Annotated in this window: 211 protein-coding genes, 2 tRNA genes, 1 other RNA gene and 1 pseudogene (2 of these 215 running past the window's edge); 170 read left to right on the top strand and 45 right to left on the bottom strand. The window is 55.7% G+C overall.

The annotated features are described in order from the left end of the window. Positions 1-664, top strand: partial view of an aspartate aminotransferase family protein gene (locus tag E5161_RS14230; protein WP_136778472.1) — the end only. Its footprint begins 689 nt before the window's first position; 664 of the gene's 1,353 nt are visible here — the last part of the coding sequence; the start codon falls outside the window, past its left edge; it ends in the stop codon at positions 662-664. 66 nt (positions 665-730) lie between these two features. On the opposite strand, the gene E5161_RS14225 is transcribed toward E5161_RS14230, so the two are convergent. After that, the gene (locus E5161_RS14225) at positions 731-1,141 is read right to left on the bottom strand and encodes a DUF554 family protein (RefSeq protein WP_136778471.1); all 411 of its coding nucleotides are present in this window, start codon (positions 1,139-1,141) and stop codon (positions 731-733) included. A gap of 288 nt (positions 1,142-1,429) precedes the next feature. Between E5161_RS14225 and E5161_RS14220 the strand changes: the two genes are divergently transcribed. Beyond that, entirely contained in the window at positions 1,430-5,179 is a 3,750-nt protein-coding gene (locus E5161_RS14220; RefSeq protein ID WP_136778470.1) for a discoidin domain-containing protein, read from the top strand. A gap of 62 nt (positions 5,180-5,241) precedes the next feature. Here E5161_RS14220 and E5161_RS14215 read toward each other — a convergent pair whose 3' ends face one another. Together E5161_RS14215 and E5161_RS14210 are read right to left on the bottom strand one after the other, a co-directional pair. Further along, on the bottom strand, positions 5,242-6,864 hold the full coding sequence (locus E5161_RS14215) for a response regulator (protein ID WP_136778469.1): 1,623 nt from the start codon (positions 6,862-6,864) through the stop codon (positions 5,242-5,244). A gap of 478 nt (positions 6,865-7,342) precedes the next feature. Further along, entirely contained in the window at positions 7,343-7,633 is a 291-nt protein-coding gene (locus E5161_RS14210) for a hypothetical protein (protein ID WP_136778530.1), read from the bottom strand. 230 nt (positions 7,634-7,863) lie between these two features. Here E5161_RS14210 and E5161_RS14205 point away from each other — a divergent pair, with 230 nt between their 5' ends. From E5161_RS14205 to E5161_RS14185, 6 genes are all read left to right on the top strand, one after another. After that, a complete protein-coding gene (locus E5161_RS14205; RefSeq protein ID WP_136778468.1) occupies positions 7,864-8,064 on the top strand; it encodes a cold-shock protein in 201 nt (66 codons plus the stop codon). A 64-nt stretch (positions 8,065-8,128) separates the two neighbouring features. Then, positions 8,129-8,359 carry a cold-shock protein gene (locus E5161_RS14200; RefSeq protein ID WP_136778467.1) on the top strand — a complete coding sequence of 77 codons (231 nt, stop codon included), beginning with the start codon at positions 8,129-8,131 and terminating at the stop codon, positions 8,357-8,359. A 227-nt stretch (positions 8,360-8,586) separates the two neighbouring features. Beyond that, entirely contained in the window at positions 8,587-8,733 is a 147-nt protein-coding gene (locus E5161_RS20825) for a hypothetical protein (protein ID WP_169306697.1), read from the top strand. Positions 8,734-8,945: 212 nt separating this feature from the next. Then, the gene (locus E5161_RS14195; protein WP_136778466.1) at positions 8,946-12,419 is read left to right on the top strand and encodes a BadF/BadG/BcrA/BcrD ATPase family protein; all 3,474 of its coding nucleotides are present in this window, start codon (positions 8,946-8,948) and stop codon (positions 12,417-12,419) included. A gap of 38 nt (positions 12,420-12,457) precedes the next feature. Beyond that, entirely contained in the window at positions 12,458-14,092 is a 1,635-nt protein-coding gene (locus E5161_RS14190; RefSeq protein ID WP_425456532.1) for a 2-hydroxyglutaryl-CoA dehydratase, read from the top strand. 146 nt (positions 14,093-14,238) lie between these two features. Further along, entirely contained in the window at positions 14,239-15,144 is a 906-nt protein-coding gene (locus tag E5161_RS14185; protein ID WP_136778464.1) for a phosphotransferase family protein, read from the top strand. Between the two features lie 138 nt (positions 15,145-15,282). Here E5161_RS14185 and E5161_RS14180 read toward each other — a convergent pair whose 3' ends face one another. Next, positions 15,283-16,068 (bottom strand): helix-turn-helix transcriptional regulator, encoded by a 786-nt coding sequence (locus E5161_RS14180; protein ID WP_136778463.1) that lies wholly within the window; start codon positions 16,066-16,068, stop codon positions 15,283-15,285. A gap of 79 nt (positions 16,069-16,147) precedes the next feature. Here E5161_RS14180 and E5161_RS14175 point away from each other — a divergent pair, with 79 nt between their 5' ends. The 10 genes from E5161_RS14175 (at position 16,148) to E5161_RS14130 (ending at position 27,155) form a co-directional block, all read left to right on the top strand. Then, positions 16,148-16,957 (top strand): alpha/beta fold hydrolase, encoded by an 810-nt coding sequence (locus tag E5161_RS14175; RefSeq protein WP_136778462.1) that lies wholly within the window; start codon positions 16,148-16,150, stop codon positions 16,955-16,957. Continuing rightward, positions 16,917-17,408 carry a hypothetical protein gene (locus E5161_RS14170; protein WP_136778461.1) on the top strand — a complete coding sequence of 164 codons (492 nt, stop codon included), beginning with the start codon at positions 16,917-16,919 and terminating at the stop codon, positions 17,406-17,408. Before E5161_RS14175 ends, E5161_RS14170 begins: the two co-directional genes overlap by 41 nt. Before the next feature lie 237 nt (positions 17,409-17,645). Next, the gene (locus E5161_RS14165) at positions 17,646-18,308 is read left to right on the top strand and encodes a hypothetical protein (RefSeq protein ID WP_136778460.1); all 663 of its coding nucleotides are present in this window, start codon (positions 17,646-17,648) and stop codon (positions 18,306-18,308) included. 65 nt (positions 18,309-18,373) lie between these two features. Beyond that, positions 18,374-20,416: a sensor histidine kinase gene (locus tag E5161_RS14160; RefSeq protein WP_136778459.1), complete on the top strand. Its 2,043-nt coding sequence runs from the start codon at positions 18,374-18,376 to the stop codon at positions 20,414-20,416. Then, entirely contained in the window at positions 20,388-21,035 is a 648-nt protein-coding gene (locus tag E5161_RS14155) for a response regulator (RefSeq protein ID WP_136778458.1), read from the top strand. Before E5161_RS14160 ends, E5161_RS14155 begins: the two co-directional genes overlap by 29 nt. A 228-nt stretch (positions 21,036-21,263) precedes the next feature. Next, complete coding sequence (locus tag E5161_RS14150) at positions 21,264-23,333, top strand: bifunctional aldolase/short-chain dehydrogenase (RefSeq protein ID WP_136778457.1); 2,070 nt, start codon at positions 21,264-21,266, stop codon at positions 23,331-23,333. A gap of 79 nt (positions 23,334-23,412) precedes the next feature. Further along, complete coding sequence (locus E5161_RS14145) at positions 23,413-24,180, top strand: DeoR/GlpR family DNA-binding transcription regulator (RefSeq protein WP_136778456.1); 768 nt, start codon at positions 23,413-23,415, stop codon at positions 24,178-24,180. A 17-nt stretch (positions 24,181-24,197) separates the two neighbouring features. After that, entirely contained in the window at positions 24,198-24,926 is a 729-nt protein-coding gene (locus tag E5161_RS14140) for a (Fe-S)-binding protein (RefSeq protein WP_136778455.1), read from the top strand. Continuing rightward, positions 24,923-26,437: a LutB/LldF family L-lactate oxidation iron-sulfur protein gene (locus tag E5161_RS14135; RefSeq protein WP_136778454.1), complete on the top strand. Its 1,515-nt coding sequence runs from the start codon at positions 24,923-24,925 to the stop codon at positions 26,435-26,437. Before E5161_RS14140 ends, E5161_RS14135 begins: the two co-directional genes overlap by 4 nt. Next, entirely contained in the window at positions 26,430-27,155 is a 726-nt protein-coding gene (locus tag E5161_RS14130) for a LutC/YkgG family protein (protein ID WP_136778453.1), read from the top strand. The genes E5161_RS14135 and E5161_RS14130 overlap by 8 nt, the downstream gene beginning before the upstream one ends. A 242-nt stretch (positions 27,156-27,397) precedes the next feature. Here E5161_RS14130 and E5161_RS14125 read toward each other — a convergent pair whose 3' ends face one another. Further along, the gene (locus E5161_RS14125; protein WP_136778529.1) at positions 27,398-28,309 is read right to left on the bottom strand and encodes a LysR family transcriptional regulator; all 912 of its coding nucleotides are present in this window, start codon (positions 28,307-28,309) and stop codon (positions 27,398-27,400) included. Between the two features lie 115 nt (positions 28,310-28,424). Here E5161_RS14125 and E5161_RS14120 point away from each other — a divergent pair, with 115 nt between their 5' ends. From E5161_RS14120 to E5161_RS14100, 5 genes are all read left to right on the top strand, one after another. Next, positions 28,425-29,663 (top strand): YbfB/YjiJ family MFS transporter, encoded by a 1,239-nt coding sequence (locus tag E5161_RS14120; RefSeq protein WP_136778452.1) that lies wholly within the window; start codon positions 28,425-28,427, stop codon positions 29,661-29,663. A gap of 44 nt (positions 29,664-29,707) precedes the next feature. Beyond that, positions 29,708-30,538: an alpha/beta fold hydrolase gene (locus E5161_RS14115; protein ID WP_425456531.1), complete on the top strand. Its 831-nt coding sequence runs from the start codon at positions 29,708-29,710 to the stop codon at positions 30,536-30,538. A gap of 6 nt (positions 30,539-30,544) precedes the next feature. Continuing rightward, positions 30,545-31,042, top strand: coding sequence for a DinB family protein (locus E5161_RS14110; RefSeq protein WP_136778450.1), 498 nt, complete (start codon positions 30,545-30,547; stop codon positions 31,040-31,042). A gap of 99 nt (positions 31,043-31,141) precedes the next feature. Continuing rightward, positions 31,142-31,759 carry a thioredoxin family protein gene (locus tag E5161_RS14105; RefSeq protein ID WP_136778449.1) on the top strand — a complete coding sequence of 206 codons (618 nt, stop codon included), beginning with the start codon at positions 31,142-31,144 and terminating at the stop codon, positions 31,757-31,759. Positions 31,760-31,765: 6 nt separating this feature from the next. Beyond that, positions 31,766-32,668, top strand: a complete 903-nt coding sequence (locus E5161_RS14100; protein WP_136778448.1) for a DMT family transporter — start codon at positions 31,766-31,768, stop codon at positions 32,666-32,668. 87 nt (positions 32,669-32,755) lie between these two features. Here the strand turns inward: E5161_RS14100 and yhbH are convergent, their stop codons facing one another. Next, complete coding sequence (yhbH, locus tag E5161_RS14095) at positions 32,756-33,901, bottom strand: sporulation protein YhbH (RefSeq protein WP_136778447.1); 1,146 nt, start codon at positions 33,899-33,901, stop codon at positions 32,756-32,758. A gap of 152 nt (positions 33,902-34,053) precedes the next feature. Here yhbH and E5161_RS14090 point away from each other — a divergent pair, with 152 nt between their 5' ends. Further along, on the top strand, positions 34,054-34,428 hold the full coding sequence (locus E5161_RS14090) for a DUF423 domain-containing protein (RefSeq protein WP_136778446.1): 375 nt from the start codon (positions 34,054-34,056) through the stop codon (positions 34,426-34,428). A gap of 56 nt (positions 34,429-34,484) precedes the next feature. Here the strand turns inward: E5161_RS14090 and E5161_RS14085 are convergent, their stop codons facing one another. Continuing rightward, the gene (locus E5161_RS14085) at positions 34,485-34,964 is read right to left on the bottom strand and encodes a hypothetical protein (protein ID WP_136778445.1); all 480 of its coding nucleotides are present in this window, start codon (positions 34,962-34,964) and stop codon (positions 34,485-34,487) included. Between the two features lie 169 nt (positions 34,965-35,133). Between E5161_RS14085 and E5161_RS14080 the strand changes: the two genes are divergently transcribed. Then, a complete protein-coding gene (locus tag E5161_RS14080; RefSeq protein ID WP_136778444.1) occupies positions 35,134-35,454 on the top strand; it encodes a YunC family protein in 321 nt (106 codons plus the stop codon). A 6-nt stretch (positions 35,455-35,460) separates the two neighbouring features. On the opposite strand, the gene mtnA is transcribed toward E5161_RS14080, so the two are convergent. From mtnA to E5161_RS14065, 3 genes are all read right to left on the bottom strand, one after another. Beyond that, the gene (gene mtnA / locus E5161_RS14075; RefSeq protein WP_136778443.1) at positions 35,461-36,534 is read right to left on the bottom strand and encodes an S-methyl-5-thioribose-1-phosphate isomerase; all 1,074 of its coding nucleotides are present in this window, start codon (positions 36,532-36,534) and stop codon (positions 35,461-35,463) included. 22 nt (positions 36,535-36,556) lie between these two features. Next, entirely contained in the window at positions 36,557-37,774 is a 1,218-nt protein-coding gene (gene mtnK / locus E5161_RS14070; protein ID WP_136778442.1) for an S-methyl-5-thioribose kinase, read from the bottom strand. Between the two features lie 194 nt (positions 37,775-37,968). Beyond that, a complete protein-coding gene (locus E5161_RS14065; RefSeq protein ID WP_136778441.1) occupies positions 37,969-38,994 on the bottom strand; it encodes a LacI family DNA-binding transcriptional regulator in 1,026 nt (341 codons plus the stop codon). 457 nt (positions 38,995-39,451) lie between these two features. Between E5161_RS14065 and E5161_RS14060 the strand changes: the two genes are divergently transcribed. The 4 genes from E5161_RS14060 (at position 39,452) to E5161_RS14045 (ending at position 44,579) form a co-directional block, all read left to right on the top strand. Continuing rightward, positions 39,452-40,771 (top strand): sugar ABC transporter substrate-binding protein, encoded by a 1,320-nt coding sequence (locus tag E5161_RS14060; RefSeq protein ID WP_136778440.1) that lies wholly within the window; start codon positions 39,452-39,454, stop codon positions 40,769-40,771. 96 nt (positions 40,772-40,867) lie between these two features. Continuing rightward, positions 40,868-42,160, top strand: coding sequence for a carbohydrate ABC transporter permease (locus tag E5161_RS14055; RefSeq protein WP_136778439.1), 1,293 nt, complete (start codon positions 40,868-40,870; stop codon positions 42,158-42,160). Next, positions 42,157-42,990: a sugar ABC transporter permease gene (locus E5161_RS14050; RefSeq protein WP_136778438.1), complete on the top strand. Its 834-nt coding sequence runs from the start codon at positions 42,157-42,159 to the stop codon at positions 42,988-42,990. The genes E5161_RS14055 and E5161_RS14050 overlap by 4 nt, the downstream gene beginning before the upstream one ends. Before the next feature lie 5 nt (positions 42,991-42,995). Then, complete coding sequence (locus E5161_RS14045; protein WP_425456526.1) at positions 42,996-44,579, top strand: alpha-amylase family glycosyl hydrolase; 1,584 nt, start codon at positions 42,996-42,998, stop codon at positions 44,577-44,579. 50 nt (positions 44,580-44,629) lie between these two features. Here E5161_RS14045 and E5161_RS14040 read toward each other — a convergent pair whose 3' ends face one another. Continuing rightward, entirely contained in the window at positions 44,630-46,375 is a 1,746-nt protein-coding gene (locus E5161_RS14040) for an alpha-glycosidase (protein WP_136778436.1), read from the bottom strand. Positions 46,376-46,577: 202 nt separating this feature from the next. On the opposite strand from E5161_RS14040, the gene E5161_RS14035 reads away from it, so the two are divergent. The 9 genes from E5161_RS14035 (at position 46,578) to E5161_RS13995 (ending at position 55,590) form a co-directional block, all read left to right on the top strand. After that, entirely contained in the window at positions 46,578-47,117 is a 540-nt protein-coding gene (locus tag E5161_RS14035; protein WP_246042243.1) for an RNA polymerase sigma factor, read from the top strand. Next, complete coding sequence (locus E5161_RS14030; protein WP_136778434.1) at positions 47,104-48,441, top strand: DUF4179 domain-containing protein; 1,338 nt, start codon at positions 47,104-47,106, stop codon at positions 48,439-48,441. The genes E5161_RS14035 and E5161_RS14030 overlap by 14 nt, the downstream gene beginning before the upstream one ends. 48 nt (positions 48,442-48,489) lie before the next feature. Further along, positions 48,490-49,065 carry a DUF1802 family protein gene (locus E5161_RS14025; RefSeq protein WP_136778433.1) on the top strand — a complete coding sequence of 192 codons (576 nt, stop codon included), beginning with the start codon at positions 48,490-48,492 and terminating at the stop codon, positions 49,063-49,065. A 221-nt stretch (positions 49,066-49,286) separates the two neighbouring features. Beyond that, on the top strand, positions 49,287-50,066 hold the full coding sequence (gene sufC, locus E5161_RS14020; protein WP_136778432.1) for a Fe-S cluster assembly ATPase SufC: 780 nt from the start codon (positions 49,287-49,289) through the stop codon (positions 50,064-50,066). 24 nt (positions 50,067-50,090) lie between these two features. Then, positions 50,091-51,395, top strand: a complete 1,305-nt coding sequence (gene sufD, locus E5161_RS14015) for a Fe-S cluster assembly protein SufD (protein ID WP_136778431.1) — start codon at positions 50,091-50,093, stop codon at positions 51,393-51,395. Between the two features lies 1 nt (position 51,396). Further along, on the top strand, positions 51,397-52,626 hold the full coding sequence (locus E5161_RS14010; protein WP_136778430.1) for a cysteine desulfurase: 1,230 nt from the start codon (positions 51,397-51,399) through the stop codon (positions 52,624-52,626). After that, entirely contained in the window at positions 52,610-53,059 is a 450-nt protein-coding gene (gene sufU, locus E5161_RS14005; RefSeq protein WP_136778429.1) for a Fe-S cluster assembly sulfur transfer protein SufU, read from the top strand. The genes E5161_RS14010 and sufU overlap by 17 nt, the downstream gene beginning before the upstream one ends. Before the next feature lie 29 nt (positions 53,060-53,088). Continuing rightward, complete coding sequence (sufB, locus tag E5161_RS14000; RefSeq protein WP_136778428.1) at positions 53,089-54,483, top strand: Fe-S cluster assembly protein SufB; 1,395 nt, start codon at positions 53,089-53,091, stop codon at positions 54,481-54,483. Between the two features lie 129 nt (positions 54,484-54,612). Next, complete coding sequence (locus tag E5161_RS13995; protein WP_136778427.1) at positions 54,613-55,590, top strand: C40 family peptidase; 978 nt, start codon at positions 54,613-54,615, stop codon at positions 55,588-55,590. A 73-nt stretch (positions 55,591-55,663) separates the two neighbouring features. Here the strand turns inward: E5161_RS13995 and E5161_RS13990 are convergent, their stop codons facing one another. After that, entirely contained in the window at positions 55,664-56,704 is a 1,041-nt protein-coding gene (locus E5161_RS13990; protein ID WP_136778426.1) for an HD-GYP domain-containing protein, read from the bottom strand. A 204-nt stretch (positions 56,705-56,908) separates the two neighbouring features. Between E5161_RS13990 and E5161_RS13985 the strand changes: the two genes are divergently transcribed. The 6 genes from E5161_RS13985 to E5161_RS13960 are packed head-to-tail and all read left to right on the top strand — an operon-like array spanning position 56,909 to position 63,276. Beyond that, complete coding sequence (locus E5161_RS13985; protein ID WP_136778425.1) at positions 56,909-57,958, top strand: SIS domain-containing protein; 1,050 nt, start codon at positions 56,909-56,911, stop codon at positions 57,956-57,958. Between the two features lie 21 nt (positions 57,959-57,979). Beyond that, a complete protein-coding gene (locus E5161_RS13980; protein ID WP_136778424.1) occupies positions 57,980-58,795 on the top strand; it encodes a DeoR/GlpR family DNA-binding transcription regulator in 816 nt (271 codons plus the stop codon). Then, positions 58,792-59,751 carry an ROK family protein gene (locus E5161_RS13975; protein WP_136778423.1) on the top strand — a complete coding sequence of 320 codons (960 nt, stop codon included), beginning with the start codon at positions 58,792-58,794 and terminating at the stop codon, positions 59,749-59,751. Before E5161_RS13980 ends, E5161_RS13975 begins: the two co-directional genes overlap by 4 nt. A gap of 28 nt (positions 59,752-59,779) precedes the next feature. Further along, positions 59,780-60,649: a class II fructose-bisphosphate aldolase gene (locus E5161_RS13970; protein WP_136778422.1), complete on the top strand. Its 870-nt coding sequence runs from the start codon at positions 59,780-59,782 to the stop codon at positions 60,647-60,649. Beyond that, a complete protein-coding gene (locus E5161_RS13965) occupies positions 60,646-61,584 on the top strand; it encodes a 1-phosphofructokinase family hexose kinase (RefSeq protein WP_136778421.1) in 939 nt (312 codons plus the stop codon). Before E5161_RS13970 ends, E5161_RS13965 begins: the two co-directional genes overlap by 4 nt. Positions 61,585-61,614: 30 nt before the next feature. Continuing rightward, a complete protein-coding gene (locus E5161_RS13960) occupies positions 61,615-63,276 on the top strand; it encodes a DUF4091 domain-containing protein (RefSeq protein WP_136778420.1) in 1,662 nt (553 codons plus the stop codon). Positions 63,277-63,661: 385 nt separating this feature from the next. Here the strand turns inward: E5161_RS13960 and E5161_RS13955 are convergent, their stop codons facing one another. After that, on the bottom strand, positions 63,662-64,396 hold the full coding sequence (locus E5161_RS13955; protein ID WP_136778419.1) for a molybdenum cofactor biosynthesis protein: 735 nt from the start codon (positions 64,394-64,396) through the stop codon (positions 63,662-63,664). 120 nt (positions 64,397-64,516) lie between these two features. Here E5161_RS13955 and moaA point away from each other — a divergent pair, with 120 nt between their 5' ends. The 13 genes from moaA (at position 64,517) to E5161_RS13890 (ending at position 77,105) form a co-directional block, all read left to right on the top strand. Next, on the top strand, positions 64,517-65,518 hold the full coding sequence (moaA, locus tag E5161_RS13950; protein WP_136778418.1) for a GTP 3',8-cyclase MoaA: 1,002 nt from the start codon (positions 64,517-64,519) through the stop codon (positions 65,516-65,518). A gap of 11 nt (positions 65,519-65,529) precedes the next feature. Then, positions 65,530-66,978 (top strand): bifunctional metallophosphatase/5'-nucleotidase, encoded by a 1,449-nt coding sequence (locus E5161_RS13945; RefSeq protein ID WP_246042241.1) that lies wholly within the window; start codon positions 65,530-65,532, stop codon positions 66,976-66,978. Between the two features lie 30 nt (positions 66,979-67,008). After that, the gene (locus tag E5161_RS13940) at positions 67,009-67,863 is read left to right on the top strand and encodes an undecaprenyl-diphosphate phosphatase (protein ID WP_136778417.1); all 855 of its coding nucleotides are present in this window, start codon (positions 67,009-67,011) and stop codon (positions 67,861-67,863) included. A gap of 177 nt (positions 67,864-68,040) precedes the next feature. Further along, positions 68,041-69,156, top strand: coding sequence for an HD-GYP domain-containing protein (locus E5161_RS13935; protein WP_136778416.1), 1,116 nt, complete (start codon positions 68,041-68,043; stop codon positions 69,154-69,156). 185 nt (positions 69,157-69,341) lie between these two features. Then, a complete protein-coding gene (gene yfkAB / locus E5161_RS13930; RefSeq protein ID WP_136778527.1) occupies positions 69,342-70,466 on the top strand; it encodes a radical SAM/CxCxxxxC motif protein YfkAB in 1,125 nt (374 codons plus the stop codon). Positions 70,467-70,532: 66 nt separating this feature from the next. Then, on the top strand, positions 70,533-71,894 hold the full coding sequence (locus tag E5161_RS13925) for a hemolysin family protein (RefSeq protein ID WP_246042239.1): 1,362 nt from the start codon (positions 70,533-70,535) through the stop codon (positions 71,892-71,894). A 39-nt stretch (positions 71,895-71,933) separates the two neighbouring features. Beyond that, a complete protein-coding gene (gene ytvI, locus E5161_RS13920; RefSeq protein WP_136778414.1) occupies positions 71,934-72,968 on the top strand; it encodes a sporulation integral membrane protein YtvI in 1,035 nt (344 codons plus the stop codon). A gap of 138 nt (positions 72,969-73,106) precedes the next feature. Then, complete coding sequence (locus E5161_RS13915) at positions 73,107-73,316, top strand: spore coat associated protein CotJA (protein WP_136778526.1); 210 nt, start codon at positions 73,107-73,109, stop codon at positions 73,314-73,316. A gap of 60 nt (positions 73,317-73,376) precedes the next feature. Then, entirely contained in the window at positions 73,377-73,643 is a 267-nt protein-coding gene (locus E5161_RS13910; protein ID WP_246042258.1) for a spore coat protein CotJB, read from the top strand. 12 nt (positions 73,644-73,655) lie between these two features. Then, on the top strand, positions 73,656-74,225 hold the full coding sequence (locus E5161_RS13905) for a manganese catalase family protein (protein ID WP_136778412.1): 570 nt from the start codon (positions 73,656-73,658) through the stop codon (positions 74,223-74,225). Positions 74,226-74,372: 147 nt separating this feature from the next. Next, the gene (locus E5161_RS13900; RefSeq protein ID WP_136778411.1) at positions 74,373-74,903 is read left to right on the top strand and encodes an NfeD family membrane protein; all 531 of its coding nucleotides are present in this window, start codon (positions 74,373-74,375) and stop codon (positions 74,901-74,903) included. A 24-nt stretch (positions 74,904-74,927) separates the two neighbouring features. Continuing rightward, the gene (locus E5161_RS13895) at positions 74,928-76,358 is read left to right on the top strand and encodes a flotillin family protein (protein WP_136778525.1); all 1,431 of its coding nucleotides are present in this window, start codon (positions 74,928-74,930) and stop codon (positions 76,356-76,358) included. A 75-nt stretch (positions 76,359-76,433) separates the two neighbouring features. Continuing rightward, on the top strand, positions 76,434-77,105 hold the full coding sequence (locus tag E5161_RS13890) for an HAD family hydrolase (RefSeq protein WP_136778410.1): 672 nt from the start codon (positions 76,434-76,436) through the stop codon (positions 77,103-77,105). A 59-nt stretch (positions 77,106-77,164) separates the two neighbouring features. Here the strand turns inward: E5161_RS13890 and E5161_RS13885 are convergent, their stop codons facing one another. The 5 genes from E5161_RS13885 to E5161_RS13865 are packed head-to-tail and all read right to left on the bottom strand — an operon-like array spanning position 77,165 to position 83,428. Continuing rightward, positions 77,165-78,364, bottom strand: a complete 1,200-nt coding sequence (locus E5161_RS13885; RefSeq protein WP_136778409.1) for a YheC/YheD family endospore coat-associated protein — start codon at positions 78,362-78,364, stop codon at positions 77,165-77,167. Positions 78,365-78,391: 27 nt separating this feature from the next. Continuing rightward, a complete protein-coding gene (locus tag E5161_RS13880) occupies positions 78,392-79,573 on the bottom strand; it encodes a YheC/YheD family endospore coat-associated protein (protein ID WP_136778408.1) in 1,182 nt (393 codons plus the stop codon). Next, on the bottom strand, positions 79,566-80,951 hold the full coding sequence (locus E5161_RS13875; RefSeq protein WP_136778407.1) for a YheC/YheD family endospore coat-associated protein: 1,386 nt from the start codon (positions 80,949-80,951) through the stop codon (positions 79,566-79,568). Before E5161_RS13875 ends, E5161_RS13880 begins: the two co-directional genes overlap by 8 nt. After that, positions 80,932-82,089, bottom strand: coding sequence for a YheC/YheD family endospore coat-associated protein (locus tag E5161_RS13870; RefSeq protein WP_136778406.1), 1,158 nt, complete (start codon positions 82,087-82,089; stop codon positions 80,932-80,934). The genes E5161_RS13875 and E5161_RS13870 overlap by 20 nt, the downstream gene beginning before the upstream one ends. Further along, entirely contained in the window at positions 82,064-83,428 is a 1,365-nt protein-coding gene (locus E5161_RS13865; protein ID WP_136778405.1) for a YheC/YheD family endospore coat-associated protein, read from the bottom strand. Before E5161_RS13865 ends, E5161_RS13870 begins: the two co-directional genes overlap by 26 nt. 118 nt (positions 83,429-83,546) lie before the next feature. Between E5161_RS13865 and fni the strand changes: the two genes are divergently transcribed. Together fni and E5161_RS21430 are read left to right on the top strand one after the other, a co-directional pair. Next, positions 83,547-84,599, top strand: coding sequence for a type 2 isopentenyl-diphosphate Delta-isomerase (fni, locus tag E5161_RS13860; protein WP_136778404.1), 1,053 nt, complete (start codon positions 83,547-83,549; stop codon positions 84,597-84,599). A gap of 137 nt (positions 84,600-84,736) precedes the next feature. Beyond that, a complete protein-coding gene (locus tag E5161_RS21430; RefSeq protein WP_425456525.1) occupies positions 84,737-85,045 on the top strand; it encodes a HAMP domain-containing protein in 309 nt (102 codons plus the stop codon). Between the two features lie 263 nt (positions 85,046-85,308). On the opposite strand, the gene E5161_RS13850 is transcribed toward E5161_RS21430, so the two are convergent. Beyond that, complete coding sequence (locus E5161_RS13850) at positions 85,309-86,130, bottom strand: alpha/beta fold hydrolase (protein WP_136778402.1); 822 nt, start codon at positions 86,128-86,130, stop codon at positions 85,309-85,311. Between the two features lie 262 nt (positions 86,131-86,392). On the opposite strand from E5161_RS13850, the gene E5161_RS13845 reads away from it, so the two are divergent. Both E5161_RS13845 and E5161_RS20815 read left to right on the top strand, forming a co-directional pair. Beyond that, positions 86,393-87,304 (top strand): LysR family transcriptional regulator, encoded by a 912-nt coding sequence (locus E5161_RS13845; RefSeq protein WP_136778401.1) that lies wholly within the window; start codon positions 86,393-86,395, stop codon positions 87,302-87,304. 108 nt (positions 87,305-87,412) lie between these two features. Next, on the top strand, positions 87,413-87,697 hold the full coding sequence (locus tag E5161_RS20815) for a hypothetical protein (protein WP_169306695.1): 285 nt from the start codon (positions 87,413-87,415) through the stop codon (positions 87,695-87,697). A 138-nt stretch (positions 87,698-87,835) separates the two neighbouring features. On the opposite strand, the gene E5161_RS13835 is transcribed toward E5161_RS20815, so the two are convergent. Next, on the bottom strand, positions 87,836-88,384 hold the full coding sequence (locus E5161_RS13835) for a phosphatidylglycerophosphatase A family protein (RefSeq protein ID WP_136778399.1): 549 nt from the start codon (positions 88,382-88,384) through the stop codon (positions 87,836-87,838). A gap of 185 nt (positions 88,385-88,569) precedes the next feature. Between E5161_RS13835 and E5161_RS13830 the strand changes: the two genes are divergently transcribed. The 3 genes from E5161_RS13830 to E5161_RS13820 all read left to right on the top strand — a co-directional run bounded on the left by E5161_RS13830 (position 88,570) and on the right by E5161_RS13820 (position 91,288). Beyond that, positions 88,570-89,739: a GerMN domain-containing protein gene (locus E5161_RS13830; RefSeq protein ID WP_136778398.1), complete on the top strand. Its 1,170-nt coding sequence runs from the start codon at positions 88,570-88,572 to the stop codon at positions 89,737-89,739. 167 nt (positions 89,740-89,906) lie between these two features. Next, a complete protein-coding gene (rph, locus tag E5161_RS13825) occupies positions 89,907-90,653 on the top strand; it encodes a ribonuclease PH (RefSeq protein WP_136778397.1) in 747 nt (248 codons plus the stop codon). Then, positions 90,650-91,288 (top strand): XTP/dITP diphosphatase, encoded by a 639-nt coding sequence (locus E5161_RS13820; RefSeq protein ID WP_136778396.1) that lies wholly within the window; start codon positions 90,650-90,652, stop codon positions 91,286-91,288. Before rph ends, E5161_RS13820 begins: the two co-directional genes overlap by 4 nt. 70 nt (positions 91,289-91,358) lie before the next feature. Here E5161_RS13820 and asnB read toward each other — a convergent pair whose 3' ends face one another. After that, positions 91,359-93,215 (bottom strand): asparagine synthase (glutamine-hydrolyzing), encoded by a 1,857-nt coding sequence (asnB, locus tag E5161_RS13815; protein ID WP_136778395.1) that lies wholly within the window; start codon positions 93,213-93,215, stop codon positions 91,359-91,361. A gap of 135 nt (positions 93,216-93,350) precedes the next feature. On the opposite strand from asnB, the gene E5161_RS13810 reads away from it, so the two are divergent. Both E5161_RS13810 and E5161_RS13805 read left to right on the top strand, forming a co-directional pair. Continuing rightward, complete coding sequence (locus E5161_RS13810; RefSeq protein WP_136778394.1) at positions 93,351-93,698, top strand: restriction endonuclease subunit S domain-containing protein; 348 nt, start codon at positions 93,351-93,353, stop codon at positions 93,696-93,698. Between the two features lie 50 nt (positions 93,699-93,748). Beyond that, positions 93,749-94,042, top strand: coding sequence for a hypothetical protein (locus E5161_RS13805; RefSeq protein WP_136778393.1), 294 nt, complete (start codon positions 93,749-93,751; stop codon positions 94,040-94,042). A 59-nt stretch (positions 94,043-94,101) separates the two neighbouring features. Here E5161_RS13805 and E5161_RS13800 read toward each other — a convergent pair whose 3' ends face one another. From E5161_RS13800 to E5161_RS20810, 5 genes are all read right to left on the bottom strand, one after another. Then, a complete protein-coding gene (locus E5161_RS13800) occupies positions 94,102-94,527 on the bottom strand; it encodes an EamA family transporter (RefSeq protein WP_246042237.1) in 426 nt (141 codons plus the stop codon). A gap of 58 nt (positions 94,528-94,585) precedes the next feature. After that, a complete protein-coding gene (locus tag E5161_RS13795; protein WP_136778391.1) occupies positions 94,586-95,488 on the bottom strand; it encodes a YihY/virulence factor BrkB family protein in 903 nt (300 codons plus the stop codon). A gap of 295 nt (positions 95,489-95,783) precedes the next feature. After that, positions 95,784-95,860, bottom strand: a tRNA-Arg gene (locus E5161_RS13790). A gap of 73 nt (positions 95,861-95,933) precedes the next feature. Further along, the gene (locus E5161_RS13785) at positions 95,934-96,155 is read right to left on the bottom strand and encodes a DUF2905 domain-containing protein (protein ID WP_136778390.1); all 222 of its coding nucleotides are present in this window, start codon (positions 96,153-96,155) and stop codon (positions 95,934-95,936) included. 7 nt (positions 96,156-96,162) lie between these two features. Next, the gene (locus E5161_RS20810) at positions 96,163-96,315 is read right to left on the bottom strand and encodes a hypothetical protein (protein WP_169306694.1); all 153 of its coding nucleotides are present in this window, start codon (positions 96,313-96,315) and stop codon (positions 96,163-96,165) included. A 195-nt stretch (positions 96,316-96,510) separates the two neighbouring features. Between E5161_RS20810 and E5161_RS13780 the strand changes: the two genes are divergently transcribed. The 57 genes from E5161_RS13780 (at position 96,511) to yajC (ending at position 157,732) form a co-directional block, all read left to right on the top strand. Beyond that, a tRNA-Gly gene (locus tag E5161_RS13780) sits at positions 96,511-96,584 on the top strand. 514 nt (positions 96,585-97,098) lie between these two features. After that, positions 97,099-98,025 carry a HEAT repeat domain-containing protein gene (locus tag E5161_RS13775; RefSeq protein WP_136778389.1) on the top strand — a complete coding sequence of 309 codons (927 nt, stop codon included), beginning with the start codon at positions 97,099-97,101 and terminating at the stop codon, positions 98,023-98,025. A 109-nt stretch (positions 98,026-98,134) separates the two neighbouring features. Further along, positions 98,135-99,424, top strand: coding sequence for a trigger factor (tig, locus tag E5161_RS13770; RefSeq protein WP_136778388.1), 1,290 nt, complete (start codon positions 98,135-98,137; stop codon positions 99,422-99,424). A gap of 242 nt (positions 99,425-99,666) precedes the next feature. Further along, positions 99,667-100,257 (top strand): ATP-dependent Clp endopeptidase proteolytic subunit ClpP, encoded by a 591-nt coding sequence (gene clpP, locus E5161_RS13765; protein WP_136778387.1) that lies wholly within the window; start codon positions 99,667-99,669, stop codon positions 100,255-100,257. A 12-nt stretch (positions 100,258-100,269) separates the two neighbouring features. After that, complete coding sequence (gene clpX / locus E5161_RS13760) at positions 100,270-101,526, top strand: ATP-dependent protease ATP-binding subunit ClpX (RefSeq protein WP_136778386.1); 1,257 nt, start codon at positions 100,270-100,272, stop codon at positions 101,524-101,526. Between the two features lie 98 nt (positions 101,527-101,624). Then, the gene (gene ispG / locus E5161_RS13755; RefSeq protein ID WP_136778385.1) at positions 101,625-102,722 is read left to right on the top strand and encodes a flavodoxin-dependent (E)-4-hydroxy-3-methylbut-2-enyl-diphosphate synthase; all 1,098 of its coding nucleotides are present in this window, start codon (positions 101,625-101,627) and stop codon (positions 102,720-102,722) included. After that, positions 102,719-103,216, top strand: a complete 498-nt coding sequence (locus E5161_RS13750) for a PCYCGC motif-containing (lipo)protein (RefSeq protein ID WP_211246738.1) — start codon at positions 102,719-102,721, stop codon at positions 103,214-103,216. The genes ispG and E5161_RS13750 overlap by 4 nt, the downstream gene beginning before the upstream one ends. A gap of 100 nt (positions 103,217-103,316) precedes the next feature. Further along, positions 103,317-105,116, top strand: a complete 1,800-nt coding sequence (lonB, locus tag E5161_RS13745; protein ID WP_136778384.1) for an ATP-dependent protease LonB — start codon at positions 103,317-103,319, stop codon at positions 105,114-105,116. Positions 105,117-105,332: 216 nt separating this feature from the next. Then, complete coding sequence (lon, locus tag E5161_RS13740; RefSeq protein WP_136778383.1) at positions 105,333-107,777, top strand: endopeptidase La; 2,445 nt, start codon at positions 105,333-105,335, stop codon at positions 107,775-107,777. A gap of 29 nt (positions 107,778-107,806) precedes the next feature. After that, positions 107,807-108,451, top strand: coding sequence for a ribosome biogenesis GTP-binding protein YihA/YsxC (yihA, locus tag E5161_RS13735; RefSeq protein ID WP_136778382.1), 645 nt, complete (start codon positions 107,807-107,809; stop codon positions 108,449-108,451). 164 nt (positions 108,452-108,615) lie between these two features. Next, on the top strand, positions 108,616-109,206 hold the full coding sequence (locus tag E5161_RS13730) for a non-ribosomal peptide synthetase module (RefSeq protein WP_136778381.1): 591 nt from the start codon (positions 108,616-108,618) through the stop codon (positions 109,204-109,206). A 364-nt stretch (positions 109,207-109,570) separates the two neighbouring features. Beyond that, positions 109,571-109,969, top strand: a complete 399-nt coding sequence (gene speD, locus E5161_RS13725) for an adenosylmethionine decarboxylase (RefSeq protein ID WP_136778380.1) — start codon at positions 109,571-109,573, stop codon at positions 109,967-109,969. 349 nt (positions 109,970-110,318) lie between these two features. Next, positions 110,319-111,713 carry a glutamyl-tRNA reductase gene (hemA, locus tag E5161_RS13720; RefSeq protein ID WP_136778379.1) on the top strand — a complete coding sequence of 465 codons (1,395 nt, stop codon included), beginning with the start codon at positions 110,319-110,321 and terminating at the stop codon, positions 111,711-111,713. 57 nt (positions 111,714-111,770) lie between these two features. Further along, entirely contained in the window at positions 111,771-112,592 is an 822-nt protein-coding gene (ccsA, locus tag E5161_RS13715) for a cytochrome c biogenesis protein CcsA (RefSeq protein WP_169306693.1), read from the top strand. Positions 112,593-112,631: 39 nt separating this feature from the next. Then, positions 112,632-113,303: a precorrin-2 dehydrogenase/sirohydrochlorin ferrochelatase family protein gene (locus E5161_RS13710; RefSeq protein ID WP_136778377.1), complete on the top strand. Its 672-nt coding sequence runs from the start codon at positions 112,632-112,634 to the stop codon at positions 113,301-113,303. Next, on the top strand, positions 113,300-114,244 hold the full coding sequence (hemC, locus tag E5161_RS13705; RefSeq protein ID WP_136778376.1) for a hydroxymethylbilane synthase: 945 nt from the start codon (positions 113,300-113,302) through the stop codon (positions 114,242-114,244). The genes E5161_RS13710 and hemC overlap by 4 nt, the downstream gene beginning before the upstream one ends. A 4-nt stretch (positions 114,245-114,248) precedes the next feature. Continuing rightward, a complete protein-coding gene (gene cobA / locus E5161_RS13700) occupies positions 114,249-115,832 on the top strand; it encodes a uroporphyrinogen-III C-methyltransferase (protein WP_136778375.1) in 1,584 nt (527 codons plus the stop codon). Beyond that, on the top strand, positions 115,807-116,802 hold the full coding sequence (gene hemB / locus E5161_RS13695; RefSeq protein ID WP_136778374.1) for a porphobilinogen synthase: 996 nt from the start codon (positions 115,807-115,809) through the stop codon (positions 116,800-116,802). The genes cobA and hemB overlap by 26 nt, the downstream gene beginning before the upstream one ends. A 33-nt stretch (positions 116,803-116,835) precedes the next feature. Then, positions 116,836-118,134, top strand: a complete 1,299-nt coding sequence (hemL, locus tag E5161_RS13690; protein ID WP_136778373.1) for a glutamate-1-semialdehyde 2,1-aminomutase — start codon at positions 116,836-116,838, stop codon at positions 118,132-118,134. A 168-nt stretch (positions 118,135-118,302) separates the two neighbouring features. Beyond that, positions 118,303-119,613 carry a LysM peptidoglycan-binding domain-containing protein gene (locus E5161_RS13685; protein WP_136778372.1) on the top strand — a complete coding sequence of 437 codons (1,311 nt, stop codon included), beginning with the start codon at positions 118,303-118,305 and terminating at the stop codon, positions 119,611-119,613. A 507-nt stretch (positions 119,614-120,120) separates the two neighbouring features. Continuing rightward, positions 120,121-122,790: a valine--tRNA ligase gene (locus E5161_RS13680; RefSeq protein WP_136778371.1), complete on the top strand. Its 2,670-nt coding sequence runs from the start codon at positions 120,121-120,123 to the stop codon at positions 122,788-122,790. Between the two features lie 15 nt (positions 122,791-122,805). Beyond that, positions 122,806-124,203, top strand: coding sequence for a bifunctional folylpolyglutamate synthase/dihydrofolate synthase (locus tag E5161_RS13675; RefSeq protein WP_136778370.1), 1,398 nt, complete (start codon positions 122,806-122,808; stop codon positions 124,201-124,203). Further along, the gene (gene murC / locus E5161_RS13670; protein WP_136778369.1) at positions 124,175-125,599 is read left to right on the top strand and encodes a UDP-N-acetylmuramate--L-alanine ligase; all 1,425 of its coding nucleotides are present in this window, start codon (positions 124,175-124,177) and stop codon (positions 125,597-125,599) included. The genes E5161_RS13675 and murC overlap by 29 nt, the downstream gene beginning before the upstream one ends. 756 nt (positions 125,600-126,355) lie before the next feature. Beyond that, positions 126,356-127,624 (top strand): SPOR domain-containing protein, encoded by a 1,269-nt coding sequence (locus tag E5161_RS13665; protein ID WP_136778368.1) that lies wholly within the window; start codon positions 126,356-126,358, stop codon positions 127,622-127,624. Between the two features lie 241 nt (positions 127,625-127,865). Continuing rightward, positions 127,866-128,108 (top strand): DUF4321 domain-containing protein, encoded by a 243-nt coding sequence (locus E5161_RS13660; protein ID WP_136778367.1) that lies wholly within the window; start codon positions 127,866-127,868, stop codon positions 128,106-128,108. A 28-nt stretch (positions 128,109-128,136) separates the two neighbouring features. Then, on the top strand, positions 128,137-128,748 hold the full coding sequence (locus E5161_RS13655; protein ID WP_136778366.1) for a Maf family protein: 612 nt from the start codon (positions 128,137-128,139) through the stop codon (positions 128,746-128,748). A 79-nt stretch (positions 128,749-128,827) separates the two neighbouring features. Beyond that, positions 128,828-129,517 (top strand): RadC family protein, encoded by a 690-nt coding sequence (gene radC / locus E5161_RS13650; RefSeq protein ID WP_136778365.1) that lies wholly within the window; start codon positions 128,828-128,830, stop codon positions 129,515-129,517. A gap of 39 nt (positions 129,518-129,556) precedes the next feature. Then, positions 129,557-130,591 (top strand): rod shape-determining protein, encoded by a 1,035-nt coding sequence (locus E5161_RS13645; protein WP_136778364.1) that lies wholly within the window; start codon positions 129,557-129,559, stop codon positions 130,589-130,591. Between the two features lie 61 nt (positions 130,592-130,652). Continuing rightward, a complete protein-coding gene (gene mreC, locus E5161_RS13640) occupies positions 130,653-131,507 on the top strand; it encodes a rod shape-determining protein MreC (RefSeq protein WP_136778523.1) in 855 nt (284 codons plus the stop codon). Then, on the top strand, positions 131,504-132,034 hold the full coding sequence (gene mreD, locus E5161_RS13635; RefSeq protein WP_136778363.1) for a rod shape-determining protein MreD: 531 nt from the start codon (positions 131,504-131,506) through the stop codon (positions 132,032-132,034). The genes mreC and mreD overlap by 4 nt, the downstream gene beginning before the upstream one ends. Positions 132,035-132,108: 74 nt before the next feature. After that, on the top strand, positions 132,109-132,765 hold the full coding sequence (gene minC / locus E5161_RS13630; RefSeq protein ID WP_136778362.1) for a septum site-determining protein MinC: 657 nt from the start codon (positions 132,109-132,111) through the stop codon (positions 132,763-132,765). Positions 132,766-132,768: 3 nt separating this feature from the next. After that, the gene (minD, locus tag E5161_RS13625) at positions 132,769-133,563 is read left to right on the top strand and encodes a septum site-determining protein MinD (protein WP_136778361.1); all 795 of its coding nucleotides are present in this window, start codon (positions 132,769-132,771) and stop codon (positions 133,561-133,563) included. A gap of 7 nt (positions 133,564-133,570) precedes the next feature. Then, complete coding sequence (locus E5161_RS13620) at positions 133,571-134,719, top strand: FtsW/RodA/SpoVE family cell cycle protein (RefSeq protein WP_136778360.1); 1,149 nt, start codon at positions 133,571-133,573, stop codon at positions 134,717-134,719. Between the two features lie 91 nt (positions 134,720-134,810). Beyond that, positions 134,811-135,716, top strand: coding sequence for a M23 family metallopeptidase (locus E5161_RS13615; RefSeq protein WP_136778359.1), 906 nt, complete (start codon positions 134,811-134,813; stop codon positions 135,714-135,716). Next, positions 135,709-136,584: a M50 family metallopeptidase gene (locus E5161_RS13610; RefSeq protein ID WP_136778358.1), complete on the top strand. Its 876-nt coding sequence runs from the start codon at positions 135,709-135,711 to the stop codon at positions 136,582-136,584. The genes E5161_RS13615 and E5161_RS13610 overlap by 8 nt, the downstream gene beginning before the upstream one ends. A gap of 32 nt (positions 136,585-136,616) precedes the next feature. Beyond that, complete coding sequence (locus E5161_RS13605; protein ID WP_136778357.1) at positions 136,617-137,852, top strand: Rne/Rng family ribonuclease; 1,236 nt, start codon at positions 136,617-136,619, stop codon at positions 137,850-137,852. Positions 137,853-138,031: 179 nt separating this feature from the next. Beyond that, positions 138,032-138,343, top strand: coding sequence for a 50S ribosomal protein L21 (rplU, locus tag E5161_RS13600; RefSeq protein WP_136778356.1), 312 nt, complete (start codon positions 138,032-138,034; stop codon positions 138,341-138,343). Positions 138,344-138,353: 10 nt separating this feature from the next. Beyond that, the gene (locus tag E5161_RS13595; RefSeq protein WP_136778355.1) at positions 138,354-138,686 is read left to right on the top strand and encodes a ribosomal-processing cysteine protease Prp; all 333 of its coding nucleotides are present in this window, start codon (positions 138,354-138,356) and stop codon (positions 138,684-138,686) included. Between the two features lie 15 nt (positions 138,687-138,701). Next, complete coding sequence (gene rpmA, locus E5161_RS13590; RefSeq protein WP_136778354.1) at positions 138,702-139,013, top strand: 50S ribosomal protein L27; 312 nt, start codon at positions 138,702-138,704, stop codon at positions 139,011-139,013. Positions 139,014-139,116: 103 nt separating this feature from the next. Further along, entirely contained in the window at positions 139,117-139,878 is a 762-nt protein-coding gene (locus E5161_RS13585; protein WP_136778353.1) for a Spo0B domain-containing protein, read from the top strand. Positions 139,879-139,894: 16 nt separating this feature from the next. Continuing rightward, the gene (gene obgE / locus E5161_RS13580; RefSeq protein ID WP_136778352.1) at positions 139,895-141,229 is read left to right on the top strand and encodes a GTPase ObgE; all 1,335 of its coding nucleotides are present in this window, start codon (positions 139,895-139,897) and stop codon (positions 141,227-141,229) included. Between the two features lie 141 nt (positions 141,230-141,370). After that, positions 141,371-141,808, top strand: a complete 438-nt coding sequence (locus E5161_RS13575; RefSeq protein ID WP_136778351.1) for an ACT domain-containing protein — start codon at positions 141,371-141,373, stop codon at positions 141,806-141,808. Between the two features lie 36 nt (positions 141,809-141,844). Then, positions 141,845-143,131, top strand: coding sequence for a homoserine dehydrogenase (locus E5161_RS13570; protein WP_136778350.1), 1,287 nt, complete (start codon positions 141,845-141,847; stop codon positions 143,129-143,131). A gap of 51 nt (positions 143,132-143,182) precedes the next feature. Then, positions 143,183-144,253 (top strand): threonine synthase, encoded by a 1,071-nt coding sequence (thrC, locus tag E5161_RS13565; RefSeq protein ID WP_136778349.1) that lies wholly within the window; start codon positions 143,183-143,185, stop codon positions 144,251-144,253. Then, entirely contained in the window at positions 144,250-145,254 is a 1,005-nt protein-coding gene (thrB, locus tag E5161_RS13560) for a homoserine kinase (RefSeq protein ID WP_136778348.1), read from the top strand. Before thrC ends, thrB begins: the two co-directional genes overlap by 4 nt. Next, positions 145,251-146,126 (top strand): prephenate dehydratase, encoded by an 876-nt coding sequence (pheA, locus tag E5161_RS13555; protein WP_136778347.1) that lies wholly within the window; start codon positions 145,251-145,253, stop codon positions 146,124-146,126. Before thrB ends, pheA begins: the two co-directional genes overlap by 4 nt. Before the next feature lie 24 nt (positions 146,127-146,150). After that, positions 146,151-147,029 (top strand): branched-chain-amino-acid transaminase, encoded by an 879-nt coding sequence (gene ilvE, locus E5161_RS13550; protein ID WP_136778346.1) that lies wholly within the window; start codon positions 146,151-146,153, stop codon positions 147,027-147,029. 258 nt (positions 147,030-147,287) lie between these two features. Further along, complete coding sequence (locus E5161_RS21300; protein ID WP_425456523.1) at positions 147,288-149,546, top strand: LysM peptidoglycan-binding domain-containing protein; 2,259 nt, start codon at positions 147,288-147,290, stop codon at positions 149,544-149,546. A 63-nt stretch (positions 149,547-149,609) separates the two neighbouring features. Then, complete coding sequence (locus E5161_RS13540; protein ID WP_136778345.1) at positions 149,610-150,326, top strand: BofC C-terminal domain-containing protein; 717 nt, start codon at positions 149,610-149,612, stop codon at positions 150,324-150,326. A gap of 155 nt (positions 150,327-150,481) precedes the next feature. Continuing rightward, entirely contained in the window at positions 150,482-150,985 is a 504-nt protein-coding gene (ruvC, locus tag E5161_RS13535; RefSeq protein ID WP_136778344.1) for a crossover junction endodeoxyribonuclease RuvC, read from the top strand. After that, complete coding sequence (gene ruvA / locus E5161_RS13530; RefSeq protein WP_136778343.1) at positions 150,982-151,599, top strand: Holliday junction branch migration protein RuvA; 618 nt, start codon at positions 150,982-150,984, stop codon at positions 151,597-151,599. The genes ruvC and ruvA overlap by 4 nt, the downstream gene beginning before the upstream one ends. Positions 151,600-151,628: 29 nt before the next feature. Then, positions 151,629-152,636 carry a Holliday junction branch migration DNA helicase RuvB gene (ruvB, locus tag E5161_RS13525; protein WP_136778342.1) on the top strand — a complete coding sequence of 336 codons (1,008 nt, stop codon included), beginning with the start codon at positions 151,629-151,631 and terminating at the stop codon, positions 152,634-152,636. Beyond that, positions 152,633-153,097, top strand: coding sequence for a thiol-disulfide oxidoreductase DCC family protein (locus tag E5161_RS13520; RefSeq protein WP_136778341.1), 465 nt, complete (start codon positions 152,633-152,635; stop codon positions 153,095-153,097). The genes ruvB and E5161_RS13520 overlap by 4 nt, the downstream gene beginning before the upstream one ends. Then, on the top strand, positions 153,078-155,189 hold the full coding sequence (locus E5161_RS13515; protein WP_136778340.1) for a SpoIID/LytB domain-containing protein: 2,112 nt from the start codon (positions 153,078-153,080) through the stop codon (positions 155,187-155,189). Before E5161_RS13520 ends, E5161_RS13515 begins: the two co-directional genes overlap by 20 nt. After that, a complete protein-coding gene (gene queA, locus E5161_RS13510; protein WP_136778339.1) occupies positions 155,186-156,235 on the top strand; it encodes a tRNA preQ1(34) S-adenosylmethionine ribosyltransferase-isomerase QueA in 1,050 nt (349 codons plus the stop codon). The genes E5161_RS13515 and queA overlap by 4 nt, the downstream gene beginning before the upstream one ends. 24 nt (positions 156,236-156,259) lie before the next feature. After that, positions 156,260-157,393, top strand: coding sequence for a tRNA guanosine(34) transglycosylase Tgt (gene tgt / locus E5161_RS13505; RefSeq protein WP_136778338.1), 1,134 nt, complete (start codon positions 156,260-156,262; stop codon positions 157,391-157,393). Between the two features lie 18 nt (positions 157,394-157,411). Beyond that, positions 157,412-157,732: a preprotein translocase subunit YajC gene (gene yajC / locus E5161_RS13500; protein ID WP_136778337.1), complete on the top strand. Its 321-nt coding sequence runs from the start codon at positions 157,412-157,414 to the stop codon at positions 157,730-157,732. Between the two features lie 75 nt (positions 157,733-157,807). On the opposite strand, the gene E5161_RS13495 is transcribed toward yajC, so the two are convergent. From E5161_RS13495 to spoVB, 3 genes are all read right to left on the bottom strand, one after another. Further along, positions 157,808-158,653: a phosphatase PAP2 family protein gene (locus E5161_RS13495; protein WP_136778336.1), complete on the bottom strand. Its 846-nt coding sequence runs from the start codon at positions 158,651-158,653 to the stop codon at positions 157,808-157,810. Positions 158,654-158,716: 63 nt separating this feature from the next. Further along, positions 158,717-159,145: a TIGR04086 family membrane protein gene (locus E5161_RS13490; protein ID WP_136778335.1), complete on the bottom strand. Its 429-nt coding sequence runs from the start codon at positions 159,143-159,145 to the stop codon at positions 158,717-158,719. Between the two features lie 83 nt (positions 159,146-159,228). Continuing rightward, entirely contained in the window at positions 159,229-160,767 is a 1,539-nt protein-coding gene (gene spoVB, locus E5161_RS13485) for a stage V sporulation protein B (RefSeq protein WP_136778522.1), read from the bottom strand. Between the two features lie 217 nt (positions 160,768-160,984). Between spoVB and E5161_RS13480 the strand changes: the two genes are divergently transcribed. The 6 genes from E5161_RS13480 (at position 160,985) to E5161_RS13455 (ending at position 167,738) form a co-directional block, all read left to right on the top strand. Next, positions 160,985-161,278 (top strand): post-transcriptional regulator, encoded by a 294-nt coding sequence (locus E5161_RS13480; protein ID WP_246042234.1) that lies wholly within the window; start codon positions 160,985-160,987, stop codon positions 161,276-161,278. 188 nt (positions 161,279-161,466) lie between these two features. Next, positions 161,467-162,738 (top strand): protein translocase subunit SecD, encoded by a 1,272-nt coding sequence (gene secD / locus E5161_RS13475; protein ID WP_136778334.1) that lies wholly within the window; start codon positions 161,467-161,469, stop codon positions 162,736-162,738. Further along, positions 162,728-163,642, top strand: coding sequence for a protein translocase subunit SecF (gene secF / locus E5161_RS13470; protein WP_136778333.1), 915 nt, complete (start codon positions 162,728-162,730; stop codon positions 163,640-163,642). Before secD ends, secF begins: the two co-directional genes overlap by 11 nt. A 74-nt stretch (positions 163,643-163,716) precedes the next feature. After that, positions 163,717-164,646 carry a cation diffusion facilitator family transporter gene (locus E5161_RS13465; protein WP_169306692.1) on the top strand — a complete coding sequence of 310 codons (930 nt, stop codon included), beginning with the start codon at positions 163,717-163,719 and terminating at the stop codon, positions 164,644-164,646. An 84-nt stretch (positions 164,647-164,730) separates the two neighbouring features. Continuing rightward, a complete protein-coding gene (gene recJ / locus E5161_RS13460; RefSeq protein WP_136778331.1) occupies positions 164,731-167,139 on the top strand; it encodes a single-stranded-DNA-specific exonuclease RecJ in 2,409 nt (802 codons plus the stop codon). 86 nt (positions 167,140-167,225) lie between these two features. Further along, a complete protein-coding gene (locus E5161_RS13455; RefSeq protein WP_136778330.1) occupies positions 167,226-167,738 on the top strand; it encodes an adenine phosphoribosyltransferase in 513 nt (170 codons plus the stop codon). 70 nt (positions 167,739-167,808) lie between these two features. Here the strand turns inward: E5161_RS13455 and uraA are convergent, their stop codons facing one another. Beyond that, positions 167,809-169,104, bottom strand: coding sequence for a uracil permease (gene uraA / locus E5161_RS13450; protein WP_136778329.1), 1,296 nt, complete (start codon positions 169,102-169,104; stop codon positions 167,809-167,811). Between the two features lie 218 nt (positions 169,105-169,322). Here uraA and E5161_RS13445 point away from each other — a divergent pair, with 218 nt between their 5' ends. From E5161_RS13445 to E5161_RS13435, 3 genes are all read left to right on the top strand, one after another. After that, positions 169,323-171,515 carry a RelA/SpoT family protein gene (locus E5161_RS13445; RefSeq protein ID WP_136778520.1) on the top strand — a complete coding sequence of 731 codons (2,193 nt, stop codon included), beginning with the start codon at positions 169,323-169,325 and terminating at the stop codon, positions 171,513-171,515. A 17-nt stretch (positions 171,516-171,532) separates the two neighbouring features. Further along, positions 171,533-171,976: a D-aminoacyl-tRNA deacylase gene (gene dtd / locus E5161_RS13440; RefSeq protein WP_136778328.1), complete on the top strand. Its 444-nt coding sequence runs from the start codon at positions 171,533-171,535 to the stop codon at positions 171,974-171,976. A gap of 78 nt (positions 171,977-172,054) precedes the next feature. Beyond that, a complete protein-coding gene (locus E5161_RS13435; RefSeq protein WP_136778327.1) occupies positions 172,055-172,237 on the top strand; it encodes a hypothetical protein in 183 nt (60 codons plus the stop codon). Between the two features lie 64 nt (positions 172,238-172,301). On the opposite strand, the gene E5161_RS13430 is transcribed toward E5161_RS13435, so the two are convergent. Further along, positions 172,302-175,436 (bottom strand): carbohydrate binding domain-containing protein, encoded by a 3,135-nt coding sequence (locus E5161_RS13430; protein ID WP_136778326.1) that lies wholly within the window; start codon positions 175,434-175,436, stop codon positions 172,302-172,304. Between the two features lie 1,096 nt (positions 175,437-176,532). Here E5161_RS13430 and hisS point away from each other — a divergent pair. The 10 genes and pseudogenes from hisS to E5161_RS13385 all read left to right on the top strand — a co-directional run bounded on the left by hisS (position 176,533) and on the right by E5161_RS13385 (position 188,234). Next, complete coding sequence (gene hisS / locus E5161_RS13425) at positions 176,533-177,825, top strand: histidine--tRNA ligase (RefSeq protein WP_169306691.1); 1,293 nt, start codon at positions 176,533-176,535, stop codon at positions 177,823-177,825. Continuing rightward, the gene (aspS, locus tag E5161_RS13420; RefSeq protein WP_136778325.1) at positions 177,815-179,650 is read left to right on the top strand and encodes an aspartate--tRNA ligase; all 1,836 of its coding nucleotides are present in this window, start codon (positions 177,815-177,817) and stop codon (positions 179,648-179,650) included. The genes hisS and aspS overlap by 11 nt, the downstream gene beginning before the upstream one ends. A gap of 24 nt (positions 179,651-179,674) precedes the next feature. Further along, a complete protein-coding gene (locus E5161_RS13415; protein WP_136778324.1) occupies positions 179,675-180,439 on the top strand; it encodes a tRNA threonylcarbamoyladenosine dehydratase in 765 nt (254 codons plus the stop codon). Further along, complete coding sequence (locus tag E5161_RS13410) at positions 180,432-181,085, top strand: YdeI/OmpD-associated family protein (RefSeq protein WP_136778323.1); 654 nt, start codon at positions 180,432-180,434, stop codon at positions 181,083-181,085. The genes E5161_RS13415 and E5161_RS13410 overlap by 8 nt, the downstream gene beginning before the upstream one ends. Positions 181,086-181,239: 154 nt before the next feature. Continuing rightward, positions 181,240-182,298: a CotH kinase family protein gene (locus E5161_RS13405; protein WP_246042232.1), complete on the top strand. Its 1,059-nt coding sequence runs from the start codon at positions 181,240-181,242 to the stop codon at positions 182,296-182,298. Then, a pseudogene (locus tag E5161_RS21160) lies at positions 182,292-182,547 on the top strand (transposase); the annotation flags it as partial. The gene E5161_RS13405 and the pseudogene E5161_RS21160, both read left to right, overlap by 7 nt. Positions 182,548-182,731: 184 nt before the next feature. Then, on the top strand, positions 182,732-183,490 hold the full coding sequence (gene aiiA / locus E5161_RS13400) for a quorum-quenching N-acyl homoserine lactonase AiiA (RefSeq protein ID WP_136778322.1): 759 nt from the start codon (positions 182,732-182,734) through the stop codon (positions 183,488-183,490). Between the two features lie 101 nt (positions 183,491-183,591). Beyond that, positions 183,592-184,908: a replication-associated recombination protein A gene (locus E5161_RS13395; protein ID WP_136778321.1), complete on the top strand. Its 1,317-nt coding sequence runs from the start codon at positions 183,592-183,594 to the stop codon at positions 184,906-184,908. A gap of 311 nt (positions 184,909-185,219) precedes the next feature. Next, positions 185,220-186,500: a hemolysin family protein gene (locus tag E5161_RS13390; protein WP_246042254.1), complete on the top strand. Its 1,281-nt coding sequence runs from the start codon at positions 185,220-185,222 to the stop codon at positions 186,498-186,500. Positions 186,501-186,644: 144 nt separating this feature from the next. Continuing rightward, positions 186,645-188,234 (top strand): glycoside hydrolase family 26 protein, encoded by a 1,590-nt coding sequence (locus E5161_RS13385; RefSeq protein WP_136778319.1) that lies wholly within the window; start codon positions 186,645-186,647, stop codon positions 188,232-188,234. Positions 188,235-188,282: 48 nt separating this feature from the next. Here the strand turns inward: E5161_RS13385 and E5161_RS13380 are convergent, their stop codons facing one another. Genes E5161_RS13380 through E5161_RS13370 form a run of 3 tightly spaced genes read right to left on the bottom strand, consistent with a single transcriptional unit; the run spans position 188,283 to position 191,473 of the window. Further along, complete coding sequence (locus E5161_RS13380; protein ID WP_136778318.1) at positions 188,283-188,930, bottom strand: nitroreductase family protein; 648 nt, start codon at positions 188,928-188,930, stop codon at positions 188,283-188,285. A 51-nt stretch (positions 188,931-188,981) separates the two neighbouring features. Further along, positions 188,982-190,142 (bottom strand): MFS transporter, encoded by a 1,161-nt coding sequence (locus E5161_RS13375; RefSeq protein WP_136778317.1) that lies wholly within the window; start codon positions 190,140-190,142, stop codon positions 188,982-188,984. Continuing rightward, the gene (locus E5161_RS13370; protein WP_136778316.1) at positions 190,139-191,473 is read right to left on the bottom strand and encodes a multi antimicrobial extrusion protein MatE; all 1,335 of its coding nucleotides are present in this window, start codon (positions 191,471-191,473) and stop codon (positions 190,139-190,141) included. The genes E5161_RS13375 and E5161_RS13370 overlap by 4 nt, the downstream gene beginning before the upstream one ends. A 208-nt stretch (positions 191,474-191,681) precedes the next feature. Between E5161_RS13370 and E5161_RS13365 the strand changes: the two genes are divergently transcribed. The 11 genes from E5161_RS13365 (at position 191,682) to E5161_RS13315 (ending at position 202,313) form a co-directional block, all read left to right on the top strand. After that, entirely contained in the window at positions 191,682-192,002 is a 321-nt protein-coding gene (locus E5161_RS13365; protein WP_136778517.1) for a hypothetical protein, read from the top strand. Positions 192,003-192,022: 20 nt separating this feature from the next. Next, on the top strand, positions 192,023-193,099 hold the full coding sequence (locus E5161_RS13360) for a tetraprenyl-beta-curcumene synthase family protein (RefSeq protein WP_246042231.1): 1,077 nt from the start codon (positions 192,023-192,025) through the stop codon (positions 193,097-193,099). Between the two features lie 29 nt (positions 193,100-193,128). Then, positions 193,129-194,097: a 6-phosphofructokinase gene (pfkA, locus tag E5161_RS13355; protein WP_136778315.1), complete on the top strand. Its 969-nt coding sequence runs from the start codon at positions 193,129-193,131 to the stop codon at positions 194,095-194,097. 23 nt (positions 194,098-194,120) lie between these two features. Further along, entirely contained in the window at positions 194,121-194,321 is a 201-nt protein-coding gene (locus tag E5161_RS13350) for a DUF3906 family protein (RefSeq protein ID WP_136778314.1), read from the top strand. A gap of 174 nt (positions 194,322-194,495) precedes the next feature. Further along, positions 194,496-195,167: a deoxyribose-phosphate aldolase gene (gene deoC, locus E5161_RS13345; RefSeq protein WP_136778313.1), complete on the top strand. Its 672-nt coding sequence runs from the start codon at positions 194,496-194,498 to the stop codon at positions 195,165-195,167. A gap of 48 nt (positions 195,168-195,215) precedes the next feature. Then, on the top strand, positions 195,216-196,520 hold the full coding sequence (locus tag E5161_RS13340; RefSeq protein ID WP_136778312.1) for a pyrimidine-nucleoside phosphorylase: 1,305 nt from the start codon (positions 195,216-195,218) through the stop codon (positions 196,518-196,520). Between the two features lie 53 nt (positions 196,521-196,573). Beyond that, positions 196,574-197,398, top strand: a complete 825-nt coding sequence (locus E5161_RS13335) for a purine-nucleoside phosphorylase (RefSeq protein WP_425456530.1) — start codon at positions 196,574-196,576, stop codon at positions 197,396-197,398. A gap of 55 nt (positions 197,399-197,453) precedes the next feature. Further along, positions 197,454-198,599 (top strand): BMP family lipoprotein, encoded by a 1,146-nt coding sequence (locus E5161_RS13330; protein ID WP_136778310.1) that lies wholly within the window; start codon positions 197,454-197,456, stop codon positions 198,597-198,599. 159 nt (positions 198,600-198,758) lie between these two features. Further along, positions 198,759-200,285, top strand: coding sequence for an ABC transporter ATP-binding protein (locus E5161_RS13325; RefSeq protein ID WP_136778309.1), 1,527 nt, complete (start codon positions 198,759-198,761; stop codon positions 200,283-200,285). Further along, positions 200,282-201,382 carry an ABC transporter permease gene (locus tag E5161_RS13320; RefSeq protein ID WP_136778308.1) on the top strand — a complete coding sequence of 367 codons (1,101 nt, stop codon included), beginning with the start codon at positions 200,282-200,284 and terminating at the stop codon, positions 201,380-201,382. Before E5161_RS13325 ends, E5161_RS13320 begins: the two co-directional genes overlap by 4 nt. Then, on the top strand, positions 201,363-202,313 hold the full coding sequence (locus E5161_RS13315) for an ABC transporter permease (protein ID WP_136778307.1): 951 nt from the start codon (positions 201,363-201,365) through the stop codon (positions 202,311-202,313). Before E5161_RS13320 ends, E5161_RS13315 begins: the two co-directional genes overlap by 20 nt. Before the next feature lie 127 nt (positions 202,314-202,440). Here the strand turns inward: E5161_RS13315 and E5161_RS13310 are convergent, their stop codons facing one another. Beyond that, on the bottom strand, positions 202,441-203,622 hold the full coding sequence (locus E5161_RS13310; protein ID WP_136778306.1) for a putative glycoside hydrolase: 1,182 nt from the start codon (positions 203,620-203,622) through the stop codon (positions 202,441-202,443). A gap of 180 nt (positions 203,623-203,802) precedes the next feature. Continuing rightward, positions 203,803-204,648 (bottom strand): YitT family protein, encoded by an 846-nt coding sequence (locus E5161_RS13305; protein ID WP_246042230.1) that lies wholly within the window; start codon positions 204,646-204,648, stop codon positions 203,803-203,805. A 183-nt stretch (positions 204,649-204,831) separates the two neighbouring features. Here E5161_RS13305 and cshA point away from each other — a divergent pair, with 183 nt between their 5' ends. The 4 genes from cshA to E5161_RS13285 all read left to right on the top strand — a co-directional run bounded on the left by cshA (position 204,832) and on the right by E5161_RS13285 (position 207,918). Then, positions 204,832-206,439, top strand: coding sequence for a degradosome RNA helicase CshA (gene cshA, locus E5161_RS13300; protein ID WP_136778305.1), 1,608 nt, complete (start codon positions 204,832-204,834; stop codon positions 206,437-206,439). Positions 206,440-206,477: 38 nt separating this feature from the next. After that, a complete protein-coding gene (locus E5161_RS13295) occupies positions 206,478-207,224 on the top strand; it encodes a YesL family protein (RefSeq protein WP_246042253.1) in 747 nt (248 codons plus the stop codon). A gap of 43 nt (positions 207,225-207,267) precedes the next feature. Next, positions 207,268-207,451, top strand: a non-coding RNA gene (gene ssrS / locus E5161_RS13290) — 6S RNA. An 83-nt stretch (positions 207,452-207,534) separates the two neighbouring features. After that, on the top strand, positions 207,535-207,918 hold the full coding sequence (locus tag E5161_RS13285; protein ID WP_136778303.1) for a DUF1499 domain-containing protein: 384 nt from the start codon (positions 207,535-207,537) through the stop codon (positions 207,916-207,918). A 106-nt stretch (positions 207,919-208,024) separates the two neighbouring features. Here E5161_RS13285 and tpx read toward each other — a convergent pair whose 3' ends face one another. Beyond that, entirely contained in the window at positions 208,025-208,537 is a 513-nt protein-coding gene (tpx, locus tag E5161_RS13280) for a thiol peroxidase (RefSeq protein WP_136778302.1), read from the bottom strand. A gap of 108 nt (positions 208,538-208,645) precedes the next feature. Here tpx and gltC point away from each other — a divergent pair, with 108 nt between their 5' ends. Next, a complete protein-coding gene (gene gltC / locus E5161_RS13275) occupies positions 208,646-209,548 on the top strand; it encodes a glutamate biosynthesis transcriptional regulator GltC (protein WP_136778301.1) in 903 nt (300 codons plus the stop codon). A gap of 64 nt (positions 209,549-209,612) precedes the next feature. Here the strand turns inward: gltC and E5161_RS13270 are convergent, their stop codons facing one another. After that, entirely contained in the window at positions 209,613-210,296 is a 684-nt protein-coding gene (locus E5161_RS13270) for a zinc metallopeptidase (RefSeq protein WP_136778300.1), read from the bottom strand. A gap of 35 nt (positions 210,297-210,331) precedes the next feature. Further along, a complete protein-coding gene (locus tag E5161_RS13265) occupies positions 210,332-210,787 on the bottom strand; it encodes a MerR family transcriptional regulator (RefSeq protein WP_136778299.1) in 456 nt (151 codons plus the stop codon). Positions 210,788-211,011: 224 nt separating this feature from the next. Here E5161_RS13265 and E5161_RS13260 point away from each other — a divergent pair, with 224 nt between their 5' ends. Then, positions 211,012-212,436, top strand: a complete 1,425-nt coding sequence (locus E5161_RS13260; protein WP_136778298.1) for an ammonium transporter — start codon at positions 211,012-211,014, stop codon at positions 212,434-212,436. On the opposite strand, the gene E5161_RS13255 is transcribed toward E5161_RS13260, so the two are convergent. Together E5161_RS13255 and E5161_RS13250 are read right to left on the bottom strand one after the other, a co-directional pair. Continuing rightward, positions 212,382-212,801, bottom strand: a complete 420-nt coding sequence (locus E5161_RS13255) for a M67 family metallopeptidase (protein ID WP_136778297.1) — start codon at positions 212,799-212,801, stop codon at positions 212,382-212,384. The two genes, E5161_RS13260 and E5161_RS13255, sit on opposite strands and share 55 nt — an antisense overlap. A 55-nt stretch (positions 212,802-212,856) precedes the next feature. Beyond that, entirely contained in the window at positions 212,857-214,170 is a 1,314-nt protein-coding gene (locus tag E5161_RS13250) for an MFS transporter (protein WP_136778296.1), read from the bottom strand. Between the two features lie 168 nt (positions 214,171-214,338). On the opposite strand from E5161_RS13250, the gene E5161_RS13245 reads away from it, so the two are divergent. Continuing rightward, positions 214,339-214,902: a TlpA family protein disulfide reductase gene (locus E5161_RS13245; RefSeq protein ID WP_136778295.1), complete on the top strand. Its 564-nt coding sequence runs from the start codon at positions 214,339-214,341 to the stop codon at positions 214,900-214,902. Positions 214,903-214,964: 62 nt separating this feature from the next. Here E5161_RS13245 and cimA read toward each other — a convergent pair whose 3' ends face one another. After that, positions 214,965-216,581: a citramalate synthase gene (cimA, locus tag E5161_RS13240; protein WP_136778514.1), complete on the bottom strand. Its 1,617-nt coding sequence runs from the start codon at positions 216,579-216,581 to the stop codon at positions 214,965-214,967. Between the two features lie 140 nt (positions 216,582-216,721). On the opposite strand from cimA, the gene E5161_RS13235 reads away from it, so the two are divergent. The 3 genes from E5161_RS13235 to E5161_RS13225 all read left to right on the top strand — a co-directional run bounded on the left by E5161_RS13235 (position 216,722) and on the right by E5161_RS13225 (position 220,141). Then, on the top strand, positions 216,722-218,029 hold the full coding sequence (locus tag E5161_RS13235; protein WP_281279877.1) for a DNA polymerase IV: 1,308 nt from the start codon (positions 216,722-216,724) through the stop codon (positions 218,027-218,029). 125 nt (positions 218,030-218,154) lie between these two features. Then, entirely contained in the window at positions 218,155-218,391 is a 237-nt protein-coding gene (locus tag E5161_RS13230) for a ferredoxin (RefSeq protein WP_136778294.1), read from the top strand. 421 nt (positions 218,392-218,812) lie between these two features. Beyond that, the gene (locus E5161_RS13225; RefSeq protein WP_425456529.1) at positions 218,813-220,141 is read left to right on the top strand and encodes a L,D-transpeptidase; all 1,329 of its coding nucleotides are present in this window, start codon (positions 218,813-218,815) and stop codon (positions 220,139-220,141) included. Here E5161_RS13225 and E5161_RS20805 read toward each other — a convergent pair. Continuing rightward, positions 220,138-220,281, bottom strand: a complete 144-nt coding sequence (locus tag E5161_RS20805) for a hypothetical protein (RefSeq protein WP_169306690.1) — start codon at positions 220,279-220,281, stop codon at positions 220,138-220,140. The two genes, E5161_RS13225 and E5161_RS20805, sit on opposite strands and share 4 nt — an antisense overlap. Before the next feature lie 167 nt (positions 220,282-220,448). Between E5161_RS20805 and E5161_RS13220 the strand changes: the two genes are divergently transcribed. From E5161_RS13220 to E5161_RS13200, 5 genes are read left to right on the top strand one after another with little or no spacing between them, the layout of a single operon-like run. Then, a complete protein-coding gene (locus E5161_RS13220) occupies positions 220,449-221,558 on the top strand; it encodes a quinone-dependent dihydroorotate dehydrogenase (protein ID WP_136778292.1) in 1,110 nt (369 codons plus the stop codon). Between the two features lie 19 nt (positions 221,559-221,577). Next, positions 221,578-222,387 (top strand): GTP diphosphokinase, encoded by an 810-nt coding sequence (gene yjbM, locus E5161_RS13215; protein WP_136778291.1) that lies wholly within the window; start codon positions 221,578-221,580, stop codon positions 222,385-222,387. Further along, positions 222,384-223,859, top strand: a complete 1,476-nt coding sequence (locus E5161_RS13210) for an RsmB/NOP family class I SAM-dependent RNA methyltransferase (RefSeq protein WP_136778290.1) — start codon at positions 222,384-222,386, stop codon at positions 223,857-223,859. Before yjbM ends, E5161_RS13210 begins: the two co-directional genes overlap by 4 nt. 21 nt (positions 223,860-223,880) lie before the next feature. Beyond that, complete coding sequence (locus E5161_RS13205) at positions 223,881-224,708, top strand: pseudouridine synthase (RefSeq protein ID WP_136778289.1); 828 nt, start codon at positions 223,881-223,883, stop codon at positions 224,706-224,708. Continuing rightward, complete coding sequence (locus tag E5161_RS13200; protein WP_136778288.1) at positions 224,705-225,520, top strand: Cof-type HAD-IIB family hydrolase; 816 nt, start codon at positions 224,705-224,707, stop codon at positions 225,518-225,520. The genes E5161_RS13205 and E5161_RS13200 overlap by 4 nt, the downstream gene beginning before the upstream one ends. On the opposite strand, the gene E5161_RS13195 is transcribed toward E5161_RS13200, so the two are convergent. Further along, the gene (locus E5161_RS13195; protein ID WP_136778287.1) at positions 225,513-226,883 is read right to left on the bottom strand and encodes an RsmB/NOP family class I SAM-dependent RNA methyltransferase; all 1,371 of its coding nucleotides are present in this window, start codon (positions 226,881-226,883) and stop codon (positions 225,513-225,515) included. The two genes, E5161_RS13200 and E5161_RS13195, sit on opposite strands and share 8 nt — an antisense overlap. Before the next feature lie 88 nt (positions 226,884-226,971). Next, positions 226,972-228,177, bottom strand: a complete 1,206-nt coding sequence (locus E5161_RS13190) for a GGDEF domain-containing protein (protein WP_136778286.1) — start codon at positions 228,175-228,177, stop codon at positions 226,972-226,974. Positions 228,178-228,286: 109 nt separating this feature from the next. Here E5161_RS13190 and E5161_RS13185 point away from each other — a divergent pair, with 109 nt between their 5' ends. Then, positions 228,287-229,450 carry a glycosyltransferase family 4 protein gene (locus E5161_RS13185; protein WP_136778285.1) on the top strand — a complete coding sequence of 388 codons (1,164 nt, stop codon included), beginning with the start codon at positions 228,287-228,289 and terminating at the stop codon, positions 229,448-229,450. A gap of 17 nt (positions 229,451-229,467) precedes the next feature. Further along, a protein-coding gene (locus tag E5161_RS13180) for a metallophosphoesterase family protein (RefSeq protein WP_136778284.1) crosses the window boundary here: on the top strand, positions 229,468-230,686 show its 5' portion. 71 nt of this gene lie beyond the right edge of the window; only the first 1,219 of its 1,290 coding nucleotides appear in the window; it begins with the start codon at positions 229,468-229,470; its stop codon lies off the right edge, out of view.

Genomic DNA, 230,686 nt, shown 5'->3' with positions numbered 1-230,686 from the left:
CGTTCCGCATCCTGTGTACTTGGAAGAAGTGCGTAGAATATGCAGCAAGCATAACGTACTGCTTATTATCGATGAGGTGATCTGTGGATTCGGGCGTTCCGGACAAAAATTCGGCCATCTCAACTTCGGGATCAAACCCGATATCGTCACGATGGCCAAAGGGATGACCAGCGGGTATTTGCCGCTTTCCGCCACGGCGGTCCGCAAAGAAATCTTCGAAGTTTTTAAAGAGAAAGCCGATTATAGTCATTTCCGTCACGTGAATACGTTCGGAGGAACGCCGGCCTCGTGCGCCTTGGCGCTGAAGAACCTGGAGATCGTCGAACGAGAAAACCTTGTAGAGCGTGCCAAGGTGCTCGGTGAACGAATGGCGAGGGAAATGGGAGAATTGATCGATCATCCGCTGGTTGGCGATATCCGGTCATTCGGCTTCCTGATGGGCGTCGAGCTGGTGGAAGACCAACAAACGAAGCAGCCGCTTCCGGTCGCCCAAGTCGGCAAAATCATCGCCGCCTGCAAGGAACGCGGACTTATCATCGGCAAGAACGGCGACACGGTAGCCGGATTCAACAACGTGCTCACCTTCTCCCCGCCGCTTTCGTCCACGGACGAAGATTTGGATTTTATCATTCAGACGTTCAAGGATGTTATGAAAAGCCAGTAGAATGCAAACGAAACAAAAAAGGCGATCTATTCGCGGGAACGCGGCAGGTCGCCTTTTGGTTTTCTTCTAAAACGAAAATAACCCGCCCAGGTTCGCGCCGCTCTCCAGCGAACCGAGGATGGCCATTGCCCCGACACAATACACAAGCGTCGCCGTCACGAAGCCCTCCGCAATGTTACGTGTACCGCTCTCTTTGCCGGCCCCGCCAACCCTTTGCTCGAGCCAGCCTCCGAACTGCTGCAGTCGATATTCTACCTTCAGCAGCTCGCCCGAGACGCCTCCCAGCACCAAACTGATAATGAGAATCAGGAAATTTTCGGTCTTGATGGCCATCGTGATCCCGAGAATGACGATCGCCATTCCCAATCCTTGCATGACCGTCTTGTGAATCCGATCGGGAATACTCGGAAAAATTCTCCCCAAAATACTGCCTGCTATAATAGCGACTGCGTTAACGATGGTTCCCCATAGTGCCATGGTTGCGATTCCTCTCTACAAATAGACCTGACAAGAAGAAATCATAGCATGAAGCGGGCTGAAACACGAGAACGTTCCACAGGCGGCGATCACTCCGCTTTGTACAATAAAAAAGATCATTCTACAAGCTTGGCTTTCCTCAAGTAAAAATATTTCCCTCTCAATCTTTCCATAAGTTTAGAAATGTAGATTCGTACAATAGGATGCTAAAAAGCACAGCTCAAACAGCCCCAGGCTTCTATCTATAATAAGAATAGAAAATCTAACAACTTTACTGGAGGCGGAGGTATGGTGAAAAAATTCGTAACGATCACATCACTGATTGCCCTTACGTTGAGTTTGTTTTCGATTCAACCGGACGTTTCCCACGCGGCACCGATTACTGACGCGAACAGCAGCATTTTCGGACCGAATGTATATGTGTTCGATCCTTCCATGCCGGCGTCGGATATTCAGAATGCGGCCGATACTATCTTCGCGGCTCAGGAGAAAAGTGAATTCGGCAGCGGCCGTTATGCGCTGTTGTTCAAACCGGGAACCTACAACGCAAACGTAAGAGTAGGTTTTTACACCCAAGTAGCCGGATTAGGCAGGAACCCCGATGACGTTACGATTAACGGCGGCGTCAATGCGGATGCCAAATGGGACAATGGCAATGCGACGAGGAATTTTTGGCGCTCGGTCGAAAATTTAGCCGTGAATCCGCTGGATCTGACCAAAACTCCCGCAGTGCCGAAGGATGCGCAGTGGGCGGTTTCTCAGGCGGCCCCGATGCGGCGCGTGCATATTAAAGGAAACCTGCTCTTGTTCGATTTTGATGCCAACTGGAACGCAGGCTGGGCGAGCGGCGGTTATATAGCCGATTCGGTGGTCGACGGCAAAATCACTCCCGCTTCGCAGCAGCAGTTTTTGTCCCGGAACAATCAATACGGGCAATGGACGAACGGTGTTTGGAATATGGTGTTTGTCGGCGATGCCAACCCGCCTGCCGGAACCTTCCCGAAAGAACCGTACACCGTAGTGGACAAGACCCCCGTGATTAAGGAAAAGCCTTATCTCTATGTCAACGGCAGCGGCGACTTTGAGGTTTTTGTTCCTTCGCTTCAAACGGACAAGAAGAACGTAAGCTGGGCAGGCGGCTCTACGCCGGGGACGTCCTTGCCGATCAGTACGTTTTATGTAGCGAAGCCGGACGTTTCCAGTGCGGCAGACATTAATGCGGCATTGGGTCAAGGCAAAAATGTGATTTTTACGCCGGGCTACTACCACTTGGACGATACCATCCGCGTGACTAAACCGGATACAGTCGTGATGGGCCTCGGTTATGCGTCGCTCGTACCGGAGCAGGGCAAACCGGCCATGACGGTGGCGGATGTAGACGGCGTAAACATCTCTTCACTGCTCTTTCTGGCCGGGCAGCAGAAATCTTCCACGCTGCTGGAAGTCGGAACGGCAGGAAGCTCGAAAGACCATACAGGCAATCCGATTCTACTGTCCGACCTGTTCTTTGGGGTCGGCGGAATGGTCGCAGGAACGGCGGATGTCGGGTTGCAAATTAACAGCAAAAACGTGATCGGCGACCATTTCTGGATTTGGCGCGCGGACCACGGAGCCGGGGCAAGCTGGAATACCAACGTCAGTAAAAACGGGCTCGTCGTGGACGGGGACGACGCCACCATTTACGGCTTGTTTAATGAGCATCACGAGGAATATCAAACGGTATGGAACGGCAACGGCGGGCGGTTATATTTCTATCAATCCGAGATCCCGTATGATCCGCCTTCCCAAGGCGTCTGGATGAGCCATAATGGAACCGTAAACGGATACGCCTCCTATAAAGTGGCGGACAGCGTCACGTCACACGAAGCGTGGGGGCTCGGAGTCTATTCATTCTTCAGGGACGCGCCGGTCAAATTGGAGAGCGCCATTGAAGTTCCGAACGTGTCGGGTGTGAAAATTCACCATGCCACCACGATCTGGCTCAGCGGCAAGGATGGGAGCGAAATCACACATGTCATCAATGGCGCAGGTGGCAGGGTTTATGCCAATTCGCCTTCTGACGCTATGCGGCAAACGATTTCGGAATATGTCGGAGGAGACACGCAGGCGCCGAGCGTCCCTGGGGGACTTCAGGCAATCGCGGTTTCGGACAAACGGGTCGATCTATCCTGGACGGCGTCGAATGACAACGTGGGTGTGGAAAGCTACGATATTTACCGTAACGGAACGAAGGTTGGATCAACGTTTGTCACTTCGTACAGCGATACGGGGCTGAAAGCCAATACGACTTACAGCTACACGGTTGCGGCGAGAGATTCTGCCGGCAATCAGTCGGCGCAGAGCGATCCGGCGGCTGCCACAACACTGAAAGAGTATATATCCTACAACCAGATCGGCTGGACGGCGTCGGCTTCGGACGGCAGCAATCCCGGCAATATGCTGGACGGCAACATGTCGACCAAGTGGACGACGGGTAAGCCCATGGTTCCAGGCCAATATTTCACGGTGGACATGAAGAGTGCCAAGCGGTTCTCCAGAGTGGTCTTGAGACTGAATCAAGGCGACAATGATTATGCCCGCGGCTACGAAGTGTATGTTTCGAACGATGGAACGGATTGGGGCAATCCGATTGCCAGCGGGGCAGGCACCAGTTCCGTCATCACAGTAGATTTGGCCAATCCGCAGACGGCCCGATATATTAAAGTGGTACAAACGGGAAGGGCTTCGGCTTGGTGGGCGGTCAGCGAATTCGGGGTTTATACCGATACGGAGAAATCGTTAGACCGGAACGGCTGGACAGCCGTCACAAATCCGAATACAAACAATACATCCGTATTGTTTGACGGCAGTATGTCCACACGGTGGAGCTCGGGCACGAGCATGGTGCCGGGACAATCGATCACCATTGACATGCAGAAAGTGCAAATCTTCAACAAAATCGTGATGGATTCAACCGGCAGCAACAACGACTATGCCCGGAGCTACAAAATTTACGTCTCGAACGATGGTCAGAGCTGGGGTGAACTCATCGTCACCGAAACGGCAACCGGTCCGTTCATTGTGTCGGACTTTGCGAACCAGACCGCCCGATATATCAAAATCGAACAGACGGGAACGAATTCGAGCTGGTGGTCGATTTACGAACTTTACGTTTACAAGGACGGTTCCACTCCCGTTCAAGTATCCAACATCGAAGTAAGCGGAGCGAACGGCGCGAATTCGATCACCACCAAAGGCGGCACGCTCCAGATGAACGCCATTGTAACGCCGGCCTATGCGGATGATGTAACGCTGACATGGGCCGTATATAATGCCGACGGCTCACCGACCGACAAGGCGACGATTACCGCGAACGGTCTTCTGGCAGCCGTGAAGAGCGGTTCAGTCAAAGTCGTGGCCACCGCCAATGACGGCTCCGGTATAACAGGATCGGCAACGATCACGATAAGCGGTCAACAACCCGTCGTCGGTATCAAAGTATCCGGCGCGAACGGCGCAACGGCGATCACATCGAAAGGCGGCACCCTGCAGATGATGGCGGAAGTGCTGCCGGCCGACGCGGACGATAAGACGGTAACGTGGTCGGTAACGAACGCCGACGGTTCGCCGACCGACAACGCGACGATCAGTGCCGACGGTTTGCTAGCCGCCTTGAACGACGGACAAGTCAAAGTCGTGGCGACTGCGAATGACGGTTCCGGTGTCTCCGGAAGCGTGCTGATCTCGATTAGCGGGCAAAATAAACCGGTCTCATCGATCAAGATAATCGCCGAAGGTGGAGCGGACAAAATCAGGACAAAAGGCGGCACCCTGCAGTTGTATGCGGAAATTTTGCCGGCCGATGCCCGGAATCTCACGGTGATCTGGTCGGTCACCGATCCCGACGGCTCGCCGACCGATAAGGCGGAGATCAGCTCCACAGGCTTGCTGCGGGCATTGAAGAACGGGGCGGTGAAGATTACGGCCACCACTGCCGACGGATCCGGCGTCAAGGGCGAGATCAAGATCGTGCTCAACGGACAGCAGGGCAAGGATTGATACGAATCATCATGAAAAACGACTATCCGCTCTCATCCTGGGGATAGTCGTTTTTTTTGCAGTTACGGCATTTGTACCTTTTTGCGGTATTGCGACGGCAGCATACCGGTCCACTTCTTGAATGTTTTCGTGAAATGCGCCTCGTCGAAGTAGCCGACCTCTTTGGCGATCGTCTTGATTTTGAGGTCTCCCGACTGCATGAGCGCTTTCGCCTTCTCAATCCGGTACTGGTGAACGTATTCCAGAAAATTGATGCCGAGCTCCCGCTTGAACAGGGTGGACAAACTTGTGCTGGACACGAATAGAGTTTTAGCGACTCTCGCCAGCGTTAATGAAGGAGAGGCATATTGCTCGGCAATAACGTCGAGCGCCTGCTGTATTTGGCGCTTGGGCTTCTTCTGCGGGTTCAGTATTTCCACCAGCGAGCGGATCACCTGGTAGACGAACACTTTCAGGTCTTCCAGCGTATCGAGCTTAGCCACCTGCTCCTGCAGGCTGACGCCGTCGTACGGAAAATCCGGCTCCTCGTGGTCCCCGACAAGCTGAAACAGTCGGTTCAGAAACGCGGTTGTCCGCAAGTTGATTCGGGTCCGGGGCAGCGAATCGGGTAAGGACGCCAGCCACTTTTTCGTTTCGCCCAGCGCTTCGGCGAACAGCCCGGCTTTCATGTGTCCGTAGGCCGACTCCTCCCATTTCCACAGCCCGGCTTCTTGCCGCACGTCCTGACCGGTCGTTTCCTTCAGATGGACCGCATCACGGTAGAAGTAAGACTGGCCGACTCCCTTGTAAAACCGCAGCTCCAGCGCTTCCAGCGCTTGTTCGTATGCGTCTGACAACTGGTTGATATCCGGCTTGTAATCACTGATCCCCGCTGTCATCGTGATTTTAAGATATTTCATCAAATTGGCACGTGCAGCATTGAGCCCGGGTACGAGTTTCGGCTCGAGCCATTCGGGGACGCCGTTCAGAATCACCACAACCGTATCCGGTTCCGTCACCAATTCCACCGGGCTGGCCAGCGTTTTCTCCAGCGTCTCCTGGGTGACGTTGGCCGCGGCAATACGCAGAAGCTCCATGTCATGCCGACTGTAGTTCAATTCTTCGAGGGTTCGGTTCGTGAAGCGGAGCGCGATGACGACGATGTAGCGGGGCAGGATGGTCATTTTCAAATTCTCCATCATGTCCGGACGGTTCTCCGTCGCCAAGGCCGGCGTATGCATCCAGTGGCGAAGCAGCTGCGATTTCACCACGGGCATGTTCGTAAGAAATTGCGGCTCCAATCCTTTCATCGCAACTGTCCGTTTCTTCTCCGCCATAATGCGCCGGGCGATCTTATCCATGACTTCTCGAATTTCTAGGGGGGAGCACGGCTTCACGAGAAAATCCGAAACACCGAGCCTCATCGCGCGCTGGGCGTAATCGAAGTCCCTGTATGCAGAGAGCATGACGCAGGCGGCCGGGTATTCCCGCAGCCGGATTTGCTCAACGAGTTGGAGGCCGTCCATCAGCGGCATCCGGATATCGGTCAGCACCAGATCGGCCGGATTTCTCTCCAGCAGCGCCAACGCGTCCAAGCCGTTCTTCGCCGAACCGCAAACGCGGATGCCGAGCGCTTCCCAATCCATCATCGAGACGAGCATTTCCCGCGAGCGGGCGTCGTCTTCCACTATGAGCAGCTGGAGCACGGGATCACCTCTAGTCTGCGGACAACATTATATCCAATTAAAAGTGAAAAGATCGTATTATCAACGCTGTGAGTTTTTAATCGGCCTTTTCCTTGATCAAGTAGTACATAAATTGCGGATGCTCGCTGATAAGCCCAGAAAGGCTGCCTAGATGCGATAGAGGATCAATGCTTTGTACTTGACTTCGTGTTCTTTGAACACCTCGATGCTTTCTAGTTCAACATTAGGATTCGAGGCACACCAATTATTGATCGCGTCCGCAATTGTGGTTTCCTTGTTTGACGGATTAATTTCCAACCATATTGCACGTGTTGTGGCTGAGTTCATTTGAGATTCACCTCCCTCGTCATTCTTCTATGCCCTGAGTTGATTTCCTCTAGACGCAACGGACTTATTTTATTCATGGTTTAACCTTTTAATCAAAAAAGACGATCACTCCCAACCCGGGCAGCAATCGTCGTTGTTTATCGTTCTATACCTATTGCCTAGCTGCATATTCCGCATTCGCTTGATCAAGCATCGATTTCCAATTTGTAAAGTTGGTCTCCCTAGCAACATGCCGATCCAAAAGTTCGTCGGGGATGTTGCTTATGTCTTCATGACTTGTTGCTTGAAAGTTTCCCTTCTCGAGAAACTCCTTGAAAGTATTGAAGGAAGAGTAACGCTTCATGAAACTTTCATTAAATAACATTTCCAAGGAGACATGTTCTTGAGCATCTTCATTTGTTCTCATGCCTTGCAATTCTTTCAGCAGTTCATCAAATGAAATCGGTTTGTTTCTTTTCTTCAGACCTACCACTCCTAAATCATTTTGTCCTTTATGATACCATAAACATTTGCGTTGTGCATTTTCTTATGATATGATACATTTCTAAACACATAAAACCTGAAATTCACATATTGAAAAGGGTTCACATTGTGCGATGGTTCCTTTTTCAATGTGTGATTTTTGTTTATACAGAAAAAACATGTTAATCAATTTTAGGAGGCATATCGATTATGCAAACAGGAACAGTAAAATGGTTTAACGCGGACAAAGGCTTTGGTTTTATTGAAGTAGAAGGCGGAAATGACGTTTTTGTGCATTTCTCGGCTATTCAAGGCGACGGTTTTAAATCGCTTGATGAGGGTCAACGTGTTCAGTTCAATGTGGCTCAAGGAAACCGTGGACCGCAAGCTGAGAATGTTGTAAAACTGTAAGCCGACGCAAACTGCCCTTAACAGCAAGTTAAGGGCAGTTTTTTCATAAAAGGAGGGATTTACCATGGCTTATCGAGGCAAACCGGTAGAAGATCTCCCCCATGAAGAAACCTTGATTTGGACTTGCAAGAATGATGACTGCAATGGTTGGATACGGGATAATTTTGCTTTTGAGAACGTGCCTATTTGCCATCGATGTCAATCCCCGATGGTCAGCAGCGTCAAGATGTTGCCGCTACTAATCAACACGAACAAAGACATGAAGTCCAAGAAACAAGGCGTTCAGATATTGTGATTGGTGCGGCTCCCTATGGGAACCGCTTTTTTTTTTACCCCACCGTCTCCCGCTTGCGGAAAAACTGAATAAATCGATTCGGCAAGTATCACATTGAGCCGAAAGTGAATAGGCTGGATAATCAATCTCGATAGGAGGCGTGCTCATGGCGTATTTTGAGTCTAGTTATCCGTTCATGTATCCAATCTACTACCCGAATGCACAACTTCATGCAGGCAGGTACCCTGTTGGGCATACTTACATCTGTCCTACCTGTGGTCAACCTGCCGATCTTCCTTCTGGTGCTCAGATCGGCGGCCAACTTGGCGCTTTCGGAGCTGGCGTCAATGCGGGCGCTCATCTTGGCGGCGGGCAAGGCGTTGGTGCTCACCTAGGCGGCAATCTTGGCGGTTATAACGGTCAAGTGGGTTTTCAGTTGGGTGGTCGTTAAGTCAAGGAGAAGAGAATCTCTCTTCTCTTTTTTTTTTACATATGTTTTACCCCTATCGGGCTTCGGAGCGTGACCTCAACCAACCCGATTTGATAATAATTGCTGATCCGGCAAAACATATTCATGGCAAGGGATGGAACGAAGGAGTTGACTGTAATGGGAAATGGCACGCAAGGTTCTGACTCTCTGATCATTGGTATCGATGTGGGTTCAACCACGGTGAAAGCCACCGTTGTGGAACCCGAAAGCAAGCAAATTCTGTGGTCGGATTATCAACGCCACCATACGAAACAGGCGGAAAAGGTCCTGGATTTGCTGGTGGCGATCGGTAACGAATTTCCCGAAATTCAACAAGAAAACATCCGCGTCTTTGCTACGGGTTCGGGCAGCGGTCCTATTGCCCCGCATATCGGAGCGAAATTTGTTCAGGAAGTGAACGCCGTTACAATGGCGGTCGAGCATCTCCACCCCGATGTCGGGAGCGTTATCGAACTAGGGGGGCAAGACGCGAAGATCATCATATTCAAGGAAAATGAGGAAACGGGCAATAAACAAGCGCTGACGTCCATGAACGACAAGTGCGCGTCGGGCACCGGAGCGACCATCGACAAATGCATGATCAAAGTGGGCATGCCCATGGAAGAAGTAGGGAAGCTTCATTTTGACGACACCAAGCTTCATCATGTGGCCGCCAAATGCGGGGTTTTTGCGGAAACGGATATCGTCAATCTGGTGAAAAGCGGCATACCGTCTCCGGAAATCATGTGCTCGCTCGCAGATGCTATCGTCATGCAGAATCTGTCCGTCCTGACCCGCGGAAATACGCTTCGGCACCGCGTATTGCTCTTGGGCGGGCCGAATACATATCTTCCTTTCCTTCAGGAATGCTGGCGCAAGCGTATCCCGCAGACCTGGAAGGACCGTGGATACGCATATCCCGAAGACAGGCCCATCGAGGAATTGATATTTGTCCCCGAGAACTCGCAGTATTATGCGGCTTTCGGCTCCGTACTGTACGGTTTGCATGAACCGGCCGGCGTCGGGATTTATTGCGGACTGGAAGGACTCAAGGATTTCATTGCCCATGGCCGAAAAGCCAAACTGGGAGAGAAGGCCGGTCCTCCTCTGGTCAGCGGCGACGATGAACTGGAACAATTCCGCCGTACCTATCGGATTCCGCGATTTACGCCGGCTTCCTTTGCACCGGGGCAGAAGGTGAGAGGCGTAATCGGTCTAGACGGCGGTTCGACTTCGTCCAAAGCCGTTTTGGTGGATGAGGAAGGCAACATTTTGCTGAAGGAATATCAGCTATCCAAAGGCAATCCCCTTGAAGACACGAAAGAAATGCTGAAGCGCATACGCGATAAGGTGCTGGACCAGGGAGCAGAGCTGGAAGTGATCGGCTTTGGTTCCACGGGTTATGCAGCGGACGTGTTGGAAAAAACGCTGAAGGCGGATGTCAATATTGTGGAGACGGTCGCGCATATGATGAGCGCCGTCCATTCGTTCGGAGATATCGATGTGATCTGCGATATCGGAGGGCAGGACATCAAAGTCCTGTTTCTGAAAAACGGGGATATCCGTAACTTCAAGCTGTCGAATCAATGCTCCGCCGGGAACGGCATGCTGCTGCAGGCGATGGCTGATCAGTTCGGCATTCCGGTTCAGGAATACGCGGACACAGCCTTCGGTGCCGGCCTAAGTCCGAAATTTTCTTATGGCTGTGCCGTATTTTTGGATGCGGACCGCGTGAATTTTCAGAAGGAAGGCTACTCCAAGGAGGAATTGTTGGCGGGCCTTGCTATGGTGCTGCCGAAAAATGTGTGGCAGTATGTCGTGCAGATTCCGCGCATGTCTGAACTGGGTCGAAAGTTCGTTTTGCAGGGAGGAACGCAATACAATTTGGCTGCGGTCAAGGCGCAGGTCAATTATATCAAACAGCGGGTCCCCGATGCCGAAGTTTACGTTCATCCTCATCCGGGCGAAGCCGGCGCGATCGGGGCGGCCATGGAAACGCTGCGCGTGGTCAAACGACGGGGGTACTCCACCTTTTTGGGACTCGACACCGCAATCGATCTGCGTTACATATCGCGGAATGATGAATCGACCCGGTGCAATTTCTGTCCGAATCACTGCAGCCGTACCTTTATCGACTCCGAGACATCGGACGGCCAAACCGCACGCTATATCTCGGGTTTCAGCTGCGAGAAGGGAACAGTGGAAGACCAGGAAGCGGTCGTCAAACTGACCAAGGAGAGGCAGGAGCTGAAAAAGCACTACCCGAACCTGGTCGAATATGAAGCACGTCGAATGTTTCAACATTTTTACGATTCCGAACCGATGCCCGAATCGAATGCACCGCTGGAACATGTCCCGTCCAAACGCGGTTGGCTTGGGTTTCGGGGAAGGCAAAAGGGTGAAGCCGCTTCGAATTTTCAACGTTCGTCCGATGAGGCGATGGAACGGCGCAGCAAGCTGCGCATCGGGATTCCCCGGGTTTTGAATATTTGGTCTACGGCGCCGTTTTGGCGCACCTATCTCGAGACTCTCGGCATGGACAAACGGAACATCGTGTTTAGCGACAACACGAGCGAAGAAATGTGGCAGGAAGGAGGGAAATACGGATCCATCGATCCGTGCTATCCCTCGAAAGTCGCTCAGGCTCATGTGCATAACTTGTTGTTCAAACACCATGAGAAAACGTCGCTTGATTACATTTTCTTCCCGTGCATCACCCATATCCCGACCCATCTTCACAACGTGATGGATTCCGCCAGTTGCCCAATCGTAGCCGGAGCTCCGAATGTGATTAAAGCCGCCTTCACCAAAGAAGTGGACTTTTTTGCCACGAAAGGGATTACCTATCTCGACCCGGCGGTGACGTTTACCGAGCCGAACCTGCTGAAGAAACAACTATATGAGTCGTTTGCGGATCATTTGCAGATCACGGAGGATGAGAGCGACTTTGCCGTAGACCAGGGATGGAGAGCGATGCGGCTGTTCGACGAGGAAATGCAGGAGAAGGGCCGCATGATCCTGGAGCAGGTGGAACAGGAAAACCGGCTCGCCATTCTGATGATCGGTCGTCCTTACCACTCCGATCCCGGCTTGAATCACAGCGTGCTGGAGGAATTTCAGGTGCTGGGTTATCCGGTTCTGTCCATGCGGTCGATCCCCAAAGACGAGGCTTGGCTGCGTCGCTTTTTTTACGAGGATTTACAAAACGGCCGGGTGCAATATGCGCTTGAGGTTACGGACGTATGGCCGGAAAATTTCAGTTCCAATAGCGTGCAGAAGGTATGGGCGGCCAAATTTGCTGCGCGTCATCCGAACGTAGCGGTGTTGGACCTGTCCAGCTTCAAATGCGGGCATGACGCGCCAACCTACGGGTTGATCGATTCGATTATCACGACCGCAGGCACTCCGTTTTCGGCGTTGCACGATATTGACGCCAATAAGCCGAGCGGTTCGATCAAAATTCGGGTGAAGACCTATGCGCACAGTCTGGGGCTTCATGAAGAACGGCTGCAGGACTTGGCACGCAAAAAAGCGGAATTGCAGCAGCGTCTGGAGCAGAAACGCGCCGAATTGCTGAACCAATCCCACAATGAGCGAGCCGGCGCCATCTAAAAACGAGAATCAGCATAAGGAGTGAAGCCGTCATGGCTATGGTGAAAAAAGAGGACAAGTCCGAGGATCGCTTATCGATTGAGGAAAAACTGCGGATTTTCCAGAAGGAGCAAGAAAAAGCGCTTGGCTTGGATCCAGAAAACAAAAATCAGTGGTTTGATCCCGTACCCCGCCAGTTTCTGGCCAAGGACAAATCCTCCACCACCATTCTGTTCGGGGGACTCACGATGGCTCACGATTATTTGGTGGAGGGAGCATTGCAGGGTCTCGGATATCGGGTCAAGCATCTGGATTGCCCCGACAATGAATCCTTGCGATACGGCAAAGAGTTCGGCAACCGCGGGCAGTGCAACCCGACATATTTCACCGTCGGCAATTTGATCAAGCATCTGAATGACCTCCACGAGGTGGAGGGCAAATCCAAAGAGGAGATCATCCGACAATACTTGTTCATCACGAGCGGTTCTTGCGGTCCGTGCCGGTTCGGCACCTATGTCACCGAATACCGGAAGGCTCTGCGGGATGCGGGATTTGACGGTTTTCGCGTCCTGCTGTTCCAGCAGACGGACGGTTTGAAGCAGGCCACCGGCGGGGAATCGGCCCTCCAATTGAACGCTTCTTTCTTTCTTAGCTTTCTGAAAGCCGTTTTGCTGGGGGATATTTTGAACGCGCTGGCTTACCGGATAAGGCCCTATGAAGTGGAAGCCGGTGCCACGGACACCGCGCTGGAACGCTGCAAACAGTATTTGTATGACGCATTAAGCGCCCGCAAACGACTCAGACAGACGCTAATCCGCTGCCGTAAGGAGCTTCAGAGCGTTCGGGTAGACCGTACCATGGTCAAGCCCAAAGTCAGCGTTATCGGCGAATTTTGGGCCATGACGACCGAAGGCGACGGCAACTATCAGCTGCAGCGGTTTCTGGAGAGTGAAGGGGCCGAGGTTGAAGTGCAGTCGGTGACGGCTTGGATCTTGTTCCTCATCTGGTCAGGTAGGTTCGATACGGTAAAGCGAATGAACCTGCGGGAGGCGGATGCCGGAAAATACGGCCTCAAAGGCAAGAACGCAGCGATGCGCCTCCGTATGCTTTGGCTGGCTGACCGCGTGCTCCGGGTCATGTTCCAGAGATACGCAAAAGCGATGGGGCTGTACCACTATCATCTGCCCAATATGGAAGAAATCGCGCGTGTCGCCCATGAGCATTATAACAACCATCTTCGCGGTGGCGAAGGTCACATGGAAGTGGGGAAACTGATTCTCAACGTGGTCAAGCGCAAAGTCAATATGACGATTTCCGTCAAGCCTTTCGGTTGCATGCCTTCTTCCGGCGTATCCGATGGAGTTCAGTCTTTGATCACGGAGAGATATCCCGACGCGATTTTTCTTCCCATCGAAACGACGGGAGATGGGGCGATCAACGTCTACAGCAGAATACAAATGATGCTGTTCAAGGCGAAGCAGGCTGCACAGAAGGAGTTTGAAGAAGCCTTAATGAAAAAAGGTTTGACGGTTACGCAGCTTCAAAAAATGGCGTCGCGTGCCAATGTCTCGAATGCATTGTACACAAGCCGTCACGTTGTTGCTTGTACGGCGGCGAATATGATTTATGGCACGCGCGAATTTTTCAACGGATTTTCTTTTCGACGCAAGGAAGGGGAAATTCAAAGGGTGTAGCAGATCCTTTCAGGCTCTGGTCATGTTGACTGGGGTCTTTTTATTTGTGCATGAATCGAGAGCGGGGACTATGTGAGAATGCATGAAGAAAAGAAGTGGAAATGGCACCAAATGGCAGTAAAATCTAAAGGTAAGGAGGTACAGAAATGAAGCCGAATGATCTTCACTATGCGACAATGATAAAGGAACAGTTTCCGGATTTAAGCATTGAATCCATTGACTCGCTTGGTGAAGGTTTCAGAAATTACGCAGTCCTCGTCAATGGGGAATGGGTATTTCGTTTCCCCAAGAGTCAACAAGGAGCCAGAGAATTAAACAAAGAAATTCAATTGCTGCCGAAGTTGGCCGGCTGTCTTGAGGTCAGCATTCCGGAGTTCGTATATATCGGAAGGCAAAGCAACGGAAGTTCCTTCGTCGGGTATCGGAAAGTCCAGGGGGAGATCCTGGGGGAAGACGGAATGGCCTGTATCCCCGATGAGTCAACCGGTCGAATCGCTCGGCAACTTGCCGATTTCATGTATGCATTGAACGCTTTTCCCGTTGAGACAGCCATACAAGCAGGAGTTCAGGTTCGAAACCTGAAAAATGAATTTCACTTGCTCAAGGAAGCGGCGGAGAAGCAGGCATTTCCGCTGCTTGAGGAGTCTTTACGGACTTATCTCACGCTGCGCTTCCAATCCTATTTGGATCATCCGGCATATACTCGATATATGCCGACACTGATTCACGGCGATTTGTCGCCTGATCATTATTTGACGGATTCAAACCAAACCGAGTTAACCGGAATTATCGATTTCGGTGATGCCGCAATAAGCGATCCCGATTACGATTATGTCTATCTTTTGGAGGATTGCGGCGAGCCGTTTACCCGGCAAGTGATGACTTATAGAGGCGTGGATGACGTGAAAGCCCGGATCAAAAAAGTGTCCTTCTTCGTAACGTTTGACCAAGTCCGTTACCTGCTGGAAGGATTAGAATCCGGGGATCAGGACTTGATTTCTGAAGGGTTGGAGATTTTGGAAGAAGATATGACCATGAATATAACGAGTTAATCTCTGCCGCCGACATTTCATTAGTATCGTTTGAGATATTATGAAATTTCGCAATCTGTAAGAAACGAACTGTACTCATGATTGCTATGATCAAAAAGGAGATTCAGTGGATGGTATTATATACGGCCGGGTGACGACCTACGTCCGATAAATTCTTGATAAAAACTGATTCATCAGTAACGGCAACGATATCAAAATAGGCGGGTCGTTTAGATCCGGCGGATATAAGGTAACTTGTCCACGAGACACTTCTTGACCGGCGCCAACAAAAATGGGGTCATGGTGCCGCGTTCGAAGTGTAGCGTTGGGGAGCATAATATCCACTGCATTCATCTTCCATGAAACGGTAGTCGCCATTAGGTAATAGGTGCCCGGCGTCACATTTGAAAATCGAAAATCGCCAAGCGACAGCCGAATCATACCATATTGAGGCAACGAATCCGGAATAGGTTTATGAAAGAGTCCAATGAGTACAATTCCCTCGAACGGGATGTCCGAATGCAGGCTGCCCGCGACACTGGCGCCATTTCCGAGAGATGCTTCTAAGATCTCCCCTTGGGGCAATTCCAGGAAGGATCGGAGCTGACTCTGAGCAAAGGTCTCCTGTATTCGAAAGTTAGACGGTGTAACCCCTACTTTCTCCGCAAATCGTGTCGTGAAAGTTCCCAAGCTCTCATGGCCGACTTGCTGGGCAACATCACGGATTGTCAAATGGGTATGGAGCAACAACTCTTTTGCTTTTTGAATTCGCAGGGAGGAGATGAAGTAACGCGGTGAGAGTCCGGTTTGTGCCTTGAATAACCGAATGAAGTGATAGGGACTGTAACCCACGTGCTTGGATAACTTCGATAGAGAAATGGGCTCATAAATATTATTGTGGATATAAACGATTGCTGCATCAATTTCCGGTTTCTTCTCGATCATGAAGTCCTCCAATGCGACGCAATAGTACTCATATTTTACCACAATTGGTCAATTTATATAGACAAGGAGGCTTAATCGTATGAGTGATCCAAAAAGCGGTTACAAGAAGGTAAACGGACTTCATATGTATTATGAGATCCACGGGAGCGGCAAACCACTCATTTTGCTCCATGGTCAGTTTGCGACTGCCAGCATGTTCTATCCCCTATTGCCGGAGCTGGCTCATCACCGTCAGGTAGTATTAATAGAACAGCAAGGCCATGGCCATACTGCGGACATGAATCGTCCCTTAAGTTTTGCTCAAATGGGCCGTGATACCGCTGAACTTTTGAGTCAATTAGGAATCTCGGAAGCGGATGTATTCGGATACAGTGCCGGTGGAACAGTTGCACTGCACCTAGCTAAGTCGAATCCGAACCTTATCCGCAAACTAGCTTTAGCCTCGACCGTTTATAGTATGGATGGCTATTTTCCTGATATTGTTGAAGGCCTTAAACATGCTTCCGCCGATGCTTTTCCACCACAGATGAAGCAAGAATACGAACGTGTAGCCCCGCATCCTGAAAACTGGTCCATGCTTATTGCCAAAGGCGCAGAGATGGCTAATAATGCGAATAAAGAGGATTTTTTGGAACCGGCTGAGCTGCAACAAATTACTGTGCCTGTCCTACTCGTCATTGGAGACCACGATATTATTCGTCCAGAGTACGCCCGTGATATGGCAAATTTACTTCATACCAAACTTGTAGTAGTGACCGGAGACCATGCTTCATATATCACGACTCAACCTCAGTCATTACTCGTTCATCTAAAAGAATTTTTCGAATTCGCCGAGGAGAATGATAGACATGACCAAATTGAAAGACACTATAGACAACGAAGTACATAAGAAATTGGCTGCCGATTTGTTTAATGTCACATGGGATCTCATTGAGAAAACGGAACGAAATGAAATGGAAGATGAAACAATGATCAACGCAGCCCATGCGTCTCGTTTTCATTGGGGAATAGTAGGAACTCCTTTGCATTTTGCACGGGGTGAATGGCAAATATCACGGGTATACTCACTCGTCGGCAGAGCTGAACCCGCACTGTATCATGCCAAAAAAAGCTTGGAACTTTGTTTAGATAACGATCTTGGCGATTTTGATTTAGGCTTCGCTTATGAAGCATTAGCACGTGCATACGCAGCAGAGGGAGATATTACACAACGTGACGAAAACATTGCACTCGCAAAGCAGGCATCGGATCAGGTGGAAAATGAAAGCGACAGGGCGTGGCTGCTGAATAATATTCTTACAGTTGCCTCGCTTACGATTCCAAAATGGGGAAACGACTGATTCTGAACTCGTTACCGATACGATAGTAGAAAACAAAGCGATCGCTCCTCAAAGGAGCGATCGCATTTTCTATTCACCCAACTGCCTCCCGCTTGCGGAAGAACGTCTTCATCGCCTTGTAATTGGTCCCAGGACAAAAGATAGGACTCTGCGTAGATGCTGCTCCCATGACGTTGTATGGTGCGTTTCTTAAAATAAAGTCAGGATTTCAATCATTATTTCTAAGGAGCGATTACCATGCAGCATGGATTATTTCCTCGCAGCTTCGTCTTGACGATCGGTGGATTCTGTTTTATAGCTTCGGCCATTTTGCAGACAATAAGCTTGTTTGGACCTCCGTTAGCCGGTGATGTGGAGTTTCTGGATTGGGTGGTCGAGCAACCCGGTTACACGCTGTTTTTTACCTTCAACGTGCTGGCCTTTACGATTTTGAATGTACCGGCATTCCTCGGTGCCACCCATCTCGTACGCGGACGAGGCGAAAAGCTGACATACATCGGAGCCATTACCTCCCTCGTCGGAAACTTTTTTTTCGTGATATTAGCGACGGAAGCGTTAATTCAGCGGGGGATGGCGACACTGGAGCGGGAGCCAATGCTCGCCCTGCTGCAGTGGATCTTCGACACTCCGGTCTATTTCCTGCCTCATTTGTTACTATTTTTGCTTACTTCAATCGGCTTGCTGCTCCTTACCATCGGGTTAAACCGTGCCCGGAAGGCACCCGCCTGGCTGATCTATGCCGGGGCGGCCAACCTGATCGCAGGATTCTTGGAACTCGGACCTGCACAAGCTTACGTGCAATCCGCGGTAATGATCGCACTCTTCGGCGGATTGGGATGGCTTTCGTTAAAACGGTCACGTGAGGCAGATGCGGTTGTGCAAATGCAACAAGCGGTGTAAAGTGATGGCAGCGGTACTCGTCCGCTGCCTTTTGCCGTTAACAATTGCTCGGTTAGGGGTGTCTCGTGCAGCGATACTGGTTGATCGTCGTCAGAAGCCTCGCAGCATTGTTCATACTCACGGCTGCCGTTTTTTTTATCCTGAATTTGCCGGTACTCTACACAGATTTGCAAAGAGTATGTGACACATGCGCGTTAACGCCTCCAATGCTGGAACAACTCGAAGCGGCGGGGTGGGCGGTCCGTACTTATTCCCTGTACCTCATATTCCTCTCCTTACTCGTTGCCATCGGCAACGTCATTTTGGGCGTGCTGATTTTCCGGCATCACTCTACTGACAGAATGGCTTTGTTGGTGGCGGTCACGCTTGCTTCTTTTGGGTTAAGCCTTACGGTCACTGACCAATTCAAAGCAGCTTTTCCGTCGCTCTCCTTTATGGCAAGTTTGGTCGGATTTGCCGCTATACTTCTTATGGGAGCCACCTTTTGCTACTTTCCCGACTTCCGTACAGCGCCGCGTTGGAGCCATTTTTTAGCGCTGGCTTTCTTTCTGGTCGAGTGCCTGTCCAGGTTGTTGCCGAAAACAGACCATGAAGCCATATCGTCGGAGCAGCTGCTCCTTGCGTTGGAATGGATTTTACTGCTCGCGATGGCAGCGACTCAAATCTTCAGGTACCGCAGACTCTCGACACCCCTGCAGCGTCAGCAAATTAAACTTCCCGCATTTGCGTTTCTGGTGACCATTCTATTAATCATCATATCGGTGCAAATTCCCGGAGATGGTTTGTGGGGAAACCTCGCGGGTCAGACGCTCTATATGGTTTCATTATTATTGATCCCCATTTCGTTTACGATCGCGATCGTACGATACAGACTCTGGAAGATCGATCCCCTGATTAACCGGGCCATCGTGTATGCAGCGTTGACCGGAATGCTTATGGCCATTTACACTTGCGTCATCTTTGTCTTAGGTACGGCTTTGAAAGAGAAGAATACAACCTTCGTCTCGCTGATGGGAACAATCGCCGTTGCGGTCATGGTGCAGCCGCTGCATCGAAAATTGCAGGCGCTGATCAACCGGTTGATGTACGGGGACCGGCATGAACCCTATGCAGCCCTGGTGCGTTTGGGTGATCGGCTTGAGGCGACGACTTCGCCCGAGCGCGTGATGGACGCTATCGTCAGCTCCGTACGGGAAGCTCTGCGGCTTCCTTATGTCGCGCTGGTTTGGCCTAATGGTGAGATCGCTGCCGCCAACGGCACTCCTGCGCTGACTCCTCTTCGCGTTGATATTATCTATCAAGGCGAGCGGGTCGCCGAACTTCTCGTTGAGCCCAGAGAAAGAGAAGATTTATGGTCAAAAGAGGACCGCCGGGTGGTTACGGACCTGGTTCGTCAGGCCGGTGCAGCCATCTATGCGGTTCGTCTCACCATGGAGCTTCAACGTTCCCGTCAAACGTTGGTTACGGCCAGGGAAGATGAACGGCGTCGGCTGAGAAGGGACCTGCATGACGGCCTCGGCCCCGAGATCGCCTCGTTCTCCTTCCGGGTGGACGCCGCCCGGCACCTGCTGCGGACTGATCCCGATCAGACAGACAGAATTCTCAGTGACCTGCAGATGGACATTCGCAACGCGGTGGATTTGATCCGACGTCTGGTTCACAACCTGCGTCCGCCAGCATTGGACGAGTACGGATTGAGCGGGGCGGTAGCCGAGCTTGTCCGGGATCACAGAAGCGCCGGACTGGAATTTGTAGTAGAACTCCCGCCTGCCCTGCCGGTGCTCGGTGCGGCGGTCGAAGTCGCCGCATACCGGATTGTTCAGGAGGGGTTGACCAATGTCAATCGTCATGCCCGCGCGTCGCAAGTCCGGCTTATCATCGCATTAGAGGAAGAACGATTGGTGATCGAGATTTCGGATAACGGAATCGGCCTTCCGCCCGTAAGCAAACCGGGAGTGGGGTTGACTTCGATGCGAGAAAGGGCGGAGGAGCTTGGCGGCATGTTTACCATCAAGAGTCGACCCGAGGGCGGTACCCGGATTCGAGCCGAACTGCCATATTCAGATGGGAGAGATCGCCATGACGAAATTACGCGTCCTGCTGGCTGATGACCATCCGACCTTCCGGGCCGGACTTGCAGCACTGCTGAATACGAATGCCGCTGTGGCAGTCGTAGGCGAGGCTGGAACCGGAGATGAGGTTGTTGCAAGGGCTGCAGAGCTTCAACCAGACTTGATCATCATGGATATCCAAATGCCGGGCTTTAACGGAATCGAAGCCACCCGTCACATTTACCGGCAACAACCCAATATCCGAATTCTGGTTATGACAATGTTCGAGGATGATCATACGGTGGCCGCCGCTATGAGAGCCGGTGCGCGGGGCTATATCCTGAAGGGAGCCCTTCCGGAAGAGATCTTGAGGGCCGTTTGGGCTGTGGCCAGCGGTGAAGCCATTTTCAGCGCAACGATTGCCGGGCGGTTTATGGAGTATTTCAATCAAGTGAGACCGGGTTTTCGGGAAGGAGACTTGGCTGAACTGACGGATAGAGAACGCCAGGTGCTGGATCTTATTGCCAGAGGATACCGCAATGCGGCAATAGCCGAAATGCTGGTGCTCAGCCCGAGTACAGTACGCAATCATATCACCAACATCCTGAGCAAGCTCCAGGTAGCGGACCGTGCCGAAGCCATACAGAAAGCGAAGGACTCAGGATTGGGTTCATAGTTTTCGATCGCCCGCGAGACCGCATTGGTCAATTGTTCATATGGTTACCGTTAAATCGGAAACATACAGGCACAGTAGTTCAATAAAAAGCGATCGCCTCTTTCGAAGCGATCGCTTTTTTCTTTCATATTTTTTTGTTTATTTTTGTCTTTATTATATTCAAACGAAAAAAATACATTTATAATGCAAATAACAAATACATTCAAACATTTTCGGAGGTAATCAAGCATGGTGCAGAGTTTATGGGAGACATCCAAAGCATCTCAGGCAGCGAATACGCTGGGCGAACTCGTTTACCGTTCCAACATCATCGGCGCGGACCGTCGTGTGTGCAACATTTATGGAGGCAATACGTCCGCGAAGACGGTCGTTAAGGATTTCCGCGGTCGCGACATCGAGGTCATGTACGTCAAGGGAAGCGGATCCGATCTGGCATCCATGAAATCCGGAAACTTCACGGGCCTTCGTATGGACGACATCCGGCCGCTGTTCGAACGCGACGCGATGAGCGACGAAGAAATGGTCGCTTACCTCGCCCATACGATGATCGACGCCAAACATCCGAGAGCTTCCATCGAAACGCTTCTCCATGCCTTCCTCCCGTTCAAACATGTGGATCACACGCATCCCGATGCGATTATCAGTCTTTGCTGCGCTGACAACGGCAAGCAGCTGGCCAAGGAAATTTTCGGCGACCGCTTCGTGTGGGTTCCTTACGTCCGTCCTGGCTTCACACTTTCCAAAATGATCGCCGAAGGCGTTCTCTCCAATCCGAAAGCGGAACTTGTGCTGATGGAAAAACACGGTCTCGTCACGTGGGGCGAAACGTCGGAAGCGTGCTATGCGCAGACAATCAAAATCATCAACGCGGCGGAATCGTTCATCGAAGCGTGCGTCAACGAAGCGAAGCTGTTCGGCGGCGTCAAACACGCCGCGCTTCCGGCGGACATTCGCCGCAGCATCGCGGCGCAGGTGATGCCGAGCATCCGCGGCGCCGTTTCCGACGACAAAAAAATGATTCTGTCATTCGACGATCAAGACGACGTGCTGGCGTTCGTCGGCGGTCAAGATTCACCGCAGCTGTCTCAAGTCGGCGCCGCCTGTCCCGATCATCTCGTCCACACCAAGGTCGTGCCGCTGTTCATCGACTGGGTCCCGGACCCGGGCGACGTCGAAGGACTGAAGGTCAAGCTGAAGGAAGGCATTGCCGCCTATAAAGAACAGTACAAATCCTACTTCGAACGCAACAAGAACGAAGATGACGTCATGTTCGAGGCCCCGCCGCGCGTCATCCTCATTCCGGGCGTGGGCATGATCAACACGGGCAAGAGCTGGGCGATGTCGCAGGTCAGCGGAGCGCTGTACCACCGCGCGATCGCCGTGATGCGCGGCGCTACGGCACTGGGCCGCTTCGTTTCGCTGAGCGAGAACGAATCCTACAACGTGGAATATTGGCCGCTTGAATTATATAAGCTGTCCTTGGCGCCGCCGGAAGCCGAGTTTTCGCGCAAAGTCGCATTCATTACCGGCGGAGCGGGCGGCATAGGCAGCGAGACGGGCCGCCGCCTCGTATCGGAAGGCGCCCACGTCGTGTTGGCAGACCTGAACTTCGAAGGCGCGCAGAAGGTCGCCGACGAAATCAACGGCAAATACGGCGAAAACCGTGCGTTGGCTGTTAAAATAGACGTAACGGACGAGGAATTCGTCAAGGCTGCTTATGCCTTGACGGCCCTGACTTACGGCGGCGTGGACATCATCGTTAACAATGCGGGACTGGCCACATCAAGCCCGTTCGACGAGACGTCGCTCAAGGAATGGAACCTGAACATGAACGTGCTCGGCACCGGTTATTTCCTGGTGGCGCGCGAGGCGTTCAAGATGATGAAACAGCAAGGCATCGGCGGGAACATGGTTTTCGTCGGCTCGAAGAACTCCGTTTATGCCGGGAAGAATGCCGCCGCTTACAGCGCGGTCAAAGCGCTCGAAGCGCATCTGGCCCGATGCATCGCTGCGGAAGGCGGCGAGTTCGGCATTCGCGTCAATACGATTCTGCCGGACGCGATCCTGCAAGGCTCCGCCATCTGGAACAGCTCTTGGCGCAACGAACGCGCGGCCGCTTACGGCATAGAGCCGGACCAGCTGGAAGAGTACTACCGCAAGCGCACGACGCTGCTCGTGAACATTTATCCCAAAGATATCGCGGAAGGCATCGCCTTCTTCGCGTCCTCCAAATCGGAGAAAACGACCGGCTGCATGCTGACGATCGACGGCGGCGTACCAGCCGCATTCACCCGCTAAGCGGAAAGGGGCTCGAACGGCCATCACGGGATTGCGGTCGTAAGCAGCCTGAATCAAACATACGGAAAGAGGAACGAAAATGCTGGTAGCGGAACGTTACGAAAAAATCGTGCAGCTGGTGAACGAGCGGGGAAGCATGCGGGTGACCGAGCTCAGTGAGCTGTGCCAGGTGACGGAGGAAACGATCCGCCGCGACCTGGACAGGTTGGAAGCGGCCGGCAGGCTGCGCCGTTCCCACGGGGGAGCGGTCAGCGTGAAGGAGGGGGCATCCGCTCAGCTTGAAATCCCTTATGCCGAGCGGGAAATTCTCCATGCCGACGAAAAGCGCAGGATCGCGGAAGAAGCGGTCGGGCTCATCCGTCCCAAAGACCGCATTCTGCTCGATGCAAGCTCCACGGCTTGGTACATGGCGAGGTCGCTGCCGAACGTTCCGCTGACCGTTCTTACGAATTCCATTCGTGTGGCGACAGAGCTCGCCGCCAAAGAAAAGATCGATGTGATTTCTACCGGAGGACTGCTTGCCCAACGTTCTCTATCGTTCGTCGGTCCGCTGGCGGAGCGTACCTTAGATGCCTACTACGTCGATAAACTGTTTTTTTCCTGCAAGGGCGTCCACGCCGAGCATGGGGTTAGCGAGTCTCATGAGCTTCAAGCCCGGGTCAAGCAGAAAATGATCGACCGGGCCGATCAAGTGATCCTCCTTGCCGACTCGAGCAAGTTCGGCATTCAGGCCTTCACGCATGTTGCCGATCTCAGCCAGGTCGACGCCATCGTGACCGACGGGAAGATTCCCGCTGAAATGCGCAGCCAATTGGAAGAACGCCGTCTGTCCGTAACGGTGGTATAGGAAGCGAGGTGTACGGCTTGAAAGTTTCTCTTTTCATCACCTGCCTGAGCGATGTTATCTATCCGCGCGTCGGGGAAGCTATGGTCCGCTTATTAGCCCGGTACGGGGTGAAGCTGGAGTTCCCACGCGCGCAAACCTGCTGCGGCCAGCCGGCTTACAACTCCGGTTATTGGGACGAGGCGAGGAAAACAGCGCGGACGATTCTTGACGCCTTCGACGAAAGCGATTTCGTTGTATCGCCGTCCGGCTCCTGTACGTACATGATCCACCATTACCCGGAGTTGTTTAAGGATGAGCCCGTCTATCTGGAGAAATCGAACCGCCTGCAGGAAAAAACCTACGAGTTCACGCAATTCCTCGTACAGGTGCTGGATGTGAAAGATTTGGGCGCCAAGTTCCCGCGTAAAGTCACATACCATCCTTCCTGTCACGGCAGCCGCCTGTTGGGAGTGAAAGATGAGCCGCTCGAGCTGCTGCAGCATGTCGAAGGCCTCGAATTCGTCCCGCTGCCTTTCGCCCAAGACTGTTGCGGTTTCGGCGGAACCTTCGCGGTCAAGATGGCCGATATTTCAGGTGCCATGGTGACCGAGAAAGTCGATCACATCCTGGAGACGGAAGCGGAAGTGCTGGTCGGCCTGGACATGGCTTGTCTCATGAATATCGCCGGCAACCTGCGGTTCCGCAACGAACCGGTGCGCGTCATGCATCTCGCCGAGCTGCTGTACGAAGGAGTGAAGGAAGCTTGAGCGCCTACAAAACGAAAGGAAGCGTGAAGGAGCGGGCGGAACTGGCGCTGAATGACGATTTCCTTCGCAAAGCGGTCAAGTTCACGACCGAGCGGCTGCGGATCGGCAAAATGAACGCGGCCGAGCAGCACGGCAATTGGGAAGAGTGGCGCGAGAGAGGGCGGCAAATCCGTCTTCACACCATCGCGCACCTGGACTATTATTTAAATCTTTTCGTGGAGAATGCCAGAGCGAACGGCGTGCACGTGCACTTCGCCCCGACAGGAGCGGAAGCCGTGCGGATCGCGCTTGCCGTCGCGCAGAGCAAGGCGGCGAAAACCGTCGTGAAATCCAAATCCATGGTCACCGAGGAGCTTCACCTGAACCACGCGCTTCAGGACATCGGCGTGGAAGCGATCGAGACGGATCTCGGCGAATATATTATCCAGCTCGCGGGCGAGACTCCGTCACATATTATTATCCCGGCCATTCACAAGAACCGTTACCAGATCGCCGAACTGCTGTCCAAGGAAGCGGGCGAGGCGCTGGAAGCGGACACCACGATCCTGGCGGGATTTGTCCGCAAGAAGCTGCGCGAGAAATTCCTCGAAGCCGACATCGGCATGACCGGCTGCAATTTCGCCATTGCGGAGACCGGTTCCATGGTGCTCTTCGAAAACGAAGGCAACGCACGAATGGTAACGACCGTCCCGAAAACGCAAATCACGCTGATGGGCATGGAACGGATTATTCCTTCTTGGACCGATCTCGAGGTTATGGCGACGCTGCTGCCCCGCTCGGCTACCGGACAGAAGCTGACTGTCTACATGTCCGGAATCACGGGACCGAGACGTACGGAAGATGCCGACGGGCCGGAAGAAATGCACATCATCATCGTCGATAACGGCCGCTCGAACCAGCTCGGGGACCCGGAATTCCAGGAGCTGCTGAATTGTATCCGCTGCGGTGCCTGCCTGAACGCCTGCCCGGTCTATCGACATATCGGCGGGCATGCCTATGGCGGCACATACAGCGGCCCGATTGGCGCGGTGCTGACGCCGGCCTTGCAGAAGAACGTGGCGGAATGGGACGACATCGCTAACGCGTCCAGCTTGTGCGGCGCCTGCTACGAGGCTTGTCCCGTCAAGATTCCGCTGCACGACATGCTGGTCTACCTGCGCAGACGGAAGGTGGAGGCCGGACACGGCAAAGCATTGGAAACGATCGGCATGAGGGGCTTCGGCACGGTCGCCGGCCAACCCGGCATCATGGGCGCCGCGGTGAAGCTGGGCCAGCTCGGCCAGCGTCTCGTTGTACGCGACGGCGGCATCCGATTGAAGGTCGGTCCGCTCAAAGGCTGGAACAAATACCGGGTGGCGCCGACGCTGGCAAAGCGCTCGTTTCGCCAGCAGTGGGAAGCGCTGAAACGCGAAACGGCAAATACCGGACAGACGATGGACCCCGTCGTGAAAGCCCGGATGGAAGCCATCCTGAAAGAACGTGCGAAGGGAGGCGGCGGACGCCATGGCTGAGACGCATCAGGAGCTGCTCGCGCGGCTCGAACGCGAATCCCGCGCAAAGCAAGAGCAATTCATGAACTTCATCGCGGGAAAGCTGGGCCGTCCGCGTGTGACCGCTCCGCCGCAGCATCCGTTCCGGGGAGCGCCGGATTTCTGGAACGCCTTAGAATGGCCGCTCGAGGAACGGGTCGCCAAGTTCACCGAAAACTTCAAAGCCGTCGGCGGTCAAGCGATCCGACTTTCCGGAATAGTAGAGGCGGGGGCTTTTATCGTAAGCAAAGCGGCCGAGATGAGCGCCCGGTATATCGTGCGTCAAGACCAGCAGTCCTTGGCCGAACTTGGCTTGGAATCGCTCCTTCCGGAAGCCCGCGTTTCCGTTTGGAACGAGGACCCGAACGAAGATTGGAAGGCGTGTGCGGCGGAAGCCGATTTCGGTGTCGTGCTGGCCGATTACGCGGCTGCGTATACCGGATCGATTACCGTACTTTCGGACAAAACGAAGGGCAGGTCGGTCAGCCTCCTGCCGACGGCGCTTTTCGCCCTTATTCCAATCGAACGTCTGAAGACGCGGCTCGGTGAGATTCTGTCTGACTTCGACCGGGCGGGACGGGAAAACCTGCCTGCAGGCATCCACTTCATTTCAGGTCCGAGCCGCTCGGCGGACATTGAGAACGACCTGACAATTGGTGTCCACGGACCGGGTATTGTTTATGCTTTGATTATTGGTTAGCTGATCGTATATCGAACTAAGGGGGTAAACAAGCATGACCAAAATTGCAGGAGCACAGATTTATACGATCGTGCTCACGCATTAAGATAAATATTAAATGCTCAGAATTTCAAATAAGTCAGTGTTCAGGTAAATGCCGATCTTCTTTTAAGAAGATCGGCATTTAATGATCACCCAACCGCCTCCAGCTTGCGGAAGAACGTCTTCATCGCATTAAAGATCTCGACCTTCTCCTTGATCGTTCAGAATGGGACAGCACTTGTTAGCGCAGGGTTGGGTTCGCGGATGCCTCTAATGGCTTCCATTAACAATAATGCTGCCTTTCCTAGGAAGTTTTTGTCTTTATAAGCGATCCCTATAGTGACGACAGGGTTCAAATCGGCTATAGGTCTAATGACCAAGGAGCCTTCCTGTTCCAGACCACTGTAAATCGGAACAATCCCGATGCCGAACTCTGACTTAACCATTTGTTGAATGACAAAGAAACTTCCAACCTCGATAAAAGAGAACAGGTTTCGCCTAGTTGGATAAATCGCCGTTTCCCAAAGCTCTCGATACATACAAGTCGGCTCTTTGACTAAAAGGGTTAGCCCCTCCAGGTCGCTCGCCGTTATGTTATCTCGATTGGCTATTGGGTGATTCGTGTTTAACATGACCCCTAATCTTTCCTCAATCAGCGGCTCAAACTCCAGCATAAGCTTCGAAGGTGGAGCCGAGCAAACGCCGAATTCCAGTTCGCCAGCCCGAACCCTCTCCGCGATCGATCTGCTGCCGCTTACTTCCATGGTTAACTCCACTTTCGGTCGAGTCTTGCAAAAGTCAGCTATAACGGTCGCTAGCTGCTGGCTTGCAACGGGCTCGATAGCGGCGAAACGTACCGAGCCGTTATCTCCCGCAGCAATATCCGAGACGGTCTGCCTCATGGCTCCGATCGACTTCAGTAAAATCGAGGCCTCATGATGGAGCCATCGGCCGGCTTCGGTCACGATTACGCGTTTTCCGTCGCGCACGAATAAAGAAACGCCCAAATCAGCTTCGAGACGCTGAATCTGAAGGGTTACCGTAGAGGGAGCATATTGGAGTTCCTCAGCGGCTTTCAGAAAATGTCCAAGACGCACGCAAGCCTCGAAGGTCTTTAAAGCTCGAAGATCCATTGTCATCACCTTTGATTTAACGTTTTCGAACGATTTATTCATATAATTCAATTTTACAAAACTTTCCCCGGGATTTACACTAGGGTCAACAAATAATTTTAGGGGAAAATGGGCTGTGGGTACGAAATCCGCATTCAACTGGATCACTCTATGGGCATCGCTTTTGTTTGTCGTCATTCTCGGTTTTTCCCGGCTCTCCTACGGCATGTTCTTGCCTGGGATACAGAGAGTGATCGGGGGGAGCTACGGACAGTTGGGTATATTAGGTACAGTCAATTTTATCGGTTATTTGGTCGGGACATTGTGTCTTTCTCCATTAATCTCGCGGTTTCCAGACCGCAAGCATGTCATTAATCGGATGACGTGCTTTTTGCTCGGATTGGCTTTGATCGGCTCGGCATTTAGTGATCATTTCACTGAACTCGGGCTATGGCGATTCGCGATTGGCATATTATCAGCCTTCGCTACAGTGTTAGTCCTGTCCATTGCAATGGATGCCGTTCGACCAGCGGAACGAGGAGCGGCATCGGGGCTTATATGGCTGGGCGGATCAGCTGGCATTCTATTTACGGGTTTATTCGCCCCCTTCACCATAGGTTCTTCACATTTGCAGGGGTGGCGTTATGCCTGGGTGGCCATGGGCGTATTCGGGGTAATTGCCGCGTTCGGTTTCGAGTTCGTCACTAGAAAAAGAGGAGCCGGAAAAATACCCTCTCAGACCGAATCGAAGCCACGTAACAAAGAAAGCGAAACGGTTTATCGTCTACTGTTGAACCCGAAGAGGCTCTTGTTCTTAATCGCTTCCTATTTCTTCTTCGGTTGGGGATACATCATCTATTTCACGTATTTGATTCCCTATCTGGTGGGCAAAGGCATTCCGTCCCTTTATGCCGGGTTGATATGGTCCGGAATCGGATTTGCCGGTTTGTTTAACGGATGGATCGGAGGCAAAGTCATTGACCGATGGCCGAGCGGGTATACGCTTGCGTCGGGGTTAACTTTAGGGACGATCGGTGTAAGTGGGGTAATCACCAATAATTTGTTATTTACTGCGTTGGGAGCGACCATAGTTGGGTTGGTTTCCTTTATTACCCCTCCGCTGATGACGACTGCGCTTCTTCGTCGTCATGTCCCTCACCACGTGTATGCGGCATCTCTCAGCATAGCCACTGCCTTTTTTGCCTCTGGACAGATCATAGGTCCCATCGTTGGAGGCGTGGTGGTCGAACGATACGGCTTGCAATTCGGCGTGGCATCCAGCGCAATCTTTATGGCGATAGCCGCCGCGCTGGCTGGTTTGTATGGACAACAGCAACGTAAGCTTGAGATCTGTGATTTGCCTCTCAGCGGTTGAAAATAATGAGTGACGATATTTTATATAGATGGGAGAGAAAAATGATGATGAATTACCGCGAAAACGATCTGGCCAAGAGGAAATACTTTCAATCGGGGAATCTTCGGCTTTCCTACCTGGATTTTGGTAGAGACTGCGAACGAGTGCTTGTTATGTTACATGGGTATATGGCCAATGCAAGATCATTTTCGGAGCTGGCCGTGCGTTTCAAAGATTGGCGGGTTATTTCTTTGGATCAACGCGGACACGGTTGGAGCGATCATCCTCCCGGAATGGAATATGCAAGGGATGATTATGTGAAGGATATCCTGAACCTGATTCAGTCGGAGCTTGGGGGTCACCCTGTCACAATTTTGGGGCATTCTTTGGGCGGATTGAATGCTTATCAATTCGCGGCCCGTTACCCCGAATTGGTGAAAGCCGTGATCGTCGAGGATATCGGCGCGGAGATTAACGCTGATTTCTCCTTTGCCGATAAGCTTCCCATTCGATCGGCTTCCTTAAAAGAGCTGAGAGAATCGCTTGCAATCGCAGGGCTCCGGGCTATTGATTATTTTGCCGAAAGCGTGTTTGAGGATGAACTCGGTTGGGGATTCCGAACGGATTTAAAGGGGCTGCGAGTATCTGTTCCCCAGTCCAACGGGGTGTGGTGGGGTGACTGGTTAGGCTCGAGTTGCCCGATCTTGTTGATTCACGGCGGGAAGAGCTTTTTTCTTGATACAAATCAAGCAAGACGTATGGAAGAGCGAAGGCCCAACACGAAGCTTATCGTGTTTGAGCATTGCGGTCACGGTGTCCACGCCGATGATGCAGTCGGTTATTTTCAAGCGGTGAACGTATTTCTAACGGATTGCGGACAACCAGGAGAGGGATGAGAGAATATGTACGTTACAGTACAGGATTTTATCACCGAATGGAATAATGAAGCGGTATTAACTCAAAAGGTGTTGGACGGGTTGACCGATCAAGCGCTCCAGCAGCAGGTATATCCCGAGGGGCGTACGTTGGGAAGGATTGCGTGGCATTTTGTCACGAATATCCCGGAGTATTTAACTGAATTCGGAGTCTCGGTAGAGAAAGTGTCGAATCCGAACGAGGTGCCGTCCGCAAAGCAGATCGCGGAGACCTTTCATGAGGTCAGCTCTCGTGTAGTCCAAGCTCTTGAAGAGCAGTGGACGGACGATTCGTTGAAGCACATCCAAAATGCGTTCGGAAGATTGGAATCCAATGCGACGATCTTCATGGGATTGATCAAACACATCGTTCATCATCGGGGTCAGGTTACGGTCCTCATGCGTCAAGCCGAGCTGCCTATACCTGCGGTTTACGGTCCTTCCAAGGAAGGCTGGGTGCGGTTAGGAGTAACGCCACCGCTTTAATTAGTGATCTGTCTTTAATAAATCATAAAAACTGACCATTTATGGAAGGTCAGTTTTTTATTAAGCTGATTGTGAAACTCAACAAGGGATGTGTTGTAAATGAAAGAAATGTTAAACCTAAAACACAAAATCGGTCAAGGAATAACGCCACGTGAATTTATGAAGGGCATGAAGGTGAGGGTCATGGAACTGAGTGGAATCGCCAACACTAAGGAGCAACTAATCTACAATTACGATAACTTCGTATGGACTGATACTGAGGATCAAGCTTTTTTTCGTTCGCTATCTGATCACGTTGACCTGTACTGTTTATTATTGGCGACCGATTGGTGCCCTGATGTTATATGGAACGTTCCGGTCTTGTTCCGACTGATGGAACAGGCTCAGATTTCCACGGAAGTGTTGATCATGGATGATCACTTGGACACCATGGACCTTTTTCTTACAGATGGAGCGAGAGCGCAGCCGATTGCTGTATTCTTGAAAACAAGTGGTGAAGTGGTGGGCAAATGGGGAGCGCGACCGTCATATATCCAGTCGGTTATGGACCGATTTAAAGCATACAATCGGGATAAGCAAGCAGCGGACTATCAAGAAAATCTAAATGAAACGTATCGGCAAATCGGCTCACTTTACCAAGATGGAACCAAGTATCAGCGAGTAATGATCCAGGAGTTGAAAGCTTTGCTCGTATCCATCATTCATGAGAGGCAGTGATGAGTAGTGTTTCGTTCGCCGCTGGCTGCCTTGCTTCTCCTCAGCCTCATATGGGGCGGATCCTACTATTTTATTAAAGTTTTGATTCAGGATTTTGGGCCGTGGACAATTGTATGGTTTCGCTCAACTGTGGGCCTTGGCGTCATTACGGTCATCATGCTTTTCATACGCCACCCTTTTGCATGGAAGCAAATGCCCTGGTTGCCCTTGGCCGCTGTGGCACTTGTGAATATGGCGATTCCCTGGGCGATTATCGGATTTAGTGAGACACGGATTGCCAGTAATCTTGCATCGATCTTGAACGCTACTACCCCATTGTGTTCGTTGCTCTTGGGCATCCTCTTCTTCGGAACGGTTTCTCAGCGCGTGCAGTGGGTTGGTATGGGAACTGCCCTGACAGGAGTGATTGTTCTATTGAGCTTTCAGCTTGATTCGGGGTTGCCGAGCGATATGATCGGTACGCTCGGCATGCTTGCAGCCTCTATCTTCTACGGCTTGGGATCGCAACTATCCAAACGTTTTTTACAATCCCTATCGGCCTATCAGTCTGCTTTAGGTACTTTGTTCTTTGCAATGTTAGGCAGTGGCATTGTTGCTCTTACTACCGAAGAGATTTCTATTAAGCAGCTCACGACGCCGGAACACGCTGCCTCATTGATTGGTCTTGGCGCTTTTGGCTCCGGTGTCGCTTACATTCTGTTTTATTGGATTGTAAGCAAGGGAGGGGCTGAGTATGCGACAATGGTTACTTATCTACTGCCTTTTAGCTCCTTGGTCTGGGGTTGGACTATGCTTAACGAGTCCATCGGCTGGAATTTGATTGTCGGTTTGCTACTCATTCTTAGCGGTATTTACATCGCCGGGCGCAGAAAGCTGCGCACCGAGAAGTCGCTTAAACTATCTACGTAGTGGGTTAAGGTGCATGCCAAGCTTTCTTCAGATATTGGAAAGTTAAAACAAAAAGCGATCGCCCCCAGGAGCGATCGCTTCATCATTTCACCCAACCGCCTCCCGCTTGCGGAAGAACGTCTTCATCGCATTGTAAATCTCCGCTTTCTCCTTGATCACATAGTACAAAAACTGCGGATGCTCGATGTGCTTGTAGGCCGACATCAGCGTGCTGCTGCGGTTGTACTGGTTCACTTCCCCGTAGCCAAAAATGTTCGCGCGATTGAGCAGCTCTTTAATCAGCTTGACGCACCGCTCATTGTCGCTGGTCAGATTGTCGCCGTCGGAGAAGTGGAAGGGGTAGATATTGTACATGGACGGCGGGTAGCGACTGTCGATGATTTCGAGTGCTTTCAAGTAAGCGGACGAGCATATGGTTCCGCCGCTCTCCCCGCGGGTGAAAAACTCTTCTTCCTCCACTTCCTTGGCCTCGGTGTGGTGGGCGATAAAGACAATTTCGACTTTCTCGTACTGCCGTCTCAGGAACCGCGTCATCCAGAAGAAGAACGAGCGGGCGCAGTACTTTTCGAACGATCCCATGGACCCCGACGTATCCATCATCGCCAAAATCACGGCGTTATTCTGCGGCTTAATGATCTCTTCCCACGTCTTGAACCGCAGATCGTCAGGGCTGATGCCTGCGATTTCGGGATGGCCTTCGCGGGCGTTGCGGCGGAGATTTTCGAGAATCGTCCGCTTCTTGTCGATGTTGGACAATATGCCTTTGCGCCGAACGTCGTTGAAGCGAACGTCCCGGACCTCGATTTGATCTTTATCTTTTCTTTTCAGGTACGGCAGCTCCAGCTCCTCGAACAGCATGCTCTCCAGCTCCGCGATGGAGATTTCCGCTTCCACCACATCGTCACCTGGCTGATCGCCGGCGCCTTCTCCTTTGCCCGCCTTGGACGGCGGATCCGTGCCGAGCACGTCGCCGACCTGGCTGTCCCCGTTACCTTGGCCCACGTGTTTCTTTTTATTGGCGTTGAAAATAAACCGGTATTCCTCTAGGCTGCGAATCGGGATTTTGATAATTTGACGTCCGTCCGAGAGGATGATGCTTTCTTCCGAAAGCAAATCGGGCAGGTTCTGCTTGATGGCCTCGCGGACTTTTTGCTGATGGCGCGCCTGATCTTGATATCCTTTACGGTGTAAGGACCAATCTTCTTTGGACAGTATGAACGACGGCTCCCTCATGACCGGCCACCTCCCGTTAGTTTCGGAATAGGGTTTGTCGTATTTAATATATTCGCGAGATACCGAAGGATGTGCGGGAAATTGCGGAGGGGCACCATTTTCGATATGCTGATAAACGTGTGGAAAACAATCGAAGAGGGAGAAAAGAAACGATGAGAAATTATGTGAAAATAGGCGCTTTAGCAGCTTTTCTTTCGGTTGCTATCGGAGCATTCGGTGCGCATATGCTGGAAAAGCGGATTTCCGCTCACTATATGGACATCTATCATACCGGTGTTCAGTACCACATGATCCATGCGCTCGGCATCTTGCTGATCGCGGCGCTTGCGGACAAGCTGGCCGGGCGAAAACTTGCGTTGTGGGCGGCCCGTTTGCTTTTGATCGGCATCGTATTATTCTCCGGCAGCCTCTACGCGCTTGCACTTAGCGGGATGGACGTGTTAGGCGCGATTACGCCGCTTGGCGGCCTGGCCTTTTTGGCGGGGTGGATTTGTCTGGCGCTGGCCGCACGGAATGCGGATAAATAGAGGCGGAAATGGCCGCAATAGCATAAAACAAACGCTGATCCCTCAGCGTTTGTCGTTTATTCAATCACATCTTCAATTTCATTGGCCTTGAAGCTGTACACTTGCTTTTCATCGACGTGGTAAGCCGTGATGAGTTGTTTGCCGGCATCGAAGCTCAGAATGCGGCAGGGAATGCTCACCTTGACGCCTCGGCCTTTGTTCGCGTTCAGCCGGACCAGCTTTTTCGAATCGATATAGGTACGAAGCTTGCCTTCCAGGGTAGAAGTGTCGGATGATGCAGCGGCTTTCTTGGAAACGGGCTCAGAAGCGGCAGTCGCGGCAGCGGCCCGCTTCTTCTTTTCCCGCTCGATGGCTTCCTCTATGGTGCGGCCTTGGCCGATACCGGACCCGATTCGATAATCTTCGAACCCGCCGTTTTTCAAAATCCGTACCAATTGCTCCAAGGCACTCCCGCTCGTCTGGCTGTTCACCAAAATCTCCACTCGAAATAAAAAGGAGTCCCCCTGGTCGTTCTTGTTCGGTTTTTTAGGTGTCATCGGAAGCCTCCATCTTGCACGTAAGGCAAAATCATGATGTTTTACAATCTACTATACCACGGTTCAAAAGCCTAATATAGTCACCCATGGGAATTGGCCCGGTAGAACTTCTCCGGCGGCGCATACCATGTACAACACGCTGGCTGAGCGCACAAAGGAGGTTGCAGTATTGGTCCGAATCGTTCCGATCCGAATCGGAGAGTGGACTGCCGTGGGTGTCGAGGTGTTGCTGCCGAAAACGACCCTGCTCGCCGTAACTGCAGGGGACGGATATATTATGTGCGGCGCGCTCGACGTTCAGCTGCTGAACGAGCGGTTAAAGGCCCGGCGGATTATCGCCGGACGCGCCGTTGGTGTGCGCACGCTGGATGAACTGATGGATGCCCCGTTGGAGTCCGTAACCGAAGCCGCTGCCGAGCTGGGAATCCAGGTGGGCACCAAAGGAAGCGAAGCGGTGGGCATAATGGCCGCAGCCGCTTCGGGGAAGTAATCTGCATCAACGGTTGAACAGCTTGGGAAGGTTCTCCGAGTAGGAAGGCTTCACGATCCCTTTCTCCGTAATGATCGCCGTCACCAGTTCGTGAGGGGTCACGTCGAAAGCCGGGTTGTACACCGCCACTCCGTGAGGAGCGGTTTGGCGGCCGAACCCGGCCGTGATTTCCTCGGGCGAACGTTCCTCGATCGGAATGTCGGCGCCGGTGGGCGTCGACAGGTCGATGGTGGACAGCGGACAAGCTACGTAAAATGGGATGTTGTGCGCTTTGGCCAGTACGGCTACGCTGTACGTGCCGATCTTGTTGGCGACATCGCCGTTGGCCGCTACCCGGTCGGTGCCCACGATGACGGCTTGCACCCAACCTTTGGACATCACATGGCCGGCCATGCTGTCCGTAATCAAGGTCACATCGACTCCGGCGCGCTGAAGCTCGAAAGCCGTAAGCCGGGCTCCCTGCAGAACCGGCCTCGTTTCGTCGGCGAACACTTTGAGGCGGATGCCTTGCTCCAAAGCCAAATAGAAGGGGGCCAGTGCGGTGCCGTACTTGGCCGTCGCCAGTCCGCCCGCGTTGCAATGCGTCAGCACGCCCATACCGTCTTGAAATAGCGTGAGCGCATGCTCGCCGATCAGCCGGTTCGTCTGTTCGTCTTCCGCCTGAATTTGCCGTGCTTCCTGGAGCAGCGCATCTGCCGCTTCTTCAGCCGGAAGGCCGGCCTTGGCCAGCGCTTCGGAACGTGCTTTCATGCGGTCGAGCGCCCAGAACAGATTGACCGCCGTCGGCCGCGACGTCGCCAAATATTCCGCTTGGCGGCGAACCTCCTCCGCCAGCTCGCGGCCAGAGGCTTGTCCGTTCCGCTGAACGCCGAGCACGACTCCGTACGCCGCGGCGATACCAATAGCGGGCGCGCCGCGCACTTTCAGCTCCCGAATCGCTTCCCATACTTCCTGCGGAGTGGTCAGCCGCAAATACACCGTTTCTTCCGGCAGCAGCCTTTGATCGAGCAGATCGAGCGCTCCGTCGTTCCAACGGACCGATATAAGCACTTCATGCTGCGTGTTATCCTTGTTGCTCATGCCGTGAGCACCTTCTTTCCGCTTAGCTCCGCGACTCGTGTACGGCGGTATCGGCCATATCAATAATCTCATCGATCGACCGGGTGTCCCGGTTCTGCTTAATCATGGAAGTGCCAATGGACAGCGCAATACGCTGCGCCTTGGCACGTACCGCCGGGTTCGGGATGGTGTCAATGTCGGCTACATGGGATAGTCCCACGATGCGGCGGACCATTTTGCAGCCGGCGAAGCCGACCGTATCCTGAAGCAGCCGGCGTACATAATGATCCTGATAACCTTCCGTGCGCGCCATCCGGTCGATGACGTTCTCATCCCATATTTTCCGGAATTTGCTCTCAAATAAGTTCCACACATCCCGTACCGTCCCGAGCAGGTAAGCGCGGCGTTCCCGGCGGGAGGCTTCATCGGAAGACCAATGCTCCTGACTGGCATAATTGAGCAGCAAATTGCCGATTACGGCTCCGATATCGAAGCCCATCGGACCGAAATAAGCAAATTCGGGATCGATGACTTTGGTGGATTCCGGCGTAATAAAGATGCTGCCGGTATGCAAGTCCCCATGTAGCAGCGCCTGGGCGCTTGTCAGGAACTTGTCGCGAAGCAGCGCCACTTCCAGGTGCAGAGCGGTATCGCTCCACAAAGCCTGCGCTTCTTCACGCAGATGTTCGTCGAAGCTGTTGTTCGGGGAATTCGTGTACGGATCATCGAAAATCAAATCCTCGGTTATTTTGCACAGTTCCGGATTCACAAACGATTTCGACAGCAGCTTCTTCTCTTGTTGGTTCATGCCGAGATCCGAGGTGAAGAACAGCGTTCTCGCCATAAACTCCGAAATATGCTCGGCGAATTTCGGGTAAATTCCGCCTTCGATGAGACCCCGGCGCATGATGACGTGATCGCTCAAATCCTCCATCACCGTCAGCGCCAAATCCGCGTCATAGCGGTAGACGGCCGGGACAAGCCCCGGAGCCAGCTTGGCCTGAATTTGCAGAGCTTCGCTCTCAATCCGCGACCGGTCGAGCGTCAGCGGCCAGGATTCGCCCACGACTTTCGCGTAAGGCAGCGCCTGTTTCAGAATCAGACTCGCACCCGTTGAAGGCTGCCTGACGTGAAATACCAAATTCAAGTTGCCGTCGCCGATTTCCCGGCACACGATTTCTTGGTCTGGCTGAAGTACGTTCGGAATGGATTTTGCGATTTCCACCGCTTCCGCTTCCGTTAGAGGATGATAGGAACTCATGGACCTTCCGCCTTTCGTCGGGACTGCTCCCGTGATCTCGTCCGCCCGCGCGATGCGGGCACATTTCCCCTAGTATAAAGCAATTGAATGGTTGATAAAAGGTATCTTGACCAAGCGCGAAATGAAAGTTTGGCGGACGGGCCGGAAAGCGGATTTGAAGGCATAAAAAAAGCGCCGTCAGGCGCCTTGGATGCTCACACCGGAAAAAACGTCCGAAGCGAAGATTCCCGTATGACGAGGCGGTGGGGAATCAGCTGCCTCGGCTGGATTTGTTCCTGCAGAATGGTGCTGAGAAGCATTTGAGAAGCCGTGTAGCCCAGCTGATAGGTTCCGATATCGACGCTGGTGATGGGCGGCATCGTCAGTTCGGCCAACGCGATGTTGTTGAAGCTTACGATGGCCACATCCTGCGGAACCCGGAAGCCCAACTCCGCCAGTCCTTTCAGTACGCCGAACGCCACGAAATCGTCGATCACGACAAGCGCCGTCGGGGGCTCCGGCTGAGACATAATCGAAGCCATAGCCCGGTACCCGCTCTCCAGCAGGAACTCTCCTTCCACGACCCATCCTTGTTTGAAGGGCAGGCCGGCTTCCGCGAGCGCCTTGGTGTACCCCGCCAGCCGATCCTGCGTCATGGCCAGGTGCGTGGGACCGCTTACGAATCCGATCCGCCGCTGGCCTTGCGCAATCAAATGCTTGGTGGCGTCATACGCCGCTTGCACATTATCGTTGTCAACCGAAAGCACATTTTCGTAATCCAAACTGCGTCCGATCAACACGAACGGCACTTTTTCCTTGTGCAAAAAGGCGATAATGGGATCCGCAATGCGGGAATAGAGAAGAAGCAGCCCGTCGATCCGGCCTCCGCGCACAAGCCGCGTAACCGTTTCCAGTTCTTCGCGTTCATTGTTGCCGCCCGCCATTAACAAGTCATATCCGGCGCGGGTAAGCTGAGCCATGACTCCTCGCATGAATTCATAGAAGAAGAAGTTGAGCAGGAGCTCTTCGGCAGGGCGAGGCAAAATGACGCCGATCGTTTTCGTTGTTTTGGAGACCAGGCTCTTCGCCATCATATTCGGATGATAGCCGAGCTCATCCATAACTTCGCGCACTTTGCGGGAGGTCTTGGCGCTGATCCGGGGATGCTCGGCAATGACACGGGACACGGTGGACGGGGAAACCCCGGCTTTTTTTGCGACATCTTTAATGGTAACCGACATGACTGTACGCTTCCTTTTTTGGCTGCCATAAGCAGTTGATCGTTTCAGGCCGGGTGAGGAATTTGAATCTCCCACGAGAATGCATAGCCAAACGAAGTCGGTATGATTGTGCCACAAGTAGCACAACGTAACAAGTTCAGCATTATTTAGATTGAGACAGAAAACACGAGAAATCAAGAAATAATGGGCGGTTATTTTGAATTTTCTGGTTGTGCAAACGTTTTACTTATCCGCAAAAAACCGTATGATGAGGTTGTGCCCAAAAGCGCTTACATAACCTTTAACTGTGCTCAGTTCCGGCAATAGCCCATCAAAACGGCCGATTTTGCACGTTTTTGTACAAACGTTTGCACAACGGTTCGGCAGGATGGTGTTCAGGACACGAGAACGGTAAAGGCAAGGGCGGTTTTGGAAATCGATTCGATATTTTAATTATCAGAGAGGGGTTCTCAGACTCATGTTCAAATCCAAATGGCTGTCCCTGTCCCTGGCGTTTGCGCTGGTATTCGTACTTGCGGCTTGCGGCAGCAAAAACAACGACGGCGCATCTTCCCCAAGCGCCAGCGCCGCAGCACCTTTCGAAAGCGCACCGGCTTCCTCCGCAGCAGCGGAAGAGGAAGTCAAGCCGGAAGACGGCGCGAAGCTGGTCGTCTGGTATTCCGCAAGCGAGAAAGCACTGATCGACGCGGCGGCTAAAGAATTCAAAGAAAAATACGGCATCGACGTTGAATACCAGGACGTAGGTCCGGACAAATCGATCGAAAAAATGATCACCGACGGTCCTGCAGGCGTAGGCGCCGACGTATTCCTCGCGGTTCACGACCGTCTGGGCTCCGCCGTGCAAGCCGGCGTTGTTCTCCCGAACGACCTGCACGAAGAAGAGTCGAAGTCGAACAACTCCGACAAGTCCGTCGACGCTTGGACGATTGACGGTACGTTGTACGGCTACCCGATGTCCGTCGAAACGACGGCCGTGTTCTACAACAAGGATCTTGTTCCGAACGGCGAAACTCCGAAAACTTGGGACGAAGTGATCAACTTCGCCAAGACGTTCAACGATCCCAAAGCGAATAAATACGCTTATATGTGGGAAGCAGGCAACGGATATTGGAGCTGGGGCTTCTTCGGCGGATACGGCGCTTACGTATTCGGCAAAGACGGCACGGACGGTTCCGATATCGGCGTGAACTCCCCGGGCGGCGTTGAAGCGGCGAAATTTTTCGAAACCTTGAGAGAGCAAGTGCTCCCGATTAAGGCGGGCGACATCAAAGCCGATATCAAAACCAGCCTCTTTACTTCCGGCAAACTGGCGATGAACGTCAGCGGTCCGTGGCAGACGCAAGAGTTCAAAAAAGGCGTGAAAAACCTTGGTCTGGCCCAGTATCCGACCCTGCCGAACGGCAAACCGATGATGCCGTTCTCCGGCGTCAAAGGCTTCCTGGTCAACGCCAACACGAAATATCCGATCGCTTCCAAGATGTTCGCGCAATTGGTTTCGTCGGAATCCTACCAGCAGAAAAACTTTGAAATGTTCGGCAGCCTGCCTTCCAACAAAAATGTTGCCGCAAGCTCCGCCGTCAGCTCCGATCCGTTCGCCAGCGTATTCCTGAAGCAGTTCGATAACTCGACGCCGATGCCGAAGATCGCGGAAATGAACGGTTACTGGTCCACGCAAGAAGCGATTCTCGCTTCCCTGTGGAACGATAAGCCGGACGCTCAAAAAACGATGGACACTTGGGCGCAAAAAATCAAAGACGCCAACGCGTCCTCGAAATAATCATTTCGCAATAATCGTTCTTCATACAGCAGCATATCCCATTCACCCGCCGGTCCAACGGCGGGTGTATGGCTTAAAGGAAGGAGACGGGTCAGCTTGAAGCAACATGCGGCTGCAGCTGGTTGGCTTTCGGCATTGTGCATGGGGTTGGGGCAGTGGTACAACCGGCAATACGCCAAAGGTTGGCTGTTCATCCTCATTCATGCGGCGGGGCTTTACCTTACGATTTTTAAACTGGCCCCCCTGATCAAGGATCTGACGACGCTCGGAACCCAAGGGCGGCATTTCGAAAAGGTCGGAAAAATTAACAGGATGGTTGAGGGAGACAACTCCCTTTATATGATGATTTACGGGGTATTGGCAGTTCTCGTGCTCCTGCTTTATATTTTCCTTTACATTCAGAACATCCGCGATGCCGTTGCGATAGGCCGCAGGAGGGAACAAGACCAAGATCTGCAGAAACTGAACAGCTCGTTCTTCCCTTGGCTGCTGTTGACGCTGCCCATTATCGGCGTTTTGGCCTTTACGATCCTTCCGATCGTGTTCACCTCTCTAATCTCCTTTACCAACTACGCGTCGCCCAATCATATTCCGCCCAAAGGCTTGATCGATTGGGTCGGATTTTCGACCTATCACAAGCTATTCAATCTCAATGTCTGGCAAGATACCTTTTTCGGCGTTCTGGGCTGGACGGTCTTTTGGGCGGTCACAGCGACTTTCACATGTTACTTCGGAGGCATACTGGTCGCGCTCCTGATCAACCAGCAAGGCATCCGGTTCAAGGGCTTCTGGAGATTCCTGTTCATTATTCCTTATGCCATTCCGCAGTTCGTTTCCTTGCTGATCATGAGGAACATGCTGAATGAAAAATTCGGTCCGATTAACCAATACTTCCAGGCTTTCGGCTTGCAGGGACTGCCTTGGCTGAACGATCCGTTCTGGGCCAAAGTATCGGTTATTGTCGTGAACATGTGGATCGGAATCCCGGTCTCGATGGTTCTCGTCATGGGGATTCTTACCACCATTCCCAAGGATTTGTACGAGGCGGCTGAAGTGGACGGCGCTTCCGTATGGATGAAATTTCGCAATATCACAATGCCTTATATTCTGTTCGCCACGGCGCCGATCTTGATCACGCAGTTCGTGGGTAACGTGAACAGCTTTAACGTCGTATTCCTGCTCACCGGCGGCGGTCCGGCCACGATGCGTTACAACAACGCGGGAGAAACCGATCTGCTCGTCACCTGGCTGTATAAGCTCACGCTTGATTTCAACCAATACAACATCGCGGCTGCCGTCGCGGTACTGCTGTTCCTGTTTGTCGCCACGATGTCCATTCTTGTCTATACGAGAACCAGATCCTTCAGGGAGGAGGACATGATTCAATGAAACCGCGCCTCATTGTCAGTTACGTGTTGCTCGTCCTGATCGGCGTAGCCTGTTTCTATCCAGCCCTCTATACGATCCTGTCCTCCTTCCGGGAAGGCAATTCGCTGTTCAGCGACCACCTCATCCCGGAAAAATGGACGCTGCAGCACTATAAAGATCTGTTCCTGAACAACAGGGCGGATCGCTACATCCCTTACACCAAATGGTACCTCAACACTCTGTACGTGGCCACGATCAGCATGGTGCTGGGAACCTTGCTCCAATTGCTGACGGCTTATGCCTTTTCCCGTTTCCGGTTCAAAGGCCGTAAACAGATGCTGACGATCGTCCTGATTCTGGGCATGTTTCCGGGTTTTCTGAGCATCATGGCCATTTTCGTTATTCTCAAACAATTAAATTTGTTGGATACGCACGCGGCCCTCATTTTGGTATATTCCGCCGGCGCCGCACTCGGCATGTTCATCGCCAAAGGGTTTTTCGACACGATTCCGAAAAGCCTGGAAGAAGCGGCGAGGATCGACGGGGCCAGTCACATGACCGTTTTTACCCGCGTCATCCTTCCCTTATCGAGACCGATCCTGACTTACATTTCGCTGACGACTTTTGCCGGCGCCTGGGTGGACTTCATTTTCGCCAGATCCATCTTGAGAACGCCTGAAAAATGGACATTGGCGGTAGGCTTATGGAACCTTGTGGACAGCTATAATAGTACCGAGTTCACGCTATTCGCCGCAGGCTGCGTGCTCATCGCCATCCCGATTACGGCTTTGTTCATGTATACGTCGCGGTTCCTTGTGGACGGCCTGACAGCAGGTGCGAACAAAGGATGAGGAACGTGAAACGGTGCATCTCCGTCTTAACGATTGTGGCATGGGCCGGGATGCTCGTCGCTTGTTCCGGATCGAAAATCGAAGAAGCATCGGCGAAATCTAACGTGACTTATGAGATTTTCGTTCGATCCTTCGCCGATTCGAATGGAGACGGCATCGGAGACTTCAACGGAATAACGGCTAAACTGGATTACTTGAACGACGGCAAGCCCGGCGGAAATGATCTGGGTGTCGACGGCATTTGGTTGATGCCGATTCAACCGTCTCCTTCCTACCACGGATACGATGTAACGGATTATGAGGCCGTCAATCCGGTTTACGGTACGATGGAAGATTTCAAAAAGCTGACGGCCGAGGCGCATAAACGCGGAATCCGGGTCATCATGGACCTGGTCATCAACCACTCCAGTTCGCAGCATCCCTGGTTTATCGACTCCGCCTCGGGCAAGAACAGCGACAAGCGTAACTGGTATGTATGGGCGGAGGACCAGGGGCGCGACATCTTAGGTTCAAGTGCCGCAGGTGCGTCGGAAGCCTGGCATGAGGAGAACGGGAGCCATTATCTCGGCATTTTTTGGGAAGGCATGCCGGATTTGAATTTTGACGAGCCGGCAGTCCGCCAAGAAATGATCCGGATCGGCAAGTTCTGGTTGGAACAAGGCGTCGACGGGTTTCGTTTGGACGCCGCGAAGCACATCTACGAGGACTTGTCGACGGACAAAAACAAGAAAACGATGGACAAAAGCGTCGACTGGTGGATGGAGTTCCGAAAAGCGTTAGAGCAGGTGAAGCCGGACGTGTATCTGGTCGGCGAAGTCTGGGATGCGACAGCTAGAGTGGGGCCTTATTTGAAAGCGTTGGATTCGGCGTTTAACTTCGATCTGGCAAGCAACCTAATCGCGGACGCCCATTCGGAGAGCGCATCTAACTTGGGATTCACGCTATCTCGAGTCCACGAGTTTTATCGGAAATCGTCGGACGGCAAGTTTGTCGAAGCTCCTTTCTTGTCCAATCATGATCAGACGCGCGTCATGACCGCGCTCGGCAACAACCTGGACCACGCGAAGACGGCGGCTTCCATGCTGCTCACGATGCCCGGAAACGCGTTCGTCTATTACGGCGAAGAGCTCGGGATGAACGGAAACAAGCCGGATGAGCGCATCCGCGAACCGTTCCCTTGGAAGCGAGAACCGGGTTCAGCCGGGGAGACGACTTGGGAGCCGGCGGAATACCGTGGTGACGGAACGATTTCTGTAGAAGCGGAAGACGGAGATGCTGAGTCTCTTCTGAACCGGTACCGGACACTGATCTCCTGGCGTCAGCAAGACGAAACGCTGCGAAGCAATTCGATCGGCGAGTATGCAGTGGACAATAAGGCGGTTATGGCCTATTTGCGAAGCGCGGGAGAAAAACAGAGCGCGGTTCTGCACAATTTGTCGGGGCAGCCGCAAACGGTCACGCTGCCCGCGGTGTCTAAGCAGTTGCCTGAGGCTTTCGGCAAAATCGCCTTTAAGACGGATGGTTCCGCTAAGCTTGAGGACGGAAAGCTTACTCTTCCTCCTTATACGACGGTCGTTCTGCATCGATAAAAAAGAGACCCCATGAAACCGGATCGACCGGTTTCATGGGGTTTTTGCACTCAACTCAACCGTATAATCGCGAAGCCGAGAGGCGGCAGCGAAAAGTGCAGTTTGCGCCCCAGCACTTTCGCTTCTCCTTCTCCGAAAACGATCTGTGGGTCTGATAGAGGCGCGTTGACGGACAAGGACGCTTTGCGTTTGCCCGCATTCAGCGCGACCAAGAACCGCTCGCCGTCCGCTTCCCGAGTATAGGCTAGCGTGGCGCGTCCGGGTTCCGCGTGAACGATTTCCAAGCTGCCGTCCCGCAGAGCGCGATGTCCCCGCCGCAAACGTACAAGTTCTGCGAAAAATTTGAACAACTCTCGATCCTGCCTTTCCTCATCCCACTCCATGCATTTGCGGCAGCCCGGATCTTGGCCGCCGTCCAGGCCGATCTCGTCGCCGTAATAAATACACGGCGCGCCGGCCATGGTGAATTGAATGGCCGATGCCAGCCGCACCCGCCGCTTATCCCCTTTGCTCAGAGTAAGCAAGCGCGGGGTATCATGACTGCCCAGCAAGTTAAACGCGGCTTCGATCGCTTGCTGAGGATAAGCGGCCAGGAGCGTTCCGGCCAGGTCGGCAAAATGCCGCCCGTCGCGTGTACCCCTCACGGTGTAATCCAGAATCGCTTCCGTCAACGGATAGTTCATGACCGCATCGAACTGGTCGCCGCTCAGCCAAGGAAGCGAATCATGCCATATTTCGCCGAGAATATACGCGTCCGGATTGGCCGCCTTGACCACGTCGCGGAATTTCCGCCAGAACTGATGATCCACCTCGTTCGCCACATCCAGCCGCCATCCGTCCACACCGATATCTTCGATCCAATACCGCGCAACTTCGAGCAAATAACGTTGAACCTCTTCATTTTCCGTATTCAGCTTCGGCATGTGGGGCTCGAACGCGAAGGCGTCGTAAGTCGGCACTCCATCGACAACCGCCAGCGGAAACTTCCGCACATGAAACCAGTCCGCATACCGGGAGGCTTCGCCTTTTTCCAGCACGTCAACGAATGGAGCGAACGTACGGCCGCTGTGATTGAACACGGCATCCAGCAGCACCCGGATCCCGCGAGCGTGGCAGGCGTCGACCAGCTCCTTTAACTTCTCGTTCGTTCCGAAATGAGCGTCAACTTTCAAGTAATCTTCCGTATCGTATTTGTGGTTCGTCGTGGCCTGGAACAGCGGATTGAAATAAATGGCGTTGATCCCGAGCTCCTGCAAATGATCGAGATGATCGATGACGCCCTGCAGATCACCCCCGAAGAAGTTGTTGTATTGAGGTACGCCTCCCCAAGGCACGACGCCCTCCGGGTCGTTGGACGGATCCCCGTTGGCGAAACGCTCCGGGAAGATTTGATAAAACACGGCGTCCTTCACCCAGGCAGGCGGCTTGAACACATCGGCAGGATTCAGAAAAGGGAACTCGAAGTACAGATTAGGACTATCGGGCTCCCGATCATGGAAGCCTTGCTCATTGAGCCACAACGTTTCCGTGCCGGAGTGGAACCGAAATCCGTATTTCAACCGGCGATATTTCGGCTTTACCTCGGCCTGCCAATAATCGAACAAGGCGTCTTGGGCGAATCTTGTCATTTCCACCTGCTCTGAGCCGGCGCGATGCCAATCGTACTTATCCCCGTGAATCAGGGTGACCCGGTTCACGTCGTTCCGCTTTGTGCGGACCCGGATATGTACCGTTTGCCGGTCGTAGGCGTAACTCCAGTTGTTTTTCGGCCGGTGGTAGATAGCTTCTTTTAACACGGAATTTCGTACCTCCTCTGAAAATGAAAAAGACACAACCCGGCATGACGCGCGCGAGGTTGTGTCTTCCCTTGACAGGTAAGACAGCATGGCCTTCAAATTGTAAATTCATTATATCGTACAGGGAACCGGATGGGAACATGCGCCATCTAACTATATAGATTTGACAAAAATGTTCGTCCAAAGGAGGGGGAGAGCGCACTTGTCGGAATTGGCATGGAATACGGATGTTCAGTTGGCGTGCGCCGGCGACCGGGACGCTTTCGGCAGGCTGATACGAGGCATTCAGCATGAGATGTACGGCATGGCCAAATCTTTGCTGAACCAAGATGAAGATTGCGCCGACGCGATCCAGGAGGCGATCTTGAACGCGTATCGCAGCCTTCCGAAATTGCGTGAACCGGCGTACTTCCGCACTTGGATTTTTCGGATCTTGATCCGCGAATGTCAACAAATCTATCGACGCCGGAAAAGAACGGTTGTATCGGATCGACTGCCGGAGTCAGGAGTTTCGGCCGCGGAGCCCGATTTCGATTTGCGGGACGCGGTGGATCGTCTCTCGGAGCCGGCGCGGACGATTGTGAAGCTTCATTATTATGCGGATCGGTCTCTTGCGGAAATTGCCCAAGTTCTCGGCGTATCGGAAGGCACGCTCAAATCCAGGCTTCACCGGGCGAGAGCCCAGCTGGCCAAAAGTTTAAAGGTACCGACGGAAGGAGAAATCGGATATGAGCTCCGTTAACATGGATCAGATGCTTCGGGAGAACGCGCCGCAGCGCATCTCGGCGATACCGCCGGTTGTATTGGAACGCATCGAACGGACATTGTCGGGGTTGCCGGACAGAGCGGTCATGCGTCGGCGGCATAAGATCCGCCGTTGGGCATACGCTGTGGCTTCCATGGTGGTTCTAGGCAGCGCTGTTGCGGGATTCGCTTCTTTCTCCACGCCGGAAATGCAGTCGCAAATGAGAAGCTTGCCGGTGATCGGATCTCTTGTTCCGCTGCCGGATAGCCCTTATGAGCGGAGCGTCAAGGACCAAGGCATCGAGTTCACCATCAAGGATATCATTTATGACGGGTTCGGGTTGTCCATCGAATACTCGCTGAGTTCTGATCATGCCATCGATGGAAGAGATTTGGAGTATGAATTGAAGGTCAATGGACTCCCGATTCAGATGGCAGTGCATGACAAAGACGGCAGCGGAGCGGTACAAGTCGGTAGTCGCAAAATCAACTTCGGACACTATGAAGGCGTGCTGGAGACCACTCTTTACAATTATCGTCCGGCGTCGTTCAATCTGTCGCTAGAAGTAACGAAAATAGGAATCCAAACGGGCAAGTGGTCTTTCGCCATACCGATCGAGAAAACGTCCAAGATCACGGTCATGGAGCCGGATGTCAGCAGAACGAACTCTCTGTTTTCCATGAAAATTGAAAAAGTTAGTCTTTCCCCTGTTTCTACGCAAGTGAACCTCAACTATGCTGTTATTGATAAAAGTAAATCCGTACAGATAGGCTACTTTCTGGTGGGGGATACCGGCGATGTTATCGATTACGACTTTTTTGGTTTTTGGGATCCAAATGGTGTTGGAGCAGACAGCGGTAGATATACTTCTCATTTGAGCCCTGTTCCGGCTGGAAGCCGTTACTTGACGATTCGTCCGTTATATTTCGTAGCGGACGGAACACCGTCGTATTCATCCGGTGTAACTGCCCGTGAAACGATGAATCGGCTGCCTACTCAAGATGACCCCATTATTTTGCCACAGGGTAAGGCGGGCAGGCTGCTCGTTACCTCAGTCCAGTATTTTCCAGATCGAACGGTTGTACGTTTTCGTACGGAGGGATCCAATCCCGTTCAGCAATCCCAGATGTTTTGGGTAGAAGATGAGCATGGCAATCACCCGAAATTCGTTCATTTGTCTAAGTTGAATCTGAACAATAAAGAACAGATGATGGAGTTCGAGCCATTCCCGGCCTCTGGTAAGCTCGTGTTCGTAACCCGGCCGATCGTGCCGCTGACCTTTACCCCCGACATGGAAATGCGGATCAACCTCCCTCAATAACCCCGTTATGTTATAATAATCGAACAGAGTTGGAGGGGGCGGAGCAGCATGAATCAAGAGCAGCCGATCGCGCTCAGGGAATGGGCGGTTGCCGTGCGGGCGCTCGAGGAAGGGCGTCAGGTGATCGTGCTTCGCAAGGGCGGAATCGCCGAGGAAACAAGGGAGTTTCGGCTGGAAAGCCCGCGGTTTTATTTGTTTCCTTCCTATGAGCATCAAAAGCCGCATTTGGTCAAACCGGATGCCGGAGAAGTCTTGGCGGACACAGTAGCCAAGGCGGCGCGGCATCCGGGAGCGGTACGCGTGACCTCGTTCGCCGAGGTGGTGGAGGATATCGAAATCACGGACTCGGAGACGCTGAAGCGGTTGGGTGATCTTCACATTTGGACGGAAGACTATGCCGAAGAACGCTTGAAGTGGAAAAAAACGAAGCCATTGCACGTGCTGGTTCTCCGGATGTACGCATTAGCGGCGCCGGTCGATATTCCGATGAAGGAGAGCTACAGCGGCTGCAAATCATGGCTGCGTCTCGATGAACCAATGCCGGTTCCTGAAGCGAAACCTATTTTGTCCGACGAACAATTCGATCTTCAGACAGAAGCGGTCAGACAAGCAATCCGCGGATAAACGCCGGTACCCCAAAACTCGGGCCTCCTCCTCTTTCCGAGGGGAAAGGCCCGGTTTGCTTTTTGCACGCAGTTTACATAAAATTGGTGTTGAGAATCACTGAGAATCACTTTAAAATAATTATAAATAAGGATGCGACATTTTACGGCTTCGGGGCTGATTCTCATTTCGTCCAGGTCACGGGAAAGCTCGCATCTCCACGAAACATGGAGGTTACAACTATGTCCACTCAGTTCGAAATTCGCGGTCTCAAGTCGCAGATCGAAGGGAAAGAGATTCTGAAAGGAATCGACCTGAAGATTCAAGGCGGGGAAATCCATGCCATTATGGGCCCTAACGGAACGGGTAAATCTACCTTGGCTTCCGCATTGATGGGGCACCCGAAATACGAAGTGACGGAAGGCGAAGTTACCCTTAACGGGGAAGACGTGCTGGAGATGGGCGTGGACGAGCGTGCCCGCGCCGGACTGTTCCTGGGCATGCAATATCCAAGCGAAATTACTGGCGTCACCAATGCTGACTTCCTCCGCAGCGCGATTAACGCCCGCCGTGGAGAAGGCAACGAGATTTCGCTGATCAAGTTCGTCCGTCAAATGGAAGGCAAAATGAAGGAGCTGGAGATGAACCCTGAGTTCATGCACCGCTACCTGAACGAAGGCTTTTCCGGCGGGGAGAAGAAGCGCAACGAAATTCTTCAAATGATGATGCTCGATCCGAAAATTGTCGTGTTGGACGAGATCGACTCAGGCCTCGACATCGACGCTTTGAAAATTGTCGCAGCCGGCGTGAACGCCATGCGTTCGCCTGAGCGCGGATTCTTGATCATTACGCACTATCAGCGTTTGCTGAACTACGTGAAACCGGATTTCGTACACGTCATGATGCAAGGCCGCATCGTCAAATCCGGCGGACCGGAGCTCGCGGAGCGTCTTGAGGCGGAAGGCTATGATTGGGTGAAAGAAGAACTGGGCATCGTCGACGAGACGGTCGGCCAGGCGTAAGAGGACAAGGGAGGTTAGACGAACATGAGCACACCGACCACCTCTTTCGGCCGGGAAGCAGCCGCGGCGTTGGCCCGCAGCAAGAACGAGCCGGCCTGGCTCGTCGCCTGGCGCGAAGAAGCCGGCGAGCTGGCTTCGAAACTGGATTTGCCGAAGCCGGAGAAAATGCCGATCCAGCGCTGGACGCTGGATCAATACGGAACGCACCGCCCCGGGAACGCCGTGACGGCGGCAGCCGAACTTCCAGCTGCCATCAACGAGCTGCTTCTGGCGGAGGAGCAGGGAGCACTGATCGTGCAGCACAATTCTTCCGTCGTGTTCACGCGGCTGTCCGAGGATCTGAAGGCCAAGGGAGTCGTGTTGACAAGCCTCGAAGAAGCGGCGCGCACGCATGAGAAGCTCGTTCGCGATCATTTGATGACCGCTTTCGCTAAAGATGAACATAAGCTCGCTGCTGTGCATGCGGCTTTGTGGAACGGCGGCGTTTTCCTCTACGTTCCGCGCAACGTGGACATTGAGTTCCCGATTCAGGCGCTCATGTTCGCGGACGACGCGGAAGCGACGTTCATGCCGCACATTTTGATCGTGGCCGACACGAACAGCCGCGTCTCCTTCGTGGAACAAGCCGCTACGCTGATTGAAGGGGAATCTGCCACACTCTTGCATAACAGTGCGGTTGAAGTGTTCGCCAAAGCGGGCGCGCATGTCCGGTATGCGGCCGTGCATCATATGGATGATGTCGTGATCGATGTGTCTTACCGCCGCGCAACGCTGGAGAACGATGCCCGCGTGGAATGGATCGTCGGGGAACTGCACGACGGCAACACGCTGACGGATACGAAGTCGATTTTGAAAGGCAACGGCTCCACCTCCGATACGAAAATCATTTCGATCGGAACGGGCAGCCAGCGGATGAGCTTGACGACGCAAGCCGTGCATTTCGGCAAATCGTCCGAGAGCGATATGGTGACCCGTGCGGTGATGAAAGAAGAAGCCACCGCCATCATTAACGGCATCACCAAGATCGAACACGGCGCGACGAAAGCGAACGGCCAGCAAACCGAGAAAGTATTGATGTTGAGCCCGAAAGCGCGCGGAGATGCCAATCCGATTCTGCTGATCGACGAAGACGACGTCAAAGCGGGCCACGCGGCAAGCGTGGGACAAGTGAACGAAGAACAATTGTACTATTTGATGTCCCGCGGCATTAGCCGGGGGGAAGCGGAGCGCTTGATCATCCACGGATTCCTCGATCCTGTCGTTTCCGAAATTCCACTCGCGGGACTGCGGGAGCAGCTGCACCGAATCCTTGAGAGAAAGCTGGGGTAATATGGACCCGATCGCGCTAAAGGCGGAGTTCCCGATTCTTCATCAGGATATTAACGGACATCCGCTCGTTTATTTGGACAACGCCGCGACGACCCAGAAGCCAAGGGCCGTCATCGAGGCAATCCGCAAATATTATGAATGGGATAACGCCAACGTGCACCGCGGCGTCCATACGCTCGGTTCCCGGGCGACGGACGCCTATGAGGGAGCGAGGGAGAAAGTCGCCCGGTTCCTGAATGCGGCAAGCACGCGCGAGATCATTTTTACCCGGGGGACAACGGCGTCGCTGAACCTGGTGGCAACGGGTTATGCCCGTAACTGGCTCCGCGAAGGCGATGAAATCGTCATTACCCCGATGGAGCATCACAGTAATTTGATTCCTTGGCAGCAGGCGGCTAAGGCTGCCGGCGCCACGCTGAAATATATTCCGCTGCAGCCGGACGGCACGGTAACTCTGGCGGATGTGGAACAAACCGTAACGGAAAGAACCAAGATTGTGGCGATTACTTACGTCTCCAACGTGCTCGGCACGATCAATCCGATCGCCGAAATCGCCAAAATCGCTCACAATAAAGGCGCGATCATTGTGGTGGACGGGGCGCAGGCCACGCCGCATCTGAAGGTCGACGTTCGCGCACTCGACGTTGATTTTTACGCGTTCTCCGGCCACAAAATGCTTGCGGCCACCGGCATCGGCGCTCTGTATGGGAAGGCGCAGCTGCTGGAACGTATGGAACCGGTGGAATTCGGCGGTGAAATGATCGACTTCGTCGATTTGTACGATGCGAACTGGAAGGAGCTGCCGTGGAAATTCGAAGGCGGCACGCCGATCATCGCGGGAGCCGTGTCCCTTGGAGCCGCGATCGATTTTCTGGAACAAGTCGGATTGGCGCAAATCGACGCGCACGAGAAGAAGCTCACCCGATATGCGCTTGAACGTTTGTCGGCTATCGACGGCATCACGATATACGGTCCGCGCGGGGAGCGCGCCGGACTGGTAACATTCAACCTGGGCGACGTGCATCCGCACGACGTGGCGACGGTGCTCGATACCGAAGGCATCGCCGTCCGCGCCGGTCATCATTGCTGCCAGCCGCTCATGAGATGGCTGAACGTCAGCGCGACAGCCAGAGCGAGCTTTTATTTGTACAACACGGAGCAGGATGTTGACCGGTTGGCGGATGCGTTGGTCAAAACAAAGGAGTTTTTCGGTTATGAGCCAGTTAGATGATCTGTATCGCCGCGTGATCATGGATCACTATAAAAGTCCTCGAAATCGTGGTACAATGGAGGATGGTTCAGTTACCGTGAACCTGAACAATCCGACATGCGGAGACCGGATCAGCCTGCAGCTTCAGATCGTAGACGATATTGTCAAGGATGTGAAGTTCAGCGGCGAAGGCTGCTCGATCAGCATGTCATCGGCTTCCATGATGACCGAGGCGATCAAAGGGAAACAGACGAAAGAGGCGCTCGAAATGGCCGAGAAATTCTCTTCGCTGATGAAAGGCGAATCGGTCGATTTCGGTGATTATGAAGATATTGATGCGTTGTCCGGCGTGAACAAATTCCCTGCCCGAATCAAATGCGCTACCCTTGCCTGGAACGCCCTGCGTAAAGGCGTGGAGCAAGGCCGCGGACAGCATGAAGGCGTTGAGGAATAAACCCAGAAATAAGGGAGGGAATCACCGTTATGGCGAAGCAAATCGAACTCGAAGAGTACAAATACGGCTTCCGAGACGAGCATAAAGCGATATTCCAGTCCGGCAAAGGCTTGACCGAAGAAATCGTCCGTACGATTTCCGAGATGAAAGGCGAACCGGAGTGGATGCTCAATTTCCGTCTGAAGTCGCTGGCGCAATTCAAGAAGATGGATATGCCCAAATGGGGCGGCAACATGGATGATCTTGATTTTGAAGACATTCAGTACTACGTGAAACCTTCGGAGAAACAAGGCAAGACGTGGGAAGAAGTGCCGGAAGAAATCAAGGCCACCTTCGACAAACTCGGAATTCCGGAAGCGGAGCAAAAGTTCCTGGCCGGCGTATCCGCCCAGTACGAGTCCGAGGTGGTTTACCACAGTATGCAGGAAGATCTCGAGAAGCAGGGTGTCATCTTCATGGACACCGATACAGCGCTTCGAGAGCACCCTGAAATTTTCAGGGAGCACTTCGCAACCGTGGTGCCTCCGGCCGACAACAAGTTCGCCGCTTTGAACAGTGCCGTATGGTCTGGCGGCAGTTTTATCTACGTTCCGAAAGGTGTGAAATGCGAAGTTCCGCTGCAAGCGTACTTCCGCATTAACTCCGAGAACATGGGCCAGTTCGAGCGTACGCTCATCATCGCCGACGAAGGCAGCATGGTGCATTACGTCGAAGGCTGTACGGCTCCGATTTACAGCACCAACTCGCTCCACAGCGCAGTGGTTGAGATCATCGCGAAGAAGGGCGCCCGCGTCCGTTACACCACGATCCAGAACTGGGCGCCGAACATTTACAACCTCGTCACCAAACGTGCCGTTGCCGAAGAGAACGCCACGATGGAATGGGTCGACGGCAACATCGGCTCCAAGCTGACGATGAAATATCCGGCGGTCATCCTTAAAGGCCGCGGCGCCAAAGGCATGGTTCTCTCCATTGCCGTTGCGGGCAAAGGCCAGCACCAAGACGCAGGCGCGAAGATGATCCACCTCGCTCCGGATACGACATCGACGATCGTGTCGAAGTCGATCTCCAAACACGGCGGGAAAGTGACGTATCGCGGACTCGCCAGCTTCGGCCGTCAAGCCGAAGGCGCGAAAGCGAACATCAAGTGCGACACGCTCATTCTCGACAACCAGTCGACGAGCGATACGATCCCGTATAACGAGATCATGAACGACAACATCACGCTAGAGCACGAAGCGACCGTTTCCAAAGTGTCCGAAGACCAGCTCTTCTACTTGATGAGCCGCGGTCTCTCGGAAGCGGAAGCGACCCAGATGATCGTCATGGGCTTCATCGAGCCGTTCACCAAAGAACTGCCGATGGAATATGCCGTCGAGATGAACCGTCTCATCAAGTTCGAGATGGAAGGCTCGATCGGTTAAGCGAATATCGTAACAAGAACCAGAACCGTCAGAAATGGACGGTTCTTTTTTCATTGCCGAAAAGCGGCATAAACCTAACCACGAATCGCCATTCTAACAGGAGAATATACCCGTGGAGGCGATCGGGACATGCAACGGCGTTATCTTTTGAGGACGATGTCAAAAATCGCGATCTCGGTATGGACAGTTACGTCGATTTCCATGATGCTCACTGGATGTGTGAAAAATCCGGGGGATACGCAAGACCTTCAGCGGCGATCGGATACGGTGAAAGTCAGGTCGCGGGAAGAGACGCTGGCCAGACAGTCGGCGGAGCGGCGAATCATTCCCATCCAAACTTTTCATAACACCGGTTATGTCGCGCTTCCCGACCTCGCCAAATCGATGGGCTTTCGCGGGGCGTGGGTGAATCATAGCACCGCATTCGGTATTGGCGACCATGATGTCGTATGGTCCTTCCGAACCGGCCAAAGCAAGGCGATGAAAGCAGGATCCAAAGTGACGATGCCGGGACCCGCTGTACTCCAGCGGGGGATCCTGTATGTGCCGGTGCAAGGGCTTCAATCTCTGTTCGGCAAGGAAGCCACTTTCAACGGGGACTCCACCCGATTATCGATCGTTCCTCGTCCGGTCCCCCATGAGACCGGCGCTGACGGCAGCAGGCTGCCATTCGCAGACGTAACGCGCACTGCCTCTATGTCCACAACCAATAATCTCAACGGCTTGATTGCCTATGCCAAAAAGTATTTGGGCACAAAATACGAGTTCGGCGCCGCACCTTACGGGGCAGCGGGAACGTTCGACTGTTCATCGTTCACCCAGCATGTCATGCAGTATTCGGGCGTTCAATTGCCTCGTTCGTCCAATGAGCAGTCGCGTGTGGGGCAACCGGTATCCCGCGACAGCTTGATGCCGGGCGACTTACTGTTCTTCCACGTTCCCGGCCGGTACAAAAGCCGCTCCGCGGTCGGCCATGTCGGCCTATATATCGGCGGCGGTCAAATGATCCATGCCAGTCCTGCCCAGCCCATCAATGGAGTACAGATTACCGACCTCAACAAAGCGTATTGGAGCCGTGAGTTTTTATTCGCAAAGCGGGTTCTGTAGTGTGATGTCCAATATAAAAAGCGATCCGGTCTGCCTGCGGCAGCCGGATCGCTTTTTCAGTATGTAGGATGAATCACATGAAGATGCGCACAATTTCGTGCTTCCGTTCGCGGCTCAAGTCGATAAAGCTGTCCCCGCATTGAACCAATGGGGAGAGGACGTCCGAGGGATTGATGAACACGATCGTCCCAATCCGGCCGTCGGAGAGCGCCGCTTGTTTGCCGATAAAATTCGGCACCATGTGGGAGATGAAAGTCTGGGTCACTTCCGGATCCAGCTCGTGGAAGCTGAGCCGGTGAAGCTCCCGCAATACGTTAAGCAGATCGCGCTTTTCCTGATATACGCGCGTCGAAATCATGGCGCTGTAGATATCGGCCACGGAGACAATTTTGGCGAGCGGATGGATTTGGTCCGCTTTCAGCGCTTGAGGATAGCCTTGTCCGTCCATTCTTTCATGATGATGATAAGCGGCAAGGGCCAGCGCTTCATCCATGGAAGAATTTTTCAAAATCTCGTAGCCGTAGAGCGTATGTTTCTGAATTTCCTTGTATTCTTCGTCCGACAACTTCCCAGGTTTATTCAAAATTTCGTCGGGGATCCGGCATTTTCCGATATCATGCAGAAATCCCGCTTGGCCGGCCAACCAGGTTTGTTTCTCGTCCCATCCCATCCATTTCGCGATGTAGTAAGACAGCATGCCGACTTGAACGGAATGTTGGTAAGTGTAATCATCTTGGCTGTTCAACAGAAGCAGCATCGATACAACGTCGTGTGCCGTTTTGAAGCTGTCCACCAGCGGCTGAAAGCTTCCCTGCATATCATCCTCATAAACTCGGCCTTCCAGCAGCGCCTTCTCGAATACATCGATAAATCCGGAAACGGCGTCTTGAAAATGTGAAGTGAGCTGGGAATTCAAAATCGTTGGAGGATTCGGATGGGCTTGAAGTCCCGGGCGTGACAAAATGTCCGCATACTCGACCCGGTGCAGGGCCAGATGCGTCAATTCTTTGTCGCTTAAAACCGTTCCCTTCGACAGTACATGCATTCCGTGTTCGTTGAAAACATCGTGCAGCAAACAGTCTCCGGCTTGTAGGTCAGTGATGTGGACTCTCATGTCACACCTCGGCGATTTATGTATGGAAATGACAAATATGAGATGGAGGTTCTAGTCCTATGCTACCAATTAACGGGTATTCGCGCAACAAACAAAAGTACTTATCGTAATAATTTGGAATCATTTTGCATAATTACGATTGAAAAAATCAGTTATATGACTTAAAATTTCATTATATATCGACGTGAAGGGAGAGTTGAACCCATGAACCCAGGGATGCTGACGTATCCGGAAATCGGCGGCCAGGCAGATGCGCTGGCGGCGGCTTGGGAGCAGCTAAAGCGGCAAAAGGAATGGGTGTCGCGCTATATCGGAAATCCGTCTTTTGACGAAGTGGTGTTTATCGGATCCGGATCTTCTTATTATCAGGCGCTGGTGATGGCGTCCACCTTCCGTTTATGGCTGGGCCGCAGCGCTAGCGCTCATCCGTCGTCGGAAATTTTTTTGTTCCGGGATCAGGCGGTTGCCAAAGGCCGCAATATTTTGCTCGTGGGCGTATCCCGCTCCGGCGAGTCGACGGAAGTGCTGCTCGCGCTAGATTCGGTGAAAGAGTTGGCGAACTGGACCGCTTGCGGCATCACCTGCTATGACGACAGCGGATTGGCGAGACGTGCGGAGTGCCTCGTTTCCCCGCTCGGCAAAGAGAAAAGCACGGTCATGACCAAATCGTTCAGCAGCATGACATATATGATGCAAGCCGCGATCGCGATGGCCGCCGGATCTCGATACATCGGCGAGATGGAAGCCGTGTTGTCGTTGGACCGCACGGTTGTGGAGCGAGCGGACGCATTCGCGGAACAGATTGCAGCGCACAACGAGTTCCATAAGACGGTTTATTTGGGAATGGGCGCTTATTTCGGACTTGCGCAGGAAGTGTGCTTGAAGCTGAAAGAGATGGCATACGTATGGACGGAAAGTTACGGCACGCTGGAATTCCGGCATGGACCGAAATCCATTGTGGAGCCGGGCACGCTTGTGTGCCTGCTTGTATCAGAAAATGCGAGAGCATACGAGCTGAAAGTTGCGGAGGAAATGAAAGCGTACGGCGCGTTTGTTTTGCTTGTCACGGCGCAGAAGGGTGAAGATACCGCCTTCGCGGACGCCGTCTTCGAGGTCGGAGGGGAAACGCTGAGCGACGAGGCGAGGGCGGTGCTGTATTTGCCAGTGCTGCAATATCTCGGCTTCCGCTTCGCGCTTCGCAAAGGCGTCGATCCGGATCACCCCCGCAACTTGACCCAGGTCGTGAAAATTTAATTTTCGATAGTAGGTGCAACAATGGCGCGTATCGGCTTGAAGACGGAACGCCAGGAGCGGCTGCTCCGTTATTTGCAGCAGCATGGCAGCATCACGGTTTCAGAATTAACCGGTTTGTTTCATTGCTCGGAAGCGACCGCAAGGCGGGATTTGGAGGAGCTCGAGCAGAACGGGCGCATCATTCGCACGATGGGCGGCGGAGCCAAATACGCGGAACCGGGACTGAGCAGGGAAATTCCTTTTTTGGAAAAGCAAAACACGCGGTATGCCGAGAAGCAAGCGATCGCGTCGGCAGCGGCCGAACTGGTGCAGGAAGGCGACGTCGTCGGTTTGACCGGAGGGACGACGACATTTCTCATCGCACGCGCCCTCAAGCGCAAACGGCGGATCACGGTGGTCACCAATGCGGTCAACATTGCCATGGAGCTGGCTGACCACGAGGACATCCAGGTCGTGCTGACCGGCGGTGTGCTGCGGAACAAAAGCTATGAACTCTGCGGCCCATTAGCAGAGCAGACCGTCGAAGCTTTGAACATTCACACGATGTTCATGGGAATTGACGGTTTGACGGCGGATCAGGGCGCAAGCACGTACTCCGAGCTGGAAGCGAATATCGCGAAGCTCTTGATGAAGCGATCCGACCGGACCATCGCGGTATTCGACCATACGAAAGCCGGTCGTTCCTCGTTGTTCCGTGTCGCGGCGCTAGCCGAGCTGCATGCCTGCATCAGCAACGCCCCGATTCCCGACGATATCCGGCAAGCGATGGAAATGCAAGGCGTGAACTTGCATGTGGCGGATGCCGCTCTCATAACAAACGGGGGGACGCGCCCGTGAAATTCTGGATAGGTGTCGATGTAGGCGGCACGAACATCGTCTGCGGAGCGGTCGACCGCGACGGGCGGGTACTGCACACGATAAAGGCACCAACCGATGCGGCTGCGGGATCCGCGGCGGTGCTGGACAAAATCTCCGATATGTGTCGTCAAGTGGCGGCAGAGTTGGGAAGCACGGATGAGCTCGCCGCTGTCGGTATCGGAACGCCGGGTTTGGTGGATCCGCGTGCCGGCATTTCCATCTACTCGACCAATCTGAATTGGCGGAACGTGCCGGTCGCGGCGGAAATATCCGCAAGGCTTGGCGTACCGGTATGGATCGACAACGACGTCCGGAATTATGTTTTCGGAGAAGCCCGGTACGGAGCCGGCCGGAGCTTCGATACGGTGCTCGGGCTGACCGTCGGAACCGGCATCGCGGCTGCGATCGTACGGCGGGGAGAGCTTTTTTACGGACATAAGGCGATGGCGGGAGAAATCGGGCATGGGCCGCGCGAAGGGATAGACGTTCCGTGCTCATGCGGGTTGACCGGTTGTCTGGAGGCCGTCGCATCGGCTTCCGGGATGGTAAGGGAGGCGAAGCGGCTCATCTCGCAAGGCCGGGATACGGTGCTCACCGAATGGTATCCCGGCGAGCGGCTCGCCGACTTGGCGGCAGCGGATTTGTCGAGGGCCATGGACACCGGCGACCCGTTGGCAACGGAGGTTGTGACGAGAGCCGGCACGCTGATCGGCCGGGCGCTGGAACCCGCTGTACATTTGATCAGCCCGGATGTGATCATCGTGGGCGGCGGGGCCGCAATGGCGGGGGAAAGGCTGCTCGGGCCGATGCGGGAAGCGTTGTTTCCGCGCCTTCTGCCGGATTTCAGGAGCGAATTACAAATTCGCACAGCGGAATTGCACGATGATGCGGGGATCATCGGGAGTGCCATGTCGGCCATGGCACGGGCTCGTTAAGGTACAGGCTCACTAGGGAGGAATCAGCATGGCACTGGTATCGTCAACTTCTCTTCTTCAAGCGGCGAGAGCCGGAGGTTATTGCATCGGAGCTTTCAACGTACATACGCTCGAGATGCTTCAAGCGGTCGTGGAGGCGGCGGAAGAAGTGCAATCCCCGCTCATTCTCCAGTCCACGGTGGGGACCGTGAAGCATTTGGGCCCGGACTATATTGCGGCGGCCGCGACTGTCGCTTCGAACCGATCGGGCGTACCGATCGCGCTGCACTTGGACCATTGCTCAGATTTTCAGGTCATTATGCAGTGTATCCGGGCCGGCTATACTTCCGTCATGATCGATGCGTCGCATGAACCGTACGACCATAACGTTGCGGCTACCCGCAAGGTGGTGGAAGCGGCGAACGCGGTCGGCATCAATGTGGAGGCCGAACTGGGCAGAGTCGGCGGTGTGGAGGATGATCTCGTCGTGGACGACCGGGACGCGCTGCTCGCCGATCCGGACGAGTGCGCGCGTTTCGTTGCGGATACGGGAGTCCATACGCTCGCGCCTGCCATCGGGACCGCGCATGGGATTTACAAAGGAGACCCTGACATCGATTTCGAACGGATCGCGCGGATCGCTTCCAAAGTGTCCGTGCCGCTTGTGCTGCACGGCGGTTCCGGTATCCCCGACGCTCAGGTTCGGCGGTGTGTGGAATTGGGCATGTCCAAAATGAACGTGGCTACCGAGCTTCGCATTGTTTTTTCCGACGCGATCAAAGCCGTATTTGCCGCCAACCCCGATGAGAACGATCCGCGAAAGTATATGATCCCCGCCAAACAAGCGTTGAAGGCAGCCGCGATTGAAAAAATGCGCCTGTGCGGCTCGGTAGGCAAAGCGAAGGACTTTCGGCCATGAAGACGAGAATCATCACGGTTACGCTGAATGCGGCCATCGATAAAACTTATTATTTGGCGGAAGTCATGAAAGGAAGAGTGTTAAGAGCTGAAAAGGTATTGGCCGTTGCCGGCGGCAAGGGTGTCAACGTCGCGAGGGTGCTGCGGCAGCTGGGGCACGAAGATGTTGCGGTCACCGGTTTTGCCGGCGGGTACAACGGACGGTTCATCGCGGATCAGGTGAGAGAGTACGGCATCATCGAAGAATTCGTTAAAGTGCGGGGGGAGTCCAGGCTTTGTCTGAACTTCATGGACAGCCGGGACGGATCCTCGACGGAAGTGTTGGAACCGGGGCCGGAATTGGGGCGGGAACAGGCTGAGGAGATGAAAGCGAAAATAGGGGCACTGGCCTCCCAATCGCGGCTCATTATTTTCTCTGGCAGCATCCCTCGCGGCCTGCCCGCCGATTTTTATGCGGATTTGATCCGCATTGCCTCGTCTTGCGGCGCCGAGGTTTTTTTGGATGCGAGCGGGGAGCCGCTTGCTCATGGGCTTGCGGCTGTGCCGCAACTCATTAAGCCCAACGCAGACGAAATCCGGCCATGGCTGACCGGATCGGGCGAACGTGCCGTCGCAGCCGCGGTGACCAAGCTGATGGATAAAGGCATCCCCAACGTCGTGGTGACGCTAGGGGAGGAAGGTGCTTTGGCTGGTATCAAGGGACGGATTTATCGCATTCACATACCCCGAATTGCGGCCGTAAATACGGTGGGAAGCGGAGATGCTTTCTTGGCCGGATTCGCCTATGGTTATGTCCGCGGATGGAGTTCCGAGAACTGTTTGCGGCATGCCGCGGCGGCCGGATGCGCTAACGCGCTGTCTCCGATCGCCGGCGATGTGGACGTCGGCAATTACGAGAACCTGCTTCAGGAAGTTTCTGTGGAAACTTGGCTGTGAATCTCGCGAAAAGGGGAAGGGGATACCGGGATGAGTGCTGATCGAGCGGAATTCGAAACCCGATGCCTGAGTTCTTTGTCCAAAGTGTTTGCGGATGAGCCTCTGAACGAACCGGAGGTTCATTTAGCATCGGCTTTATGGAATGAAACCTTCTCCTTTCAAGTGGCCTATCGGTCAACGCGACTGAGGAAGGGCGTGAAGGCATTTGCGGTCGGACCGCTTGCGGATACGGTTACGCTCCGAACAGTTGGCCTCGTTCCTTCTGAGCTCCCTATTTATGCTCAGACGGACGATGACGTGCTGCGCCGAACGCCAGGTTTGTATCCGGATCCGTTGTTCCCGGCAGGAGAGGAAGGAATCCCGGTATTGCCGGACCAATGGCGTTCTGTGTGGGTTTGCGTGGAAGTGAAGCGATCCGTGCCGGCCGGCGATCACCTGATTGAAGTTGTTTTTGAGTCCGGGGATGGCGAGCGGCTTGGGTCGGAAACATTCGTCTTGACCGTCGTTGCGGCGGAAATGCCGGCACAACAGTTGATCTACACGAACTGGTTCCACACCGACTGTCTCGCCTCCCATTACGGCGTTGAAATTTGGAGCGAGGCTCATTGGGGCTACATTGACCGTTACATAAAAACCGCGGCAAAACACGGCATGAATATGCTCTTGACGCCTTTGTTCACGCCTCCTTTGGATACGGCTGTCGGGGGAGAACGCCCCACCGTACAGCTGATCGATGTCGAGAAACGGGGAGACGAATATCAATTCGGTTTCGACAAGTTGACCCGCTGGGTAGAAATCGCAAGCCGACATGGTATCCGTTATTTCGAATTTTCCCATCTGTTCACCCAATGGGGCGCGAAGCACGCGCCTAAAGTGGTCGCCCGCGTTGACGGTGAGCGGAAACGGATTTTCGGATGGGAGACCGACGCGGCGGACCCGGCTTATCGGGAATTTTTAACGCAATTTTTGAAGCAGCTTCGTGAATACATAGAGGCCCATGGCCTGCAAGATAGAAGCTGGTTCCACGTCTCGGACGAGCCGTCCATGAGCCACTTCGACTCTTATCGGGAAGCGAGCGAATTTCTTCGTGCCAATTTGCCGGGGCTTCCGTTTTTCGATGCTTTGTCCGAATACTCCTTTTACGAAACGGGACTCGTACCCCGGCCGGTCGCGGCCAACGATCACATCGAGAGCTTCATCGAACATCGGGTGCCGGATTTATGGACGTATTATTGCTGCGGGCAGGACCGGGACGTATCCAACCGATTCTTCGCCTTCCCGTCACGGAGGAACCGGGTGATCGGGACACAGCTTTACAAATTTCAAATTTCCGGATTCCTGCATTGGGGCTATAACTTCTGGTACACGCAGTACTCTAGAAGAAAAGTGGATCCATTCCGGGAGACCGACGCAGGAGCCGCCTTCCCTTCGGGTGACGCGTTTGTTGTGTACCCGGGCGAGAGTGAACCGGTCGAATCGATCCGGCTTGAGGTTTTCTGCGAGGCGCTTCAGGACTTGAGAGCGATGCAGCTGCTCGAGAGTCTGGCCGGCCGTGAGGCCGTACTTGCTTTGCTGGAAGAAGGGCTGGACCGACCGCTCACCTTCCGCGACTATCCCCGCGACACCGCTTGGCTGCTGGACTTCCGCGAAAGGGTCAACCGCAAGATCGCCGAACTCGTCGTGGCGGAATAGGTGTTGCGAATAAGGTTATGAGGCGTTCTTACAGCATGGGTGTGCTGGTGCCTCGGGATTGCGCGAAGTTAAGTCAGTCTCACTGACTTACAGACGCCGGTGCCTCGGGATTGCGCAAAGTTAAGTCAGTCTCACTGACTTACAGAAGCCGGTGCCTCGGGATTGCGCGAAGCTAAGTCAGTCTCACTGACTTACAGACGCCGGTGTCTCGGGATTGCGCGAAGTTAAGTCAGTCTCACTGACTTACAGAAGCGGGAGTCTTGGGATTGAGCAAAGTTAAGTCAGTCTCACTGACTTACAGAAGCCGGTGTCTGGCGAATTTCGCGATGTGAGCAAACAAAATCACCTGCCCGAGAGCAGGTGACGCACCGAAGATGCATATTCATTACGGAGTTTCTTGCAGCGGATTCCAAGGCCCGAGCTGATGTCCTTTCCACTCGGTGCCGTCCTCGTACACTTCCTTTTTCCAAATCGGCACGGTCTGCTTGAGGCGCTCGATCGCGTATCGGCTCGCTTCATAGGCTTCCGCCCTGTGCGCGGAAGAGACGGCGATCACGACGCTGATTTCCCCAATGCCCACTGTGCCGATGCGATGCTCTATCGCGGTCAGCGTGCCCGGCCATTTGGCCGAGATTTCGTCTCCGATCTGCTTCATGGAGGACACCGCCATCGGCACATACGCCTCATACTCAAGCGTCACGGTGCGTTTGCCCGCAGTCCATTCCCGCGTCGCGCCGACGAAGGCGATGGCCGCGCCGTGATCAGGATGGTATACCTTATCCAATATCCCGTTTACATCAATCGGATGCTCAACCACAGTGAACAGCTCCGGTCCAATCGCCGTCCCGGTGCCGGCTTGTTCGCCGCTGCCTCCCGAGACGGGGGGCAGGAGCGCCAATTCGTCTTCGCGGCCGACTTCGGCGTCATCATGCGCATACGATTGATTTTGCGCCAAAAATGCGATTGAAATGATATCGGCGTGTTTGGGGTAAAGCTCCATCAAGCGGTCTTTGATCTGACCGGCCGTCAGCCGGGCTTCCGGCCATTCCGCTGTGACGGAGCGCGAACCGAACCGCTCCGCAAGCCCGGCAAAAAGAGATATCCTCCACACGGCTGCCATTGAATACGTCAACTCCCTTTCCGGAAACATTACCCACACTTTAGCAAGCATACCATACCGGTTCTGAAAATGTTATGCTAGAAACGACGATCAATACTGCAGCGAGGGAGGTTTGGTGCGATGCCGGCACTCGTTGACCGCTTTGGAAGAACCCACACCTATTTGCGGATTTCCGTAACGGACCGGTGCAACTTCCGCTGCTTGTACTGCATGCCGGAAGAAGGTATGCAATTCATGGATCAAGAGAAGCTGCTGACCTATCCGCAAATATTGGAGGTTGCCGGGGCCGCGGCGCGGCTCGGAATCCGCAAATTCCGCATTACCGGAGGCGAACCGCTTGTTCGTCCGGGCCTGGAACAGCTGATCGCCGGACTGGCCGAACTTCCCGGCGTAAAGGATATTTCACTGACGACCAACGGCCTTCTTCTTGCGCCGCAAGCCCGCAAACTGAAGGACACGGGACTTCACAGAGTCAATATCAGTCTGGACACGCTCGATGCCGCCCGGTTTCGTTTCATCGCCCGCAGGGGCGATTTGACAAGGGTGCTGGAGGGCGTGGAAGCCGCAGCCGAGGCGGGTCTTCAGCCGATCAAGCTGAACTGCGTATTGCTCAAGGGCGTGAACGAAGACGAAATCGGCCGTTTTTTGAAGCTGTCCGTGGATCAGCCGCTTCATATCCGATTCATCGAATATATGCCGATCGGACATGACGATGAGAACTGGCGCAGCCATTACTTGCCGCTCAGCCGGGTACTGGAAGAAGCGGAGAAGCTCGGTTACGCGGTCGAACAGGCGCAAGCCCCTACAGGGAGTGGCCCGTCCGAGGACTACAAAATCGCGGGAGCGGCCGGAACGTTCGGCTTGATTCATCCGGTCAGCAACCATTTTTGCCAGAACTGCAACCGGCTTCGGCTGACCGCCGACGGGAACATCAAGCCGTGTCTATATTGGGTCGACGAGCTCAATGTCCGGCCGGCTCTCGGCTCGCAAGAGGCGCTGGAAGCGTTGTTCCGGCGCGCGATGGACATCAAGCCGGAAAATCATGAGATGGCCGCCCTGCTCGCGGGCGAAGCGCAGTCGCATGTCCCGACCGAACGGCGCATGTCGCAGATCGGAGGCTGATGGAGGAACGCATGACCGGACCGAATGCGAAAAGAAGCTTCACCTTGCTGCATACGAACGACCTGCACAGCCATTTGGAACCGGCCGCGCAAATCGCGGGGTACGTGAAGGAAGTCCGCCGGAACGTACCGGCGGGCTCTCTGCTGGTCGTGGACTGCGGAGACTTCCTGGATCGGGCCCGGCCCGAAACGGAGGGGACGGACGGCGGCGTGAACCGCAATCTCCTGCTGTCGATCGGGTACGATGTGCTGGTGCCGGGAAACAACGAGGGACTGACTTACACGGCGGAACAGTTGGACGAACTGTATGCCGGCTTGCCGTCTCCCGTCGTCTGCGCCAATTTTCGGCCGCTGAACCCCGAACGCGCGGTTCCGTGGCTCGTTCCTTCCCTTACGGTCCGTAAAGCCGGTGTGACCATCGGCGTCACCGGGTTGACGGCCGCTTTTAACGATTACTACAAGCTGTTAGGCTGGAACGCATCCGACCCTTTCGAGGCCGCGGCGGAACAAGTGGCCAAGTTACGACGCACTTCGGACGTCGTCATCGTACTGTCCCATTTGGGGATTCGCAGCGACGAGAGGCTGGCCTCTTCTGTGGACGGAATCGACCTTATCCTGGGGGCGCATACGCATCATTTGCTGGAGAAGCCGTTATACGTAGGCCGCACGGCGATATGCGCCGCCGGAAAGTTCGGCCGGCACATCGGACACTTGGAGATCACGTATCATCCGGTGTCCGGCCAAATCGAAGTCGACGGGGGCTGCGTGCTGCTGGAAGACCGGAGCGAGGACGCCGAAGCGGCCCGAATCATCGCCGCGGGCCGGGAAGCCGCGGAACGGCGCATGAGCCGCGTAGTGGCCGTCCTTGACGCCCCGCTTGCCTGCGAGCTGGAACGCGAATCTCCTCTTGCCGTTCTGCTCGCGGCCGCCGTTAGGAAGCACACCGGTGCGGAAATCGGAGTCGTGAACGCCGGACAGCTTCTCAGCGGCTTGCCGGCCGGAGAAGTGACCGAACAAACGGTTCACGCCTTGTGTCCTTCGCCGATTAATCCTTGCACCATGCGCGTAACGGGGCGGGAACTGCTCCGTACGATGGAGGAAAGCTTGCAGCCGGAATATTATCGGCTTGAAATCCGCGGTTTCGGTTTCAGAGGTCACACGCTCGGCGTTTTGTGCTATGATGGCTTGCAGGCAGAGGCCGATTTATCGCAGCCCGCCGGCAGACGCATCACAAGCGTCCGCATCAACGGAGAACCTCTAGACCCGGACCGAGAATATAGAGTCGGCACGCTCGACATGTTCACCTTCGGCGTCGGTCATGTCGGCCTCAAGGAAGGCCGGAACGTCCGTTATTATTTGCCGGAATTTATCCGCGATCTGCTCGCCGAAGCGTTAAACGACCCGGCGATGATCGAACAAACCGCATATCCGCGAATTCTTTTCAAAGGACAACCGTCATGACCATTATCGAATCAGGAGTGAAAGATTTCTATGCTGCATTGGTTTGATTCCATCATTCTCGGCATTGTCGAGGGCTTGACCGAATTTCTCCCCGTCTCTTCGACGGGCCACATGATTTTGACGAACCAGCTGCTCGGCTATGGGAACGACACCCCGGAAGAGCTGAAAACGTTTGAAATCGTTATCCAGTTTGCGGCCATTTTGGCAATCGCCATCGTGTATCGTCATCGCATTCTGCAAGTTTTCGGACTGGGTCGCAAGGCTTCCGTCAAGGGCCTGTCCGTCGACTCGCTCCCGAAGCGCGGATTCAATATGATTCACGTCATTCTCGGGATTTTCCCCGCGTTGGCCGCGGCTTTTCTGTTTCGGCACCAGATCAAGGAGCTCGGCTTTCACACCGCTCCGGTGCTGTGGGCGCTTGTCGCCGGCGGCATTTACATGTGGGTGACTGAGGCGCTCTACGAATCGGGCAAAGTCAAACGCACGGCGGAAACGATGGATGAGATCTCCTATAAGCAAGCCTTTATCATCGGACTGATCCAAATCGTCTCGGCGGTGTGGCCGGGATTTTCCCGTTCGGGTTCGACGATCGCGGGCGGCATGCTCACCGGACTGAGCTATCGGGCTGCTGCAGATTTCTCGTTCTTCATCGCCATTCCGATCATGACGGCCGCCACGGGCTATGAACTGGTGAGCAATCTGGATCAGCTTCGTGCGGGTACGTTGGACGTCGGATTTTTGCTGACCGGTTTCATCGTTTCGTTCGTTGTGGCATGGGTTGTGGTCGTGGCATTCCTGAAGGTACTGCAAAAAATCAAGCTGAAATATTTTGCCTGGTATCGTTTCGCGCTCGCGGCCTTGTTTTATTTGCTGGTGATGAGATAAGCCAAAAATGATAACAAAGACCCTCCTCATCAGGAGGGTTTTTTGCTTGTATGGCGAATAATGTCATATAGTTTTCTGAAAACTATTGCCGTTTTCAAGGAAATCTCTTACAGTAGCATTATATAGAGACTTATGGACTAGTAGGCGTCCATCTGAGAAAAGGGGGAAAATCATAAAATGCGTATGTTGCCGCTGTCACTCTGCCGCCCCGGAATGAAGCTGGCCAAAACCATTTTTTCCGACGACGGGATGGTGCTTTTGGCTCAGGGAAAAGAACTGAGCGCTTCTTTCATCAAACGGCTGGGCGATTTGGGCTTCGGCGTCGTGTACATCGAGGATCCCCGTTTGGAAGGCGTCGAAGTTCCCGAGCTCATTACGGAGGAAACGCAGCGCAAAGCGATTGCCGCGATCCGCACCGCGTTTAAAGAGTTCACCGAGCAGCCCGGCCGAAGATCCTCGGTCACCTACCCGTATGTCGGCCGCAGCATGCGACAGATGATGAGCACGATCATGGACGAGTTAAGCCGCAACCGGGACGGCATGATTATGCTGATGAATATGCATTCCCTGGATCATTATTTGTATTCCCATTCGCTTAACGTCTGCGTTTATTCCACGATTCTGGGCATGGCCTACGGCCTGGAAAACGATCAATTGATGACGCTCGGCCTTGGCGCCATGCTGCACGACATCGGCAAAACGCAAATTCCGATAGAGGTGCTCGTTAAGCCGGGCAAGCTCTCCGACGAAGAATTCCGGCAAATCAAACGGCACACGGAACTCGGGTTCCAGCTTTTGAAAGACGAACCGAACATCCCTTTGCTGGCCGCGCACTGCGCCTTCCAGCACCATGAGAGACTTAACGGCACCGGATATCCGCGAGGCTTGAAGAGCGACGAAATTCACGAATATGCCAAATTGATCGCCATTGCGGATTCCTACGACGCGATGACCAGTCACCGTGTATACCGTAACGCCATGATGCCGCATGAGGCGGTCGAAGCTTTGTACGCGGGCAGCGGCACATTGTACGACACGAAAATGCTGGGGTTGTTCCGCGACAAGGTGGCCATTTACCCGATCGGAGTCGGGGTCAGGCTCAGCACGGGTCATAGCGCGGTGGTGGTCGACATCAATTCCGCCTATGCCCAGAGGCCGATCGTACGCGTGCTGACCGACGAACACGGCACGGATCTTCGGGAGCCCTACGACATGGATTTGTCGAAGCATTTGTCCGTGATGGTCGCCGAGATCGAATTCGAGCGGCGTGAAAGCAACACCATGCCTGCGTAACTGAATTCGATTTATACGCTATTATATCGGGCCGTTCACGCGCCGCAGCTCCGCCGCGCATGAACGGCCCGTTTTTACCGGGGGTCTCGTTTGCTTTCAACTGTTGCGAACAGTACAATTAACTGTAAATTACCGCCTCAGAATGGAGCAGCAGCATGAACGTTTTTCCCCTTTCGACCGATAAAATGAGGTTTGCGTCTCCGGCCGGCTGGACGCCGTTGTCGCCCGATTACGATCCCTGGGATCCGATCCGTTCCTTGCAGCGATATGGTCGTCACCGGCTTACGAGTGTCGAACTGACTGTAACGCATTTATGCAACATGAGATGCGAACATTGTGCGGTCGGGGACAGCCTTACCATGAAGGAAGCGCCGCATTTGCCGCTGAACGCCATTTTGCGGCGTCTCGACGAGCTGGAAGCGCTGGAGACGATCAGCTTGACCGGAGGAGAGCCTACGTTCCGGGAACAAACGGTACGCGAAATCATTGTACCGGTGTTGAAGTACGCCCGATCAAGGGGCATCCGGTCGCAATTGAATTCCAACGTCACGCTGGACTATGAGCGCTATGAGCAGATCGCGCCGTACCTCGACGTGATGCACATCTCCTTTAACTATACGCAGGCGGCGGATTTTCATCGTGTCGGATTCGCCAGGACCGGCCGGGATGTTTCCCCGGACGCTTCCGCGCGCATGTATGAACGAATGATGGATAACGCCCGCAGGCTGTCCGAAGGCGGATTGTTCGTGTCCGCGGAATCCATGATCAATTTTCGTACGCATGAAAAAATTGTCGACATACACAAGCTGATCGTTGAAATGGGCTGCAAGCGTCATGAAGTGCATCCGATGTATCCGAGCTCGTTCGCCTCTCATCTTCCGATGCTGACCCGGGAGCAGATGCTCGCGGCGATCGACCGGCTGCTGGATGAGAGAGACCCGGCTGTCTGGATGTTGTTCGGCACGCTTCCGCTTTTTGCCTGCTCGGATGATCCTGAAGAACGCCGGTTGATCCGAAGGCTCCGGACGGAGCCTAACGTCACGGTGAGGAACGACCCGGACGGGCGAAACCGCGTGAATGTCAACCTGTTCAGCGGAGATGTGTACGTAACCGATTTTGCCGCGATTCCCGCTTTTGGCAACGTCAGGGATGAGAGGCTGGAGGACGTCTTCGAGCGGTGGCAGCGACATCCGTTTCAACAAGGAGTGAGCTGCCACTGTGAATCCGCGGCGTGCTGTGGACCGAATCTTCTCGTGTCGAATATGTATTACCGGGATGTAGACTTCCGTACGAGGCGGGCCATCCCCTGACCGGTCAAAGCGCCAGCTTCTTCGGCGTACCGAGGGAACTGCGTATATGAAGGAGCGGAATACATTTTGGAATTTCATTGGGGAAGTATTTTTTGGAACTTGCTTCTTGTCCTGTTTCTCGTATTTCTCAATGCGTTTTTCGTGGCGTCGGAGTTTGCGCTTGTTCGCGTGCGTCAGTCCAGGCTGACCCAGCTGCAAAACGAGGGCAACACTTTGGCGCGCTACGCTTTGAAGGTTAACCAGAAGCTGGATGTCTACTTATCCGCGACGCAGCTTGGAATCACGCTGGCCTCTCTGGGTCTCGGCTGGGTGGGGGAACCCGCTATTGCCGGTTTAATCGTGATCCCGATCCTGGACCGGTTCGGAGTTACGGATCCGACCGTGGTTCATACAATTTCCTATATTGTCGCGTTCAGTATCATCACTTTCCTGCATATCGTACTGGGGGAGCTTGCTCCGAAATCGCTTGCGATCCAAAAAGCGGTGGGCGTATCTTTGTGGCTTTCCTGGCCTCTTCTCATGTTTTACCGGCTGTTTTTGCCCGTAATCTGGCTGCTGAACGGGGCGGCCAACCAGCTGCTCAAGCTGATCGGCGTGCAACCGGCGGGAGAGCACGAAGCGGCACACACGGAAGAAGAAATCCGCATCCTCATGAACGAAAGCGCCAAAAGCGGCATTATCGACAAGGATGAAATGACGCTTTTCGACAACGTGTTCGAGTTTGCGGACCGGGTAGCCCGCGAGGTTATGCTTCCCAGAACGGACATGGACTGTCTGTTCACGAACAACAGCTTCGAAGAAAATATGAAGCACGTCTATTCGACCAAGCATACCCGTTTTCCCGTCGCTGTCGAGGACAAAGACCAAATCATCGGCTTCGTGCATATTACGGATTTGCTGACGGCCGACCCGGACGAAGAACATGATTTGAACACGTTCCTCCGCCCCATTCTCAGCGTGCCGGAAACGATGGAGATCAGCAAAGTGCTGAAACTGATGCAGCGCAGAAAATCGCAGCTGGCCATCGTCATCGACGAATACGGCGGCACGGCGGGCATGCTGACGGCGGAAATGATTTTGGAGGAGCTGGTCGGCGAAATGCAGGACGAATTCGACGACGAGCTGCCTGAAGTGATGGTGAAAGGCGACGTCACCTCGGTCGAAGGGCGGATGTTGATCGAAGACGTCAACGACTTGTTCGGACTCGAAATCGAAGACGAGGAAGTGGACACGATCGGCGGATGGCTGTTCAATCATTTGGAGGGCAACATTTCCAAAGGCCAGAAAGTCAACTACGACGGATTCGTATTCGAGATCGCCCAGGCGGAGAGGCTTCGCGTGCTGAGGGTGCACATTTACCGCATCAAGCAGATAAAGCCGGAAGCGGTCATCACCGCAGTGCCCAACGAACCGGAAAGGCGAGAGTAAACGAAGGTTTAGCCGGCACGTCCGGAGAGGAGAGAATCCATGCCGCTTCGCCAGTTTATGTTAATCGTTTTTTCGCTCGTTTTTTTGTATTTGCTGTTTACAACCGGCGCGCCGTTCTTGCTGGCGCTTGTGGTCGCTATCTTCTTGGAGCCCCTCACGCTGCTGTTGATCAATCAAGCAAAAATGAACCGGCTGGCGGCCTCCACCATTTCCAGCACGTTGTTCACCGTTTTGCTGCTGGGTCTGGCGGCATTGATCGGCATGAAAGTCGTCACCGAATTGACGGCTTTCATGGAGAACGTGCCGAATTATTTGAAGAATGCCAACACTTATTTGACCGATCTGCTGGAAAGAGCGCAGTCCTATTCTTCCGGAGGCGAGGCACCGCAGCCCGGGCAGCTGGAGAGTTGGCTGTCCAAAGCAACGGAAGTGCTGGCGAGCTTGTCGAGGTCGGCTTCTGCCACTTTGCTCAATTTCGCTTCCGGGATTCCGAACTTTTTCATTTTCTTCATTGTGTTTTTGGTGGCTGTCTACTTGTTCACCCTGAGCCTACCTATGATGAAGCAATCGTTCCTGTCGCTGTTCGAAGAGAAGTCCCGCCTCCAAATGGAACAGGTGCTCGCCAGCCTGCGCAAGTCGGTGTTCGGCTTTTTGAGGGCGCAAATGCTGCTCAGCGTCATTACCTACATCGTTTGTTTCGTCGGCTTGTTGATCATCGGTACCGGTTATCCGCTTGCGATTTCCTTGCTTATCGTCGTTGTGGACATTTTGCCGGTGCTCGGAACCGGGTCCGTCCTTGTACCGTGGGCGGCTTACCAGCTCGTGGTCGGTGATGTTTTCACGGGGATCGGCCTGCTGCTTCTCTTCATCGCCATCACCGTCATCCGGCGTATCGTGGAGCCGAAAATATTGGGAGACGCCGTGGGCATCGGAGCGTTGTCCGCGCTCATCAGCCTGTATGTCGGGTATGAGCTGGTCGGCGTTGTCGGCGTGTTCCTGGGTCCGATCGTCATCATCGTTTTCGTCGCCGCGCGCAGAGCGGGGCTGCTCGATTTCAAAATCAAGCTGGACTAATCGAATCTTGTCCGAGAAACCGCCATTCTGGCGGTTTTTTTGTTGCCCGGGACTATTTGCCCAGATGGATTTCATAGGATAAAAACGAAGTGTCGTTCCGGCATGACCGGGCAAACGACCGGAGGGAGGTCGGCGATGATGCAAGACGGACAGGTGCGGGAGTGGAGACCTTATGTCGGCCGCTGGGATCCGTGTCCCCCGATCCTGGTGAAAAGGTATATCGTACCGCCCAATCAGTACATTCCTTATCAGCCGATGAATTGGCCGCAATTTTCGATCGATGAGGCGCTATTTCGCGGGACTCTGTGGCCGGGACTCTTCAGTCCTTACGTTCCCAGCAAAACCTGAAAAGGAGGTTGCGAGATGACGGATCCTAACGATTCCGCGGAACGGCCGACTCCGCAAGGAATGCCTCCGGGGGGCGGGGATGAGGCGTATCGCAGGCAACTCGAAGAAATCCAGAAGGTGGATTTCGCCTTGGTGGAGCTGAATCTGTATCTGGATACCCATCCGACCGACCTGCAGGCGCTTCGGCAATTCAACCAGCTGGCGCAAAGGCGGCAGCAGCTGTGCTATGCGTTCGAGATGACTTACGGCCCGCTCATGCACTTCGGACACAGCTTTTCCCGGTTTCCCTGGCAGTGGCCGGATACGCCTTGGCCTTGGCAGGTATGAGGAGGCGAGTCTATGTGGATCTACGAAAAAAAACTTCAATATCCCGTTCGGGTAAGCAAGTGCGATCCCATGATGGCCAAATTTTTGCGGGAACAGTACGGAGGAGCGGACGGAGAGCTGTCGGCGGCGCTGCGGTATTTCAATCAGCGGTATTCCATCCCGGATAAAGTGATTGGCCTGCTGACGGATATCGGCACAGAAGAGCTCGCCCACCTGGAAATGATCGCGACGATGATCTTCAAGCTGACCAAGGATGCAGATGTGGAGCAGTTAAAAGCGAGCGGCCTCGGCGCGCATTATGCCGCCCATGACCGCGCGCTGCAATATAAGGACGCATCCGGGGTGCCGTGGACGGCGGCCTATATTCAGGCCAAAGGCGATCCGCTGGCCGACTTGTATGAGGATATCGCCGCGGAAGAGAAGGCGAGGGCCACGTACCAGTGGCTGATCGATCTGACGGACGACGTGGACTTGCAAGACGGCCTGAAATTTTTGCGGGAGCGTGAAATCGTGCATTCGATGCGATTCCGGGAAGCGGTCGAAATCATCAAAGCCGACCGGGAGCAGAAAAAAATATTTTAAGGAATAGTGCGCCCCTGAAAGGGGGTTTTTGTTTTGATCGGCTGTTTTGCAGCTTTCTCGTAAAAAAAAGGAGAAACCTTCCAACTGTCGTATTCGTATGAATTGGAACAAATGCACAGCCGCTATCCAAAAGGGGGTGATCTTTCGTTGGAAACGCTGATGATCGTTCTGTTCTTTATCGGAGCCGGATACGCGGTTTTTTCGTTGACCGTCGGGGATTGGCTCGGCTTTGAGTTTCACGCCGGGGATTTGCCGTTTTTGTCTCCCACGGTGATCGCAACTTTCCTGACGGTGTTCGGAGGCATCGGCTATATGCTGCTTTACGAGACCGATTGGCCGGCTCTGCCGGCAGCGGCCGTTTCCTTGCTGGGAGGGCTTGGGGTCTCAACGGTCGTGATGTTCCTCGTGGTCATTCCCCTGCATGCCGCCGAGAAAGGCGCGGCGTTATCTTCGAAAGCGATGATCGGTTTGGAAGCGGAAGTCGTAACCTCGATTGACGGGACCCAACTGGGAGAAATCGTGTATTTGCAGGGAGGCACCCGCCACAGCGCGCCTGCCAAAACGGTCGAAGGCGCCTTCATTCCGCAAGGCTCCGCCGTCCGAATCGTCGGGGAGACGGCCGGCACGTTCGTGGTGGAGCCGGTCCCTGTGGCCCCGGTGGCGCACATTCTGAACTAAAGAGAGGAAGAATCCGATTTGGACATGACATTGTTGGTTCCGGTTGGCATTGTAGTTGTCGTTATTTTGCTTATTCTCGTTTTTGCATCCCGTTATCGCACGGTTAAGGCCGATCAGGCCATGATCGTCACCGGAGCTCTCACCCGTGACGGTATGAAAATCGTGAAAGCCGGCGGCGCGTTCGTCTGGCCCGTGGTCCAGAACGCCACCTTCTTGACGCTGCAGGTGCAGACGCTGGACATCCACACTCCTGAAGTTTATACGATGCACGGCGTTCCGGTTATGGTGGACGGCGTAGCGCAGATCAAAATCAAAGGCGATCAGGAGTCGATCGCGACGGCGGCCGAGCAGTTTCTTGGCAAACCGGATCAGGAGCTTAATAGCATCGCTACGCAGACGATGGAAGGTCACCTGCGGGCCATTCTCGGCACGATGACCGTGGAGGACGTTTATCGCAACCGCGAAGTGTTCGCACGCAAAGTGCAAGAAGTTGCCGCAAGCGATTTGAATAAAATGGGGCTGCAAATCGTTTCCTTTACGATCCGGGATGTCCGCGACAAAAACGGTTATCTGGACGCCTTGGGGCAGCCGCAGATCGCGTCGGTGAAGCGCGACGCCGAGATTGCCAAGGCGAATGCGCTCCGGGATGAGCAGATCGCCAAATCGAAAGCGCTGGAGGAAGGCAAAAAAGCCGAGTATACGGCGGAGACGAATATCGCGGAAGCGTCCAAGACGATGGAAGTGCACAAAGCTGCTTTTAAACAGGAACAGGACATGAAAAAAGCCGAGGCCGACCAGGCTTATAAATTGCAGGAGGTCAAAACGCTGCAGTCGGTAAAGGCGGAGGAAATGCAAATTCAGGTGATCGAAAGAGAAAAGCAGATCGAATTGGAGGCCAAAGAGATCGAGCGGCGTGAGCGCGAGCTGGTGGCCACCGTGAAGAAGCAGGCAGAGGCCGAACGTTTCGCGCAGGAGCAGCGGGCGGAAGCCGAGCGCTACCAAATTGAAGCCCGGGCGAAGGCGGAAGCCGAAGCGGTCCGGCTGGCGGGTAACGCCAACGCGGACAAGGAGCGGGCGGAAGGTACGGCGGAGGCCGACGTGATCCGGCTGAAAGGTCTTGCCGAAGCCGAGGCGAAGGACAAAATCGCCGACGCCTTGCAGAAGTACGGGCAAGCAGCGGTGGTGGAACTTATCATTCAGAAGTTCCCGGATATTGCGCGAGCCATTGCGGAGCCGCTATCCAAAACGGAGAAAATCGTGATCGTCGACGGAGGATCCGCCGGCCCCAACGGCGGCGCCGGCAAGGTGACCGGTTATGTGACGGACCTGCTCGCCAAAATGCCGGAGACGGTGGGTGCTCTTACCGGCATCGACCTGAATCAATTGGTGAAGCGGCTGGCAGAAGGAAACTCATCGCTGAATCAAAAGTCGGGTTCCGATGGCACTAACATATAAGCATGTGTTTATATGATTTGTCCCGGCTTGGGGAATCGATTATGATGGGGAGAAAAACGAACATGGAGTGCGATCATGAACCGTTTGCCCTCTCCCGAAGCCGTCCTATTCGACTTGGACGGCACCTTGTTTCAGACTGAAACTTTGCTGGAAACCGTTCATCGCCGCGTTTTCGATACCCTTCGCAGCGAACGGCTGTACTTGGCTGAAACGCCGCCGATCGACAAGCTGCTGGGCTCACTCGGCATGCTGCTCACGGATATCTGGCAGCGCGTTATGCCCGACGCGTCTCCCGCGGCTCAGGAACGGGCCAACGTATTGTTGCTGCAATACGAGCTGGAGGAGCTGGCGCTCGGACGCGGATCGTTGTATCCGGGGGTTCGCGAGACGTTGGATACGTTGCGCGCACGAGGAATCCGCCTATTCATCGCCAGCAACGGACTGGAAGCGTACGTGAAAGGCGTTCCACAGGTGAAGGGCATTGCGGAGCTGTTCGAAGGAACCTACAGCGCGGGAGAATTCGGAACCGCATCGAAGGTGGAGTTGGTCAGGCGACTGCTGGATACATTCGGAGTGCGAAGCGCCTGGATGGTGGGAGACCGGTCCTCCGACGTGGAAGCGGGCAAAAGCAACGGCTTGTCCGTCATCGGCTGCGATTACGCCGGTTTTGGCCGCGAAGGTGAGCTGGACGGTGCGGATGCCGTCATCCGCACGTTTCCCGAGCTTCTGTCCTTGCTGCCGGAATAGCGAAAGGTGAATACCCCGAATGGCGGGCGTACCATGGCCCGCGATTCGGGGTATTTTCGTCAATCTTCCGCTGAGACGTCAGGATCGGGGGAAGCAGCGAGAGCGGATTCCTCTTCCGGAAGCGCGTCTGTCAGAGAACTGTGAAGGCGGCTGTGCGTTTCCAGCTTCTTCCCGTACAGCCAGAGCGCATATTCGATCGGCCGCGTGATCGCCTTGCGGTAAATTTCTTTTTCCCCGGTAAGCTTGAACACCTCGCGTGAAGGCTTGGGGTTCACCTCGATTAGCCAAACCCGCCCGTTCCGGTCGATGGCCAAATCCAGCGCCAGCTCGCACAGAGCTCCAAAATGCGCTTCCAGCCGCTTAGAGATTTCGATGCCGAGCGACTCGGCAGACTCCATAATCTTGTCGATTTCCGTATCGACGTCGACCCAATGATGGAGGAGCAATTCCATCGAAGCCGCTTCTCCGCCACCATGCAGATTGGAAGTGATGCTTTTGAACGCGCCGACCCGGCCTGCACACCCTGTCACTTCCCATTCGCCGCTGCCGTTTTTCTGCACCAACATCCTGTAGTCATGAATTCGGCCGTTCGGCAGCTTAATGTTCAGTCCTTGCTGGACAATGTAGCGGTCCCCGCCCAAATCCCAGGAACGGATCACGGAGGATAGATTTTCTCGCCTTACTCGTCTCGGAGCGACGATGGCCCGCCGATGATCGCGGCCTTGCAGCAGCAACTGCCCGCCCCGAAGACGGTCGATGCGCAAAATACCCCGCCCTCCTGTGCCGTTAATCGGCTTGAAGTACACCGACGGATACTTTTTGAGCATGGCCGCTACGTCTTCCGGCGATTGATAGAGCCGGGTGGCCGGCAGGTGGGGCCGTATGGCCGGCTCTTGCAGCAGCGTGCGGTGGATGGTCCACTTGTTTCGGAGCGGCCGGTTCAAATAGGTGAGATGGCCGTACTTTTTACGGAATTCGAGCAGCCGCTGAAAACGAGCGCTCCTTTGATAACGGCAACGGTCGTAAATCAGATGCGGGAATCTCACCCAGCGGCGAACCCAGTTTTTACGATTCGGCAAGTAGACCATCGCGTGGATCCGTTCCGTTTTCGGTTCCACATCGTCCGGTGTAAAGACGAAAACTTGCAGTCCCCGCCGTTTTCCGGCCGCTGTCATTTTCTCATAGATCTTGCGTTCTTCCAGTGAGCGGCGATCGTTCAAATACAGCGTCATGATCCCCAGCAGCGGCTGAGCCGACATGGGGTTCACCTCCCGGCCGAACAGGTTTCATGTCAAAATTTCCGATGCGGCGGTAACTTTTCGGGCCTGAAGCCGCCGTCGATGCAAAAACAGGCAGTATTGAAAAATCCGCTCGAGCGATTTGTTGCGGATATGGGACTCGTCGAACTTCATCGGCTTCGAATTCGCCTCGAAGAACCAGACTTCTCCGCGTTCGTCGACACCCAAATCCATCGACATCTCCGCCAGCCGGGACCGGGAGGCGCGTTCGATTTGTTTGGCCAGAATGACGGCCGCGCGGCGAACTTTTCTCAGCACGCGGGCCGTTTTCTTCTCGCCGAACAGGAGGGAGAGCAGCTTCTGCGGATCCTCAATATTTCCTCCGCGCGGGACATGCGTCGTAATGCTGCTGTCGCCAGCCACGCGGGCGCCCATTCCGGTCAACTCCCACCTTCCGGACCCGTTTTTCTGCACAAGCGCGCGCAAATCGAAAGGGCGGTCTTGCACGGAGGCGAGCCGGATTCCTTGCTGGGCGATATACGCTTCGCCGATGGAATCGGAATGTTTACAGACCCGCTCCCATAATTTTTCGAGCGAGGAGAGCCGGTAAGTGCGGCTTCCTTTGTCGTCCTGAATCTGAAGGCGGTACGGAAGCGGCTTCTCCTGCTCGATGCTTACCGCCATGATCCCAACGCCGGCTTTGCCTCTTACCGGCTTGAGATACAGGAGCTCGTGACGTTTCAACAGACGCTGCAAGACCGCGGGCTCCGTAAGCTTTTTCGTCTCCGGAATATAACGCCGCGTCCTGCTATGTTCATTCAGCCATTTAAACAGCGACCATTTGTTGAAAAAACGCCGGTTGAACAAGCGCATGCCGGGCTGTCTTCCGATCGCCGATAATTTTCGCTGCACATGCGGCAGCCGTTCGTCTTCCCTAAGCGGAATACGGTTATAGACGATGCCGGGCCGCGGAAACCAGGAGGCCACCCAGGCCTGGTCTTCCTGCCGGTACGTATAGCCGAGTACGCGCGCCGATTTGAGCTTCAAATTTTTCACGGTCACGACGTAAGTCGTAATGCCCATGGATTCTCCGGTTCGAATCAGATCGGCGAAGTTTCGCCGGTTGCCCCGAAACAGCTGCACATCGTCTTCGATCGTGAGAATGGCTACGACCGGTTTGTCTGCCGACTGCTTGATCACGACGCGGTGGGAGAAGGCTTCGTCAAGCATCTGGTTTCCCCTCCGTGTTTAGGAACTTGCTTAAATACAAGCAATGTTCGAGGATGTATCCCAGTGATGCCCGTCCCTGCTCCTTGAGCGCCGGATGCTTGAAGATGGAACGCCCGGGTTTGGCGTTGGCTTCGAACATCCATACGTAACCTTTGCTGTCGATGCCGATATCCAGCCCCAATTCGCCAAGGGTGTGGGCGTAATTCCGTTCGATCGCCTCCGACAGCTTGACGGCCACGTGCTTCGCTTCCTGTATCACCTCTCCCGTCCGGTTGAGGAACGTGCCGTTCAGCGCCTGTTCAGGAGTCATCAGCGAACCGCCGTTTTTGATATGGGTCGTAACGCTGCCGCGGCCGGCTTTTTTGGCGCCGATGGCGGCGACTACCCAGCGGTTGGCACCATCCTTGTGCATATGGAAGCGAAAGTCGATCGGGCAGTTGTCGATTTCCACAAGCCGGATGCCTTGCTGCGCGACGTAATGATTCAAACCGGCGCCATGCCTTGCCCGGAGCATTTTCATCAGCGAGTCGAACTTGTTAAACCGCAGAAGGACGTTGTGGCCGTCCCGTCGGTACCGAACGAAGTAGCCCCGCCGGGGATGATAGGTCAGTCGGTAAATGCCGATCCCCAAACTCCCGGCCGACGGTTTGTAGTATATGAAATGATGCTTTTCCAGCATTTCGCGGATTCGTTCGGGTGTCGGATTGTTCACGGATTCGGGCAGGTGCCGCACGGCTTCCGGATCATTATCGAGCAGCTTGTAGACATCCGACTTGTTGAAGAAGCTCCAGTTGAAAAAAGGAATCCGTTTACGCACGAACCGCTCCCGCAAGGAAGTGAGATGCATGCCGGTTTCCGCTTTACGGCTGGGCAGCCGGTTGTACACCACGTCCGGAAACGGAACGACCCGCCGGACCCAGCCGCCGCCGGAATCGAGAAACCAACCGTGGACCGTTTCTTGCTGCCAATTGATATCCCGGGGCGTAAAAGCGAAAAAATAGGCGCGTTTGTCCGCCGCTTTTAACAGTTGCCGGACAAATTCGGTCCGATCCCCGAACGGGCTTGCCGGCGATCTCATTCGGCCGTCCGTTAGTACGCCGACAAGCGGTCCGAGCTGGATCTCACCCTCTTGCTCGTCGTGCAAATAGATGCGGCCCGGCTTCGGAATGCGGGTGATACGCCGAATCCCTGCAGACACGTAGAGATGGTGGCCGCTGCGCTTGATCGTCCGCACCGATGCGGGAATCGTTTCCCGGCCGAGCTTGACGTTCACCCATTTGCGTCCGCCGAGCTTGAGCAGCTTCGCCAGCGGGCGGGATAACCAAACGATCGGTTCCGATTGCTGTGTGAAATGGACGTTACAGATGGTCAAACTCATGAATTACCCTCCCATGCGGTCGAAGCAAGATGGATCGGGCGTATGCGATCGGCCGCACCTGTGCCGCGACGGCGGCGGATTTGCCGATGCCGGCCATGGCGGTACGCCCGGGTTTCGAGTTGGCTTCCAAAAACCAGAGGCGGCCGGTGCGGTCTACGCCGAAATCTAGGCCTAATTCTGAGAATCGACCGTAATGCTCCTCCAGCCTCCGGACCAATCGCCGACAGCTGTCGCGGATTTCCTGGAGAAGGTCATCCGCGCGGTCCGACCCGAACAGCCTGGTAAGCAGATCCTCGGCGGGCTTGGAGGTTCCGCCTCCGTGCAGATTGGCCGTCACGGTGCCGGGCCGGCCGCATCGGGCGGCGATCCCGGTCAACCTCCACCGGCCTTTGCCGTTTTTCTGCACGAGCGCTCGAAGGTCGAACGGATGGCCGTCGACATCTCTTAGGTCCAGCATCGGCTGCATCAAGTAAATACGGCTTCCGATCCAACGGTCCAGACTGTCCGCGGCGGCTTGCTCGCTGCGGAACGACACCAAGAAGGGACGGTTGTCGCCGTAACGCCCTTGAAGCGTAACCGTTCCGTCCGGTTGTCGGACATAGGCGATCACCCGACGCCCCTGACTGCCGTGAACGGGCTTTAAGAACGCCGAGTCATTGTGCCTGTGCAGCCACGAACGGAGCGAATCCGGTCCGCCGTACAATTCCGTCGGGGGGAGCAATGGCGCGAGTTGTTCATCCTTGTACAGCACGTCGTACACGAGCTTTTTGTGCGGCAGCTTCGCGTTCAATTGAACCAGCCGGCGTCCTTCCACCATGCGGCGAAGTGCAAGCCGGAAGCGAAACCGCTCCTCCCGGTCGGCGGGCCAAGCGCGATCGTATAACACGGCCGGCACCGGCCGGCGCCCGCTGACCCATCGGCCGGCCGCATCGTCCCAAGTCCAGCCGTTGACGGAATCGTCCTCCGCGGACCAGGTCCACGGAGCGAACGCGAAGACCGGCAGCCCGGCCAGGCTTCCGGTCTTCATAAGCCGGCGGACATACTCGCTCTCGTTGAAGGGCGGATCGCTCCGATGTTCACATACGAGAATCCCGAGCGCGGCAGCGCCGGGTTTAAAATCCGGACAAATAACAGGCATATTGAATCATCATCCGCACCGAAGGGCGGATTTTCCCCTCTGTTAATGGCGTATTATCGTTTTTGGACGGTTTCGAGTTGACCTCGAGCAGCCAGACGCGGCCGGATGTATCGAGCGCCAAATCGATGCCGAGCTCCCCGAACTCCGCGGGAATGCGTTCGTCGATTCCTTCCGCGATTTCGAGCGCGGCCTGTTTCAGCTTGAGAGCGGCATTGGCGCGATAAGGCAGAGGCAGATTGGACTTGACGACGGCTTCCTTGACCTTAGAAAGCGTTCCTCCGCGGGCCAGGTTGGAAACGAAATGATCGGTTCCGGCCGTGCGGCCTACGATCGAGGTTACGGTCCACCGGCCTTTTGCGTTTTTCTGCACTAGCGCACGGAAATCGACCGGGCGTCCGCCGACATCGATCAAGTTGAGTCCTTGCTGGATTAAATAGTGAACGGATTTCATCTTGGCCGAGATGGACGCATATAATTTGCCGAGATTTTCAAACGTCTGTCTTCGCGTGCCGCTCAAGGTGGCATACGAAGCCTGCCAACTGTCGGGACCTACGCGTGCCAACCGGATAATGCCTTTGCCGAGGCTGCCGCGCACCGGCTTCAAGAAGACCGGCGAATAGCGCGAGCACATGCTTTTCAGCACGGCGAAGCTGCGCAAGGAGCGGGATTCCGGCAAATATTGATGCAGATTCCCGTCCTTCTTCAAAGCTTCGAACACTTCCGACTTGTCGAGAAATTTTTCGTTGAACACGTGAGCTCCGTCGTTCTGTTTGATTTCTTTGATGAAACGCTTCACGACCGGCAAATTTTCCAGCTTGCGGGAAGTGAGCCGGTTATGAACGACATCCGGAGCGGGCATGAGGATCTGTCTCCAACCGTTGCGGTAAACCCAGCCCTGAAGCACAGCGTTGTTCAGCCCGAGCGCAGCGGGGGTGAAGAAATAGACGAAAGCGCCATAGTTGTTGCAGGCTTCCGTCAATTCCCGACAAAATAACGTGATGTCTCCAAAAGGTTTGTCTGCCGCATTCGGGTAATCTTTACTGATGAGAACACCGATCAACGGCCCCAAGGCGAGCGAGCGGGTCGACGCGAGATACTGTGCGCGCAGCGGAGTTCCCTCGTAAACTCCCAATCTGCGTGCGAGCGTTTGACTCATTCTCAGTCCTTCATACCGGGGAACCGGGACGATGGCGACGGAGTGCCGGAACGAACCGAATTGCAGGGTGAGCTGCTCGGCCGGGATTTTGAGCCGTTTCATCAGATTTTCCCCCAGCATCAGAACGTCGTCGGAGAGGATGCCGGAACTGATGACCCGGACGTTGATTTTCGGGGTGGACATGAACGGAACTCCTTCCACGTTGCTCGGTCTCGGCGACGGTTTTTGCAGGGCTCCTTCCCATAGGCTCGCAACAATACTTCATCATATGAGGACATCTATTCATCGGTGATTGACCATAATGAAACGGAAAGGAGGCGGCGGCATGGCGGACGAGGGCAAGGAGATCGCGCGGCGGAAAGCGGATCATATCCGGATCGTGCTGGAACAGCCGGTACAGGGTGCCGGTGTTACCGCAGGATTCGAAGCATACCGTTTCCGGCACGCCGCGCTGCCGGAGCTCGCCTTCGAGGAGGTTAAGCTGGAGACGCGCTTTCTCGGCCGAAAGCGAAGAACTCCGCTCCTGATCAGCAGCATGACGGGAGGCACGGAGGAGGCGGGCGCCATCAACCGGCGGCTTGCGCGGGCGGCAGAGGAGAGAGGCTGGTCGCTGGCACTCGGATCGATGCGCGCGGCGCTTGCGAAGGAAGAGCTCGCCTCCACTTTCGACGTGCGTCGGGAGGCCCCCTCCGTGCCGGTGATCGCCAACTTAGGCGCCGTGCAATTGAATTACGGCCTTGGCCCGGACGACTGCAGGAGGGCCGTGGAGCTTTGCCGCGCCGATGCGCTCGTGCTTCATTTGAACGCACTGCAGGAAGTTTTCCAACCCGCAGGAGATACCGATTTTCGCGGCGTCCTGCGACGGATCGAGGAAGTGTGCCGGCGGCTTGAAATCCCGGTCGGCGTCAAAGAAGTCGGGTGGGGGATCGACGGGCCGGCTGCGAGGAAGCTGGCGGACGCCGGCGCCGCGTTTATTGATGTAGCGGGAGCAGGCGGCACTTCCTGGAGTCAGGTGGAGAAGTACCGCCAGCACGATCCGTTGATCCGGGCCGCCGCGGAAGCGTTCGCAGATTGGGGGATGCCGACGGCGGAATGCGTTCGGGAAGTAAGAGCGGAGCTGCCGGACATACCGCTGATTGCCAGCGGCGGACTGGCCAGCGGCATCGATGCCGCGAAAGCGCTGGCGCTGGGAGCCGATCTGGCCGGTTTCGGCCGGTCGCTGCTCCGGGAGGCGGCATCCGAGGGAGACGTGGCGAGGCAGCTGGAACGGATCGAGCTCGAATTGCGGACCGCGATGTTCGCGACCGGCGCCGGCACGCCGGAGGAGCTGCGCGGCCGCCTCATTCGCCGATAAGGCTGCAACCGTCGAAAGGCTGAGCAAACAAAACAAGCTGTCGAGAAAGTCTCGACAGCCATTTCATTGTTCTATCTGTTTAACACGACAATGCGTTAATACAGTATAATCTAGGTAATCTTATAACCGAATGGACGGTGCCAGCATGCTGCGTTCCAATCGAGATAAACAGCAAAATTCGTAGTCTTCTTCAAGATGATCTTGCTTGGTTACTACTACGGCATCCGTTCGGAGCCGATCTGCGCGAAACCTCGGATATCGACGCCAGAGACGAAGTGGGCCGTCTGGCCGCGGCGGTGAACGGCATGATCGGCAGCTTGCGCGGCACGGTCTGCGGCATTCTCCAGTCCGCGGAAGGGGTTGCCGCCGCCGCCCAGCAAATCTCGGCCAGCACGGAAGAGATTGCAAGCGGCAGCACAGCGAGGCGGACGCCGCACAGACAATGACCGAGATGTTCCGCGAGCTGTCGGCCGCGATCCAATCTATGGCGCGCAGCGGCGGAGCAGGCGGCGGAGCTAGCGGCATCGACGACGGGCGTTGCGCAGGAAGGCGGCAAAGCGGTCCATTCTTCGATAGAAGGCATGAACCGGGTGAACGAGCAGATGGCGCGACTGGAAGAAGATTCGAACCGGATCGGCGACATTATCGAAGTCATCGACGAGATCGTCGAACAGACGCCGTCTTACGCCGCGGGGGTGAGCGATTCTCTTCACTCGCTCGCGAAGGCGAGAAGATCGGCGTTCAAGCGATCCGCGTGCGTAATGAACAGGCCGTGCGCCGCATTTTCGTATACGATGAACCGGTTCCCGGGAATGAGCTCCGCGGATTTTTTGCCGCAGAGGTGGATCGGAGCCGAGACGTCGCGATCTCCGTGGATGATCAGGGCGGGCACCCGGATCTGCCGCATGTCCTCGCGCAGATCCGTCGTGAAGTTCGTGCGGTTGCACGCATCGGTTGCTCTCGGAGAACACTGCAGGCAGAGCTGGATCATCCATTGCACCATCTCCGGCGAGACATTGTTCTCCGGCAGGTCAAGGGCAAAGAACGGCGCGGCGTAGTCGGCCAGCCATTTCGGGCGATCCGCGTTCATGATCTCAAGGCCCTTGTTGAACAGGTCCAGATCGATACCGTCGGGGTTATCTTCGGTCTTCATCGGGAACGGCGCGCTTGCGCTGATCAGGGCAATCCTGGCGATGCGGCCGGCGCCGTGGCGGGTCAGATAGCGGACGACCTCTCCGCCGCCCATCGAGTGGCTGACAAGGAAGACATCGCGAAGGTCAAGATGGTTGATCAGGGCCGCAAGGTCGTCCGCCAGCGTATCATAGTCGTAACCGTCCCAGGGACTGTCGGAACGGCCATGGCCGCGCCGGTCATAGGCAATGCAGCGGAATCCCCGGGAAGCCAGATAGGGAAGCTGGTACTCCCACATTTCCGTTCCCAGATAGACGGAGGACACGAATACGACGGGCGTCCCCGCCCCCCAATCCTTGTAAAACAACCGGGTGGAATCTGCTCCTTCAACGTACGGCATACTTCATCGTCCTCCTTGAATGGATTGGTCATTGCGGATGACTGTGCGGTGAATGCCGGCGGGCCAGGGGTGCCGCCTTCCGATGTCTGGATTCGTGGCTCGCCTCCACAACCAAAGCGTACACCGTGTTCGCTGCGGCCAACAATCACGGGTTTCCGATGATATCGATCGTATTCGGTAATCAAAATTAGAAACAATTGGTAAGATGGGGCTTCTGGGATATAATCGGGATAGCGAGACAACGTGGAAGTGGTGATGAAGATTGGAATTGAGACAGTTGGAGTATTTTGCCGCCGTATGCAAGGAAATGCACTTCTCCAGAGCAGCCGAGAACCTGTGCACCACGCAATCGAACCTGAGTCAGCAAATCAAATTTCTGGAGAATGAACTCGGTACGCCGCTTTTCGACCGCATCGGCAAGCGCATTGCGCTGACGGACGCGGGGAAGATTCTGCTGGAGCAGGCGCACGGCATTTTTGAACGGATCGACTATACGAAAGGCGCCATCGCAGGCCTCAGGAGAATGGAAGGCGGGAGCCTCGACATTGGGATTCTCCCGGGGGACGCCGACCTCCTGTTCAATGCGCTGATGATCAATTTTCATCTGGCTCATCCCAAGCTGTCGATCAACGTGACCGAGACGATGGACGTGAATGGGGAAATCTTGGAAGGGAAGAGAGACCTTGGCGTAACGACGGTGCCGCCCGACCCGGACAACCGGATTGCCGTCATTCCCCTATTTCATGAAGAATTTGCGCTTGCGGTCCGTTCGGATCATCCCGTGGCCAAATCGAAGGCCATTCCGTTCGAGCAACTGCAGCAGCTGAAGATGGTGATGTTCGGTTCGGAGCATCAACTGACAAAGGTTATCCATGCGTGCTGCCGGGAGAAAAAGATAGCCCTGGACAACGCGATCGTCACCTCCACTTTATCGACGATCCTGTCCATGGTCCAGCAAGGCGTCGGAGCCTCGATCCTCCCCCGTATGCTTCTTGATTACATGAAACCCGACAACGTATCGGCGGTGACCCTGCTCCATCCCACCCCCAGTCAGGATATTTGCATCATTTATCGAAAAGACAAGTTCCTGAGCCAGGCCGCGAAGCTGTTCATCGACGAGCTGCAGGCATTCATTCAACACGTGACGGAGAAAACCAAACGCCAATCGGGCTGATCGGTTTCTTCAGCATGCCGGCGCATTGACCAGCTCGATAAACCGGTGCGCCGCGCTCGAGAGCGGCAGGTTGCGCATGGCCAGAATTCCGACATGGGACGGCGGCAATTGTACATACGATGGGAAAAAAGTCGGAATGAAGAAAAGATCCTGCACGCTGCTCGCTGTATCCTGATCCTGATGCTCGCTGCCGCCGGATGCGGCAGCGGGATGAATGCCTCCGGGGAATCTGCCGGCTCTCAGGCGTCGAATACGGAGGCCGGTAATACGGGGACCGCAGCGGAGACGACTGCCGCCAAGGAGGCGGAAGCGAAGGAAGAGCAAAGCAGAGCAAGGCAGAGCGCAGGGAGCTTCGGGAAAGCGCACTTGGACAAGCAAGAAAAACGGGGGTAAGCACCCCTTTACGGCTGCTTACCTCTTCATTTCCCTATCCACAAAAAGAAAAACCCGAGGCATTTGAAAAATGCCCGGGTTTCTCGACAATCTGAAAACAAGCTGTGCCCTTCTTAGGGCACAGCTTGTTTCGTTTCCTTATTTCGCCTCGTCTCCGAGCGCCTCGATCATGGCTTCGCGTTCCGCTTGTTTGCGGTGGGCGATCCGGCTCGACGCCGAAGCGGCGATGGCGCCTACGATGTCGTCGAGGAAGGTGTGGATATTGCCGTCGTTTTTGTCGTTCAATTTTTTCAGTACGCCGGGTTTGAATTTGTCGATGTAACCGAAATTCGTAAATCCGATGCTGCCGTAGACGTTCACGATGCTGAGCGCCAGCACCTCGTCGCAGCCGTACAATCCTTCATCGTATTTGATCATGTCTTGAAGCGGAGGCAGCAGCTTCCCTTCCTCCGCCAGCATATCCAGCTGAATGCCGGTCAGGACGGCGTTCTGTACTTCCCGCTTGGATAGAACGGCTTCGACGTTGGCGACACATTCGTCAAGCGACAATTCGGGAAAATACTCTTTTTGGAGGAGCATCACCAATTGACCGATCTGTTCTTTGGACACGCCCCGCTTGGTCAACCACTCTTCGGTGGCACGGGCGACTTCCTTGCTGTTGAGACGATACAAGTTCGGCTTGGACAAAACCTACACACCTCTTTCAGAAGCTTTAGGCCGCCGATCGCGGACCCTCCGGTGAAGTTTGGCGGCGGACAATCACTCATATTTGTCCCGGGGGCTCGTATACATAGTACTACAAAAAGGGTGGCGGCGGAACGGCGGCCGGGAAAGCCGGCCGGTGAAGCCCGACCCGGAGGAGGATACGTAAAATGATTCGATTACCGGGCAGACGAAGGAAAACGCGCTTACTGCCGGCTCTCGTGCTCCTGCTGCCGTTGCTCTCGGCATGCGGCGCTGTGGGCGGACAAGATCCCCAAACGGCTCCGATCGACGCACCGCCCGCTCAACAGGAGCAATCAATGCTCCAGGATTCGGGAGGCGTAACGGATACCGAAACCGTTGCAGGCATGAATACCGATTCCGAATCGAAGGGGGATACGAATGCGAACGCGGTTGACGCCGCCGCTTCACCCGCTCCGTCTCATCCGGAAGAAGGCGTAACCGTGTACTTGCGGGATCGCAACGGTTATTTGGCACCGATGACGCTGAATCTGACTTCCGGCGATTCCTCCGACGACTCATCGGCGGAAACGCTGGCCAAAACCGCTTTAACCTGGCTGACGCAGGATGCCAGCCGGACCGAGCAGCTGCCGGCGGGCTTTACGGCGGTCATTCCGCAAGGCATGAAGGCCGATTCGGTCAAGTTGGACGCCAAGAAAAGCACCGTGTCGATCGATTTTGCCGCCCCGCTCGCAGGTATGAACGCTACCCAGGAAAGAAAAATGATCGAGGCGCTCGTATGGACAATGACGGAGCTTCCGGGCATGGACAAAGTGCGGCTTTCCGTGGCAGGCAAGCCGATTCGTGCACTCCCCGCCTCCGGGCTGCCGGTGGATGAAGTGCTGACCCGAGGCTTCGGCATCAATTTGGAGGCCGCCCAAGGAGTACATCTTATGCGCTCCATGCCCGTCACGTTATATTTCGCCGCCAGTACGGATAATGGAGACGGTTATTTTGTCCCGGTGACCCGGCTGGTCGATCGCACATCCGACCGTATAGGTGCCGCGTTGGGCGAACTGATCAAAGGGCCGCAAGACAATCAGGGACTTCACGCCGTTTTGCCGCCCGGCATAACGGTGGAAAAGCACTCGCAAAAAGACGACACCGTGAACGTCGCGCTTCGGGAAGAGGGATGGTCGCTGGACACCGCCGTACCTTCCGAGATGACGGAAGCGCTTGTGCTCACCGTCACGGAAATGACCGGTGCCCCGCAAGTCAAATTGGCGATGAACGGAAGCGATTCGTTCGTCGATACGGAACGTCGTTCCTATGCCCAGCCGGTCACTCGGCCGGTCACCGTCAACGTGCTCAAACGCTGAGCCTCTTCGGTTGCTTTCCCGCTTTCGCTTGCCAATAGTTTCCGTATAGAATGCCCGGCCAGTGCCGGAACATACGGCAGCGCCATTCCTCGGATGCTTTTCCAAACGGACTTTGGTAAAATGGGGGAGATTTCTTATCCGGCAAGCGAATGGTAGGAGGATTACGAATGAGGTTCGACGGAAGACGGCAAGACGAATTGCGTCCGTTCAAAGTGACGCTTCATCCCAATAAATACGCAGAAGGCTCCGTTCTGATCGAAGCGGGCGACACGAAGGTGCTATGCACCGCTTCGGTCGAGGAACGGGTGCCTCCTTTTTTGAAGGGGCAAGGGAAAGGCTGGGTGACCGCGGAGTACGCGATGCTGCCAAGAGCGACGCAATCAAGGAATCAACGGGAATCGATCAAGGGTAAACCGGCCGGCCGCACGATGGAAATCCAGCGTTTGATCGGCCGGGCTCTCCGGTCGGTCATCGATCTGGAAGCGTTGGGAGAACGAACCCTCACCATCGACTGCGATGTACTGCAGGCTGACGGCGGCACGCGCACGACATCCGTCACGGGCGGATTCCTCGCATTGGCGCTGGCGATCCACAAATTGTCGGGCACCGTAACTTTTGCCCGCTATCCGATCACGGACTATTTGGCCTCCGTCAGTGTAGGGGTCGTGGAGGAACAGGCGGTCATCGACCTGAACTACGAAGAGGACTCGAAGGCGAAAGTGGATATGAACGTCGTGATGACGGGCGCCGGCTCCTTCGTGGAATTGCAGGGGACCGGCGAGGATTCTCCATTCACACGCTCGGAACTGGAAAGCATGCTGGCGCTGGCGGAGACTGGAATACGGCGCTTGGTCGATTGGCAGAAAAACACCCTGGGCGAAGCCGGTTCCGCGATCGGCGGAGGCTTGGCATGATCGGGGCCGGCAGCACGCTGGTCGTCGCCACCCGAAACCGCGGCAAAACGAAAGAATTTCGGGAAGCTTTCGCTTTGCTCGGCGTGACGGTGCGCGATCTGAACGATACGGATGGCGTCCCGCCCATTGAGGAGACCGGGAGTACGTTCGCCGAGAATGCGATGATCAAGGCGAAGGAAGCGGCGGAAGCGCTCAGGCTTCCGGTGCTGGCCGACGACTCCGGCTTGTGCGTCGATGCGCTGGGCGGCGAGCCGGGTGTATACTCCGCCCGCTATGCCGGCGAGGGAGCGACGGATGCGGACAATAACGCCAAGCTGCTTCGCGAGCTGTTGAAACGCCGCGACGAAGGCACCTTGAAAGACGTGGGAGGCGGGTATCTCAGCTCCGCCAGATTCGTCAGTTCACTGGTGTTATATCGGCCCGATGACGGCCGCCATATGGAGGCGGAAGGAACGGTGGAAGGGTTTATATTGCCGGAAGCTCGTGGAAACGGCGGCTTCGGCTACGACCCCTTGTTCTGGCTTCCCGAATTCGGGAAAAGCATGGCGGAACTGACAGTGGAAGAGAAAAACGCGATCAGTCATCGAGGACGCGCCTTGCAAAAGCTTTTGAATTTGCTGTCCGCACGGCGATAGCCGTGAGCAAACGAAACCTCCGGCCCCTGCATAGGGCAGCCGGAGGTTCTTGCTTTTACGGCTTGTGGTTTCAACTGACAATCCGGACCTTGTAATGACGAAGCCAAAAATCCATTTGCAGCAAGTAGGCGAACAATTGCGGTCCGGACATCAGCTGCCCGAACCAGGGAAGATGAGAATGAGCGTCCGTCGCCGCGGCGAGCTCGCGGATGCTGATTGCGTCGATCAGCGGCAGCAGCGGCGAGGACGGATCATCCAGCCTTTCGAGCAGTCGGGCGCGGACGGCGGATAAGTAGTTGGGGTTATGGGTTTTCGGGTAGGGGCTCTTTTTTCGATACAGCACATCATGGGGCAGAACGCCCTCCAACGCTTGCCGTAAAATGCCTTTTTCCCGGCTGCCCGCGGTTTTGATTTCCCAAGGGATGTTCCACACATAGTCGACCAGACGGTGATCGCAATAGGGAACGCGGACTTCAAGGCCGACCGCCATGCTCATTCTGTCTTTGCGGTCGAGGAGAGTCGGCATGAAGCGGGTGATGTTGAGGTAAGACATCCGGCGCATTAAAGTTCTCGTCTGATCTTCGCCGGTCAAACGCGGAGCCTCGGCGACGGCTTCGGCGTAGCGGTCCGACAAATATTGCTCGGGGCGCAGCATTTCGCGCAGTTCCGGGGACAGCAGCCCGGCCCGCAGTCCGGCCGACAGCGACCAGGGGAAAGTCTCGGCTTTGAGCGCGTCTTCCCGGTGAAACCACGGATAACCGCCGAAGATTTCGTCAGCGGCCTCGCCCGAGATGGCCACGGTGGCTCCCTTTTTGATTTCCCGGCAGAACAAATACAGCGAGGCGTCGATGTCCGCCATTCCCGGCATATCCTTCGCCAGCACCGCCGTTTCGAGCGCGTCGACCAGCTCAGGCGTGTCGAATTGGACGGGATGATGGGCGGTATCCAGATGTCGGCTCATTCGTTCGATCCAAGGCGCATCGGAATTCGGCTGAAAATCGTGCGCCAGAAAGTTTTTGTCGTTGTCTACGTAATCCACCGAAAACGTATGAATCTGCCCCTGACCGTTCCGGTCATAGTACCGGACCGCGAGCGCGGTCAAGGCGCTGGAATCCAAGCCCCCGGACAGCAGCGTGCACACGGGAACGTCGGATACGAGCTGGCGTTCCAACGTATCGGTCAGCAGTTCACCGATTTTCCGAGCGGTCGCTTCCACATCGTCTTCATGAGGACGGCTTTCCAGCTTCCAGTAAGCATGCGTTTGGGTTCCGTCCCGCGTATACGTCAGGCAATGGCCCGGCAACAGCTCCCGAAAACCCCGCCATACGCCGTGGCCCGGTGTTCTGGCCGGTCCGATGACGAACAATTCCGCAAGCCCTTCCGCGTCGACCTCCGCAGGAACGCCGGGGTGCGCGAGGATCGCCTTCGGTTCGGAGCCGAAGAGCAGACGTCCTTCCTCCAGTCGATAAAAAAGCGGCTTGACGCCAAGCCGGTCGCGGGCCATGAACAGCTTCTCCTCATCCGTTCGCCAAATCGCAAACGCAAAAATTCCGTTAAATTTTTCCACACATTCCGGACCCCACTCGATATAAGCGAGCAGCAGCACTTCCGTGTCGCAGGTTGTGCGGAAGCGGTATCCGCGCTCTTCGAGCTCCTTGCGGAGTTCAAGCGCGTTATATAATTCGCCGTTGTACACCACCACGCCATCCTGATCTTCGGAAGAACGGAGAGGCCGGATCATCGGCTGCGCCCCGTTCGCGGGATCGATGACGGAAAGCCTCCGGTGCCCGAAGGCGCAATGGCGGGAAAGCCAGGTGCCGGACGCATCGGGTCCCCGAAGCTCGAGCGTCTCCGTCATTTTCAACATCGTATCCGCGTGTTTTGTCAAATCTTCATTCCAGTCGATCCATCCGGTAATGCCGCACATGGGTCGCTCATCCTCCTCCCGCTTTTGGACCGATCAACCGATCATCAGATGGATATGCGAAAAAAGGCATAACATGTCTGTCCGTAGGGAGAAAATACGGAAGAAAACGCGTCCGAAGGGAGTCGATCAGAAGCCGTGGACGAACGAAAAACGTATTATGTGGCGGTTGGTGCGGGATCGATTTTGGAAGACCGGGAGGCAGCCGCTTTCGAATTCGAGATTCAGGCCAACGAAGAGGAATTGAACAAGCTTCAGGAAATGTTCGAAGAGTTGTCGAGCGCCGACGAGGCGGCGGCTTTTCGTTTCCCGGTCCCGCCGGTGACGGCAAGCGAACAGGAACGTAACGCGGAGTACGATCATCAGCTCCACAGTATTTATCAATTGCTGTATGAGACCGGTACGGAAGAGACGAAACGGCACATCGAATCGATCGGGATTCTGAAGACCACTCCAGAGCGCGAGTGCCTGCAGAAACCATGCTGATCGTTCGACATGCCGCATTTCGAAGGCTCCTGTATGCCGGTGGGGAGACGTTGGCCGAGGTCGAAGTGCACACCGGGCAGCCGCATGATCCGGAGCTGGCGGCCTACTTTCGCAAAGCGCCGCAAGGGTATGAAATGGTGAGGGTGGCCGTAAACGATGCGGACACACACGTCGATTGGTTCGACAACAATATGCACGACGCGTTCCAAGATGTAACCGCATCGCTGTTTGCGGGGCCAGGTGAACAAGCCGAAAGCGAGCGTGATGCTTTCGCGGCAGCTGTCTTGTCAAGAGACGGGGTTCTCGAGCAGCTCGACAAGCATATCTCAAGTGTCGGCAAGTGATGAACAAAACGCCTCCATGGCAACCGGTGATCGGTTCTCATGAAGGCGTTTTTGTCTTTTCATTTGATAGCCACGAGTACGGCTCCGGCTGCGATCAGAATGACGCCGATGACACCGGTGAAGGAAATTTTCTCTCCAAGGAACAGAAAGGCGAGAATGACGGCGATCACCACACTGAATTTGTCGATGGGACCAACCTGGGACACTTTGCCGACCTTCAAGGCGAGAAAATAAAACAGCCAGGACATGGCGCCGGCCACTCCGCTCAGCACGATAAACGTGAGAGCCCTCCGTTGAGTGAGAATTTCCCCCACTTGGGTCATTTTGCCCTGTACGACCACCACACCAAGCAAGAATAACGCCATGATGACGGAGCGGATGGCGGTTGCCGAATTGGCGTCAAGATCCTTCAAACCGATTTTGCCGAAAATCGACACCAATGCCGCAGTCGCCGCAGAAAGCAGCGCGTAAATCAGCCAGGTCACTCCATTCGCCTCCAACAACGGAATTGCAGACAATCTTAGCATACCACAAATGATCCGTTTAGCTGCGGGAAACGCGGGACCGGTGACGGAACAGGGGGACCACGTGACCGTAATTTTTAAACGGTCGTTTTTGCTTGCCTTCTTTGCCGAACGCCAATGTTGCGTTGATTTCTCCGCCGAGCACGATAATAATCGAGCTCCAATAGAGCCAAAGGAGCAGTACGATGATGCCCCCGATACTTCCGTACGTTTTGGAGTAATTTCCGAAGTGGTTCACGTACAGAGAAAACAGAAGAGAAGAGGCGATCCAGCCGAACGTGGCGAATACGGATCCCGGAATCACCTCGCGCCAGCTCAGCCTCCGGTCCGGCGTCAGCCGGTAGAGCAGGAGGAATACGCCGAACATGGCCGCCAGCGGAACCGCGAACTGCAGAATGCTCCAAATCATATGGAACGCGTCGGACAGGAACAGAAAGTGCGCGATATATTTTTCGATCACTTTTCCGAAAATCAACAGCAGCATCGCCGACAAGATGACGACGGCGAGCACAAGGGTAGAAGCAACAGAGATGGCCCTCACTTTCCAAAACGGGCGGGTTTCTTCTTCATCGTACGCTTTGTTCAATCCTTTAATGATCGCATTCACGCCGTTGGAAGCCGCCCATATCGTGCCCAACATCCCGAACGACAGAAGCGCTCCGCTGCGATGCTGATTGACTTCCTGAAGAACAGATTCCACGGCTTGTCCGCTGTCGGTCGGCAGCAGCCGGATGAATTGATGAACGATGCTGTCGCCGGACAACGAGAAAAAGCCGAGCAAGGTGACGAGAAAAATAAGGAACGGGAAAAACGACAAGATCAGATAATAGGTCAGTTGCGCGCCTAAGGAAGGAACGTCGTCGTCACGGAAACGGGTGATGAGAGATTTGGCGAACGTTTTCGTCTCTTTCGCGCGGATCATGGGTCGGCCTCCTTCTGCTAAGCTACAGCCTATTACCCAATCCGCCCGGGCACTAATAGTCTGGCGGGGGTCTGTTTTCAGCATTTTGTGCGGTGCTGAGCGATGTGTCGGGCGTTTGACAATTGATGACGGATTCGCAAATACATTAACTGTTACCCCCGCAGTGTCTGTGTTATATTCGCATGGAATCACGATGGATCTTGAGCAGGACGGCATGAAAAAACCCAGAACCCTTGTATGATCAAGGTTTCTGGGTTTGTTGTTTATTGTTCAGTCGTTATCGATAAAGTTGTAATGGCGTCCCGGAAGGGATTCGAACCCCCGACCGACGGCTTAGAAGGCCGTTGCTCTATCCAGCTGAGCTACCGGGACGCAGCTTGATTATTTTAGCACAGGCTGGCCGATCGTCTCAAGGGGGAAAAACAGGGAGTTTCAAAAAGTTGAGCTATCGGATGAACCAACGGGCCACGTAGAAGATCAGCGCCAGAAGGAGACTCACCAGTATACAGCTCACGATCGGGAAGTAAAATTTCACACGGTCGGACTCGTAGGCGATATCGCCGGGGAGGCGGCCCAAGGAAAACCATCGGCCGCCCGCCATCCACAACAGCCCGACCACGACCAGCACGATACCAGCGGCGATAAACAGCTTCGGCATAGAGGACACCGTTGTTCTACACTCCGCAGGATCCCGGATATCCGTCGGTTTCTTTCCAGTCTTTCAGTTTCTTCTGCACTTCGTCGTCCTGGGGCATCTCCGCCACAATTTTTACCTTCGGTACCGCCTGTTGGGATCGGCTTTGCTGCTGTCGGTTAGGATCGGACATCCGTTCGAGCTCCTTTCGGATAAGAAAACAGTTTGGACTATTATAGCGCAACAACACGTCTTTTTATGCCGACCTGTATGCCGATGACCATTGGTAATTTAGTTAGAGTCACTGTGAAGTGGGCGTGAGGAACGGAGGCGGTGTGTTGATTTGGGCTTGCCGGCTGTGCTATCATAACTTTTGCTCCACTTATTTGCGGGTGTAGTTCAATGGTAGAACGCCAGCTTCCCAAGCTTGAGGCGAGGGTTCGATTCCCTTCACCCGCTCCAACTACATTGAATAATCTTCACGTGAAGGGAAAGAGCCCGACAAGAGGGTTCGACCGTCAGTGAACGCATCACAGAAAAACCTGAACAGGACGAGCGTCAACATCTACCTTAGCATCCATCATTGAGATTACGCCTGTGCATACTTGGGAGATGTTGAATATTCCCTTCACCCGCTCCACTACATAAATTTTAAACCTGTTGGATTCAACAGGCTTTTTTATTGCCCATTTCTGTAGTTGGATTTTGCCGAACTACAGTGAAGCCAGCACCCGAAGTGGCGCCTGTAGTTTGAAAATGCCGAATTGGAGAGCCTGTTTTGAGCGCGCCTAGCTTGAAAGCGCCTTGCAGTTGGGCGAAATCGAACTACAGCGCAGAAACTAATCACGGGTGCCGAAATAGTTGGGTAAAATCCAACTACAAACGACGGAACCGGCCCATTTTCCATTCGAACGATAGTTCATGGTATAATGCGGTGACTGAACCTCGGCCTAAATCGGCCTGGAAGGGGATCTCGATGACCGACCGAGCCAACGACAACTTGGTCTTGTTTCCTAAAACGCTGGATTTTTATCAAATTCAGCTGACCAGAATGCTCGAGACGGAACGATACGGAGACGCCAAAGCGCTGCTTTCTTTTTTGCTGCAGTGCGGAGGGGATGCGGAGCGGCATCACACCGAATGGCAAGCGCTGCTCGGCTGGCTCGAAGCCGCATTTCCGGAAGCGGTGGTGGCGGGGAATGTCGTTTCGGTTTTTGACGAGGAGGACGGTGAAGAAGAAGAGACCGAAACGGATTGGGTTCGCCAGCGCGTGACCGACCGGTCTTTGCAGGACAGCGAATACGTACCGAGACTTCTTCAGACGCTGCGGCAGGCAGAGGGGCCGGATCAGCAAATGCTGGTAATCGGACAGCTGCTGCATCTGACATATCCGGATATCGAACCTGCTCTTCGAGAATGGCTGGCTTTAGAGGAGTACCATCCATCCGTGCAGTTTCGCGCGCTTCAGGCGCTTCGCAAACAAGGGGCATCCGGTGCGATAACGATCTGGAGAGACGGTGAGCCGCTGACACTGGAAATCGGCGATACGCCGCTGTCGTTCGGAGAGTTTCCGCCGGCGGTTCTCTCCTCATTGGAGAGGGTGCGGCAGGCCGCGGAAATCTCCGACCCCACCCTCTCTTATTTTGCGGAAGAAATGTGGAAAGAATGTGTACAAGCCGCCTATGGTATGCCCATTTTCCGCACGATGACGGAGGATGACGACGGCTCCTCGGATGTCTGGGCGGCAGCCCTTCATCAGATTTTGCTAGAGAAGCTCCACGGCAAGACGAACGACGATGAAACCCGCGAACAATACGGAATTACCGATGAGCTGCGATTTCGCTATGAGCAGGCGCTCAGGTGGCTCCGGCAATACGCCGTCGAACCTCGCGGCAGCTTGTAGAATGCGATGGTATTTTGCTTGAAATGCTTCAAACGGTTGATTATAATGGAATGGTTTATGTAAACGGGAGCCGACTCAACGGCGAAGTCTCACGGAGGGGAATTTTACCATGAAAGCAAACTGGGAAAAGATAGAGAAGAACGTTGGGGTTCTCAACGTTGAAATCGAAGCGGAGCAAGTCGCGCAAGCATTGGACAAGGCGTTCAAGAAAGTCGTTCAAAAAGTGAACGTGCCTGGATTCCGCAAAGGCAAAGTACCGCGCTCGATCTTTGAAGCGCGTTTCGGCGTAGAAAGCTTGTATCAGGATGCCATCGACATTTTGCTTCCGGAAGCCTACACCCAAGCGGTCGACGAAACCGACATCCAGCCGGTGGATCGTCCGGATGTGGAAGTAGAGCAATTTGCCAAAGGTCAACCATTCAAATTTAAGGCGAAGGTGACCGTGAAGCCGGAAGTGAAGCTGGGCGAGTACAAAGGCCTTGAAGCATCCGCTGCCGATACGGAAGTGACGGATGAAGAATTGAACCAAGAACTTGAGCGCCTCCAACAGCGTCACGCTGAGCTGGTTGTCGTAGATGAAGGTCCTGCGCAGCAAGGCGACATGACGGTGATCGACTTCGAAGGCTTCCTCGACGGCGTACCGTTCGAGGGCGGCAAAGGCGACCACTTCTCCCTGGAACTCGGCTCCGGCTCGTTCATTCCGGGATTCGAGGATCAGGTTGTCGGCATGAATATCGCGGAAGAGAAAGACGTCAACGTCACCTTCCCCGAGAACTACCATGCGGAGAATCTTGCCGGCAAACCGGTCGTTTTCAAAGTGAAGCTGCACGAGATCAAGCGCAAAAACCTGCCGGCTCTGGACGACGAATTTGCGAAAGACGTCAGTGAATTCGACACGCTGCAGGAATACAAACAGGATTTGGCGGCTAAGCTGAAAGAACGGAAAGAGAAAGACGCCGAAACCGCACGCGAAACGGAGCTTGTAGACAAAGCCTCCGCCAACGCCGAAGTCGAAATTCCGGACGTAATGATCGACAACGAAATCAACCAAATGAAGCAGGAGTTCGAAAGCCGCCTTCGCATGCAAGGCATGAACCTCGATTTGTACTACCAGTTCAGCGGACAAGACGAAGCGGCGCTTACCGAACAGATGAAGCCGGACGCAGCGAAGCGCGTTCGCAACAATCTCGTGCTCGAAGCGGTGGCGGAAGCTGAGAAGCTGGATGTGACCGACGAAGACGTGAACAGCGAACTGGACAACCTTTCCAAAATGTATGGCCGCTCCGCTGACGAGCTTCGTGGGATTTTCGCAGCGAACGGATACATGGACACGCTGTCCACGGACTTGAAAGTGCGCAAAGCCGTGAAGTTCATCGTGGATAACAGCAAAACCGCGTAACCGTATCAATAGAAGTGGGGCAAAGGCACGTGCTAATCGGCGTGCCTTCTTTTTCTCCCTGCGACCGGAAGTCGGACAGGCTGCCTGCATCTTTCGATGCGATTCCAGCATAATATGTAACGACTTGGATACCCGGTTTCGCGCGCCGTCAAGAGGCGTTCGGTCCGCATGACATTCCGGTGGGAACGTGTTAGAATATTAGCGACGCTTTCAAGTCCACGTTGAAAAGAGGCTTGGTTGGAATGAGTTTGGTGCCAATGGTCGTCGAACAAACGAACCGCGGAGAGCGGTCGTACGACATCTACTCCCGGCTCCTGAAGGACCGGATCATTTTCCTAGGAAGCGCTATTGACGACGATGTTGCCAATCTCGTGATTGCCCAGCTGCTTTTCTTGGCCGCGGAAGATCCGGAGAAGGACATCTCCTTGTACATCAACTCACCCGGAGGTTCGGTTACCGCCGGTATGGGTATCTATGATACGATGCAGTTTATCAAGCCGGACGTATCGACGATTTGCTGCGGCATGGCCGCCAGCATGGGGTCGCTGCTTTTGACGGCCGGCGCGAAGGGAAAGCGCTATGCGCTTCCGAACAGCGAGATCATGATTCACCAACCGTTGGGCGGGGTAAGAGGTCAAGCATCTGATATTAAGATTCACGCGGATTGGATCGTCAAGACAAAGGAAAAACTGAATCGCATCTACGTGGATCGTACCGGTCAGCCTTATGAGAAGATCGAACGCGACACGGACAGAGACAATTTTATGAGCGCGGACGAAGCGCTGGCCTACGGTCTGATCGACAAGGTCATCTCTGCGCCCATTCCCGGATAAAGGAGGCATTCCATGTTTAAATTCAACGACGAGAAAGGCCAACTGAAGTGCTCCTTCTGCGGTAAATCGCAGGATCAAGTGCGAAAGCTGGTTGCCGGACCCGGCGTGTATATATGCGACGAATGTATTGAATTGTGCACGGAAATCGTCGAGGAGGAGCTCGGGCACGAGGAAGAGCTCGATTTGAAGGATATTCCGAAACCGAAGGATATCCGCAACATTCTCGATCAGTACGTCATCGGCCAGGAACAGGCGAAAAAATCGCTGTCCGTCGCCGTTTACAACCATTACAAGCGCATCAATTCCCAGTCTAAGCTGGAAGATGTGGAGCTGCAAAAGAGCAACATTATGCTGATCGGCCCGACCGGTTCCGGTAAAACGCTGCTCGCGCAGACCATGGCCAAAATTTTGAACGTACCGTTCGCCATCGCCGACGCGACTTCCTTGACGGAAGCCGGTTATGTCGGTGAGGACGTCGAGAACATTTTGCTCAAGCTGATCCAAGCCGCCGATTACGATGTGGAAAAAGCGGAACGCGGCATCATCTACATCGACGAGATCGATAAAGTGGCCCGCAAGTCCGAAAATCCGTCGATTACGCGGGACGTTTCCGGCGAGGGCGTGCAGCAGGCGCTGCTGAAAATTCTCGAAGGCACGGTCGCTTCCGTTCCTCCGCAAGGCGGACGCAAGCATCCGCATCAGGAATTCATCCAGATTGACACGACGAACATCCTCTTCATTTGCGGAGGCGCGTTCGACGGTCTGGAGCAAATCATTAAGCGCCGCATCGGCAAAAAAGTGATCGGCTTCAACTCCGTCCTGGAAGGGCAGAAGGATATGAAGCCGGGCGAGTACTTGTCGCTGGCACAGCCGGAAGACTTGCTGAAATTCGGATTGATCCCCGAGTTCGTCGGCCGTCTGCCGGTCATCTCCACCCTGGAGCCGCTGGATGAAGGAGCGCTTGTCCGCATCCTGTCCGAGCCGAAGAACGCTCTGGTTAAGCAGTACCAGAAGCTGCTCGAGATGGATAACGTCAAGCTGGAATTCGATCGCGGCGCTTTGGAGGAAATCGCCCGGGAAGCGATCAAGCGCAACACCGGGGCCCGCGGTCTTCGCGCCATCATCGAAGGCATTATGCTGGACGTGATGTACGAAGTTCCGTCGAGAGACGACGTCGTCAATTGCCTGGTGACAGAGAAGGTCGTCAAGGAAAAGATGACGCCGGAGCTGCACACGAAGAAAGGCAAGAAAAAAGAAGAGAGCGCCTAATGTTCCGCACCCCGCCTCCGGCGGGGTGTGTTTTAGCATGAATGTCACGGAAAGTTTAACACGTTATTTTGCCTTTTACCGGGGAGAGGAAATGCCGTATGTACAAACGCACTGACACCGTTCCCGTCCGGGTGGGGAACCTGACGATCGGCGGGAACAATCAAGTGATCCTGCAAAGCATGTGTACGACCAAAACGGCCGACGTCGCCGCCACTGTGGCGGAGATCAAACGCCTGGAGGAAGCCGGCTGCCAGCTCGTTCGCGTTACAGTGAACAATAAGGAAGCGGCGGAAGCGATCAAAGACATCAAACGCCAAATCTCCATCCCGCTCGTTTCCGATATCCATTTCGACTACCGGCTTGCGTTGATGGCCATCGAGAACGGGATCGACAAGGTCCGGATCAATCCGGGCAACATCGGCCGGCGTGAGAAAGTCGAAGCCGTCGTGAAAGCGTGCAAGGAGCGCGGAATTCCGATCCGGATCGGCGTGAACGCCGGTTCGCTGGAGAATCACCTGATCGAGAAATATGGCTATCCGACTCCAGAAGCGATGGTGGAAAGTGCGCTGTTTCATATCGGCATCCTGGAGGAGCTGGATTTTCACGATATTATCGTTTCGCTGAAAGCTTCCGACGTGCCAATGGCGATCGCTGCTTACACCAAGGCCGCGGAAGTGATCAAGTATCCGCTCCACTTGGGCATCACCGAAGCGGGCACGCTGTTCTCGGGAACGGTGAAGAGTGCCGCCGGTCTTGGCGTGCTTCTGAATGCCGGCATCGGCAACACGATGCGGATTTCGCTCAGCGCCGATCCGGTGGAAGAAATCAAGGTGGGCAGGGAACTGCTGAAGACGTTCGGGCTCATCACCGACGCTCCGACGCTGATCTCGTGTCCGACTTGCGGCAGGCTGGACATTGACCTGTTCTCGGTGGCCAATGAAGTGGAAGAGTATTTGTCCAAGCTGAAGGTGCCGATCAAAGTCAGCGTGCTGGGCTGCGCGGTTAACGGTCCCGGAGAAGCTCGGGAGGCCGATATCGGCATCGCGGGAGCGCGGGGAGAAGGCATGCTTTTCCGTTATGGAGAAATGATCCGCAAAGTGCCGGAAGAGGAGCTCGTTTCCGAATTGAAGCGGGAAATCGATTACATTGCGGCGGTCTATAACGAGACGGGCGTCATCCCGGGGAGGAAGCATTGAGCGGCCGCGGGGCACAGAGCAAGCTGTTCTGGCTGCTATGCTCGCTTGCGCTGATCGCGGTTCTTGCGGCATGCGGCAAGTCGGGGGAATCCCCCCGCGTGCATCAAGCCGCCAATGGAGATTTGCAAGAGGAAACGGCTTCCTTGCATGATCTTCCCGCATTTTTGGACGAGCGTCCGAACAAAGTGAAGTTGGCTTATGAAGCGGCCGCGGCCTTGCAAGATACGCTGCAATGGATTCCGTGTTACTGCGGATGCGGAGAAAGCGCCGGCCATCGCAATAACTTGCATTGCTTCATTCATGAGGTGAGGAAGGACGGCACCGTCGTCTGGGACGATCACGGTACCCGCTGTGACGTTTGCTTGTCCATTGCGCTGCAAAGCGCGCAGCTGAAAAGCCAGGGCAAATCGAACGCGGAGATACGCCAATTCATCGACGCGACATACAAGACCGGCTACTCGAATCCTACGGACACGCCGGTTCCGGTTTCCTGAACCGCTTATATCCTCCGGTATCCGGGCAATACTACTAAGTATAGCCCGGATACCGGATTTTTTTGTCTTGGGCGTGAAGCGTTCGGGGAGGATGAAGAAGATGACCTTGGGCACGATTTTGATGCTCATTCAGGTGTTTTTTGCTGTCGTCATCGGCGTCTATTTTTGGAATTTGCTCCGCAACCAGAAGAGCAACCGCTCGGCCGTGGACCGGGAATCCAAGAAGGAGATGGAGAAGCTGCGAAAGCTTCGCTCGATCTCGCTGACCAAGCCGCTCGCGGAGAAAACGCGGCCTGCTTCGATGATGGACATCGTCGGACAGAAGGAAGGGCTGCGCGCATTGAAAGCGGCTTTGTGCAGCAGCAACCCGCAGCATGTGCTCGTTTACGGACCTCCCGGTGTTGGGAAAACCGCCGCGGCACGGGTCATCCTTGAAGAAGCGAAAAGAAATCCGCTCTCCCCTTTTCGGCAGGACGCGAAGTTCACTGAGATCGACGCCACGACGGCCCGTTTCGACGAGCGCGGCATCGCGGATCCGCTGATCGGTTCTGTTCACGACCCGATTTACCAGGGTGCAGGCGCCATGGGCGTGGCGGGCATCCCGCAGCCCAAACCCGGAGCGGTGACCAAGGCGCACGGCGGCATTCTGTTCATCGACGAAATCGGCGAGCTTCATCCGATCCAGATGAACAAGCTGCTTAAGGTTCTAGAGGACCGCAAAGTGTTCCTAGAGAGCGCGTACTATCACGCGGAAGATCCCAATATTCCGATGTACATCCACGATATTTTTCAAAACGGTCTGCCGGCCGACTTCCGTCTCGTAGGCGCCACTACGCGCTCTCCGAACGATTTGCCGCCGGCTTTGCGCAGCCGCTGCATGGAAGTGTATTTCCGCCCGCTGCTCCCGGATGAGATCGCCCGGATCGCGGAGAATGCGATTCAGAAAATCGGTTTTCAGCCGATGCCGGAAGCCGTCGATGTCGTCAAGCGTTACGCCACCAACGGCAGGGAAGCCGTGAACATTATCCAGCTCGCGGCAGGTCTCGCCTTATCGGAAAATCGCAGCCAGCTGTCCGCAGCCGATGTGGAGTGGGTCGTGAACAGCAGCCAGCTCCCTCCGCGGCCGGACCGCAAAATTCCGGCCGAACCGCAGGTGGGCCTGGTCAATGGCCTTGCCGTCTACGGCCCAAGCATGGGCGCGCTGCTCGAAATTGAAGTGACGTCGACCCCCGCTTCGCCCGGAAAAGGACAATTCACGATCACGGGAGTCGTGGACGAGGAAGAGCTGGGCGGAGGTCAGCGGACGCTTCGGCGCAAAAGCATGGCGAAGGGATCGGTGGACAACGTGCTCACCGTACTGAGACGCTGCGGCTTGCGTGCGGAAAATTTCGATCTCCACGTCAACTTCCCGGGAGGCACGCCGGTAGACGGCCCTTCCGCGGGTGTCGCCATGGCGGTCGCAATCGCGTCGTCTTTGACCAAACGGCCGGTAGACAACAAGCTGGCTATGACCGGCGAAGTGAGCATCCACGGCAAGGTGAAGCCGGTTGGCGGCGTCATCGCCAAGGTGGAGGCGGCGTTCCAATCCGGTGCGGAGACGGTCCTCATTCCCAAAGAAAACTGGCAGGAGATTTTCGACAGCCTCGAAGGGGTAAAAGTTATTCCGGTCGAAAATATGGAGGAAGTGTTCCGTCACGTGTTCGGAGAGGCTCAGTCGCTTGACCTGGTACAAGAAGAAGCCGTGCAGCCGGCGGTATCCGCGGATTCGTTCGCCGCAGCCGCGCCTTATTCCGTCCTGCACGCCGGATCGGCCGCGACCGATGCCGCCTCACTCGAGACGAACGCCCACCGCCGCGACAATCCGATGCCTTCCTCGCCGGGTTTGCCGGCACAAGGTTGACTCGCATCCTTCCGGCGCTCGCGCCGGATTTTCATCGGCCGATCCGCTGCCGCCCAAGCAGCCGAATCGGCTTTTCCTTTTTCGCATACGATACACGAAGCGGTACTCCGTGACTGCTTGTAAGCTGTCCGTTTTTTGCGGCGGGCCGCCGCATTTGGTACAATGACGGAAGTATTCGTGTAAGGTTCGAGAACCGTTTCAGAGGAGGTGCCGGACATGGGTTCGGGCAAACCGAAAAGCCGTTCCATACCTTTGCTGCCCCTTCGCGGGCTGCTCGTTTATCCCAGCATGGTGCTTCACTTGGATGTCGGACGGGAAAAGTCGGTCAAAGCGTTGGAACAAAGCATGGTCGACGACCACATGATTCTTCTATGTTCCCAGTCCGAGGTCAACATCGAAGAGCCGACGCAGGAAGATATTTACCGGGTCGGCACCATTTCGAAAGTTCGTCAAATGCTTAAGCTGCCGAACGGAACGATTCGTGTACTGGTCGAAGGTGTGTCACGTGCGGAAATCGAACAATACTTGCCGAACGAAAATTTTTACGAGGTTGTCGCGAAGGAGCTTCCGGAAACCGGTGAAAACGATCCTGAGCTGGACGCCCTCATGCGTGCCGTATTGAGCCAATTCGAGCATTACATCAACCTGTCTAAGAAAGTAACGCCCGAAACGCTGGCCGCGGTCACGGATATCGAACAGCCCGGTCGGCTCGCCGACGTTATCACCAGTCATTTGTCCTTGAAAATTAAAGATAAGCAAGACATTCTCGAGACGGTGGCAGTCCGTCCTCGTCTGGAGAAGCTGCTGGACCTGCTGGGCAACGAGCGGGAAGTGCTGGAGCTCGAGCGCAAAATCAGCCAGCGCGTCAAGAAGCAGATGGAAAAAACGCAGAAGGAATATTACCTTCGCGAGCAAATGAAGGCGATCCAGAAGGAGCTCGGCGAGAAGGAAGGCCGGGCCGGGGAAGTCGAAGAGCTGAGGGCCCAGCTGGAAGAAGCGCAATTGCCGGAGAAGATCGCGGCGAAAGTCGAGAAGGAAATCGAGCGTCTGGAAAAGATGCCGGCTTCTTCCGCGGAAGGCGCGGTTATTCGTACCTACGTCGAGTGGCTGCTCGCCCTTCCTTGGACGAAACAGACGGAAGACGTCCTGGATATCGCAAAAGCCGAGCAAATTCTCGAAGAAGAGCATTACGGACTGGAGAAACCCAAAGAGCGGGTCTTGGAATATTTGGCCGTTCAGAAGCTCGTCAAGAAGCTGAAAGGGCCAATTCTGTGTTTCGTAGGACCGCCGGGAGTCGGCAAAACGTCGCTGGCGCGATCCATCGCCAAATCGCTTGGCCGAGAATTCGTCCGCATTTCGCTGGGCGGCGTGCGTGACGAAGCGGAAATCCGCGGCCATCGCCGCACCTATGTCGGCGCGATGCCCGGCCGTATCATTCAAGGCATGCGAACTGCCGGCACGCAAAATCCGGTATTCTTGCTGGACGAGATCGACAAGATGGCGATGGATTTTCGCGGGGACCCGGCCTCCGCCCTGCTTGAGGTATTGGATCCGGAGCAAAATTCCACCTTCAGCGACCACTATATCGAGATCCCGTTTGATTTGTCCAACGTCATGTTCGTGACGACGGCGAACGTGGTGCATAACATTCCCCGGCCCTTGCTGGACCGCATGGAGCTGCTCACGGTTCCGGGCTACACCGAGCTGGAGAAGCAGCAAATCGCGCAGCGGCACTTGCTGCCGAAGCAGAAGAAGGAGCACGGCTTGGAAGAGGAGCAGTTGGATGTGCTTCCCACGGCCGTACTTGCCCTCGTGCGGGAATATACGCGCGAGTCGGGCGTACGGAACATGGAGCAACAGCTCGCTTCCATTTGCCGCAAGGCCGCCAAAGCGATCGTTGCAGATCCGAAAGCGGCGCCGGTCGTGGTGGATGTGGAGAAGCTAAAAGAATATCTCGGCCCGCCGAAGTTCCGTTACGGTATGGCGGAGCAGGAAGATCAAATCGGAGCCGTTACCGGTCTGGCGTGGACCGAAGTCGGCGGCGACACTTTGGTTATCGAAGTCACCGTCATGCCCGGAAGCGGCAAGCTTACGCTGACAGGCAAGCTCGGCGACGTCATGAAGGAATCGGCACAGGCGGCGTTCAGCTATACGCGCAGCCGGGTGAAGGAGCTCGGAATCGAGCCCGATTTTCATGAAAAAACGGACATCCATATCCATATTCCCGAAGGCGCCATCCCTAAAGACGGACCGTCCGCCGGCATCACGATGGCCACCGCCATCATTTCGGCGCTGACGAACCGCGCCGTATCGCGGGAAGTCGCCATGACCGGCGAAATCACGCTGCGCGGCCGCGTGCTGCCTATCGGGGGACTGAAGGAAAAATCGCTGGCCGCTCACCGGGCCGGCATCCGCAAAGTGCTCATTCCGAAGGACAACGAGCGCGATCTGCGGGATATCCCGGAAAGTGTGAGGGAAGAACTGACATTCATCCCCGTCTCGCATATGGATGAAGTCCTGCTGCATGCGATGAGGGAGCCGTTCGTGGTGACCCCGCCCGCTTTGTCGGGCAGCGATCCGGAAGTGGTGAAGCCGGAAGTCGGCATCCCGGCCGCGGTCGATCCGGACGCCAAAGACGGTCCGCCGCTCGGCACCCATTAGAGGCCAATTCGGAAGGACGTTCTGTTTCGATGAAAATCAAATCCAGTGAGTTTGTCATCAGTGCGGCCGGCGAGAGCCAATTTCCGGTGGACGGTTTGCCGGAAGTGGCCTTAGCCGGCCGATCCAACGTAGGTAAGTCTTCGCTCATCAACAAAATGCTGCTGAGAAGAAACTTGGCGCGCACGAGCGCACAGCCGGGCAAAACCCAGACGCTGAACTATTACCTGATCAACGGGGAGCTGTACTTCGTCGATTTTCCCGGTTACGGTTACGCCAAGGTGTCCAAATCCCAGCGGGAAGCGTGGGGCAAGCTGGCGGAGCGTTACTTGCGCGACCGGAAACCGTTGAAGCTGGTGCTCCAGCTGGTGGATCTCCGTCACCCGCCGTCCGCCGATGACCGGAATATGTACGCCTGGCTGTCCCATTACGGCATCCCGATGTGCGTCGTGGCCACCAAGGCGGACAAAATTTCCCGCAATCAAATCCCGAAGCATGCGAAAATCGTCCGGCAGACGCTGGGTATGCCCGGCCATGTGCCGCTGATCGTGTTTTCCTCGGAGACGGGGCAGGGACGAGAAGAATTATGGAGCTTGATCGAGCAAGCGGTCGAAATCGCCAGCGAATCCCCCTCCGAACCCGAGAACTTCGCACAGGAAACCGAGGATAACGGGTAAAAGTTCGGCCGGATGCCGGGAGGAATCGTTTTTTACGCGTTTTTCCCGGAAAAATCAAAGGCGGCGAGCAAGAATCCTCCGGATTATTCCCTTATAATAAAAGTGGGTAAGTAAATACAAGGGAAACACAATCAGGCAACAAAACGGGAATTGAGGAGATTTTTATGGCTCATCGGGTAGCCACGGAGTATGTCAACGCCAATCTGACGGTTTCAGAAGCCCAACTGCCGCGCCTTATCGCCTTATGTGAAACCCAGCAGCTTCGCTTGCAGGTATTCGTAATGGACAACGGCAATCAGGAAGTCGTTCTGGAGGATGACGCTGGCGGCGAATCTATCCGCTTGACCTTTGAGCGATCGAACGGAAATTATCGGTGCTCGCTGACCTGCAGGGTCATCAAGCCCAAGCTCACCAACACCCTTCGCCAATTGGTATCGTCCTTCAAAGGCGATGCCGTCGTAAACCGGATTTATCAAGGTTTTACCATGGTCTATCACTACATGCAGGGAGCTGTCGTACGCATCGTAGAGTGCCGGGACGGCGCGATTCGAACGGTATACGAACATCGGGATACGCTCGGCCGGCTGGAAGCGCAGTTTCTGCTCTGTTCCGTCGAGGGAGAGATCCATCGGGTTCGCGAAGCGGTGAACGAACTGCTGGACCGCCGTATGAAGTTAAAGGATCCCCAAGCCATTGAAGAAGTGGATGAACGTTTAAAGTATCACAGCCGCTTGTTGTTCGCGCTTGAAGCCTGAAAATATTTTAACTTTACTTTGTTAAACACGAAGAACCGCGATTGCGGTTCTTTATTTTTTCGGGAAAAACATCTAAATTCCGCATATAGCGGGGCTTGAACGGCACCGCAAAAAAGCGCTTCGGAAAAAGCGGGGAAACCCCGCGTCCGGCGCGGGATGGACGAGAGTTTTTTTGTTTCAAAAAAATAGTTGCATTTCACGCGGATAGATGTTATTTTTAGTTTCGTTGACAACACAATAGGAACCAGGATTCACTCAGGAATGGATTCGGTCTGCGAGCAAATTCCCTCGAGAAGTGAATGACGTAGGTCCTAGCGGATGAAATCAGCTTCACATTTTATTCCTAGGAAGGGGGAACCGAAAGATGGAATACTCTACTTTCGGACGGCACGTTGCGGTTGACACATGGGGAGTTAGCTTCGATATGCTGAACAACGCCGAACTTCTCCAATCGCACATGGTGGAAGCAGCCGAAGCATGCGGCGCCACCGTTCTCTCGGTTCAAGCACAACAATTCGAACCGCAAGGCGCGACCGTACTGGTTCTTCTCTCGGAGAGCCATCTGTCCATTCACACGTATCCTGAGAAAGGTTTTGCCGCTATCGACTGTTACACTTGCGGCGAAACGGTTGATCCGCAGGCTGCGATCGATTATCTTGTTTCTGTTCTGAAGCCTGAACGTACTTATGCGAAGAAGCTTGTACGGGGCTTGGGCGAAATGCAAGTTGAAGAGCCGGTCATGAAACAGGCGGAGCTCGTATAATCCCATTGAAAAGCGAAGAGAGCCATGAGGCATCGCCTCATGGCTTTTCCTATTCCTAGGAATAACGCGGTGTTTTGCCGCCGACAATAGGGAAATGCGGTATGATTTCCCCTGTCATAAACTTTTCATATTTGGCCGTGAGCCCGATTGTCCCAACGTGCTATAATAAAATTTGGTGATGATGATACTGAAAGTTTTAAGTCCGCTGAAGTGTTAAAGCGAGAGAAAACTTTCTGTGCATGGAAAAACTTCCTCTTAACGCGGTCGCTCAACTTGACTTTACTTCGATTGAAGTTTTTCCTAATTCGCAGGGTCCCTCATGTATCTAAAGAAAGGCAGGTGAATGCCCGTGCATTTGATTGTCGTCGGTTTGAATTACCGGACCGCTCCCGTTGAAGTTCGCGAACGTTTTGCTCTTGCGGAAGGCCAGCTGCCCCAGGCGCTGGACATGCTGAAGCAGACGACGGGCATTCTGGAAGGCGTGATCGTGGGCACCTGCAACCGGACGGAAATTTATGCGGTGGTGGACCGCCAGCAAGTATGCGGCCACTATATCCGCTCTTTTATGGAACAATGGTTCAATATGACGAGAGAGCAATTTAACCGGCATCTCTACATGTATGAAGACGATCAGGCGATTGAGCATTTGCTCAAGGTCGCTTCGGGACTCGATTCGATGATCCTGGGCGAAACGCAGATTCTCGGTCAGGTGAAGGAAGCTTTGCGATTGGCCCAAGAGCATCGGACGACCGGCACGATTTTTAACCGGTTGTTTAAACAAGCCGTCACCTTCGCCAAGCGCGCGCATTCGGAGACGTCGATCGGCGAGAGCGCCGTATCGGTCAGTTACGCGGCTGTCGAATTGGGCCGCCGGATTTTCGGCCGTTTTGACGATAAGACGGTTTTCATTATCGGAGCCGGCAAGATGAGCGAGCTGACCGCCCGCCATCTGTATGCCAACGGCGCGAACCGCGTGTTCGTCGCAGGACGCACGGTGTCCCGCGCAGAAGAATTGGCGGACAAATTCAGCGGAACGGCGCTGTCGATGGAAAATGCCGTCGCCCGGCTTCATGAGGCCGACATCGTCATCAGCAGCACCGGCGCGAGCAACTTCATCCTGAGCCGTGAAGCGGTGGAAGCCGCCATGGCCCGACGCAAGAAAAAACCGCTGTTCCTGATCGACATCGCGGTGCCGCGTGATTTAGACCCGGCTTGCGGGGATGTGCCGAACGTGTTCCTGTACGACATCGACGATCTGGAAGGCATCGTGGAGACGAACCTGGAAAAACGCCGCCAAGAAGCGGTCGTCATCGAAACGATGATTGATGAAGAGCTGGAGGCCTATCGGGAATGGTACGCCACGCTCGGCGTCAGCCCGCTCATTCGCGCGCTGCAGGACAAGGCGGCCGCGATTCATGAAACGACGCTGCAGAGCATGCTCCGCAAGCTTCCGGATTTGGACGAGCGGGAACTGAAAGTGATCCGCAAACTGACCAAAAGCATGGTCAACCAAATGATCCACGAGCCGATTTTGCGGATCAAGGAACTCGCCGCCGAGAAGAAAAGTGAAGAGGCGATGAAGCTGTTCGTCCAGCTGTTCTCTCTGGAAGAGAATGTGGCGACGCTTCAAGCCGAGGCCGATGCCCAGCGCAAAAACCGCAAGCCTGCCGACGACCGGGAGTCCTCCGGCGTCGCGCGCGATCTGGAGACTTTGCTGACCCAACTGGCGGGAGCTCTGCAATAAACATTTAACGGGGCTTACCGGCCGATGTCCCGGGATGAGGGGAGGCTCATAACCCCCATGTTGACCCAAGATTGGCTGACCGATGCCGTACTTTACGTATATGCCCTGAGCCTGCTGTTCTTCGTATCCGACGCCGCTTCCGGCAACCGGAGCGCAAGGAAAGTCGGCACAGGGCTGCTTGTTTTCGTCTGGTTGCTGCAAACCGTCTTTTTGCTCATCCTGCTGTTTCAAAGCTTCTCGATGGCGGAAATTACACCGAGAGAGTTTTTATTTTTCGTCTCCTGGCTTCTCGTGTCCATCTCATTCATTGTGAACCGCTGGATCCGGGCGGAGCTGCTCGTTCTGCTCGTGAACGCCGCAGGGTTTGCCGTGCTGGCGCTCAACCTGCTGCAGAGGCCGGACCGGAGCATGCAGCTGTCCGCGTGGGAAGTCGCCAGACGCCTGCTCGTGCTTCATATCGGGTTGATTACGGTTGCGTTTGCCGTGCTTACAGTCGCCGCAGTTCTCGCCGGCATGTATTTGTTTTTGCACCGCATGCTCAAAAAGAAGCGCTGGACGCCGATGATGACGCGCATGCCCAGTCTGGAGCTGATCGATCTCTACGCTTTTCGCGCGGGGCTGATCGGGGTGCCGCTGCTGTTCCTGTCTTTGTCGACAGGCGCAGCTGCGTTAATGCAGGACGGGAGATCCGAATTTTTGCTGGACGAAAAGGTGCTGTTTTCTTTCGCGGCCGCCGTCCTGTATTTCGTCTATCTATTCAGGCGAATGGCTTCGGCAGACGACGGGACAAGGCTTGCGCGCTGGAACCTGTTCGGATACGTCTTGCTGGTGGCCGGTTTTTTCGCGAATTCCGGTTCCGCGTTTCACCGGTGGTTATAATCTGGGCTTCCACGTGAACGAGAGAGAGGGTGGACCGGGTTGGCGGAATGGTATCCTGTCATGCTGAACATCAGCGAAAAAAAATGCTTGGTGGCAGGCGGCGGACCCGTGGCGGAGCGTAAAATCGCGGGTCTGCTAAGCGCCGGCGCCAGAGTGATCGTCGTCAGTCCGCAGTTGACGCCGAAGTTGCGAGAGCTCGCGGACAACGGCGGCATTCTATGGATCCCTCGGGAAGCTGTAGACGATGATCTAGAAGGAGCCGCGCTCGTGTTCGCCGCAACGGGCGAGCCGGACGTAAACCGGCGATTGGCCGAGTCCGCGCGGTTGTTGGGGATTCCGGCCAATGTGGCGGATAACGGCGAAGCCGGGGACTTTATGGTTCCGGCCGTGCTGAGGCGGGGACGCTTCGTGCTGGCTGCCGGAGTTTCGGGCGCGGGACCGGCGTTGGCCGCCCGTGTGGTGCGGGAGTTATCGGCCCGATATGGGCCTGAGTATTCGGTATATGCCGATGCGCTTGGACATATTCGCCGTGCTGTGAAGGAGCATGTGGCGGATCCTGAGGAACGGCGCCTTCTTCTGTTGGCTGCTGTGGAACCGGATGCGCTTGAAGAATGGCGGCAGGCCGGCTGGCTGAAGTCTCAGCCCGGCAAGCTGCTTGAACGGCTGAGAAGCCGTGCGGAGGCAGCAAAGCCAAAGGAGGAGAACCATTGACCACACCATTCAAACGCCGTATCGTCGTCGGCACCCGGCAAAGCGCGCTCGCGCTGACGCAAACCGGACAAACCGTCGACAGCCTTCAAGCGATATGCGAAGCCGCTGGCTTGCCCTATACATTCGAACTGAAGCCGATCGTCACCCGCGGAGATCGGATTCTCGACGTTACGTTGTCCAAAGTCGGAGGCAAAGGCTTATTCGTCAAGGAGATTGAGCAGGCGCTGCTCGACGGCGATATCGACATGGCGGTACATAGCATGAAGGACATGCCGTTTGAGCTGCCGGACGGGCTTGTGCTGGGCGCTGTGCCGAAACGGGAAGATCCTCGGGATTGCTTGATCAGCCGGACAGCCGGAAGCGTGGACGAGCTGCCGCACGGAGCGCGCGTCGGCACGAGCAGCTTGCGAAGGTCCGCGCAGCTGCAGGCGGCGAGACCGGATTTGCACATCGAATCGATCCGAGGGAATATCGACACGCGATTGCGCAAGCTGGAGGAGGAAGGATTCGACGCGATTCTGCTCGCAGCGGCAGGTTTGCACCGGATGGGGTGGAAAGACCGCATCACCTCCTATTTACCGTCGGCGCTCTGCTTGCCTGCGGTCGGTCAAGGCGCGCTTGCCGTCGAATGCCGGGCGGACGACGAAGAAGTACTGGAATTGCTCGCAAGGTTTAACGACGAGCACACAGCGCGGACCGTAGCGGCCGAACGAAGGCTGCTCGGATTGCTGAACGGCGGCTGTCAGGTGCCGATTGGCGCTTATGCGGAAACGACGGACGGTGCGGAAATCGTGCTGACCGGTATGGTCGCATCTCCGGACGGAAAGAGGCTGCTGAAAGAGACGGCATCGGGAACGGATCCGGAACGGGTCGGCGAGATCGTTGCACAGGCGCTTCTGGCGCGGGGAGCGGACACGATCCTGGCGGAAGCGAGGGAGTAACGACATGACCAAGGGCAGGGTGTATTTGGTGGGCGCAGGACCGGGCGACCCGAAGCTGATCACCGTCAAAGGACTTGAGGCGCTGCAGAAGTCGGACTGCGTCGTATACGACCGGTTGGCCGGCCCGCAGCTGCTGAACCGTGCCCGGCCGGACGCCGAGCTCATTTATGTCGGGAAGCTGACGGACCGCCATACGATGAAGCAGGAGGACATCAACCGGCTGCTTGTCGATTTGGCCTTGCAGGGTAAAACGGTGACCCGGCTCAAAGGCGGCGATCCGACCGTTTTCGGCCGGGTCGGAGAAGAGGCGGAGCTGTTGGGGCAGCACGGCATTCCTTATGAAATCATTCCCGGCATCACGTCGGCGATCGCGGTGCCGGCTTATGCGGGAATCCCGGTCACGCATCGGGACCTGGCTTCTTCTTTTTCCGTCATTACCGGACACGAAAGCCCCGACAAACTCGACCGTTCCATCCAATGGGACAAGGTCACGCATGCGACCGGCACGCTCGTTTTCCTGATGGGTGTCGCTAAAATCGGGTATATAGCAGAGCAGTTGATCAAACACGGCAGGTCGCCGGAAACGCCCGTCGCCCTCATCCGCTGGGGAACGCGGGCGGAGCAGCGCACGTTAACCGGAACGCTTGCCGATATCGAAGAGCGCGTCAAAGAAGCAAATTTTCAGCCCCCTGCCGTCATCGTTGTCGGTGAGGTAGTGAGGCAGCGGGAGACTTTGGCATGGATTGAGGACAAGCCGTTGTTCGGGCTGCGCGTACTGGTGACCCGCTCTCGTTCGCAGGCCAGCGAGTTGGCCGACAAGATCTACGAGCTCGGCGGCGAACCGTACGAGTTTCCGGTCATCGAAACCCGGCTTCCGGATTCCGCGGAAGCGGTAGAGCGCGTCCGCCATGCATTGGCGGATGCGGAAAGCTATGATTGGGTGCTCTTGACGAGCGTGAACGGTGTCGACTATTTTTTTCGATGGCTCGATCATTTCGGCGTCGATATCCGCCGCTTCCACAAGGCCCGGTTTGCGGCAGTCGGTCCCAAGACGGGCGAAGCGCTTGCCGCACGCGGCGTACGGTCGGAGCTGCTGCCGGAGAAATACCGCGCGGAAGGACTTCTGGAATCATTGTCCGGTCCTATCAAAGCCGGTCAGAAAGCGTTGCTCCCCCGCGGAGATCTGGCCCGCGTGATCCTTCCGAGAGAGCTGGAACGGTTAGGCGTCGAACCTGTCGTAATCGATACCTACGTCACGGTGCCGGCCGAAAAAAAGGATCCCTTCTTGCTGGAAATGCTGCAAAACGGAGAGATTCATGTCGTGACCTTCACGAGTTCGTCTACCGTCGTTAACTTTGTAGATGCGCTTAAGCACTCCGGAGTGGAAGATCCGGCACGCTTGCTAAGCGGGGTGGAGATCGCCTGCATCGGACCGATCACGGCCCGCACGGCGGAGGAGCAAGGCCTTACGGTCACGGCGCTTGCCGAACCGTCGACCATCGACGGATTGGTCACGGCATTGTCAAATAAACGGCTTCATCAAGAAAGGAGAACGGATGGACATGGCTTACCCTCTTACAAGGCATAGAAGACTGCGTTCCACGGCCGCCATGCGGAGCTTGGTTCGCGAGACGGTTCTGAACGTGGACGATTTGATCGCTCCGATCTTTATCGCGCAAGGCGAAGGAGTTCGTCAAGAAATCTCTTCGATGCCCGGCGTGTACAATTGGTCCCTGGATACAATGAATCAGGAGTTGGATGAAATCGTATCTCTGGGGATCAAAGCGGTGCTAGTTTTCGGAGTTCCGAGCGCCGCCGAGAAAGACGCTGCCGGTACATGTGCGTATGATGAGAACGGCATCGTGCAGGAAGCGATTCGACGGATGAAAGACCGTTATCCGCAGTTGATCGTGATCGCGGATACGTGCCTTTGCGAATTTACCGACCATGGGCATTGCGGCGTCGTGCACCGTCACGGCGATACCGCCGTCGTCGATAATGACGAGTCGTTGGCGCTTCTCGTTCGTACCGCGGTGTCTCAAGCGAGAGCAGGGGCGGACATTATCGCTCCTTCGAACATGATGGACGGTTTCGTCACAGCGATCCGTCAAGGACTGGATGAGGCCGGATTTCTTGATGTCCCGATTATGTCTTATTCAGTAAAATATGCTTCGGCGTATTACGGTCCTTTCCGGGAAGCTGCGCAATCCGCCCCGCAATTCGGCGACCGGAGATCGTATCAGATGGATGCGGCGAACGCCCGCGAAGCGCTTCGCGAAGCGGCAACGGACGTGGACGAAGGCGCCGATTTCCTGATGGTGAAACCGGGTCTCGCCTACCTGGATATCGTCCGGATGCTGAAAGACCGGTTCGATCTTCCGCTTGTCATTTATAACGTAAGCGCGGAATACTCGATGGTGAAAGCGGCCGCGATGCAGGGCTGGATCGATGAGAAAGCGATCGTGCTCGAAACGTTGACGGGCATGAAACGGGCCGGCGCCGATCTCATCATCACCTATCACGCGAAAGACGCCGTGCGCTGGCTGCGCGGAGAGTAACTTTCCAATTTCTCAGATGAGGATGTGACGCACATGAGCGAAAAACAGGTTCGCACGGATTCACGTTCTAAAGAAGCTTTCGAACGGGCAAAGAAGGTCCTCCCTGGCGGGGTGAACAGTCCGGTTCGCGCGTTTAAGTCGGTCGGCATCACTCCGCTCGTGATTGAACGGGCATCGGGCAGCCGAATTACGGACATCGACGGACAGAGTTATATTGACTACGTCCTGTCTTGGGGACCCCTGATCGCCGGACACGCGCATCCGGAGGTCGTCGAAGCGCTGAAGCGTACGGCGGAAAAAGGGACGAGCTTCGGCGCGCCAACGGAGCTGGAGACGGAGATGGCGGAGCTGGTTTGCGAGCGTGTGCCTTCCGTGGAAGTGGTGCGCATGGTCAACTCCGGTACGGAGGCGACGATGAGCGCCCTGCGTCTGGCGCGCGGCTACACCAAACGGAGTAAAATTCTCAAGTTCGAAGGTTCCTACCATGGTCATGCCGACAGTTTGCTGATCAAGGCCGGATCCGGTGTGGCCACCCTGGGACTCCCAGACAGTCCGGGAGTGCCCGAGAGCGTCGCCGCCAATACGATCGCGGTACCATACAATGACCTGGATTCCGTCAAACTGGCCTTCGAGCGTTTCGGAGAAGAAATTGCCGCCATCATCGTGGAACCTGTAGCGGGCAATATGGGCGTCGTGCCGCCGCTGCCCGGTTTTCTCCAAGGACTGCGCGATGTGACGACCCAGTATGGCAGCCTGCTCATTTTTGACGAAGTGATGACCGGCTTCCGCGTCCATCTGAACTGCGCGCAAGGTTTGTACGGCGTGACGCCGGATCTGACCTGCCTGGGCAAGGTGATCGGCGGAGGCCTGCCGGTCGGGGCATACGGCGGAAAACGCGATATCATGGAGCAGATCGCGCCGGTCGGCCCGATTTATCAAGCCGGCACGTTGTCTGGCAATCCGCTCGCCATGACCGCGGGATACACGACGCTGAAGCTGATGACTCCGCAAAAATACGAGCAGCTGGAAAGCTTGGCCGCCCGTCTGCAGACCGGTTTAGAGGCTAACGCCCGTGAAGCCGGCGTCCCGATGACGATCAACCGCGTCGGCTCCATGGTTTGCCCTTTCTTTACCGATACCAAGGTCGTCAACTACGACACGGCGCGAACCGCCAACGGAGAAACGTTCCGCGCAGTATTCCGCAGCCTTCTCGACGGAGGAGTGAACATCGCGCCTTCTCCGTTCGAAGGATGGTTCCTTTCCACGGTGCATACTGAGGATGATATCGATCTCACGATTGAAGCTCACCGCGAAGCTCTTCGCAGTTTGTAATAAAGCCTTTTCCGCTCCCCGTTCGATATGCCCTGCCGGCATCGGGCGGGGTTGTTTGCTTTTCGGCAACAGTGAGGCATGCCCGATTTTCCCCGGCATATAGATAAATAGGAAAGCTGTCAAAGGCCCGGCACGCTCGGGCGCGATGCCGAAAGGAGGACGTTTTTCGTGACGGATCCGTTACGCGGTTTAAGGTTCGACATCTATGAGCGGGTGCACCTGCCAGAGGATGTTGCGGCGATCGGCGAACTGGAAGAGATTGAACTCGTACCCCATATGAAAGTACTGCCCCAGGAGGATCAGGTGCTGCTCAGGGGGCATTTGCTGTTGTCCGGCGTTTATCGGCCGCTAAACGACGCGGATAGTGCGTCGCAGCTGGAGCATTGGATTCCGGTAGAAATTTCGCTGCCGATGAACCGTGTCGACAAGGTGGAGGATTTGGCCATCGAAATCGATAATTTCGATGTAGACGTATTGTCCTCGCGCAGCTTGAATGTCACCGGCGTACTGGCGCTTCGCGGGGTTCAGGCTGCCGCTTCGCACGCTCCGGTCTGGAGGGACGACAGCTTTACGGTCGTGCATGAGGCGCCGTTCATTCCGGAGGCACCCGATGCAGACGAGCAGCAAGAGACGGTGCCGTTCGCACGGCAAGCAGTTCCGAAACCTCCGGCTTCGTCGGACGAGGGCGGCACCGCGCTGCCGGACGAAGCGAGATCGTCCGAGCCTCCGCCGGCGCTCGAAGATACTCCTCCATTTGAGTCCCCCGATCCGGCTTCGGAAGCCGGTGTTTGGCGGATCGAAGAACAAGAGCCGGACATCGGGATGCAAGACGAAGCAGAAACCCAAATCCGGGTGGAAGCGGAAGCGGAACAGCAGCCGGCCTATGATTTGGAGCAATGGATACGCGATCAGGATTCGCAAGCGCAGTCCGATGAAGCGGAGGAATGGCTGAATCCTGAGGCATACGAGTGGAAAGGAGCGAACGAGCCTTCGGAATGGGAAGACGAATCGTCAAGCCGTCCACCCGAGCCCGAAATTCCGATTCCGGGCGCATATTCGACCGTTCCCGATGAGAAGCCGGAAATGAAGGTGGCCTTCGGAGTAAAATCCCCGCAGCCATCGGCAAGCAGTGTAACGACCGGCGTCGGCCTTCTTTCACAGTTGGGGGAGAAAGGCGCAGCCCGCGAGGCGGAGCTGCGGGCCATGCTGTCGGCCCAAGCCGAATCGAGCGTGCCGGATGCAGACGAAAAGTTAAGCAAGGAGAGCACCGGTGACGAGCTCGAATGGACGCGTTTATTCTTAAGTGACGGCGCGGACGCTCAATCGTTCCGCAAGATGAGGCTGTGCATCGTCCAAAAGGATGATACGCTGGAGACGATCGCCGCCCGCTATCATGTTCAAACTCGGGAACTGCAGCGGCACAACCGGCTCAGCGATCCTTACTTATCGGCAGGACAAGTGCTGTATATCCCGTCGTAAACCGCAGCGGTGTATCGCAGCATAGCCGGTGTCGACAATCTGGCCACTCTTCCGGGAGTGGCTTTTTTGGCATGCGCCGGGCGGCATGCCCTGCGCCCGTCCTTATTGACTCTCCATGGCGAGACGGGTAGAATAATATAGAAAGACGCGGAAAGGGAAGCGTTCGCGATTCACCCCTACAGAGAGCGGAACTGCCGGGCAGCCGGCGCTGTGAGGTTCCGCAGACGGCGTGACGCGGCGGGTCGCCCTGGAGTCTCCCCATTGAGCCCTGGCCGAAGAGCCGGCGGTTAGAGCGGGACGGGTTGCAGCCGTTACCCTGCGACAAGTGCCGTACGGCCCGCTGCATAGCCGAACGGAACGAAGGTGGTACCACGGAAGATAAACCTTTCGTCCTTTGCGACGGAAGGTTTTTTGTATTTTCCCGGGGTCCCCAAAAAGGAATTGGATTAAGCTTCAGAGCCGCACGTCACTTTTTGGGGAGAAATTATTAAGGAGGTTGTCGCTTAAATGTCCGAAATGCAAGAACGGCTGCAGTCCGAAATGCCGACGACATACGATCCGACTGTTGCCGAGCGCAAATGGTACGGCACATGGATCCGCGAAGGGTATTTTCAAGCCGGCCGGCGCCCCGACGCACCGAAATATACGATCGTCATTCCGCCGCCGAACGTGACCGGCATGCTGCACATCGGCCATGCGCTCGATTTTACGCTTCAAGATATTCTCGTGCGTTTCAAGCGGATGCAGGGGTTCGACGCCCTGTGGCTCCCGGGAACCGATCATGCGGGAATCGCCACGCAGACGAAGGTGGAACAAAAGCTCCGCGAGGAAGGCAAATCCCGTTACGATCTGGGCCGCGAGGCATTTTTGGAGAAAGTATGGGAATGGAAGGAAACCTATGGCGCTTCGATCCGCGAACAATGGGCGAAAATGGGTCTCAGCCTGGACTACTCGCGCGAGCGCTTTACGTTGGACGAAGGCCTTTCGAAGGCCGTCCGTGAGGTATTCGTCCGTTTGTATGACAAAGGCCTGATTTACCGCGGCAAAAGGATCATTAACTGGGATCCCGCCGCGAGGACGGCACTGTCCGATATCGAGGTCGAATACAAAGAAGTCAACGGGCACCTGTATCATCTGCAATATCCTCTTGCCGACGGAAGCGGACATCTGACCGTGGCGACCACGAGACCCGAAACGATGCTCGGCGATACGGCGGTTGCGGTTCATCCGGAAGATCAACGATATCGGCACCTAATCGGCCGAATGCTTCGTCTGCCGATCGTGAATCGCGAAATCCCGATTATCGCAGACGAATATGTCGAGAAAGATTTCGGCAGCGGAGCGGTGAAGATTACGCCGGCGCACGATCCGAACGACTTTGAGGTCGGATCGCGCCACGACCTGCCGCAAATTACGGTGATGGACGAGAGCGGACGAATGAATGCGAATGCCGGGCCTTACCAAGGCATGGACCGCTTCGAATGCCGCAAGGCGATCGTGAAGGAGCTGCAGGATCTCGGCGTTTGCATCAAGATCGAGGACCACGTCCACCAGGTGGGCCACAGCGAGCGCTCCGGCGCGGTGGTCGAGCCGTATTTGTCGACACAATGGTTCGTCTCCATGAAGCCGCTGGCCGAGCGTGCGATCGACAACCAGAGATCGGGCCAAGGCGTAAACTTCGTTCCGGATCGTTTTGAAAAGATTTATTTGAATTGGATCGAAAATGTCCGCGACTGGTGTATTTCCCGGCAGTTATGGTGGGGGCACCGCATTCCGGCCTGGTACTGCGAAGCATGCGGAGAAACCCATGTGTCGCGGGAAGACTTGACGGTGTGCCCGAAGTGCGGCAGCGAATCTCTTCAGCAGGACGAAGACGTGCTGGACACTTGGTTCAGCTCGGCTCTATGGCCTTTCTCCACCTTGGGATGGCCCAACGATACCGAGGATTTGAAGAGATACTACCCGACCGACGTGCTGGTGACGGGTTACGATATCATTTACTTCTGGGTCGCCCGGATGATTTTCACCGCACTGGAATTCACCGACCGCATTCCGTTCAAAGACGTGTTGATTCACGGTCTCGTTCGCGATGCGGAAGGCCGCAAAATGTCCAAATCGCTCGGCAACGGCGTCGATCCGCTGGATGTAATCGAGCAATACGGCGCAGATGCGATGCGCTATATGATCTCTACGGGCAGCACCCCGGGTCAGGATTTGCGTTACCGCTTCGAAAAAGTGGAGCAGGCCCGCAATTTCGCGAACAAGATCTGGAACGCGTCCCGGTTTGCGCTGATGAACCTGGAAGGCTTCAAGCATGAGGACATCGATTTGTCCGGACCGCTTTCCACTTCCGACCGCTGGATTTTGCACCGGTTCCACGAGACGGCCCGCGACATTACGCGCCTCATGGAAAACTATGATTTTGGCGAAACGGGACGGCTGCTATACAACTTCATCTGGGACGACTTGTGCGATTGGTACATTGAATTCGCGAAATTGAGCCTGTACGGCACGGACACCCAGGCGAAGCGCAGTACGCAATCGGTTCTCGCCTATGTGCTGGACCGCACGCTTCGCCTGCTGCATCCGTTCATGCCGTTCTTGACCGAAGAGATTTGGCAGCATCTGCCTCACGAGCCGGGCGAGACGATTACGCTGGCCGCGTGGCCTGCGTACGATGCGGCCTTCGAAGCGGCCGATGCCGTGAAAGAAATGGAGCTGCTCATGGACGTCATTCGGGCCGTACGCAACATCCGTGCCGAAGTGAACGTGTCGCCGGGCAAAAAAATCGAGCTGCTGCTCAAGCCGACCGGTGCCGCGGAAGAAGGCATTTTCGCCCGCAACGAGGAGTATGTGCGCCGATTCTGCAATACGTCTACTTTCACGCTGGATGCCGGCCTGACGCCGCCGGACAAAGCCATGACCGCGGTGGTGACGGGCGCCGAGCTGTATTTGCCTCTTGCGGGCTTGATCGACATCGGGCAGGAAATCGCCCGTCTCGAGAAAGAGCTGGCTCATTTGGAGGCTGAAGTTGAGCGCGTGGAGAAGAAACTCTCCAACGAAGGTTATATCGCGAAGGCGCCCGCCCATGTCGTAGAGCAAGAGCGGGCCAAAGGCGAAGATTATCGGAGCAAGCGGGATAAGGTGTTGGCCCGGATCGCCGAACTTCGCGGATGATAGGAGATGGGCAGGATGAACGATAGTAATGCGCCATCGGACGGCAACCGCCCTTTTCGGACGGCGGTGGAGGCGGTTGCCTGGATTACCGGGCTTACCGCTTTCGGCATCCGTCCGGGCTTGGAAAGAATCGGCCGGATGATGGAACGGTTCAACCATCCGTACCGGCGGTTAAAATTCATACATGTGGCGGGTACGAACGGCAAAGGCTCGGTCTGCGCGTATTTGACGAGCGTGCTGAGGCAGTGCGGTTACGATGTGGGGACCTTTACGTCCCCCTACCTGACATCTTACGCGAACCGTCTTCAGTACAATGGGGAGGACATCGACGACGAAAGCTTATTGAAGCTTGCGAACCGAATTAAGCCGGTTGCTGACGAACTGGCGGCAAGCGAGCCGGAGCTGGGCTATCCGACGATGTTTGAAATTACGACTGCGCTGGCGATTCTCTATTACGGCACGGTCGTTTATCCCGATTATGTTGTATGGGAGACGGGGCTAGGCGGCCGGCTGGACGTGACCAATATCGTCGTGCCCGTCGTCAGCGTCATTACGAACGTCGGCCACGACCATATGGATGTGCTGGGACCGACGCTCGAACATATCGCCAGAGAAAAAGCCGGCATCATCAAGCCGGGTGTTCCTGTGGTGACGGGCGAAACGCGCCCGGAGATTCTCGATATTTTTCGGGAGACCGCGGAAGCGAATCACGCGTCCCTCTATGCGCGGGGTGAGAAGTTCGGATTCGAACCGATTTCCGTCGCTGAGGATGAGCAGCGGTTTTCTTTTACCGGTCCCTTCCGGGACATCCCGTCTCTCACGATCTCGCTGAACGGCGCGCATCAGCAGGCCAACGCGGCAACTGCCGTCATGACCTTGGAGGTGCTCCGCCAATTTTACGCGCTGATCGTGGAAGACGAAGATTTGGCGGCGGAAGGCCTGCGCCTGGCCGCTTGGCCGGGACGTCTCGAAATGGTGTCGAAAAACCCGCGCATACTGATCGACGGGGCCCACAATCCGGAAGGAATGGCGGCACTGGCGGCGGCTTTGCGCGATGTATATCGTTTCGACCGGTTAAACGTCGTGATGGCGATGATGCCCAATAAGAATCACGAATATTCTTTGCGGCATATACTACCAATGATTGATACGCTCGTCATTACGGAACCGGATTTTCATAAAAAAATGAAGGCCGAAGACCTGGCGGCCGTCGCGAAACGGCTGCAGGAGGAGCTCGGCCGGCCCCGCGAAATCGCGGTGGAGCCGGATTGGCGCCGCGCCGTCGCACGCCTGCGCGAGTTGGACGGCGCTTCGTCCGAAGGGACGCTGAACGTCGTTACCGGCACGTTATACTTGATTGCCGATGTCCGCTCGTGGCTGCTCCATGGAACGAATTCAGAAAAAGGCTGGTGAATCGTCGTTGCGAACGGCTGAACATGTACATTTTATCGGCATCGGGGGTTACGGCATGAGCGCCATCGCCCGTGTCATGCTGGAGCTCGGATATGAGGTGTCCGGTTCCGACGTCGTCCGTCAGGAATTAACCGATAAGCTGGCCGCCAAAGGCGCCCGAATTCATATCGGTCACGATCCGGAGTACGTGCGGGGGGCCGACCTTGTCGTGTACTCCACTGCGCTGCCTAAAGACAATGTTGAACGCCAAGCCGCCGAGCAGCTGAACATTCCCACGCTGCATAGATCACAGATGCTGGCCAGACTGCTGAACGCCAGAACCGGCGTTGCCGTAGCGGGCGCACACGGGAAAACGACGACTTCGTCGATGATCGCGCTTGTGCTGGAAACTTGCGGACTGGACCCCACCTTTATCATCGGGGGCGAGATCGTCAACGTGGGGACGAACGCCAAGGCCGGCAAAGGGGATATCGTCGTGGCCGAGGCTGACGAGAGCGACGGTTCGTTCCTTCAATACACGCCGGCGATAGCCGTCGTCACCAATATCGAGGCCGATCATCTTGAAAATTACGACGGTGATTTCGGCAAACTGCTCGAGGCTTACGTTTCTTTTTTGCGAAATGTGCGGCCTGACGGGATCGCTGTCGTTTGTACGGACGACGAGAACGTTCGTAATATGATTCCGAAAGTGAAGGACAAGACACGTCTCGTCACTTTTGCGATCGACCGCGACGCGGACTACACTGCAGCCGACATACGCTTGGGCGACCGCACCGCGACATTCACGATGAAACGCGGAGGCGAAGCGCTCGGAGACGTCACGTTGTCGGTGCCTGGACTGCACAACGTTTATAACGCACTGGCCACTATTATCGTTTGCTTGGAAGCAGGTGCTCCTTTCGAAAAGGTGGCGGCCGCCATTACCGAGTTTCGCGGCGCCAAGCGGCGGTTTCAAGTGCTTGGCGAAGTGAAGGACATGCTGGTCGTGGACGATTACGCGCATCATCCGACGGAGATCCAGGCCACCATCCAGGCGGCCAAAGCGACCGGCAAACGGATCATCGCGGTCTTCCAGCCCCAGCGTTACACGCGCACGTTCTTTTTGCTCGATGCGTTCAGCCGGGCATTCGCGGACGCGGATGAGGTGATCATCACCGACATCTACTCGCCGGCAGGCGAGCAGCGGATCGAAGGCGTACACTCCGAGCGGCTGGTCGAGCTGATCGCCGGCAACAGCAATCCGAACGTATCTTATGTCCCGACCAAGGAAGAGGTTCGGGACTTGCTGGCGGAACGCGTCGCTCCCGGCGACCTTGTGCTCACGATGGGCGCCGGCGACATATGGAAAGCGGCCGACAGTCTCGTCCGGCTTTTGCGGGAGCGGGAACGGGCCTAAAGCTCTGTATTATTGGGCTGCCGGAAGGTGTAAGCACCTTTCCGGCAGCCTTTTTGCGTTTAGTCGGGCTACTACCGAATACTTTTTGAGCTTAAGTGGCTGCCATCGGCTTAACCTTCGCGAACCGCCGCTCGTTGAGGGGCTTAAGCGGGTGCCATCGGCTTAACCTTCATGAACCGCTTCTCGTTGAGGGACTTAAGCGGGTGCCATCGGCTTAACCTTCGCGAACCCGCCGCTCTTTGAGGGGCTTAAGCGGGTGTCATCGGCTTAACCTCCGCGAACCGCCGCTCGTTGAGGGGCTTAAGCGGGTGCCATCGGCTTAACCTTCGCGAGCCGCCGCTCGTTGAGGGGCTTAAGCGGGTGCCATCGGCTTAACCTCCTCCACGCACACAAGAGCAGCTGGGAGATTCGGTTTTCGAACAGTATTCGTTACTCTAAGAGACTATACTTCGGTTGATTGACGGAGGTTCAGCACATTAGTTACTCTAGGAGACGTTACTTTAATGGATTATCGATGTTTGAGGAAGCGCTGGAGTTTCTCCGACCAGCGCCCACCACCACCAATAACACTGTCCCACGCACTTACACACCACCAACTACCGCAAACCGCCACCTCTTACATTCTCCCACGCACATAACGCCGACGCTAAGAACCTGCCAAACCATCTTCTTTTGGTCCAAATCCGCGCAGCCATCATAAATGTCTCTTGTCTCTCATATTCTCTTACTAGAAAACGAGATAAGGGAGAGACACGCATGCAGCCGAAAACGAGAATGACGTTCCGGTTCGATCCGCCGAAGCCGGCGCCCCTTCCGCAGCCTGTCAAGCTGCACCCGGTGCCGGCGGGAGAACGGAAGGCCGCGGAACCGGAGCATGTACAGGACGACTCGAAGCCGGCGCAGCCGGAAACTTCGCCGTCCGACCAAACGACCTATTACGCGGGTGGTCCGTTTCAGGACGACCTATACACGTTGGAACAAATGATCCGTACGGCCGAACCGATCCGCATCCGCCAACCCGCGGCGGAATCCCCGGCGAAAATGCCTCCGCCCGAGGAAGAGCAGACATCGGAGCACGTGTCTTACTCGGATGTCGGACCGGCGGAGTGGACGCCGATTGACGAAGGAGACCGGATGCAAAGCTGGCTTTCCGGGGCGTTAAACCGGAAAGAAGGTCCCTCTTGGTGGCGCGTATTCGTCTCGGTAGCCGGAGCGGTGGCCACCGGCGCCTTGTTCGGCTACCTGGTGCTCACTTTGTTCACCGGCGACGCGCCATTTCCCGCCGCCGAGCAGCCCGGCAAAGACGCTCCCGTTCAAGCGACGGCACCGCTAGCTTCAACTCCCGCGTCCGGACAAGCCGTCCCTCCGACCGCGACAAGTCGGGTACAACAGCCGGCGAATTCCGCGGCCGTGACCGAATCCGCTTTTTACCTGCTGCAGTATGGCGTCTTTCGTACCGAAGAAAGCATGCTGGCGGCGATGGAACAGCTGAAGCGAAGGGGACTTCCCGCCGCGGCGGACCGATCCGACGGTTACCGGGTTTATGCGGGGGCGGCGGATTCGAAAGAAGAAGCCAATCGGCTCGCCGGTCAGTTATCCGGAGTAGAAGTTTATGTGAAGCCTTCCGTTTCGCCGGCGCTGGCTCCGAACGAAACGGCGGCGGCGCTGTCACTGGCCGATTTCGCCCGACAAAGTGCGGAGCTGACTCATACCTTTGCCCGGTTGTCCGTCCTCGCGCTGCAGGAGGAGAAGCCGCAGCCGTTCGATCAAGCGGCGCTAAGCTCTCTCCGTCAGACTCACAAGCTGTGGATCGATTCCGCCAAATCGACGGCCGGCCTTACCGGAACGGAGCTCAAGACAGCGAATCAACTGGTACAAAGCTTGAACGCGGCGATGGTATCGATTGACGATTACAACCGGAAACCGGCACGCTATCATCTGTGGAACGTTCAAACAGCGGTGATGGAAGCCGCGATCAGCGACCGGGCGCTGCGGGACGCCTTACTCCAGAGTACGCCAAAATGAAAGTTATTTCAGAAAGTGGGTCTTTAAAACAGGACTTTCGTCCTAAACAGCCTCCGACTTTGGGGCTGTTTTTGCACGCTTCATAAGTGTTTATCCTGTCAAATTCGCCCGCAGCACGCCCGTAACCCCGGATGTATCCGAAACCCTGCAAAAATTGGAGGGAATTCATAGATTGTGCGACTTGTCCGGGGAACGTATAATGAAGAAACGGGTGTCAAAAAATGGTGGGAGACGAGGAATCATGAAGAAAAACGGCTGGATTCTGGTCTTATTCGTGATTTTGGGACTGTTGGCGGGATCATTGGCCGCCCGGGCGCTAAAGGACGTGCATGAAATCTCCTTTTTGACCCGTCCGATGGCGGTTTCCTGGTCTCCGGCCGCTGACCTCGGCGTCATCCGCTACGACCTCAAGCTCAGTATCGATCTTACGCTGCTGAGCATCCTAGGCGCAGCCGGCGCCATATGGCTGTACCGCAAAATGTAAATGACCTTCGAAAGGAAGAACGTGTCCGATGACCGTTACCTCGAACATCCGTCCTACGCTGATTTTGGCTTCGACCTCTCCGCGCAGACAAGAGCTCATTACCACATTGGGACTTCCCGTGATGGTGCGGCCTAGTCATGCGGACGAGAAAACGCCGGGAGACTGGTCCCCGGACCGCATCGTCGAGGAGTTGGCGAACCGGAAAGCCAGGGCGGTGTGGGAATCGGTCCGGGGCACGATGAAAACGGCGGCGGTCGTGGTCGGAAGCGACACGATCGTCGTACTGGACGGCCGCGTCATGGGCAAGCCCAAAGATCCGGAAGAAGCGTTCGAGATGCTGAGCCGCTTGGCCGGCAACACCCATGAGGTGTATACCGGAGTAAGCTGCATCGGTCTCATGGATGGGCAGACGGTTACCAATCACCGCGTGACCAAAGTGCGCATGCGGCAGCTGTCGCCGGACCAGATCCGGCGCTACGTGCAGACCGGCGAGCCTTTGGACAAAGCGGGCGCATACGGCGTACAGGGTGTTGGCGCGCTGCTGGTGGACTCACTGGAAGGCTGCTATTTCAACGTGGTGGGACTGCCGTTGTCGCTGCTGGCCGTTCAGCTGGAACAGTTCGGGGTTACTCTCCCCTGATGCAGCTGGATGTTGTATTGCGGGAATCGACTAGCCAATTCCGCGTCCGACGCGGGCTGTCGAAAGAAGGAAAATGACGTTGGAAAACCGCGCTTACCGGCTCCGGGATTTGCCTGAGGACGAACGGCCGAGGGAAAGAATGGCCCGGCTCGGAGCGGAGGCTCTCAGCCATGCCGAGCTGCTGGCCATTTTGCTTCGCACCGGAAGCCGCCGGGAATCGGCGATTCATCTGGCGCAGCGTATTTTGCAGGATTGCGGGGGGCTTCGCCGGTTCGCGGAGCGAAGCTGGGACGAGCTGACGCATATTCCCGGCATCGGGCCCGCCAAAGCGATTGAGCTTCAGGCGAGTCTTGAACTCGGCCGGCGCGTGGCCCGCTCGCGCCTGCCGGAAGCCCCGCCCGTGACGCGGCCGCAGGATGCGGCCGACTTGCTCATGGAAGAGCTCCGGCATTTGCGCGAAGAGCATTTTGTCGTACTATTCTTGAATACGAAGAACCGTGTCATCGGACGCCAAACGGTGTCGGTCGGCAGTTTGAACGCTTCGGTCGTTCATCCGCGGGAAGTGTTCAGAGCCGCAATCCGCAGAAGCAGTGCCTCGATTCTATGCGCGCACAACCATCCCAGCGGGGATCCGACACCGAGTCCGGAGGATATACAGCTGACACGCAGGCTTGCGGAAGCCGGAGAACTGGTCGGAATCGAACTATTGGATCATATTGTCATCGGGGATAATCGCTTTATCAGTTTGAAGGAACTAGGATGCTTGTAATATAATAATAAGGATTGTCATTCCAGGAGGTACCCGCTTATGTTTGGAGGATTTACGCGCGATTTGGGCATTGATCTCGGAACCGCGAACACGCTCGTTTACATCAAAGGTAGAGGAATCGTCGTAAGGGAGCCGTCAGTGGTCGCCCTGCGTACCGATACGAAAAAAATCGAAGCCGTCGGCGGCGACGCGAAGAAAATGATCGGCCGCACGCCGGGCAACATCGTGGCCATTCGTCCAATGAAGGACGGCGTCATCGCCGACTTCGAGACGACCGCCACCATGATCAAATATTTCATTCGGCGCGCTCAGAAGCAGCGTTCGTTGTTCCGGCGCCATCCCGACGTTATGGTTTGCGTTCCTTCCGGCATCACGGCCGTTGAGAAACGCGCAGTCGAGGACGCCACCAAGCAGGCGGGCGCCCGCGAAGCTTTCACGATCGAGGAACCGTTCGCCGCAGCGATCGGCGCCGATTTGCCGGTCTGGGAACCGACGGGCAGCATGGTCGTCGATATCGGCGGAGGCACCACCGAGGTGGCCGTCATCTCGCTGGGCGGCATCGTCACAAGCCGTTCCATCCGGATTGCCGGCGACGAAATGGACGAATCGATCATTCAATACATCAAACGCCTCTATAATCTCATGATCGGCGAACGTACCGCGGAACAGCTGAAAGTGGAAATCGGATCGGCCATGCCGCTGGACAAGCTGGAGTCTATCGAAATCCGCGGCAGAGATTTGGTCACGGGATTGCCGAAGACGCTGGCGATTACATCGGACGAAGTGGCCGAGGCGCTGTCCGATACGGTGAACGCGATTGTGGACTCGGTGAAGGTCACGCTTGAGAAATGTCCTCCCGAGCTGTCCGCTGATATCATGGATCGCGGTATCGTATTGACGGGCGGCGGAGCGCTCCTCCGCAATCTGGACAAAATGCTCGCGCGCGAAACCGGCATGCCGGTCATCGTGGCGGAGAACCCGCTTGACTGCGTGGCGATCGGTACCGGGCGCGCGCTGGAAAATATCCATCTGTTCAAATCCTCCAAAGGCGGATCGGGGAGGTCCGGCCGCTGATATGGACCGGACCGCGCTTCTTACGGGCCGGGAAAGCAGGTGAGCCCCTATATTTAAATTGATGCGCAACAAGCGGCTGTTCATCCTGATGATCGGACTTATTCTTTTCATCGCCGTCATGGGATTCACGCTCGGACGCAACCGGCTGACGTGGCCGGAAAAGTTCATCAACGACGCCCTGGGAACGGTGCAGGGGGCGTTGTACCGGCCGGTCGGGGCGGTCGCCGGATTTTTCGGCGACCTCGGCCGGCTTTCCGACGTCTACAACGAAAACAAACAGTTGCGTCAAACGGTAGCCCGCTACGCGCAAGACCAATTGAAGTACAATTTCATAGAGGCGGAGAACGAACGCCTGAAGACTGAGCTCGAGTTTAAAGAAAAGCAAAAGCAATTATATCGTTATCGCTTCCTTATCGCGCAAGTCATCGGCAACGCCACGAATCCGCTGGACCGTACGATCAAAATCGACTTGGGCGCCCGCGACGGCATTCAACCGAGAATGGCGGTCACGACGACCGACGGACTCGTCGGACTGGTCAGCCGCGTATCGGAGTTCACCTCGACGGTCGAGCCGATCACCCAGATCAATCCGGAGTCGCCTAAAGGCGTGCAAATCGCGTCCACCGTTTTCGGCAAAGAATCGGAATCATTCGGAATTATTGATTCGTTCGATCAACAAACCGGCATGCTTCAAATGACCAAAATCGACGAAAACGACAAGATGGCTCCCGGAGACAAAGTTATCACCTCCGGACTGGGCAACGTGTTTCCGAGAGGACTGATGATCGGAACCCTCATGAACCGGCAGGTTGGCGATTTTGGCTTGACCCAGAAAGCTAACGTGAAGCCGGCGGCCGATTTCGATCACCTGCGTGAAGTGTTCGTGGTCGTGGTACCGGAAGTGGCCGGACAATGAAAATTAAAATGAATCGCGCCGTCATGGCAGGAATCGTGCTTTTACTATTGGAAAACGGGGTCGTCCCCTGGCTGGTGCCGGTCGAATGGAGCGGCCGGCTCGTTCCGCATCTCACCTTTGTTTTGACCGTGTTGGTGGCTTCATTCGCGGGGCGGCATCGGGCGTTTCTGTTCGGCCTCGGCTTCGGGCTGATCGGCGACATCCTGTACTACGGCAACTTGATCGGGCCATACGCTTTCGGAATGGGCTTGGTCGGTTACGCGGCGGGACTCATGCTGGAACGCGGCATCCCGACGCTGGCCTCCGTACTGGGAGCGACGGCGGCAGGGAGTTTGGCGCTGAGCACGATCGTGTACATGATTTACCGGTTGTTCCGGCTCACGAATTGGTCCTACGGATACGCTTTTTACTGGTATATGGCGCCCAGCTTGCTGCTGGAAATTCTCATCGCCCTTGCCCTTTACTTGCCTGCCCGCCGACTGCTCTTTAAACAACCGGGATCGTCGGGAGAGGAATCCCCGCTTTAAGGGAACTTCCGCCTGCAGGCAGGAGTTCTGCTCAGATTGGCAGAATTCTGATATGACGAGGGAGGAGCGACAACGTGGCCGGGAAATCACCCATTACCATCAAGGGAGTCAAGGAAGGTCTGATCTTCCTTTTGGACGACCAATGCGACTTCGTTACGCTGCTCGAGGAATTAAACGCCAAGCTGGACAAGCATGTCCAGCAATTTACCGGGCCGATCGTGCACGTGTTCGTCAAGCTCGGTTCCAGGCAGTTGAACGATGAAGATACGGAACGGCTTCGCTCGGTTCTCAAGAAGCAGGGTAACCTCATCGTGCAATCGATCGAAAGCGATCCCTTGCCGCCAGACGCCGACGCCAAGCCGTCTTTGTATACGATGACCGGCATGGTCCGTTCCGGTCAAACGATCGATTACGACGGAACCCTGGTGCTGCTCGGCGATGTGAACCCGGGCGGAACGCTTCGGTGTACGGGAGACATCTATGTGCTAGGCGCACTTAGAGGGATGGCTCACGCAGGCTCGGCCGGCAACGATCAGGCCATTATCGCGGCTTCGCTGATGACGCCTACCCAGCTGCGTATCGCGGACGTGATCAGCCGTCCCCCGGACGAATGGGCGTCCGCCGATCCGTGGATGGAATATGCGTTTTTACGCGACGGATCGATGGCCATCGATAAATTGGCGAGCCTCGGCCGCCACCGTAAGGAAGTCATGCAGTTCAAAGGAGTGTAACGCATGGGAGAAGCGATTGTGGTCACATCAGGTAAAGGCGGTGTCGGGAAAACGACGACGTCGGCCAATCTGGGGACGGCCTTGGCACTGATGGGGAAAAAAGTGTGCATGGTGGACACCGACATCGGCCTGCGCAATCTGGACGTAGTCATGGGACTTGAAAATCGGATCATTTATGATCTGGTTGATGTGGCGGAAGGCCGCTGCAGGGTCAATCAGGCGCTCGTGAAGGACAAACGCTTCGATGAACTGTACATGCTTCCGGCCGCGCAAACGAAAGACAAAAATGATATATCCCCGGAACAAGTCCGGCAAATCGTCGAGAGCTTGAAGCCGGATTTCGATTATGTGATCATCGACTGCCCCGCCGGTATCGAACAAGGGTTCCGCAACGCGGTGGCGGGAGCCGATCAGGCGATCGTCGTGACGACGCCGGAGAATGCGGCCGTGCGGGATGCGGACCGGGTCATCGGCTTGCTGGAGAAATCCAACATGGCGCCTCCCAAGCTCGTCATTAACCGGATTCGTCCGAACCTGCTCAAAAGCGGGGATATGCTGGAGATCGACGACATTTGTCAAGTGCTGGCCATCGATCTGATCGGCATCGTGCCCGACGATGAGCTCGTCATCAAAGCGGCGAACCAGGGAGAGCCGACCGTCATGAATCCCGATTCGCGGGCGGCCCTGGCCTACCGCAATATTGCGCGCCGCATTCTAGGAGAGACCGTTCCTTTGCTGCAACTGGACGAGAAGTCCGGCGTGTTGCGCCGGATGAAGAAGTTTTTGGGAATGGGATGATGCAAGTTTGCTGAACCGAATTAAAAAAATGGACTGGATGATGCTTCTCATTCTGGCAGGCATGATGATGTTCAGTTTCCTGCTGATTCGAAGCGCGATATTCAACAATCCCATATTTTATCAGTCCGATGTCAAGCAACTTGTTTATTACGCTGCGGGATTTGTCGCCATTTTACTCATTACTTTGTTCGATTACCGATGGATCCTCAAAACCTGGTATGTGTGGTATGTCCTCGGTCTGATCCTGCTTGTGCTCGTCTTTAAGTTCGCTCCGTCCATCAACGGGGCGCGAAGCTGGTTCGAGCTGCCGGGAGGACTGAAGTTCCAGCCGGCCGAGTTCATGAAGCTTTTCCTCATTGTGGCCATAGCGGCCATCATGGGTCGGCGCGAAGGCAATCCGCTGCGTATGCGGAGCGATGTGCTGATCGTTGCGCTGACCTCTTTCGTCCCCTTTGCGCTTGTCATGGTACAACCCGACTTGGGCAACGCAGTCATCTATGTTTTCATCACCCTCGGCATGCTGTGGATCGGCAATGTGCGCTATTCCTACGTCACGATCGGTTTAGCGGCCGTTCTAGGGGGATTGCTGCTGTTCGTCACTCTTTTTAACACGTACAATACCGAGATTCACGACTACCTGAAGTCCAAAGATAAAGAGCACTGGTACCTGAGGATCAATACCTACATTCACCCGGAACAGGCGTCCGCAGACGACCGCCGCCAATCGGAATACGCCAAAATCGCCATCGGTTCTGGCGGGTTAGCCGGTGACGGCTACATGGAAGGGGAGTCGAAGAAAAAGAAATTCATCCCCTATATGTATTCAGACTCCATTTTCGTCGTGGTCGGGGAGGAATTCGGTTTTCAAGGAGCCGCGGTGCTGCTGCTGCTCTACTTCCTTTTCATTTACCGAATGATTATTATCGCCTATCAGTGTATCGATTTGAGAGGTTCCTACATCATTATCGGAATCGCCAGCATGCTCGTCTTTCAAGTGTTCGAGAATATCGGGATGATGATCGGCCTCATGCCGATTACCGGCATCACATTGCCGTTCATTAGCTACGGGGGCACTTCGCTGCTGCTCAATATGGCGTGTATCGGTATTATTTTCAGCATTCGCGCTCATCAGGAAAAATACGAATCGGACCATTAACGACGCCGCGGCTTACGGCGCCGTTTTTTATTCTAATCACTCCTTGTCCGCCATAGGTTGTAGTAAAGACGCGGACAAGGAGGAGTTCGGTGTGGAAATCCGCGACAACGTCCGCCGGCGCAGGCGGGAACGGATGGAGAAGCTGCTGGGCGAGCTGCCGGTTGAGATAAGCCAGTCCAAAGAGGAGCGGAAGCCGCCGGAATGGCTCATGGCTGCCCCGCAGGCGGTGGAAGCGGAAGCCGAACCGGATCCGGAAAAATGGTGGAAGGAGCAGCAGCGGCGGCATTTTGCGGAGACGCCGGCCTGGTCGGGCATCGGACAGGTGACGCCGCAGCGTTCCGCAGCACCTCGCATCCCCTCACACCAATCGTCGGGCAGTTCATCGTTTGCGAAAAGTTTCGCGATTCGCATCGTGATCGCGGCGGTCGTTTACGGCGCCGCTTGGGGATGGTTCCAATCGGGATTGCCGGGCAGCTCGGAGGCGAAAGCTTGGACAGTCCATACCGTTACGACGGACATGGATTTTCGAGCGATTGAAGTTTGGTACGAAAGGACGTTCGGCGGTTCTCCCGCCTTCTTGCCGATCTTCCGGAACGGCGACGAGACGCAGGCGGTATCGGGAAGCTGGAATCGCGAATCGGCGGTGATGCCGGTGGAGGGACGGGTCGTGCAAACCTTCGCACAAGACGGCAGCGGCGTACGAATCGCAGCCAAGGGAGGCAGCAGCGTAAAGGCGGTGTATGCGGGCCGCATCCTGCAGGTTATGACCGAATCGGGCGGCAAGTCGACCGTAATTGTGCAGCATGCCGGCCGGATTGTGACGGTTTACGGCAATCTCGCATCCGCGGACGTAAAGGCGGGTGATTGGGTGGAGGCCGGGCAGCGGCTGGGGAGCATGCCGGTTCCGCTTAACGACGGAGGAGAAAGCCTGCTGATATTTGCCGTGAAGCAAAACGGAAATACGGTGGATCCCGCGGAAGTGGTCCCTTTTGATTAGATGGCGGGGCATCGCCTTTCACTTTCACCCGTTGTTCGTCCTCGTCATGCTGGCCTCCGTCGCCGCCGGCCGTTTCGCGGAATTGGCCGTGCTTTTCCTCATCGTCCTCATTCACGAGCTCGGGCATGTCGCCGCGGCGCTGCACTTCGGCTGGACCGTGAAGGAAGTGAAGCTGCTGCCTTTCGGAGGCGTGGCCGAAGTGGAGGAAGCCGGCGCTCTCCCGGTGAAGGAGGAAATGTGGGTAGCCTTGGCCGGGCCGATGCAGAATGTCTGGATGGCGGCGGCCGGATGGCTGCTCGGACAAGCGGGTTGGATCGAGGTGGGCTGGGCGGACCAGTTCGTACGCGCCAACCTGCTCATTTGCTTGTTTAATCTGCTTCCGATCCTGCCTCTCGACGGAGGAAAACTGCTCCAGGCCTGGATCAGTCTCCATATTCCGTTCCATCGCACGCTGGTGTGGTGCGCGACGATGAGCATCGCGTTCAGCGCCGCGGTCGTTGGATACGCGCTGTGGCCTTTAACGGAAGGCGGGTTGCTGGAGCTGAATTTGCTCGTCGTCGGATTGTTTCTATTTTTTTCGAATTGGATGCACCGCCGGAACGTTCCGTTCTTGTTCCTGCGGTTTCTCGTGCACCGCGTGCGCCGCTCGGAGCGGCACTTCGACAAAGGCGCGCTGGCGCGTCCCATCGTAATCGGAGACGACCGCCCGGCGGTATCCGTCATCCGCCTCTTTATGAAAGAAGGCTACCATTTGGTGTATGTGATGAAAAAAGGCAAGATCGTGAAAGTGCTGCCCGAGGGAACGATCATCGACGGTTTTCTCGGCCGTCTCAATTCCGGACATGCGGACGCACGGTTTTTCATGTAAAATGACAAGTAAAAAGAGTCACGGAGGACGGAATGAAGCAGCTGTTCGTGCATTGTACGCGCAACATGACCCAATCCGCCCTGCTTGAGGACGGCCGCCTGGCGGAGTTCAGCGTGGAACGGTCGGAAGGGACCTCGCTTGTCGGCAATTTGTATAAAGGCCGCGTTGTGAATGTGCTGCCCGGCATGCAGGCGGCGTTCGTGGACATCGGGCTGTCGAAAAACGCTTTTTTGTACGTGGACGATGCGCTGCATCCCCATCTGGAGAAACAGCCTAAGCAGAAGCCGTCGATTTCGGAAATTCTCGCGCCCGGCGACGATCTGATCGTACAGGTGATGAAGGAGCCGCTGGGCGGCAAAGGCGCGAGGGTTACGACGCATTTTTCGCTGCCGGGCCGTTGGCTTGTATATATGCCGTATGCGGACTACATCGGCATTTCCAAAAAAATCGAGCAAGAAGCGGAGAGAAACCGCCTCCGCACGCTGGCGGAAGAGCTAAGGGCGCCAGGTGAAGGCATTATTTTACGTACGAATGCAGAAGGCGAAAACCGGGAAGCGATCTCGGAAGACCTTGGCGCTCTTCGACGGATTTGGCAGGAAGCAGCCCTCACCGCGTCGTCGGTACAGGCGCCGGCCGAGCTGCACCGGGATTCCGGGCTCGTTCAGCGAATGGTGCGGGATGTCATGACGCCGGATACGGAAGAATTCATTGTAGACGACGAAGCCTGCTGGAAAGAAGCCAAGGAATTCCTGCGCAAATCGGCTCCTGCTTTGGAAGGGAAGGCCCGCCTGTATCGAGATTCCGTGCCGCTTTTTGAGAAGTTCGGCATTCGGGAGCAAATCGAGCGGGCGTTCCAGCCTCACATCCGGTTGAACAGCGGCGGCTATTTGGTGTGGGACGAGACCGAGGCGCTCACCGTGATCGATGTGAACACCGGCAAATTTACCGGAACGGTGGATTTGGAGGAAACGGTGTTCCGGACGAATCTGGAGGCGGCGGAGGAAATTGCACGTCTGCTGCGGCTTCGAGACGCCGGCGGCATCATCGTCGTCGATTTCATCGATATGGAGAAGGACGAGCACAGGCAGCAAGTGGAGCAGCTGCTCGAAACGACGATGAAGCGGGACCGCACCAAATGCCAGGTCGTCGGCTGGACGAGGCTCGGCCTGCTCGAAATGACCCGCAAAAAAGCCCGGGAGAGCGTGTCGAGTTACTTTTACGAAACGTGCCCGGCCTGCAAGGGCCGGGGGAAAATCTCCCTGCGCTGATATCCATTGAAATGTAGATTGATATTATAAATCGCTTATGATATTATGTTTAAGTGCGTGCAAAGGTATTGCATGCGGAAACCGCACTTTACGGGTCGACAAGACCGGCGCTGCTCTGGCATATGCCGCGGCAACCGGCACCCTACGAGGCGAGTCTTAAGTATGAGGAGGTGCACCCAATGTACGCGATTATCGAAACCGGCGGCAAACAATACAAGGTTCAAGCAGGCGACGTCATCTTCGTGGAGAAACTGTCCGCGAGCGAAGGCGACAGCATCACGTTTGACCGTGTTCTGGCTGTCTCTAACGACAACGGTTTGAACGTAGGCAGCCCGCTTCTGGCAGGCGCATCCGTTACCGGCAAAGTCGAGAAGCATGTAAAAGGCGAGAAAATCATCGTCTATAAGTACAAGCCGAAGAAGAACTACCATCGCAAGCAAGGCCATCGTCAGCCGTACACGAAAGTGACGATCGAAGCCATCAAGGCATAAGAGGGCTCCGATGATTACGGTCACGATCGAACGCAGCAAGCAAGGCCGGATCCGGCGGTTCTCCGTTACGGGTCACGCGATGTATGACGATCCCGGCAAAGACATTGTCTGCGCGGGAGTATCGGCGGTCACCGTCGGCGCCGTGAACGCGGTCGAGAAGCTGACCGGGCTCGTCCCGAAAGCCGAGATGCGCGAAGGCTGGCTGACGGCTGAAGCGCCGTACAGTGAAAACCGCACGCTCGACGGGCAGGCGCAATTGCTGCTCGAAGGCATGATTGCGGCGCTGGAATCCATTGCGGATGAGTACGCGAAGTACGTGAAAATAAAACAAATTTTTTCCTAGAAGGAGGTTGACACCATGTTGAAACTGAATCTTCAGTTGTTCGCCTCGAAAAAAGGCGTAGGTTCGACGAAAAACGGACGCGACAGCGAAGCGAAACGCCTTGGCGCGAAGCGCGCGGACGGCCAGGTGGTAACGGCCGGCAGCATCCTCGTTCGCCAACGCGGCACGAAGATCCACCCGGGCAACAACGTAGGCATCGGCAGCGACGATACGCTGTTCGCGAAAGTGGAAGGCGTCGTCAAATTCGAGCGCATGGGACGCGACCGCAAGAAAGTCAGCGTATACCCAGCGGCACAAGCGCCGGTTGCGGCGGCTCTCGAAGTTTAATACGCATCCAGAATCCCGGCCGGCGATTGCGGCCGGGGTTTTTGTGTTAATGAACACATGAACTTCCCTCACAAGCATTCCAGAAACGGAGGACCGTTTCCACGTGAACAATCGAAACCGATCGGCGGTCTTGGGTTTCGTATCGCTTCTTCTGCCGGCGGCCGCCGTGTACATATGGCGGACGGCTTGGTGGCCTTTACTGTTATTCGCGGTCTGGACCGTCGCCGCAGCCGTAATCTGCGTGCTCTCGGACAGGCGCTATTATCGCGGGCAGAATGCCCGCATGCTGGAGCATGCCCGGCAGTCGGCCATCCGCACGCTGAGCCATCACCGGCATGACTGGATGAACGATCTGCAAATCATGTACGGTTATCTGAGGTTGAAAAAACCCGATAAAGCGATCGAGATCGTGGATAGAATAAGGGAACGGATGGAGAACGACAGCCGGATCTCCCAGCTGCGGAATACGGAGCTGTCGACGTTTCTGTTGTCGTTTCGCACGATATGCGACCATATGAGACTCGAGTTTAAGGTGGAGGACGGGCTCCAGCCGGACCGGCTTCCCGTCGACATGGAGAAATTCGCCGCAATACTCATCGCAATCGTCAACGCGGTCCGATACCGGGCCGTCACGCCGGCGGCCGGAGAAAATGTGCTGCGCCTCACCTTATTTCGATCCGAGGAATCGTTAAGCCTGGAGCTTGTTTTCGAAGGCGAGCTGGCCGCGGGGGGGAGCCTGGCGGCGGAAGTGGAAAATTTGCTGGGCGGTTGGGGACAGTTGACGCAAGAAGCGCTGGGGAAGTCGGCGGGAACGCCGAACGAGCCATGCCGGAAAATGGTTGTCACCTTCCCGATGACCGCCTAACGGAGTTGAACTCATCATGTTTGTGGATAAAGCGAAAGTGTTTGTAAAAGGCGGAGACGGAGGCGACGGGCTCGTCGCGTTTCGCCGCGAGCTTTATGTGCCCGAAGGAGGTCCTGCGGGCGGCGACGGCGGCAAGGGCGGCGATGTCGTGTTTCGCGTGGACGAAGGTTTGCGCACGCTGATGGATTTCCGCTATCAGAAGCATTTCAAGGCGCCGCGCGGAGAGAAGGGCCGGAACAAATCGCAGCATGGAGCGAATGCGGAGGACTTCGTCGTACGCGTTCCGCCCGGAACCATCGTTGTTGATGACGATACCGGAGAGGTTGTAGCGGATTTGACGCGGCACGGCCAAGAAGTGGTCGTGGCGAAGGGCGGACGCGGCGGACGCGGCAATACTCGGTTTAAAGCCCCGAACAACCCGGCGCCGGCCATCGCCGAGAACGGCGAGGAAGGGCAGGAGCGCTGGGTCGTGCTGGAGCTTAAAGTGATGGCTGATGTGGGGCTTGTCGGTTTTCCCAGCGTGGGCAAATCGACATTGCTGTCCGTCGTATCGGGCGCCCGGCCGAAAATCGGCGCGTATCACTTCACCACGATTACGCCGAATTTGGGTGTAGTGGAATTGGGCGACGACCGCAGCTTCGTGATGGCGGACCTTCCCGGGCTGATCGAGGGCGCGCATACCGGCGTCGGACTCGGACACGAGTTTCTGCGGCACGTGGAACGAACGCGCATCATTGTGCACGTGGTTGATATGTCCGGCTTGGAAGGCCGCGATCCGTTCGAGGATTGGCAAAAAATTAACGAGGAATTGAAGCTGTACAACGCGAGGCTCGCGGAACGCCCGCAAATTGTGGCGGCCAACAAAATGGACATGCCCGAGTCGACGGAAAATCTGGAACAGTTCCGAAGCAGGCTGGCCGAAGTGTCCCCGGACACCGAAGTGATGCCGATTTCGTCTCTCACGCGCGAAGGGGTGCCGGAACTGCTTTACCGGGTGGCCGAGCTGCTCGAGTCGCTGCCCGAGCCGTCCGCGGTGGAAGAAGCCGAAAAGGCCGGCGCGGAGGAAGGGGTCGTATACCGCTACGAACCGCGAGACGAACATGATTTTACGATCCGGAGAGAGAACGATACGTTCATTGTCGAAAGCGAATCTTTGGAGAAGCTGGTCAAACGTACGCAGTTCGCTTCTTACGAAGCGGTGATGCGGTTCGCCAAAATATTGCGCAACGCCGGCGTGGACAAGGAGCTCCGCAACCGGGGAGCCAAGGACGGGAACACGATCCGGATCGGAGAATTCGAATTTGAGTTTTTCGAGGGCGGTTCGGAAGCTTACTTATATGACGACGAATAACGACAAAAAGCCGACCGTTGGCCGCCGCGAAAGCGCCCATGCGGTCGGCTTTTGAGCAGAATCCCCTATTGCCGCCGGCGGGGGATTTCGCTATAATGTCCACTATATACAAACAGTCGTCTTTTATGGGAGGACGAGAAATTGGTGGAGCGCTATTACGCCGTGCGGGAGGACTTGCTGCCCGAAGGCATTTTGAAGACCGAGCAAGTCAAGGTCTTGCTGCGCAGGGGCGAAGCGGACACCGTGCATGAGGCGGCGGAGCGGGTCGGCTTAAGCCGCAGCGCATTTTACAAATACAAGGACGGCGTTTATTTGTTGGAGCAGGCGGCCAGGGAAAATATTGTGACGCTTACGATGGACCTGGAACACCGGTCGGGCGTTCTGTCCAAAGTGCTCGGCATGCTGGCATCCAGCGAAAGCAACGTGCTGACGATTCATCAATCCATTCCTTTGCAGGGGATGGCGAACGTCGTGGTCTCGCTCGACACGTCGAAAATGAGAGACACCGTGCAGGAGCTGACGGAACAGCTTCGGGCGATCGACGGCGTGAAAAGAACGGCGCTTATCGGCAGAGGCTAAGGCGGAATTCAAGGGATATAGGAGGAACCGGAATTTATGAACACGATAAAAGTCGGGCTGCTCGGTCTGGGAACGGTGGGTACCGGCGTCGTCCGGATCGTCGAGGGCCATCATGAGGATTTGCAGAGCCAGGTAGGCTCCCCGATCACGATCCATAAAATATTGGTGAAGGATCTCGACAAAATGCGGAACGTTCCGGTGGACCGGTCGAAGCTCACGGACGACCCGTGGGACATCGTGCGTGACCCGGAAATCGACGTAATCGTCGAAGTGATGGGCGGCATTGCGGGAACGAAGGAGGTTATTTGGGAAGCGCTCGAGCGCGGCAAGCATATCGTAACGGCGAACAAGGATTTGATGGCCCTGCACGGGCCGGAGCTGCTCGCCAAAGCGCATGAAAAAGGATGCGACATTCTATACGAGGCCAGCGTGGCGGGCGGCATCCCGATTATCCGGACGCTCATCGAAGGATTTTCCTCCGACCGGATCACCAAAATAATGGGCATCGTGAACGGAACGACCAACTACATTTTGACGAAAATGAGCCAAGAAGGAGCCGCCTACCAAGAAGTGCTGAAAGAGGCGCAGGCGCTCGGATACGCGGAAGCGGATCCGACGTCCGATGTGGAAGGGCTTGATGCGGCGCGCAAAATGACGATTTTGGCGACGCTCGGCTTCCGTGCCACCGTGGCGCTCGAAGACGTAGACGTCAAAGGCATCAGTTCGGTATCCCAGGAAGATATTTGGTACGCCAAAAGCTTGGGTTACGCCGTAAAGCTGCTCGGCATTGCAGAGCGGCAGGACGATTACATCAGCGTGAGCGTGCAGCCGACTTTCGTCAAGGTGACGCATCCGATCGCGTCCGTGAACGGAGTGTTTAACGCCGTTTACGTGCATGGGGAAGCCGTGGGCGAGACGATGTTTTACGGTCCGGGCGCCGGAGAAATGCCCACAGCAACGTCCGTTGTCGCCGATCTGGTCGCGGTGATCAAAAACATGAAGCTGGGTGTCAACGGCCGCCAAGCCAACGTCTCCTACAAAGAGAAGAAGCTGAAAACCGACCGTCAAATCACCTCCAAATATTTCATGAATCTGCATGTGGACGACCGAGCGGGCGTGTTGATGCAGATCGCGCAAGTGTTTTCGGAGCTGGGCGTCAGCATCGAATCGGTCATGCAGCCCCCGACTCCTAACAGCAGAGATGCGGAATTGATCGTCACCACCCACAAGACGAGTAAAGAAGCGATGAACAATGTCCTGAACGCGTTCGACAGCCTGTCCGCGGTACAGAAAATTAAAAGCGTGTACCGAGTCGAAGGGTAAGGCCTTCCCGGAAATCATCCTCTCATTCTTACAACATAAAGGAGTCCTGACATGCGTTATCCCGGATTGCTCACCCGATACAAACATTATTTGCCGGTTACCGAACGTACCCCTATGCTGACCCTGCAGGAAGGCAATACGCCGCTGATCCGCGCGGAGAATTTGTCGGAGGAATTGGATCTGGACTTATATTTTAAATACGAAGGCTTAAATCCGACGGGCTCGTTTAAAGACCGCGGCATGGTGATGGCCGTCGCGAAAGCGATGGAGGAAGGAAGCCGCACGATCATGTGCGCTTCCACCGGCAACACGTCGGCGGCTGCCGCTGCATACGCGGCGCGCGGCGGCTTGAACTGCATCGTGCTCATTCCGAACAACAACATCGCGCTGGGCAAGCTGGCGCAAGCGATCATTTACGGCGCCAAAGTCATTGCCATCGAGGGCAACTTCGACCGGGCGCTGGAGATTGTACGGGAAATTACCGCCAAGCATCCGATCACCCTCGTGAACTCCGTCAATCCGTACCGGATCGAAGGCCAAAAAACGGCGGCTTTCGAGGTGTGCGAACAACTGGGCGGCGCCCCGGATTATTTGGCGATTCCGGTCGGCAACGCGGGGAATATTTCGGCATACTGGAAAGGTTTCAAAGAATACCGTGAAGCCGGTAAATCCGATTCTTTGCCGAAAATGATCGGTTTTGAAGCGGAAGGCGCGATGGCGATCGTGAAGGGCGAACCGATAACGAACCCCGAGACGGTGGCGACGGCGATCCGCATCGGCAACCCGGCCAGCTGGAAAACCGCGGTGGCGGCGGCAGAGGAATCCGACGGCAAAATCGACTTTGTCACGGACGAAGAAATATTGGATACTTACAAATGGATGGCTTCCCGCGAAGGCATTTTCGCGGAGCCGGCTTCGGCCGCGTCGCTCGCCGGCGTCCGCAAACGGAAGCGGGAAGGCGGCTTCCAGGGCGGGGAGAAGGTCGTCTGCGTGCTGACGGGACACGGTTTGAAGGATCCGAACATCGCGATCAAGTCGGTACAGGCGGAGCCGATGGTCGTGCCCGACACGGAAGCCGCGGTGATGGCAGCGATCGCCCGCCTCGAAGAGGCAAGCCGATGATGCACGATGGAGCGGTTCCGGGCGGCCGGCTCGCCAGGGCGATCGTTCCCGCCAGCACTGCGAACCTCGGCCCCGGATTCGACTCGCTGGGCATGGCGCTGCCGTTGTATTCCGGGGTGGCCATGCGCGAAGCGGACGCCACCCGAATACAATTGTTTGGAGATAATTTAGAGGGAGTCGCACAGGACAAATCGAATCTCGTTTACGAGACGGCACAGGCGGTATTCCGCAAAGCGGGCGTCAGCGTGCCGGAGCTTGAAATCGGACTGCAGAGCGACATTCCGTTGACCCGCGGCCTGGGCAGCAGCGCAGCCGCCATCGTCGGCGCCCTCGTTGCCGCCAACGGCTTGATCGGAAACCCGCTGTCCAACGACGATTTGTTTCAGATGGCCTCCGCTTTGGAGCGTCACCCGGACAACGTCGGCGCGGCATTGTTCGGCGGTTTCGTGGCCGCCGCATGGGACGGAGAGCGCGCGGGGGCAGTACGCTTGGAGCCGCCGGCCGATCTGGAAGTGCTGGTGGCGATTCCGGAATTCGAGCTGCCGACCCGGGAAGCGCGAAACGTGCTGCCGCGGCAAGTGTCGATGGAAGACGCAGTATTTAACTTGAGCCACAGCTCTTTGCTCACCGCGGCACTAGCTTCGGGGAGATTGGATTTGCTTGCGTTTGCAATGCGCGACCGGCTGCATCAGCCGTACCGGTCGCCGCTTGTGCCGGGCATGGCGGAGATTTTGCGGGACGCGCCCGATCATGGAGCGCTCGGGGCGGTATTGTCCGGAGCGGGCCCTACTTTACTTCTGCTTGCGGACCGGACCGATGCGAAACATGAAGGCTTGGAGGCTTATGTCGAGCGAGTGATGGCGTCGGAGGGCGTGCGCGTTAAGATGCGCCGGCTTTCCCCTTGTGCGCATGGAGCGGCATGCTCGGTGGAAGAATCGTTTCATGGCGTCATGGACGCCCCGCTGGACGCCTGGAAGACGCAGCTGGAGGTGAAGGCATGAGCGGGCGGCATAAAGTGGCCGTTTTGCCGGAAGGCACCGTCTCGGATGAAGCCGTGCGTTATTTGTTTCGAGGGCAGGACGTGGAATTCGTTTACTGCAAAATGATTTCCGACGTCTTTCAGTCGACGGACGCCGGACGAACCGACTGGAGCGTCATTCCGATCGAAAACACGATCGACGGCTCCGTCAGTCTGCACATGGATTGGCTCGTTCATGAGGTCGATTTGCCGATCCGGGCCGAATGGATCTTTCCTTCGATTCAAAATTTGATCGGCCGGACGCGTGAATTGGCAGGTGAACACGGAAAGTGGGATCCGGCGAAAATCACGAAAGTGTTCAGCCACCCGGTGGCGATGGCCCAGTGCCACGATTTTCTCCGCGCCAAGCTGCCGCATGCAGAGTTGGATACACTCCCGAGCACTTCGGAGGCGGTGCGGCTCGTCCACGAAAATCCCGGACGGGGGTGGGCCGCGATCGGCACCCACCTGGCGGCGGCGAACTTCGGCCTGGACATTCTGGAAGCCGGGGTCACCGATCACGACAACAACTTCACACGGTTTTTGCTCGTTGGCGCCGCGCCGTATGAGGGGCCGGACGCATCACGCAGGAAGACGAGCCTGCTCATCACGCTTCCGGAGGATTATCCGGGGGCTCTGCACCAGGTGCTGTCCGCTTTCGCATGGCGTAAAGTGAACCTGTCGCGCATCGAGTCGAGGCCGACGAAGAAACGGCTCGGCAGCTACTATTTTTTCATTGACGTCGAACTTTCTTTGGATACCGTTTTATTGCCCGCAGCCATCTCCGAAATCGAGGCGATCGGCTGTCAGGTGCGTATTTTAGGCTCCTATCCCAGCATTCCATACGAAGCTTGAGTCGATCGAGGGGTGAGTTCGAGCATGGCTGAACAGTGGATTTATATGAATGGCGACTACGTGACGAAAGACGACGCCAAAGTATCGGTTTTCGATCATGGCTTTCTTTACGGCGACGGCATTTTTGAAGGCATTCGGATTTACGACGGGAACATTTTCCGCTGCAAGGAGCATTTGGACCGGCTGTACGACTCGGCCAAATCGATCATGCTGGACATTCCGCTGAGCTATGCGGAAATGCAAGAGGCGCTTGTGGAAACGGTTCGCCGCAACGGTCTGCGGGATGGGTATATCCGCCTGGTCGTGTCCCGAGGTCCCGGCAATCTGGGCATCGATCCGCAGCGGTGCGAACGGGCATGGGTGATCATTATCGTGCAGCAGCTGGCCATTTATCCGGAGGAAGCTTACCGCGACGGGCTTCGATCCATCTCCGTCAGCCAGCGTCGGAACATACCGGACGCGTTGAGCCCGAAAATCAAGTCGCTCAATTACTTGAACAATATCCTGGTGAAAATCCAGTCAAACCTGGCCGGCGTGGGCGAAGCGATCATGCTCAATGCCCAGGGCTATGTGACGGAAGGCTCCAGTGACAACATTTTTATCGTCAAACGAGGTGTCGTCTACACGCCGCCTACTTACCTGGGTGCCTTGGAAGGCGTCACCAGGGGAGCCATCATGGACTTGTGTTCGCGCCTCGGTTACGCATTCAAAGAAGAACCTTTCACGCTTCATGATGTCTATGTGGCCGACGAAGTGTTTTTTACAGGTACGGCGGCTGAGGTCATTGCCGTTCGTGAAGTGGACGGCCGCGTCATCGGCGAAGGCCATGCCGGCCCGGTGACCACCCGTCTGCTGGAGGAGTTTCGCAAAATCGTCACGGTCGAAGGTGTGAAAGTATTTTAATACGGCGATGCTGCCCAGGCTGTCGAGAAATTCTCGACAGCCTGTTTTTATGAGTTCCGGGACAGACAGCCCCTATCCAACCACTAAGCTTGGATACTATCCACGCTCTTTTTTGTACAAATTTCGGAAATTTCCGCCCTGCCGGGATTTTTACGCGATATGATGTCAAACGCCTATCACCTGCATAAGATGTATGGATTGCGCAGGGGCGAACGCCCGCTTGTGAGCCTTATGTCAATGCGATCAGGAGGTAACGGCGTGAAGATGCATATTGTCAAAAAAGGCGATACGTTGTATTTCATCGCGCAGAAATACAACATTCCGCTGGAGGAACTGATTAAAATGAATCCGGAGATCGATCCGGAAAACATGCAAATCGGGACGAAGGTGAAAATCCCGGAGATGCCGAAGCCCACGTACGAATTTATTCATCAGCACGTAGTCAAACAGGGCGACACCCTGTGGAAGCTATCGAAAGCATGGGGAATTCCGTTATCCCACATGATTCAGGCGAATCCTCAGCTCAAAAACCCCAATGTTCTGCTAACGGGCGAGGTCGTCAATATTCCGAAACTGCCGGTCGGCGGTAACGTGAATATGGGGGCGGCGCCGATCAAGGCAGGCAAAAAAGAAACCGGCGTGAAGCCGGAAGCGGTCGTCGTGCCTGAAATTGAAGTGAAGCCTGAAACGGGCGTAGTCGTCGAGACGGAGATGAAGACGGAAGTGATTGCGGAAATCGAGAAGGCTCACGAAGTGCCGCATGAAGCCGCCCTCCTGCCTTCCGGCGCGCCGGAACTGCCGCATCCGCCGATCATGCCCGTGCTGCCGGCTTATGAATCGAAAGATATGAAAAGCGCAGCCCCGCACGACCACAAGTATGAGCATGACCTGTTTGCCCAGAATCCGACTCCGGCGGTGGAAGCGGCAGCCGAACATCACTTTTTCCCATCCTACGATAATATTCACATGCATGAAGTGGGGCCGAATGTGATGCCGAACGTCATGCCAAACGTCATGCCGAATGTCATGCCGAATGTGATGCCGAACGTCATGCCAAACGTCATGCCGAATGTCATGCCGAATGTGATGCCGAACGTCATGCCGAACGTCATGCCGAACGTCATGCCCAATGTGATGCCTAATGTGATGCCGAATGTGATGCACCATGAGATGCCTAACGTCATGCCGAACGTCATGCCGAACGTCATGCCGAACGTCATGCCCAATGTCATGCCCAATGTGATGCACCATGAGATGCACCATGAGATGCACCATGAGATGCCTACCATGATGGCCAATGAAATGCCTAATCTGATGATGCCGAATGTGATGCCCAATATGATGCCCGCCATGGATTACGGTTGGGCGGGAGAACCCGGAGCGGCTCCCGTGCACGATTTCGGCTATCACCATGACCATTTTTGGGGCCAAGATTATGGATTCTATCATCATTTCCATCACTACTACCCGCATGGATACGGTTATGTCGGAGAAGAAGCGAACATGAATGTTCCGCTGCCGGCATCCTTGGAGAATACGATGGCGGGCGCCTACCATGCCAAAGACATGACCGGTTTCAGCCCCAAAGATATGACGGGCTTTAGCGCGAAAGACATGACCGGCTTCAGTCCCAAAGATATGGTCGGCTACGATCCGAATGATCTGAGCGGTTATACGATCGATAAAGATTTGGCCGGGGCGGTGGGCGGCTTGCAAGCTGCGCCGAAATCCGTCGTTTCCCCATATACGGGAGCTGGCGGGTTCGGCGATATCAGTCCTGCGGGTCACCCGGCCTATCCGACATACCCGACGGCGGTAAGCCCAGCGGCAACCGGTCCGTATCCGGGCGTCGTGCAGCCGGCAACCGCCCCAGGCTGTAAAACTTGCGGCGGAGCTACAGTGTGGACGCAACCCATCGCGCCTGTGACCGTTGCGCCTGCCGCGCCGATCATGCCTGCCGTGCCTGTCGCGCCGGTCATGCCGATGGCCCCCGTCATGCCGATGGCGCCCATCGTCGAACTTCCGACGGCCGTGAGTCCTGCAGAAGCCGGACCTGCCGCCGGATGGCCTCAACCTTACGGAGTTGTCCCTCAAGTGCCCTATTACGGTATGGGCTATGCGCCGCACTACTATCCGGCGCCGTATCCGACCGAAGTTGCAGGGGCTGTGGCCCCGATGCAGGCGGAGTACCCGGCCTACGGGATGCCGTATGGCGCGGAGACGGCAGCTTATTATCCGGTAGAAAATCCGTATTACGGCTATTACCCGCACGGGGGTTACGGCGACATCGGGGGAACGGAACGTACTGTACCCGCATCAAACCAGCAGGAGAATCTTGAATCGGAGCAGCGCAGCAACGACGACTCCTCGTCCGTATCCCTCCACGCCGCGGAAGAAGGCGGTTCCGCCGCCGTTCGAACGGTGATCAAAAAGTCGAACAGACCGAGATCGAAGACGAAAGTTTCGCGTCGTCCTCTCCAGCGGAACAAACAAAGCCTTCCGTGGATCAAATGGTAACTTGACGCATAGTGCCGGAATCCCCTGGCAACAATAGAAAAAAAGGCAGAGAAGGGGATTCCGGTGTTCGGTTTTCGCATTTTGAAGGAATTGAAGAAACGACTCAAACGCAAACGGCGCCCGGTTTGGTCGCTCGGCATGCTGGCGGCCGTATTCGCGCTGGCGTCCGCGGTCGGCATCGCGGCGGCCGTGGCGATCGGGCACTCCGCGCTTGATTCTTTACCGGCCGAGCCGGCTTCGGTCCTGGAATCCGGGCCCGAGCAGCCGGACAAGCCGTCCGCGCCGGACCCCTCGGCCGACGCGAGAGAGCTTACGCTTCAAGCCTTGGCGTTCAGACACGGCGAGGTCGAGGTGGTGCTTCGGCGCCGCTATTGGTGCGGCGAGGAAACTCGCATGCTGGGCAGGCTGGCCACCGCCGAGGCCGCGGATTTGATCAAATCCCACCGGGAATGGGACGCGGCATTCGACCGCACGGGAAGAGTCGTGCTGCAGGAGCTTGTAGACGACATTTCCCCCGCTTGCCGCGACAACGCCTATATCGGGATGGATGAGAACGGCAATTTGTCCCTATTCGACGGTCCGCCCCGCAAAGACAACGTGGTCCGCACGTTTTTTCAACTGGACGTTCACTCGCTGGAATCTAGTCTTTCGAAAGAACGGCTGCATGAGCTGGCGAGCGGCATTCGGGTCGCCGATAAAAACGAATACCAGAGCGTCCTGTCCACCTACAGCGATTATGCGCTGCACAAATCGAAAGGCGTAATGAAGGTGGACCCGTAAACCTGGCGGACTGTGCCCTCGACATTTGTCGAGGGCTTTTTACATTTGTTGTTGCATGACTTTGGTTCTGTTCTCATCGGTACGAACATTTGATATAATCAGATGAAACACAAGTCAGCCCTAGCAGGCACAATGGAGAGCGGGGAACCGGACACATGCGCGTTTTGGGCATAGACCCCGGAATCGCCATCATGGGATTCGGGTTTGTCGACAAGATCGGACACCGAATCGTACCCGTACAATACGGCTGTATCGAGACCGAAGCCGGAACGAAAACGGAAGAACGGCTCCGCCAAATTTACGAAGCTTCCTGCACGCTTTTGGACAAATACCGTCCGGATTCGATCGGCGTGGAAAAGCTGTTTTTCAACAAAAACGTTACGAACGCGTTCAGTGTCGGGCAAGCCCGGGGCGTGCTGCTGCTGGCGGCGGCGCAAAGAGGGATCCCGATCGGCGAATATACGCCCATGCAAGTCAAGCAGGCCGTTGTCGGTTACGGAGCGGCGGAGAAGAAGCAGGTTCAGGAAATGGTCAAAATGTTTTTGAAGCTGCAGACGGTACCCAAGCCGGACGACGTGGCCGATGCGCTTGCGGTGGCCATCTGTCATGCGCATTCGGTAGTAATGAACGAACGGGTGAATGGGGTGAGGCCGTCATGATCGATTTTTTGCGCGGACGAGTCGCCCATCTGGAGACGGAATATGTCGTCCTCGATGTGCACGGCGTCGGCTACCGGGTATTTACGCCGAATCCGTTCGGCTTGTCGCGTGCGGAAGACGACGTCCAACTGTTCATTCATCATCACGTCCGGGAGGATGCCATTCAGCTGTTCGGCTTTCCGACCCGCGAGGAGCAGTCGCTGTTCCGGAAATTGCTCGACGTGTCGGGGATCGGGCCGAAGGTCGCGCTCGGCGTGTTGGCCGGAGGCCGTCCGGAGACGATTGCGGCGGCCATTCAGCAGGAAAACGTCAATTTTCTGATCAAGCTGCCGGGCATCGGCCGTAAAACGGCCCAACGGATGATTCTCGACCTGAAGGACAAGCTGGGGTCGACCGGCACGGCTGCCGCGGCGGTGGAACTGACGGAGCCCGTGCTCTCCTCCGCCGGCGAAGGCGGATCCGCGTGGGCCGCCGCCCGGGAAGCGCTCGCCGGTCTCGGCTACCGCGAAGCGGAGCTGGACCGGGCATGGCATGCGCTGAAGGATCGCGTGACCGGGGACGAGACGCCGGATATTTTGATGAAACAAGCGCTTCAGCAATTGTTCCAGGGATAACTCGCAACGTGGGGAGGAGGACGTAAATCGTGGAAGACCGGATCGTCACCGCCCATCTCATGATGGAAGACCAGGCGGTGGAATACAGCCTGCGCCCGCGTTACCTGGCGGAATATATCGGCCAGTCGCAAGTGAAGGAGAACCTGAAGATTTACATAGAAGCGGCCAAGATGCGCCGCGAACCGCTCGACCACGTGTTGTTGTACGGTCCCCCGGGACTGGGCAAAACGACTTTGTCCAACATTATCGCCAACGAGCTCGGCGTCAACATTCGGACGACCAGCGGCCCTGCGATCGAGCGTCCCGGCGACTTGGCGGCGATTTTGACCAATTTGCAGGAACACGACGTGTTGTTCATCGATGAGATCCATCGGCTTCAACGTACGGTGGAGGAAGTGCTGTACCCTGCGATGGAAGATTTCGCGCTGGATTTCATTATCGGCAAAGGGCCCAGCGCGCGGTCCGTGAGACTCGACTTGCCCAAGTTCACGCTGATCGGCGCCACCACGAGAGCAGGGTTGTTGTCGGCGCCGCTTAGAGACCGATTCGGCGTCGTCAGCAGGCTGGAGTTTTATACCGAAGAAGAACTGGCTTACATCGTATCCCGGACCGCCGATATACTGGATGTCGGAGTTGTCGGAGAGGCTTCGCGAGAAATCGCGCGGCGTGCGCGGGGAACGCCGAGGATCGCCAACCGGCTTCTGAAGCGTGTCCGCGATTACGCGCAAGTCCGGGGAGACGGCCTGATCACGGAGCAAATCGCGCATGAAGCGCTGGAGCGCATTCAAGTCGATCCGATGGGTCTTGATGCGATTGACCATAAAATGCTCCAGTCGATGATCCGCAATTATCGCGGAGGTCCGGTCGGACTCGACACGATCGCCGCCTCGATCGGCGAAGAAAGCCAGACGATCGAAGACGTCTATGAACCGTATTTGATGCAAATCGGATTTTTGCAGCGCACTCCGCGAGGACGCATGGTTACGCCTGCAGCGTACCGTCATCTCGGATTGCCCGTGCCGGAGCGGGTCGAATGAACGGGAAATCCGGCAACTTTCCCCGCTTGACCGTCGTTTATGATGGAGAATGCAATCTTTGTCTCGCGACGGTGGACAAGCTGAGGCGCATGCCCGTTCGTGCGGAGCTCCGGTTTGTTCCGCTGCAGCGGCTGATTGACGGACAAATCCGTCCTTGGCCGGGAATTGACGGCATCTCGCCCGCCCAGTTATCGGCTCAGCTGCATGTGACCGACGAACAAGGCCGGCGTTTCAGCGGCTCTGACGCCGTCCTGAAACTGCTGGGCTTGACCCCGGGATTGGCCTGGCTGGCCAAGCTTGGCGCTTTGCCCGGTTTACGCGGCGTCAGCCGTGTGCTCTATCGTATCGTCGCCCGCTATCGCTACCGCCTGTTCGGCAAAACATCCTGCTCGGACGGAGTATGCTCTTTACCCCGTCCGCACGCATCCGACGGAGGCCCGCATGATTCTTCCCAACCTTAAACGCGCCCATTGGCGTACGCTGCTGCTCATCATCGTTCTGGCCCTGGCCGTCCCGGGTTTTTCCCGGGTCACCACGTACGCTGCCGTAAGCGTGCCGGACAAAATCCGTGTCGGTCTGTTCCTCAACGTCAAAAATTTTCAGTCGGTCACGGACGTCGCGACGACGCAATCCACCGGCGGAATGCAATTGGTTTGGCGCGATCCGCAATCCGCGATTCCGATCGGATCGGCGGCTCCCGGCGAAGCCGTCCGTTTCGCCATGGACGGCTATCGAGCGCTCGTGCTTGAAACCGCCGACCTGAGCGCCGCGTTCGCGGTTCACAAAAAGCTTCAGGCTTCTTCGAAAGCGGCATTCGTGACGAAGTTGACCAAGTCGGGTCAAACGGTGTATCAAGTCACGGAAGGCAGCTATGCGACCGCTTCCGCCGCGGCTTCCGCCTTATCGAGATGGACTTCCGCAGGCGTTGCGGCCGGCGTGCCGAGCATGGCGAAAGCCAGAGTTGCCGGACCTTGGGCGGTGGAAGCCGGCCCGTTCGGCAGTGCGGCCGATGCCTCTGCCGCCGCTGTGCAGATCGGGAATGCCGGGCTTGACGCTTTTGTCGCGGTGAAGCCGCAGAACGGAACCATTGTCTATGTCGTTCGCGTCGGCCAAGAGGCGGATTCCGCGGCTGCGGCGCCGCTGCAGCAGGCCGTCACAGCCGTCGGCCAGAGCACCCGGGTGCCATCGCCGGGAGAACCCTATGCCGTCGTTCGGCAAGACATGACCTTCAACGGTCCGGCGGGAAATCCCGTGTCTCTGTATGCCATTCCGGCGGCTGCCGGAGCGGTGCTGAGAGCCGATCCGGCAGGAACCGCCCCGATCCAGCTGACCGAGCGGTTTAAGCGGAGTTACCGCGGCAGCATGGAAATAAGCGTGCTGTCGGGTTCGCTGGCCGTCGTCAATGAAGTAAATTTTGAACAATATTTGTATTCGGTAGTCGGAGCGGAAGTCGGTCCGAGCTGGCCGCTGGAAGCGCAGAAGGCGCAAGCCGTCGCTGCCCGTTCCTATGCGATCGCCTCGGGCACCGGTTTCCAGATCGCCCATGTGGTCGACACCACGCTGAGTCAGGCCTACAACGGCACTTCGTCGGAAAACCCGAATTCGACGGCAGGCGTAATGGCCACAGCAGGAGAAGTGCTGACGTATCAAGGGAAAGTGATCAGCGCGGTGTTTTCGTCCAATGCCGGCGGAGTGACGGCGGATAATGCATCCGAGGTGTGGGGCAGCAGCTCCCCCTATTTGGCCGGCGGGATTTCCAGTCCGGACGACGGCCCGCAAGATGGCAAACCCGACTGGTACGACGTGGCGCTCGATTCCGGGAAGAGAGGGTACATTCGCAGCGATCTGCTGGCCGATACCGGTCCGAACGCAGCCGGCGTCAAACAAATGAAAGTGATTGCGGACGGAGCGACCCTTCGCGGCCGACCGGACGTGGCCAGCCAAGCCTTGACCACGCTCCCGCTCGGGACGACGGTCGTGTCTCTTGGTAAAGTGCCGCAATATACGGCATACAGCTGGGTAGAAGAGCCGTCCACACCGGATCAGCTGCTCGATTCATTGAACAAGTTTTTCAATTTAAACGCCCCCGTTCAGACGGTGGAAATCACCGCGCGCGGCCCGTCCGGCAGAGTGACGGAGCTCTCGGTGAACGGATCGCCGCTGACGCTGAAGGCACCGGACAACTGGCGTACGGCGCTCGGCAGCGTGAGAAGCACACTCCTTAATATCGAACAAACGGCGAGAATGACCGTACTTGGCGCAAACGGAAAAACCCGGGAACTGCCTCAGCAATCCGGTTCGCTTCAAGTGATCGGGGCGGACGGCGAAACCCGGCAGGTGGACGGCGAGAACCTGTTCGTCATGAGCGCAAGCGGGAAGACGAGAGTCGTGACATCCAAGCCTTCGTTCATCCTATCGGGCAAAGGTTACGGTCACGGGCTCGGCATGTCGCAGTACGGCGCGAAAAAGCTGGCAGAACAAGGGAATGACTACACCGCGATTCTGAAATACTATTACAAGAACGTTGCGATTGAGAAAGGTGCGGCAGGATGAACGTCAGCGATTTCGATTTCGAGCTTCCGGAGCGGCTCATCGCACAGACTCCGCTCAAGGAACGGACGGCTTCGCGGCTGCTTGTTCTTCATCGGACGAGCGGTCAAACCGAGCACCGGACCTTCACCGATTTAGCCGCGTATTTGAACCCGGGGGACACTCTTGTCTTAAACGAGACGAGGGTGCTCCCCGCCCGTTTGTTCGGAACCAAAGCGGATACGGGTGCGAAAGCGGAGCTGCTGCTGCTTAAGCGGATAGAAGGGGACCGGTGGGAGACGCTGGTTCGGCCGGGCAAAAAGATCCGGGCCGGAACCGAGCTTCTGTTCGGCATGGAAGCCTCGGGAGGGGAACCCCTGCTCAGGGCAACCGTTGAAGAAGAAGGCGAAATGGGCGCAAGGGTCGTTCGGTTTCATTACCGCGGTATTTTTCAGGAGCTGCTTGACCGTCTGGGCGAAATGCCGCTACCTCCTTATATCAAGGAGACGCTGAGCGACCGGGAGAGGTACCAGACCGTGTACGCGAAGCACGCAGGCTCCGCCGCCGCTCCGACGGCTGGCCTGCATTTTACGGAACATTTTCTGGAGCAGCTGCGGGCCAAAGGCGTCAAGCTGTGCCCGATCACGCTGCATGTCGGGCTGGGTACGTTCCGCCCGGTTTCCGCGGACAAAGTGGAAGAACACGAAATGCACGCCGAATGGTATTCAGTCAGCGAAGAGAGCGCGGCCATGCTTAATGAAGCGCGCCATTCCGAAGGCAAAATCGTCGCGGTCGGCACCACCTCGGCTCGAACGCTGGAAACGATCGGCCAACGATTCGGAGAGCAGCCGATAGAAGCCTGCAGCGGCTGGACCGATATTTTCATTTATCCGGGATACCAGTTTACGATGGTAGAGGCTCTGCTGACCAATTTTCACCTCCCGAAATCGACGCTCGTCATGCTGGTCAGCGCGCTCGCGGGACGCGACAACGTGCTGAACGCATACCGCGAAGCCGTTGAACAAGAATACCGCTTTTTCAGCTTCGGCGATGCGATGTTTATTACTTAAGGAATCGGAAAGGACAACCCGTTCATGGCCGTTCGATATGAATTGATCAAAACATGCGCCCAGACCGGGGCGAGGCTGGGCCGGCTCCACACGCCGCACGGTGTCATTGACACCCCCACGTTTATGCCGGTCGGAACACAAGCCACCGTAAAAGGAATGGCGCCGGAAGAGCTCAAGGAGCTTGGCGCCCAGATCATTTTGAGCAACACGTACCACCTGTTCGTCCGTCCGGGCCACGAGTTGATCCGCGAAGCGGGAGGACTTCACGGGTTCATGAATTGGGACCGACCGATCCTCACCGACAGCGGCGGTTTTCAGGTGTTCTCCTTAGCTGAGAACCGGAAAATCACCGAAGAAGGCGTCACTTTCCGTTCTCATTTGAACGGAGACAAGCTGTTCTTGTCGCCTGAGGTCGCCACTCATGTCCAAAACGCGCTCGGCTCGGATATTATGATGGCGTTCGACGAGTGTCCGCCTTATCCGGCCGAGTACGATTATGTGAAACGTTCCACCGAACGGACGAGCCGCTGGGCGGAGCGCTGCCTGAAGGCACATGAGCGGCCGCACGACCAGGCGCTGTTCGGCATCGTGCAGGGCGGCATGTTTCCGGAGCTGCGCCGTCAAAGCGCGGCGGATTTGACTTCCCTGGATTTTCCGGGGTATGCTATGGGTGGACTCAGTGTGGGCGAGCCCAAAGCGCTGATGTACGAAATGTTGGAGGAAACCGTGCCGTTTTTGCCGGCCGGCAAACCGAGATACTTGATGGGAGTCGGATCGCCGGACGCTTTGGTCGAAGGCAGCATGCGAGGCATCGACATGTTCGACTGCGTGCTTCCGACACGAATCGCCCGGAACGGGACGGTGATGACCAGCCAAGGCAGGCTGGTCGTACGCCACGCCAAGTACATCCGGGACTTTTCTCCTTTGGATCCCGAATGCGGCTGCTATGCGTGCCGGCACTACTCCCGCGCTTATATCCGCCATTTGATCAAGGCGGACGAGATGTTCGGCCTCCGGCTGACGACCATTCACAATCTGCACTTTTTGGTCGAGCTGATGCGGCAAGTCCGGGAGGCGATCCGGGAAGACCGTCTTCGGGATTTCCGGAACGAATTTTTTGAAAAGTATGGAATGGAAGGCAATGAAAGCGGATTTTAGAGAAAGGGGGGAATTTCGATGTGGTTGGCTGAAACGACAAACAGCGGCGGAAACCTATTGGTAACACTGGCGCCGTTTGTGCTGATGTTTGCGATTTTTTACTTCCTGCTGATCCGTCCTCAACAGAAAAAACAGCGGGAGCGCGGCTCCATGCTGAACACCTTGCAAAAAGGCGATAAAGTGGTGACGATCGGCGGGATGCACGGCACGATCGAACAAATCACCGATGACACCGTGGTACTTAAGGTGAGCGATTCGACGAGGTTGACGTTCGACCGGTCCGCCATTAATAATGTCAAGGCACGCACTGCCGCTCCGGCCGGCGAGAGCAACGCTTAACCCGCGGAGCCGAACAAAAAAGCCTTCCCATCGGGATACCCGATCGGAAGGCTTTTTTCGCTGCCGTGGCCGATTTCAAATCCGGACATCCGCGATTTCGTTGTCCGACTTTGCGGGCGAAGCGTCGCGGTGCCGTTCGGCCCAGGCTCCGACTTTGAAGCCCACGGCCGCGCTGCCCCATGCCAGCACAAGCCCGGCGGCCATATCCGTGAACCAATGAATGCCCAAATAAAAAATCGAGAAAATGATGACGACGGCGTTCACCCAAGCGAATACCGCCCACCGGCGAATCCCGGAACGCGCGGCGATCAGCGCCATGGTGACGGAAATCGACGTATGCAGGCTAGGAAAACAATTGTTCAGCCCGGACAGTCCCCGGTAGTTCGTTTCGAATGTCGGGAAAGCCTCCAGCATCAAAAAATGAATGTGCGGGTTGGCGTACCACGCTTCATTGACCGGAACGAACCAATACATCGGAACGGCCACGATATAATTGACAAGCAAAGCCACGCAAAAAGCGTAAAACAATTTCATGTCTTTGCGGTAAGTGTAAATGCCGATCGAGGCGATCATTACCGACTGAAACACCACGATATAGAAAAACGCCGTTATATCCGTCACGAACCCCGAATGGAACAAGCGCTGGAGTTGAGCATGCCAGTTGCCCTCCCAGCCGGTCAACACGGAAGTGAGATCATACTGGACCCCATACTTCGATTCAAACCACAATTCGTTTTTGTTGACTTGCAAAATAGCGATCAAAGCTGCGAAAAACATCAAGGACTTGCGCGAGATCACGAGGGAGCGAACGAACCCATATGCCGCGCCCAGCGGCTGTCGTCCGGTCCCGAACCAGAGCAGCAGAACGGTGACGAAAACCGTGTAATATTGGACGGACGCGAATGACGGAAACAAAGCCATGAAACTCCCCCGTACTTTTGCCTGATATGAAGCACCGTCCTAGTATACCATACTTAGAGAACGTTAACGGCGGGGAATTCGTTTGCCGGTGCCGGAGATTCCTGCGGTTCCGGTATTCACGCCAAGCATGCCGCCGACCGCTCCGGCAGCGGCAGCCACAGCGAGCATGATGGGAACCCGCACCGTCCAAGCGGCATCGGTAGCGAGAAAACTCGTCAGCAAAATAAGTGCCGTATAGAGAATGCCGTTGAGCATGCCGAAGTACCAGCCTTTCCTGCCGGACCGTCGTGCCGATACAAATCCCCCGGCCAGGGAAGCCAGGCCGTGTATGCCGAACACCCAAGGCAGCAGCTCGCTCTCTCTCAGAGCGCTTCCGGTCAACATCAGCGACAGGAACAAGGCGCCGGCCGCAAGCCAAATGGCGGACCAGATTAAGCCGGAAAGCACGGGAGAGGATACGCGAAATCGCAGCATGCGGGAAATCGGGCTCAAAGCTCATCACTCCTTGAAGGATGGTTTGTACCATCTTATGGCGAAGGTCGAACGTCTAGTACATGCCGCTTCGGGCGGCACGATCAGCGAAACAACCGGCCTACCACGGGGATTCTGGCCGCATCGTGCCGGTCGATCAGCCTCATGGCGATGAGCAGCAGGATGTAAACCAGTACACCGGCCATTCCGGACGAAACCAGATTCAGGCTGTCCGCGGGCAGCCATCTGCGATTCCAGATCCACATGGCCACCGCGCTCATCACGATCATCGCGGCGGTAACTTTCACGAAATCCATCGGCAGCATCCGGAATCCCGTCAATCGGGCCGTACTGATCCAATGCAGCAGCGTTACGAGCACAATGTTGACCCCGATAGCAATAATCGCGCCGTAAATGCCGAGCTCCGGCCGGGTGGCCAGTTGCACGATCAGCGCAAGCTTGACGGCCGCACCGGCGAACGTGTTGAACAATGCCGTTCCGGGCCGGTTCAAAGCCTGAAGAGCGGCTTGCAGAGGTGCCTGCATGTAGAGAAAGATCGCGATCGGGGAGAGCCAGCGGAGCATGCCGGCCATAGAATCGTCACCGTAAAGCAGGAGGCAGATCGGCTCCGCCATGAGCGACATCAGCACGATGAACGGAGCACCCGTCACCACGGCCAGCCGCATCGACTGGTGAAGGCGCTTGTGAATGCCGGACCAGTCTCCAAGCGCTGCGGATTCGGACAACGAAGGAACGAGCGATACGGCGAGCGAATAAGTGAGTGCGCCGGGGAGAAGAAGGAGCGGAATCACCATCCCTTGAAGCGCGCCGTATTGGGCCGTGGCTTCCGCTGTGGCCAGACCGGCGGCGACGAGGCTTCTGGCGGTCAGGATCGATTCCAGCAAGTAGGACAAGGAGCCGATCAGCCGGCTCCCGGTGACGGGAATGGCAATGCCGAACAGCTTCCGGTACACTTTCCGGTCCGACGGTTCGAGCCGCGTTAGTGACTCCGATTCTCCCGACGAGACCGGTCCCTCCCGCTTCCGTTCGATCGACGCTTGCCGCCACAGCACAAGCAGTCCCGCCGCTTCGCCGGCCACCAACCCCAGCATGCCGCCGGCAGCTGCCGCCTCGATTCCGTAAGGTAGGAGCAGGGCAGCCAGCAGCAGTGTCAGCACGATGCGCACCATAGTCTCGGTGGTGGAAGAGAAGGCGGTTGGAATCATATTTTGTTTTCCTTGGAAGTACCCTCTCCACACCGAAGATACCGCTACAAGCGGCAGCGCCGGAATCATCGTCATAAACGCGGTGTGAACACGGCTGTCCGTCATGATGACGGTTGAAATCCAATCCGCCAAAACGATACAAATTCCCGCCGCCGCCATTCCCGCCGTAACCGCAACCGTCATGGCGCTGCGCACGATCCGCTTGACCGCCGCGGAATCGCCGCACGAGTCCGCTTCCGCCACCAACTTGGAGACCGCAAGCGGTACGCCGCCGGCGATGATCGTAAGCAGCACGATGAGGAAGGGATACACCAGCTGGATCAGGCCGACGCCTTCCGCCCCGATCATTCTGGGCAGCGCGATCCGCGGCACAAAGCCCAGCAGACGGTTGATCAGACCCGCCGCCAGCAAAATCATGGCGCCTTGGATGAACGACTGTTTGCGTGCAGACACAGAGCATCCCTCATTCCTACGGTTACTATAAAGGTATGCCGGGGTTGTCCGGGTTCATGACAGCGGCAAGTCCGCTTGTAAATTTGCTTGGAAGGAAGGATTTTGGCGGCAAGCGGAGAAATCAACAAGGTGGAAAATGGGACGGTGCCTTGCGCACGGAAGCACGGAAGGGGGATCGGCAATGAACGAACCGGGTGAAGACAGGGAATCCCTGATCGGCAGAGAAGAGATGACCGATGAGCAAATGAACCGGATGATCGAGGAGCTTTGCGACAGCAAGGCTGAGGAGTTCAGGCTGATCGGCTATGAGCGGGTCACGGGCGCGGATGTCTGGGAATGCGTCAGCGACAAATATCATAAAAAAGGCATGCCGCCGCTTTACGAGGTGGTCAATGACATTTTGTCGCTGAAGGTGACGCAGTTCATGAACTTTATTACGCTGAACATGTATCGCGGAGATATGAGGAAGGGCTGATAAGCGGACAAACGGGATTTCGCCGCCGGGGTGAAATTCCGTTTTTTTTTGGTGCTTAGAAATCAAGCGCTGGCTCGCTATTAAACCGCATAACCGCGCGCGTTTCTCCCATTTCCGTCAAATTGACTTCTTTTTGGACGGGTAGGTATAATAGAAATATTGCGAATTGAAAGGGGACTGCAGCACAGATGAAGCGATTGCTGGCTTTCTTGCTCGTCGTCATCGTGTCTTTCGGGGTCATCGCAGCGACGACTCCCGCATTGCTCGATAAGACGAAGCTCGGGCTCGATCTGAAAGGCGGCTTTGAAATATTGTACGAGGCGCAGCCTTTGACGCCAGGCGGCACGGTATCCAAGAAATTGCTGAATCAGACGGCGATAAGCTTGGAGCAGCGCGCCAATAAGAGTGGCGTAGGCGAACCGGAAGTGACGACGGAAGGTAAAAACCGCATCCGCGTCAAAATTGCCGGAGTCGCGGATCAAGAGAAACTGCGTGATTTGATGAAAAAACCGGCGGACCTTCAGTTCCGCAGCGCATATGGCTGCCCGGCAGACACGAAGGCCGATCACGGATATTGTAAAGTCGAGCTTGTCGGGTCAGATTTTGTGGAGAACGCGGCGAAAGTCATGTACGACCAGCTCAACCGTCCGATTATTGAAATTAAAGTGAAAGACAAAAAGAAATTCGCGGAAATCACGAAACGACTGTCCACCCCGATGCCGCAGCCGTTGGCCATCTATCTGGACGACGTGCTCATTTCCGATCCTGCCGTTCAGCAAGAACTTTCCGACGGCTCGGCAACCATCACCGGACAGCCGGACCGCCAATCCGCCGACAAATTGGCGGAAATCATCAATCTAGGCGCTCTTCCGCTCAAATTAACGGAAAAATACACGCAAAGCGTAGGAGCTACGCTGGGCAAGCAATCGCTGCATGAAACGTTGTTCGCAGGTGCGCTCGCTTCCGTTTTGATTTTGCTCTTTATGCTCGTGTTCTACCGGCTTCCCGGATTGGTAGCGACCATTTGCCTCATCGTATATGTGTGGGTGCTTCTGGGCGTCTTCTATTTCATGGGCGCGACCCTCACGCTGCCTGGCATTGCGGCGTTCATTCTCGGGATCGGGATCGCCGTCGACTCGAACATTATTATCGCCGAACGGATTAAAGACGAGCTTCGCAGCGGCAAAACGCTTCCTTCCTCGCTCCGCGCGGGCTCCAAAAACAGTTTCCGTACTGTCATCGACGCGCATATAACGAATGTTATTGCAGGCGTGGTTCTCTATTTCATGGGCCAAGGTATGGTGAAAGGCTTTGCCATCGTGCTCGTTTGGAGTATCGTCATTAACATTTTGACCAACGTGTTCTTGCCCCGTCTCCTTCTCCAGCTGCTCATTCAGAGCGGAAGGTTTACGAAGCTGGGATACTACGGCGTGAAGGAGAGTGAAATCCGTGCGCTCTGAGTACGACGAGAAAAAATTTAACTTTGTGAAAGCCAGCAAGCCGTTTTTCATCTTTTCCATCGCCATTACGCTGCTGGGCATTATATTCCTGTCGATTTTCGGGCTGAATTACGGGATCGATTTCCGCTCGGGGTCTTCGGTCGATATTTCCATCTCAAAACCGATCACCCAAGAACAGACCGAACAATTTTTGAGCGCCCATAACTTTGGCGAACATACGTTAACGACAGCGCCCAATCGCCTGTCGATTCGTTTCAAAGACGCGCTGAGCGACCAGCAGGAAAAACAGCTGAGAGCGGACTTCAACGAGCAGTTGGACGACAAAGCGTCCTTCGAGGTCAATATCGTGGATCCGGACATCGCCCGCGAGCAACAAAACAATGCGCTCATCGGCATGGCCGTCGCGAGTCTCGGGATCGTCGCGTATATTACGATCCGGTTCGAGTGGCGCTTCGCGATTGCGGCCGTCGTCTCACTGCTGCACGACGCGTTCATTGTCATCAGTTTGTTCTCAATTTTCCGTCTGCAAGTCAACCTGCCGTTTATCGTGGCGGTATTGACGATTATCGGTTACTCGACGAACGATACCGTCGTCATATTCGACCGGATCCGGGAAAACCTCCGGTTCGCCAAAGTGAAAACCGCTGCCGATTTGGCGATGCTCGTGAACCGCAGTATTTGGCAGACGCTGACACGCTCGATCAATACCGTGATCACCGTCGCTCTTGGCGCCCTGTGTCTGTTCATTTTCGGTAGCGAGTCGATCAAGCTGTTCTCGCTGGCGATGATTTTCGGATTAATCAGCGGGGCTTATTCTTCGATCTTCATCGCAAGTCCGTTGTGGCTCGTGCTGCGTCGTAACTCGAATGGGAAAAAAGCCGCGAAAGCTTCCAGCGCCGGCTGACGCAGAAGCGCCGAAATAGACGCAAGACCTAGTCGCTCTGCATGGGCTCGCAGGCTTGCCAAGGAGTGGCTCAAGTGAAAAGGGATCAACGCACCGCCATCGCGGAACGCGGCGCTCTGGTTTCCGTCTGGAGCCTGCTCGGATTGACTTTGTTCAAAGGAGCCGCCGGCTGGCTGACGGGCAGCAAAGCGCTGCTTGCGGACGCCTGCCACTCGGCAGCCGACTGCGCGGCTTCGTTTCAAACCTATAAGGGTTTGCACCATTTCAGGAAGAAACCGTCCGATGGCCGGGCCTCCGAATCGGCCGCCTCCATCTTCTTGTCCGCACTGCTGCTTGTAGCCGGGCTGGAAATGGGGATTTCCTCGATCCGCAGCCTGACTTCCGGCCCGGACCATGCTCCGGGCTGGGAAGCGGCGGCACTGATCGCCGCCGGAATGATCGTGCGTGAAATGCTGATTCGGCATAAGCGCAGGAGAGATTCGCTGCTGGGTCTGCGGGGAGAACGTACCGAAGAGCCGCGTACGGATATGTTGGCTTCCCTTACAGCGCTCATCGGCGCGTCGGCCACGGCATCCGGTGAAATGTTGGACTTGCCGATTCTGTACGTGATGGATCCGGCGGCCGGGCTCGTGATTTCGGCTTTCGTCCTGCGTAAAGGCTGCCGGCTGATCGCGCTGTCCCAGGCCCGTTCCGGGCGCTTGGAGCTGGGCGAAGCGGAAGCCCAGTTGTTGCTTGAAACTGTGCAAAGGATTGACGGCGTCATCGCGGTGGATGATTTGCATACGCGGGAGCACGGCCATTACATCGTGGTGAACGTCAACATCCGGGTGAACCCGCGAATCAGCGTGGCGGAAGGCCATGACATCGCGCAGCGCGTGCGGCGGCATTTAACCAAACGGTTTCTGCACGTGTCGGATGTGTCCGTCCAAGTACAGCCTTTCGATGCGGGTTATCCTTATAAATCCAACCATCAGGACCAGGAATGGTCATCGGTATTGCAGTAACGAGATCGTCCGTTCAAATCCGCCGCGCAACCGGCGGATTTCTTTCTTTCAGGCGTTCGATTCGTAAGGAGGTGTAATGACGGCATGATCCCCGCAAAATTTCGTTGGGAATGGAAGCTGACGGACGACAAGCTGGCTGCGGAATGGGCCGGCCGTCTGGGTATTCCGCTTTTGGTGGCGCGGGTGCTGTTGTCCCGAGGCTGGTCCGAGGAGGAAGCCGCACGATTTTTCAGGCCCGCGGACGAGGAAGCATTGGAAGATCCGCTGCTGATGAAAGGGATGCCGGAGGCGGCCGAGCGAATTCGGCGCGCGATAGCCGCCGGTGAGCGGATCCGGGTCTACGGTGACTATGATGCCGATGGCGTCACCTCGACCGCGTTGATGATCCGGTTGTTCTCCGTGCTCGGCGCGTCGTTCGATACATATATTCCTCATCGCAGCCTGGAAGGGTACGGGCTGAACTTGCTGGCGATCGACGCGGCCGCCGAAGCGGGCGTCTCGTTGATCGTGACGGTCGACAACGGGATCAGCGCCGTGGAACAAATTGCTTACGCTCGCAAGAAGGGGATCGACGTGGTGGTAACGGATCACCACGAGCCGCCTGCCGTGCTTCCGGAAGCTGTGGCGCTGGTTAATCCGAAGCAGCCCGGCTGTCCTTATCCGTTCAAGGGGTTGTGCGGAGCGGGCGTCGCTTTCAAGCTGGCGCATGTGCTGCTAGGCCGCCCTGCCACGGAATTTGCCGATTTGGCTGCAGTCGGCACTGTGGCCGATTTAATGCCGCTCATCGGAGAAAACCGGATAATTGTGCGTATGGGGCTGGACCGCATGCGCCGCGAGCCGTCCGCGGGCATACGGGCGCTGGCCAAGGCCAGCGGCACGGAGCCTAAGGATTTGACGAGCGGCCGGATCGGATTCGGGCTGGCACCGAGGCTGAACGCCGGCGGCCGTTTGGAACGGGCGGACGGCGCGGTCCGGCTGCTGACGACCGAGGACGAGAAAGAAGCAGTCATGCTGGCGGAGCAGCTGGACCGGCTCAACAGCGAACGACAGCGGCTCGTGGATGTGACCGTCGAAGAGGCGGAACGAATGTGGCAGGCGAAGAAGGCGGAGCATGGCGGCAACGGCCCGGAGGTCATCGTGCTGCATGCTGCCGGATGGAACGCCGGCATCGCCGGACTGGTGGCTTCCAAGCTGGTGGAACGCCATTACCGGCCGGCGGTCGTCCTCGCGCACGATCCCGAAACGGGCAAATGCAAAGGCTCCGCGCGCTCGATCGACGGCTTCGACTTGTATGCCGCGCTGACCGATTGCGCCCACTGCATGGAGCATTACGGGGGCCATCAAGCGGCCGCGGGCTTGACGATCGAAGTGGACCGGATTCCGGAGCTGGAGCGGCTGCTGCATGATATTGCCCGGGAACGGTTGACGAAGGAAGACCGGCTGCCGAAGAAAAGGGCGGATCTGTTATGCGAGCTGGCGCAGGTTACGCTGGAGTCGGCGGACGGATTGGCGGCGCTGGAGCCGTTCGGCAACGGGCATTCCACGCCGCGGTTTTTGCTGCAAGACGTGACGGTACGAGAGAGCCGAACAATGGGCAAAGAAGGCAAGCATTTGAAGGTGACGGTCGAGCGGGACGGCTGTTCGTTGGAAGCCATCGGTTTCGGCATGGGACACTTGGCGGAAAAGCTGCCGGCTGGAAGAAGCTTGGACTTGCTCGGCGAGCTGTCGGTGAACGAATGGAACGGCTCCCGGCGCGTACAATTTGTCGTGCAGGATCTGGCTTCCAGCGAAACGCTGTGGATCGACCGGCGAAAGTCCGCGGATCCGTGGAGCTTGCTGGAATCATGGGCAGCACGGGCGGAAGGGCGTTTCGTTGTATTGTGCGCTTCTTCGCATCTGGCGGAAGAGGTGTCCGGCCGGGGAGTACTTCGGGATGCGGAAGTGTATGCGTATACCGAACCCGCATCTGCCTCATCCTTGGCGGCTGCTGCAAAGGAAACGGTGATGGAGGATGTACATCCGGCGGCCGACAGCCGGCTGGTGCTGTTTGGGCTGCCGGATAACGAGGCGGATCAGCGGGTGCTTGCCGATTGGTTGAGCAAGGAGCCGGGATGGGGCAGCATTATGCTGATGGCCTCTCCCAGTCGGCAGCGGGAAAATCCGGTGTGGCTGCAGCGTCGTCATTTCGCGGAAGGGTACGCCCTGTTTCGGGAGCAAAAAACGTGGATTGACGGACCGGAAGGCTTTTTGCGCAAAGCGGCCGACCGGCTGGGGCTTCCGCTGGCCTCGATCCGGCTCATGCAGGACGTGTTCGAAGAACTCGGCTTCATACGCGCTTCCGGGGCGGAGCGGACATTGGTGTCCGAACCGCCGAAAAGAAATTTGGAGGAGTCGCAGCGATACCGGAAAATGGCAGGTCAGGCGGAGGCCGCGTCGTTCCCGGATTGGCCGCTCGAAAGGCTGAAAGCGTGGGCGGCCGCGAACAAAAGTTGATTCGGCTTTTCGCTGGTCAGCACATGGGAAAAAAGTGTATAATCGGTTCGGATAGTCGACAGATCTAAAGGAGCAGGATCAGCCAAATGAATTTTAAAGATTATATCCGGGTCATTCCCGATTTTCCCCAGCCCGGCATTGTATTCAAAGATATTACGACATTACTGAAGGACGGCCCGGCTTACAGGGCGGCGATCGACGCTTTGAAGGAGAAAGTTGCGGGTATGCAGATCGATGTGATCGCCGGACCGGAAGCCCGCGGTTTCGTCATCGGCGCACCGCTCGCGCTCGCGCTCGGCGTCGGCTTCGTTCCGATCCGCAAGAGCGGGAAGCTGCCGGGAGAAACGATCGAAGCAGCTTATGACCTCGAGTACGGCAAAGACCGTCTTGCCATGCATAAAGACGCCATTCAGCCCGGCCAGAAAGTGCTGATCGCGGACGATCTCCTCGCGACCGGAGGCACGATCGCCACGACCATGAATCTGGTCCGCCAACTGGGCGGCGAGATCGTGGGAGCGGCGTTCCTCATCGAGCTGAGTTATTTGAACGGACGAGACAAATTAGACGGCCTGAACGTCGTGTCGCTCATGAACTACTAATCTTCAAAGAAAAAAACCGCAGTCTTTCCGGAACATCCCGGAGAGATCGCGGTTTTTTTTCATTAACGGTTTAAACGGCCGGTTCTTCGTCCTTGTCGTTGGCCCAGCCCAGCACCTCGAACAGCTTGAACAGAAGGCTGAGCAGAATCGCCACAACGGTGGCCAGTGCCATGCCGGACAAGGAGAAATCTCCAAGAGTCACTCTCACGCCGGACAGCCCGGTCACCAGCACGATGGTCGTTAGCAGCAGATTCGACGCTTTGCCGTAATTCACCTTGGCTTCTACGAGCATTCTCAGACCGGAAGCTGCGATGACCCCGAACAGCATTAGCGATACGCCGCCCATAACCGGCAGGGGGATGTTTTGGATCAGTGCCGAAAATTTGCCCAGGAACGAGAGCAGAATCGCAAATACCGCTGCTCCTCCGATGACGAACGTCGAGTATACCCGGGTAATCGCGAGCACTCCGATGTTTTCACCGTAGGTGGTATTCGGTGTGGAACCTACAAAACCGGACAGCAGGGTCGAAAGTCCGTTGCCCAGCATAGAGCGGTGTAAGCCCGGATCCTTGGACAAATCTTTGCCGACGATGTTGCCGGTCACGATGAGGTGACCGATGTGCTCGGCGATGACGACCAGTGAAGCGACAATGATGGTCGTAATGGCGGACCATTCGAACACGGGTGAGGTAAAGGTCGGCAAGACGAAAAAATGCTCTTTCTGCAGCGCATCGAAATTGGACATCCCCATCAGCCAAGCAAGAACGTAACCGGACACAATGCCGATCAAGATCGGAATGATCTTAAAGAAGCCGCGAAACAGGACAGAACCGAGGATGGTGATGGCGAGCGTGGCTGCCGATAATAGGATGGTGTTGGCATCCGGCTTCCAATCCGGTGCACCATTCGAGATCCAGCCCGCCATCCCGGCCGCGGTCGGAATGAGTTCCAGACCGATGACGGAGACGATGGCACCCATGGCTGCCGGAGGAAATACGACGTGCAGCCACTTTGTGCCCGCGAACCGGACAATGAGTGCGACAACGGTGAACACGACCCCGGATGCGATGAAGCCCCCCAGCGCCGCAGCATAACCGGCCGCATGATCGGTATAGGATTGGATTACCGCTTGCGCCGGCGCGATAAAGGCAAAGCTGGAGCCCAGATAAGCCGGAATTTTGCCTTTGGCGATGAACAGATACAGCAGCGTGCCGATCCCGTTCATGAGCAGGCAAATCGCCGGATCCACGCCAAGCAGCGTCGGGACAAGCACCGTCGCCCCGAACATCGCGAACAAATGCTGCAGGCTTAAGAAGATGCTTTGGCCTAAAGGCGGCCGCTCATTGACGCCGATTTCTTTTCTCACAGAAGAGCCTCCCAAAAAAGTGCTTGATAAAAGTCTTTCCCATATTACATCTTTTGACAAAGATAGGCTAGTACATTCGCACCTAAAATACACCCGCAGTCCCACGTGTTGGAAGCCGATCGTCGATGGTTGACGTTTCCCGCCGCCAAGAGGCATAATGGAAAGAATACCTCTAGGCAATGATCCGGTTGGAGGAGCCGGTAGAAAGGATACGGGCAATGGGCATCGAGCAGCTTCTCGAAAAAGCTTCTTCCTATATGAAAGAGCAGGATTTGAAGCGGATCCGGGACGCATACGAATTCGCGGAGGAAGCGCACCGCGGACAGACGAGAAAATCAGGCGAACCTTATATATTGCACCCGGTGGCGGTTGCTGAAATCATGGCGAACATGCAGATGGATGTCGTTACGATTGAGGCGGCCTTATTGCACGATGTCGTGGAAGATACGAACGTCACGCTTGAGGACCTTGCGGCCCGTTTCGGCGAAACGCTGGCTGGGCTTGTCGACGGGCTGACGAAGCTGGAACGTATCCAGTTTCAATCCAAGGAAGAGCAGCAGAACGAAAATTACCGCAAAATGTTCGTGGCGATGGCCAACGATATCCGCGTTATTTTGATCAAGCTGGCCGACCGCCTTCATAATATGCGTACACTCAAGTTCCAATCGGAAGAGAGCCAGCGGCGCATCGCGCACGAAACGCTCGAAATCTACTGTCCGATTGCGCACCGGCTCGGGATCAGCACGATCAAATGGGAGATGGAAGACATCGCCCTCCGCTATTTGAACCCCCAGCAATATTATAGAATCGCGCACCTGATGAAAATGAAACGGGCCGAACGGGAAATGTACATCGGCGAGCTGATCGACAAAATTCGCGAAAAGCTCGACGAGATGGGCATTCAAGGGGACATCAGCGGCCGGCCGAAACATATTTACAGCGTCTATAAAAAAATGACGTCGAAAGGCAAACAGTTTAACGAGATTTACGATTTGCTCGCCATTCGGATTCTCGTGGACAACGTGAAAGACTGCTACGCTACGCTCGGCATCATCCACACATTGTGGAAGCCGATGCCCGGGCGTTTCAAAGACTATATCGCAATGCCCAAAGCGAATATGTATCAATCGCTGCATACGACCATCGTCGGACCGACCGGCGAACCGACCGAAGTGCAAATCCGCACTTGGGAGATGCACCGGACGAGCGAGTACGGGATCGCGGCTCACTGGGCTTACAAGGACGGCAAAGAGCAGGGCGTCATACCGGGCACGTTCGGCGATAAAATGAACTGGTTCCGCGAAATCATCGAGCTGCAGCACGATACGCGCGACGCCGCGGAGTTCATGGAATCGGTGAAAATGGACTTTTTTACGGATCTCGTCTTCGTGTTCACGCCGAAAGGCGAAGTGTTCGAATTGCCGGCGGGCTCCGTTCCGCTGGATTTCGCTTATCGCGTGCATACGGAAGTCGGGAACCGGACGATCGGCGCCAAGGTGAACGGTCGGATCGTTCCGCTCGACCATAAGCTCAGAACGGGCGATATCGTCGAAATATTGACGTCCAAGCATTCTTACGGTCCGAGCCAGGACTGGCTCAAGATCGCCCAATCGTCTCATGCGCGCGCCAAAATCCGGCAGTGGTTCAAAAAGGAAAAGCGCGAAGAGAATGTCGATAAAGGCCGCGATATGCTGGAACGCGAACTGCGGCGAATTGGGCAGGAGCCTTCGGAATGGATGACCGACGATAAGCTGCTCGAAGTGGCGAAGAAGTTCACGTTTAACGACGTGGAGGACATGATGTCCGCCATCGGCTTCGGCGGCATCACCGCGGCGCAGATTTGCACCCGGCTCACCGAGAAGCTCCGCAAGGAAGCGGAGGAATCGCAGCAAATCCAGCTCACCTCCGCTGTGACGGAGCTGAAGCCGACGGCCGGGGCGGCCACCCGCAAGCGGCCGACACACGGCGTCAGCGTCAAGGGTGTCGACAACATGCTCGTCCGGTTCGCCAGGTGCTGCAATCCGGTGCCCGGAGATGACATTATCGGCTATATTACCCGGGGCCGCGGCGTTTCCGTCCATCGGACGGATTGCTCCAACCTGCCGACCGACACGGAGGGCGAGGAAGCCGCACGCGTAATCGAAGTCGAATGGGAAAGCGCTGTGGACGCCAATTACAGTGTGGAGATCGAAATTCTCGGACACGACCGGCGGGGCCTGCTGAATGAAGTGCTCCAGGCGGTGGCGGAGACGAAGACGAACATTTCCGCTGTGTCCGGACGAACGGACAAAAACAAAATGTCCATCATTCATATGACCATTCTCATCCGCAACAAGGACCATTTGCAGTCGGTCGTCGAGAAAATTAAGCGGATCCGGGACATTTTCTCGGTACAGCGGATGATGCAATAGAACCGGGGGTTAGCATTGTGAAAGTTGTAGCTCAGCGCGTATCCGAAGGCCGGGTAACGGTGGACGGGGAAGTGACGGGAGAAATCGGGGCGGGCCTCGTGTTGCTGGTCGGAATCGGACAGGAGGACGAGGATGCCGATCTCGTGTGGATGGCGGATAAGCTGGCGGGCTTAAGAATTTTTGAAGACGCGGACGGCAAAATGAATTTGTCGGTAACGGATATCGGCGGCGCGGTATTGTCGGTATCCCAGTTTACGTTGTACGGCGACTGCCGCAAAGGAAGACGCCCGAATTTCATGGGCGCGGCGAAGCCGGAGCAGGCGGAAGCGATGTATGAAAGGTTCAATGCGCTTCTGCGTGAACGGGGCCTGCGAGTCGAGACCGGCAGATTCGGCGCGATGATGGATGTGGCGCTCGTGAACGACGGACCGGTCACGCTCATCGTGGACAGCCGGAGCTAATGCCGCGGTTGAAGGCTGCGTGAATCGGCAACACTACATGTCGAGGAAACCTTTTGCAGCTAAGAAAGGGAGATCGGCATGCGGCAGTCGCACAAGGAATCGAGATTACAGCGGTTGACCCGGGCGGGCTTGACGCCGGAACGAAAGGAAGCGTTGGTGTTTCCCGATCACGCTTCCACCGAGTTTGCCGACGAGTGGTCGTCGGGCCCGCCCGGCGGATCGCGCAACGGCAAACGGCACAATCCCGGCGGTCGGGGATAACCGTGATGCGAAAAAACCTCTCCATGGCAAGGCGAAGGCTGCCTGCATGGAGAGGTTTTTGCCGTTATTTCTCGGTCAACGAGATATTGTCAAAATAAACGGCTTGACCGTTGAAATGAGGACCATTCGCGTTGTTGCTGCCTAGCTGGAAGATCAGCTTGGCGTTGGATTCGCTCGAGACGGGAGTGAATTCGAACGTGTAAGAGGTCATATCCGGCGTAAGAGAAAGGTTCTGCGCGTCCAGATACTTGATGTTGAAGTCGGTTGCCTTCTCGATGGATACGATGATGTCTTTCACGGCGGTAGCGGACGCGTCGAAACGAAGCGTGTACGTTTTGCCGGCTTCCAGCGGCAGCTGATCTTGATACACTTGGGTGGACCAGGGGAACCAGCCGTCGTAGTTGGCAAAGGCGACTTTCAATCGTCCGGCGTCTGCTGAGAGCGCAGCGTCGGAACCGTCCGCGATATATTTACCCCAGTTGTTCGTATCATTCGTGAAATCACCGTTACGAATCAGATTGCCGCCGGCGGCCAGAATCGTCTGCGTGACGGACGTAAAGGCGTACCCGTCGGCCTCCACGGTGATGGTGTACATGTCCGCGGCCGGGAAGTTGGAGGCGGCTAACTGCAGCGTTCCGGCGCTGAACGAGTATTGACCGGTTCCAAGAGCGGCTCCGTTCACTTTAACGGCCGTCACATTGGCGCGCCACTGCGGATCGTCTGAGAATGTAACATCAATCGGGTTGCCCACCCGGTTTTGCGTAATATCCTGCATCAGCTGAGGAGACCGTTTCACGGGTGCATTTTTCACTTTCAGATCCACATTATCGAGCCAAACGTCATGATTCGCTCCGACCGCCGTCGTGCCTTGAATCAAGCCAAAGAAATATTTCAGCGATACGTTCTCGTTGTTCGGCATCGTAAATTCAAAGTGGTAATGCTTGCTCTCCGGCGATACGTCGACCACTTGGTCAAAGAAGCGGAAGTAAGCGGCATTTTCGAGATCCACTTCGATTTTCCGCGCCACAGAGGCACGAGCGTCGAAGTCGATTTCATAGGTGACGCCTTTGAACAGCTTCAATCCGTTTTGTATAAACATGGTGCTCCAAGGATTCGCGCCTTGATTCGTAACCGTCAGCTTGGCTTGCCCGTTATCCGCCGTGCCTGTAATGGCGCCGCCGCTATCGACGGCCGTCAGCCACGGGCTTAACCCGTTCTCGAAAGTGCCATTGAGGAGCGGGTAAAATACGACGTCCGGCTCGTAATACACACTCGTACGAATCAGCTTCACGTTGTCCAGCTTGACTTGGCCCGGTCGGTCGTCCAAGTGGAACACCAGCTGGGATTCGTTGTCGCGTGCAGCGGCCATATGGAAGGACACCGTATAATTCGCCGGATGTTTATTCAGGCTCACCGTTTGTTTGGCATAGGAAGTTTTGCCGTCCTTGCTGATCCATTCGATTGCAATATCGCGCGGATTATTTGCACTCGCTTCGAAGGTCAGTTGGTAATCCATGTTCTGAATGAGTTGAATGCCTTTTTGCGCGACCTCGACATAACCCTGGCCGGCTTTGCCCGGTCTTTTGATATCGACGATCAGTTTTCGTTCCTTAGGATCCACGCGCGGAGTAACGATCGCTTCTTCAGAAGCGTCGACGTGCCAGAACGTCATTCGATGCGGGTCACCTTGATCGAACGTCCCGTTGTACACATGGTTGCCGTCCCCGTCGAGCGGCGTCTTCGGCGCGTCGTAGTCGACGGGGATGCCGTCGATCTCCTCCAGCCGGACGTTGCCGATCCAGACTGTTTTCGTGGACAAGCCCGCGTTAAATTCGGTGCGTGCGGCAATATCGGTATCCTGCTTCATTTGGAAAGCCAGCTCGTAATGCCGAAGCTCAGGCGTGAGATTGATCGTCGAGGAAGGGGAGTAAGCTGCATATCCCCGGGATTCCCCGCCCGTCACGCGAACGCCCATCTGCCGGTCTTCCGAGGATTTCGCATCGAAGCTGAGTTTGTAAAAATGGCCTTTGGCAATCGACACGTCGTTCAGCAGCTGAACCGAGTAAGGCTGGCTGCCACCGGATTGGATCGATATTTTCGCATAATTGCTGCCGAATATCGTATCCAGGGAGACCGATCCGGTTCCGCCCTCACCGGTCCACAGCCGCCAGTAGTCCGTGTTCGGCACGTTGTCGAGATTCGGAACATCGGGGTCATCTTGATTGAATTGGCCGTTATACACATAATTGCCGTCGGGGAGCGGCATTCTGGCGTTCGGGGGCAGCGGCTCTTTCGGCATGACCGGAGGAACCGGTTCGCGGTATGGACGGCCGGCCAGCTCATACACGCGGACATAATCGATTTCCATCGTTTTGGGGAACACGGTGCCTGCGTCAGGATTCCCGTCGAAATTCCCGCCAATCGCCAAGTTCATGATCATATAAAACGGCTGGTCGAACGGAGCGGGATACGCGTTGTTTGCCGGTTGATACAAGCTTTTGCTGTACCAGTCGTTCTGGGTTTGATACAGCTGTCCGTCCACGTACCAGCGAATTTCTCCGGGCTCCCATTCGAGCGCGTAGGTGTGAAAATCCTCGATCGTGCTGTTGTTAGGCAGCGTGTAGGATTTGCCCGTATAGGTGTTGTTGGGCCATTGTTGGCCATAGTGAAGGGTGCCGGCGACCACGCCCGGCTTGCTGCCCCAGCCCTCCATGATGTCGATTTCGCCGGACGCCGCCCAAGTACCGTATATGCTGTCCTCCGGCATCATCCAGATGGCAGGCCAGTAGCCTTTGCCGGCCGGAGCTTTGGCGCGAATTTCGAACTTGCCGTAGGCTTTGCTGAACAGTCCGCTGGATTTGATTTTTGCGGATGTATAATGAAAACCTTCATAATCTTCTTTACGGGCGGTGATTACCAGCTTGCCGTCCTTCTCGGTCACATTTTCCGGCCGGCTCGTGTAATACTCCAGCTCGTTGTTGCCCCAACCGCCGGCACCATTCCCGATATCGAATGTCCATTTGGCCGGATCGATGACACCGTCGTCAAACTCGTCGTTCCATACCAATTGCCAAGGAGAGTCGGGGTTATTCTTTTTAGGTTCCGCAGACACGCCTCCTTGTCCGGGGATGGCCGGTACTATTGTCAATGCAGCCAGCAGAGCGGCGGTGAATCGCCATGGTTTCGGTTTCCGTTTCATCGCAAGGTCTCCCTTCGTCACTTGTACGCACTTCTCCCACTTTTCGATGACCAGTCGGTATCGTTATAACAATTTCTTTTCGCCAATCTGGCTGATCGTTTCAACCATTCGCCTGTTACGTTCGTTCCTTCTTATCGATCCGCCTCCTTTCGAACAAAATCGACTCAAAGTGATAGCGCTTTCATAAAAGCTTGTCGGACAGTGTCTCGCCTGAGAGTGCGAGGGGAGGCACCGCCTCATGGAGGACTTGTCCGCATTACTTCTAATGTATGGAAAAAGACCGGAAGGGTCAAGGTTTTGGATTGTAATACAACTGTAACCCATTGTACACGGTTTCTTAAAACCGATCGGATAATATGAAGTTAACCCCCTTTTTTCAATATAAATGATTTGGACCTGCCGAATGTTGGCAGGTTATTTTCTTTTGATGGGAAGAACTCATGTCGTGCTCTACCCGGACCGCGCTAGAATACTATTGCTTTAAGAACCGAATTCGCACGATACCTGCGCTGTAGAGCAACAAAATTGCTTTACAGGACCGAATACGCACGAGACCTGCGCTGTAGAGCAACAAAATTGCTTTAGAGGACCGAATCCACACGAAACCTGCGCTGTAGAGCAACAAAATTGCTTTAGAGGACCGAATCCACACGAAACCTGCGCTGTAAAGCAACAAAATTGCTTTACAGAATCGAGTGCTGCAAAGTTTTGAGCTGCGATGTTTTCTTATTTGCCGTCCCTTGACATGCCGCACGCTGTCCCGTTACAATAAAACTCAATTGTATCCAGCCCCTGATTCCAAGACGGGAATGAGTACTCCGCCCCCAAGCCCCCAGAGAGGAAAGCCTTCGGCTGCAAGCTTTCCGGCGATGAACGGACGAACGACCTCCCCGAGAACCCGATGCGAACGGCGATCAGCCCAGTAGTGTTGCGGCGTATACCGGGCGTTAACCGGAATGAAGAGCGGAAGCCGCAGCCATCGCAGCGGTTTTCGAACGACGGGTGGTACCGCGGAAGACACACGCTTCCGTCCCAGACAATGTTGTTTGGGGCGGGAGCTTTTTTTGTGCCATTGAAAGCAGGAAGGGTGATACCGATGACGACGTTCCAGAAACCGCCGGGCACGCAAGATCTGCTGCCGGGCACGGTCGAGAAGTGGCAGTTCGTAGAGCAGACGGCGCGGGATTTATGCCGCCGGTTCCACTTCCGCGAAATCCGCACACCGATATTCGAGGCGACGGAGTTGTTCCAGCGCGGCGTCGGCGAGACGACGGATATTGTGGAAAAGGAAATGTACACGTTTGAAGACCGCGGTCACCGGAGCATGACGCTGCGGCCGGAAGGAACGGCAGGCGTTGTGCGTTCCTATGTAGAGAACAAATTGTACGGTGAACCGGATATCGCGAAGCTGTATTACATCGGGCCGATGTTCCGGTATGAGCGCGCGCAGGCCGGACGATACCGGCAGTTTCATCAATTCGGCGTGGAGGCGGTCGGCTCGGACGATCCGGCGCTGGATGCCGAGGTGATCGCTTTAGGATTTCAGTTTTTCAAGGAAGTCGGTCTCACCGGGATCACGGTCGAAATCAACTCCGTCGGCACTCCGGAAATCCGCGGCATTTTCCGCTCGAAGCTGCTGCAATTCCTCGAGCCGATGCGCAGCGAACTGTGCAAGGACTGTCAATCCCGCATGGACCGCAATCCGTTGCGTGTGCTCGATTGCAAGGTGGATCAGCCCAAGTTCGAAGGCGCTCCCTCCATTCTCGACAGTCTGGATGAGGAATGTGCGAACCACTTCGCACGGGTGCGCGAGAATTTAGACGAGATGAACATTCCGTACCAGGTGAATCCCCGGATGGTCCGCGGGTTGGATTATTACACGTATACCGCCTTCGAGTTTAAAGCCCAAGGCATCGGCTCCATCGACACGATCGGAGGCGGCGGCCGTTACAACGGCTTGGTAGCTGAAATCGGCGGAGACGATAAGCCGGGCGTGGGCCTGGGACTCGGGATCGAACGGACGCTGCTGCTGCTGGAAAGCCAGCAGGTACAGCCGGCGATCGATACCGGCATCGATGTGTACTTGATTGCGCTCGGCGAACGCGCGGACCGGGAAGCGACGACGGTTTTGCATCGATTGCGCGGCGCCGGGATTTCCGCGGACAGGGATTATCAGGGCCGGAAAACGAAGGCGCTGTTCAAAGCGGCCGATCGTGCCCATGCCCGATTTACGGCCATTCTCGGGGACGACGAGCTGGACCGCGGAGAAATCGGACTGAAAAACATGGCGACAGGCGAGCAGCGTCAGGTGCCGCTAACGGAGCTCGCCGGAACGGTTCACGAATGGAAAAGCGATATGAAAAAGGAGAACAACGATCATGATGCTTAAAAGTCACGACTGCGGAACGTTGACGAAAGAACAGGTGGGCGAATCCGTCGTGTTGAACGGATGGGTGCAAGGCTGGCGCGACTTCGGCGGCATTCTGTTCATCGACCTGCGCGACCGAACGGGAATTATGCAAATTGTGTTCAATCCGGCTTTCTCCGGACAAGCGCTCGAAATCGGCAACCGCGCGCGCAACGAGTATGTGCTGGCCGTGAAGGGGAAAGTGGTGCAGCGAGACCCCGTAACGTTCAATCCGAATTTGCCGACCGGCGAAATCGAAGTGCAGGTACAAGAAGTCGAGATACTGAACGCTTCCAAAACGCCGCCGTTTCCGATCGAGGACGGGGTGGAAGTGGACGAAGCTCTTCGTCTGAAATATCGTTACTTGGATCTTCGCCGTCCGGAAATGCAAAAAACGCTGCTGCTCCGTTCGAAAGCGACCAAGGTGTTCCGTGATTTTCTGGACGGGAACGGATTTATAGAAGTAGAGACGCCGATCCTGACCAAGAGCACGCCTGAAGGCGCAAGGGATTACCTGGTGCCGAGCCGCGTGCATCCGGGCGAATTTTTCGCGCTGCCGCAATCTCCGCAGCTGTTCAAGCAGCTGCTGATGGTAGGCGGTCTGGAGCGCTATTTCCAAGTGGCGCGCTGTTTCCGGGACGAAGATTTGCGGGCCGACAGGCAGCCGGAGTTTACGCAGGTCGACATCGAAACTTCGTTCCTCTCTCAAGACCAGGTGCTGGACATGATGGAGCAGCTGATGGTCAAACTGTTTCGCGAAACGATCGGCGTGGAAATCCCCACCCCGTTCCAGCGGCTCACTTACCATGACGCGATCCATAAATACGGCTCCGACAAGCCGGATTTGCGTTTCGGCCTCGAAATCGAAGACGTAACGGACATTGTGAAGAACAGCGAAGTCAAAGTGTTTGCTTCCGTCGCCTCGTCCGGCGGTGTCATTAAAGCGCTGAACGCCAAGGGCTGCGCATCTTGGAGCCGCAAGGAGCTGGACGATCTTCAGCCTTTCGCTTCCCGTTACGGCGGCAAAGGACTGGCTTGGATCACGATCAAGGACGGCGAATGGCGCGGACCGATTGTGAAGTTCCTCAAGCCGGAAGAGATCGACGCTTTAACCGCCAAGCTCGGCGTCGAGGAAGGCGACTTGCTCTGCTTCTCCGCAGATAAGCTCAAGACCGCCGCGGACGTGATGGGCAACCTGCGGCTGAAAGTGGGCCGCGATCTCGGTTTGATTGACGACAGCGCGTATAAGTTTCTCTGGGTCGTCGACTTCCCGCTGCTCGGCTGGGACGAGGACGCCAAGCGCTGGGTGGCCGAGCATCATCCGTTCACCCGGCCTCACGACGAAGATCTTTCGCTGTTCGAAAGCGATCCGGGTGCGATCCGGGCGCAAGCGTACGATATCGTGTTGAACGGCTACGAAGTCGGCGGCGGTTCCATGCGGATTTTCCGCCGCGAAGTGCAGGAGCAGATGTTCCGGGCGCTCGGCTTCTCGCCGGAAGAAGCTAAAGAAAAGTTCGGATTTTTCCTGGATGCGTTCGAGTATGGCACCCCGCCGCACGGCGGCATTGCTTTCGGTCTGGACCGGCTCGTCATGCTTCTGGCCGGCCGCAGCAACCTGCGGGAAACGATCGCATTCCCGAAAACGGCCAGCGCAACCGACCTGCTCACTGACGCCCCGTCCCCGGTCGTCGAACGGCAGCTGGAAGATCTGCATATCCGGCTGTCCGGCAAAGCGCTGGCGTCGCAGGCCAAGCAAGCCGCGCCCGGCGAACAGGCGCCGGCGGGACAACCGGCGGTTCAAGCTTAAACATCGAACGAGAGGGATGAGACGATGCTTCATCAATTCTCCCGAACGGAGCTCGCCATCGGTCCGGAAGGGCTTGAGACGCTCAAAAACAGCACTGTCGCGGTTCTCGGTATCGGCGGTGTGGGCGCGATCGCGGCGGAAGCACTCGCTCGTACGGGTGTCGGGCGTATTGTCATGATCGACAAGGACGTCGTCGATATTACGAATATTAACCGGCAAATCCATGCGCTCACGACAACAGTCGGGCAGCCGAAGGTGGATTTGATGCGGGACCGGATCCAACTGATCAACCCGGAATGCGACGTCGTGTCCCTTCGGATGTTTTACACGGAGGAGACGTATGAAGAGCTGTTCAAGTACCCGCTCGATTACGTCATCGACGCTTCCGACACCATCTCGTACAAGATCCATCTGATCAAAGAATGCCTGCGGCGTAAAATCCCGATTATTTCAAGCATGGGAGCAGCCAACAAGATGGATCCGACCAAGTTCCAGGTCGCCGACATTTCCAAAACGTCGGTCGATCCGATCGCCCGCGTGGTCCGTCAAAAGCTTCGCAAAGAGGGCATCAAAAAAGGCGTGAAGGTTGTATTCTCCAGAGAGCTGCCGCAGAAGCCGAGGGAAGACGTCACGCAGCGGATCGTGCCGGAGTCCGCTCCCAAGGAAATCCGCAAAGCCCAGCAGCCGCCGGCCAGCAACGCGTTTGTGCCGCCGGTTGCAGGGCTGATCATGGTGAGCGTTGTAATTCGGGAGCTGCTGGATCTGGGGGAGGCGCAACTAGGTGGATGAAGCGTTGATCAAAAAGCTGAAGTTGCCGCAAGACGGCCGGATTGCCGTCATGGAGCCGCCCGAAGGCTACTTGGAGGCGATCGGACGGTCGGCGGAGGACACGAAGCCGGCTCCGGGCGCTGAGGCCGAGTACGATTTCGTGCAGCTGTTTGCCCGGAATTTGGCGGATGTAGAGCGGCTCGCGCCGGTGGCCATCCGTGCCGTCAAGCCGGACGGGCTGCTCTGGATGTGTTATCCGAAAGGCACTTCCAAGCTGAAGACGGACATTAACCGCGATACCGGCTGGAAAACAGTCTCGGATGCCGGCTGGGAGGGTGTGTCCCTCATTTCGTTGGACGATACGTGGTCGTCCATGCGGTTCCGTCCGTTAGCAGCCGTCGGGAAAACCCGGCGCTCGCCGGCAGAGCGGCGCGCGGCCGTATCCTCGGAACCGTCGAAGCCTCTCGAAGTCCCCGATGACTTGCGTGCGGCTTTGGACGCCGAACCGGAGGCCTCCTCCTTTTTCGACAATTTGGCGCCTTCGCACAAAAAGGAATACGTCAGCTGGATTGTCGAAGCGAAAAAAGCGGAAACCCGTTCGGCTCGCGTTGCCAAAACGGTGGAAAAGCTCCGACAGGGACTGAAACGCCCCTCGGACAAAGCTTAACGCAAACCCTCCATCCCCGGATCGGGATCGGAGGGTTTTTCATTGGAAGCCGGTGTACGGGCACGCCGGAACTCACTAGTCAAACGCCGTTTCCGCCAACATCTCCGGGACATACGCTGAAGCACACCGAGACTCGGAGAAAGGCGGATGCGGCATGTCCTTACCGGTCAGAACGATCTGGATCAGCGAAATGAACGCTGATCTTCTGGAACGGAATCTGTGGACCGACCGATACGTTCCGGCCGTGATGAAGACCGACGGGCGTACAGCCCCTGTCATGCTTCGCTATCGGGGAGGCCACACGAGGGAGTACCCGAAAAGATCGTACGATATCGTCCGGGACGGCGAAACGTACCATTACAACGCGGAATTTGACGATCCCTCGCTGATCCGCAACGCGCTGTCATTTGCTTTTTTCGGCATGATCGGCGTTCCGGCACCGCGCACCAAGCATGTCCTGCTCCGTCGCAACAATGAAAACCTCGGGGTATATTTGGAAATCGAGAGTGTGGGCAAGCGGTTTTTCAAAAAGCGGGGAATCGGTGCTTCCTCCCTGTTCTATGCCGTGAATGAGCAGGCCAATTTCAGCGAGATTTCACCGGACTCCGGTCGTTCCAAATCTTCCATGCTGGCGGGCTACGAATTCAAATTCGGGAGTACCGACGAAAAAACGCGATTCGAGCGGTTCCTTCTCGGTATACATCGCACCGATCCGAAGGAGACCGCGGCCTTTATCGAGCGCCACCTGGATGTGGACAATTATTTGCGCTGGCTGGCAGGAGCGGTGCTGACCGGCAACTATGACGGGTTTGAGCAAAATTACGCCGTTTACCGTCACACGCGGTCGGGGAAATACCGGATGATCCCTTGGGATTATGAAGGAACTTGGGGACGAAATTGTTACGGGCAGATCGTCGACAGCGATACAGTCTCCGTGACCGGTCATAACCGGCTGACCGAGAAGCTGCTGAAGCATCGCAATTATCGAAGGGAATACGGCGGCATTTTACGGGATGCGCTCAAGGGCCCTTTTACTGAACGCAAAATGATGCCGATAGCGGACCGAATGCTGTCGAAAGTGGCACCCTATATGAAAAAATATGTGGAGGACAGATGGACGTACGATGATTTTCTGTGTGAGTCGGATCTGATTCGCAAGTACATCCGGGAAAGAAGGTCCATCGTCAAACGCGAACTGGAGAAGCGATTCTAGCAAGGAACGAGGCAGTGTCTTTATCCTTGAAACGATTTCAAGTGAACTTTGGAACAGAAGAAGATTGTGCAAGTTACATCCTCTCAAACGGTGGAAAGAGGGCTGCTGCTGTCCGCGATGCAAACACCTAGAATATTCTTGGTGGCGCATGACAAACGGGGAAAGTCGGCTCTGTCGCTTTCCCATATCCTTGACCTTAATTACCGAACCGCACTCCGTCTCATGCGCAAAATTCGGGAAGCCATGCGAGTTCCTGTTTTAAAATAAGCGATTGAGCTATCGGAGAGTGAAGTAAAAGGTATTACTACTGGAAATGCTATATCGATGAAATACAGTGACATAGACAGACATTAATGGCACTACAAAAAGCTAATGGCATGACTCGAGTAATTGTTGGCATGGAACCTACTAAGAATGTGAAGGATGATTACTTATGTTAGTTAAGAAGCTCTTTTTATTACCTGTAGGTGAATGTTTCCTTGATCAATCGGCAGTTAACCGAAACCTGGCACCCGGGAAATTAGTCGGGATGCCTGTTTGGTCTTTTCTTTTGGAAACGACCGACGGGCCGATATTGATCGATACGGGAATGCCCGATGCGTTTATCAACAATCCTGATTATTATAAAGGGACTAAACGGGAAGGACGCGTCGTTCCAAACATGTCGGAGGATGACTCGATCGTAAATGTGTTAAAGCGTGCCGGTTATCGACCGGAAGATATTCAAATGGTGATCAGCTCCCACTTTCACTTGGATCATTCTGGGGGAAACGGGCATTTTCGCAATTCACCGATCCTCATTCAACAAGCGGAATTTGATGCTGCCATAGGCAACGACGACTATTCTCCGTTAGAGTGCAGGCTGCCCGATTTACAATATCAAATAATCGAGGGCGACCATGAAGTGATTCCTGGAGTTCAAATTTTTTTCACTCCAGGTCATTCACCGGGTCACCAATCGGTACTCGTGACTACGGAAAAATCGGGTCCTGTTTTGCTGACGATTGATGTAGCCTATATTAGAGAAAATTTCGAGAATGGCGTACCGTTCTTGACCTTCGACCCAGAGATGGCTGCTAAATCGATTCGTCGCATGCAGAATGTGATTCAGGAATTTCGGCCGTCCGCAGTCTTTTTCGGACACGATAGAGATCAAGCGAGTAATTGGCCCACATTCCCTGACTTCCTGTAATTAACGAAGGCATGTACATAGTTAGAACGTACGTTCCCGTTCTCTTTCCGACTTCCCCTTGCATCTGCTATGATGGAAAGAGAGAAAGGCGGGAAACAAGCATGGATTTGTTCGATTACCGTTCGGAGTCCGAGCCTCGGAACCGGCTGCTGGCGGACCGGATGAGGCCGGAGACGCTGGATGAATATATCGGTCAGGAGCATATTGTCGGGCCGGGGAAACTGCTGCGCCGTGCCATCGAAGGAGACGCGGTGACGTCGATCTTGCTGTTCGGTCCGCCGGGATCCGGCAAAACGACGCTCGCCCATATTATATCGAAGCGGACGGAGGGCGACTTCGTCCGGTTGAATGCGGTAGATGCTTCGGTCAAGGATGTCCGTGATGTGATCGAGCAGGCGGAGAGAAACAAAAGCATGTACGCCCGCAAAACGATCCTGTTTCTCGATGAGGTGCATCGTTTCAACAGCGCCCGGCAGGATGCGCTGCTCCCGGCGGTCGAGAGAGGGATCATCGTGTTCATCGGCGCCACGACGGAGAATCCGTATCACTCGGTGAACGGAGCGTTGTTGTCCCGGTCCACGCTGTTCCGTCTGGAGCCGCTGGGCAAAGAACATTCGATGACCGCGATGCGGAGAGCTTTGGCCGATCCGGTGAAAGGGCTCGGCTTCATGAAGCTTTCGGTCGACGAAGAAGCGCTTGAGCATATCGCTTCCATGGCGAACGGCGACATCCGGCGCGCATTGACCGCGCTCGAGTTGGCGGCGGTCACGACGCCGTCCGAGCCGGACGGCAGCGTGCATATCACGCTGGAAGTGGCGGAGGAATCGATCCGGCAGCCGACCGTGATCGCGGACGAATCGACCCAGTACGACGTGTTGTCGGCGTTTCACAAGAGCGTGCGGGGGTCGAGCGATGCCGCGCTGTATTGGTTTTTATACGCGGTCGAGAAGCTAGGGATGGATCCGATGACGTTTTTGCGCCGGTTGACGGTGGCCTGCAGCGAGGATATCGGACTGGCGAACCCGCAGGCGATGGTACAGGCTGTTAGTGCCATGGAGGCTTACCATCGGATCGGATGGCCGGAGTCCAAATACATTATCGCGCAGGCGATCCTGTTCGCGGTGGAAAGTCCGAAATCCAACGCCGTGGCAACGGCGATCGGCCGGATTATGGAATCGTTCGAACAGACGAAGTCGGCAGAGGTTCCGATGCATTTGCGGGACGGTCATTACGGCGGCGCCAAGAAGCTCGGTCATGTCGGATACAAGTATCCTCACGATTATCCGGGCCACTACGTACAGCAGCAATATTTGCCGGACAAGCTCAAAGACCGGGCCTTCTATGAAGCCTCGGAACAGGGGATGGAAGACAAGATCCGCCAAAACCAGCAAAGACGGCGCGCGGGATTCATCCGATAAGGAAATGTTTACAAAACCTACAAACGGTTATTTCGGACGCTCCTGCACGAAAATCGGGCATAAGGGGCAGGCAACCGCGAATAGAGATGGGTACTACGGCGAATTGCGGGTCTACCCGTCGTTTGACGGCCGAACCCAAAACGTCTAATCTAATATAAAGTCGTGTGCCATTTTTATTTTCATTCTGTTTTTTAGATGATAAAGGAGGTGTACCTGTCTACGGGGTTACCGTTGACAGGGACTATTTGACAGAAGACCCTTTTCCCTTTCCGCTAGGAGTGAATTTGGTCCTCATTGTATTTTTAGTTTTTATGAACGGTTTTTTCGTGGCGGCCGAGTTCGCTATGGTCAAAGTACGCGGAAGCCGAATCGATTCCCTTGTACAAGAAGGCAACAAACGGGCAGGCTTCGCCTCCCATCTGACGAACCATCTGGACGCCTATTTATCCGCATGCCAGCTCGGCATCACGCTCGCCTCTCTCGGACTCGGCTGGATCGGGGAACCGGCGATTGCAGCCGCACTAGAGCCGGTGTTTAAGGCGGTGAAGTTAAGCCCTTCGCTGATTCACCCATTGGCATTCTTCATCGGATTTTCGTTCATTACCATTCTTCATATCGTGCTTGGCGAGCTGTTTCCGAAATCGGTCGCCATCCGCAAAGCCGAACAAGTCACGCTTTGGACGGCGGCGCCTCTCATTTTGTTCCGCAAAATCATGAGCCCGTTCATCTGGCTCCTGAACGGAACGGCCAATTTGTTGCTCAAGCCTTTCGGTATCGACACCAACGAGGCTTCGACTTCGGCGCATACCGAGGAAGAAATCCGGATTCTGGTGAAAGAAAGCCACAAAAGCGGTTTTATAGATAACACCGAACTCACATTGGTGGATAATATATTTGATTTCGCCGAAACGAATGCCCGGGAAATCATGATTCCCCGCACGGACATGAGCTGCTTGTACGCCAACCTGTCCTTCGTGGAGAATAAAGACATTGCCCTTCGCGAAATGCATACCCGGTACCCGGTCTGTGAGACCGACAAGGACAATATTATCGGATTCGTGCATATCAAGGATTTGCTCAAGATGACCGAAGGATCGGTTAACGATATCCGCGACTTGATGCGCCCGATCACGACGGTTCCGGAAAGCATGCCGATCAGCGTACTGCTCAAGCTGATGCAGAAGCGGAAGACGCAGATTGCCATCCTGATCGACGAATATGGCGGCACTTCCGGCTTGGTGACCCTCGAAGACATCATGGAAGAGATCGTCGGGGAAATCCAGGACGAATTCGACGAGGAACGTCCGAACGTGGAGCAACGTGACGAGAATACGTACTCCATCAGCGGAATGCTGCTGATCGAAGAAGTGAACAACCTGTTCGGACTGGATATTCCGACGGACAACTACGACACGATCGGCGGCTGGATTTATTCCCAGATCGAGATTCCGCCCAAAAAAAATCAGATCGTCGAATCGGAAGACGGCCAGGTGCGTTTCATGATCGAAGAAACCGACCATCTGCGCATCTCTCGCATCACCGTGACCCGCTCGGATGAAGCCCAATGGGAGCCGCAAGCGGAAACCGGATAAAATGAATCAGTGCCCCAGCTTCGCGAAATGCGAGCCGGGGCATTGTTGTTTCTTCCGCATCTTTAGATAAATTTAAACAAATTCGGACAACAATTTCCAATTGCTCCCTGTTTTTCAGCAGCGATAAAAAGGTAAAATTTAAGCATGATGAACAAAAAACCCTTTACCCTGTTGTCCGTCGTATTCGCCGCCGCCGTGTTTTTTTCCGGCCTCCACATGACTCCCGCGATTGCTGCAGATCCGGGAAAGACCGTGAATTCCCTTATTGCTCAAATGAATAATGCCGTCAAGAAAAAGGCATGGAACCAAGCTGCAACCTACGCCAAAAAAATCGCCGTTTATTACGATGACCGCAAAATGTACGAGCCGGCCGCCCAATATTACGCGCTGACCGACCAATACTGGACCCGATACGGCAAGCCGGACTGGGGCATCACGAGCCAGATCCGCGGGGACCATATCCGCACAGTCGTGGATACATACGCGGAAATTCCGGCGGTACCGGGCAAGAAGCTGGAGAAATTCGAACCGCTCACCGGCATGTACGTAGGCATGTATCCGGCCGGCAAGCCGATTAAGGGCAGTCCGGCCATGGCGGAGCAAGCCTTCGGGAAGAAGCATGCGATTTATTTGACTTATACCCGGTGGAGACAGACCTATCCGAAAACGAACTCCGTCTTCCCGGTCGCTTACGCGGAAGAAATCGCGAAGCTTGGAGGCGCGATCCAAATCGGGTGGGAACCGATGAACGGTCTGGATGACGTGAAGGACGACGAGTACGTCCGGCAGTTTGCGCGCGAGGCCAAGGCATCCGGTATCCCGGTGTTTCTGCGCTATGCGAGCGAAATGAACGGAGAATGGGTACCGTGGAACGGAGACCCGAAAAAATATATCGAGAAATTCCGTCTGATTCACGACATCATGGCGGAAGAAGCGCCGAACGTGACCATGGTATGGTCGCCGAATTTCCTGCCGCGGGGCAACATTGATGTATATTACCCGGGCGATAAGTATGTGGATTGGGTCGGCTTCTCCCTCTACATCATTCCGTTTTCGCACGGCGAGCTGAAGCTCGGGGGCAACCCGATCGATTATATGAAGCCTTTGTACGACAAGTATTCGAAGAAGCCGATCATGATCTCCGAAGGAGCCGTATCTTTTTACAGCTATCAGCTGGACAAGGATTACACCAAATGGGGCATGGGACAGCTCGCCAATTACTATGCGTATATGCCGCGGCTGCTTCCGCAGGTGAAGGCGATGACCTACTTCGATCTGGACAAGCGTACGACCAACTACGACAACCAAAACAACAACTACGATCTGCATGACCGGCCGGAAATGCTGAATACCTACATCAAGTTGACATCCTCTCCGTATTTCCTCACTTCCGTGCAGGACGGCGCGGTACCGGAATCCGCCGTAACGTACAAACCTCTCTCCCAGGTGCGGGAGCTAAGCGGTAAAGTGAAGCTGTTTACGTACGTCAAGCTTCCGCTCGGACAGCAGCCGTATGCGGTGCACCTGTACGACGGCAAGAAGCTGCTGCTGAAGAGAGCTTATGCTCCGCCGTTCGATATGGAAGTGGACTTCGATCAGCTGCCGGCTTCGGGTAAACTTACTGTGAAGGTGCTTGATGAGAAGTTCCGCGTGTTGGTCACGAAGGAGATGCCTTATCAGAAGTCTGCAACGGTGGCCTTCTTCGGATTCCAGGCGATGCCAAGTCCATTGTGAGTTAAAAGAAAAGAGTGCGGAACCGCTGCCGGTTCCGCACTCTTTTCGTTACTTAACGATCGTCAAAATATCGTCGACTTCCTTGCGGGCAAGCTTCGCCGGCGTTTCCATCGGATAGCCGAGCGCGATGACCATATTCACCTGCTTCGATTCGTCGATGCCGAGATACTCGCACATTGCCTTCTCGGCAAGCAATACGGGTCCGGTCATCGGACACGTCGCCATTCCGCGGGCATGAGCGGCGAGCATAAGGTTCATCGAGGCGAGGCAGCTGCTTTTGATGCCTTCTTCACGCCATACCTCATCGCCTACGAGGCCGATCGGATCGAAAATGCGCTCGCGGAATTTCGATTGATACGGCGTCGCGAGGCATACGATCAAAGCCGGTGCGTCGGAGAATGCCGTCGCGTAAGGGCCGAACGATTTGACCAGCAGCCGGCCTTCCCGGCTTAGCCCGCGCTGTTCGGCTTCTTCCGCACGCTTGTGAAGCGCGTCCCACGTCATTTTTTCAATGTGTCGGATTTTTTCTTGGTTCGTCACGACGACGAATTCCCAAGTCTGGGAGTTGGTGTCGCTGGGCGCATAGCGCGCGCAATCGATCAACTCGCGGATGTCCTCGTCGGACACCGGCTTGTCCGCAAATTTGCGAATGCTCCGGCGGCCTTGGATCAGCTCTTTCAGTGCAGTATATTCCATTGTTGTTTTCTCTCTCCTTCCCCCCTATTATAGTGGCGGGTTACCGGACGATCAAGAATCATTGCGCCGAAAGTAGTAGGCGAGAATGCCGACGAAGGCGGCAAATGCGAAGGCCGCGCCTACGCGGAAGACCGCCGCCAGACCGTAGCCGTCGTACATCCAGCCGCCCATGATCCCGGCCACAAGGCCTGAGAATCCGGTCCACACCACGGCATACAACGATTGCCCGGATGTCCGGTATTCGTCGGGAATGAGCGTCTGTATGTAGCGAATGCCGGTGATGTAAAAAATGCCGAACGTCACGCTGTGCATCAATTGCAGGGCCACAATCCCCCAAGGGTTCGTGATGAAGCTGAGCAGACCGATGCGAATCGTATACATGAAGCTCGCCACCGCAAGCAGCGGCAGTTCTCGATAGCGGTGTCCGAATTTCGCCAGCAGGAAAAACATCGGAATTTCGCTGCAAGCCGACATGAGCTGCGACAAGCCGATGACCGAGTCGCTCGCACCTAGCTCGCGCATCGCCACCGTAAAGAATCCCTCGTACATCCGGTGGCCGACCGATAGAATAAAGATGATTGCGAAAAAGATAAGGATTTCCCGGCGTTTGAGCACGATCCAAAGACCGCCGAATTCGAACTTCCGGGAGGACGTCTGATAGTCCCCAAGCAGAATGGAGAATACAAGCGATACCGCAACAACGGCAAGGCCGAGTCCTAACGTCCAATCGGAACCGTAGCGGTTGAGAAATAGCCCGAACAGCACCGCGCATACCGCGTAGCCGAGCGAGCCGAACATCCGGATGGAAGGGAAGCTGCGATTAAATTTAACGGCGGCCAAAAGGGTCACGCTGTCCATGGTGGAGTTCACCGGTGTTTGGAATACGTAAAACAGCGCCATCAGCACCGCCATCATTCCGAATTCCCGCTGTGGGAGCAGTAAGGCGAGGGCTAAAATCTGGCCGGCGAACAGCAGACAGATGACGAGCCGTATATTTTTCGTTTTATCGCTCACGATGCCGGTCAGAATGTTCGTAAAGATCGACAGCACCGGACCAACCGAATAAATGGCTCCGATCTGCAGCTTGCTGAAGCCCAGATGATAGAAATAAAGAGGGAAATAGGAAGAGATGAGCGCCATCATGCCGTACCAAGCAAATTGCATGGAACGGAGTATGGTGACTTGAGCCCGATCGGACGATAATTTTGTCATAGACCTACCTCCGCACGGGCCGGCAGCCCGGTTCGTTTCTGCAATCTGCGGTTTCTTCTATACAGCCAGGCAAGCAGCGCAAGTTCGGCCATTACGCCTGCCGACTGCGCCAATGAGCCGAGCACACCGTTCCAGCCGGGAAGCGCCACTGTCAAAACCAGAACTGCCAGTGTCGTCATGACGGCGTTGGACGATTGTGAAGCGAACATCAGCTTCGTTTCTCCGTTCGACATCACAAAGCCATTCAATGTATCCAACCATGGAAAGACGAGAACGTAGGGCAAGTAGCCCTGCAACGCGTGCTTGCTCGCCTCGAGCAAATCGCCTCTCACACCGAGCATATGCGTCAACATCCAGTCGCCAGCCGGCGTGAAGGCCATGAGAGCAAGCAGCGCTGATGGCACGAAGCCGAGGGTAAGCGTAAAGCGGCGTACGATGCCGGGGTTCGTTCGGCCGAAGTGGAGGGCGATCTGGTGAAAATAGGTGAAAAATCCGAGCATCAGGTTCATGAGACTTCCCGCTACCGCCAATGACGCGACGGCCAGCGCGGCATGTTCGGTCGTCCCGAGCAGCGCGTTCAGAATCGGCAGCGCCCATACAACCACGAATGTGGAGTACAAAAGCGGTTTGTAAAACGGCAGCACCTGCTTGGGGCGAACGATGTCGGTCTCCGGATCCTTTTCGGGCATTCCGGCGACCAGCTTCCGGCATTCCAGCCAGCTCAAAAACGCTTCGATCATCATGCCGACAAGGAAGATAAACGCTCCCTGCCATGCGCCGGTCACGCCGGCATGCAAAAAATACCTCGAAAGAACAAACATGCCGGCCAGACGAAAAATCATGCCGATCGTCAGCCAGCGTGTGCGCATTTTATAAATGATGACTCCTTGGAGGAGGCAGCGCAAACAAGAAAAAACGGTCAAGAACATGAGCGCGTGCCAGGCGTGTCTGGCTTCGTTTGCTACAGCGGGCTCCGCGGCGTAAGCGCCTTCGAAAACGAAACGGCCGGCGGGGGTGTAAGCGATCAAAGCGCCGAAAAGGAGCGAAACGCCGCAAATCGTATACGCTACCGTCCGAACCGCACGGAACGACAGCCGGTCCCGGACGAGGGCGGAACAGGTTTGGCGCAGCAGAACGCCCGGTCTTTCGGAGACCGCGAGCAGACTCATGGCCAGCGCGTACCCGGCGAGCACCGTTTTGGGGTCGTCGGAGCGGGCCAGCGTGCCGTTAATGATGACGTGCGAGAAGTTGATGAGGACGACGGAGAGCCCCATCGGAATGAAAAACAGAAACAGGCGTTTCATCGAAACGTGAACGTCGGAAGTATTCATGGGGTCACTCCTCAGCTGCTGAATAGTCCGGTCGTGTATCGCAACAGCTAGTATTATATCAGAAATCGACAACTTTCAGAGGTAGTTTGAGAGAACATTCGCGCTGGATTTCACCGCATCGAAGTGATAAATTAAAGAATGACGCTTTTGACGAAGCAGCAAAGCAGACAGAGGGGAAACGGAGATTGCCATGGGAGACTCCGACTGGCTGGCCCGTCAGTTCGCTTGGAATGAGCGGCTCGGCATTTCGGTGCCGTCGCTGACGCAGGATTGGGAAGAAATGAGCCGCGGCGAACAGTCGTCGGTTCTGGAGGTATGGGAGACGATCCGGGGTAAGATTCCGGATCACGTCAAACGATTCGAAGAGCAAATCAAGCGCATGCAAGACGCACTATTCGAAGAGGATGATTTTGCCGCATCCTGCCGGTTGAACGGGGATATTGCCGATTTGGCAAGCCGGATCAACGACCTGCATATATGGTTCCGGACCCAGCAGGATCTGGACGAGGAAGGCAAAAGGCACGGCTGAACGGGCAAGTGGAGGTTTGAATGAAGCATACGAGCACGGAGGATCATTACCCCCGCGGGCCGCTCGCGTTGATGTCGCGCGTATACAAGTACATCCTGCCCGGCGTCCGAGCCGAGTTGGCCGAGTGGCGCAAAGCGGCGGAAGCGATTCCGGACGCGGAACTGCGCAGACAGGCGCTGAGCAGCATGAATACGAAGCAGTTTCACTGCGAGGGGGGCGCGGTTTACGCCGCCGCACGTTTAGACCGACGGCATATGCTGATTCCGCTGATCGTCGCGTTGCAAACGATCAGCGATTACTTGGACAATTTGTGCGACCGGAGCACGTCGCTACGTGCGGACGATTTCCGCCTGCTGCACCGCAGCATGCTGGATGCGGTAACGCCCGGGGCACCGCTGACGGACTATTACGCGCTCCGGGATGAACGGAACGACGGGGGTTACCTGCATGCGCTGGTGAGGCGATGCCAGGAATGCGCCGCCGATTTGCCTGCTTATGATTTGGTGCAGGAGCGCGTCCGCGAATTGGTCGGACTATACGGCGACCTGCAGGTTTATAAGCATATCGCCAAGCCTTTGCGGGAAACGGAACTTCTGAGATGGTGGCAGCAATATGAAGACTCGTATCCGGAGCTGCGATGGAATGAATTCGCGGCGGCCACCGGCTCCACGCTCGGCATGTTCATGCTGTTTCTTGCCGCATGCGATCCTGCCTTGCAGCCGGAAGATGCGGAGCGGGTGAGACGGAGCTATTTCCCATCCATTTGCGGCCTTCATATCTTGCTTGATTACTTGATCGATCAGGCGGAGGATGAAGAGGGCGGCGATCTGAATTTCTGTCATTACTTCGGAAGCCAAGATCAGCTGAACGAACGGATGCTTCGCATGGTCCAGTCCGCCAGACAGGCGGCTGACGGGCTGCCGGCTCCGTCGTTTCACCGGATGATCGTAGAAGGATTGATCGCGCTCTACTTGTCCGACCCTAAGGTCAAAGGACAGGCGAGGGTCCGGAGAACGGCACGGCTGTTAATGAAAGGCAGTCCTTGGACACGGCTCTTTTTCTGGCTAAACAGCCATTGGATACGCAAAGCGATGTAGGTTCAGCAGACATGAGGAGGAAATGGGACATGAGTGCAGTGAAGAAAATCGCCGTTCTGACCAGCGGCGGAGATTCGCAAGGAATGAACGCGGCGGTTCGGGCCGTTGTGCGCGGCGCGCTGTATCGCGGTTTGGAAGTGTACGGCGTCCAGCGAGGATACCAGGGACTGCTGAACAAGGATTTGTTCCAAATGGATATCCGGAGCGTTGGCGACATTATCCAGCGCGGAGGCACCATTCTGCAGACGGCCCGGTGCAAAGAATTCGTGACGGCGGAGGGCCAGCAGCGCGGCGCCGACGTGCTTCGGGAATTCGGCATCGACGGCCTTGTCGTCATCGGCGGTGACGGTTCCTATCAAGGCGCGCTGAAGCTGAGCAAGCTCGGCATCAAAACGATGGGATTGCCCGGCACGATCGACAACGATATTCCGTGCACCGACTTTACGATCGGATTCGATACGGCGGTGAGTGTCGCAGTGGATGCAATCAATAAGCTGCGCGATACAATGACGTCGCATGAACGCTCGTCCGTCGTCGAAGTCATGGGACGCCATTGCGGCGACATCGCGCTGTATGCGGGTCTGGCCAGCGGGGCGGAAGCGATCCTGGTCCCGGAGATCCCGTTTGATTTGAAGCAAATCTCTCTGCAGATGAAGGAAAACTTCAAAAACGGCAAACGCCACGGCATTATCGTGGTTGCCGAAGGGGTAGACAGCGGAGAAAATATTGCCCGTCAAATCACGGAATACAGCGGCATCGAACCTCGTGTTACGGTTCTTGGCCATATCCAGCGCGGCGGTACCCCGACGCATAACGACCGGATTCTGGCGAGCCGTCTAGGTGATTATGCCGTGCAAAAGCTGATGGAAGGCGACTCGGGCAAAGCCCTCGGCATCTCAAAGGGCGTATTTTGCGCCATACCCATCGAAACGGTATGCACGACCAAGAAGCCGTTTAACACCGAGCTGTACGAGTTGGCCATGCGCCTGTCCCAATAACCTCGAGAGACGGAGTGAGCCGGATGTTTTTGTACAAGCTCGAAGTGCAGCTCGCAGACCGCCGGACGGTGCTGATCCTGATGGGCGACTCCGACGAAGAGGTCATGGATTCGGTGGAAGCGCACTTGTCCAAGCATTTTATCGGCAGCCCGGAAGTCAAGGAAATCGCCTTGGTGGAGAAACGCAGAGCGGGCAAAGGCGCCGGTTATGTCGTGGAATTGTAAGTCCGGCGCCGGCGTTATCGGCAAACGCGAACTTTATAGAGCCAGACAGCCTGTTCCGTTCGGAAGGCTGTTTTTTTTGTGTCCGGATTTGTGTCGTTATCATTGATATCATGTCGTTTGTCCTATATAATAACAACGGTTACGAAGACATTGAACCACAGGAGACGAATCCTTATGAATACGGAACAAATCGCGAAAATGATCGATCATACCCTTCTCGCTGCAACCGCCTCACGCCAGGATATAGAGCGGGTCTGCGAGGAAGCGAAGAAATACAACTTTGCCACTGTGTGCGTGAATCCTTACTGGGTTCCGACGGCTGCCGCCAGACTGGCGGGAAGCGGCGTCGGAGTTACGACGGTCATCGGCTTTCCGCTCGGTGCAAGCAGGACGGAAGCGAAGGCGGCCGAAACGCGCGATGCAATCGAAGCCGGCGCAACGGAAGTGGATATGGTGCTGAATGTCGGGGCACTGAAGTCCGGCGACCGCGAAGCGGTGCTGCGGGACGTGAAGACGGTTGTCGAGGCTGCTCGAGGCAAGGCTGCCGTGAAAGTGATTATCGAGACTTGTTATCTCACGGATGAGGAGAAGCGGGAAGCCTCCCTTATCTGCAAGGAAGCCGGAGCCGACTTTGTGAAAACGTCAACGGGCTTCGGCACCGGAGGAGCAACCGTGGAGGATATCGCGTTAATCCGCTCGGTTGTGGGACCGGAAATGGGCATCAAAGCATCAGGCGGCGTGCGGGATCTTGCATTTGCCAGGCAGCTCGCGGAAGCGGGCGCGACCCGGCTGGGAGCAAGTTCGTCGGTGGCGATCGTCACGGGCGGAACCGGACAAGGTTATTGAGAGCCAAATTGGGGAAATTTACAAGGGCCAAGGAGAAGGAGTGCCCTCATGAGAACGGTCGATCTGATTGCTAAAAAACGGGACGGCGGAGAACTTTCTCGAAGTGAAATCGAATATTTGATTCAAGGCTATACGGACGGTTCGATTCCCGACTATCAAATATCGGCGCTCGCTATGGCCATTTATTTTCGGGGCATGACGGCACAGGAACGGGCCGATCTCACGATGGCGATGGTGGAATCGGGAGACCAAATCGATCTTTCCGCCATAGCCGGCGTGAAAGTGGATAAGCACAGCACGGGCGGTGTCGGGGACACGACGACACTGGTACTCGCTCCGCTCGTGGCGTCCGTAGGCGTGCCGGTGGCCAAAATGTCCGGCCGCGGGCTGGGCCACACAGGCGGTACGATCGACAAGCTGGAGTCGATTTCGGGATTTCATGTTGAAATCGGCAACGATCAATTTGTGGACCTTGTGAACCGCAACGGAGTGGCGGTCATCGGGCAAAGCGGAGATCTGACGCCCGCCGATAAGAAGCTGTACTCCCTCCGGGACGTGACCGCGACAGTGGATTCGATTCCGCTCATCGCAAGTTCCATCATGAGCAAAAAGATCGCATCCGGCGCGAACGCTATTGTGCTCGACGTCAAAACCGGAGACGGCGCGTTCATGAAGGAAATGGAGGACACTCGGAAGTTGGCCGCTGCAATGGTGGACATCGGCAATCGGGTAGGCCGCCGCACGATCGCCATCATTTCCGATATGAGTCAGCCTCTCGGCTACGCGATCGGCAATGCGCTCGAAGTGAAAGAAGCGATCGATACGCTCAATGGCCAAGGTCCGGCAGACTTGTATGAGCTCAGTCTCACGCTCGGCAGTCACATGGTCGTCTTGGCCGGCAAAGCGAAGACGGAAGCGGAAGCGCGAGAAATGCTGGAACAATCCGTACGCTCGGGCCGCGCTTTGGACAAGTTCAAAACGTTCATCTCCGCACAAGGCGGAGACACTGCGGTCGTCGACCGTCCGGAGCTTTTGCCCGCCGCCTCTTACCGGATTGACGTTCCTGCGCGGGAAGACGGATACATATCCGCCATCGCGGCGGAACAACTCGGGACAGCGGCGATGATGCTGGGCGCAGGAAGAGCGACCAAGGAATCGGCAATCGATCTGGCGGTCGGAATCGTGCTGCATAAAAAGGTCGGAGACCGGGTCGCCAAAGGCGAGCCGCTGGCTACGATTCACAGCAATCGCGAACGTCCGGACGAGGTGCTCGAAAGTTTCTACGAGTCCATCGCGATCTCGAAGCAGCAGGTGAATAAGCCTCAGCTCATTTTCGGAGTGATCGGGGACTAACAACGGCAAGCGGTTTTGCCGATGATTGGAAAGGAGAGATTCGAGTGGGCCGATTGCTTGAGCAGTTGGAGGAAACCCGTGCTTACATAAAATCGAAAAATGCGGCCGAGCCGATCATCGGTTTGATTCTCGGTTCCGGATTAGGCGAGCTTGCCGATCAATTGGAAGAGTCGGTCGCCGTGGCATATGAAGATATACCGCATTTTCCCGTCTCCACGGTGGAAGGGCATGCGGGCAAGCTGGTCTTCGGCAAACTGGAAGGCAAGCCTGTCGTCGCCATGCAAGGGCGGTTTCATTACTATGAAGGTTATTCCATGCAAGAGGTTACGTATCCGGTCCGCGTAATGAAGGAGCTGGGCGTCCAGCTGCTGTTCGTGACGAACGCCTGCGGCGGAATGAATCCGTCGTTCAAGGCAGGCGACCTGATGATTATCCGCGATCACCTGAACATGACGGGAGCCAACCCGCTGATCGGACCGAACGAACCGACGCTGGGTCCGAGATTCCCGGATATGAGCCGGGCCTATACGCCCGAGCTGGCCGAGTTCGCCAAGAAAACGGCTGACTCTCTCGGAATCGAGGTGCAAGAAGGAGTGTATGCGGGGATCTCCGGCCCGAACTATATGGCGCCGGCGGAGCTCACCATGCTCCGGATGCTCGGCGGCGACGCGGTGGGCATGTCCACCGTGCCGGAGGTCATCGTAGCCAGCCATGCCGGCCTCAAGGTAATCGGCATTTCCTGCGTCACCGACATGGCGATCGGGGAGGAACTCGAGCCCCTCACCCATGAGCAGGTCATCGAAGTGGCAAACCGGACGAAACCGAAATTTATTTCGCTGGTCAAGGCTCTCATCAAGAACATGCCGTCCTTATCCTAACGGTTTCACAGTAACACCAAATATATTTTTACCAATCATGGGGAGGCATTTCGAAATGAAGAAAAGTGCACTACTTTTAGTTTTCGTTCTCGTCTTTTCCGTTCTTGCCGCTTGCGGCAAGAGCAACAAGGACGGCGGCTCGGCGAGCTCGCCGGCAGCCAGCTCGCCAGCGGCGACGGAAAGCGCTTCTCCGTCCGCGAGCGGCAATACCGACTTCAAAGTCGGCATGGTGACGGACTCCGGCACGATCGACGACAAATCTTTCAACCAGGGCACCTGGGAAGGGGTACAAAGAGCGACCAAAGATCTCGGCCTGAAGGAAAAGTACCTGAAGCCGGCCGGCACGACGGAAGCCGACTACATCAAGGAAATCGGCAATCTGTACGACGCAGGCTACAAATTCATCGTAACCCCGGGCTTCAAATTTGAAACGGCGATTTTCGCAGCGCAAGACAAATATCAAGACGCCAAGTTCGTCTTGATCGACGGCGCTCCCCACAAAGCGGACGACTTTACCGCGGTCGTCAAGCCGAACACGGTTTCCATTTTCTTCGCGGAGCATGAGTCCGGCTTCTTGGCGGGCATCGCCACGGCGCTGCAAATCAAAGAAGGCGAAGCAGGCTTCATCGGCGGCATGGAGATTCCTCCGGTACAGAAGTATAACTGGGGTTTCCAGCAAGGCCTGAAATACGCGAACGACAACCTGGGCACCAAAGTGACGATCAAGAAAGATAACGTCGTATACCAAGGTACGTTCAGCGACGTTGCGGCAGGCCAGCAAATCGCCGCGCAAATGTTCGACCGCGGCGTGAAGGTCATCTTCGCGGCGGCAGGCGGCGTTGGCGTAGGTGCCATCAAAGAAGCCAAAACGCGTGGAGAAGCCGGCAAAGACGTGTGGATCGTCGGCGTTGACGTTGACCAATACGCGGACGGCATGAAGAAGGACGGCAAGTCGATTATCCTGACTTCCGCCATGAAGAAGATCGACCAAGCGGCTTACGATATGATCAAAGCCGAAACCGAAGGCAAATTCCCGGGCGGACAAACGTTGACGTTCGATTCCAAAACGGACGGCGTCGGCATCCCGGCTGAAAACCCGAACCTCAGCCCCGAAACGGTAACCAAAGTGAACGAAGTTTTCGACAAGCTCAAATCGGGTGAAATTAAAGTAGCTGGTGAACAAGGAGATCTCATCAAGTAAATCGAATACAAAAAAAGACGGGCTTCCGTCTTTTTTTGTGATTCGGCAAGAATGACGGAGGCGTCATTCTTGCCGGATCGGTTCGAATATCGACGGATACGGCCGGTTGGCTTATATGAAGGAAGCGTTTCCAAGAGACGCTCGAAGGAGGAGCATTCCATGGATTACGTTGTGGAGATGCTGAACATCAGAAAAGAGTTTACCGGCATCGTGGCCAACGACGATATCACGCTGCGTTTGAAACCGGGTGAAATTCACGCCTTGCTGGGTGAGAATGGAGCGGGCAAGTCCACGCTCATGAGTATCTTGTTCGGCATGTATCAGGCGGACAGGGGCGCGATCAAGATCAACGGCAAGGAAGTGCGCATCTCCAATCCGAACGTCGCCAATGAGCTCGGGATCGGCATGGTGCACCAGCATTTCAAGTTGGTAGAAAACTTTACCGTTACGGAGAACATCATCATGGGCAGCGAGACCCGCAAATGGGGCGTTGTCCTGGACGTGAAGCGGGCGGGCAAGAAAATCGAAGAGCTGTCCAAGCGTTATGGACTCAATGTCGATCCTTACGCGAAAATTGAAGAGATTTCGGTCGGGATGCAGCAGCGCGTCGAAATCCTCAAAATGCTGTACCGCAAAGCCGATGTGCTCATACTGGACGAGCCGACAGGGGTACTGACTCCCCAGGAAATCCAAGACCTTGGGAAAATCATGAAAAACCTGATCGCCGAAGGCAAATCGATTATTCTCATCACACACAAACTGAAAGAAATCAAGGAATTCGCGGACCGCTGCACCGTCATCCGCCGCGGGAAAACGATCGGTACCGTGGAAGTGGCCGACACCAGCGAAGCCCAAATGGCGGAGATGATGGTGGGCCGGCAGGTATCGTTCAAGGTGCACAAAACCGAAAGCAAGCCGGGGGACGTGGTTCTGAAGCTGGAGTCCCTCAATGTGAAAAGCTCGCGCAAAGCCCTCGCTCTGCATGATTTTTCCCTTGAGGTGCGTGCAGGCGAAATCGTCGGCATCGCCGGCGTGGATGGCAATGGACAATCCGATCTCGTAGAGGCCGTAACCGGCCTTCGAAAGGCGGAGTCGGGCAAAATTTATTTGAACGGGAAAGACATTACCGGCATTCCGGTGCGCGACCGCATCGAAAGCGGTATCGGACATATACCGGAGGATCGCCAGCGGAGAGGACTCGTGCTGGATTATACCCTGGCGGAAAATATGGTGCTGGAGGTTTATCATAAACCGCCGTTTTCCAGAGGCGGGATTCTGCAGAACCAAGCTATCCGGAAGTATGCGGACGAGATCATCAAAAGCTTCGACGTCCGTTCCGGGGAAGGAGCGGTTTCTTCTGCGCGTTCTCTCTCCGGCGGCAATCAGCAGAAGGCGATTATCGGCCGCGAGATCGAGCGGAACCCGGTGCTGCTCGTCGCCGTTCAGCCGACAAGGGGTTTGGATGTCGGTTCGATCGAATATATCCACAGAAGGCTCGTAGAGCACCGGGACAAAGGAAATGCGGTTCTGCTCGTGTCGCTGGAGCTGGATGAGGTGCTGAACGTTTCCGACCGCATCGCCGTCCTCAATAATGGAGAGCTGGTGGGCGAAGTTCGGGCCGCGGAAACGAACGAAAATGAAATCGGCTTGATGATGGCCGGCGTCAGGAAGGAGGCTCGCGCATGAACAACCGTATCGTCATCTCCTTGTGCGCCGTAGTCTTCGGACTGCTGGCCGGCGCCGTTCTCATGCTGGCAACCGGACATAACGCGGGCAGCGGTTATTCCTATTTGTTCGAAGGCGGATTGAAAAACGCGGAGCGGATCGGGAATACGCTGGCGACCGCAACTCCGCTTATTTTAAGCGGCTTGTCGGTGGCTTTCGCGTTCCGGACCGGATTGTTCAACATCGGCGTGGCCGGGCAATTGCTCGTAGGAGGCTTCTGCGCTTCGGTCGTCGGACTGGGCCTCGATCTGCCGAAAGTGCTTCTTCTTCCCGTCATGCTGATTGTGGGCGCTGCGGGCGGCGCCTTATGGGCCGTCGTGCCCGGGCTGCTCAAAGCCAGATTCAATGTCCATGAAGTGGTATCTTCCATCATGATGAACTGGGTCGGATTCTGGACGGTTTATTATGGTGTACAATCGTTGATCAAAAACCCTTCCAGCGAAACGGAGTCGAAACAGCTTCCGGAAGCCGCCACGCTGAAGGCCGCCTGGCTGACGGATCTTTTTCACGGATCCTATATCAACTTAGGCTTGCTGGTAGCTGTAGTCATCGTCCTCGTTATTGCCTTTATTATCAACAAGACGACGTTCGGCTATGAGCTGAAGGCAGTCGGCCATAACCGGGACGCCGCTGAATACGCAGGCATCGCGGTCAATCGCAGCATCGTGTATTCCATGGCCATTTCCGGCGCCATTGCCGGATTGGGCGGCGTGGTCATGTACGCGGGCAACGCTTCCAACATCCAGATCGGCATTTTGCCGTCTCAAGGTTTTGACGGGATCGCCGTCTCCCTGCTGGGCGCGAACAATCCGTTCGGCGTACTGCTATCGGCGATTTTCTTCGGTCTTCTGTATTCCGGCAGAGGATTTATGAACGCGATGACCGACATTCCGCCGGAAATCGCCGATTCCATCATCGCCATCATTATTTACTTTTCGGCGACCAGCATTCTGATCGAACGGTTGCTCAGACGATTCAAGCGCCGCAGAGCCAACGCCAAGATCGCCGCGGTGCAAGAAGGGAAGGTGAAAAAATCGTATGTGGACAACGATCGTTAATATTTTCCCTTATGCCATTCTTTTCACCATTCCTCTGCTCATCACCGCCCTTGGCGGCTTGTTCAGCGAAAGAAGCGGTGTCGTCAATATCGGACTGGAGGGCTTGATGGTCATCGGGGCCTTCGCCGGGTCCTATACGGTGTTCAAGCTGCAAGACAAATACCCCAACGAAGGTTGGGTTTTGTGGATGGGCCTGCTCGTCGCCGTTGCAGCTGGCATCTTGTTCTCGCTGCTGCACGCTTTTGCGAGCATTAACCTGAGCGCGGATCAAGTGATCAGCGGCACCGCAATCAACATGATCGCCGGAGCCCTCACGATTTTCATGGCGAGAAACATGACGGGCAGCGGCAATATCCGGGTGCCCGGCTTTTCTCCTTTCAACGTGCCTGTGCTTTCGAAAATTCCGATTCTGGGTCCTCTCATTTTTACGAAGACGTATTGGACGACCTGGCTCATCCTGGCCGTCTTGGCCGTCAGTTCGTTCGTGCTCTACAAATCGGCATTCGGCTTGCGGCTTCGGGCATGCGGCGAGCATCCCCATGCGGCGGAAGCGGCGGGTGTCAACGTGAAAAAAATGCGCTATTTCGGAGTCATGATCTCGGGGGCGTTTGCCGGTTTGGGGGGCGCTATCATCATTCTCACCTACTCCGGAGAATTTAGCGGCACTGTCGCAGGTCTCGGCTTCCTGGCACTGGCCGCGCTCATCTTCGGCCAATGGAGACCGCTCGGCGTCCTGGCGGCGACTTTGTTCTTCGGTTTTGCGACGACGGTGGCCAACGTATCCCAAGTCATTCCGAGCTTGGCAGTCGTGCCGCCGATCATTCTCAAAGTTTTCCCTTACGTTGTGACCTTGCTCGCATTGGTGCTGTTCTCGAAGACCTCCCGCGCGCCGAAAGCGGCAGGGGAACCCTACGATCCAGGCAAGCGATAGAAGCGTGTAAGTTGTCGCCTTCAAGCGGACTTCCCTCGTGGAAGTTCGCTTTTTTCGTTGATTCATTCGTGATACATGAACGAAAAAGCCGGCGCCATAAGAGGCGCCGGCTTTTCGGGAGAGCGGTTTAAAAATTGACACCGGATGAGTACTTGTTGCCTGCATTCCAGAGCAGATATTCCTCGACTCCGCTGTCGCGGAGCGCTTTGATCTGCGCGTTCACTTCGGCCGCGCCATATACTGCGTAATGGCCTTTGCCCAGCCAGCTTGCGGTGAAATCTTGAATCCACGGCCGAATGATCGGTTTGGCGTCGCCAAGCGGATTCAGCTTCTTGTGCGTGTCGTCCATGGCGCCTTTGATGGTGGCGTACGGCGCTTTATCGGGATCCTTCTGTTTGAACCAGCCGGTGCTGTAATGGCTCGGATAAATCATCGGACAAATGACGTTCACTTGCGAAGAAATTTTCACGAAATCTTGCCCGATTCCTTCCGCTGCCGGCACGGATGCGGCATATCCGAAAATATCGACCGAAACGCGCACGCCGAGCGGCTCGAGCTCTTTGCGGGCGTATTCCACGAAACCGGCCACCACATCTACGCGGCTCTTGTCCGTTTTCGTGAACGTGAGGTGATCGGCTTTTTTCTCGAAGCCTTCCGGGAATCGAACGTAGTCGAACTGAATTTCTTTGAATCCGAGCTTGGCCGCTTCTTTCGCCAGGGCGACATTGTAGTCCCAAACTTCTTTGCGGTACGGATTCACAAAGCTGTGGCCCTTCGGATTTTTCCACACCGACCCGTCCGGGTTCAGGTAAGAAAGCTCTTTATGTTTCCTGGCCAGTACCGTGTCTTTAAAAACGACGATGCGGGCGATCGGATAAACCTTGTGTTCTTGAAGCGTCTTGACCAGGTTCGGCATGTCCTTGACGTATGGCTGCGTGGTGCCGAGCTTGAGCAATTCGGGGTTCGTCGTCTTGTAAGTAATATAGCCGTCGTCATCCTTGAAATCGATAACCATAGCATTAAGCGCAGTTTTGTCCACGAGATCGAGCAGGCTTGCAAATCGGGAACCGCCGGCACTATGGGCCGTGACATAAATTCCCTTCACCACCGGAGCATCTTCCTGGGGATCAGCCGGGCTGGACGGTTGGGCTGCGTTCGGAACGGGAGCCGCTTGACCGGGCGCTTGGCCGGATGATGGTTTCAATGCCAATTGGGCGACGTTCAAGGCTTTTCCCAATTTTCCTTGATCATGGTTACCACCGCCGGCAGCGGTTTGCAACAACAGCAACAAAGTAAGTAATATTTCCATAAATCCCTCTCCCCTTATGCTCTTCAACCCGATTATATACGAGTCTAAACAGGCTTGACAGAGGTAATTTGGAGGATTTTACGAGTTTTTGTCGAGTGTGCTAAGGACTACAGAAGGGGCTGGAGGAGCAGGCTTTGACGGATGATGCAAAAATGGGTAATAAAAAGGAGGGGAATCGCGTCAAGGCGGCCTGCGGCGGAATTCACCGATGACGTCGATCGTCTGCACCACATTGACAAAGGCTTTCGGGTCCACTCCGCGCACCATTTTGCGCAGCTCAGCGAGCTCAAATCGCGTCGTGACGGTCATCAGCATATCCTTTTCTTCACTCGTGAATGCGCCTCGCGTTCTCAGAATCGTTACACCCCGCGGAAGGGTAAGAAGCTGCGACACGAGCTCTGGAGTATGGTTGGTCACGATGAAGGCCGTTACTTTGTGATGAGGCGTATGGACCAAATCGATGACCTTTCCCGACAAATAAATCGAGAGCATGGAGTAAAGTGCCGCGTTCCAATCCTTTTTGACGATGCCGAGTGCCGCGACGATAACGGTGTTGAGGAGAACGACGAGCAGACCGACCGGTAAGTCCCGATATCGGGAAATAATGGAGGCCACAATGTCGAGCCCGCCGGTCGAGCCGCCCGACCGCAGGCAAACGGCGGAGGCAAGGCCGACCAGCACGCCGCCGAACACGGCGGCGAGCAGCCTGTCGTCGGTAAACGGCCGCTCCGGCAACAATTGAAGAAACATCGTGGTGGCCAGCACGTTGACAATGCTGAGCATGATAAATCGCCGGCCCAATACCCGATAGCCCCAGAGCAAAATCGGCAGATTCAGGGCAAAATACAACCAGCCGATGCTCAAGCCGCTAAGATATCCTATGATCATGGCGACTCCGGAAACACCACTGCTCAGAAGTTTCACCGGAATGAGCAGAAGGTTAAAGCCTACGGCAGCCGCCGCACCCCCGAGCACCATCATCATAAAGGGACCTGCTCCGGCGAGTTTCTTCCAAACTTTAGGCATATGCTTGTTCACCGCCCGGCGCGAGATACGTTCCTCTCCCAAAGATTCCCCGTGCAGAGGAGCCTAATGCGCCGGCCAACTTTTCCTGTTGCTGGTGAACAGTGTAACGTATGTGCTATAATGGTTTGAATATTTTTTTTGGACGCCGTGAATGCAGGCCCAATACAGAAGGAGTTTGAGAAATTGAGTACATTTGCAGAGTTTGGTTTAGGACAGGACGTTATTCAAGCCGTCTCGGAGATGGGGTTTGAAGAAGCGACGCCGATCCAAGCCAAAGCCATTCCCGTCGCGCTGGAAGGCAAGGACATGATCGGCCAGGCCCAGACAGGCACCGGTAAAACCGCAGCTTTCGGCATTCCGTTGATCAATAAGATTTCGGCAAGCGAAGACCGCATCGTCGCCCTGGTCATGGCCCCGACGCGTGAATTGGCCATTCAGGTGGCCGAAGAAATCGAGAAGCTCGGACGATTTAAGGGTTTGCGCTCCCTGGCTATATACGGAGGCCAAGATATCAGCCGCCAGATCCGTTCTTTGAGACGCAAGCCTCAAATCATCATCGGGACGCCGGGACGGCTTCTCGACCATATCAACCGCAAAACGATCCGGTTGGACGATGTGCGCACGGTCGTGCTGGACGAAGCGGACGAAATGCTCGACATGGGCTTCATGGACGATATCCAATCCATCTTAAAGCTGGTGCCGGAAGAGCGTCAGACGCTGTTGTTCTCGGCCACGATGCCGTCGAATATTCAGAAGCTGGCCCAGCAGTTCCTGCGGAATCCGGAACATATCTCAGTCATTCCGAAGCAAGTCAGCGCCCCGTTGATTCAGCAATTTTACGTTGAAGTGCAAGAGCGCATGAAGTTCGACGGCTTGTGCCGCCTGCTGGATATGGAGCCGCCGGAGCTGGCGATCGTGTTCGGCCGGACGAAACGCCGCGTGGCGGAACTGTCCGAAGCGCTGTCCAAACGCGGTTATGCCGCGGACGGGCTGCACGGCGATCTTTCACAAAATCAGCGCGATACGGTTATGCGCAAGTTCCGTGACGGAAGCATCGACGTGCTGGTGGCCACCGACGTTGCGGCGCGCGGCTTGGATGTGAGCGGTGTGACGCACGTCATCAACTTCGACCTGCCGCAGGATCCGGAGAGCTACGTCCACCGGATCGGCCGGACCGGACGCGCGGGCAAGGAAGGAACGTCCTGGACGTTCGTGACGCCGCGCGAGATGGATCACCTGCATTTGATCGAGAAAGTGACGCGCCACCGTATTGCCAAAAAACCGCTGCCGACGCTGTCGGAAGCGATGGAGGGCAAGCAAAAGCTCGTAGCCGAGCGTATCCTGGAAACCGTAAAAGCCGGAGACGAGGACGTAAACCCGTACAAATGGGTAGCGGTTCAGCTGCTTGAGCAATACGATTCGGTACAGCTGCTGTCGGCGGCCATGAAGCTGCTGATGGGCGACAAGAAGGACGTCGACGTGGCACTGACGCCTGAAGATCCGATTCGCGGCAAGAAGCGTAAGTTCGAAGGCGGACGCGGCGGATACGGCGCGGCAGGCGGCAACCGCCGTTACGGTCAAGGCGGGCCGGGCCGGGGCTACGGCGGCGGTCAAGGACGCGGCGGCTACGGCTCTGGCGGCCAGCGCAGCAAGCCATACGGCGGCGGAGGAAACCGCAGCCAGCGCGAGGACGGCGGAAGCTACGATCGCGGTTCGCGCGGAGGCCGGTCTGATCGCCGCGACGATTCACGCCCGCAGAAATCGCATAGCGAGGATTATGTGAACATTTAACGGGATCACGAGGCTGTCAGGGGGAGTAAAGGTTGGAAATGCGGGGAATGATGGGCGGCTTTTACAAGCTGTCCGAATGGATCATGAGATTGGCCGTCATTAATTTGCTGTGGCTGATCTGTTCGTTGCCTTTTTGGTTTGTGCTTTGGGCGCAGTTAGTCAGCGCGTCCAACGGTCAGGAGGCGGCGGCTGCCCCGATGATCCTATTGCTGGCCGTGCTCTCTCCCTTTACTTTTTTCCCGGCAACCTCGGCCATGTTCTCCGTCGCCCGCAAATGGGTGACGGGGGACGTGGATGTTCCGTTGCTGCGCACGTTTTTCCGGAATTATAAGCACAATTTCAAGCAGGCGATGCTCGGCGGAATTCTTTATTCGGTGCTGTTCGCCATCATGATCATCGATTTCCGCGTCTATCTCCATAATCTGGACAATCTTCAGCTGCTCGCGTATTTGTTCATTGCGCTGATGGTGCTTTTGTCGATTTCGCTGCTTCATTTCTTCTCTCTGTTGTCGCATTTTCATATGAAAACGATGCAACTGCTCAAAAACGCGTTGTTTCTGACCATCGGCCGTCCGTTTCGATCTTTCTTCATGGCCGTCGGCGTCATCGCGGTTTATTTGATCTCTTCACGGTTTACCTGGATGTTCCCTTTCTTCTTCGGAAGCATCATCGCCACGTTCACCTTCTACAATTTCAACTTCATTATCACCAAGATGATGCAGAATGCGGGAGAGGCGGAAGCCGCGGAATCCATTGCCGAAGAGGAACAGGAAACGAAATCCTAACCATGTCAGGTTGCCTCGGCCGGTGGAACGGCTTATAATAGAAGTATTCCTGCGATGTTCGTTACGGCGGTTTATTGTTTTGAACCAATGTTTGTTTCACGGGAGTTCAACATTGCCAGGCGGCTGACATGCCCCCGAAAAGGGAAGTCAAAAACCACGGCTGCGGACACCCACCTGCGAGAGCGGGTTCAGAAACATACTCGCCGAACGGCATAGGCGGGTTTTTTCTTTTTCTCGTACTTTCATCCTAGGAGCAAGCATGTTATCATAGAATGGTATACGCATGATGCACCGAGAGGGAGAGAGAGTATTGTTGAAGCGAGTGTTGGTCGGTTTGCTCCGCAGCCATGAACATACCGGTGATAAGGCGAAAGACCCCAAGCTCAAGTCGCATTACTATCGGCTTTCCAAAGACCGGACTTTCGAAGAAGTGGGTTCCATCCTCAAAAAAATGCAAGGCTATCGGGTACTCCACGAGCTTGAAACGATCGGCGAAATCGTGATGGAGAAACGCACCATTTCCGGACGAACGATGGATATTACCGTTCAGATCGTCGGAACATCGCCCGGTGCGTCCGCCGTCGACATATACTCGGCTTCCCGCGGTTCGCTTGGTGATCTGGGCTCGAACTACCGCGTCATCCAGGAGATCTACGGCGTTTTGGACCGCAAGCTGGCCAATTATCGCTATTAAGCCTGATAAGAAAAAAGCGAGGAAGGCGCTTGGCCTGCCTCGCTTTTTGTTATGACACAGAAAGTTTAATTTCGCTCAGTATTTGAAAGCGTGAGAAAACTTTCGATTAAAGCAGTTCTTTCACGGCGGCAACGGCCGCATCGTAGTTCGGATGCTCGGTCATTTCGCCCAGCACTTCCACGTAAGTAATTTTGTCTTGCGCATCCACAACGAAAATGGAACGCATATCAAGGGCGAATTCTTTGATCAACACACCGTAGGATTGTCCGAAGCTGTTGTTCTTGTAGTCCGAAAGAAGAACGACCCGGTCAACGCCTGCCGCCGCGCACCAGCGGGATTGGGCGAACGGAAGGTCCGCGCTCACGGTGATTACGATGACGTTCTCTCCCAGCTTGGCTGCCTCTTCGTTGAAACGGCGCGTTTGCGCGTCGCAAACGCCGGTGTCGACGGAAGGAACGACGCTGATGAGTTTGATTTTGCCGGCGAAATCTTTGAGGCTCGAAGTCTCAAGCAGGTTTTTGTTAAGGGTGAAATCAGGCGCCTGATCGCCGGGTTTGAGCACCGGACCGGCGAGTGTAATGGGATTTCCTTTGAATGTTGCACCGCGTTCTTGTGCCATGATAAAAAATCCTCCTTCATTGTTAGACTTGCCTTTCATTATTATAATCGTTAGTAAACGGCAAAGTCCAATGTGGGAGAGGCCGCTACCGGAAAGGAGCCAGAGGGTTTGGAACTCAGGCAGCTGCAATATTTCGTCAAGGTGGCAAAACTTCAGCATGTGACCAAGGCAGCGGAAGAGCTCCATGTCGCGCAATCGGCGGTAAGCCGTCAAATTCACCGTCTGGAAGAAGAGTTGGGCGTTCGGCTGTTTATGCAAAAAGGGAGGAACGTGCAGCTCACGCCGGTCGGACAGCTGTTTCTGCGGCGCGCCGAATCGCTGCTCACGGATTTGGATCGGGCCGTCATGGAAATTCACGAGTTTCTCGATCCCGAAGCGGGCGAAATCCGGCTCGGATTTCCGCACAGCCTCGGATATCATATCGTTCCGCGCGTAGTATCCGCATTTCGCAAGCTGCATCCGCATGTGAAATTCCGTTTTCGGCAAGGCATGTATGCTTCGCTGATCCGGGACGTGACGGAAGGAGAGGTAGACCTCGCCTTTATTTCTCCGCATCCGGAGAAGAACGATCTCGTCACCGGTGAAATCATCCTGACCGAAGAATTGTTCGCCATCTTGCCGGACAAGCATCCGCTTGCGCAGGAAGTCGCCATCGATCTCGATCAGCTGAAGGATGAATCGTTCGTTTTGTTCAACCCCGGTTATTCCCTCCGGTCTTTGGTGTGGGAGGCTTGCTTGAAAGCGGGTTTCACGCCCAAGATTGGCTTCGAAGGCGAAGAGACGGATACGATCCGCGGATTGGTCGCCGCGGGGATGGGTGTCAGTTTGCTGCCCGAGATGGCGCTGTATCAGACGAGCGCGATGATGCCCGTCATTGTGAAGGTGCGGAACCCGCACGTCGTTCGTACCATAGGATTGATCCGGCGCAACGGCTATAAACTGCCCACCGTCGTGCAGATGTTTCATGAATTTTTGTTGGACTTTTTCCAAAACGAATATACCTCGCGTTGAGACCATTCTGAACATACGAAAGGGGCTGTCCGCCGGACAGCCCCTTTCGTATGCTTATGCAAGATTAGTCGTCGCTCTGGGTGAAGAGCCAAATATACTTGATCAATTCGAGCAGAGAGATGAGCGCCGCGGCTACATACGTCAACGCTGCTGCATTAAGCACCTTCGCGACGCCGCGTTCTTCCTCGTTGGAGATAAACCCTTCCGCGACCATGAGATCGCGCGCCCGATTGCTGGCGTTAAATTCGACAGGCAGCGTCACGAGCTGGAATGCGACGGCCGCGGAGAAGAACAGAATGCCTGCTCCAATCAGTCCCGTCATGTGGAACAGGAAACCTGCGATCAGCAAGAAAGGCGCAAGCCCGGAAGCGAAACGCACCATAGGGAACATCCGGTGACGAAGGACGAGCATCGGATAGCTGTGCGCATGCTGAATGGCGTGGCCGACTTCGTGACAGGCAACGGAAACCGCAGAAATTGAATTTTCATAATAGACCGGTTCGGACAAACGCACAACCCGTTGAATCGGATCGTAATGGTCGGACAGCTTGCCCGGCACCGGCTCGATCGGCACATCGTGCAAGCCGTTGCGGTCCAGCATCCGGCGCGCCGCTTCGTATCCGGTCATGCCGCTCGCGACGGGTACATCGGACCACTTGTTAAAGGTGCCGCTGACCCTAAACTGAGCCCAAAGCGACAATAGGAAAGCGGGTATAATCAACCAATCAATCGGTGTCCAAAACAACATTTTAATATTCCCTCCATCAGCGTAAATGGCAAAGCTTACATCAAGCTGCTTTTCCCCAGAAGCAAAAGCAAGGCTTCCACACACGCGGCGGTTTGCGGCGTTATCGCCCTGAAGAGCCGTTTGGCCTGCTGCGGCTTCAGTGAATCGAGCACAGGCTCAAGCTCTTTGACATCCCTCTCCAGCTGCGACAAATGCGTCTGCAGATCCGCCAGTTTGCGGGTGATCTCTTCGTCTGGAGATACCCGCTCGAGGATGCTGAACTGTTCGCGGATTTCTTCCAGGGAGAACTTCTGCGCTTTCATATGTTCAATACGTCGAATCCGGGCCAAGGTTTCATCATCGTACAGCCGATAATTGCCGGAAGACCGTTTGGCGGGCGCGAGCAGACCGAGCCCGGTATAATAGTCGACCGTGCGGGGGCTGACGCCGGCCAGCCTGGCCAATTCGCCGATCCGATAAAGGCGCGGAGGCTCCGAAGATCCTGACCGCATCGTGTGCACCCTCTTTCCTGCATATGGAGATTCACTTTCTATGATACGCGCGCTTAACCGTACAGTCAAACGTTATGCTTGTTATTTATGAATATATGTTATGTTCATGTTAGATATTTTACAAAATTATTCATATTTCCAGTTGTAATCGTCTGATTTCCACTCTATAATGGCGTAAAAATCATCTATTGTGTCATGTAATCTAACATTAGGGAGTTGTTGTCTTGGTTAAAAAGAGTCTCATTGCGATCGGCGCGTTGACGCTGCTGTTTCCCACCGTGGCATTTGCCGAAAATTCTTCCACGTCCAAGCTTAACATGGGGCTCAACGCTCTCTGGATCATGGTGGCCGGTGTGCTCGTGCTCCTCATGCAAGGCGGTTTTATTTTGCTCGAAACGGGATCGACCCGCATGAAAAACGCGGGTCATGTCGCAGGGAAGACCATTTTTACATTGGGATTATGCTCGCTCATTTATTGGGCGGCCGGCTACGGGTTCGCGTTCGGCACGGATGCGGGCGAAAGTTTGAATAAATGGATCGGCTTAGGCGACTTCTTGTTCAATCCGAGTCTGGTTGCTGCGGAAGGTGAAGGCTACCCGAAATCCGTATTTTTCATTTTCCAATTGGCCTTTGTCGCCGTTTCGCTGTCGATTGCCTGGGGCGGCTTTGCGGAACGCGCGAAACTTTCTTCGTACCTGATTTATACGATTCTCTTCTCCTCTGTCGTCTATCCGGTGATCGCCCACTGGATCTGGGGAGGAGGCTGGCTGGCCGCGGACGGCGCACAGGATTATGCGGGTTCCACGGTCGTTCACTTGACAGGAGCGATGGGGGCGCTGGCCGCCACGATCTTGCTGAAGCCAAGGATCGGCAAGTACAACAAAGACGGTTCCGTGAATCAAATATCCGGCCACAACCAAGTGTTCTCCGCGCTGTCGGTGCTTTTGCTCTGGGTCGGCTGGTTCGGTTTTAACGCAGGCAGCTCGCTCGCGATCGGCGACGGTTTCTTCGGATATGTGGCGTTTAACACCCAACTGGGCGCAGCCGGAGGAGCGGTGGCCGCACTGCTTGTCTCTTGGCTCGCAAGCGGCAAAGCGGATATTCCGACCATGCTGAACGGAGCGCTGGCCGGCCTGGTCGCGATTACCGCATCGTGTGCGTACGTTGAACCTTGGGCTGCGGTCGTGGTTGGTCTGGCAGCGGGCGTTCTCGTATTTGCGGCGGCCCGGTGGATCGAAAAGAGGCGCATCGACGATCCGATCTCCGCTTTGTCCGTGCACGGAGCGGCAGGTGTTTGGGGCACGCTGGCGAACGGTATATTCGCCACGTCTGAATTGGCTGGGAAAGTAGGAGTAGGCGGAGCCGGTCTTCTGTACGGCGGCGGAGGAGCGCAGCTGTGGGTGCAGTTCGAATCCGTCGTCGTGTGCGGCGCATTCGCCTTCGCGGCTTCCTTCGTGCTGCTGTGGATCATGAAAAAGGCGATTGGCTTCCGGGTTACGGAGGAACAGGAAATCATGGGTCTCGACCTGAGCGAGCATGGAAGCTGCGGCTATCCGGAGCATCTGAAAATATTTAGCAATTCTTCCGATGTATCTCAGCCGGCACGAACGGTCAACGACCGCCAGTCCCCGGCGGAGCTGACCGTATAAGCCGCGATCTCAGAGTCATGCTGCGAGAAGCCTACAATCCAATAAGTTCCCCATGGCAGCCAGCCTTTGGCATCCTTAACACTCGGAAGCGGGCGGCCGTCGGGATGAGAATGGAAAAAACCGACGATCTTTCGTTGGTTTTTTTGCGCTTCATAATATGCCGATACCCAATCCTCGGGCAAGAAGGCGAACGATTCGCCGGGCCGGCGGGCGGCGTTGCGAATGACGGCAAACTCTTCAACCTCAACTTGGGCGCCAGCTTCGGTGCCGAACAGGATGCCGCACGTCTCGTTCGGCAGACGTCTGCGGCACGCATCCGTCAGGCGGCGCTCCACTTCCTTCGGTAAAATGGCCGCTTCAGGCATAATCAAGCCCTCCTTCCCCCATGAGTATGAAGGAAGAAGCGGTACCGGACAATCCCTAGGCCACTTTTTTACCGGGCTTCACCAGGAAAAAGACGAGGCTAAGCGCGATCAGCGAAAGGGCGGAGACCGTAATAAACACGATCCGGTGTGAAATGTCCATCAGCCAGCCGAACAGTGGAGGACCGAACGCCACGCCGAAAAACCGCAGGCTGCTGTACAGAGAAGTAATCATGCCTCGCTCGGATTTTTCAACGGCACCCGTGATCATCGTGTTGAGGCAAGGCAGCACAAGGCCTGTCCCGATGCTGCTGAACGTAAGGAGCCCGATGAACACATACAAATTTTTGTTGAAGAAAATCGCAAGACCGAGGGAAATGACCATCAACGCCAGGCCGATGTTCATCAACCAGCGGATGAGCACCCCGTTCTTGCGGATGACGTTGCCGGTAATATAAGCCGTGCACACCATGGCGAAAAGCGGAATGGCGAGCACAAAGCCTTTGATAACACCGTCAATGGAATACGGAGGCTTCTCCAAAATTTCGGACAGAAAGAACAGCACCCCGAACAAGATGAACAAAGCGAGCGATCCGGCGAAAAAAGACGCGATGAGCCATTTGCCGTCCTTTTTGAATATTTTGCCGATGGAATGGATGTACTCTTTGATTGGTTTGGTGTTCCCTTTGCGATTAGGTTCCTTGATCATGAAAATCATGGCGGCCAAGGACAAAAAGCAAAATACCGGAAACGCGAAAAACGGAGCGTACCAGATAAGCAGGGCGAACAGAGAGCCCAAGATCGGGCTGATCACTTTGCCGGTGCCGTTGGCGGCCTCAATCAGGCCCAAGGCTTGGCTTTCCGTACCGGCTTTATATAAATCCCCCACAAACGCCATGGCGATCGGCGCGGTTGCTGCAGCACCGATGCCTTGCACAGCCCGCGCGGTGATTAACGTTCCGTACGAATGCCACACGGCTCCGAAGCCTGCCAAAATTCCGGCTCCGCCATACAGAATCAACCCCGGGATGATAACGGCTTTTCGGTTGAACCGGTCCGATAAGTAACCGGCGATCGGAATCACGAGGGCGGCGGCAACGGAAAACAGACTGATAACCAAACTGGATTGGAACTTGGAAACGCCAAGCTCTCTTTGTAATGTCGGCAAAATCGGAACGAGCATCGAGTTGCCGAGAACCATGACCATGGGCACGGTAGCCAGCGCGATATACTCCCATATGCGGCCTTTCGGCCGTTGTTTGGATTGTCCGCCACCTTCGGAACGTTCCTTGGATTCCAATGCCGTATCCTCTTCGGGAATATCGCTCGTAAAGGTAATGCGGAGCTTTTGTTTCGTTTTCGCGGCGTCCATTCGGCTCCTCCTTGTGCTGCGTGCTGGAAGTCATCCACAGGTTAATGTACCCCCGAGGAAAGACCGCCATTCCCGTTGCGGTTTGGTACCGGCGAGCCAAATGAGGTAAAATAGGAAAGGCACATGAACAGATCGTGTCAACAGCAGAAGAGCGAGGCGTAATGAACAGTGAAACGAAACATTGTAATATTGATCGCTGTAGCTGCGGCGATCGTGGCCGTTGTATGGTTTAATCAAGCCGGTAACGATAAAAGCTCTCCCGCGGCGAGCGGCGGCATCGAAGCCCCGGTATCGGACCCGTCGACTCCGAAGAAAGGTTCTCCGGCGCCGGCGTTCACTTTGGCGACTCTGGACGGCAAAGCCACATACGAAGTGGGGGGAAAGCGGGACAAACCCGTGATCGTCAATTTTTGGGCGTCCTGGTGCGGCCCGTGCGATATGGAGGCCCCCGACTTGGTGGAATTGTACGACAAGTACAAGGACAAAGTGGAATTATACGCAGTGAACGCTACCAAATACGATAAGGTTTGGGGAGCTAAACAATTTGTCGAGGAAAAAGGGTTCACGTTCCCGGTATTGACGGATGCGAAGGGGGAGGCCGGAGACGCGTACAAGGTGTTCTCGTATCCGACCAGCTTCATCGTGGACCGCAACGGGACGATCCGGCAGCGGATCGACGGCGTGATCACTTTGAAGCAGTGGGAATCGTATTTGGATGAAATTACAAAATAATAAGCAACAAAAAACCTCCACTCCGTTGAACATCGGAGAATGGAGGTTTTTTGTCGCAGGTGTTAAAAATTTACGAGCCCGAGCGACTCCCGCGGCGTTTCGCTTTCCACGTCGTTTTTCTTCACCATGCCGAGCAGAGCGTATCGAATCGAATCGACGAGCGCTTCCCAGCTCGCTTCGATGACGTTGGAAGAGACACCGACGGTGTTCCACGTATCCTTAAAGTCTGTTGACTCCATTAATACGCGAACCTTGGCGGCCGTGGCATCTTTGCCGCCGAGCACTCTAACTTTATAGTCGGTCAGATGGATATGATTGATATCCGGATAGAACTGCACCAGCGCTTTGCGAAGTGCGTTGTCCAAAGCGTTCACCGGGCCGTTCCCTTCCGCTACGGTGTACACCTGCTGTCCGCCGACGTTGATTTTCACGATCGCTTCCGACAACATGCCGGCCGCTGTTTTTTCGACGATCATTTTAAAGCTTTCCACCGTGAAAACTTGCTGCGTATCCCCATAAGCGTCACGCAGCAGCAGCTCCAGCGAAGCGTCCGCTCCTTCGAACTGATAGCCCTGATGCTCAAGCTCCTTGATCCGGTCGATGACTTCGCGGGATTTCAATTGCTCCGCGTTCACGTCCAACCCGATCTCCTGGGCTTTGGACAAAATGTTGCTCTGGCCCGCGAGTTCGGACACGAGCACCCGCTGCTTGTTGCCGACGAGTTCCGGCGGGATGTGCTCGTAGGTTTTGGAGTCTTTGAGAATTGCGGATACATGGATGCCGCCTTTGTGGGCGAAAGCCGCATTGCCGACATAAGGCTGATTAACCGGCAGATGTGCGTTGGCCAACTCGCTTACGTATCGAGCCACGCTGGTCAGCATCTTCAGCTGATCGTCGCGCACGGCGCGGTAACCCATCTTGAGCTGAAGATTGGGCAAAATGGAGCACAAATTCGCATTGCCGCACCGTTCGCCGTATCCGTTAATCGTACCTTGCACTTGCCGGGCACCGGCAGCGACGGCGGCAAGCGTGTTGGCCACGGCGAGCTCACAGTCGTTATGCGTATGAATGCCGATTGGGGCGTCGATCGCGGAGACGACACGAGACACGATTTCGTGGATCTCCGTCGGAAGCGTGCCTCCGTTCGTGTCGCACAGCACGATCCATTCCGCTCCGGCTTCCTTCGCTTTGGCGAGGGTGGCTAACGCATAATCGGGGTTCGCTTTGTACCCGTCGAAGAAATGCTCCGCGTCGAACAAGGCTTCCATGCCGCGGCTTCTCACGTAAGCCAGCGACTCCTGGATCATGGCCAGATTTTCCTCGAGCGTCGTCTGGAGGGCAGTATGAACGTGGAAATCCCACGTTTTACCGACCAGCGTCGCGGCCTGCGCGCCGGATTCCGTCAGGTGCTTCAGGTTGATATCTTGTTCGCATACGGAATTTTTGCGGCGGGTGCTTCCGAACGCCGTCAGCTTCGACGTGAGGTTCATCTGGCGGATGCGCCGGAAAAATTCAATATCTTTGCCGTTGCTTCCGGGATTGCCGCCCTCAATATAATGGACGCCCAGAGAATCGAGCTTCAAGGCGATTTTGACTTTATCTTCGGCAGTCAGGCTGATGCCTTCGCCTTGCGTTCCGTCCCGCAGCGTGGTATCGAAAATCGTGATCGAGTTTGTCATGCCCAAAGCGAATATCCCCCTTATGCCAAAACAGGTGATTACTATTATAGCATGGCTTTCTGTAAATGTAGAGAGCTCTGCCGCTCCGTTGCACCGTTTATCGGCCCATGATTATAATGAAAAAGAGCGAATGGGCGTTCGTGCGAAAAAAGGGGGCGGCGGCGATCGGCGAGACGAAGCGGAGATATATTTTGCATATTGATATGAATGCGTTCTATTGCTCCGTTCACGCCGCCGAACAGCCGGAATTGTACAGCGGTAAGCCGACGGGTGTGGCCGGAAGCGTGGAGCTGCGCAAAGGGATTCTCGTCACGAGCTCCTATGAAGCCCGGGCACGGGGAGTCCGCACCGGCATGACCGTGCGTCAGGCGATGCAGCTTTGCCCGGACCTGACGATCATCGCCCCGGACTTCGACTTGTACCGGAAATACAGTAAAGGTTTTATGCGGATCGCCGGCAATTACACGCCGATGGTCGAAGCCGTATCGATCGACGAATGTTTCCTGGATGTCACGGGCAGCGGCCAATTCGGGACACCCGTGGAGATCGCGGAGACGATCCGCTCCCGGGTGAAAAACGAGCTGTCGCTCCCTTGTTCGATTGGTGTCGCGCCGAACAAGCTGCTGGCCAAGATGGCGTCGGACATGCGCAAGCCGGACGCAGTGACCGTGCTCCGAAGAAGGGACGTTCCCGCGCTGCTGTGGGGAAAGCCTTGCCAGACATTGTACGGCATCGGTTCCAAAACGGCGGATAAACTATTACGGCTCAATATTCGCACAATCGGGGAATTGGCCGCCGCCGACGAGCGAATGCTGATCGACCGCTTCGGCGTGTATGGCGCCTGGATGAAGCGGGCCGCTCACGGAATCGACGATTCGCCGGTTGAGCCTCTCGCGGAAGCCGCCAAATCGATCGGCCATACGACGACGCTGCCGGCTGATTTGACGCAAAAAGAGCAGTTCCGAAGGGTGCTGCTCAATTTGGCCGATCAGACGACCCGCCGGCTCCGGCGCCACGGCATGATGTGCTCCACCATCCAAATCACGATCCGGGATCCGTCCATGAAGACCATCACACGGGCCGCCGGTCTGGCAGCTCCCACCGACATCTCTGAAGACGTATATAAGGAAGCCTGCCGGCTGATGGACGCCAATTGGCGGGAGGGCGACCCCGTGCGCCTGCTCGGGATCACGCTCCAAAACTTGTCTCCGAAGCAGGAAACGGCGGTACAGCTCGATTTGTTCACGTTCGAGGAGACGCCGAAGCGCGATAAGCTGGCCACCGTCATGGACCGGCTTCGCGATAAGTTCGGCGAGGGAGCGGTGTTGACCGCCGGCATGCTCGGCGACGATCCTTCCTCTCTCATTCGAAACAAGAAGCTGCGCGGAACCTCGCTCGAAAAAGACTTTCTGCGCGGTCCGCAAACAGACGATGAGAACGATTATTAAGAACGGAAAACGATGGATATCATCTGCTTTTTCGTTTGATTCGGCCAACGTTTTATATTATATTGATATTGGACATGAGCGTATAAAACGCTAACCGACGGAACCGAATTCTAGGAGGGTAACCCATGGCCAAGTTTACTTGGGTAGAGAAAGACACTTGTATTGCTTGTGGCGCTTGCGGCGCCACGGCTCCTGACATTTACGATTACGACGATGAAGGCCTCGCCGAAGTGATTTACTCGGGCGACGGCAACCACGGCAACACCGAGATTCCGGAAGATTTGTACGACGATTTGCAAGACGCGGCTGACGGCTGCCCGACGGACTCGATCAAAGTGGCCGACGCTCCGTTTAACAAGTAATCATAGTACCAAGGGAAGAGCCCTTTCGCAGGTCGACAGACCCGCGAGAGGGTTTTTTTAATTTCAAGGCTCGTTCAAAACATCGTTTACAGGTGGTCTATTGTGTAAATTTGCATCGAATTTTGGTGACAGAATCGCTCCATTTGTTAGATAATGGGGAGGTAAAACTTGCCAATGACAAACGGAGGCCGCTGGTGCCTCGAACCCGCAAACGTCAAAGTTCCGGTGAAAGCGGGCAATGTGAATATAACGATCGATAAAGTGCTCCAATGCTGATCGTAATGCCCGCGAGGCGGGAGGTGAACGCGTGAGTGAGGAATTGAGGCTGCAGCAGCGGCTCAAAGAATTTTACGACCGCGTGCCGGATATCGAGGATGCGCTTCCGTTTAAAGATTACTTGCTTAAGCATGAAGACAGCCGCATGGCCTGGTATTTGCTCGGCAAGCAGTATGAGGCGAAGGGACAAGACGCCAAGGCCAACTATTGTTTCGCGCAAGCCGGGGAAATTTACGAAGCTTTCGAATCGAAGTCTGTGCCTGCAGCGGCAGCAGCAGCAGGCTCTTTTTCGACGTGGAGCCAACCCCGGAGGCGCCGCCGGGGACGGCCATCCATCGCGGCCGCAGTGCTGCTCGCCGCTGCGGTGCTGTTGCCGGGCTTAAAGGCGGCGGCGCCGGGCTATCCGATAGACGATGAAGGGCGGCCATCGGCGATGAACGGGCAGCAAGAGCGTACGGACGCTTTGCGCAACGACACAGCGGAGGTTGGTATGATTGCAGCTGCGGCGGATCCCGGCAAGGACGGCCGCACGGCGCTGGGAGAGCTGTTGACGCAGAAAGTGGCGCGGACACCGCTCGTCTTGGTGAAGGCGGTATCGCTCGGTGAGTGGAATGACTGGCTGCGGAGCGGGAAACCGCTGGCCGCCGTGTCGCCGGGTTCCGCTCCCGGAACTGCGGTGGTCAGCTGGTACGACCCTGCCTGGTGCGGCTGCGAACCGGGCGACGCCGGGAAGCTTAACGAATTGGTGCGCAACTGGAAGCCGGTGCAGGAAGAGAAGCTGGTGCTCGTCAGCGCCATCGTCCGGTATCGTGCAAAATTCGGGAAAATGCCGGCCACGCCTGAAGCGCTGGCTGGCAGCTATCCCTCGAATCATATGGCAGGCTGGACGAAACCGATGACGGAGTGGTTTGCCGAGTTGACGAAGCCTGAGGCCGGTACCGGCGAAGAAGGTTTGCGGGGGCAGTCGATCTGGCCTTTCGGTTCGGGCAGCGGCCGCACGGTTCCTTCGGGCGCATGGCGTTCGTTGACGGAACGGCCTCTGGAAATCGTGGTGGACACGGTTCACCATCGTCTGGCGGTGGTCAGCGGCCGGGTGCTTCTGCGTAATTACGAAGTCGGCTTGGGAGGAACGCGGACGCCCTTGGGCACGTTTGAGATTACCGAGAAGGTGAGGAATCCGAACGGGAAATCGGACGGACCTTTCGGCAGCCGCGGCATGACGTTATCCGACACCCGATACGCGATACACGGAACGGATGATCCGGAAAGCATCAACAAAGACGAATCCCAGGGATGCATCCGGATGAAGAAAGAGGATTTGGAGGAACTATACGATCTCGTTCCGACAGGGACGAAGGTGACGATAGCAAAAGGGGGACTGCCCGGTGCCGTGCGCGTCCCTCCGGAACGATTCCGGCTGCCGAACGCGAGCGACGAGACAAACCCCCGCAAAACGTATGACTGGTTGACTTAGACGTTCAGAACGAGCAACACTCCGACCGCGATCACGATGACCGCCAAAATCGATCCGATCCAAATCAGCGCTTTTTTGTTCACCTGCTGTTGCTGCTTTGTTTTGGAGGTGATCGGCGGTTTTTTCTTGGCAGTGCTCATGTGAACCAACCTTTCTATAAACGAATGATGCCTGCTTGTCCTCATTGTAACCGTTTCCTGTACGGAGCGCCAGATATCAGGCTCGATCCGCGTTCGCAAACCGGGTTTTTCGCTCTTTTCTTTTGTCGGTGAAAAGGCTAAACTGTTACCCGGAAGTGTAAGAAAGGATGTTGAACTCTTTGATCTATCGGTTGGCTAAATCGCTGCTTTTCCGCATGGATCCGGAGGCCGCCCACCGTCTCATCGTCGATGGCATGGGAAGCGCCGCACGGATACCCGGCGTCAAGAGGACGCTGTCCGCCGTCTGGGGGGTGCGCAAAACGCCTGATCTGGCGGTAGATTTGTTCGGCCTTCATTTTGCTCATCCGATCGGCTTGGCCGCGGGCTTGGACAAGAACGCCAAGGCGGTGGCGGGATTTTCCCGCATCGGCTTGTCCTTTCTGGAAGTAGGCACCGTCACCCCGGTCGGCCAACCCGGCAATGAACGCCCCCGCCTGTTCCGGCTTCCGGCCGACGAGTCGCTCATCAACCGAATGGGCTTTAACAACGAAGGCGCGGCAGCGATGGCCGAAAGGCTCAGGCGGCTTGGCCGGCGAACGGTGCCGTTGGCCGTCAATATCGGTAAAAACAAAATGACGCCCAATGAAAACGCCGCGAATGATTATCGCCGCTGTTTGCAGCTGCTTTATCCCTACGGGGACTTTTTTGTGGTTAACATCAGTTCGCCCAATACCCCCGATTTGCGGGCACTGCAGCATGGAGACGAATTGAATCGGCTGCTCGCCGAAGTGAAAGAAGAAATGGAGACGCAAGCGGAACGGCACGGCGGACTCGTCAAGCCGATTCTGGTCAAAATCGCGCCGGACAATACGGAAGAGCAGCTTCGCTACATGGCCGATGCCATCGTCCGGAGCGGCATGTCGGGCATCATCGCGACCAATACGACCGTGGGGCGGGACGGTCTGACCGATCCCAACGCGCGGGAAACCGGCGGGTTGAGCGGTAAGCCGCTTGCGAAGCGTTCGACGGAAGTGATTCGGTCGCTATATGCGATGACGCAAGGCAAGCTGCCGATAATCGGTTCCGGCGGAATCTTCAGCGCGGACGACGCATACGAGAAAATCCGCGCGGGCGCGAGCCTGGTGGAAGTGTATACGGCGCTCATCTATAAGGGACCGGGACTATTGAAGGTAATGCATAAAGGTCTTCGGGAAAGACTGAAAAAAGACGGGTTCTCCAGAATTTCGGAGGCGGTAGGCGCGGATCACCGGGATTGAGCAGGTCAGGAGGTAGGTCATGGACGGACGGGATTGGGGCAAGTTTTTGCTGCCTTATCAACAGGCGGTGGAAGAGCTGAAGGTGAAGTTCAAATCGCTCCGCAGGGAACTGAAAGCGCGGGACGAGTATGCGCCGATCGAATTCGTGACCGGCAGGGTGAAGCGGATTTCCAGCATCTTGGACAAGGCGCGCAGGCTCTCAGTTCCGCACGATCGCATCGACACGGGCATTGAAGATATCGCTGGCATCCGCATCATGTGCCAGTTCGTGGACGATATTCACCGAGTGGCCGAAATGATCCGTCAGCGCAAAGATATGACGCTCGTATACGAGAAAGACTACATCACCCATTTCAAAGACAGCGGATACCGGAGCTACCATCTTATCGTGGAATATCCGGTCCAGACGTCGATCGGCTCCAAGCCTGTGCTGGCGGAAATCCAGATTCGGACGCTGGCGATGAACTTCTGGGCGACGATCGAGCATTCGCTGAACTACAAATATAAAGAGCAGCTGCCGGAGCATGTGCGGGAGCGGCTGCGCAAAGCCGCCGAAGCGGCGTATCAATTGGATACGGAAATGTCCAGCATCCGCAAAGAGATTGTCGACGCGCAGCAAGATTTCGAGGAAAGCGCCGGGGTGGTGCGCAACGTGCTCAATGCGATCCAAGAGCTTTATTTTTACCGCAAAATTCGGGAAGCCGCGCAGTTTCAGCTCCGGTTCAACGAGTTGTGGGAGCGGGAAGACATTTGGGGGCTTAAGGAGCTGTGGCTGGAGATTCAGGCGGCCATTAACCGTGCGGGAAAGATTGAGGACATACAGCCATGAAACTGCCGGAAGGATTCGTTTCGGCGATGCGGGATTTGCTGCAAGAAGAAGCGGAATCCTTCTTTGCCTCTTACGACAAGCCCAAGACATCCGGTCTGCGGGCCAACGGACTGAAGCTGAGCGGCGAAGAGCTGGCCGCCATATCCGAATATGCGAGGACCGCCGTTCCATGGGCGGAAGGCGCTTTTTACACGGAAGAAGATGACCGCCCGGGCAAGCATCCGCATTATCACCTGGGCGTCTATTACATACAAGAGCCGAGCGCCATGCTGCCGGCGGAGCTGCTGGGCGTAGAGCCGGGCCATCGCGTATTGGATCTGTGCGCGGCGCCGGGAGGAAAGTCGACGCAGCTGGCCGCCAAGCTTCAAGGGAAAGGCGTACTGGTGACCAACGACAATGCGTCGGAACGGACCAAAGCGTTGGCGAAAAACGTGGAGCTGGCCGGAGTCCGCAATACCGTAGTGCTGAATGAGGAGCCTGCAGCGATCGCGGATCATTTTGGTGCGTGGTTCGACCGCGTGCTGGTGGACGCGCCTTGCTCCGGCGAGGGCATGTTCCGGAAAGACGAGGACATGCTCCGCCAATACGAACGGCTTTCGGCAGACGGATATGCCGCGATGCAGCAGGACATTCTCCAGGAAGCGGCTCGGTTGGTCGCGCCGGGCGGAAGACTCGTCTATTCCACTTGCACGTTTAATGCGCGGGAGAATGAAGGGACGATTGCGAAGTTTATTGCCGCTTTCCCGGAGTTCGAGGTGGTTGCGCCGGCCTTTCCGGAGAGCTGGGGCTTCGCGCCGGGACGGCCGGATTGGCTGATCGAGGACGAAAAGCGCGGGTTATCGGAGGAGCGGGCCGCTTCGCTTGCCGGAGCCGTCAGGCTTTGGCCGCATCGAGTCCGGGGAGAAGGGCACTTTGCCGTATTGCTGGAACGCCGACGCAGTGATTCAGATGCTGGAGCTCCTCAGCAAGTTCAGCAGATGCGAGGTCTGGAAGCGGGAGAACGGAAAAGCCGCAAGGCAGCCCATAACAGGGTTCAAATAAGCGAAGCCGATGTGCTGGACAAGTTCGAACAATTTCGTGCGGACCAGCTGCCTCATTGGCATCCGCCGGGAAAACTGCTGGTTAGAGGAACCATGTTGTACGCACAACCTGAACCGTTACCGATGTTGGACGGACTCCATGTGATCCGGCCGGGCTGGCTTCTCGGTACGGCGACCAAACACCGGTTTGAGCCTTCACAGGCGCTCGCCATGGGGCTCGCATGCGGACAAGCCGTTCGCCTCCTGCAGCTGGCATCCGATTCTTCAGACAGTCTGCGGTATTTGAAAGGAGAAACGCTTCAGCCGCAGTCCGGTGCACCGGAAGGCAAAGGATGGACGCTTGTCTGTATGGGCGGATTCCCCGCCGGATGGGGACGATGGGACGGCACGACGCTCAAAAACGAGCGGCTGCCCGGCTGGCGCTGGGTGTAGCAAGCATAGAAAGGACCAATGATGAAGAAAACGATGCGTTTGGATAAAATGCTCGGCAATCTCGGATACGGAACGCGCAGCGGAATCAAGCAGCTTGTCCGGCAAGGGGCGGTCACCGTGAACGGGCAGCCGGTGAAGGATCCGGGCATCCAGATCGATCCCGCTGTAGATACGGTCGCCTTCGACGGAGAGACGATTCGTTACCGGGATACCGTGTATGTGCTGCTGCACAAGCCCGCCGGCGTCGTGTCGGCGACGGAAGATTTGCGGGATCGGACGGTGCTGGATTTGCTCGATCCGGAGATCGCCGTGTTTTCGCCTTTTCCTGTCGGCAGGCTGGATAAAGATACGGAAGGCCTTCTGCTGCTGACGAACGACGGCAAGCTGGCCCACGATCTGCTTTCCCCGCGCAAACACGTGCCCAAAACGTACCGGGCGCTCGTGGCCGGGGAAGTCGGCGATCGGGAGGCGGAAGCTTTCCGCCAGGGCGTCACCCTCGACGACGGCTATGTGACGCTGCCGGCCGCGCTCACCGTCCTGGCTGCGGCGAGTGCGGCGGAAGCTCCGGCTCACCCGGAGATCGCCGAGCCGTTTCGGCGGGTTCCCGCCGGGCGGATGTCCGAGGCGGCTGCCGGCACGGTGTGCTGGATTGAATTGACGATTCATGAAGGAAAATTTCATCAGGTGAAGCGCATGTTTGAAGCCGTGGGACGTCAGGTGGTTTACTTGCGACGGGTGTCGATGGGACCGCTGCAGCTCGATCCGGCTCTTGCCCCCGGCGAGTGGCGTGAGCTCACGGACGAGGAAACGGAAAGCCTGCGAAAATACCGGAAGGATGGAACAAATTGACTTTTCGTCTGATTGCATTAGATGTCGACGGTACGCTGCTCGACGATGACCATCAGCTGACACCGCGGGTCAGGGAGGCTGTGCGCGCGGCCGCCAGCAATGGGGCCGAAATCGTGCTGTGTACGGGGCGCGGCTCCACGAGCGCATTGCCCGTGCTCGAGGAACTCGGGCTGCCGGGAACGATGATTACCCATAACGGAGCTTCAATCGTCGACAGCGCCACCCGCACCGTCTTGTACGAGACGGAAATTGCTCACGAACCGGCGGCTCGTTACGTGGATTACTTGCAGGCCCGAAATATCCATTTTGACATCAATACCGCTTTTGATTTATACGTCCATGAGTTGGACGAGTTCACGACGGAGATGTACCGAAAATGGTTTGCTCGTCCCATTTTGCGCCGTCCCGAGGAAGGGCTGCCGGAAAAGACGGTCAAGCTGTCCATGTATGCGCCCAAAGAAGTGCTCGATCAGGTGGAGCTTGACTGGGCGGAGTGGGTGGACGGACTGCACTACGTCCGCAGCGGAGTCAACTTTATCGACGTGCAGCACCCTCAGTCGACCAAAGGCAAGGCGTTGGAGAAGCTGACGGGTTTGCGGGGAATTCCGCGCGAGCAGGTGCTGGCGATCGGGAACTATTACAACGACATCGGGATGCTGGTGTTTGCGGGGCACGGGGTGGCGATGGAGAACTCGCCCGCCGAGGTGAAAGCCGAAGCGGACGAGGTGACGCTGTCCAACAACGAAGACGGTGTCGCAGTGGTATTGGAACGTCTGGTCTCGTATAAGCATCCGAAATATATTTCTATTTAGACAGCAGCCGCAGGCCTTTGGGCAGGCGGTTTTTTTGCTGTCCGTCGCTGGCTTTGAACCAGCCCAACGGATAACCGTCGACGGTCGTCAGTCCCCAGCCTTTGGTTCCCGGAGCGGCAGGCAGCGTTTCTCCGCGCAAATAGGCGGCGATTTCCGCAGAGTCGGCGGGATAATCGGCAGTGACGGCGGCATCGTGCGCAGCGACGGCCATCGCCAAGGCGTGGGCGGGCTCGAAGCGGCCTTTGCGAATGTCGCCCAAATGCAGGCCGGGTCGAGGTATCTTGAGCCCTCTTAGCGTTTCCGGAGCGGCGGGCGAGCCTGCCGGTGCGGGCAGCCAATACAGCGCCTCGCCGAACAGCAGCGGCGAACCCGGTTCGGGCAGCCGGAAGCCCGGGAGCGATTCTTCGGCAAACTTGCGAAACGTTTGGACAGCCGCTTCTTCCAGTTTGGGAGCGGAGGAACCTTTTCGTGATTTCGAAGCTGCCTTGGCGCTGCGATCAGCTGAACCGGCCGAAGCTTCTCTCTGCAGCAAAGCGGCATAGTGCCCTTCGCCTTGGCCGAGATGCGGCCACATCCGCTCCTCCCGCACGAGGCGGAATTCCGGGTGACGGGACAGGAAATCGGCGATCGTCTCCTCGTTTTCCACCGTGTTGAACGTGCAGGTGGAATACACCAGCGTGCCGCCCGGTTTCAGCATCCGCGCCGCGTGAGGCAAAATATCGCGCTGACGGACGGCACAGGCGTTCACGGATTCCGGCGACCATTCGCGGACCGCGTCCGGGTCTTTGCGGAACATGCCCTCGCCGGAGCAGGGCGCGTCAAGCAAAATCCGGTCGAACCGCTCCGGAAACCGCGCCGACAGCTCCTGAGGAGAAGCCTGGGTGACCATCGTGTTGGAGATGCCGAGCCGCTCGACGTTTTCGGATAATATTTTGGCGCGGGACGGGTGAATTTCGTTGGCGATCAGTAGTCCCCGGCCTTTCATTCGGCCGGCGATTTGCGTCGTTTTGCCGCCGGGGGCGGCAGCCAGGTCGAGCACGATTTCACCGGGCTGCGGATTGAGCAGCTCGGCGGCGATCATCGCCGAAGGCTCTTGCATGTAATAAAGCCCTGCGGCATGATAAGGATGCCTGCCGGGTCGGGAAGATTCTTCATAAAAATAACCGTCCGCGCACCACGGGACGGGATGAAGGCCGAACATTTCGGTCATGCGGCGGGCTGCAGGGTCCGCAGCCCTTACTTTTAACGGGTTCAGGCGCAGACCGAACGCTCGAGGCTCTTCGTAGCTTTTAAAAAAGGCTTCCGATTCATCGCCGAGCAAACGGGACATGTTGTATATGTAAGATGTCGGTAATGTCGGCATGCTGCAGGTCTTCTCCTTCGGGCCGGCGAGGCGCCGGTATGCGTTTGCGTCTCTCTGAGTATATATGACCGTCCGGCATGGAACCAAATCAGTGAGCTCCCGACCGGCCTCGGCGGGCGGGCGGTCCAAACGGAATTTCTCCGGCGTCGGGCAGCTCCGCATAATCCGTCACCCGGTTTTTGCCCGTCGTTTTACTTTGATACATGGCCTGGTCCGCACGTTTCAACAGCGCTTCCGCTCCAAGACCGATGCCGGGCATTGCCACACACAGGCCGATGCTTAACGTGACCAAGGTTTCTTTCTCCGTTCTCGCCCGGATCGATTCCGCCGTTTGCATGCCGGCAAGCGCAGGCCCTGCCACGAAAGCGACCAATTCTTCGCCGCCGTATCGGCCGGCAAGACCGGAGCCTTGCGTCTCCTCCTGAATAATGCCGGCAACCTGCTTCAGCACGCCGTCCGCCCGATGATGGCCGTGGGTATCGTTCAGCCTTTTGAAATTGTCGATATCGCAGAAGATGACGCCTACCGGTTTGCCGGATCGCAGCGCGCGCTCCAGTTGTCCGACAAAATAACGGCGGTTGTACAAGTTGGTCAACCCGTCGGTAATCGAGGAGCGGTAGGCGGAGGTGAGGAGCTCGACGACCCGCTCGAACAGCAGCATGAATATGAGCACATAGTAGACGACCTGCATTAATTCGGCGGCGATCTCGAAATTCCAGCCGGAAGTTCCGTATTTGTTCGCGAACACGAACAGCTGGGAGAGGAATGCTGCCAAGAGTCCGGCCATATATTTGCGGCGTTGGCCGATATGCGGACCGAACATCAGGGCGAACAAAAGCGGCAGAACGAGCATATACCCGTCCAGAACAGGGGTATGCCGCATCCGTTCCGCCAAACCGGCGTCAGCGGCTGAAGCACCCGGCAAAGCGCCGCCCGCGGCGATCAGAAAGGCTGCGAGCAGCAAGCCGAAAAACCACAGACGCGTTCGGGGTCGTCGGCGGTAATACAGCTCGAAAACCGCGAAGTTCATCACAATGAACGCGGACACCTGCAGCAGTTTGCCGATGAACGCGAGAACGGACGCCCCCGGCAGCAAGCCGATGGAAAGCGTCAATTGCAAGAAATGGTGGATGAAGATGAAAGCGAGAGAAATAAGCAGGTTACGGTAAGCCCGCTTGCGGTTGCCGGCGTAGAGACGCACGGACATGAACAGCATGAGGCCGAGCACAACAACAGAGATCGAGGAAGAAAACAACAGGCCGGCGTTATATCCGGAAACGGCGAAAGAAGGCATGACGGCTCCTTTGGGTCGCGAATTCTACCTTTCTTTACAGAAACATATGTTCTAATATATCATATTTTCCAAAGACCGAGAAGGTCGGCAAGCAGAGGAGGAATCGCCCTTGAACATTTTGCAGGCGCTGTTTTTTCCACCGGAACAGCCAGGCGGCGTCTCTTCCATGGTGCCTTACATCAGGGAACGTTTCCGCAAAATCGGCTGGGAAATGGAACTGTTTTCGCTGCCGAAGCGCATCCGCAATAAAGGCTCCGACGAAGTGGTTTTCTCGACGTTCGATTGGACGGCCTATGCCGGCAACCCCATCGTCGACAAATACATACAGACGTTCAAAGATTATATTTGGTGGACGAAGCTTCGGCTTTCCTCGCAGAAATTCGATCTCATCCATGCTCATCATCCGATCGCCGCTCTCGCGATGAAACGGATTTTTCCCGACACGCCGCTGCTCATGACCGTGCACTCCAGCTACGAGAGAGAGCTCATTTTGAACGGAAAAATTGTGGAAGGGTCGCCGGAGCACCGCTTTCTGACTTCGCTTTACGGAGAGCTGGAGCTTCATACGGATTTGCTCATGACCGTTTCCAATTCGTTCGCTTCTTACGTGTCCTCTTATATGCGCAATACGGACCGCATCCAAGTGATCCCGAACGGATACGACGAGAAAAGATTCAAGCCGATCGCCCACGATAACGCAGTCGCCCAGCTCGTCACCGTTTGCCGGCTCGTGCCGGCCAAAGGGCTGGATTTGCTGCTGAAGGCTTGCGCGGAGCTTCGCAAGCGGAACCGGCCTTTCGTGCTGCATATTATCGGAGACGGACCGATCCGCAAAGAGCTCGAGACGATGGCGCAGCAGCTGGGCATTTATGACGATACGATTTTTTACGGTTACATGCTCCACCCGGAGGAGCTGATGCCGTTTTTCGACGTGTTCGTCTTGCCTTCCCGGGCGGAAGCGTTCGGTTCGGTGTTTGCGGAGGCGGCGCTTTGTTTGCTGGCGCTCGTCGGCACGAACGTGGGCGGGATTTCGGAGCAGATCGATCATGGCGTAAACGGGTTGCTGGTGCAGCCGGAAAATCCGGTTGCGCTGGCCGACGCCCTGGAGACGGTGATTGCCGATCCGCATTTCCGTTATGAGATGGCGCGCGCGGCGATGAACAAAGCGAAGAAAACGTACTCGCTGAACCGGGTGATCGGGGAGTTGAAACGGATTTACATTTCGTACGGTCCGGCAAGCGCGGCGGAATCGCCGGAACCGGGCGGGAATTGATACGGGGGACGACGGAGATGGGAGTTCCTTTTACGTTTGTGCATGCAGCCGACCTTCATCTGGACAGTCCGTTCAAAGGGCTGACGAAAGTGCCGGAGGCCGTGAGACAGCGGCTTAGGGAGTCAACTTTCGAGGCGCTTCGGCGATTGGGGAATGTGGTTAAGCAGGAAGGTGCCGATTTCGTCGTGCTCGCCGGCGATTTGTATGATGCCGCGGATCGCTCTCTGCGCGCGCAACTAAGGCTGCAACGGATGCTGGCCGATTGGACGGCGGAAGGCATCGGCGTTTTTGTCGTGCACGGGAACCACGATCCCGAGAGCGGGCGTCAGGCGAAGCTGGATTGGCCGGCCGGCGTGCACGTGTTCGGATCGGCGGGTTCGGCGGCGGAATGTGTTCCGGCCTATCGGAGAAGCGGGGAGTTGGCCGCGCATGTGTACGGGATATCTTATCCGACAGCGGCGGTAACGGATAATTTGGCGATGCGATATAGGAAGCAGGAGGGGGCACCGTTTCATTTGGCGCTGCTGCATGCCAATGTGGACGGCGACCCCGCACACGACAATTACGCGCCGTGCCGGTTGGCTGAACTCGCGGCGGCCGGGTTCGATTATTGGGCGCTCGGACACGTGCACGACAGGCGTGTGCTGCATGAGTATCCGCACGTCGTCTACCCGGGCAATATCCAGGGACGCAGCGTACGCGAGACGGGCGAGAAGGGCGTCTATGTCGTGCGGGTCTCGGAGGCCGGTGAAGTGCGGTTGGATTTTCGCGGCACTTCGGATGTGCTGTGGATGGAGAAAGGCGTGTCCATCGAAGGCGCGGAGCGGGAGCAGCAATTGAAGGACCGCTTGCTGGAGGCGGCGGAGGAGGCGCGCCATTCGGCCGGCGGGCGGCCGGTCGTGATTCGTCTGCGCCTGGAAGGCCGAGGCGTGCTGCATGATGCGCTGCTTGCGGATTCGGCGGCCGAGCAATGGCTGGACGAGCTGCGGGAGTGGCTGGGATCGCCGGAGGAGCGGGACGATTGGGTATGGCCCGAATCGCTGTCCGTGCGAACGGCCGGTGCTGCAAATTTGCGCGGCTTGGCGGCGGAGGAAGGCTTCCTTGGGGAATTTGTGCGGCGAGGGATACGGGCGTCAGAGGATCCGGCATTAGGCCGTGAGCTGACGGATGAGGCGCTGGACGTATTCCGCAGTCAGCCCAAAATTCGCGAATGGCTCTCCTCGCGCAGCGATGAGG

Source organism: Cohnella pontilimi (assembly GCF_005049045.1).
Lineage (GTDB): Bacteria > Bacillota > Bacilli > Paenibacillales > Paenibacillaceae > Cohnella > Cohnella pontilimi.
The sequence above is the reverse complement of the archived record's forward strand: the minus strand, read 5'-3'. Positions and strand labels throughout refer to the sequence as shown.

Coding starts and splice junctions, on each gene's coding strand:
- E5161_RS14225 (WP_136778471.1), bottom strand. CDS start 1,141: ATGGCACTATGGGGAACCATCGTTAACGCAGTCGCTATTATAGCAGGC.
- E5161_RS14220 (WP_136778470.1), top strand. CDS start 1,430: ATGGTGAAAAAATTCGTAACGATCACATCACTGATTGCCCTTACGTTG.
- E5161_RS14205 (WP_136778468.1), top strand. CDS start 7,864: ATGCAAACAGGAACAGTAAAATGGTTTAACGCGGACAAAGGCTTTGGT.
- E5161_RS14200 (WP_136778467.1), top strand. CDS start 8,129: ATGGCTTATCGAGGCAAACCGGTAGAAGATCTCCCCCATGAAGAAACC.
- E5161_RS14195 (WP_136778466.1), top strand. CDS start 8,946: ATGGGAAATGGCACGCAAGGTTCTGACTCTCTGATCATTGGTATCGAT.
- E5161_RS14190 (WP_425456532.1), top strand. CDS start 12,458: ATGGTGAAAAAAGAGGACAAGTCCGAGGATCGCTTATCGATTGAGGAA.
- E5161_RS14185 (WP_136778464.1), top strand. CDS start 14,239: ATGAAGCCGAATGATCTTCACTATGCGACAATGATAAAGGAACAGTTT.
- E5161_RS14180 (WP_136778463.1), bottom strand. CDS start 16,068: ATGATCGAGAAGAAACCGGAAATTGATGCAGCAATCGTTTATATCCAC.
- E5161_RS14175 (WP_136778462.1), top strand. CDS start 16,148: ATGAGTGATCCAAAAAGCGGTTACAAGAAGGTAAACGGACTTCATATG.
- E5161_RS14170 (WP_136778461.1), top strand. CDS start 16,917: ATGACCAAATTGAAAGACACTATAGACAACGAAGTACATAAGAAATTG.
- E5161_RS14165 (WP_136778460.1), top strand. CDS start 17,646: ATGCAGCATGGATTATTTCCTCGCAGCTTCGTCTTGACGATCGGTGGA.
- E5161_RS14155 (WP_136778458.1), top strand. CDS start 20,388: ATGACGAAATTACGCGTCCTGCTGGCTGATGACCATCCGACCTTCCGG.
- E5161_RS14150 (WP_136778457.1), top strand. CDS start 21,264: ATGGTGCAGAGTTTATGGGAGACATCCAAAGCATCTCAGGCAGCGAAT.
- E5161_RS14145 (WP_136778456.1), top strand. CDS start 23,413: ATGCTGGTAGCGGAACGTTACGAAAAAATCGTGCAGCTGGTGAACGAG.
- E5161_RS14130 (WP_136778453.1), top strand. CDS start 26,430: ATGGCTGAGACGCATCAGGAGCTGCTCGCGCGGCTCGAACGCGAATCC.
- E5161_RS14125 (WP_136778529.1), bottom strand. CDS start 28,309: ATGGATCTTCGAGCTTTAAAGACCTTCGAGGCTTGCGTGCGTCTTGGA.
- E5161_RS14115 (WP_425456531.1), top strand. CDS start 29,708: ATGATGAATTACCGCGAAAACGATCTGGCCAAGAGGAAATACTTTCAA.
- E5161_RS14110 (WP_136778450.1), top strand. CDS start 30,545: ATGTACGTTACAGTACAGGATTTTATCACCGAATGGAATAATGAAGCG.
- E5161_RS14105 (WP_136778449.1), top strand. CDS start 31,142: ATGAAAGAAATGTTAAACCTAAAACACAAAATCGGTCAAGGAATAACG.
- yhbH (WP_136778447.1), bottom strand. CDS start 33,901: ATGAGGGAGCCGTCGTTCATACTGTCCAAAGAAGATTGGTCCTTACAC.
- E5161_RS14090 (WP_136778446.1), top strand. CDS start 34,054: ATGAGAAATTATGTGAAAATAGGCGCTTTAGCAGCTTTTCTTTCGGTT.
- E5161_RS14085 (WP_136778445.1), bottom strand. CDS start 34,964: ATGACACCTAAAAAACCGAACAAGAACGACCAGGGGGACTCCTTTTTA.
- mtnA (WP_136778443.1), bottom strand. CDS start 36,534: ATGAGCAACAAGGATAACACGCAGCATGAAGTGCTTATATCGGTCCGT.
- mtnK (WP_136778442.1), bottom strand. CDS start 37,774: ATGAGTTCCTATCATCCTCTAACGGAAGCGGAAGCGGTGGAAATCGCA.
- E5161_RS14065 (WP_136778441.1), bottom strand. CDS start 38,994: ATGTCGGTTACCATTAAAGATGTCGCAAAAAAAGCCGGGGTTTCCCCG.
- E5161_RS14060 (WP_136778440.1), top strand. CDS start 39,452: ATGTTCAAATCCAAATGGCTGTCCCTGTCCCTGGCGTTTGCGCTGGTA.
- E5161_RS14050 (WP_136778438.1), top strand. CDS start 42,157: ATGAAACCGCGCCTCATTGTCAGTTACGTGTTGCTCGTCCTGATCGGC.
- E5161_RS14030 (WP_136778434.1), top strand. CDS start 47,104: ATGAGCTCCGTTAACATGGATCAGATGCTTCGGGAGAACGCGCCGCAG.
- E5161_RS14025 (WP_136778433.1), top strand. CDS start 48,490: ATGAATCAAGAGCAGCCGATCGCGCTCAGGGAATGGGCGGTTGCCGTG.
- sufC (WP_136778432.1), top strand. CDS start 49,287: ATGTCCACTCAGTTCGAAATTCGCGGTCTCAAGTCGCAGATCGAAGGG.
- sufD (WP_136778431.1), top strand. CDS start 50,091: ATGAGCACACCGACCACCTCTTTCGGCCGGGAAGCAGCCGCGGCGTTG.
- E5161_RS14010 (WP_136778430.1), top strand. CDS start 51,397: ATGGACCCGATCGCGCTAAAGGCGGAGTTCCCGATTCTTCATCAGGAT.
- sufU (WP_136778429.1), top strand. CDS start 52,610: ATGAGCCAGTTAGATGATCTGTATCGCCGCGTGATCATGGATCACTAT.
- sufB (WP_136778428.1), top strand. CDS start 53,089: ATGGCGAAGCAAATCGAACTCGAAGAGTACAAATACGGCTTCCGAGAC.
- E5161_RS13995 (WP_136778427.1), top strand. CDS start 54,613: ATGCAACGGCGTTATCTTTTGAGGACGATGTCAAAAATCGCGATCTCG.
- E5161_RS13990 (WP_136778426.1), bottom strand. CDS start 56,704: ATGAGAGTCCACATCACTGACCTACAAGCCGGAGACTGTTTGCTGCAC.
- E5161_RS13985 (WP_136778425.1), top strand. CDS start 56,909: ATGAACCCAGGGATGCTGACGTATCCGGAAATCGGCGGCCAGGCAGAT.
- E5161_RS13980 (WP_136778424.1), top strand. CDS start 57,980: ATGGCGCGTATCGGCTTGAAGACGGAACGCCAGGAGCGGCTGCTCCGT.
- E5161_RS13970 (WP_136778422.1), top strand. CDS start 59,780: ATGGCACTGGTATCGTCAACTTCTCTTCTTCAAGCGGCGAGAGCCGGA.
- E5161_RS13965 (WP_136778421.1), top strand. CDS start 60,646: ATGAAGACGAGAATCATCACGGTTACGCTGAATGCGGCCATCGATAAA.
- E5161_RS13960 (WP_136778420.1), top strand. CDS start 61,615: ATGAGTGCTGATCGAGCGGAATTCGAAACCCGATGCCTGAGTTCTTTG.
- E5161_RS13955 (WP_136778419.1), bottom strand. CDS start 64,396: ATGGCAGCCGTGTGGAGGATATCTCTTTTTGCCGGGCTTGCGGAGCGG.
- moaA (WP_136778418.1), top strand. CDS start 64,517: ATGCCGGCACTCGTTGACCGCTTTGGAAGAACCCACACCTATTTGCGG.
- E5161_RS13945 (WP_246042241.1), top strand. CDS start 65,530: ATGACCGGACCGAATGCGAAAAGAAGCTTCACCTTGCTGCATACGAAC.
- E5161_RS13940 (WP_136778417.1), top strand. CDS start 67,009: ATGCTGCATTGGTTTGATTCCATCATTCTCGGCATTGTCGAGGGCTTG.
- E5161_RS13935 (WP_136778416.1), top strand. CDS start 68,041: ATGCGTATGTTGCCGCTGTCACTCTGCCGCCCCGGAATGAAGCTGGCC.
- yfkAB (WP_136778527.1), top strand. CDS start 69,342: ATGAGGTTTGCGTCTCCGGCCGGCTGGACGCCGTTGTCGCCCGATTAC.
- ytvI (WP_136778414.1), top strand. CDS start 71,934: ATGCCGCTTCGCCAGTTTATGTTAATCGTTTTTTCGCTCGTTTTTTTG.
- E5161_RS13915 (WP_136778526.1), top strand. CDS start 73,107: ATGCAAGACGGACAGGTGCGGGAGTGGAGACCTTATGTCGGCCGCTGG.
- E5161_RS13910 (WP_246042258.1), top strand. CDS start 73,377: ATGCCTCCGGGGGGCGGGGATGAGGCGTATCGCAGGCAACTCGAAGAA.
- E5161_RS13905 (WP_136778412.1), top strand. CDS start 73,656: ATGTGGATCTACGAAAAAAAACTTCAATATCCCGTTCGGGTAAGCAAG.
- E5161_RS13895 (WP_136778525.1), top strand. CDS start 74,928: ATGACATTGTTGGTTCCGGTTGGCATTGTAGTTGTCGTTATTTTGCTT.
- E5161_RS13890 (WP_136778410.1), top strand. CDS start 76,434: ATGAACCGTTTGCCCTCTCCCGAAGCCGTCCTATTCGACTTGGACGGC.
- E5161_RS13885 (WP_136778409.1), bottom strand. CDS start 78,364: ATGTCGGCTCAGCCGCTGCTGGGGATCATGACGCTGTATTTGAACGAT.
- E5161_RS13880 (WP_136778408.1), bottom strand. CDS start 79,573: ATGCTTGACGAAGCCTTCTCCCACCGCGTCGTGATCAAGCAGTCGGCA.
- E5161_RS13875 (WP_136778407.1), bottom strand. CDS start 80,951: ATGAGTTTGACCATCTGTAACGTCCATTTCACACAGCAATCGGAACCG.
- E5161_RS13870 (WP_136778406.1), bottom strand. CDS start 82,089: ATGCCTGTTATTTGTCCGGATTTTAAACCCGGCGCTGCCGCGCTCGGG.
- E5161_RS13865 (WP_136778405.1), bottom strand. CDS start 83,428: ATGTCCACCCCGAAAATCAACGTCCGGGTCATCAGTTCCGGCATCCTC.
- fni (WP_136778404.1), top strand. CDS start 83,547: ATGAAACGGAAAGGAGGCGGCGGCATGGCGGACGAGGGCAAGGAGATC.
- E5161_RS13850 (WP_136778402.1), bottom strand. CDS start 86,130: ATGCCGTACGTTGAAGGAGCAGATTCCACCCGGTTGTTTTACAAGGAT.
- E5161_RS13830 (WP_136778398.1), top strand. CDS start 88,570: ATGATTCGATTACCGGGCAGACGAAGGAAAACGCGCTTACTGCCGGCT.
- rph (WP_136778397.1), top strand. CDS start 89,907: ATGAGGTTCGACGGAAGACGGCAAGACGAATTGCGTCCGTTCAAAGTG.
- E5161_RS13820 (WP_136778396.1), top strand. CDS start 90,650: ATGATCGGGGCCGGCAGCACGCTGGTCGTCGCCACCCGAAACCGCGGC.
- asnB (WP_136778395.1), bottom strand. CDS start 93,215: ATGTGCGGCATTACCGGATGGATCGACTGGAATGAAGATTTGACAAAA.
- E5161_RS13795 (WP_136778391.1), bottom strand. CDS start 95,488: ATGATCCGCGCGAAAGAGACGAAAACGTTCGCCAAATCTCTCATCACC.
- E5161_RS20810 (WP_169306694.1), bottom strand. CDS start 96,315: ATGTCCGATCCTAACCGACAGCAGCAAAGCCGATCCCAACAGGCGGTA.
- E5161_RS13775 (WP_136778389.1), top strand. CDS start 97,099: ATGACCGACCGAGCCAACGACAACTTGGTCTTGTTTCCTAAAACGCTG.
- tig (WP_136778388.1), top strand. CDS start 98,135: ATGAAAGCAAACTGGGAAAAGATAGAGAAGAACGTTGGGGTTCTCAAC.
- clpP (WP_136778387.1), top strand. CDS start 99,667: ATGAGTTTGGTGCCAATGGTCGTCGAACAAACGAACCGCGGAGAGCGG.
- clpX (WP_136778386.1), top strand. CDS start 100,270: ATGTTTAAATTCAACGACGAGAAAGGCCAACTGAAGTGCTCCTTCTGC.
- ispG (WP_136778385.1), top strand. CDS start 101,625: ATGTACAAACGCACTGACACCGTTCCCGTCCGGGTGGGGAACCTGACG.
- lonB (WP_136778384.1), top strand. CDS start 103,317: ATGACCTTGGGCACGATTTTGATGCTCATTCAGGTGTTTTTTGCTGTC.
- lon (WP_136778383.1), top strand. CDS start 105,333: ATGGGTTCGGGCAAACCGAAAAGCCGTTCCATACCTTTGCTGCCCCTT.
- yihA (WP_136778382.1), top strand. CDS start 107,807: ATGAAAATCAAATCCAGTGAGTTTGTCATCAGTGCGGCCGGCGAGAGC.
- E5161_RS13730 (WP_136778381.1), top strand. CDS start 108,616: ATGGCTCATCGGGTAGCCACGGAGTATGTCAACGCCAATCTGACGGTT.
- speD (WP_136778380.1), top strand. CDS start 109,571: ATGGAATACTCTACTTTCGGACGGCACGTTGCGGTTGACACATGGGGA.
- ccsA (WP_169306693.1), top strand. CDS start 111,771: ATGTTGACCCAAGATTGGCTGACCGATGCCGTACTTTACGTATATGCC.
- cobA (WP_136778375.1), top strand. CDS start 114,249: ATGACCAAGGGCAGGGTGTATTTGGTGGGCGCAGGACCGGGCGACCCG.
- hemB (WP_136778374.1), top strand. CDS start 115,807: ATGGCTTACCCTCTTACAAGGCATAGAAGACTGCGTTCCACGGCCGCC.
- hemL (WP_136778373.1), top strand. CDS start 116,836: ATGAGCGAAAAACAGGTTCGCACGGATTCACGTTCTAAAGAAGCTTTC.
- E5161_RS13680 (WP_136778371.1), top strand. CDS start 120,121: ATGTCCGAAATGCAAGAACGGCTGCAGTCCGAAATGCCGACGACATAC.
- E5161_RS13675 (WP_136778370.1), top strand. CDS start 122,806: ATGAACGATAGTAATGCGCCATCGGACGGCAACCGCCCTTTTCGGACG.
- murC (WP_136778369.1), top strand. CDS start 124,175: ATGGAACGAATTCAGAAAAAGGCTGGTGAATCGTCGTTGCGAACGGCT.
- E5161_RS13665 (WP_136778368.1), top strand. CDS start 126,356: ATGCAGCCGAAAACGAGAATGACGTTCCGGTTCGATCCGCCGAAGCCG.
- E5161_RS13660 (WP_136778367.1), top strand. CDS start 127,866: ATGAAGAAAAACGGCTGGATTCTGGTCTTATTCGTGATTTTGGGACTG.
- E5161_RS13655 (WP_136778366.1), top strand. CDS start 128,137: ATGACCGTTACCTCGAACATCCGTCCTACGCTGATTTTGGCTTCGACC.
- E5161_RS13645 (WP_136778364.1), top strand. CDS start 129,557: ATGTTTGGAGGATTTACGCGCGATTTGGGCATTGATCTCGGAACCGCG.
- mreC (WP_136778523.1), top strand. CDS start 130,653: ATGCGCAACAAGCGGCTGTTCATCCTGATGATCGGACTTATTCTTTTC.
- mreD (WP_136778363.1), top strand. CDS start 131,504: ATGAAAATTAAAATGAATCGCGCCGTCATGGCAGGAATCGTGCTTTTA.
- minD (WP_136778361.1), top strand. CDS start 132,769: ATGGGAGAAGCGATTGTGGTCACATCAGGTAAAGGCGGTGTCGGGAAA.
- E5161_RS13605 (WP_136778357.1), top strand. CDS start 136,617: ATGAAGCAGCTGTTCGTGCATTGTACGCGCAACATGACCCAATCCGCC.
- rplU (WP_136778356.1), top strand. CDS start 138,032: ATGTACGCGATTATCGAAACCGGCGGCAAACAATACAAGGTTCAAGCA.
- E5161_RS13595 (WP_136778355.1), top strand. CDS start 138,354: ATGATTACGGTCACGATCGAACGCAGCAAGCAAGGCCGGATCCGGCGG.
- rpmA (WP_136778354.1), top strand. CDS start 138,702: ATGTTGAAACTGAATCTTCAGTTGTTCGCCTCGAAAAAAGGCGTAGGT.
- obgE (WP_136778352.1), top strand. CDS start 139,895: ATGTTTGTGGATAAAGCGAAAGTGTTTGTAAAAGGCGGAGACGGAGGC.
- E5161_RS13570 (WP_136778350.1), top strand. CDS start 141,845: ATGAACACGATAAAAGTCGGGCTGCTCGGTCTGGGAACGGTGGGTACC.
- thrC (WP_136778349.1), top strand. CDS start 143,183: ATGCGTTATCCCGGATTGCTCACCCGATACAAACATTATTTGCCGGTT.
- thrB (WP_136778348.1), top strand. CDS start 144,250: ATGATGCACGATGGAGCGGTTCCGGGCGGCCGGCTCGCCAGGGCGATC.
- pheA (WP_136778347.1), top strand. CDS start 145,251: ATGAGCGGGCGGCATAAAGTGGCCGTTTTGCCGGAAGGCACCGTCTCG.
- ilvE (WP_136778346.1), top strand. CDS start 146,151: ATGGCTGAACAGTGGATTTATATGAATGGCGACTACGTGACGAAAGAC.
- ruvC (WP_136778344.1), top strand. CDS start 150,482: ATGCGCGTTTTGGGCATAGACCCCGGAATCGCCATCATGGGATTCGGG.
- ruvA (WP_136778343.1), top strand. CDS start 150,982: ATGATCGATTTTTTGCGCGGACGAGTCGCCCATCTGGAGACGGAATAT.
- E5161_RS13520 (WP_136778341.1), top strand. CDS start 152,633: ATGAACGGGAAATCCGGCAACTTTCCCCGCTTGACCGTCGTTTATGAT.
- E5161_RS13515 (WP_136778340.1), top strand. CDS start 153,078: ATGATTCTTCCCAACCTTAAACGCGCCCATTGGCGTACGCTGCTGCTC.
- queA (WP_136778339.1), top strand. CDS start 155,186: ATGAACGTCAGCGATTTCGATTTCGAGCTTCCGGAGCGGCTCATCGCA.
- tgt (WP_136778338.1), top strand. CDS start 156,260: ATGGCCGTTCGATATGAATTGATCAAAACATGCGCCCAGACCGGGGCG.
- yajC (WP_136778337.1), top strand. CDS start 157,412: ATGTGGTTGGCTGAAACGACAAACAGCGGCGGAAACCTATTGGTAACA.
- E5161_RS13495 (WP_136778336.1), bottom strand. CDS start 158,653: ATGGCTTTGTTTCCGTCATTCGCGTCCGTCCAATATTACACGGTTTTC.
- spoVB (WP_136778522.1), bottom strand. CDS start 160,767: ATGATTTTGCTGGCGGCGGGTCTGATCAACCGTCTGCTGGGCTTTGTG.
- E5161_RS13480 (WP_246042234.1), top strand. CDS start 160,985: ATGAACGAACCGGGTGAAGACAGGGAATCCCTGATCGGCAGAGAAGAG.
- secD (WP_136778334.1), top strand. CDS start 161,467: ATGAAGCGATTGCTGGCTTTCTTGCTCGTCGTCATCGTGTCTTTCGGG.
- recJ (WP_136778331.1), top strand. CDS start 164,731: ATGATCCCCGCAAAATTTCGTTGGGAATGGAAGCTGACGGACGACAAG.
- E5161_RS13455 (WP_136778330.1), top strand. CDS start 167,226: ATGAATTTTAAAGATTATATCCGGGTCATTCCCGATTTTCCCCAGCCC.
- E5161_RS13445 (WP_136778520.1), top strand. CDS start 169,323: ATGGGCATCGAGCAGCTTCTCGAAAAAGCTTCTTCCTATATGAAAGAG.
- E5161_RS13435 (WP_136778327.1), top strand. CDS start 172,055: ATGCGGCAGTCGCACAAGGAATCGAGATTACAGCGGTTGACCCGGGCG.
- E5161_RS13430 (WP_136778326.1), bottom strand. CDS start 175,436: ATGAAACGGAAACCGAAACCATGGCGATTCACCGCCGCTCTGCTGGCT.
- hisS (WP_169306691.1), top strand. CDS start 176,533: ATGACGACGTTCCAGAAACCGCCGGGCACGCAAGATCTGCTGCCGGGC.
- aspS (WP_136778325.1), top strand. CDS start 177,815: ATGATGCTTAAAAGTCACGACTGCGGAACGTTGACGAAAGAACAGGTG.
- E5161_RS13415 (WP_136778324.1), top strand. CDS start 179,675: ATGCTTCATCAATTCTCCCGAACGGAGCTCGCCATCGGTCCGGAAGGG.
- E5161_RS13405 (WP_246042232.1), top strand. CDS start 181,240: ATGTCCTTACCGGTCAGAACGATCTGGATCAGCGAAATGAACGCTGAT.
- aiiA (WP_136778322.1), top strand. CDS start 182,732: ATGTTAGTTAAGAAGCTCTTTTTATTACCTGTAGGTGAATGTTTCCTT.
- E5161_RS13395 (WP_136778321.1), top strand. CDS start 183,592: ATGGATTTGTTCGATTACCGTTCGGAGTCCGAGCCTCGGAACCGGCTG.
- E5161_RS13390 (WP_246042254.1), top strand. CDS start 185,220: ATGAACGGTTTTTTCGTGGCGGCCGAGTTCGCTATGGTCAAAGTACGC.
- E5161_RS13385 (WP_136778319.1), top strand. CDS start 186,645: ATGATGAACAAAAAACCCTTTACCCTGTTGTCCGTCGTATTCGCCGCC.
- E5161_RS13380 (WP_136778318.1), bottom strand. CDS start 188,930: ATGGAATATACTGCACTGAAAGAGCTGATCCAAGGCCGCCGGAGCATT.
- E5161_RS13375 (WP_136778317.1), bottom strand. CDS start 190,142: ATGACAAAATTATCGTCCGATCGGGCTCAAGTCACCATACTCCGTTCC.
- E5161_RS13370 (WP_136778316.1), bottom strand. CDS start 191,473: ATGAATACTTCCGACGTTCACGTTTCGATGAAACGCCTGTTTCTGTTT.
- E5161_RS13360 (WP_246042231.1), top strand. CDS start 192,023: ATGAAGCATACGAGCACGGAGGATCATTACCCCCGCGGGCCGCTCGCG.
- pfkA (WP_136778315.1), top strand. CDS start 193,129: ATGAGTGCAGTGAAGAAAATCGCCGTTCTGACCAGCGGCGGAGATTCG.
- E5161_RS13350 (WP_136778314.1), top strand. CDS start 194,121: ATGTTTTTGTACAAGCTCGAAGTGCAGCTCGCAGACCGCCGGACGGTG.
- deoC (WP_136778313.1), top strand. CDS start 194,496: ATGAATACGGAACAAATCGCGAAAATGATCGATCATACCCTTCTCGCT.
- E5161_RS13340 (WP_136778312.1), top strand. CDS start 195,216: ATGAGAACGGTCGATCTGATTGCTAAAAAACGGGACGGCGGAGAACTT.
- E5161_RS13330 (WP_136778310.1), top strand. CDS start 197,454: ATGAAGAAAAGTGCACTACTTTTAGTTTTCGTTCTCGTCTTTTCCGTT.
- E5161_RS13325 (WP_136778309.1), top strand. CDS start 198,759: ATGGATTACGTTGTGGAGATGCTGAACATCAGAAAAGAGTTTACCGGC.
- E5161_RS13320 (WP_136778308.1), top strand. CDS start 200,282: ATGAACAACCGTATCGTCATCTCCTTGTGCGCCGTAGTCTTCGGACTG.
- E5161_RS13315 (WP_136778307.1), top strand. CDS start 201,363: ATGTGGACAACGATCGTTAATATTTTCCCTTATGCCATTCTTTTCACC.
- E5161_RS13310 (WP_136778306.1), bottom strand. CDS start 203,622: ATGGAAATATTACTTACTTTGTTGCTGTTGTTGCAAACCGCTGCCGGC.
- E5161_RS13305 (WP_246042230.1), bottom strand. CDS start 204,648: ATGCCTAAAGTTTGGAAGAAACTCGCCGGAGCAGGTCCCTTTATGATG.
- E5161_RS13295 (WP_246042253.1), top strand. CDS start 206,478: ATGCGGGGAATGATGGGCGGCTTTTACAAGCTGTCCGAATGGATCATG.
- tpx (WP_136778302.1), bottom strand. CDS start 208,537: ATGGCACAAGAACGCGGTGCAACATTCAAAGGAAATCCCATTACACTC.
- E5161_RS13270 (WP_136778300.1), bottom strand. CDS start 210,296: ATGTTGTTTTGGACACCGATTGATTGGTTGATTATACCCGCTTTCCTA.
- E5161_RS13265 (WP_136778299.1), bottom strand. CDS start 210,787: ATGCGGTCAGGATCTTCGGAGCCTCCGCGCCTTTATCGGATCGGCGAA.
- E5161_RS13255 (WP_136778297.1), bottom strand. CDS start 212,801: ATGCCTGAAGCGGCCATTTTACCGAAGGAAGTGGAGCGCCGCCTGACG.
- E5161_RS13250 (WP_136778296.1), bottom strand. CDS start 214,170: ATGGACGCCGCGAAAACGAAACAAAAGCTCCGCATTACCTTTACGAGC.
- cimA (WP_136778514.1), bottom strand. CDS start 216,581: ATGACAAACTCGATCACGATTTTCGATACCACGCTGCGGGACGGAACG.
- E5161_RS13230 (WP_136778294.1), top strand. CDS start 218,155: ATGGCCAAGTTTACTTGGGTAGAGAAAGACACTTGTATTGCTTGTGGC.
- E5161_RS13225 (WP_425456529.1), top strand. CDS start 218,813: ATGGCCTGGTATTTGCTCGGCAAGCAGTATGAGGCGAAGGGACAAGAC.
- E5161_RS20805 (WP_169306690.1), bottom strand. CDS start 220,281: ATGAGCACTGCCAAGAAAAAACCGCCGATCACCTCCAAAACAAAGCAG.
- E5161_RS13220 (WP_136778292.1), top strand. CDS start 220,449: ATGTTGAACTCTTTGATCTATCGGTTGGCTAAATCGCTGCTTTTCCGC.
- yjbM (WP_136778291.1), top strand. CDS start 221,578: ATGGACGGACGGGATTGGGGCAAGTTTTTGCTGCCTTATCAACAGGCG.
- E5161_RS13210 (WP_136778290.1), top strand. CDS start 222,384: ATGAAACTGCCGGAAGGATTCGTTTCGGCGATGCGGGATTTGCTGCAA.
- E5161_RS13205 (WP_136778289.1), top strand. CDS start 223,881: ATGAAGAAAACGATGCGTTTGGATAAAATGCTCGGCAATCTCGGATAC.
- E5161_RS13195 (WP_136778287.1), bottom strand. CDS start 226,883: ATGCCGACATTACCGACATCTTACATATACAACATGTCCCGTTTGCTC.
- E5161_RS13190 (WP_136778286.1), bottom strand. CDS start 228,177: ATGCCTTCTTTCGCCGTTTCCGGATATAACGCCGGCCTGTTGTTTTCT.